The following is a 203,606-nucleotide window of genomic DNA, read 5'->3' as shown; positions in this document are numbered from 1 at the left end:
CTTGGCTTCGCCGCCGAACTTGGCCGACAGCACCGTTGCGATCGCAGCGGTCAGCGTGGTCTTGCCATGGTCGACGTGACCGATCGTGCCCACGTTCACGTGGGGCTTGGTGCGGGTGAATTTACCTTTTGCCATTTTTCAATCCTTGAAAGAGCATGTCCGTGTGTTGGTTTTATGTCTGCACCCGATTGCTGAATCGCCCCGCACGGAAACAGGACGGCACCGGATCGCAGACAAGTCGGGCCGCGCACAGCGCAGGCCCCACATTCTTGAAATTACTTTGCGCGCGAGGCGACGATGGCTTCTGCGACGTTGCGAGGAGCTTCGCTGTAATGCTTGAACTCCATCGTGTACGTTGCACGACCTTGCGACATCGAACGCAACGTGGTCGAGTAACCGAACATTTCCGACAGCGGCACTTCGGCCTTGATGGCCTTGCCGCCACCCATCATGTCTTCCATGCCCTGGACCATGCCGCGACGTGAAGACAGGTCGCCCATCACGTTACCGGCGTAGTCTTCAGGCGTCTCGACTTCCACGGCCATCATGGGTTCCAGGATGACCGGGCTGGCCTTGCGGCAACCTTCCTTGAAACCGAAGATGGCAGCCATCTTGAACGCCATTTCGTTCGAGTCCACGTCGTGGTACGAACCGAAATGCAGCGTCACCTTGACGTCGACCACCGGATAACCGGCGAGCACGCCCTGGCCCAGTGCTTCGATCACGCCCTTTTCGACCGCAGGGATGTATTCGCGAGGAACCACACCGCCCTTGATCGCGTCGACGAACTCGAAGCCCTTGCCCGACTCCTGCGGCTCGATCTTCAGGATCACGTGACCGTACTGGCCCTTGCCGCCCGACTGGCGAACGAACTTGCCTTCGGCATCTTCGACCGTCTTTCGGATGGTTTCGCGGTAAGCGACCTGCGGCTTGCCAACGTTGGCTTCGACGCCGAACTCGCGCTTCATGCGGTCAACGATGATTTCCAGATGCAGTTCGCCCATGCCGGCGATGATGGTCTGGCCCGACTCTTCGTCGGTCTTGACGCGGAACGACGGGTCTTCCTGTGCCAGGCGCTGGAGGGCGATGCCCATCTTTTCCTGGTCGACCTTGGTCTTCGGCTCGACGGCCTGCGAGATCACGGATTCCGGGAATACCATGCGCTCGAGCGTCAGGATCGAAGCCGGATCACACAGGGTTTCGCCCGTGGTCACTTCCTTCAGGCCGATACAGGCGGCGATGTCGCCAGCGCGAATTTCGCTGACTTCGACGCGGTTGTTGGCGTGCATCTGCACGATCCGGCCGATACGCTCTTTCTTGCCGCGCACCGGGTTGTAGACGCTGTCGCCCTTGCTCAGCACGCCGGAATAGACGCGCACGAAGGTCAACTGGCCGACGAACGGGTCGGTCATGAGCTTGAATGCGAGGGCGGAGAACTTCTCGTCGTCGTCGGCGCGGCGCGTCGTCGGGACTTCGTCTTCATCCATGCCCTTGACCGGCGGAATGTCGGTCGGTGCGGGCATGTACTCGACGACGGCGTCGAGCATGGCTTGCACGCCCTTGTTTTTGAACGCGGAGCCACAGAGCATCGGCTGGATTTCGCCGGCGATCGTACGCTGACGAATGGCAGCCTTGATCTCGAGCTCGGTCAGCGCTTCGCCTTCGAGGTACTTGTTCATCAGCTCTTCGCTGGCTTCGGCAGCCGCTTCGACGAGCTTTTCGTGATACTCGGCACACACGTCGGCCAGATCGGCCGGGATGTCCTTGTAGGTGAAGGTCACACCCTTGTCTTCGTCCCAGTAGATCGCCTTCATCTTCACGAGGTCGACGATGCCCTGGAAACGGTCTTCGGCACCGATCGGGATCTGGATCACGACCGGGTTGGCCTTCAGGCGGTCGACCATCATCTGGCGAACGCGCAGGAAGTCGGCGCCGGTACGGTCCATCTTGTTGACGAACGCGAGACGCGGAACCTTGTACTTGTTGGCCTGACGCCAGACGGTTTCGGACTGGGGCTGGACGCCGCCGACCGCGTCGTACACCATCACGGCGCCGTCGAGCACGCGCATCGAGCGCTCGACTTCAATCGTGAAGTCCACGTGACCGGGGGTGTCGATGATGTTGATGCGGTGTTCGTCGAACGTACCGGCCATGCCCTTCCAGAAACAGGTCGTGGCAGCGGACGTGATCGTGATGCCGCGTTCCTGTTCCTGCTCCATCCAGTCCATGGTCGCGGCGCCGTCGTGCACTTCGCCGATCTTGTGGTTCACACCGGTATAGAACAGGATGCGCTCGGTCGTCGTGGTCTTGCCGGCATCGATGTGCGCGGAAATACCGATGTTGCGATAGCGCTCGATGGGGGTCTTGCGTGCCATGAAAATTTACTCCGTTAACGGCTGAAAGCCCGCCCGCCACACGGCGGGTCGGGCTTCCAGCCTGTCTGATTGAAAGGACGTTTTTAGAAGCGGAAGTGGCTGAATGCCTTGTTGGCTTCTGCCATGCGGTGCACTTCGTCACGCTTCTTCATGGCGCCGCCACGACCTTCGGTGGCTTCCATGAGTTCGTTGGCCAGACGCAGGGCCATCGACTTCTCGCCGCGCTTGCGAGCGGCTTCCTTGATCCAGCGCATCGACAGCGCCAGGCGACGGACCGGGCGCACTTCGACAGGCACCTGGTAGTTCGCGCCACCGACGCGGCGCGACTTCACTTCGACCATCGGCTTCACATTGTTGATGGCCATGGTGAAGGCTTCGACCGGGTCCTTGCCCGGGTTCTTCTTCTCGATCTGGTCGAGCGCACCGTAGATGATGCGTTCGGCGATCGCCTTCTTGCCGCCTTCCATGATCACGTTCATGAATTTGGACAGCTCGACATTGCCGAACTTCGGGTCCGGCAGGATTTCACGTTTGGGGACTTCGCGACGACGTGGCATGTTACTAACCTCTTTGCTTCAGTTGGCGCCGTTTCCGGTGCCGCGAGAGCCAACAAGAACTCTCACTTACTCGACCCAAAATCGGGTCACTTCGTCCGACGCGCCCGCCAAGGCACTTCGAACACCGCTGAATGAAATACAGAAGGAATTAAGCCTTCTTGGGGCGCTTCGCGCCGTACTTGGAACGTGACTGCTTGCGGTCTTTCACGCCTTGCAAGTCGAGCGAACCGCGCACGATGTGGTAGCGAACACCTGGCAGGTCCTTGACACGACCGCCGCGAACCAGCACGACGCTGTGTTCCTGCAGGTTGTGGCCTTCGCCGCCGATGTAGGAGATGACTTCGAAGCCGTTGGTCAGGCGAACCTTGGCAACTTTACGAAGCGCCGAATTCGGCTTCTTTGGGGTCGTGGTGTAGACCCGGGTGCAGACACCGCGACGCTGCGGCGAGTTCTGCATGGCAGGGCTTTTCGAATTGATCGTTTCGACCGTTCGACCCTGACGCACCAGTTGATTGATGGTTGGCATGAATGAATGAATCCCAAAACATCCCGATCGTGACCCTCGCCGTGACACGAGGAACCGGGAAATGACAAAAACGTGAAACCCTTCGGTTTTTTCCGAAAAGCCCGCGAGTATAGCAGCGTCTGCGCCGCCTACTTGATCCAGAGCCGGACGGCGTCCCAGGCGCGGCCCAGGATGCCGGCCTGTTCGACTGCTTCGAGCGCGACCAGCTGCACCTCGGTGACCGGCTCGTCGCCCAGCATCACCTTCAGCGTACCGACCGGCTGGTTCTTGGCGAACGGTGCCACCAGCGGCTCCGGACGTGCGATCTGCGTCTTGATCCTGGTGGCGGAACCAGCGGGCACCGCGACGATGATGGCCTCGGTGCGGCCCAGCTTCAGCGTGTCCGACTTCCCCTTCCAGACCGCAGGCGTCGCTGCCGGCTGGTTGGCCTCGAACAGCCGCACTGCGTCATAAGCCGTGTAGCCCCAGTTGATCAGTTTCTGCGATTCGGTGGCACGTGCGTTTTCGCTGGACGCGCCGAGCACGATCGTCAGCAGGCGACGCCCGCCGCTGATGTTGGGGAAATCGCGTTTGGCGGTGACGACCATGCAGTAGCCGGCGGCCTCGGTGTGGCCTGTCTTCAGGCCGTCGACGGTCGGGTCGCGGAACAGCAGCAGATTGCGGTTGGTGTCGTTGGTCGACGGCGTGCCCGGGTAGCGGTACTTCTTGATCGCGTAGTAATGCATGTACTCCGGGAAATCGCGCATCAGGCGTGTCGCGACGATGCTCAGGTCGCGGGCGGTCGTGGTGTGACCGGGCGCGGTGAGACCTTCGGCATTCTTGTAGCTGGTGCCGTTCATGCCGAGCGCCTTGGCCTGCGTGTTCATGAGTTCGACGAAATGCTCGATCGTGCCGCCGACGCCTTCGGCCAGCACGTTGGTCGCGTCGTTGCCCGACTGGACGATCATTCCCTTGATCAGGTCGTCGACCGGCACCTGCATCTTCGGGTCGACGAACATGCGCGAACCCGGCATCTTCCAGGCGCGGATGCTGACCGGCAGCGTCTGCGTGAGCGTCAGCTTCTTGGCCTTGAGCGCGTCGAAGACCAGATAGGCCGACATCAGCTTGGTCAGCGAAGCCTGCTCGACCGGGCTGTCGATGTCCTTCTGCGCCAGCATCTGGTTGGCAGTGACGTCGAGCAGCAGATAGCTGCGCGCCGCGATCTCTGGCGGCACCGGCACCTGCGCGGCGGCGAACATGCAGAACGATGTGGCGGCAGCCGCCATCAGCGCACGGAGCGCAACGGAGAAACGATTCATTGGGGGAGGAAAAGCTGGAAAGACCGAAAAACTAGCCTGCGCGAAGATGGCGGGCGACGAGATGCTTGAGCAACGGCAATTGTCCGTGAAAGAAATGGCCTCCCCCGGGAACGACTGTGACAGGGAGTGACTGCGGCCTCGCCCAATCCATGACGGCCGAAAGGGCCACCGTGTCGTCCGCTTCGCCGTGCACGACGAGCGCGCGCTCGCCCGAGCCTTCCGGCAGCGGAGGAGGAAGCACCCGGGCGACGCTCGCGCCGATCAGCGCGATGTTCGACACCTCGCGTTCGGTCCACAGCGTCTGCAGTGCGTTGATCGCCACGAAAGCGCCGAACGAAAACCCTGCAACGGCCAGCGCACCGGCAGGCGCGACCTGCGCGACGACCGCCCGGTAGTCGTCGGTTTCGCCACGGCCTTCGTCGTGCACGCCCTGGCTCGCACCGACGCCGCGAAAGTTGAAGCGCACGGCCGTCCAGCCGCTGGAAATGAAGGCGCGCGCAAGCGTCTGCACGACCTTGTTGTCCATCGTGCCGCCGAACAGCGGATGCGGATGTGCGATGACGGCCACGCCGCGCGGTGTCGTCCCTTCGGCGGGACGGTCTCGCTGCGCTTCGATGGCGCCGGCTGCGCCTTCGAGAATCAGTTTTTCGGTCTGGGAATTCATGGTTTGACGACGCGTGTGCTCAGCGACCGACGTCCGGCGGCAGCACCAGCCGCTCGACGACCTGGCCGTTCTGCAGGTGCGACTCGACGATCTCGTCGATGTCCGACTTGTCGACGAAGGTGTACCAGACGCCTTCCGGGTACACCACCGCCACCGGACCGCCGGCGCAGCGGTCCAGGCAGCCGGCCTTGTTGACGCGGACCTTGCCGACGCCCGAAAGTCCGAGTTCCTTGACACGCGACTTGCAGCGATCGAAACCAGCCTGAGCATCGTGGAGAGCGCAGGAATCTTCGCCGCCCTTCCGCTCGTTGAGGCAGAAGAAGATGTGGCGTTCGTAGTAGCTTGCGTCGCCGACAGCGTCAGCGGGTGTGTTTTGACTGGGCATCGGACGATTCTAGGTTTGGCCGGAGCGCCCCGACACCCGTGTCAGGACGTAGCCCATGGTCGCAAAGGGCCAGAGCCAGCCGAGCCATTGGGCGAGGCCGTGGAAGCGGATGAAGCGGCCCTGTTCCCAGTTCGCCAGCGTCTGCGCGAAATACGCGCTCTCCGGCGCCTGGTTGAGCAGGCTCAGATGCACCATCAGCGCCATCAGCAGCAATGCCGCGCAAAGCCGCCGCCGCGCACCGAGCAACAGCACGCCGACGATCAGCGCGCCCGCAATGCCGAACTGCACCGGCATGCTGAGCCAGGCCCACGCATGCTCCGGGCCGTAGCTCAGCGCCGCCGACAACGCGCTGGCCGCAATGCCGGCAGCCAGCGTCAACGCGAGCAGCACCGCGCGCTGCGTCACCGAGCGCGCGACGGTGAAAGCCAGCAGGCACGGTACGAGCGCGCCAAGCAACACGCAGAGCATTTCGACGCCCGGCACCAGAGGCTCGAGTTCGAATTCGCGCAGCGGCAGCCATTCGAGGAAGGGCGTATCGACGAGCCATTCGGCGATGGCGGTTTCGAGACGCTCGAAAACCTGCCCCAGCCCGAACGTCACGGCCGCCGGAAACAGCAGCGCGATCGGCCAGAGCGCCAGCAGCACCAGACCGCCGCGCGCATCGTCGACGAACCACTTCTCGCGGACGCGCGTCCAGCGCGCGACTGCGCCGAGACGCTCCAGCGCGGCAGCCAGCACAGCGCCGAGGAGAGCACCCGATGCGTTCAGCCCCAGGTCGACATTCGATGGAATCCGCACCGGCAAATAGCTCTGCAGCGTTTCCATCGCAAAAGAAATCGCGCCGCCTATGAGCGTCGCGCGCCATACGGCCTGCCAGACGCCTGCCTCGGGCCGGGTGCGCAGCACCGCCAGCGCGGCCAGAAAACCCAGCGGTACGTAACCGGCGACGTTGACGCCGAAGTCGAAACCGGTCCAGTACTTGGGCCATGCCGCCGTCAGGTAGGCCCACGGCGCAATACCCTGGTCGCGCCAGTCGGCGAACGGATAGAGGCTCGCGTAGAAAATCAGCGCCGCGTAGGCCAGCGTCAGCGGCAGCGCGGCCGATTTATGGCGCGCCGCCACGTTCAGAACGGCTTGACGACAACCAGTATCACGATCGCCAGAAGCAAGACGACCGGCACTTCGTTGAACCACCGGTAGAAGACGTGGCTGCGCCGGTTGGTGCCGGCAACGAAGCGCCGCAGCAGCACGCCGCAGCCGTGGTGATAGCCGATGGCAAGCACGACCAGCGCCAGCTTGGCATGCATCCAGCCGTTGCCGGGACCACGCCCGATGCCGCAACCCATCCACAGCCAGGCGCCCAGCAGCACCGCCGGCACCGCCAGGATCGTGGTGAAGCGCAGAAGCTTGCGCGCCATCAGCAGCAGACGCGCCCGTTCGGCGTTGGAGTTCGCCGGCACCTGCGCCAGGTTGACGAAGATGCGCGGTAGATAGAAGAGGCCGGCGAACCAGCTGGCGATGAAGACGATGTGAAGCGATTTGATCCAGAGCATGGCCGGCAGTGTAGTGACGGCAAGCCCCGATATCTCACAGGCAAAAAAAAGCCCGACGAATGCACGTCGGGCTGGGAAGCCTTCTTGCTGTCACACATCGAGGCACCCGCTCAGGGAGGAAAAGCGGGGAACGGCAAGCCGTCCGAAAGAGAATTTAACAAAGCGCCAAGAACGTATCAAGCGCTTTGTAAGGGTTTATTGACACTTTCGCGACCCCTCGGAAATCGTCCGGAAGGCGCATCGGACACAATTTGCGCCATGACTGTCCATGCCAACTTCCATGCACCCTTCCCCGCCGGCCGTCCTCGTCGCCTGCGCCGCGACGCTTTCACGCGCAACCTGGTTCGAGAAAACGCCCTCACCGCGCACGACCTGATCTATCCGGTCTTCGTGCAGGAAGGCGAGCGCCGTCGCGATGCGGTTTCGTCGATGCCTGGCGTCGACCGCCTGAGCCTGGATATGTTGCTGCCGCTGGCCGAGGAATGCGTGGCGCTGGGCATTCCGGTGATGGCGTTGTTCCCGGTGGTCGATGCGAGCCTCAAGACACCGGACGGCGACGAGGCATTCAACCCGGAGGGCCTGATCCCGCGCGTGGTCGCCGCACTGAAGTCGCGTTTTCCGGAGCTGGGCATCATGACCGACGTCGCACTCGACCCCTACACCAGCCACGGCCAGGACGGCCTCTTGGACGACTCCGGCTACATCCTGAACGACGCCACCGTCGAGGTACTTGTGAAGCAGGCACTCACACAGTCGGAAGCCGGCGTCGACATCGTCGCGCCGAGCGACATGATGGACGGCCGCATCGGCGCGATCCGCGACGCGCTCGAGGCCAACGGCGACATCCACACGCGGATCATGGCGTACAGCGCCAAGTACGCGAGCGCCTTCTACGGCCCGTTCCGCGACGCCGTCGGCTCGGCCGCCAACCTCGGCAAGAGCAACAAGAAGGTCTACCAGATGGACGCCGGCAACAGCGACGAGGCTTTGCGCGAAGTGGCGATCGACATCGCCGAAGGCGCCGACATGGTGATGGTCAAGCCCGGCATGCCCTATCTGGACATCGTCCGCCGCGTGAAGGACGAGTTCCGCGTTCCGACTTTCGCCTACCAGGTGAGTGGCGAGTACGCGATGCTGAAGGCGGCGGCGCAGAACGGCTGGCTCGACCACGATGCGGTGATGCTGGAAAGCCTGCTCGCCTTCAAACGCGCCGGCGCCGATGGCGTGCTGACGTATTTCGCGATCGATGCAGCGCGTGCGCTGCGCGACCAGCGTTGATTTAATCAGAGAGCCGCCCGCCTTCCATGCGCCTTTTCGAGATTACCGGCTCGCACGTCGATGAACACGACGCGCTGGCGCCGCTTGCGCTGCCCGGCGCCTGCCGCGACGGCTATCTGTGGCTGTCGCTCACGCGGGAGGAGTTTCGCGCCGAACTCGCCACCGTCCAGGCCATCCTTCAATCGCTCAGCGGCGCGACGCTGGTCGACCTGCATGTGAGCGATCTGCTGAACGACCAGTTGCCGTCGCACTACGACTACACCTCGTTGTACGACGTTCTGGTGTTTCGACGGCTTTCGGCCAGCGCGGTTGCTGCAACGGCTGCGACCGCCGGCTCCGATCCGCCGCCGACGCTGCGCACCGGCCCGCCGGTGCTGCGGCGAGTCGACACGCGCCCGGTCGGCTTCGCGGTTTTCGATCGGGTGCTGCTTTCCGTGCATCCGGAAGACGGCGCCGCGCGCGATGTCTATGCGCAGAAACTGCTCGCGGCGGCAGCGTCGACGCGCAATGGCGCCGCAGCGCCGGCACTCGACATCCGCGCCGTGAGCGCCCGCGTGCCGACCGGTCCGGCCGACCTGATGCTGCGCGTCGTCAACCAGATCGTCGACGGCTATCTCGACCTGCGACGCGAACTCACGCGCCAGCTCGATCACTGGCAGGCCGAGCTGATCGATCCGCGCAGCCGCTTCACCAACTGGAGCGCGCTCATGGAAGCGCGCCATGCGCTGCACCATCTCGACGAGATCTGCGAAGACCAGCGCGCCGCCGTACAGGACTGGATCGACGCCGTCGAAACGCTGCCGCCGCCCGAAACGCCTGCCGACGCCCGCGAGCGAGAACTCACGCTGGTCCGCAGCCGCGACGTGCTGGAACACATCGAACGCGTCGTGCATCACGTGCGCCGGCTGGAGCAGAACGCCGAAACCGCCGTGCAAATGCATTTCAGCGTCCAGAGTCACCGCACCAACGACATCATGCGGGTGCTGACCGTGCTCACGGCCATCTTCCTGCCGCTCAACCTCATCGCCGGCATCTTCGGCATGAACTTCGAATTCATTCCGCTGGTGCACAAGGCCGACGGTTTCTGGATCGCGATGGGCTCGATGGGCTTCACCGCGCTTGCGCTGATCCTGGTCTTCTGGCGCAAGCGCTATCTCGCGCGCACCACGCGCTAGCCGACGCCTTGGACGACGCGGATGGACACCCTCGACCTGCTCAAGACCTTCCGCGACGTCGCAGAGCAAGGCAGCTTTTCGCGCGCGGCGACGCGGCTCGGCATGTCGAAGGCCACCGTCAGCAAATATGTCGCCGAATTGGAGAAGCGCCTCGGCGTGCGTCTGCTGAACCGGTCGACGCGCTCGGTGAGCATGACCGATGCCGGCGCGCTGCTGCTCAAGCGCAGCGTGCCGGTGATGGAAATGATGGCGCTGACCCGCGCCGAGATCCAGGAGCACGCGAGCCGGCCGACCGGGCGGCTGCGGATTTCGGCACCGCACGGGATGGGCCAGGGCAACCTGCCGACCTTGCTGGCCCGGTTCCTCGGGCATTACCCGGAAGTCGGCATCAGCCTGCAACTGACCAACCGGGTCGTCGACCTGGCCGAAGAGGCGATTGACGTGGCGCTGCGCTACGGCCCGATCGTCGACGACAACCTCATCGTGCGGCGACTGAAGCAGATCCACCTGGTCGTACTGGCTTCGCCCGTGTATTGGCGCAAGCACGGCACGCCGACGCATCCCGCCGACCTGGCGCAGCACGACGCGCTCACGCATTCGCGGCTCGGACCGCATCCGCACTGGCGCTTCGAATCTGAAGGCCAGCCGATCGACGTACCGCTCAGGAGCCGCATGGATTCCACCGAGTCGGCACCACTGATCGAGGTCGCGCTGCAGGGATTCGGCGTGATCTACCTGTCTTCCATGCTGACGCAGTCGTACATCGACTCGGGCGAGCTCGTGCCGGTGCTGCAGAGTTACGCGCGAAGCGACGTGTGGCTTTCGGCCGCCTATCTGCAGCGGCGCCACAACAGCGCTGCCCTGCGCGCACTGCTGGATTTCCTTGAAACCCGCCTCGGCGACAAACCTCGCGCGAAGCGCTGAACCCTGCCTGCCCGGCAAAGAAAGACCGCCATGTACGTTCCTCCCTGGTTCGCGGAAACCCGTCCGGAGGTGCTGCATGCGCTCATCACCGGTCATCCGCTCGGCACGCTGGTGACGCACGGGCCGGGCGGGCTGGATGCCAACCACGTTCCGTTCGAATTCGAGCCCGGTTTCGGCAGCGGTGGCAGGCTGATCGGCCATGTGGCGAGGGCGAACCCGGTCTGGAGCGAGGAGAAAGACAGCGCCGCAGGAAAGCGCGATGTGCTCGTCATCTTCCAGGGCCCTCAGGCCTACCTTTCGCCGAACTGGTACCCGAGCAAGCACGAGACGCACCGGCAGGTGCCGACCTGGAACTACCAGGTCGTGCATGTGCACGGCGAGCTGGTCTTCCACGACGACGAGAAGTACGTGCGCGGCGTGGTCGCGCGCCTGACCCGCACGCACGAGCGCCAGACCGGCGACGCCAAACCGTGGCGCATGACCGATTCGGCGCCCGACTACATCGACGGCATGCTGAAGAACATCGTCGGCATCGAGATCGTCGTCACGAAGATCGTCGGCAAGTTCAAGCTGAGCCAGAACCGCGAAGCGCGCGACAAGACCCATGCGGCGCAGCAACTGATCGACCGTGGCCAGGCGGTCGGCCGGTCGATGCTGGACATCGACAAGGGACTTGAAGAAGACAAGTCGGGCGCCTGACGTGGAAAAGCCGTGCAACGCTTGCGCGTTGCACGGCTCAAGTCAGCTGGAAGCGAACAGACCCGGGATCGGGCCTGACGTCTGGCTTACAGCGACGACGGAGCGCGGCTGTTGACGTACGACGAAGCTTGCACGGTCTGGTTCTTGGCATGGGCGGCAGCAATGGCCTGCTCGCGAACCGAAGCACGATCGACCGTCGATGTGCGCGAAGGCTGCATCGATGCGGTCGCGCCTTCGCGGTACGGGTCGCTGCTGCGGGCAGCGGTGTATGCACCGGAGCTCACTTCGGCACGGGAAACCTGGCTGGTGCCCGGGAAGTTGGGGATGTTGTCATACACATCGGCATGTGCGCCGGCAACTGCAAGCAGGGAGAAGGCAGCGGCGGCGAGGATCTTGGAGGCGGTCATCTTGATTTTCCTTGGGGTTGTCAGGCTTGCGGTGTTTGCCTGCCTGTGAACGAATTTTGAACTCGATCACCCCCTGGAAACGCCTCCGAAAGGAACCACGGCGTTCACGAATCGCGAACAATCCGCGGACCCTCATTCGCTGGTTCGCCCCTGCCGCAAACAGTGTCAGCCGAGATGTTCGGCGAAGAAAGCCAGCGTGCGTTCCTTGGCGGTGGCCGCCGCCTCGGCGTTGTACGAGCCGCGCTGATCGCAGTTGAAGCCGTGGCCCGTGGGATAGACATGCACGGTCACGTCCGGATGCGCTGCCTTGAAGGCCTCGATGCTGTCGAGCGGAATCCAGTGGTCCTGGTTGCCGAACTGGGCCAGAACCGGCACCTTCGGTTGGCGCGCGATTTCGTCGGGCATCGTCATGCCGCCGCCGTAGTAAGGCGCTGCGGCCGCGATGCCTGTCACGTCCGACGCCGCACGCCAAGTCAGCAGGCCGCCCCAGCAATAGCCGACGATGCCGACCTTGCCGCCGCGCGCGGCGTAGTCGACGGCAGCCTGAACGTCCTGCATCACGCCGGGTGCCGGCAGCGCCTCGACATCGGTCTTTAGGGCGAAGCCGGCCTGCATGTCGGCATCGGTGTAGCCGAGTTCGACGCCCGGCTTCACGCGATGGAAGGTTGCCGGTGCGACGGCCAGATAGCCCGCTGCCGCATAGCCGTCCGCCACCGAGCGCATGTGCGAATTGACGCCGAAGATTTCCTGCAGGACGACGACGGCGCCCTTCGGCTGGCCGGCGGGCTCGGCCACGTAGGCCGGGAAGGTGAAACCGTCTTTGGCGGTGAGATCGATGAATTGACCCATGGTCATGCTCCTTGTGGTTGGTGAAATCAGTGTTCTGTCGACGGGTCAGCGCCGCAGTGCGCGCTCGACGAAATCGAGCCGGTCCTGGCCCCAGAAAATCTCGCCGTCGATGACGTAGCTCGGTGCCCCGAAGACGCCGGCGTCGATGGCTTCCTTCGTGTCGGCTTCATAGCGCTCCTGCACCGCCTGGCTGTGCGACTGTTCGAAACGCTTTGCCGGCAGACCGCTTTCTGCGACCAGCGCCTCCAGCACGGCCGGATCGGCGATGTTGCGCTCGTGCACCCACACCGCGGCGAAGACAGCGGCGCAGAGACGCATCGCGGCATCGGCGCCGTCGTGCATGTCGACCGCGATGATGAGCCGGGCGGCATCGTCCGAAGACACCGGGAAGAACTTCGGCTTCGGGTTCAGCTCGACGTCGAGTTGCTCCGAAAAACGCGTCATCTCGACCAGCCGGTAGGCCTGCCGCTGCGGCGCCCGCTTGCCGAGCGGCAGGCCGCCCGACACCGGAAACACCGCGCCGAAATCGATCGGCCGCACGCGCACCGTGGCGCCCGCAGCCTTGAGCAGCGCTGAAAAGCGCGCGTGACCGAGGTAGGTCCACGGGCTTTGTGGCGTGAAGTAGTAATCGACTTGCGTCATGGCGGGTCCTCGATGATGTAATCCGGGGACGTTTTTTAACTGACGCGCAGCTTTTGTGCAGGAGGCGGGCTTTGAACCAGCAAGTGCTTTTGATCACCGGCGGCAGCCGCGGCATCGGCGCCGCGACCGCCCTCCTCGCCGCGCAACGCGGTCATGCGGTGGCGGTGAACTACACCAGCAACTCGCTGGCGGCCGACGAGGTGGTGCGCGCCATCCGCGCGGCCGGCGGCACGGCGATCGCCGTCCAGGCCGATGTCGGCGACGAATCGCAGGTGATGGCGATGTTCGAAAAGATCGACGCAAAGCTCGGCCGGCTCACCGCGCTGGTCAACAACGCGGGCGTGGTCGACGTGAAGGCGCGGGTCGACGAAATGAGTGTCGAGCGGCTCACGCGCATGTTCCGCATCAACATCGTCGGCAGCTTCGTCTGTGCGCGCGAAGCGGTGCGGCGGATGAGCACCAAGCACGGCGGCACCGGCGGTGCCATCATCAACGTCTCCAGCGTCGCGGCGCGGGTCGGCGGGCCGGGCGAATATGTCGACTACGCAGCCAGCAAGGGCGCGATCGACAGCTTCACGCTCGGACTGGCCAAGGAAGTCGCCGACGAGGGCATCCGCGTGAATGCGGTGCGACCGGGCCTGATCGACACCGACATCCACGCTTCCGGCGGCCAGCCCGAACGCGCCCACCGGCTGGCGCCGGTTGTTCCGATGCGGCGGATCGGCAGGCCCGAGGAGATCGCCACGGCCATCGTCTGGCTGATCTCGGCCGAAGCCAGCTACACCACCGGCGCACTGCTCGACGTCTCCGGAGGCCGCTGATGGCGATCACGGTGCCGTCGATGGACCTGATCAAGCCGCTGATCACGCTGCTGGCGATCGTCAATCCGCTGGCGATCGTGCCGTTCTTCATCCACTACACGCAGGGCTACAGCGACCGCCAGCGCCAACGCACGGCCTGGGTCGCTGCGTTCAGCGCGTTCGTCGTGATCGGCGTGAGTGCGCTGCTGGGTCTGCAATTGCTCGGCTTCTTCGGCATCACCATCGCAAGTTTTCAGGTCGGCGGCGGATTGCTGCTGCTGATGAGCTCGCTCAACATGCTGAACGCGCAGCCGGCCGAAGCCAAGACCAGCAAGGAAGAGATCCGCGCGACCGAGATCAAGGCCTCGCTCGGCGCGTCGATCGCGGTCGTGCCGCTGACGATTCCGCTGCTCACCGGGCCGGCCACGATGTCGACGGTGGTGATCTATGCCGAGAAGACGCAGAACTTCTGGCAGTTGCTGGTACTGGTGGGCTACGGCGTCGTGATCGGCATCGCGACCGGCGTGGCGTTCTCGCTCGCCGAGCCGATCGCGCGGGTGCTGGGCAAGACCGGCATCAACGTGATGACGCGGCTGATGGGTCTGATCCTGGCTGCGCTGGCTGTGGAAGTGATGGCCGACGGGCTGGGGAAGCTGTTTCCGGCGCTGGGGCGCGTGGTCGGCTGAACATCTGCTGCACTTCAGCGCGGCGCAGCATCGACCCAGGCCACGATCTCCGCAATCGCCGCATCGCTGGCCGCAGCCAGTGCCTTGACGCCGCCTGCCGCATCCGCGCTCGGCGCCGGGCGCTGGGCCATGAAAATGCGCTGCGCGATCACGCGGTCGCCGCCTGCCGTGCCCTGCACCAGCGTCGCACGCAGGCGCACGAGCCCGGTGCTGGAGGTCGGCGTAGCGAAGTAGTGCGTGAATTCGTCGAGCGAAATACGCAGCGTGTTCGGGCGGTTGCCTTGCGCACGCGCCAGCGTCGCGCTTTCCTCGGTGCCCAGCACCGTCCGATTCGCCGAAAGCGCGCTTCGCAGGCGCTGCTGGACCAGCTGCGTCGGGGCGACGCTCCAGCGCGCCTGGCCATACGGGCGCAGCTCGTTGGCGTCGGCATAACCGAGGCGATACAGAACCTGGGTGCCTTCGAGGCGAGCCGACGATTCGACTTCCGCCAGCGCCAGTGTCGGCAGCGAATTCGCAGCGCCGGGAGCGACTGCGGTAGCCGGTGCGACCAGCCCCGGACCGAAGTCGTACAGCGTCGAACGCGCCGGCTTCTCGGGCAAGGCGCCGCAGCCGGCGAGCAGCGCCAGCACGCAGGTCAACGCGACGGACGAACGAATGCGATGTGTCATTGGAGTCTTCATGGCTGAGTCGATGTGGCCGCTGCGGCAGGTGTCGAAAACCCGGCTTCGCCGGGCCCTGCCGGCGTGCCGCCGTTGCCGAACAGCAGCGATTGCGGGTTGTCGTTGATGCCGTCGGCCGCGCGGCCGAGCCGGCGCACGGCGCGCGACGTGTCTTCCGCCACGCGATTCAGGCGCGGCAACGTCGCGTTGTTGAACGACTCGACCGCCTGGCCGAGCGCCTGCGTGCCGTCGCCCAGACGGTCGATCGGCCCGCCGCTCGCATTCAGCCGGCTGACGGTGGTGTTGAGGTTGTTCGACACGCGCGAAACATCGCTCGCCGCCGTCTTCAGCGCGCCCATCGTGTCGCGCGTGCGGTCGACCAGCGGCGGCAGTGCGGCCAGCGCCGGGTTGAGGCCGCTCCTGACGGTCGTGTCGAGCTGCTTCGTGAGCTGGTTGGCGCTGGCCGCGGCCTGCGCGATGTTCTCCAATGCGTCGGCGATGCGCTTCTGGTTCGCGTCGCCCATCAGCGTGTTGGCGCGCGCGGTCACCTGCTCGACCTGCTTGAGGATCGCGTCGCCGCGGTCCTGCAGCGTCGACAGCATCGACGGCCGCAGCGGAATCTGTGGCGGATTCGCCTCGTCGGGCACCAGAGAGACCTGCGATTCGCCCTTGTCGTCCAGCGCGATGAAGGCCAGCCCGGTCACGCCCTGGTAGCTCAGCGTGGCGAAGCTCGACGTGGTGAGCGGCACCTTGCGGTCGACCATGATCCGCACGCGCACGTTGCCCTTGGTCTTTGGGTCGAAGTCGATCGACGACACCTTGCCGACCGCGATGCCGCGATAGCGCACCATCGCCTGCGGCTGCAGTCCGCTGACGGCATCGCGCGTGGAAAGTTCATAGGTGTTGCGCACCGTGTTGTCGCGCGTGAACCAGACCACCAGCGCGACCAGCACGGCGATCAGTCCGAGCACGAAGGCGCCGGCTGCGAGGGCGTGGGCCTTGTTTTCCATGGCGTTACCTTTTCTCTTCCAGGGCTTCGAGCGCGCGTCGGCCGCGCCCACCGCCGAAGTATTCGTGAATGAACGGATGGTCGAAGGCGATCACTTCGCGCGGCAGGCCCGCGACGATCACCTTCCGGTCGGCCAGCACGGCGATGCGGGTGCTCAGGTCGAACAGCGTGTCGAGGTCGTGCGTGACCATGACCACCGTGAGTTCCAGCTCGCGGTGCAGGCCGCGCAGCAGATTACAGAATTCGTCGGCGCTTTCGGGGTCGAGCCCGGCGGTCGGCTCGTCGAGCAGCAGCAGCGGCGGGTCCATGATGAGCGCGCGCGCCAGCGCCACGCGCTTGATCATCCCGCCCGACAGCGCCGAAGGGCTCTTGTTCGCATGCTCCGGCCCGAGCCCGACCATCTGCAGCTTGACCAGCGCCGCATCACGGATCAGCGCATCGGGCAGCAGCTTGAGTTCGCGGAGCGGAAAGGCGATGTTCTCCAGCACGCTGAAAGCCGAGAACAGCGCGCCGCGCTGGAACAGCATGCCGACCTTGGCTGCACCGGTCGCACCGAGTTGCCCCGGCCGCTGGCCGAGCACGCTGACTTCACCGCGTGAGGGATGTTCGAGCCCCAGGATCTGCCGCAGCAGCACCGTCTTGCCGGTGCCGGAGCCGCCGACCAGCGACAGCACCTCGCCGCGCCGGATGTCGAGATCGAGATCGCGATGCACGACCTGATCGCCGTCGGGCGATGTGAAGATCGTCCAGAGCTTGCGGATCTCGACGATGGGCGCGCCCATTGGGAATGCGTGCGCCATCATGCGAACCCCACCCCGCGGAACAGCAGCGCGAACAGCGCATCGATCAGGATCACGACGGTGATCGAAGTCACCACGGAGGACGTCGTGCCGCGCCCGAGGCTCTCGGTGTTGGGCTTGACCTTCATGCCGAAGTAGCAGGCGACCAGCGCGATCATCACGCCGAACACCGCCGACTTGCCGAGCGCCAGCCACAGGTTGCCGATCGGCACCGCGCGCGGCAGTGCGTGCAGGAAATAAGACGGCGATATGCCCAGCGACAGGTCGGCCGCGATCATCCCGCCGAACAGCGCCGCCATCGAGGTCCACATGCTGATCAGCGGCATTGCGATGGCCAGCGCCAGCACCCGCGGCATCACCAGCCGGTAGCCATGATGAATACCCATCACGCGCATCGCATCGAGCTCTTCGGTCACGCGCATGACGCCGATCTGCGCCGTGATTGCCGAGCCCGAACGCCCGGCGATCAGCACCGCCGCCAGCACCGGCCCGAGTTCGCGCACCAGCGACAACCCGAGGATATTGACGATGAAGGTCTCGGCGCCATAGTTGCGCAGCTGATTCGACGTGAGGTACGCCAGCACGATGCCGATCAGCAATCCGACCAGCGCGGTGATCGGCATCGCGGTCGCGCCGAACTGGTACAGCTGGCCCGAAAAATCGCGCCACGGACCGCGATGCGGCGCCCGGATCAGCGTGCCGATGTCGATGGCGAGCTGGCCGATCAGCCGCGTGAAATCTCGCGCGACCATGAGCGCACGCGGGCCGTTGTGGGCAAAGTTGCGAAGGCGCTCGCGCAGCGTGGGCGGTGGGTCTTTCGGCAGGCTGCAGGTGTACTGCGCGACCTGGTCGAGCACGGCTTTGTGTTGCGCGTCCATGTCGAGCTGCGCAGGCCAGGCCTGTCCCCAATGGTTCCATAGAAGTTGGGCGCCGATATGGTCGAGCTGCTCGATCGGCCGGAGGTCCCAGCGCATCGCGCCGGACGCCGGCAGTTGCGCAAGGCTGTCGGAAAGCGCGCTCCAGGTGGCACGCGACGCAATCGCCAATGCTGTCCAGCGACCGCCGGCCTCCACCCGCTCGCCGTCTCCGTCGGTGCGCATTTCGACGCGGGGAGACGCGGACAACAAGGCGTCGTTGGTCGACGAGTCAGGCGGCATGCGTGTAGGAACACTCTGGTTAGGACGAATTTCGCATGGTACCCGCCATGTTCCGGCTGGTACTTTCAGAAATAACCCAAGCAGGCGCAGGCAATCCAGTCGACAAAATTCAGCCCCCCCCCCGGCCTCTTCAATCCAACCTGCCTTGCCATGTCACTCATCTCTGCAACCAAAACGCCTTCTTCTGTATCGGCGGCACCGCCACCTGATACCAAAGGCCTTCCCAACGTTCAGCAGATGCTCCAAGGATTCAGACGTCTCGGTCCGGCCGAGCCCCAGGGGAAACCTCATCCACCCGGTGCGCATGGCAACAGGCTTCCTCAAGGCAGATTTGGACCCTCCTCGTTTCCTGCTGCGCAAGGTCTTGCCATGGGTAACAAGCCGAGGCCGCCGCTGCATGGCGGTCAATTGGCTGTGTCCGCCCGGCAACACCCCGCGCAGCCATCCCCCCAGGTCCGATTGCAGGCAGCCGGGAACGGGTTCGTGAGAGACGTAAGGGCCGGCGGCTTCAATCTCCTCAGGTTTCCGCTCGTATCCGCCGCCAAGCTAGCCTTCAAATTCGTCACCCGCCTCATTCAACCGTCGAAGGCCTGACCAAGAAATCGCGCTGCGCGTTGGTGGCAACCGCAAAGCCGCCCTGCAGCGCCTCGCGCAGCCAGCCCACGAAGACCGCGATGGCGCGCGGCACGTGCGTGGCATACGGACGGATCGCGTACATCTGCGTGCCGAACGCGCCGACCGGCTGCCACTGCGGCAGCACCTCGACCAGCACGCCGCTTTGCAGCGCCTCCTGCGCGCTGAAGTCGGGCATCAGCGCGATGCCGAGGCCGGTGATCGCGGCATCGCGCAACGCCTCGCTGTTGTTGGCCGCGAACGGACCCGAGACAGGTACCGTGACGCGCGGCGCGACCGGCCCCGCATCGACATTGCCAGCAGCCATACCTGCAGGTCGCAGCGGCTCGAAGTGCCATGCCGGCGTGTCGCGCGCACGCGGGTAGTGGAGGCAGTCGTGCCCGGCGAGGTCGGCCGGCGCGACAGGAACACCGCGTCGGCTCAGATAGTCGGGGGTCGCGACCAGTACCGAGCGCGTCTGGCAGAGCGTCCACGCGACGTGCGTGTCGGGCGGCGCGGCGGTGTGGCGGATCGCGAGATCGAATCCTTCCATCGCCAGCGAACTCAGTCGGTCCGAGAGATCGAGTTCAAGCCGCACTTCCGGATACGCCCGCAGAAAATCGACCAGCCTCGGCACCAGCTGCTGCCGAGCGAATGCGACCGGCGCCGTCACGCGCAGCACGCCGCGCGGCACGTCTGCCAGATCGCGCACGCCAGCGAAGCTGTGCGCGATCTGCTCGAACGGCCCCCGCATGTCATCGACCATCCGTTGCCCGGCATCGGTCAGCCGCACGCTGCGTGTGGTCCGCTGCACCAGTGGCACGCCGGCCGCGCGTTCGAGCTCGGCGATGCGCTGGCTCATCGACGCCTTGCTCACTCCCAGCCGCCGAGCCGCCGCCGTGTAGCTGCCCTGCTGCGCCAGCACGGTGAGCGCATGCAGATGTGTCCAGAGCGACTCGATATTTTGCGATTCCATCTTTTCATTGTTCACCATGGCGAACAATCAGTTCAGGTTTCATGTCTTGGCGCAGTGGGGCGCGGTGCCTAGACTGGCGGGCTCCAATCCACATCGGGACACCATGCCAACAACCGCGCCAGCCACCTCCCCCTCGATCGACCATTTCATCAACGGCGTCAAGGTCGCCAACACCTCTGGCCGCACCCAGAACGTGACCAACCCGTCGAGCGGTCGCATCACCGGCCAGGCCGGCCTGGCCGACGTGGACCAGATCGGCGCCGCCGTCGCCGCTGCGAAGGCCGCCTTCCCGAAATGGGCAGACACGCCACCGATCCGCCGCGCCCGCGTGATGTTCAAGTTTCTGGAGCTGCTCAACCTGCACAAGGACGCGCTGGCGCATCTCATCACCGCAGAACACGGCAAGGTCTTCACCGATGCGCAGGGCGAGGTTTCGCGCGGCATCGACATCGTCGAGTTCGCCTGCGGCATTCCTCAGCTGCTGAAGGGCGACTTCACCGATCAGGTCAGCACCGGCATCGACAACTGGACGCTGCGCCAGCCGCTCGGCGTCGTCGCGGGCATCACGCCGTTCAACTTCCCGGTCATGGTGCCGATGTGGATGTTCCCGGTTGCCATCGCCGCCGGCAACACCTTCATCCTCAAGCCAAGCCCGACCGACCCGAGCGCCTCGCTGATGATGGCCGACCTGCTGAAGCAGGCGGGTTTGCCGGACGGCGTCTTCAACGTCGTGCAGGGCGACAAGGTCGCGGTCGATGCGCTGCTCGACCATCCGGACGTCAAGGCGGTGAGCTTTGTCGGCTCGACGCCGATCGCCAATTACATCTACGAAACCGGCGCCCGCAACGGCAAGCGCGTGCAGGCGCTCGGCGGCGCCAAGAACCATATGGTCGTAATGCCCGACGCAGACATCGATCAGGCGGTCGATGCGCTGATCGGCGCCGGCTACGGCTCGGCCGGCGAGCGCTGCATGGCGATCTCGATCGCGGTGCTGGTCGGCGACGTGGCCGACCGCCTGCTGCCGAAGCTTGTCGAGCGCACCAGGGCGCTGAAGGTGCTTGACGGCGAAAACCTCGACGCCGAGATGGGCCCGATCGTCACGCGCGTCGCGCACGAACGCATCACCGGCTACATCGAGATCGGCGAGAAGGAAGGCGCGACGCTGCTGGTCGATGGCCGCGGTTTCGACGCCTCGAAGGCCGGCGCCGATACCGGCGAAGGTTTCTGGATGGGCGGCACGCTGTTCGACCACGTCACGCCCGACATGCGCATCTACAAGGAAGAGATCTTCGGCCCGGTGCTCGGCTGCGTTCGAGTGGACGACTTGGCCGCCGCAGTCGACCTGATCAACGACCACGAATTCGGCAACGGCGTGAGTTGCTTCACCCGCGACGGCAACGTGGCGCGCGAATTTTCGCGGCGCATCCAGGTCGGCATGGTCGGCATCAACGTGCCGATTCCGGTGCCGATGGCCTGGCACGGTTTCGGCGGCTGGAAGCGCTCGCTTTTCGGCGACATGCATGCCTACGGCGAGGAAGGCGTGCGCTTCTACACCAAGCAGAAATCGATCATGCAGCGCTGGCCGGAGAGCATCGGCAAGGGCGCCGAGTTCGTGATGCCGACGGCGAAGTAAGCGAAAGGCCGGCGAAATATGAGCGCGATCTGGACCTTGTCGGCGACCGAAGTCGCCGCGCAGATTCGTGACCGCCGCATTTCGGCGGTCGAAGCCGCAGAAGCTGCGTTGCAGCGGCTGGACGCGGTCAATCCGCAGCTCAATGCGGTGGTCGATTTCCGGCCCGACGAGGTGCTGGCGCGCGCCCGGGAAACCGATGCGGCACTCGCGCGCGGCGATGCGGTCGGGCCGCTGGCCGGCGTGCCGGTCACCGTCAAGGTGAACATCGACCAGGCCGGTTTCGCGACATCGAACGGCCTCGTGCAACAGCGCGACCTGATCGCCAGGACCAACAGCCCGGTCGTCGACAACCTGCTGAAAGCCGGCGCGACCATCGTCGGGCGGACCAACACGCCCGCCTTCAGCTACCGCTGGTTCACCGACAACCGACTGCATGGCGCGACGCTCAATCCGCGCAACCGTGCGCTGACGCCAGGCGGCTCGTCGGGCGGTGCGGCATCGGCGACGGCGGCAGGCATCGGTCACATCGCGCACGGCACCGACATCGCGGGCTCGATCCGCTACCCCGCCTACGCCTGCGGAATCCACGGCTTGCGGCCGACGGTCGGTCGCGTCGCCGCCTACAACGCGACCGCGCCGGAGCGGAACATCGGCGGACAGATCATGGCCGTCTCGGGGCCGCTCGCGCGCACCGTGGCCGACATCGAACTCGGCCTCGCCGTGATGGCCGGCGGCGATGCGCGCGACCCGTGGTGGATGCCGGCACCGCTGGTCGGGCCCGACGCGGAAAAAGTCGCGGCCGTCTGCACGCATCCCGACGGCATGCGCACCGCGCCGGAGATCGTCGCCGCGCTGCACGAAGCTGCCACGCGTATGCGCGATGCCGGATGGAACGTGGTCGAAGTCGACGCGTTGCCGCCGATACGCTCGGTCTGCGAAGCGCAGATCACGCTCTGGATGGGCGACGGCTACGAGGCGATGGTGAAGGCAGCGGAGGTCGAGGGCGATCCCGGCGCGATCGCCGCGCTGGCGGGCCAGGCGGCAATCGGCCGGTCGGTGACGCTGGCCAGCTTTTCGGATGCGCTCAAGACACGCGCGACCGTCATACGGCAGTGGCAGCTGTTCCTCGAACGCTATCCGGTGGTGCTGCTGCCGGTCAGCGCAGAGTTGCCGTTCGACACCGACCTCGACGTTCGCGATGCCGCGTCGTACACGCGGGTGTGGGAAGCGCAGGCGCCGATGATCGGCCTCGCGCTGACCGGGCTGCCGGGGCTCGTGCTGACGATGGACGTATCGGGCGAACGCCCGGTCGGCGTGCAGATCCTGGCCGGCCGGTTCCGCGAAGACTTGTGCCTCGCGGCAGGTGCGGCCATCGAAAGTCGCGGCCCCGCCATCGGGATGGCGCCGCCGGACTGAAGTTCAGCGTCCGGCGGTGACGTGGACGCCGGGCTTCCGTCCCGCGTTCCACTTGCCGTCGATCGATCGCTCGATCTGCGCGGCCAGTTGCAACAACAGCCCGTCGTTCGCCTGCCGCGCCTGCGCCTGGATGCCCAGCGGCAGGCCGTTCTCCTGCTGCGCCAGCGGCAGCGAGATGCCCGGCATGCCGCACAGGTTCGCCAGCGGCGTGTACGCGAAGTTCTTCCACAGGTTCGCGAACCAGTCGTGCACCGACGGATTGGTGCTCGTCGTGAGGTATTCGGTCGTGCCGACAAGCGGCGTCGGCAGCGCGGTCACCGGCGTCAGGATGATGTCCCAGTCCTCGAAAAAGCTGCCGAACGCGCGCGACGTCGTATTGAAAACCGCCTGCATCTTCGAGCGCTCCGAATAGCTGGTGTGCAGGCCGGCTTCCCAGATCTTGATGTCGATCGGCTCCAGCAGATCGGCTGGCGGCCGCTCGTACCCGAGTCGCGCGATCTGCCCGGCGATGACCTGCGCGAAGTTGCTGATGTAGCAGGTGGTCTGCGCGGCGAAGGCGCCACGGAAGTCGACCTCGGGCAGCGCCCATTCGACGTGATGGCCCAGCCCTTCGAGCAGCTTGCCGACGCGCGTCAGCTCGGCCACGAAATGCGGCGTGGCGCGGAAGTCGCCCCATTCGTGCGACAACGCGATGCGCAGCCGGCCAGGGTCCTTCTTTATAAGCTCGCTGTACGGCTCGGCCGGCGACCAGAACGGCATGAACTCGCCCGGCGCGCCGCCGCGGCACTGGTCGACGAAAGCCGCCGTGTCGCGAACGGTGCGGCTGTGGCAGCCCTGGATCGACACGAGCCCCGACAGGTCCGACAGGTTCGGCGCCAGCGAGAACACGCCGCGCGAAACCTTCAGGCCGATGTTTCCGTTCACCCCGGCCGGAATGCGGATCGACCCGCCACCGTCGGTCGCATGCGACAGCGGCAGCACGCCGGCCGCCACCGCAGCTGCCGTTCCCGCCGACGATCCACAGGTCGTGTAGTCGAGATCCCAGGGATTGCGGGTGGTGTAGAGCGCGTTCTCCGCCGAACTGCAGACGCCGAATTCGGGCGTCGTGGTGCGGCCGATGATGTTCAGGCCGGCCTTGCGGATCTGCGTCGTGAGAAAGCTGTCTTCGGTCGGCCGATGGCCCTGCATCAGCATCGACCCGAACTCCTGCAGCCGACCTTTGAGCGTAGGGCCCAGGTCCTTCATCAGGTAGGGCACGCCGGCGAACAGGCCGTCGGTGTCGGTTCCGTTGCCGACCGGGTCGGCGACAGCATCGTCGAAGACCTCGATCACCGCGCTCAGCGCCGGATTGGTCATGGCGACGGCAGCGGCCGCCTGCGCAGCCAGTTCGGCAGGCGTCACATCGCCGTTGCGCACGCGTCCGGCCAGCGCCACGCCGTCGTGTGCGGTCCATTCGTCCCAGTTCATTGCCAGCGTCATTTCGATGTTTCCTTTCTGTCGATGTTCATGGGTGTGTGAGCCTCCGCCAGGCATTCCTGGAACAGCTTCGCCGCCCGCGACGGTTCGGGTGAACGGCGCAGCAGGCTGACGAAGCGGCAGACGTAGCGGAAGCGCTTCGGCGCGATGGCCTGCAGGCGCCCGTCGCGCTCGAAAGCCTCTGCGTAATGGTCGGGCAGGAAACCGAGGTACTGGCCCGACAGCACCAGCATCGCGATCGCCTCCTGGTCGAAGCCGGTGGCCTTGCGCTCCAGGCCGGCCCGGTGGCTGAGCGCCATATTCGGCGAATGGAAGCCCAGGCCGGCGAAGTCGTGGACCCGCAGCTTCTCCCAGGTCAGCCCGGAATGCATGGCGCCGAACAGCGGATGGCGCGCGCCGCAATACAGCAGCATCGTTTCGCCGAACAGGTCGGCGTAGGTGAGCGTCAGGGAGCTGCGATGGGCCGGGATGATGCCGATCTGGAAAGCACCGTCGAGCACGCCGCGCTCGATGGCGTTGGTCGACGCGACATGCACGTTCAGTCGCACCTCCGGCGCCAGCACGGCGAAGCGCGCGATGGCGTCGCCGATGCGCGCCTGCGGATTGCTCACCGTCTTGTCGAAGACCGCCAGGTCGAGCTGACCGCCCATCCGGTGGTGGATGTCGTCGATGCTGCTGCGGAACGCTTCGACCGATGCCAGCAGCCGCAGCGTCTCGTCGTACACCCGCCGGCCCTCCGGCGTGAGCGAGAAACCTGCGCGCCCGCGCCGGCAGAGCACCAGCGACAGGCGGGTTTCTAGATCCTTGACATGGCGACTGACGGTCGAGGTGCCGATGTTGAGCTCCAGCTCGGCCGCCGCCATGCCGCCGCAGTCGACGACGCTCTTGAAGACGCGCAGCAGGCGCAGGTCCATGTCGCTGAGCTGGCCCAGCAACGCGCGGCTCTTCTTTTCGTTGTTGATTACTTGCATGGATGCTCAAGTGAGTTCCGACATTGGAGCATTTGCAAGAGCAATGCCTGCGACGAATATCCGGACTTCTCTTCACGAAGTCCGTCATGCCCCACCTCACCGCCCCGATCGCTCCGCCGCAACCGACCGCCACCCGCACCGACGCCGCCTGGCTGTCGGCGCACTGGATGCCGTTCACCGGCAACCGCAACTTCCTGGCCGATCCGCGGATGATCGTCGAGGCCAAGGGCGCGTACTTCACCGACGATTCCGGCCGCAAGGTATTCGACGGACTCTCGGGCCTCTGGTGCACCGGCCTGGGTCACGGTCGCCCGGAAATCACCGAGGCGGTGAGCCGCCAGATCGCCAAGCTGGACTACGCGCCGGCTTTCCAGTTCGGGCATCCGCTGTCGTTCGAGCTGGCCAACCGCCTGAAATCGATGACGCCCGCCGGCCTCGACCACGTCTTCTTCACCGGCTCCGGCTCCGAGGCCGCCGACACCTCGCTCAAGATGGCGCGCGCGTACTGGCGCGCCAAGGGACAGGCGAGCAAGACGCGGTTGATCGGCCGCGAGAAGGGTTACCACGGCGTGAACTTCGGCGGCATCTCGGTCGGCGGCATCGGCGGCAACCGCAAGCTGTTCGGCCAGGCCGTGGAAGCCGACCACCTGCCGCACACCGTGCTGCCCGGCAACACCTTCGTGCGCGGCATGCCGACCGAAGGCGCGCATCTGGCCGATCGCCTGCTCGACCTGATTGCGCTGCACGACGCATCGAACATCGCCGCCGTCATCGTCGAGCCGATGTCCGGCTCGGCCGGCGTGATCGTGCCGCCGCAGGGTTACCTGCAGCGCCTGCGCGACATCTGCACCGCGCACGACATCCTGCTGATCTTCGACGAGGTCATCACCGGCTTCGGCCGCATGGGCGCACTGACCGGCGCGGACGCTTTCGGCGTGGTGCCGGACATCATGAACGTCGCCAAGCAGATCACCAACGGCGCGCAGCCACTGGGCGCGGTCATCGCCAGCAAGGAGATCTACGACACCTTCATGGCAGCCGGCGGGCCGCAGTACATGGTCGAGTTTCCGCACGGCTACACCTACTCCGCGCATCCGGTGGCCTGCGCGGCCGGCATCGCGGCACTCGACGTGCTGCAGAGCGAAGACATGATCGGCCGCGTGCGTGCGCTTGCGCCGCATTTCGAGAACGCGGTGCACAGCCTGAAAGGCGTGAAGCACGTCGTCGACATCCGAAACTTCGGTCTGGCTGCGGGCATCACGCTGGCGTCGGCTCCGGGCGAGCCGGCACGCCGGCCTTATGAAGTCGCGATGGCCTGCTGGAAGAAAGGCTTCTACGTGCGCTACGGCGGCGACACCGTCCAGCTCGCGCCGCCGTTCGTCGCGACCACGGCGGAGGTCGACCGGATGGTGAACGCGCTGGCCGACGCGCTGGCCGAAGTCGCCTGATCTCCGGGGCTGCCGGCGGGTAGACCCCGTCAGCATCGCGCCAGCCATTGCCGCCTAAACTGCAAAGCCCGAGGCCCGGATACACCGGCCCGGGCTTTTTCCATTCTGGAGACAACGGCGTGAGCGAAACGACATTCGACTACATCGTCATCGGCGGCGGCACGGCCGGTGCGCTGATGGCCAACCGGCTGAGCAAGGACAAGCGCAACCGCGTTCTGCTCATCGAAGCCGGCCGGCGCGACGATTACCACTGGATCCACATTCCGGTCGGCTATCTCTACTGCATCGGCAATCCGCGCACCGACTGGCTCTACAGCACCGAACCCGACGCCGGCCTCAACGGCCGCACGCTGCGCTACCCGCGCGGCAAGACGCTCGGCGGCTGCTCCAGCATCAACGGAATGATCTACATGCGCGGCCAGGCGCGCGACTACGACCAGTGGGCGCAGATCACCGGCGACGACGCATGGCGCTGGGACCAGGTGCTGCCGGCCTTCAAGAAGCACGAGGACCACTACCTCGGCGCCGACGAGATGCATGGCGCGGGCGGCGAATGGCGGGTCGAGAAACAGCGCCTGCGCTGGGACATCCTCGACGCCTTCGCGCTGGCCGCGCAGGAAGCCGGCATACCGCACTCGTCCGACTTCAACCGCGGCAGCAACGAAGGCGTCGGGTACTTCCAGGTCAACCAGAAAGACGGCTGGCGCTGGAACACGGCAAAGGCCTTCTTGCGCCCGACCTGCTACGGCCGACCCAACTTCGAGATGTGGACCAACGCGCAGGTGTCGAAACTCGTCACCGAGACGATGCCCGACGGCAGCCTGCGCTGCACCGGCGTACAGGTCTGGGACGGCCACGAAATGCTGATCGCCGAGGCCAAGCGCGAAGTACTGCTCTGTGCCGGCAGCATCGGCTCGCCGCAGATCCTGCAGCTCTCGGGCATCGGCCCTGCCGACCTGCTGCGCCAGCACGGCATCGACGTGGTCGTCGATGCGCCCGGCGTCGGTGCCAATTTGCAGGACCATCTGCAGATTCGCGCGGTGTTCAAGATTTCCGATGCGCCGACGCTCAACGTGCTCGCATCCTCGCTTTACGGCAAGGCCAAGATCGGTCTCGAATATCTGTTGAAGCGCAGCGGGCCGATGAGCATGGCGCCGTCGCAGCTCGGCGCCTTCACGCGCAGTTCGCCAGACCAGCCCTGGCCGAACCTCGAATACCACGTGCAGCCGCTGTCGCTGGACGCCTTCGGCGAGCCGCTGCACGCTTTCCCGGCTTTCACCGCCAGCGTCTGCAACCTGAATCCGACCAGCCGCGGCACGGTGCGCATCAAAAGCGGGCGGTTTGGCGATGCACCGGCCATCGCGCCCAACTACCTGAGCACCGAGGAAGACCGCAAGGTGGCAGCCGATTCGCTGCGCGTCACGCGCCGCATCGCCGAACAGCCGGCGCTCGCCAGGTACCAGCCCAGGGAATGGAAACCCGGCGTGCAGTACCAGTCAGATGAAGATCTGGCGCGGCTGGCTGGCGACATCGCGACGACGATCTTCCATCCGGTCGGAACCGCGCGCATGGGCGCCGATGGCGACCCGATGGCGGTGCTGGATTCCAGGCTTCGCGTCCGGGACGGGCGCGGCGGCAAGGGCGTGATCGCCGGACTGCGCGTCGTCGATGCCAGCGCGATGCCGACCATCGTCAGCGGCAACACCAACAGCCCGACGCTGATGCTGGCGGAGAAGGCTGCCACCTGGGTTCTCGACGATCGCGACCGCTCGGTACATCCGGCGGCCCGGCAAACCATATTGGACAAAGCAGAACTAACGGGTTAATCCCGATGCACTTCGACGGTGCGCGCAATAAAGTCCCCCCACTCGCAACCGGGCATGCCCGCAGCGCGGGGGTACGAGGAGACATATTTCGTAGCTCGAACAGAACAAGATTTATCCAGGCTTCCATAGAGAAGTCGAATTTTTATAAGGGCGCCGCTGGTCGGCGCCTTTTTTTTGCCTTTTTTTCGCTGGTCATCGTCAGCACCGTTTTCCGCGCATTGTTTTGGTGCCCCTTTTTATGAATTGACGCTCTAGAATTCGCGACTCGTAACACATTCTTTCAAATTGTTTCGAAAGAAGTCGCTGAATGAACATCGAGCCGAAGTCGAACAATCCCACGAACGCGATCGCGGAGGCGCAGCAGGACACCGAGTCAGCGGGTGTTTCGCGCATGGCTATTGTCCCGGCCTCTCTGATGGCGGCCGTATTGCAGGCATGCGGCGGGGGTGGCGGAGGTGGCGGCAGCGACGGCGCCTCACTCAGTGCTGCGTCCAGAACGACAGCCGGCAGCTCCGCGGTCGGCGATGTCGCGATCCCGGTGGTCGACGCCAAGCCGGCCACGGACACCGAAGCCGCACGATTTCTTCTCCAGGCCCAGCTCTCGGCCAGCGCCGATGACATCGCCTCGGTGCGGAGCCTGGGCTATGCCGCCTGGCTGTCGGCGCAGTTCGGCGCTGCGGCCGGACAAACCGGCTGGGACTGGCTCAACGAACGGGGCTACGACTCGACCTCATCCGCAACTGCTTACTACGACCAGTCGTACCCGTCGGACTTCATGATCTGGAAGCAGCTGATCACGGCCCCCGACGCCTTGCGCAAGCGGGTCGCCCTGGCGCTGTCCGAAATATTCGTGGTGTCGACGGGCGGCATCGCCAACCGCTGGCGCAGTCACCTGATGGCCAGTTGGTGGGACATGCTGTCGAGCAACGCACTGGGCAACTTTCGGAAGCTGCTCGAAGACGTGACCCTGCATCCGGCAATGGGTGTCTACCTGAACGTGCGCGGCAGCCAGAAGGAAAACGCGTCGACAGGCCGACAGCCAGACGAGAACTATGCGCGCGAGGTCATGCAGCTCATGACCATCGGGCTGTCGCAGCTCAATCCCGACGGCACTGTCAGGAGAGGCGGCGACGGCGCGCCGCTCGACAGCTACACACTGAGCGACGTGACCAACCTGGCGCGCGTCTTCACCGGCTACGACTTCGACCAGAGCCGGAACGATACGAGTGCGAGCGTCGGAAACACCGCCTTCGCGCGCCTGCCGATGGCATTCAAGGCCAACCTGCACTCCACGCTGGACGCCACCTTCCTCGGCACCACCGTTGCCGGCGGCGGCAACGGCACGGATTCCATGAAGAAGGCGCTCGACACGCTTTTCAACCATCCGAACGTCGGCCCCTTCATCGCGAGGCAGCTGATCCAGCGACTGGTGACCAGCAACCCGAGCCCCGCCTACGTCGGCCGCGTCGCGGCGCTGTTTGCGAACGACGGTCGCGGCGTGCGCGGCAATCTGGCGGCCACGGTGGCAGCGATCCTGCTCGACGCCGAAGCCCGCGACATGACGACGCTGGCGGCCGCCAGCGCCGGCCGGCTGCGCGAGCCCGTCCTGCGCTTCGTGCAGTGGGCGCGCACCTTCGGACTGCAGTCGGCGCAGGGGTCGTGGAAGATCTACGACCAGTCGAATCCGGCAACACAGTTGGGTCAGAGCCCGCTGAATTCGCCTTCGGTGTTCAACTTCTTCCGGCCGGGCTATGTGCCGCCGAATACCGCGATCGCATCCGCAGGCAACGTGGCGCCGGAGTTCCAGATCGTCAACGAAACCTCCGTCGGCGGCTACCTGAACTTCATGCAGGGTGCGATCCGCAACGGGATCTACGTGAACGGCGCCGATGTTCCGCAGGCGAGCGGCGGCACGATCAACGGCTTCGACCTGACGGCCGCGTATGCCAAGGAGCGTGAACTGGTCGCCGACGCCAGCGCACTGGTCGCGCGCTTGAACCTTCTGCTGGCAGCCGGCCAGCTCTCCGACGGCACCGTGCGCGACATGGTCGCCGCGTTGAACTCGACGCCGGTCACGGCCGCCAGTTCGGACAGCATCAAGCTGAACCGGATCGGCGCGGCCGTGCTCATGGTGATGGCTTCGCCCGAATACCTGGTCCAGAAATGAAGCGCAACCACACGAACAATACGAGCCACACCGCCTGTTCCGACGCCTACCCGTCAGACATGGTGTCCGGCGCTTCGCGGCGGGCCTTCCTGCGACGCTCCAGCCAGCTGGCGCTCAGCGGTGCCGCACTTCCTTTCGCGCTGAACCTCGCCGCCATGGGCGAGGCGGCGGCGTTCGAATCGAGCGATTACAAGGCGCTGGTCTGCGTCTTTCTGTATGGCGGCAACGACTACGCGAACACCGTCGTGACGTACGACGATCCAAGCTACACGCTCTATTCGCAGATTCGCGGATCGATCGCGCTCCCGCGAAGCTCGCTGGCCGCGACCGAACTGCTGCCGACGACGCCGCTGCCGGACGGTCGCAAGTACGCACTGCACCCGTCGATGCCCGGCCTTGCCGATCTGTTCAACGCCGGCAAGGCCGCGGTCCAGCTCAACGTCGGACCGCTCGTGGTGCCGCTCACGCGCGCCCAGTACAACAGCAGCAACCGCGCGCTGTATCCGGTGCCGCCCAAGCTTTTCTCGCACAACGACCAGCAGTCGGTCTGGCAGTCGTCGTCGCCCGAAGGCGCCGTGACCGGCTGGGGCGGCCGCATCGGCGATCTGGCGCTGGGCAGCAACGGCAACTCGCTGTTCACCTGCATCTCGGCGACCGGCAACGCGATCTTCCTGTCGGGCCAGCAAGCGCTGCAGTATCAGATGAGCACCAGCGGCGCGGTGCCGATCAGCAGCGTGAAGAGCAACGTCTACGGATCGAGCGCGGTCCGGAACCAGATCGCGGCGATGGTTCAGCGCAGCAGCGGCAACAACCTCGAGAACGAGTACGGGCGCGTGACCGGCCGCGCGATCGGGTCCGAACAGCAGATCACGGCCGCACTTGCCGGCGCCAGCCTCGCAACGCCGTTCACGGCCGGCAATCCGCTGGCGAGCCAGCTGAAGATCGTCGCCCGTCTGATCGCCGCCCGCACCGCGCTGAGCTCGCGCCGGCAGGTCTTCTTCGTGTCGCTGGGCGGCTTCGATCTGCACGACAACCTGATCGCGCAGCACCCGACGGCGCTGGGCCGGGTGAGCGACGCGATGACCTCGTTCTACAACGCGACGGTCGAAATGGGCATCGCCGACAAGGTCACCGCTTTCACCGCCTCCGATTTCGGTCGCACGCTGGTATCGAACGGCGACGGGTCCGACCACGGCTGGGGCAGCCATCACCTGATGGTGGGCGGCGCGGTCAGGGGAAAGGCCTTCTACGGATCGGCACCGCCGGTGAGCAACGGCAACACCACTGCCGCCGCAGACCAGTGGCACGTGGGCCAGGGTCGCTTGCTGCCGACGACTTCGGTCGATCAGTATGCGGCGACGCTGGCGCGCTGGTTCGGCGTTTCGGAACCCGAACTCAACGCAATCCTGCCGAATCTTCGCCGCTTCGGCACGGCCGGCGGACGCCCCGATTACCCGATCGACATGGGCTTCATGGCCTGAAATCGCAAGAACGTCGCTCCTTCGATCAAAAAATGACAAAGTTCACAAAAGTTTCTTTTCAGTGACATGTTGTTGAACGGATGATCGGAACACCACCCCTGGTCGCCACCGATCACCTCAGGAGTTCGCCATGTACGGCCGCACCGCCAACGCTCGTTCCGCTGCTCGCGCCACCGACACGGCAACAGTCAATCTTCGACGACGAATGGCGCTGGCCGTGGCCCGGCGCTTCGGCGGTGCCGGCCAGCCGGTCACGCAGCCGACGGCCCTTGCATCGTCGTCGGGCCTGATCGCTGCTTCCGTCGATAGCCGGCAAGAACAAGAGCCGGACAACAATCTCCTCGCGCTCGACCAGCGGGTGCGCGAGACCGGCGAGTGGTGAGTCCTGCCTGATTGACTTACGGCGCCGCGACCGGCGCGCCCGGTGCCGGCACCGGCCAGATCACTTCGCTGGCCACGCGCGGCTTGCCGATCGGCGCAGTCGCCTTGCCGACCTTCACCGCAGCCAGATCGGCTTCGTTCGGATACTGGTCGGCGAGCCAGTAATCCATCACCCGGCGCGCGATCGGCGCTGCGGCTCCGGCGCCCCAGCCAGCGTTCTCCACGATCACGGCCAGCGCGATCTTCGGATTGATCGCCGGCGCGAATCCCATGAAAAGTGCGTGGTCCCGCTGATGCTCTTCGAGCGCGCGGGCGTTGTAGCGCGTGTTCTGCGCCTGCGTCACGGCCTGCGCAGTGCCGGTCTTGCCGGCCGCGGCATAGGCAGCGCCAGCAAAAACGCCCCGCGCCGTGCCTGCGCTGACCACGCTCTGCAGTCCCTCGCGCACCACCGCCACGTTGGCCGGCGTGATGCCCAGCGACTCTGCCGGGGGCTGGATCACAGCCTTCACCTGGCCGCTGACCGTGTCGCGGATCGACAGCACCACATGCGGCCGATGCTTGATGCCTACGTCCGCGACGATCGACGCCGCCTGCGCCAGCTGCAGCATCGTGAAGCTGTTGTAGCCCTGCCCGATGCCCAGCGAAATCGTTTCGCCGGCATACCACTTCTGCTGCTCCGGTCGCTTGTAGGCGTTGCGTTTCCAGTCGGTACTCGGCAGCACGCCGCGCACCTCGCCGCCGAGGTCGATGCCGGTGATCTGCCCGAAACCCAGCGGCTTCATGAAGTCGTGGATCAGGTCCACGCCCATCTCGTTGGCCAGCGAGTAGTAATAGATGTTGCTCGACAGCTGGATCGAGCGCCGCATGTCGACGCCGCCGAGGTTTCCTTCGGGACTGCCGAAACGGTGGCCGCCGAAATTGAAGAAGCCGGGGTCGTTCACCACCACGTTCGGCCCGCGCTTGCCGGTCTGCAGCGCGGCCAGCGCCATGAAGGGCTTGTAGGTCGAGCCCGGCGGATAGGTACCGCGCAGCGCACGGTTGAGCAGCGGCTTGTCCAGCGATTCGCTCAGTTCCTTCCAGCTTTCGGTGTCGATGCCTTCGACGAACAGGTTCGGGTCGAAGGTCGGCTTGCTCACGAAGGCCAGCACTTCACCGGTGCGGGGATCGATCGCGACCAGTGCGCCGCGCCGATCGCCGTACATGTCCTCGATCAGCTTCTGCAGCTTGATGTCGAGCGACAGCATCACCGTGTCGCCCGGCGTCGCCGGATGGCTCGCGAGCTTGCGGATCGCCCGGCCGCCCGCCGATGTTTCCATCTGCTCGACGCCGGTCTGGCCGTGCAGGACCTTTTCGTAGCTCTGCTCGACACCGAGCTTGCCGATGTAGTCGGTGCCCTTGTAGTTGGCCAGATCCTCGTCTTCCCACTCCTCCATCGCGATCTTTTCGCGCTGGTTGATGCGTCCGATGTAGCCGAGCACATGGCTCGCCACCTCGCCCTGCGGATAGTTGCGGAACAGTCGCGCCTTGATCTCGACGCCCGGAAAGCGGTAGCGCTGGGCCGCGAAGCGCGCGACCTCCTCGTCGCTCAGGCGCGTGCGGATCGGCACCGAATCGAAGCTGCGCGAGTCTTCGCGCAGGCGCTTGAAGCGGCGACGGTCGCGCGGCGTGATGTCCACCACCATTGCCAGCGCCTCGATCGTCTCGTCGACGCTGCCCACCTTCGACGGCGTGAGTTCGAGCGTGTAGGCCGAATAGTTGGAAGCCAGCACGATGCCGTTGCGATCGAGGATCAGGCCGCGGTTCGGCACCACCGGCACGATCGCCGTGCGGTTGCTTTCGGCCTGTTCGGCAAGATCGTCGTGACGATAGATCTGCAGGTAGACCAGCCGCGCGCACAACAGCCCGAAAGCGACCAGCACGACGAGGCCGATCACGAGCACCCGGCTCCTGAAACGCGCCAGATCGGCGCCGACGTTGCGGAGTTCGGTCATAGCGGGCGATTCGCGTCGGGCTCCGGCGTGCGGCGCTGCGGGGCGAGCAGCAGCACGCTCACCAGCGGCCACAGCGCTGCCTCGACCACCGGGGCGATGAACAGCGTCCAGCCCGGAAACACGCCGCCGCCGATCATGCGTATCACCAGCTCGACCAGATGCGACAGCGCAAACAGCGGCAGCACCTGCAGCGCCTGCGAAAACACCGGATACCAGAGCAGCCGGCGGTGCGCCATGATCGCCAGAAAGCCGAGCATCGTGTACGACAGCGCATGCTGGCCGAGCATTGCAGACTGGTGCACGTCCATGAAGATGCCGAAGACGAAAGCCGCGCCGATGCCGATGCGCGCCGGCTGGTGCACGCTCCAGAACACGATCACCAGCGCCAGCACGTCGGGCGTCCAGGCGGCGCGTCCGAGCGGCAGCATGTCGACCAGCAGCGCGACGATCAGGCTGCCCCACACAAATAGCGGGTTGACCGGCAGCAGAAGCTGCTGGTGGCCGGGACGCATGATCATGGCGAGCGCCTTTCCTGCAGGATTGCGCGGCGCGCGGCATGCGAGCCCGGCTTGGGGTCCGCCGCAGGCTCGCCCTGTTTGGCCGCCCGCTCGGGACGACGGCGCGCAGCGGCCAGTGCGGCTGCGGAGGATGCAGAGGAAGACGTCGCCGATGCCGGCGTTGCGGGCGCCGCGGCTGCACCCTGACCGTTCGCATCGGTAGCGTCGCTGTGCGCTGAAGGCGGCGGTGCAGCCGGCCCCTGTCCGCCGACCGGCACCAGCACCATGACGTAGCGCGCCGCAGTCACCTGCGCAAGCGGAACGCAATAGATGCGCGCAAAACCGGAATCGGCACGGCGCTCGATGCGATCGATCTTCGCTACCGGAAGTCCGGCCGGATAGACGCCGTCGACGCCGCTGGTCGCCAGCAGGTCGCCTTCCTGCAGGTCCGAGTTGGCCGCCATGAAGCGCAGTTCCAGCCCGCCGATGCGCGAATTCGCATCGCCGAAAGCGACGCTGCGGGCGCCGGTACGCATGTTCTGCACCGGGATCGAAAGGTCGCGGTCGATCACCAGCGTCACTTCGCTGGTGAAAGGTTGAACCTGCGTCACCTGGCCGAGCACGCCTTTTTCGTCGATCACCGGCGAACCGGCGATCACGCCGTTCGACAGGCCCTGGTCGATCACGATCTTGCGGGTGTACGGATCGGCCGCGTCGTAGAGCACCTCGGCCGCGCGGCCCGGTGTCGGCACGGTCTGGCGCAAACGCAGCATCGCGCGCAGGCGCGCATTCTCGTCGGCCAGCGCATCGGCCTGGCTGGCGCGCTCTGCCTGCAGCGACAGCGCACGCCGCGCCTCCGATTCGTTGCGCTGGGCGGCCTGCAGGTTTTCCATGTATCGACCGCCGTCGGCGACCGCCTGCACCGGCTTCAACGCCAGCCACTGCACCGGATACAGCACCGTGCCGATTGCCAGGCGAATCGGCCGCACGAGATGAAAGCGAGCGTCCGCCACCATCAGGAAAAGCGCCAGCGCGCTGAAGAAGATCAGCTTGCTGAGCGCCGACGGCCCCTGGTTGAAGAGGGGCGGCGCGGATCGGTCGAGGGTGCCAAGCGGCATGGAGCCAATGTAACGAAGAAAGGCGAAAGCGACACGAAATGCCCTGCAGCCTCGGCGCGAGTCACTCGCTCGTGAAGATGCTTCCGAGTCGGTCCATGCGCTCCAGCGCGATGCCGCAACCGCGAACCACGCAGGTCAGCGGGTCTTCGGCCACCAGTACCGGCAGGCCGGTTTCCTCGGCCAGCAGACGGTCCAGATCGCGCAGGAGCGCGCCGCCGCCGGTCAGCATCATCCCGCGCTCGGCGATGTCCGCGCCGAGCTCGGGCGGCGTCTGTTCGAGCGCATTCTTCACGGCCGAGACGATGTTGTTGAGCGGATCGGTCAGCGCCTCCAGCACTTCGTTGCTGCTGATCGTGAAGCTGCGCGGCACGCCTTCGGACAGGTTGCGGCCCTTGACTTCCATCTCCTTGACTTCGGAGCCCGGGAATGCGGAGCCGATCGTCTTCTTGATGACCTCGGCCGTCGGCTCGCCGATCAGCATGCCGTAGTTGCGGCGGATGTAATTGATGATGGCTTCGTCGAAGCGGTCGCCGCCTACGCGGACGCTGCCCTTGTAGACCATGCCGCCGAGCGAGATCACGCCGACCTCGGTCGTGCCGCCGCCGATGTCGACCACCATCGAGCCGGAAGCTTCCGACACCGGCAGGCCGGCGCCGATGGCAGCTGCCATGGGTTCTTCGATGAGGTAGACCGACGTGGCGCCGGCCGCTTCGGCCGCGTCCTTGATGGCGCGGCGCTCGACCTGGGTCGAGCCGCAGGGAACGCAGATGATGATGCGCGGGCTCGGCGCGAGCAGCGAACGCGGATGCACCATCTTGATGAACTGCTTGATCATCTGCTCGGTGATCACGAAGTCGGCGATGACGCCGTCCTTCATCGGGCGGATCGCCTCGATGTTGCCGGGCACCTTGCCGAGCATCGCCTTGGCTTCGCGGCCCACGGCCTGGATCACCTTCTTGCCGTGCGGACCGCCTTCATGGCGGATCGCGACGACCGAAGGCTCGTCCAGGACGATGCCCTTGTTGCGGGCAAAAATCAGGGTGTTCGCGGTTCCAAGATCGATCGCAAGGTCGGTCGAGAAATACCGACGGAAAGCTCCAAACATGTGGAATTCCTCACGGGCACGACATGCGCATCGGCGTGTCGTCGCCCTCTTTCTGGGTCGTCTGACGGGGTGGATTGATAGGTATTTGCAGCAGAAGCCGGCGCATTGGCGGGGGTCGCGACAAAGGCGGGATAATACCCGAATACCCTCGGTTCTCCCCTGTTGAAGCCACTGGCACAGGCGGTTTACACGCCGTTTCGACGGCATTCGGACCGGCTCCCAACTTCTCTCGACTGCCTTCGACTCCCCTCATGTCGCTCACATCTTCCGATATCGGCCGCATCGCGACGCTCGCGCGGCTGCCGCTGACCCCCGACGAAAGCACCCGGATGCTCGGGCAGATCAACGGTTTCTTCGACCTGGTCGAAACCATGCGCGCGGTCGACACCACCGGCGTCGAGCCGCTGGCCCATCCGGTCGCCGCGATCGAGGACATCGCGCTGCGCCTGCGCGACGATATCGCCAGCGAGCCGAACGCACGCGAGGCCAACCAGCGCAGCGCGCCGGCCGTCGAGCGCGGCCTGTTCCTGGTGCCGAAGGTGATCGAATGAGCAAGGATCTGCATCAGCTCGGCGTGGCCGAACTTGCCGGCGCGCTGGCTTCCGGCAAGGTTTCCGCCGTCGAGGCCGCGCAGCATTTTCTGCAGCGCATCAACTCCCACCAGTCCATCGGCGCTTTCGTGGCCGTCGACGAGGAAGTCACGCTGGCCCAGGCCCGCGCCGCCGATACCAGCATCGCCTCGGGCAACGCCCCCGCACTGACCGGCGTGCCGATCGCCCACAAGGACATCTTCGTCACCGCAGACTTCCCGACCACCGCCGGTTCGCGCATGCTGGCCGGCTATCGCTCGCCGTTCGACGCCACCGTCGTCCGCAAGCTGGCCGAAACCGGCGCCGTCACGCTCGGCAAGCTCAGTTGCGACGAATTCGCGATGGGCTCGGCCAACGAGAACGTCGCCGTGCCGGCCATCGGCGCCGACCAGGCCGCGCCGGTTCGCAATCCGTGGGATGCCGAGCGCGTTCCCGGAGGCTCGTCCGGCGGCAGCGCTGCAGCCGTCGCCGCCCGCCTGACGCCCGCAGCCACCGGCACCGACACCGGCGGCTCGATCCGCCAGCCGGCGTCGTTTTGCGGCATCACCGGCATCAAGCCGACTTACGGCCGCGCGTCGCGCTACGGCATGGTCGCCTTCGCTTCGAGCCTCGACCAGGCCGGCCCGATGGCGCATTCGGCGGAAGACTGCGCGTTGCTGCTGTCGGCGATCTGCGGCCCCGACCTCGACCGCGATTCGACCTCGCTCGACCGCCCGGCGGAGGATTTCTCGCGCAACCTGAACGATTCGCTCGAAGGTCTGCGCATCGGCGTGCCGGCGGAGTTCTTCGGCGACGGTCTGGCGCCCGGCGTGCGCGCCGCCATCGAAGCGTCGCTGGCCGAATACGAAAAGCTCGGCGCGAAGCGCGTGCCCATCGCGCTGCCGCGCACCGAACTGTCGATCCCGGTCTACTACATCCTGGCCGCGGCCGAAGCATCGAGCAACCTGAGCCGCTTCGATGGCGTCAAGTTCGGCCACCGCGCCAGGGACTACCGCGACCTCGCCGACATGTACGGCAAGACGCGCGAAGAAGGTTTCGGCGACGAGGTCAAGCGCCGCATCATGATCGGCACCTATGTGTTGTCGCATGGCTATTACGACGCGTACTACCTGCAGGCGCAGAAGGTGCGCCGCATGATCGCCGACGACTTCCAGCAGGCATTTGCGCAATGCGATGTGATCGCCGGACCTGTGGCGCCGACCGTGGCATGGAAGATCGGCGAGCACGGCGACGATCCGGTCGCCGACTACCTGGCCGACATCTTCACGCTCCCAGCCTCGCTCGCCGGCCTGCCCGGCCTGAGCCTGCCCGCCGGTTTTGGCGAAGACGCGATGCCGGTCGGCCTGCAGCTGATCGGCAACTATTTCAGCGAAGCGAAGCTGCTGAATGCCGCGCACCGCTTCCAGCAGGCGACGGACTGGCATGCGCGTGCGCCCAGGGGAATCTGAGGAATCCGAGGAATTAGAGATGAGCGAACCCGTCAACACATTCGAAGAGCAGCAGCAGGGCCGGCCGACCGGCCCGCTGGTGCAGGGCTACGAGGTCATCATCGGCTTCGAGACGCATGCGCAGCTGTCGACCGCCAGCAAGATCTTCAGCCGCGCCTCGACCGCTTTCGGTGCCGAGCCGAACACGCAGGCCTGCGCCGTCGACATGGCGCTGCCGGGGACGCTGCCGGTCATGAACAAGGGCGCGGTCGAACGCGCCATCAAGCTCGGGCTGGCGCTGGGCTCGACCATCGCGCCGCGCAGCGTTTTCGCGCGCAAGAACTACTTCTATCCGGACCTGCCCAAGGGCTACCAGATCAGCCAGTTCGAGATTCCGGTGGTGCAAGGCGGCGGTGTGTCGTTCTTTCTGGGCGACGAACAGAAGACCGTTCGCCTGGTGCGCGCGCATCTGGAGGAAGACGCCGGCAAGTCGCTGCACGAGGATTTCATCGGCCAGTCGGGCATCGACCTGAACCGCGCCGGCACGCCGCTGCTGGAAATCGTGACCGAACCCGACATGCGCTCCACCGCCGAAGCCGTGGCTTATGCGAAGGAACTGCACAAGATCGTCACCTGGATCGGCATCTGCGACGGCAACATGCAGGAAGGCAGTTTCCGCTGCGACGCCAACGTGTCGGTGCGCAAGCCCGGCGACAGGTTGGGCACGCGGCGCGAGATCAAGAACCTGAACAGCTTCAAGTTCATGCAGCAGGCAATCGATTACGAGATCCGCTGGCAGATCGAGGAAATCGAGGACGGCCGCAAGGTGCAGCAGGCGACCGTGCTGTTCGACCCGGATTCGGGCGAGACGCGCGCGATGCGGACCAAGGAAGACGCGGCGGATTACCGCTACTTCCCGGACCCGGACCTGCCGCCGCTGGTGATCGCCTCGGATTGGGTGGAGCGGGTGCGCAGCGAAATGCCGGAGCTGCCTAGGGCGATGGCCGAGCGCTATGTGGCGACGCATGGACTGTCGGCATACGACGCGGCGCAGCTTACGCAGAGCGTGGCGCTGGCGCAGTATTTCGACAGCGCAGTGGCTGCGGGCGCGGCGCCGAAGCTGGCCAGCAACTGGATCACCGGGGAGCTCGCTCGGCGTCTGAATTCGCAAGACATCGACATCTCGAAAAGTCCCGTTGATGCTCTGCAATTGGCATCTCTTCTCAAACGAATTTCTGATGCTACTGTTTCAAACAGCGCGGCAAAGCAGCTGTTCGATGCTTTATGGTCCGGCACTCCCACGATTGACAGTAATGGCAAAGCTCAATACGTTTTGATTGCCGTGCCAGCGCATTATTCGATTAGCTTAGAAGATGTGCAGCTTCAAATTGATGCGCTTATTGAATCCAAGGGCCTCAAGCAGATGAACGACACCGGCGCCCTCGAAGCGCTGGTCGACGGCGTGCTCGCGACCAACCAGAAGAACATTGACGAATACCGCGCCGGCAAGGAAAAAGCCTTCAACGCGCTGGTTGGTCAGGTCATGAAAGCCAGCCAGGGCAAGGCAAACCCGGCTCAGATCAACGCACTGTTGAAGTCCCGTCTGGGCGGTTGATCGGCGAGCGCTGCGCGCCGGTCGATGCCCACAGCGCATCGAGCCGCACGCGCTCTTCGTCGAAGCGCGCAGCGATGCGCCGTCGCTCCTCTTCCTGGCCAGCGATGAAGCGGTTCTGCACCGCGACGCTCTCGTCGTTGTCCTGGAGCTTCTGGCGCAACAGCGCCGGCACCCTGGACGGATCTTTCCGATAGAACTCCAGCTCGCCAACGAGCGGTTGCCGCTCCTTGGCAAGTTCGTCCAGGCGCTTGCGCGCGGTTTCGACAAGACCGTCGACCTGGCGCATCGCTTCGGTGCGCTCCCGGTCATGCGCTGCCGCGGTCGGGTAGCGCATCAGCAATGCGCGCTCGCGGCGCCGCTCGTCGTTCATCCTGCCGGCTTGCACGGCCGCTTCGCGCGCACGCGCGTCGCGCTCGGCCTGCTCGCGCGGTGTGTATTCGGGGTCCAGGGTGCGGCGCAAGTTGCCGCTCGGGCTGAACTCGCGCTGCTGACGGTCGGCGCAATCGGGGATCGGACGGTCGGCAGTCAGGGTCCTGCCGCGCGCATCGGTACACATGAAGATGCCGGGCGCCTTATCCTCCCCCTGCGCCGTGCCGTAAGGCAAGCACAGGACCAATAGCGAACAGGTCGCTGGCAACAGGCGGTTTCGCAGAAGCATCTGAATCCTATGTTCCGGACGACGCGCTCAGCCTGCGCCGTACGTCGCGCGGTAGGCCAACACTTCGGCACGATGCCCTTCCAGTTCGACCCCGCCGCTGAGCTGAAGATATTGAAGCAGATCTTCGAGGCTGGCGATGGAAAGAACCGTGAGTCCCAGCTGGTTCCTGACGTATTGAACAGCGCTGTAGTCGACGTCCGCACCGTTTTCCGTCGCTTTTTCCTGCCGGTCCAACGCGATGGCGACCGCGTGCGGCGTTGCGCCTGCAGCCTTGATCGTGGCGATGGATTCACGCACCGCAGTGCCGGCGGACATCACGTCGTCGATCACCAGAACATGTCCGCGAAGCGACGCGCCGACCAGCACGCCGCCCTCGCCGTGGTCCTTGGCTTCCTTGCGGTTATATGCAAAAGGCACATTCTTGCCGCGCCGGGCGAGTTCGGCCGCGACCGTGGCGCCGAGCGGGATTCCCTTGTACGCCGGGCCGAAGATCATGTCGAATTCAAGTCCGCTGGCGATCAGTCGCTCTGCATAGAATTCGGCCAGGCGCAGCATCTTGGCGCCGTCGTCGAACAGCCCGGCGTTGAAGAAGTAGGGGCTGATGCGGCCGGCCTTGGTCTTGAACTTGCCGAAACGCAGCACGCCGGAATCGATCGCAAAACGAACGAAATCCTGTGCCAACGCTTTGTCTCTCTCACTCACTCCAGCCATCGGAATTCCTCTTGTTCAAACTGACCAGCCTCAACCTCAACGGCCTGCGATCGGCCACCACCAAAGGCGTTGCCGACTGGGTGGCCGAACTGGGGCCGGATTGTATTTGCATGCAGGAAATCCGCGTCCAGGCGAGCGACGTGGAGGGCCGTTTCGAAAAAATGGCCGGCCTGCAGGGTCACTTCCATTTTGCGGAGAAGAAAGGCTATGCAGGCACCGCGATCTACACGAAGCACGCGCCGACCGATGTGGTCGTCGGCTGGGGCGATGCCGAGTTCGATGCCGAGGGCCGCTACCTGGAACTGCGCTTCGACACACCGACGCGCAAGCTGTCGATCATCAGTTGCTACTTCCCCAGCGGCTCGTCCGGCGAAGAGCGTCAGGCAGCCAAGTTCCGTTTCCTGAAGGGATTCTTCCCGCACCTGAACGCGCTGAAGCGGGAGCGCGAATTCATCCTTTGTGGCGACATCAACATAGCGCATCAGGAAATCGACTTGAAGAACTTCAAGGGCAACATGAAGAACAGCGGCTTCCTGCCCGAAGAACGCGCCTGGATGACGCGTCTGCTCGACGCCGGTGCGGAAGGCGCCGGGCTTGTGGATGTGTACCGGATGCTCAAGCCCGACACGACCGGCGACGCGTATACCTGGTGGAGCAATCGGGGGCAGGCTTATGCGAAGAATGTGGGGTGGCGGCTGGACTACCACTTGGCTACTGCAAGCATGGCGGCACTCGCACGCAGTGAACACATCTATAAGACGGTGAAATTCAGCGACCACGCGCCGATCACTGTGGATTACGAGTTCGACCTTTGATCGGACGGTGCTTGGCTCCGCTTCGGGCTCAAGGAAATCGTTCGTTGTCGAAGATTCAGGGGCCGCTTTGCAGCGTAAGCAGTCTTTCTGTCGTCGGCAGCGAGCGACTGCAAACCGCCCTTCATCCACCAACATGGCATCTTGCTCGGCTGCGGTCACAGCGTCAGGGAAGCCGCCCCTTGAGGTACTTGCCCGCGCCGCCGCTTAACTCGCTTCGGTCGATGAGCTTGCCTTGGAACTGGAAGTGCCGATCAATGCGGATGATCAGCAGCTTCTCGAAGTTGCCTTGTCTCTTGACCATTACGTGGTCGCTGGTCTTTTCGGGTGAGATGGTCTTCACCTCGACCCGCTTGCCGTCAATCGTGCCGTCAGAGCCTGGCGCGTGGGTCGCGTGACGGCGAAGACCAAACTTGATCTCTGCGTAGATTTCCCCCAGTTCGCCCCAAACCTGAAGGTATCGGCCGGTGTTCACGAAATGCCGCTCGGCGCAGGCGACCAAGTCTTGGAAGATTTCCGTCTGCTTCAGGATGCTAAATGGAAAGCCGTCTCTGCTCCGGACGGGTTGAACTGAGCGGGCATCCTCTTCTGGCTCGCCCCCAAGCTGCTCTTCGGCCCACTCTCTGTCGATGTACTCCGCTTCCCAAGGGGCATAGCCGCAAGCGGCAGCGTCAGCGATGTCCTCGGCGCTGTAGCCACGGTCGTTCATTTCGTACAGAAAATCCCAATCGCTCACGGTTCGTTCTCCTCATCTTTCCCCTGCCCCGATTGTGGCCTGGGCCGTAGTGGGCGCTGACCTCGAAGATGCCATGAAAGTCACGTCCAGCGGGTGCGAACTTCCAGTGGCCTGTAGGATGGTGAGCTCGATGCCTTCAACAGGCATGCGGTGCATGGACGCGAGGAAGCCCCATTGATCCAGTTGGGCCTAGAGCTCGTCGTCGACGAACACACTGCGACTGGCGTCGCGTGGCTTCTTTCGCAGGTGCCGAACTCCGCCTCGCCTCTTTAATGAACAAAACACCGTCTTTACACCTGGTGTAAAGACGGTGTTGACTAGGGTGGCCATTTTGTCTAGACTTGCTCCATGGATTTGGAGTTCGACGATGACGACCTAGACCGCCTCGAGACCGACCCGCAGTTCACTGCCGGCTTCTCGCAGGACATTGTTCGGGCGTACCGAAAACGGATGCAGCAGATTCGGGCGTTTCGAGATGAGCGTGACTTCATGGCTTTGAAGTCTTTGCACTTTGAGAAGCTGAAGGGGAATCGCCAGGGTCAGCACTCTGTGCGGCTGAACTTGCAGTGGCGCCTGATCTTAGAAATCCGCGGAGACCACCCTTGCAAAGTCATCGGCATCGTCGAAATCGTTGACTACCACTAGAAGTTTTGGAGAGCCTATGAACGCACGAGTACCCGCCGAGGTGTTCCCGCCAGGCGAGTTCCTGCGAGAGGAGCTCGAGGCGCGGGACTGGAGCCAGCAGGAACTGGCAGACATCCTAGATCGCCCGCCACGGCTTGTGAGCGAGCTCATCGCAGGCAAGCGAGCCATCACGCCGGAAACGGCCAAAGGTCTCGGGGAGGCCTTTGGCACGTCGCCAGACTATTGGATGAGCCTAGAGAGCCAATTCCAGCTCTCCAAGGTGACCGTGCCCAACGACAACGTGGCGCGTAAAGCCCGCCTGTACACCCAGTTTCCTGTGCGCGAGATGCTGCGCCGTGGGTGGGTGCGGGCCAGCGAGAGCATCGAAGTCATGGAGCAGCGCTTTTGCGAGTTTTTTGGCATCGCGGATGTCACGGCGACTCCTCAGTTGAGCCACGCCGCGAAGAAGACGCACGCCATGGCAGACACCACGCCGCTGCAGCTCGCATGGCTGTTCCGGGTGCGTGCCATCGCAAGTCAACAAGTTGTTCCGACGTTTTCAAAGGCAAAGTTGCTGTCGGCCATTGAGAAGCTACGGGCGCTGATCCTCGCTCCCGAAGAGATTCGCAATGTCCCGCGCATCGTCGCAGAAGCCGGCGTTCGGCTGGTCTTTGTCGAGTCGTTGGCCGGATCGAAGATGGACGGTGCTTGTTTCTGGCTGGACAGCGACAAGCCAGTTGTTGGCATGACGCTGCGGTTCGACCGCATCGACAACTTCTGGTTTGTGCTTCGCCACGAGCTTGAGCACGTTCTGCGCGAGGACGGCAAGGCAGAAAACCGCGCGATCATCGACACCGACGTTGGTGACTCGAGAGCTGATCTGCCCGAGTGTGAGCGTTTGGCCAATGCCGCTGGTGCCAACTTCTGTGTCGCTAAGGCCGAGCTTGATGACTTCGTCGCGCGAGTGCAGCCGTATTTCTCTGAGGAAAGGGTGCTTCGGTTCGCTCAACGCATCCAGGTCCATCCGGGACTGGTGGTCGGGCAGCTACAGCGCCGCCTTGACCGCCACGACTTCCTGCGCAAGCACCAGGTGAAGGTGCGCGCATTCGTATTGCCCTCCGCCGATGTCGACGGCTGGGGATCGTTTACCGAGTAACCACCGCCATTGGGGATTCACATGTCCGCCTACGGAAACCAGGTAAAGGCATACATTGAGCGCTACCAGTTCGAGGTCGGGGGCGACGGCTTGCTCGATCCTCATGCGGTTGCAGAGTGGGCGTACAGAAACGGACTTCACAAGCCAAGCGTGCGCACCGTGGTCGATGCGATTGCTTCAGACGTCTCGCAATACTTCCGTGAGGAATACCGCACCGATGAGAATGGGCAGCGCTACAGGGCCAAGCATGCGATCCGGTTCAAAAAGGGCGACCGGACGATGTCGCTGTGGGCGGACATGGACGACGAGAAGGCGCCTCGTGCTCATTTCGTCAAGTCGTTCGGCCAACGACGGCAGCAAATTGTCGGCGACTGCTTCCAGCTCAAGACCGATGTGGATGTCTACAACGGCAAAAACCAGGACAAAGACCCGATTCAGGTTCCCCTGAACTTCACGTTGGACGTTGAGGAGCTGCAGCTCCCGTTGAAAGGTAAGAAAGCAGCCTGAAGACAGTCCCGCGACCTAATCTGAACCTGCACACGCGGACGTCAACCTTCTTCGGACGCGGCTTACGCGCCTATACCGTTGCTGCCTCGGATGCCGCCAGTTGCCTCCGGCGTCGTGCTGCATGCCAAGTTCAAGCTCGGCAACTGTTCGAACTAGCGGTGCCGGCCGCACCGGCGGAGCCGGTGCGCTTTCCCGCTAAAGACCCCTAAATCTCGGCTTGCTCAGAAATCTCGAGGTCGTCGACCTCGATGCCGAGGTAGCGGACGGTCGACTCGAGCTTGGAATGTCCAAGCAGCAGCTGCACAGCCCGGAGATTCTTGGTTCGGCGGTAGATGAGCGTTGCTTTCGTGCGCCGCATGGAGTGCGTCCCGTAGTCCGCTGGATCCAAGCCGAGCTGAACAACCTAACGATCTAGGATGCGTGCGTACTGGCGGGTGCCAAGATGCAGAGGTCGGTCTTAAGCGATCTCCGCTTGCCGGTGTGACCGGCGCGTCAGCCGATCGCGGTCGTTTGGCACGCGAGCGACGTCGAGATCTGTGTGTAGGTTTTTTGTCGCATGGACTATCACCTGGCGACGCCAGCCACCGCAGCCCTGGCGCGCAGCGAACACATCTACAAGACGATGAAGTTCTCGGATCACGCACCGATCACGGTCGATTACGCGTTCGGCCTTTGACGGAACGGCAGCGCAAATCACCGGCAAACTGAGCATCGCCCGCTCGGCAGATCAATCGCGAATCATTTCCTGGATTCTCTTTGCCAGTGCCATCAGATCGAAGGGCTTCGTGATCACCTGCATGCCCTGCTCCAGGTGGTCGTGCCTGAGGACGGCCGTATCGGCATAGCCTGTGATGAAAAGCACCTTGAGCCCGGTACGCAGCGTTCGGGCCGCATCTGCCAACTGTCGTCCGTTCATGCCCTTGGGCAGCCCCACATCGGTGATCAGCAGGTCGATCCGGACACCGGACCGCACGATCTCGAGTCCTTCGATCCCGTCGCCGGCCTCTAGCGCCCGATAACCCAGGTCTTCGAGAATCTCGACGACGAGCATGCGCACCATCGGTTCGTCGTCGACGACCAGGACCGTCTCGCCTAGATTGGCCTGGTGATCTGCCACGTCGACCTTCACCTGTTGAGCGATCTGCTCGGGCGTCGTGTGTCGAGGCAGGAAGATCATGACGGTCGTGCCTTTGCCGACCTCCGAATGCACCCGGACCTGTCCACCCGATTGTTTGGCGAATCCGTAGATCATCGACAGGCCCAGACCGGTACCCAGGCCGATCGGTTTCGTCGTGAAGAATGGCTCGAACACACGCTCTACGACCTCCGGCGGCATTCCCACACCGTCGTCCGATACCGCCAGAGACACGTAGTCGCCCACTGGCATGTCGCGCTGGACGGCCAAACCTCCACCGATCGATCGGTTGCGAGTTTCGATCACGATGCGGCCGCCGTCGGGCATTGCATCGCGCGAGTTGATGCAGAGGTTGAGCAACGCATTCTCGAGCTGGTTCGGATCGACCAGCGTCGACCAGAGGTCGGCCATGCCGTGGATCTCGACCGCGATCTCTGGTCCTGCCGTGCGTCGGACCATGTCTTCCATACCGGCGACGAGGCGGTCGATATCGGTAGGTTTGGGCTCCAGCGTCTGGCGACGCGAAAAGGCGAGCAGGCGATGTGTCAGCGCGGCAGCACGTTTGGTCGCTCCCTGAGCGCCATTCATGTAGCGGTCGAGGGAATCGGTGCGTCCCTGCTGAATACGCATCTTCATCAATTCCAGCGACCCGGAGATCGCGGCAAGAAGATTGTTGAAGTCGTGCGCCAATCCGCCGGTCAACTGGCCGACGGCCTCCATCTTCTGGCTTTGCCGCAGCGCTTCCTCGGCAGCGGCAAGTGCTTCGGCCTGTTCCTTTTCCTGGGTCACGTCGCGCGTGCTCGAGTACAACTTGTTCCCGTCGGGCAACGCCACCCAAGCCAAGTGCCGCCAGCCTCCGTCCTTGGTCCGGTAGCGATTCTCGAACCCCAGCACCGGTTCACCGCGGCGAACCTTCTCGAAGGCGGAAATGCTGGCGGAGACATCGTCCGGATGCACGAAATCTTCATACGATCTGGCTTCTATCTCGTCGATCGACCAACCGAGCGAAGCAGTCCAGGCCGGATTGACCCGGTCGAACGCCATCGTCGGCAAGTCGAGGACGGACAGCAAATCAGGACTGTAGCGCCAGGTCCTTTCCCGGCTTGCCGCCTGGTCGGCCAGGGCCGCGGCTTGTGCGCGATCGACGGTAACGTCCCTCGTCACGCAGTAGAGCAGACCGTCTTCCGGAACCGCGGTCCAGGAAAGCGTCCTGTAGTCACCGTCCTTGGTACGAAAGCGATTCTCGAATTCGGCAGTCCTCAGTCCAGAGGCGAGTCGCTGGACTTCGGCCCTTGTCTTGGGGACGTCGTCCGGATGCTCGATCCACTCCGACGTTCGACCGACGATCTCGGCCGGCTCCCATCCGAGTATTCGCGTCCAGGCAGGGTTGATGGACAGCCAGACACCCCGATCGTCTGCAACGCCGAGCATGTCGCCGCTAAGTTGCCAGATGCGATCGCGTTCCGCTGTCTTCGTGGCGACCTGCTGCTCCAAAGTCTTGTTCAGTTCACGCAACTCGTGCTCGGCGGCTCGTCGGGCAATCTCGACCTCGGCACGGTCCATGACCCGGCGGGCGAACGCAAGTTCGCCCGCGGTCCACGCATGCGGACGACTGTGCGTCAGGCACAGAACCACCTTGAGTCGGCCCCGCTCCATCAGAGGGAGATTGACCAACGCGCCGACATCGAAAGGCCGAAAGTTCGCACCACGATCCGGAACCCTTGCATCGCAACCCACATCGTCGATGGCAACGTCTTCGCCACGACGCAGCGCCAAGATGTACGACCCGTAGACCTCGAAATCGTGATCGCCCGCAATACTCAGCTGTCCTTCCGCGATCCAGTCGCGCTTGATGGTCATGCGTCGACCCGTAGCGTCGATGGCGCCATAGGCGGCGCGAGAAACGTCCAGCGCAATGCCCAAGGTTTCGGAGGCTGCGAATGCAATGTCGTCCGACGTATCCAGCGTACGCACGTGTTCGCTCAGTTCAGCCAGCGCGAACTCCCGGCGCCGTGCTGCGACATCGAGGAGGACGCCAGGAAACCGCTGCGGTGTCCCATCCGCGTCAAGCTCCACACGCCCGTTCGCCTCCAGCCAGCGGTAGCGTCCGTCGCGGCGTCGAACCCGATACTGGTGCGCGTAAGGCCCGCCCGTTTTCAGAACTGCGCCAATCGCCTCGTGAAGTCCTGCCTGATCGTCCGGATGCACCGTCTCGATGATCTGAGCCAGCGGAAGCCCGACGCGGCCAAGCGCAGGGTCAAGACCGAAGGCCGTGGCAAACGCCTCGTCGACGGTAAAACGGTCGGTCGGGAGATCCCAGACCCACGTCCCGATGATGGCTCCGGCTGCCAAGGCAAGTTGCACCCGTTCGGCATCGACCCGCTCCGCCATTTCCCGCTGCCGTGCCTGATCGCGCTCGGCACGGATGGTCATTTCTGCCTGCACGCGGTTAGTGACTTCGTAACCGCCGACAAGGATGCCGGTCACCTTTCCTGCGTCGTCGCGAACCGGCTGGTACATGTAGTCGATGTAGCGATCCTCGCTCTCGCCGCTCAACCGCATCGGCACAGCTTTGGCCGAGATCGACTCGCCTGTCAGGTACACCTGATCGAGCGACTCGAAGAAACCCCGACCGTGAAGCTCCGGGAATGTTGTACGCACATCCCGACCGACGAAATCGCGGGCGCCGAAGATCGCTACATAGGCATCGTTGACATACTCGAATACATGGTCGGGACCGTCCAGCAGTGCGACGAAGCCCGGCATCTGCTGAAGGAGGAGTCGCTGCCGCGCCTCGCTCCTCAGCAGTTGTCGCTCGGCCGTCACTCCTTCGGTGGTTTCCGACGTCACGCAGAACACGCCTCGAACGACACCCGACCCGTCGCACAGCGGCGTATAGGAAAAGGACCACCAGGTCTGCTCGGGGTAGCCGTTGCGCGACATCAGAAGCGGCATGTCGCTGAAGACCGAGCCCTCGCCGGCAAGCGCCCTCTGGACGATAGGCTCGATGTCCGACCAGACGTCGGACCAGAGTGCCGCGAACGGTCGCCCGATCGCCCCTTCGACCTTGGCGCCCAGGATGGGGCGGTAGGCATCGTTGAAGAACGAGATGAGTTCGGGGCCCCATGCCAGAAACATCGGCTGCGGCGATAAAAGCATGGTCGCAACCGCAGCCTTCAGGGCTTCGGGCCAATCGGCGTGGGCACCGAGCGGCGTTTTCGACCAATCGGTCGCGATGACTTCGGTTCCTGTCTTGCTGCCGAATGCAGGAACGGCGCCATCAGGCCCGGTCCAGACAGCCTTCTGCAACGACAGGGACTTGGCGACTCCGCTCATTTCAACCCAATAATTCAGTCCCACCCATCCAGCACAACCTTTCCTCGCGCCTTGCCGGATTCGATCAGCGCATGCGCGCTCTTCAGATTCTTTGCATTGATCGTACCGAATCGCTCCGAAAGCGTGGTTCGCAGCAGCCCGGCATCGACCAGACCTGCAACTTCGTCGAGCAACCGGTGCTGCCCGATCATGTCTTGCGTGCCGAACAGCGAACGCGTGAACATCAACTCCCAGTGGATGGACACGGCCTTGCGTTTGAACCGGGTCGCATCCAGCACTGCGGGATCGTCGATGAGACCGAACTTGCCTTGCGGCGCGATGGCTTCCACGATCTGCGCGATATGGGTTTCGGTCTGGGTCAGGCTGACGATGTAGTCGACGGCAGGGAAACCGATGCGCTTCAGTTCTTCGGCGATCGGCTTGCTGTGGTCGATCACGTGATGCGCACCCAGCTCCCTGACCCAGGCCTGCGTTTCGGGTCGCGATGCAGTGCCGATGACCGTCAGACTGGTCAGCCGGCTGGCCAGCTGGGTCATGATCGAACCGACACCCCCGGAGGCGCCGATGATCAACAAGGTCTTCTCGCTGGGTTGCTTGCCGGGGACGAGTCCCAGCCGGTCGAACAGCATTTCCCAGGCCGTGATCGCGGTCAGCGGCAACGCGGCGGCTTCGGCGAAATCCAGCGATTCGGGCGCATGGCCGACGATGCGTTCGTCCACCAGATGCAGTTCGCTGTTGGTCCCTGGCCGCGCGATGGAGCCGGCATACCAGACGCGGTCACCCGGCTGGAACAGCGTGACTTCGGGACCGACGGCCTTGACGATGCCGCTTGCATCCCAACCAAGCACCTTGTAGGTCTGACCTTCGGCCGGTGCGGCGCTGCTTCGAATCTTGGTGTCGACCGGATTGACCGAAACGGCTCGAACCTCGACCAGCAGGTCACGACCTGTTGCCACCGGATCGGGAAGCGTGATGTCGATCAGCGAATCTTCCCGGGCTAGGTTTCCGGGCTGGGTATATCCGACGGCTTTCATGAGCAACCTTTCAACGAAACATGAAGTTCACAGTATCCCGGCAACCAATTTGCGTTTCAGCGCTTCGTCGTCGCTCAGATACCAGTCGGAGTGGCTGATCTTCGCCATCAGCTCGTCCACGGTCACATCCGTTCCTGCCACGAGATATTCGAACGCCGTGCGCTCCATCTCGAGCGCGCTTTCGATTTCCGCCAGCGTGTCCCGAACGAGCGCTTCCATGCCGCGCATCGCACCCTTGAGTTCCAGCGTCTTGTTCAGACGACGCTCGTGAATCAGCAGCATGCAATCTTTGGTCAGAAAGCGCTTCTCAGGCTTGAAGCCGGACATGATGGATATTCCCGCCGAGTAGACGACGGACTTCCCCAGGAACACGATGTCGAGTCCGAGGCGGTCGCGAGCCAGGATGAGGTCCGTCGCGATGCGGCGACCAAGCTCCGCATCGCCACCCGTGGTCGTCAGTTCGAGAAGGATGGTGCCAGTACCGTCGACGGCCGTGGCCATCTGCTCCAGGAAGCTGGTAAGCATTGCATCGTCGACTTTTCCGTGAAGTCGAATGGTCGGATGCTTGAGAAGTTCGTTGGAAATCATGGCGATCTGTCTGAATGAGATGGGCGCGAAAGATTCGACCCGTCGCTCGCGCAGCGCTGCAGTCCAATGCCGTGTTCTGCCGCCAGTGTCCGGCGTCTTCAGGGCTTTTTTCGCCCGCTCAACATCGAAGCGACCAGGTTTTCGCGATGGCGCAGGCTGGTGAAAAGCACGCCGACCAGGTGCAGGACGATCAGTCCTACCATCGTCCAGGCCGATGTCCGGTGAAGCAGATCGACCCAGGCCAGCCCCCAGAACCGATCGGTCGTGTAGAGCCAGCCGCTGAAACCCGTCACGGCGACCGATGCCAGCAGCGCCAGCACCATCCAGCCGCCGAGCGGGTTGTGGCCGAGATGGCGTACTTCGCGGGAGCGTGCAACGTCGACCGAGTAACGCCAGACCGTGGACGGTCGCCGCACGAAATCGCCGAATCGTGCATGCACCGAGCCGACGAAACCCCAGACGAGGCGGACGGCGACGATGCCCAGCGCGACGTAGCCGGCGATTTCATGCGCGCGAAGCCACGCTTCGCTGGCAATCCAGGTGATTGCGATCGACGCCACCAGACCCCAGTGCAGCAATCGCACCAGCGGGTCCCATACCTTCACGGCGCGACCGGAACTCACGAAAGCGCTGCGCTCAGGTGCCCTGCTTGACGACGCCGATCTTCTCGAACGTCTTCGGGTTGAAGAACGCCTCGGTCCGCTCGCCCTTCTCGTCGAAACCGTAGACCTCGTAGCAGCCGTTGAAGGTCTTGACCTGGCGCACCTTCCAGCCTTCGCCGATCAGCTTGCGCTGCAGGTCCATCTGCGGCTTCATTTCTTCCTTGGCGATGCCTTCGCATTTCACCGTGTCGTGGTTGACGAACTGGGCCGATGCGCTGGCTGCGTAGAGCGTGGCGGCGAGGGCCAGGAGTCCGATAGTCGTGTGTTTCATTGAAATATCTCGCTTGGAATACAAAAGGTTCCGCGGCGTTGCAGCTAGACGTCCAGCCACATCCGCAGAAGGTTGTGATAGGTGCTGGTGAGCCCGATCACACCGGCATCGGACTCGCCGTAAGCGCTGCGCAGGTGCCGCAGGTGGTTGTCCATGTCGAACAGCAGGCGTCGCTGCTCGTCGCTGCGCACCATGCTCTGGATCCAGAAATAGCTCGCCACCCGACGTCCGCGCGTGACCGGAAGCACCCGATGCACGCTGGTGCCGGGGTAAAGCACCATGTCGCCGGCAGCCAGCTTGACGCGCTGTTCGCCGAAGGTGTCCTCGATGACGAGTTCGCCGCCGTCGTAATCTGCCGGGTCGGACAGGAACACGGTGCAGGAAATGTCGGTGCGCACGCGCCCCGAACCGTCGCGCAGGAAGCGCACGGCGCTGTCGACGTGATTGCCGAAGCTGTTCGCGCTGCCGCCATAGCGGTTGATGAGCGGCGGCGAGATCTGCTTGGGCAGTGCAGCCGAAAAGAAGACCTGGTGCCGCTCGAGCCCGCGCAGCAGCAGTTGCTGCAGGGCGCGCGTGGCATCGCAGTCTTCCCGCAGCTGCTCGTTGTTCTTGGCTTTGGCGGACTGCTCGCCCGCCGTCAGCCGGCCGTCCTCCCATGGCGCACTTTTCAGGATATCCCTCGCCTGCACCAGTTCGGCAGGGGAGAGTACTTCGCGAATCTGCAGCAGCATGGAAAGACGGCCTTCTGGAAACTCAGAGACTCAGAACCGCGCCCCGATCGTGAACAGCACGGTACGGGCCGTGCCGGCGATCGCAAAGCCCGGGTACAGCTGGTCGCCGTAGAGCTTGTTGGTGATGTTGGTCACGTTGACCTGCGCGTACAGGTCGGGCGTGAACTTGTACTCGGCCATGATGTCGCTGACCACATAGCCGGGCGTGCTGTTCGCAAGGCTGGCAGCACCTGTGTTGCCGGCCAGCGGGCGATTCTCCGACGCGCCGCGCAAGCCGCCGCCGAAACGCAGCTTGGGCGTCGCCTGATAGCTGATCCACATCGCGCCGGTCTGCTTCGGCGTCAGGCCGACGCGCGAACCGACGAGGCCGGGAGCAGGCGTGCTGCCGGCTGCGTCGATGCTCGCCTTTGGGATGTACGAATACGACGCATAGACCTCCCACTGCGGCGTCAGCCGGCCGACGACGTCGAGCTCCACACCTTGCGAATGGCGCTTGCCGGACAGCAGGAAAGAGTTGTTCGCGAAGTCGGAGTCGGTGGTGCGCTCGTTGGTCTTCTCGGTGCGGAAGATCGCCGCGCGGGTCGACAGCTTGCCGTCGAGCCAGTCGAGCTTGGCGCCGATCTCGATGTTGCGGCTCTTCTCCGGCGCGGTGTTCGCGGTTTGCGGCGAGACGTACTGGTACGTGTCGGCAGACGAGTTGAAGGAGGTGCTGTACGACAGGTGGTACGACTGGACGGCCGAAGGCTGGAACAGCACGCCCGCGCGGTAGCTCCAGGCGCCTTGCGACAGGCTGGTGCTCGCGATGGCCGGCGTGGCGCTGCCCGGACGGTAGACCTGGTTGCCGCCGACGCAGTTGTTGACCGGCGTGGCGACGTTGCTGCCCGCAGCGACGTTGCCGGCTGCAACGCGCGTGACGCAAGACGGGTTGGTGTAGGCGTACTGGTCGAAGTCGCCGCTCAGGCGGTCGTAGCGGACACCGCCGAGCACCTTCCAGTACGGCGAGACCTGCACCAGATCCTGGAAGTAGGCACCGAAGGACTTGGCCGAGTAACCGCTCGACTGGCGGAAGATCGGTTCCCGACCCGTTCCGACCAGTCCGGCGCCGTCGTTCGAGTTGCCGACCAGCGTGTTCGGCCGCGTGCCCAGGCCGCGACCGAGGATCGCGTTGTTGGTGAACGCGTCGTTCTGGTAGCGCTCTGCTTCTTCCTTGGAGCCGTCGATGCCGGCCAGGAACGAATGCTTGGTCGAGCCCCAGTCGAGCTGCTTGCTGTAGTCGCTCTGGACGTACGTGCCCTTGTATTCGTCCTTGCGCGGCTGCAGGCCGGCACGCGTGAGGATCGTGGCGTCGCTGAAGTTGGCGACCGTCGTCGGCTGGCCGAGCGTGGTGCCAGCGCCGGCTGCCGTGGACCACTGGTTGCGCTTGAAAGTGCCGCTGCGGAACTGGGTTCGCAGTTCGCTGCCGTCGTCGAAGATATGGTTCCACGACGCATTTCCGTACGTCGCCTTGCCTTCCAGCACGTCTGCCTGGGTGCCGTAGAAAGTACCCGGCCGCGTCGGCGCCAGCGTTCCGAGGCTGCCCACGACCGGGGCGCCCGTCGTCGCGTTGTAGCCGGTGATGCCGGTCCGCCCGGTGGCTACCCAGCGCATGGCCGAAACCGGCACGTTGTCAGTATTCAGGTGGTAGAGCCCGACGTTGAACTCGTCGCGGGTGCCCAGGCCCCAGCTGTAGCTCGGCGCGATGCCGTATTTGTCGATCTTGGCGCCGTTGTTGTCGGCCTTGTTCCACATCGCGTTCAGGCGGAAAGCGGAGTCTTCGCCCAGGCGCTTGTTGACGTCGGCGGTGCCGCGGTAGTAGCCGCGCGAACCGACGGTGCCGACCAGGTCGGTCTGGTCGGCCAGCAGCGGTTTCTTGGTTACCTGGTTGATCACGCCGCCCGTTGATCCACGGCCGAAGATCATCGAGGCCGAACCGCGCAGCACCTCGATCCGGTCGAGATTGAAGGTGTCGCGTTCGTATTGCGACGGATCGCGCATGCCGTCGATCAGCAGGTCGCCGGTGGTCGCGACCGGGAAGCCGCGCAGGCGGATGTCCTGGTCGGTGCCGTTCTCGGTCGCGGCGAAGGTGATGCCGGCCGAGTAATGGAGCGCGTCCTTGAGCGTGTCGAGCTTGACGTCGTCGATCAGCTTCTCGGTGATCACGTTGATCGACTGCGGTATGTCGCGGATGTCCTGCGTGCCCTTGCCGATGCTGGTGCGCTTGGTCTGGACCTGGTCCTTGCCCTGGATTTCGGCCTGCTCGATCACGGTCACGGTGCCGAGCGTATTGCCGACGGGTGCAGTCTGGGCCCAGCCGCTCACGGAGGCGGCGAGCATCAGCGCGCCGAAAGGCAGGGTCGACTGATCTCGCAGGAGGCTCGAGCGCGATGCGACCGTTGCCGGTCGGGAAGCAGAAGCAGAAGCAGAAGCAGAAGCAGAAGCAGAAGCAGTAGAAGTGCGTCGCGAGGCGCGCGCGGAATGACGGGCAGACTTGGCCAAGATTTCCTCCAGTCCCACACGATGAGTGGGTTGTTGACGACTGGCTGAGTGCACCGATGCGTGCTCTTTGGCTTGCCTTGTTTTAGAACCTTGGCATTTTTATGTAAACGTCTGCATCCAGCACGTAAAGGTCCGAATTTTTTTGTTTCTGCGCTCAAGCTGTTGTCTCGATGCAACTAGTTCGCGTTCGCAACGCCTGCCCGTCGCGGCAATATTCGGCAGTCGCGCACACTGGCGTCCAAATGTCCGCCCCTCAAGCCTCCACCGCCCCCTCCATGTCCTGGCGAGACGCCCTCAAGGTCTACACCGAGCCGGCCACGCTGCGCATGCTGGCGCTCGGCTTCTCGGCCGGCCTGCCGCTGCTGCTGGTTCTCGGCACGCTGAGCTTCCGCCTGCGCGAAGCCGGCGTCGCGCGCACGGACATCGGCTATCTGAGCTGGGTCGGGCTGGTCTATGCGTTCAAGTGGGTCTGGGCACCGCTGGTCGACCGCCTGCCGATTCCGCTGCTCACGCGCGCGATGGGTCGCCGCCGCAGCTGGCTGCTGCTTGCGCAGGCGCTGGTGATCGGCGGGCTGGTCGGCATGGCGGTGAGCGATCCGCGCGCCGGGTTGCTGCCGCTGGTCTGGTGCGCGCTGCTGGTGGCTTTCGGTTCGGCGACGCAGGACATCGCGCTCGACGCCTTCCGCATCGAATCGGCCGAAACACGCAAGCAGGCCGCGCTGGCTGCCGCCTACCAGACCGGCTACCGGCTGGCGATGATCTGGGCCGGCGCCGGCGTCCTGTGGATCGCCGCCTGGACCGAGCTTGCCGGCACCTCCGGCTACCAGAATCTCGGCTGGCGGGCAGCGTACTTCACGATGGCGGCATCGATGGCGGTCGGCGTGCTGACGGTGCTGGTTTCCGCCGAACCTGTGATGCGCGAGTTGTCCAGGCCCCGCAACGCCGCCGAATGGCTGCATGACGTGCTGATCGCGCCGTTCGCGGATTTCATCACCCGCTACAAGTGGCAGGCGGCGTTGATCCTGTCGCTGATTGCGGTCTACCGGATCAGCGACGTCGTGATGGGCATCATGGCCAATCCTTTCTACGTCGACATGGGCTTCACCAAGGACGAGGTGGCCACGGTCAGCAAGGTCTACGGCGTCGTCATGACGCTGGCCGGCGCGTTTCTGGGCGGCGTGCTGTCGATGCGCTTCGGCGTCATGCGGGTGCTGATGCTGGGCGCCGTGCTCAGCGCCGCCAGCAATCTGCTGTTCGCGCTGCTGGCTTCGCGCGGCCACGACCTGACGATGCTGGTCTTCGTGGTGTCGGCCGACAACCTGGCCGGCGGCATCGCATCGGCGGCTTTCATCGCGTACCTGTCGAGCCTGACGAACATCAGCTATTCGGCCACGCAATACGCGCTCTTCAGCTCGCTGATGCTGCTGCTGCCCAAATTCCTTGCCGGCTATTCGGGCGTTTTCGTCGACACCTGGGGTTATGCGCCTTTCTTCGTCGGCACCGCCGCGCTCGGCGTACCGGCATTGCTGCTGGTCGCTCTGGCAGCACGATTCCAGCGGGCGCCCAAGGAAGACTGACGGCGGTTGAGGGGGCTTGTCGGCTATCGAGGGAACGGCGCTTTCAGCTGTTAGGCTGCGCTTTTGTATGCGCTTCTTCCTACGTCTTTTGGCGTTCCTTCATCTTTTCCTCCTACAACTGTGCCGTCACGCATTCCTCCCCTTCAGATCAGCGCCTACACCGCGACTTCGGCCGTCGGTGTGGGCAAGGCGTCGCTGTTCGACGCGCTCGAAAACTCCCGGAGCGGCCTGCGCGCCAACGACTTCGGTGACGGCACCGATCGCACGCCGCTGCCGACGTGGATCGGCCGCGTCGACGGCCTCGAAGAATTGCGGCTGCCGGAATCCCTGGCGTCGTGGGATTGCCGCAACAACCGCCTGGCCTGGCTCGGCTTGCAGGCGGACGGCTTCATGGACGCGGTTGCCAGGGCGCGCGACAAATATGGCGCTTCACGCGTCGCGCTGATCGTCGGCACCTCCACTTCGAGCATCGGAGAAACCGAGGCCGCGTACACGAATCTCGACGCCGACGGCACCTTCTCCGCCGACCAGCACCGGCCGCTGGTGCACACGCCGCATTCGCTGGCGATGTTCCTGCAGCAGGCACTCGGCCTCGAAGGCCCCAGCGAGACGATTTCCACTGCCTGCTCGTCGAGCGGAAAGGTGTTCGCCTCGGCCGAACGGCTGATCCGCCTCGGCCTGATCGACGCTGCGGTGGTCGGCGGCGTCGACACCCTCTGCGGCAGCGTGCTGTACGGCTTCAACTCGCTGGAACTGGTGTCGCCCGCCCCGTGCAAGCCTTTCGACGCGACGCGCGACGGCATCAGCCTGGGCGAAGCGGCGGGATTCGCGCTTGTCGAGCGCGCCGTAGACGCCCAAGATGGCGAAGACGCCTGTACGGCCGATTCGCTCTACCTGCTCGGCTACGGCGAAGCCAGCGATGCACACCACATGTCGACGCCGCATCCCGAAGGCCTGGGCGCCGAACGCGCGCTCGACGAAGCACTTGCGCGCGCCGGCATCTCGACCGACGCGATCGACTACATCAACATGCACGGCACGGCCAGCACCAAGAACGACGAAGTCGAAGGCGCGCTCGTGACGCGCCGCTTCCCGGAAAGCATCCACGCCAGCTCGACCAAGGGCTTCACCGGCCACACGCTCGGCGCTGCCGGCATCGTCGAGGCAGCGATCAGCCTTCTCGCGCTGGAAACCGGCCTGATGCCCGGCACCGTGAATACCACCGTGCTGGACAGCGATTGCGGTCCGCAGATCAAGCTGAAGCCGGCGCACGGCGATGTCCGCCGCGTGCTGTCGAATTCTTTCGGCTTCGGCGGCAACAACTGCTCCCTCATCTTCGGCAAGGGAGCGCAGGCATGAACTCCCCGGTGAAGGCACCTACCCTCTATATAGAAGGCCCCGCTTTCTGGGCGCCCAGCCTTCCCGGCTGGGACATTGCCCGCGCCGCCTTCAACGGCACCGGCGCGCCGACCGATCCGCCGGCCAAGCGCCCGTCGCCGCAGGTGCTCGCCCCGGCAGAGCGCCGCCGCGCGCCGGACACTGTCGCGCTCGCGCTCGAAGTCGCGGCCGGCGCTATCGCCGCCTCCGGCCGCAATGCCAGGGATCTGCCCTGCGTCTTCGCTTCGGCGCACGGCGATCTCGGCATCAACGATTACATGTGCAGCACGCTGGCAAGCGATCCGACCATGCTGTCGCCGATCAAGTTCCACAACTCTGTGCACAACGCGGCCGTCGGCTACTGGACCATCGGCACCGGCTGCATGGCAGCGAGCAATTCGCTCTCCGCCTACGAAGCGACGTTTGCCTCGGGCTTCCTGGAAGCTGCGGCTCAATGTGCGGCCGACGAAGAAGCCGTACTGCTGGTCGGCTACGACATGCCGTCCGTCGGCGCGCTGTCGTCGGTGACGACCAGCCGCGGTCTGCTGGCGGTGGCGCTGGTGGTTTCGCCGACGCGCACCGAGCGCACCGTCGCGGCTTTCGACTGGTCGCTGGAATCGGGCGCTGCGGAGCCCATCACGCCGCAATCCGAAGCCGCGCAGGCGTTGAGCGCCAATTCGATGGCCGATGCACTGCCGCTTTACGAGGCCCTGGCCGGCGGCAGGAACATCGCCGCGCTGTCGCTGCCGCTTTCTGCCCGACTCTCGCTGCGCCTGCAGCTGCATTTCACCGACTGAACCCGAACGCCGCCATGACCGTCACGCCCGAGCTTTCCGCCGCAACCGCAGTTTCCGACGCCGGACCGACGCATCGCCACGACGTCGTCATCATGGGTGGCGGTCTCGCAGGCCTGACGCTGGCGCTGCAGCTCAAGCGTCAGTTCGAAGGCATCGACGTGCTGGTGCTCGAACGCCGTTCGCATCCGGTGCCGCACGCGACGCACAAGGTCGGCGAATCGTCGGTCGAGATCGGCGCGCATTACTTCGACACGGTGCTGGGCCTGAAGCCACACCTGCAAGGCGAGCAGCTGCGCAAGTTCGGCTTCCGCTTCTTCTTCAGCGAAGGCCGGCGCGACATCGACCAGGTGACCGAAATCGGCGCCAGCCGCTACCTGTCGGTGCCGAGCTACCAGATCGACCGCGGCATCTTCGAGAACTACCTGGCCGAAGAAGCGGAACGCCGTGGCGTGCGCTTCATCGATCATGCGATGGTGCGCGACATCGAGCTCTCCGAAGACGCGCATACGCCACACCGCCTCGGCTGGACGCAGGACGGCACGCGCCACACCATCGAGACGCGCTGGCTGGTCGACGCCTGCGGCCGCGCCGGCATCATCAAGCGCAAGCTGGGACTCGCAGAGCCGAATGCGCATGATGTCAACGCCGTCTGGTTTCGCATCGGCAACCGCATCACGCTCGACGACTGGAGCGACGATGCCGAATGGCAGGCGCGCTGCGACCCGCGGGCGCGCTGGCAGTCGACCAACCATCTGGTCGGCGCGGGCTACTGGGTCTGGCTGATCCCGCTGGCTTCGGGTTCGCATTCGGTCGGCATCGTCGCCGACCCCAAATTTCATGCCCTGGAAACCATCGACACCTTCGACAAGGCGATGGACTGGTTCGAGAAGTACCAGCCGCGTCTGTTCGACGAGCTCGACGGCCAGCGCGACAAGTTGCAGGACTTCGCTTTCTTCCGCAAGTTTTCTTATGGCTGCAAGCAGGTGTTCTCGGGTCAGCGCTGGGCGCTGACCGGCGAGGCCGGTCTTTTCCTCGACCCGTTCTATTCGCCGGGCAGCGACTTCATCGCCATCGGCAACACCTACATCTGCGACCTGATCGCGCACGATCGCGCCGGCCACTCGGTCGAGGCACGCGCGCAGCTCTACGACCAGATCTACCAATCGTTCTACGAGAGCACGCTCGCCCTCTACCAGGACCAATACGCGCTTTTCGGCGATCCGGAAGTGCTGCCCGTGAAAGTGATCTGGGACTACACCTACTACTGGGGCGTGCTCTCGCAGATCTTCTTCCACGATCGCCTGACCGATCTGGCGCTGCTCGGCGGCCTCAAGGAAGAACTGCTGCACTGCCAGCAGCTGAACGTGGCGGTGCAGGATTTCCTTCGAGCGTGGTCTGGCATGAGCGAGAAGCGGAATCGCGCGGTCATGCTCGACCAGGCCGCGCTGCCGTGGTTCGCGGAACTCAACAGCAGCCTGAACGACAAGCTCGACGATGCGGCCTTCACGGCGCGTCTGCGCGCCTCGGTCGCCCAGCTTCGTCAGTTGGCGAGCGAGATACTGGAGCGCGCCCGTTCGGAGCATCCGGGGCTCGAAGGCGGTGCACTGCAGGCGTTGCTCGATACGCCGATGCCCGCAGTGCCGGCGGGTCAGGTCGATCCGGCCATCGAAGCCGCACGCATGCCGATGCTTTTCGAAGTCGCCGAAGCTGCTTGAAGGCGATTGAGGCCGCTTGAAGCCGCTTGAGCCCTTCCAGGCTCGGCGTGCCCGTTTACCCCAGCTTTACGGAGCGTTCAAGCCGCGTTGCCGGCCACGACACAAGATGGCACGCATGAGCACTCCCCAACTCCTGATGATCGAAGACGACGCGCGCCTTGCGCAGATGGTGAGCGAATACCTCACGCAGTCGGGCTTCGGCGTCGCGCATGCAGCGGACGGCATTTCGGGCATCGAGATGCTGCAGCAGCACGCGCCCGACCTGGTCGTCCTCGATCTGATGCTTCCCGACATCGACGGGCTCGAAGTCTGCCGCCGCATCCGCGCGCTGCCGGGTGCGCTGGCCAAGGTGTCGATCCTGATGCTCACGGCCAAGGGCGACCCGATGGACCGCATCATCGGCCTTGAAATCGGCGCCGACGACTACCTCCCGAAGCCTTTCGAGCCGCGCGAACTGCTGGCACGCATCCGTGCCGTGCTGCGCCGCCGCAGCGACGGTCCGAGCGAAACGGCCGAAGCGACGCTGATGCGTTTCGGCACGCTCGAGATCGACCGCAACGCACGCACCGTCACCGTGGGTGGCGCGCCGACCGAACTCACGTCCTACCAGTTCGACCTGCTGGTCGCCATGGCCGAGCGCGCCGGCCGCGTGCTCACCCGCGACCAGATCATGGAAGCCGTGCGCGGCCGCGAACTGGAAGCCTTCGACCGCTCGATCGACGTCCACATGGGCCGCATCCGCGCCGCCATCGAGGTCGATGCCAAGACACCGAAACGCATCCTGACGGTGCGCGGCGTCGGCTACGTCTTCGCCAAACAGCAGGACTGACGGGCGGAGCGACCGGATGATCGGCCTGTTCACCCGCCACCTCTACGTCCGCATCTGGCTCGCGGTGCTGGCCGGCGTCGCCGTCGTCACGCTGGCCGCCGGCTGGGCCTGGCAGATGACCGAAGCACAGCGCAGCGCGCCGCTGCCTCGCGAAGTGGTCGTCAGGGATACGCAGGATCGCGTGATCGGCACCGGCCAATCGCAGCGGACGCGAAGTCCGACCGGCGAGCCGGAGTTCAACATCACGCTCAAGGACGGGCAAGCGTTCCAGCTTCAGTTCGGCCCGCGCCTGGAACGCGGCGGCGGCCCGCCGCCTTGGGTCAGGCCGCAAAGCGGCTTCTTCTGGTTGCTCGGGCTGGTCGGCCTGGCGGTGGCGATCGGCCTTTTCCCCATCGTCCGCCGTCTCACCCAGCGGCTCGAAGTCCTGCAGCGCGGCGTTCAGCGCTGGGGCGAAGGCGACCTGACGGTACGTGTGCCGGAGGACGGCCAGGACGAGATCGCCGATCTGGCACGGCGCTTCAACGCCGCTGCCGGCCGCATCGAGACGCTGGTTCGCTCGCACAAGTCGCTGCTGGCCAATGCCTCCCACGAACTGCGCTCGCCGCTCACGCGCATCCGCATGGGTCTCGAACTGATGGGCGACCGGCCAAGCCCCGGTGCGCGGGACGAGATCGCCCGCAACATCGGCGAACTCGACCAGTTGATCGACGAGATCCTGCTGGCCAGCCGGCTCGATGCGAGCGAGGCCGACATGGGCACCATCGAATCGGTCGACCTCACCGGGCTCTGCGCCGAGGAATGCGCCCGCGTCGACGCCGAACTGGACCTGCGCGAAGGCACCGACAGCGCCGCGCTGACCGTGCGCGGCGTATCGCGGCTGCTGCGTCGCGCGATCCGCAATCTGCTGGAAAACGCGCGCCGCTACGGCGAGGGCGAGATCTCCGTGCTGCTGGATGCGACAGACCATGTCGCGCGCATCCACGTCAACGACCGCGGACCCGGCGTGCCGGCCGCGTTGCGCGACCGCATCTTCGAGCCGTTCTATCGTCTGCCGGGTGCCAGCGAGCGCAACGGCGGCGTCGGGCTCGGGTTGGCGCTGGTGAAGTCCATCACCGAGCGGCATGGCGGTTCGGTGCATTGCGAGGACCGTCCGGGCGGCGGTGCCAGCTTCGTGATCACCCTGAAACGCGCCGAATAAAATCGGGCGCATCTATGCAGAGATCGCAATTCGTCGGCCCAGCGGCCATGTTCTGGGGGCTGGCGGTGTTTGCGCCGGTCGGCGTCAACTACCTCGCCGCCCTTCTTCTTCTGATTTCGATGGCCGCTGCCGGCAACCTGCGCGAGCGGGCGTCGCGTGTGCGCGCCTCGCCGCTGTGGTGGCCGATCGTCGCGTACATCGTCTGGACGCTGGTGGTGCTGGCGATCCAGCCGCACTATCCGCAAACGCCGTCGAACCTCTGGCACGGCATGCGCATCGCGCTGACGATGCTGATGGCGATCGCGCTGACGCGCGACGAAGCTGTCGCCTCCGTACGCGGTTTCTTCGTCATCGCGTTCATCAGCATCGCGATCGTGCTGCTCTACCGAACTGTCGGCTTTCCGCTGGCCGGGCTGTGGCGGGCGACGCTGATCGTCGAGGGCAACAAGTCGATCAACAACGCGCTGCTGTTCACCTTGCTGGGCGCGACCGGTGCCGTGATCGGGCTGGCGCAATTCGACGCGCCGGGCAGACACCGGCTGCGATGGGCGATGGCGGCGTTCTCCGTGACGGCGATGGCGGGGCTGATCGTGACGCTATGGCTGGTTTCGCGTACGTCGCTGCTGGCGCTGCTGGTTGCGGTGCCGGCGGCATGCGTGCATCAGTGGCGACGGCAGCTGCGCGTGCTCGCCATTGCGCTGCTTCTCGGCGGAGCAGTGGCTGCCGTCGGACTGTGGCAATCGCCGCAGGTGCAGCAGAAGGTCGAACTCGGGATGCAGGAGATCGAGGCCGCGCAGGCGGGTACGGTATCGGAGGGCAGCTGGGTGGTGCGCTACTACATGTACCGCGACACGGCGCGCATGGTGATCGACAAGCCGCTGGCCGGCTGGGGCATCGGCGGCTGGACGAAGCAGTGGCACCTGCGCGGCCCGGCGTTGTTGTCAAACTACAACATGCCGCACAACGATTTCCTGTGGATGGGCGCGCAAAGCGGCATCCCGGGTGCGCTGACGCTGCTGGTCATCCTGCTGACCGGGCTCTGGCATTGCTGGAAGCGCAGCGACTTTGCCGGGCGGATGGGCTTCGTCGCGATTCTGGTGATGACGATCGCGACCAGCGTGAATTCGGCGATGCGCGATGCGCAGATCGGGCTGAGCCTTCTGTGGGTCAGCTTCGTCTACCTGCGGCTGGCGCAGGAGCCGGGTTCGCCGTGGCACGAGATGCTGCCACGGCGCTTTTGACTCAGTGGCGGTGCGCCGTCGTCTCGCCGGCCTTGAGCCGGTAGACGGTGCCGCAATACGGGCACTTGGCTTCGCCCGAGTGCGCGACGTCGAGGTACACCTTTGGATGGGTGTTCCAGAGCTTCATGTCGGCCTTGGGGCTCGGGCAGTAGACGCCGCCCTGGTGGTTCAGGTCGAGCGCGCGGAGTTCGACGACGGCGGCGGCCTTGAGGTTGGAGGCAGTCATGCGGTTCACACTTTCGAGAGCCAGTGGGCGTACTTGGGATTCTTGCCGTTCACGATGTCGAAGAACGCGCTCTGGATCTTCTCGGTGATCGGGCCGCGGGAGCCGCCGTCGCCTCGGTCGCCGATCTCGATGCGGTCGAGTTCGCGGATCGGCGTGACTTCGGCGGCGGTGCCGGTGAAGAACGCTTCGTCGGCGATGTAGACCTCGTCGCGCGTGATGCGCTTCTGCACGAGTTCGACCCCGAGGTCCTTGCAGATGTGCAGGATGGTGTTGCGGGTGATGCCGTTGAGCGCGCCGGCCGAAAGGTCGGGCGTGTAGACCACGCCGCCCTTGATCACGAACACGTTCTCGCCAGCGCCTTCGGACACGAAGCCGCTCGCGTCGAGCAGCAGCGCCTCGTCATAGCCGTCGTCCAGCGCTTCCATGTTGGCCAGGATCGAATTGGTGTAGTTGCTGACCGCCTTGGCCTGCGTCATGGTGATGTTCACGTGATGGCGCGTGTAGCTCGACGTCTTCACGCGGATGCCGTGACGCATGCCTTCTTCACCCAGGTACGCACCCCAGGCCCAGGCCGCGACCATCGCGTGGATGGTGTTGCCGCGCGGGCTGACACCGAGCTTCTCGGAACCGATCCAGACCAGCGGGCGCAGGTAGCAGCTTTCGAGCTTGTTCTCGCGCACGACCAGCTTTTGCGCCTCGTTCAGCTCTTCCTTGGTGAACGGAAGCTTCATGCGCAGGATCTTGGCGCTGTTGAACAGCCGATCCGTGTGCTCTTCGAGCCGGAAGATCGCCGTGCCGCCGTCGACCGTCTTGTAGGCCCGCACGCCTTCGAAAGCGCCGCAGCCGTAGTGCAGCGTATGGGAGAGCACGTGGACCTTGGCATCGCGCCATTCCACGAGTTGGCCATCCATCCAGATCTTGCCGTCACGGTCGTCCAGCGAAGGGGGTAACACGCTCATTCTTGGTCCTTTGTGGGGCAGATGCACTGCCGTCGGGTCGTGCCGATGGACGTCGGGTGACGTCGCAAAAGCTTTCGATTTTAGAGCGACAAGGCTTTCGGGCGCACCGACAATGGTCGGTTTTGCCAACCAGTCATCGAAGGGTTTCAGTGTCAGCATTCAAGAACGTCATCGTCTATCGCATCGAAGCTTCGTGGTCGCAGTCGCTCACGGATGCCGAGGAAAGCCTGGGATCGCAGCGTTTCGTGCCCTGCACGCCCTCGCAGGAAAAGTCCGCCGGATGGGTCGGTCCGCGCGGCGAGGAGAACGGTCTGCTGGTCGAATCCGTCGGCGGCCAGTGGATCCTCGAATACATGATCGAGGTCAAGTCGCTGCCCGGCTCGGTCGTGCGCCGCAAGGTCGACGAGCGCTGCGTGCAGATCGAGGCAAGCACGGGTCGAAAGCCCGGCAAGAAGGAAAAGAAGGAGCTCAAGGAAGACATCACGCACGAGCTGCTGCCGATGGCTTTCACCCGCCATGCGCGCATCGCGGTATGGATCGACCCGGCCGAGCGCCGGCTGGTCGTCAACGCCTCCAACGCGGCGCGCGCCGACGAAGTGGTGACGGCGCTGGTGAAGTCGCTCGACGGCTTCGCGGTGGCGCAGGTCAACACGCGCATCGAGCCGGCGGTCGCGATGTCGGAATGGCTCACCTCGCAGGAGCCGCCGGCCGGCTTCACCATCGACCGCGACTGCGAGCTCAAGGCGACCGACGAGTCGAAATCGGTGGTCCGCTATGCCAAGCACGCCCTCGACATCGACGAAGTCCGCCAGCACATCGCCGACGGCAAGCGCCCCACGCGGCTGGCCATGACCTGGGACGACCGCGTGTCCTTTGAACTCAGCGAAGCCATGCAGATCCGCAAAATCGTGTTCCTCGAAGGCACCGACAACGCAGCGGGATCGTCAAAGAAGGAAGACAACTTCGATGCGGATGCAGCCATCGCAACCGGGGAATTGGGACAGCTGGTGCCGGAGTTGCTGGAAGCGCTCGGCGGCGAAGCAGCGCTGACCGCGGCGATCGCGGAGTCGATGGAGAAGACGGTAGCTGCTGCAAAAGCGCCAGCAGCGTCGGGTGACAAGGCTGCAGCGACGGTGGACACGGACGACGCCCCGTTCTGAAGTTGCTGGTTGGTCTGGGGGTGGGGAGGGTCGCCGGCGGGTGGCTGAGGCTGGGGACGGCAGTCGCCACCGGTCCTTCGGACTTCGCTGCTGCGCCTCGGCTCGGGCGGGGTCCGCAGAAACTCGCTGCGCTCAGACATCTGCGGCCCTGATCCGCCCGAGCCCAGACGCATCCGCCGGAGGCTCAACAGCCGACCCCAGCCTCAGCCACCCACCGACGCCCCGGGGCACGACCGTTGTGCATCTCTCTCAGCAGCGAGCGCAACAGTTGCGCCACCCAAAGCCCGGTAGGTGAAGCGCTTGGGGCGACCCCTCTGCGCCGCTGAGGAGCGCAGCTTCAGGCGGATCAGGGCCAAAGCTGTCTGAGCGTGAACGAAGTGGAAGCGAGTTCTTTGGACCCCGCCTGAAGCGAGCACCGCAAGGCAGCCCGAAGGGCCGGCGCAGTGGGGTCGCCCCAAGCGCTTCACCTGCCGGGCGGCCCCAACCAGCGACCCACCCTGCCTACTCAGAAACGGAATCGGAAGCCACCGGCCGCACCAGTTCCCAGCTCTGCAACTTCCCCCCGTCGAACACCGCATCGACGAAAGAACCACCGCCGTCCGTCCACCGGTAATGCTCCGGCTGCTGATCCTTCGGCGAGCGCAACTCGCCGAGCGCCCGGGTCAGCGCCACCACATGCAGCAACGTCACGCCCTTCTTCAGCCTGGCATTCAGCATCACCGCGCTGTCGACATATCCGATCGGCCGGTTCGACGCCCGCTTGAGCGCCTGCATCGTGCGGTTGAAGTGCAGCAGCAGGAACATCACTATCGCGCCGGCAACCAGCGCAACGCCCGCCCATCCGTAGCTTCGATAAGCAAAACCGAGCAACACGAGACCGCCGAGCGGCACCAACACTTTCTGAAATTTCATGTCGGCGATTGTCGCTGCGGCCTATGCGGCCTTATGCGACCCGTTTCACTGCAACCGCCGCACCACATCCATCGCCTCTTCCACCCGCTCGACCGCATGGATTTCCAGCCCCTCGATCGGCTTTTTCGGCGCGTTCGACTTCGGCACCACCGCCACACTGAAGCCCAGCTTCGCCGCCTCGCGCAACCGCTCCTGCCCACGCGGCGCAGGCCGCACCTCGCCCGCCAGACCGACTTCGCCAAAAGCGATGAACCCCTTCGGCATCGGCTTGCCCCGCAGGCTCGACGAAATCGCCAGCATCACCGCAAGGTCCGCCGCCGGCTCGCTGATCCGCACCCCGCCGACCGCGTTGACGAACACATCCTGGTCCATGCAGGCCACGCCCGCATGGCGATGCAACACCGCCAGCAACATCGCCAGTCGGTCACGGTCCAGGCCGACCGAAAGACGGCGCGGACTCGGTCCGCCGTTGTCCACCAGCGCCTGGATCTCGACCAGCATCGGCCGCGTGCCTTCCAAAGTCACGAGTACGACGCTGCCGGGCACCGGCTCGCTGTGCTGACTCAGGAAGATCGCGCTGGGATTCGCCACGCCCTTCAGGCCACGCTCGGTCATCGCGAAGACGCCGATCTCGTTGACCGCACCAAATCGGTTCTTGATTGCGCGTACCAGCCGGAAGCTGGAATTGGTGTCGCCCTCGAAGTACAGCACCGTGTCGACCATGTGCTCCAGCACGCGCGGACCGGCCAGCGCGCCCTCCTTCGTCACGTGGCCGACCAGCACGATGGCGGTTCCGCTGGCCTTGGCGAAGCGCGTCAGGTGCGCTGCGCATTCGCGCACCTGCGCCACGGAGCCGGGCGCGGAAGTCAGCTGGTCGGAATACACCGTCTGAATCGAGTCGATCACGGCGATGGCGGGCCGGTGCGCATCGAGCGTGGCAATGATCTTCTCCAGCTGGATCTCGGGCAGCACCTGCACCTGCGAACGGTCCAGCCCCAGCCGGCGCGAGCGCATCGCGACCTGGGCGCCGCTCTCTTCGCCGGTGACGTAGAGTGCGTTCTGCCCGGCGCGCTGCAGCGCATCGACGGCCTGCAGCAGCAGCGTCGACTTGCCGATGCCGGGATCGCCGCCGATCAGCGTGACGCCGCCCGGAACGATGCCGCCGCCGAGCACGCGGTCGAGTTCATCGATGCCGGTGGACGTGCGGTCGATGTCGGTGGCTTCGATTTCCGACAGCACGGCCAGTTCGGCGGTGCCGGCCAATGCCGCAAAAGGCGCGCTGTAGCGGTTGTTGCCGCCGCCGCCTCCATTCGCAGATCCGGCGACCTGTTCGATCAGCGTGTTCCAGGCACCGCAAGCCGGGCACTTGCCCAGCCACTTCGCGCTGGTGCCGCCGCATTCTGAGCAGACGTAGTTTGTTTTTTCCTTGGCCATCGGTCGAGTGTAGGGATGGCGCCAGCCGCAGATCCTATTCAGGCGCCACTGGTGCCATTGCGCTTGAACCGCTGCTCGCGTTGCTTCGGCTGATCTGGTCATCCAAGCAATCTGCGCGCGCCTTTTGCAACGCGATTTTAAAGCCCCGAGAAATGATCACCGTCGACCGCAGGTCGGGCAAACGTTCCGGCTTCTTTGGATGGCGGTTTCAAGTCCCGAGCGCAACACTTTGGTTATTGAATGGAAGTCGGCTCTCGCGCAGCCATCTGCTCAAGGCTTTACTTTTTTTGGGCCGGCTACCGCAGATTGCCCACCAAACTCCGACGCAGAGGTTTTTTCCACGGAATGTGCCCGCGCCTGCTGAGGCGTAATTCCTGCCTGCATCTGCAGGAGCCGTTCCTGCCTTTTGACCAGCCTTTGAGCTCTTGCCTCGCTTATTTCCCAATAAGCAGACGAATGGGCGGAAAAAGACCGTCCGTATTCAATGAGCTTTCTCGCCGCAGACAACAGCGATGCATCCAATGGCGGACGACTGTAGGGCGCCGGGATATTTTTCATTCGGTCGGCGTTCTGTCCTGCTGGCTTGCCAGTGGTCCATTGTGCCGACAAAGCACAATTCATATTTTTTGACATATTTTGCTTTGAATGAGCTGCCTGTTCATACGTTCATCAAAGATTCACATATTCGTTGCCGCTGGCTGATTGATGGATTTTTCCCAGCATTCGCGAACCGCCCGGAACGCGTTTTGAGCGAGCAACTCGACTGCTGCTTGCCGCTGTTGCTTGGCAGACAACAGTTGTGGCTTTCCCAGCCGGGCGTTCTGTCTTCTCATGCGCCGCATAGTCAGCCCGCTGTACCTCAAGCATGCAAACCTTCATACGCGAGGGCAGCCAACTGCGCCGATGTGCAACGGCCCTGGCCCGATCGGAGACAGCCGGTGGAACCCGCCATCGGTCATCTCAAGCACGACAACGGAATTGATCGGTGTTGTCTGCAAGATGTCACCAGCGACGGAAACTACCGCGATAGCACAATTCAATTCGGTTGCATTATCAAAAGAACTGGACGTGCAAAAACCGTCAGAAGTACGTTACTCTCGCGTTGGAATTTTCTTGCATTTGCGGCAATATATTTTGTGCGGAGTTCTGCGGATTTGCGCCACCAATCTGCCGACTGCGCACATGCGCAGAACTTGGAGTTCCCGTCTGCCTGCCCGCGTTGGGGTTGATAGTGGGAACGAACTCTTGCAAAATCGGATCCATAAACCCGGACGGCGACATTATGTTGTACCCAGTGGCCCAATTGTTTGCTTCCTGGCTCTTCGCCCAATCGTTCTGTTCACCTCGACCCGGCAGCCGATTTGCTCTTGGATCGAGCCTTGAGAAAAACTCGACAGTGGCTTTGTAAGCACGGCGCCCTACTTGATCTGCATTGACTTCGCTTCCTGTTGCAGTCCGGACAAATGGCCCCGGCTTGGTGGGAAGAGCCTGAACGTTTGCTCTGTTCTGACCGTCGGCGAATCGGGCGATCGAGTCGCTGCGTTTGATGGTGGCGTCTGACATTTTTTATTTCTCGGAGTAATTTGTTTGGGGTTGCCGCTTTGGCACATTGCTTCAACGACAGTTGTATGGTCAGGCCTTCAAGCAGCCGGTATGCTCGGAAAGCTCCCAATTCCATCGGCGTCCAATCAGAAGTAGGTCATAACTACCTCGGACTGATTGCCCACTTGATGCGAAGAGCCCGGGTTTTTCAACCGCCACTGGTGCCATGCTTCTTCCATTGCGGATTGCGTTGCCGGGTGATCGATCTGCTGATACACCGCTTGACCTTGCATCTGCGGGGCCTGTGCCCGGACATTGCCACCCTGTAACGCAGCCAGCTGGGACTCCCTCCAGTCGAGGAACGCCGCTTGCTGCAGTCGCTCCGCAAAAGAAGGCTGCTCCTGGCGTCCGAACAATCTTCTCGTGCCGTTCGCAACTCTGTGCTGAATATTTGAAAAGCGACCGCCATCCACGTCGGTCGAGCGGACGAACGGCGCCGGTTTTTTTAGCGGGGTCTCCATGATCGCGCTCTTGGGCGCTTCGCTGAAACGCCTGATGGATGCCGGTGTGCCGTGCCTGACGCTGAGATCTTGCATTTCTGTCCTCTAATGTCGATTGGGTCGGCAGGGGTGCCGGGGACACATGGTCCCGCACAGCGACCGCCACCGAGTTCGGAACACTCCGATTTCGACGGCACGATCCAGCATCGGATGTGGCGTTTACGTGGGGACACGACCGTACGATGTACTGGAAAAATGGGCGGCTGCTCAAAACCGAGAATGAAATGACGACCATCACACGCCGCAGCCTGCTGCAAACCACTGGCGCCTCCGCGATCCTCGCCTGCGTCGGCCATCAGGCTTTCGCCCAGACGCACGCATCCATCGAAACCGCCACCATCGTCACCGGCTTCGCGGCCGGCGGCACGTCCGACAACACCTGCCGTCGCGTCGCACTGAAGCTGAGCCCCGACTACGCGAAAACCGCCGTTGTCGAGAACCGCACCGGTGCCGGCGGCCAGATCGCGATCAGCTACATCAAGGGCCGGCCGGCCGATGGCGCGTCGATCCTGCAGACGCCGACTTCGATGCTCACGATCTACCCGCACATCTACAAGAAGCTGCCGTACGACTTCGCGACCGACCTGACGCCGGTGTCGCTCGGGTGCAGCTTCGATTTCGGCTTCGCGGTCGGGCCGTCGGTTCCGGCCAGCGTCAAGACGGTTCCGGAGTTCCTGGCGTGGGCCAAGGCAAACCCGAACGGCGCCAACTTCGGCTCACCGGCGGCAGGTTCGACGCCGCATTTCATCGGCGCGCTGCTCGGCAAGGGAGCGGATGTCGACCTCAAACACGCCGCCTACCGCGGCACTCAGCCGGCGATGCTGGATCTGCTGGGCGGCAACATCTCGGCGGTGTCGGGCCCGATCGGCGACATCAACCAGCACATCGCCAGCGGCAAGGTGCGCATCCTCGGCGTCTCGGGCGCGAAGCGCAGCCGGTTCGCTCCCGATGTGCCGACCTTCGGCGAACAGGGCATTCCCGACATGGCGCACAGCGAATGGTTTGCGTTCTTCCTGCCGGCCAAGGCAGCGCCGGAACTGTTGGCGCGGCTGAATGCGTCGCTGCGTACCGCACTGGCGTCCAAGGACGTGATCGACGGCCTGGCCACCTTCGGCCTTGAATCGATGTCGTCCACGCCGGACGAACTGATGGCGCTGCTCAAGCGCGATACCGCGAAGTGGGGCCCGATCGTGAAGAAGGTCGGGTTCACGGCGGAGGCCTGACGGCCCCAGCGCTCTTTCAGTCGCCGAGGACCACCGGCACGCGCGGCGCGATGGCGCACATGAGCTCGTATCCAACCGTGCCGGCTGCACGCGCCACCTCGTCGACCGGCAAACTCGTGCCCGCCGGACCGCTGGTCGCGTTGCCCCAAAGCGTGACTTCGCTGCCGATACCGGCACCCGGCACGGACGTCAGGTCGACCGTGATCATGTCCATGCTGACGCGGCCGACCATCCGCGTGCGCACACCGTTCACCAGCACCGGCGTGCCGGTCGGCGCATGGCGCGGGTAGCCGTCCGCGTAACCGACGGCGGCCACGCCGATGGTCATCGGCACGTCGGCCACGAAGCTGGAGCCGTAGCCGACGGTGGCACCGGGCTTCAGCGTCTGCACGCCGATGAGCCTGGTCGACAGCGTCATGCCCGACTGCACCTGCCAGTGCGCACTGTCGTGTTCCGGAAAGTCGGCCACGCCGCCGTAGAGCACGATGCCGGGGCGCACCCAGTCGGCGCGGGTCTGGCTGGAATGGCGCAGCACGGCGGCGCTGTTGGCGATTGAACGCTCGCCGGGCAGATCTTCCGTGGTGCGCTCGAAAAGTTCGAATGCCTCGCCGATGCCGCGCGGACCATCGGCATCGCTGAAGTGCGTCATGAGAGAGATTTCGTCGACCTGCGGCAGCGCGTTGAGGCGCGTCCAGGCAGCGCGGAAGCGCTCGGGCGGAAAGCCGAGTCGGTTCATGCCGCTGTTCATCTTGAGAAAGACGCGCTGCGGCACCTGCGTCTTGTGCGCGGCCAGCATGTCGATCTGGGCATCGCAATGCACGGCGTGCCAGAGGTCGAGGCGGGAACAGAGTTCGAGGTCGCGCGCCTCGAACACGCCTTCCAGCAGCAGGATCGGGCCGCGCCAGCCCAAAGCCCGCACGCGCTCGGCTTCGGCCAGATCGAGCAGCGCGAAACCGTCGGCACCGCGGAAGCTGTCGAACACGCGTTCGATGCCGTGGCCGTAGGCATTGGCCTTGACGACCGCCCACACGCGAGCGTCGAGCGAAGAGCGCCGGACACGCGCCAGGTTGTGGCGCAACGCGCCCGCGTGGATGGTGGCAAGGATGGGACGTGGCACGGAACAGGAACCTTTCGCGGCGGTCCGCAAAATTAACCGATCAAACTGACGGGTTTAGCCGCTCATTTTGGCATTTCACCCCATGCTATAACTGCTCATTAAGTGCCCCCCGACCGCGCATTGATCGCGTTTTCTGCTCCGAAGACGAAGTTTTTTCTCTTGCCGCACCCTTTATATTCGCCAGCCAACTGGCAGCCATCCCATCGATGAAGCGCGGTTTCTACACCATCATGTCGGCCCAGTTCTTCTCGTCGTTGGCCGACAACGCGCTGTTCGTCGCCGCCGTCGAGTTGATGCGGGCTTCGGGTGCGCCCGAATGGCAGCGGGCGGCGCTGGTGCCGATCTTCACGCTCTTCTATGTGGCGCTCGCACCGCTGGTGGGTGCATTCGCCGATGCCTTCCCCAAGGGACAGGTGATGTTCATCAGCAATTTCATCAAGGTGATCGGCTGCCTGATGATGCTGTTCGGCTCGCATCCGCTGCTGGCCTACGCCATCGTCGGGCTCGGCGCTGCGGCGTACTCGCCGGCCAAGTACGGCATCCTGACCGAATTGCTGCCGTCGTCGCAGCTGGTGAAGGCCAACGGCTGGATCGAGGGACTGACGATCGCATCGATCATCCTGGGCATCGTGCTGGGCGGGCAGCTGGTAGGCCACGCAATCTCCAGTCAGCTGCTGGCGCTCGACTTCCCGGTCGTCGACACCGGCATCGACACACCGCCCGAAGCCGCGATCGCGATGCTGATCTTCGTCTACGCGCTTGCGGCCTGGTTCAACACGCGCATCCCGCACACCGGCGTCGAGATGCGGCCGCTGCGCTCGAATCCGGAGCACGGCTTCGTGCGCAACGTCGCCGCTCTTCTGCCCGATTTCTGGCATTGCAATTCGCGGCTCTGGCGCGACAAGCTCGGCCAGATATCGCTGGCGACGACCACGCTCTTCTGGGGTGCCGGCGGCAATCTGAAGTACATCGTGCTGGCATGGGCTTCTCTGGCGCTCGGCTACAACACGGCGCAGGCCTCGTCTCTCACCGGCGTGGTCGCGATCGGCACTGCGGTGGGTGCCATCGTGGCATCGATGCGCATGCGGCTGGACATGGCGACACGCGTGATTCCGCTGGGCATCGGCATGGGCCTGCTGGTGATCGGCATGAACTTCATCGGCAACATCTGGCTGGCCGTGCCGTTCCTGATCATCCTGGGCGCGTTCGGCGGCTTTCTGGTGGTGCCGATGAATGCGCTGCTGCAGCACCGCGGGCACAACCTCATGGGCGCCGGCCGCTCGATCGCCGTGCAGAACTTCAACGAGCAGGCCTGCATCCTGGTGCTGGGCGCGTTCTACAGCGCCTGCACCGGCCTGGGTCTGTCGGCATACACGGCAATCACCGCATTCGGCATCGTGGTGGCGGGATTCATGTACGTCATCAAGCGCTGGCACGAACGCAACCTGCGCGTGTACCCGGAAGAAGTCGAGCATCTGCTGGCCATCGCGCGGAGCGACAAGCACCACTGAGGCATCCGGCCTTCGGGTGCCATGATCGCGCTTTGCCATCAGGAAAGCGCCATGACCAGCATCTACGACTTCGAAGCCACACGCATCGGCGGCCAGCCAATTCCGCTAGGCGCCTATCGCGGCAAGGTGCTGCTGATCGTCAATACAGCCAGCCAGTGCGGTTTCACGCCGCAGTTCGGCGGCCTCGAAGATCTGCACAAAAGCTATGCCGATCGGGGACTCGTCGTGCTCGGTTTTCCGTCGAACCAGTTCGGCGCGCAAGACCCGGGCAGCAACGACGAGATCGGTGCTTTCTGCACCAGGAACTACGGCGTGAGTTTTCCGATGATGGAAAAGATCGACGTCAACGGCGCCGATGCCGCCCCGCTCTTCCGCTGGCTCGTCAAGGAGAAACCCGGCCTGCTGGGGATCGAGGCGATCAAGTGGAACTTCACCAAGTTTCTGGTGGGTCGCGACGGCCAGGTGATTCAGCGATATGCGCCGCTGGACAAGCCGGCTTCGATCGCCGGAGACATCGAAGCCGCGCTCGCGCCACCGGCGCTTGGCCGCGTCGAATAGCGCTTCATCGGGGCTCGGTGCGCGTTTGAACCGGTTGGATTCGGCGGTTTGCAAACAGGTAACTTTTGCGAGTTCCCGACCGGCAGCGAACTTTGTAAGTAGCTGCTAGATTCCGCGCCACAACAACCCCACAGATGAAATTCGATGAATGAGCGACATCCCCCAGCCGCCGGATCGACCACGGGCCGGCTCGTATTGATTGCAGTCGTCGTGGCCGGATCGGCAGCGGCGTTTGCCTATACCGCAGGCTGGTTCACACCCGAGCGCGTCACACCTGCGAAGGTCGTCAACATCCTGGCGCCACCGAGCGGACCGGTTCTCGGCTACCGCCGCAACCATGCGAAGGGGATCTGCTTCAGCGGCACCTTCGAGGCCAATGGCGCGGGCGCCGCGTTGTCGAAATCGCAGCTCTTCGCGACAGGCGCCTATCCGGTGACGGGTCGGTTCAACCTGGCTGTGCCCGACCCCAAAGCCGAAGACAGTGCGCGCGTCCGCGGACTCAGCATCCGTGTTCAGACGCCGGACGGACAGGAATGGCGCTCGGCGATGATCAACGCGCCGTTCTTCCCGGTCGCGACGCCGGAAGCCTTCTACGAGTTGCAAGTCGCGGCTCACAACTCGGACCCCAATGCGATGAAGACCTTCGCAGCCGCGCATCCGTCGCTGGGCGCATTCGGTGCATGGGCCGGCAGCGCGCCGTTCACCGGTTCGTATGCGGACACCGCCTACAACGGTCTGAACAGCTTCATCTTCACGAACGCCCAAGGCAATGATGCTGCGGTGCGCTGGTCGTTCGCGCCTGCTGCGACGCCGGTCACGGTGCCGGTGGACGAACTGAAGAAACGCGGTGCCGATTTTCTCGACAAGGAAATCACCGACCGCGTCAGCCAGTCGCCGCAACGCTGGACCATGTCCGTCATCGTCGCCAACCCAGGCGACCCGACCTCCGACCCGAGCAAGGCATGGCCGGACGACCGCCGCAAGGTCGACGTCGGCACGCTGGTCGTCAAGAAGATCGAGCCCGAAGCCGACGGCCCTTGCCGCGACCTGAATTTCGACCCGACCGTGCTGCCCGCGGGCATTCGCACATCCGACGACGCTTTCCCGGCTGCGCGTTCCGCCGCCTATTCGGTTTCCTACAACCGCCGCACAGCCGAAGAAAAGAACTATCCGCGCACCACGACGCCGGGAGCCAAACAATGAACCGAACCCGACAGCATCTGCAATTCACGGCGCTTCAGCGCGCGCTGCATTGGGTCATGGCGATCTGCATCCTGGCGATGCTCTTCATCGGCGTCGGCATGGTGTCGACCTTCGGCGCCAAGTACCTGACGCTGGTGTCGATCCACAAGCCGCTCGGCATCGCGATCCTGGTGCTTGCATTGCTGCGGCTGGTCGTGCGGCTGCGCAACGGCGCGCCGGCGCTGCCTTCGAACATGCCCGAGCCGATGAAGCTGGCGGCCCGGCTGTCGCACACCCTGTTCTACGTGCTGATGATCGCGATGCCGCTGATCGGCTGGGCGATGCTGTCGGCTGCCGACTTCCCGGTCGTCATCGCAGGGATGCATCTGCCCGCGATCGTTTCGCCCAACGCAGCGTTGCACAGCACGTTGTGGAATGCGCACAAGCTGCTGGCATTCAGCTTCTTCGCGTTGATCCTCGTGCATCTGGCTGCCGGCCTGTTCCACGCGCTGGTGCGTCGCGACGGCGTGTTCGAAGCCATGGCACCGTACCCGGCCGAGGTACCAGTCGACGGTGCAGCGGTCGCGAAGAACCGCCGCTGAGCTTTCCTTCTCAGCCGGCTGTCAGAGCCGCATCCAGTACCTCGACCCAGTGCCGCACCGGCGTCGCGCTGCCGCTCTGCAGGTGCGTGATGCAGCCGATGTTGGCCGACACGATGGTTGTCGGCTGCAGCTGGTTCAGGTGACCGAGCTTGCGGTCGCGCAACTGGTAGGCGATTTCCGGCTGCAGCACCGAGTAGGTGCCGGCCGAGCCGCAGCACAGGTGCGCCTCGCTCTTCGACACCTGTACGTCGAAGCCCAGCGCACGCAGGTTCACTTCGACGCCGCCACGCAGTTTCTGTCCGTGCTGCAGCGTGCAGGGCGGGTGGTAAGCCACCATGCCTGCCGGTACGCGCACGCGCGACTTGAGCGCAGGAACCAGATCGGGCAGCAGTTCGCTCAGGTCGCGCGTCAGTTCGCTGATGCGCCGCGCCTTGAGGGCGTACGTGGGGTCGTCGGACAGCGCGTGACCATAGTCGCGCACCATTACGCCGCAACCGGACGCGTTCATGACGATCGCCTCGACGCCATCGCTTTCGACCAGCGGCCACCAGGCGTCGATGTTCGCGCGCATGTGCGCCTTGCCGCCTTCGTGGTCGTTCAGGTGGAACTTCACCGCGCCGCAACAGCCGGCCTCCGGTGCGATCACGGTCTGGATTCCGGCTGCGTCGAGCACGCGTGCGGTCGCGCTGTTGATGTTCGGCATCATCGACGGCTGCACGCAGCCGGCCAGCATCAGCACCTTGCGCGCATGCGTACGCGTCGGCCAATGCCCGGCGTCTTGCCTGGCCGGCACCTTGGCCTTTAGCGCTTCGGGCAGCAGGCCGCGCACCGACTGGCCGAGCTTCATCGCCGGGCCGAAGAGCGGTGACGTCAGCCCTTCCTTGAGCAGCCACCGCGTGGCTTTTTCGAGCGGTGGGCGCGGCACTTTCTCGTCGACGATCTTGCGGCCGATGTCGACCAGATGTCCGTACTGCACGCCGCTCGGGCAGGTGCTTTCGCAATTGCGGCAGGTCAGGCAACGGTCAAGGTGCAACTGCGTGGCACGCGTCGGTTTCTTGCCTTCGAGCACCTGCTTCATCAGGTAGATGCGACCGCGCGGACCGTCGAGCTCGTCGCCGAGCAATTGGTAGGTCGGGCAGGTCGCGGTGCAGAAGCCGCAGTGCACGCACTTGCGCAGGATCGCCTCTGCGGCCTGACCGTCGGCAGTGCCCTTGAATTCGGGGGCGAGTTCGGTTTGCATCGTGTGGAGTCTCTTGTTTTGTCTATCTGGGATCGATCGGTTCCGGACGCGCCTCGGCCGGCTTTCTGCGCCCGAAGCGCGCACCCAGCGCGCCGAGCCACTGGCGCAGAAAGACCGATCGGCGCAGATCGCGCCGAAACGGCGGCAGCGACAGCGCCAGGAGCAGCGCCGCTAGCGGCACGACCCAGACGAAGCCGATGTATTTGAAGCCCGCCGCCCCGAACATGCCGCCGACGACGAACATCGCCAGCAGGCCGCTGTGGAATTTGAGCGCGTCTCGATTGGCCAGCACGCGTTCGGCTGCCGGCGTCTTGCGCTGGTTGCGGTAAAGCAGCCGGCCGAGCTCCAGCCCCAGATCGGTGACGTGGCCGGTCATGTGGGTGGTGCGCAGCCGGCCGTGCGACATGCTCGAACTCAACCCGTTCTGCAACCCCATGATGAAGGACAGCAGCAGCACGGTCAGCGGTACCGCGAACAGCGTCGGCCAGGTCAGCGTGACTGCGCCGAGCAACCCGAACACCAGCAGCAGCGCGGACTCCAGCATCAGCGGAATGGCGAAGGCGCTGCGCAGGTGATGCTTCAGCCCCCAGTGCACCATGACCGACGCTGTTGCGGCGCCGATCGTGAAGGCCAGCAGTGCGCCGACAGCGCCCAGAAGCAACTCCGGATTGCCAAGCACCGTACCGTCGGCCACCTGCGAGGCGAAGCCGGTCATGTGCGAGGTGTACATGTGCACCACCAGCACGCCGCCCGCATTCACCGCGCCGGCATTGAATGCCAGCACCAGGCCGAACATCCGGTCGACGGACGGTGTCCGGTGCCGTCCGGAGAGATGGAGCAGCCGGCGCATCGTGGTTTCTAGAGCAGACGGCCGCGGTTGAAGATGCCGGCCGGATCGAACTCGCGCTGCAACGCACGATGGATGCGTTCCAGGGTTAGTGGCAGCGGCGTGAAACGGGGCACCGAAAGCGATGCAGCATCGGCATCGGCATCGGCATCGGCGACCCTGAACAGCGTCGCATGCCCGCCGACCTCTTTCGCCGCCGCCCTGATCCGGGCGCCCTCTCCCGGCCGAGCGAAATACCAGCGCTGGCCGCCGTGCCATTCGATCAGGGGCGCGACATCGAGCGGGAGCACCGGCGCGGTCTGCGGCACCGAAAGGCGCCAAAGGTCGAGCCCACGCGATGCCGAGCCTTCGAGGAACCACGGAAGCTGCTGTTCACGGCACAGCGTCCATTCCGCGGCCGCATCGGGCTGCACCTCCCCGCCGAGTTGCCCGCACGCCGCTTCGACTGCTGCAACCGCACCGCGCAGACGCAGATACAACGCACCGACGTCGCGGCCGGTTTCTTCCAGGACCCAGCAGCTCGCGTTCAACGGCAGCGGCCGACCGCCCCAGCCGTTGAGCAGATCCAGCGCCTCGGCCTGCGTGCATTCGAATCGCAACGTGGTTTCCGCTGGTGCGACCGGCAGCACCTTGAGGCTCACTTCGGCAATCAGGCCGAGCGTGCCCAGCGATCCGGCCAGCACGCGCGACACGTCGTAGCCGGCCACGTTCTTGATCACCTGCCCGCCGAAGCCCAGCACCTCGCCACGGCCGTCGACCAGCGTCGCGCCCAGCACGTAATCGCGTACCGCACCGACACTGGCTCGGGCAGGACCGGACAGGCCTGCGGCCACCATTCCGCCAACGGTTGCCCGATCGTTTTCGGCGGCACGGAAGTGCGGCGGCTCGAAGGGCAGGCACTGCCCCTGTTCGGCCAGCAGCGCCTCCAGCTCGGCCAGCGGAGTTCCGGCGCGGACCGTGACGACCAGCTCGCTGGGCTCGTAGGAAACGATGCCGGACAGCGGGCGCGTGTCGGCCAGCGCATCACCGGGCGCGGGATGTGCGGCGTTGCCGTAGAAATCCTTGGTGCCTCCGCCTCGAATGCGAAGCGGGGTGCCGTCGGCGGTGGCGGCGCGAATGCGCTCGACGATCGATTGGAGCTCGGAATGCATCCGGTCGATGGTAATGCCGGCCGGCGCCGGCTGCATTGAGGTCTGCCCTTAGAGCCCTTAGAGCAGTCCCTGGCAGACGTACTTCGTATGCATGTAGTCGTCCAAACCATGCACCGAGCCTTCGCGCCCGTAGCCTGACTCCTTCACGCCGCCGAAAGGCGCGGCCTCCGCAGCCAGCGCACCTTCGTTGACGCCGACGATGCCGGCTTCCAGCGCATCGGTCACGCGGGCGATGCGGCGCACATCGTTCGAATAGAAGTACGCCGCCAGTCCGAACGGCGTGTCGTTGGCTGCGGCGATCACCTCGGCTTCGGTCTCGAAGCGCGTCACCGGCACGACCGGGCCGAAGGTTTCCTCGCAGCTGCATTCCATCGTCGGATCGGCGTTCACCAGCACGGTAGGCGCGTAGTAGTTGGGACCGTCGCAGTGGGCCGAGCGCAGCCGCTCGCCGCCGACCGCGACACGCGCGCCGCGTGCGACGGCATCGCGCACATGGCGCTCGATCTTGTCGACCGCGCGCGCATTGATCATTGGGCCGATCTGCGAATCCGGCGACGTGGCCGGGCCGACCTTGAGCGCACCGACGCGGCCGGCCAGCTTGTCGACGAAGGCGTCGTGAACCGACGACTGCACGAACACGCGGTTCGGACAGACGCAGGTCTGGCCGCCGTTGCGGAACTTGGCGGCCATCAGGCCGTCGACGGCCGCATCGATGTCGGCATCCTCGAACACGATGAACGGCGCATTGCCGCCGAGTTCGAGCGACAGCTTCTTCAGCGTGTCGGCCGAGCGGCGGGCCAGGTGCTTGCCGACCGGCGTCGAGCCGGTGAATGTGATCTTGCGCACGCGCGGGTCGTCGAGCCACGCATCGACCACTTCGGGCGTGCGTTCGCGCGATGCGGTGACGATGTTCAGCACGCCCGGCGGCACGCCGGCTTCCTCGGCCAGGCGGACCAGCGCCAGCGACGTGAGCGGTGTGTCTTCGGCGGGCTTGCAGACGACGGTGCAGCCGGCGGCGAGCGCGGGCGCGATCTTGCGGGCGATCATCGCGGCCGGGAAATTCCATGGCGTGATGGCGGCCACGACGCCGACCGGCTCCTTCAGCGCCAGCATGCGCCGTCCGGTGACGGGCGCGGGAATGATGTCGCCGTTGGCGCGCGTGGCTTCTTCGGCGAACCATTCGACATAGCTCGCGGCGTACAGCACTTCGCCCTTGCCTTCGGCCAGCGGCTTGCCCTGCTCGCGGGAGATCAGCCGACCGAGGTCTTCCTGATTCGCGACCATCAGGTCGTTCCAGCGCTTGAGGATCTGCGCGCGCTGCTTGGCCGGCACGGCGCGCCAGGCGGGAAAGGCGGCATGCGCGGCATCGGCTGCGGCACGGGCGTCGGCTGCATTGCCGTCCGGCACGCTGGCGAACACGGCGTCGGTCGACGGATCGGTGACGTCGAGGCGCCGTCCGTCGCCGGCATTGCGCCATTCGCCGCCGATGAGCTGGGTGCCGGGCAGCAGGTCCTGGCGCTGGAGGTCGAGGGGATGGGTCATGTCGTGTCTCTTTCGTGTTCGAGTTCGAGTTCGTCTCAGGCCTGAGCGTGGTCCATCTCTTCGAGCCAGCCCTGGCGGAGTTCGGGGACCGAGCGCGCCAGCAATTCGTAGTACGGATGGTGCGGGCCGCGGTCGTAGTCTGCACGCGCAACCTGGGCGAGCTTGCGCCCGTGCTGCATGACCACGATCTCGTCGCAGACGGCGCGCACGGTGTGCAGGTCGTGGCTGATGAAGAGATACGACACGCCGAGTTCGCGGCGCAGTTCGGCCATCAGGTCGAGCACCGCCGCGGCAACGACCGTATCGAGTGCCGACGTGACTTCGTCGCAGAGGATCAGGTCGGGGTCCGCCGCCAGCGCACGCGCCAGGTTGACGCGCTGCTTCTGCCCACCCGACAGCCCGCCCGGGAGACGGCCCGCGACATTGCGCGGCAGCTTCACCAGATCGAGAAGTTCGTGGATGCGGTTCTTCAGCGGTTCGCCGCGCAGTCCCTTGTAGAACTGCAGCGGCCGCGCCAGGATGCGCTCGATGGTCTGCGACGGATTGAGCGCCGTGTCGGCCATCTGGAACACGATCTGGATGCGCCGCAGCTCTTCCTTGTCGCGCTGCGCGAGGCCGGGCTTGAGCTCGCGATTGGCGAACATCATCGAGCCGTGGCAAGGCGCGATCAATCCCGCGATGGCGCGTGCCAGCGTGGTCTTGCCCGAACCGGATTCGCCGATCACGCCGATCGCCTGGCCGCGATAGAGCTTCAGGTCGATGTTCTCCAGGATCAGCTTGGCCGGCTGGCCTTTCGCGTCGATCGGGCCGTAGCCGGCCGACAGCTCGCGCACATCGAGCAGCAGTTCCGAGTCGCCGGACATCTGCCCCGCCGCGCGTGGCGAAGGCCGGGCCGCGGCCAGCAGGCTCTGCGTGTAGGCATCGGTGGGCGCTTCGATGATGTGCGCGGTCGAATTCATCTCGCGCATCTGGCCGTTGCGGAGCACGAGGATGTGGTCGGCCATCTGCGCCACCACAGCCAGGTCGTGGCTCACGTAGACGGCCGTCGCGCGGCGCTGGCGCACCACGCGGCGGAAGGCACGCAGCACTTCGATCTGCGTCGTCACGTCGAGCGCGGTGGTCGGCTCGTCGAGGATCACCAGTTCCGGGTCGGTGATGAGCGCCATCGCGGCCATCAGCCGCTGCAGCTGGCCGCCGGACACCTGGTGCGGATAACGGTCGCCGATGGTCTCTGGATCGGGCAGCGCGAGCTCGCGGAACAGCGCGACAGCCTTGGCTTCGGCTTCCTGCGGCGTGCATGTCTTGTGGATGCGCGTCGGCTCGATCACCTGGTCCATGATCGTGCGCGACGGGTTGAACGAAGCCGCAGCGCTCTGTGCGATGTAGGCCACGGTGTGGCCGCGCATCGCACGCTGTTCGGCGGGTTTCAGGTGCAGCATGTCGACGTCGCCGATGCGCACGCTGCCGCCGGAAATCGCGCAGCCGGAGCGGGCATAGCCCATCAGCGCCAGCGCGGTGGTGGTCTTGCCGGAGCCGGATTCGCCGATCAGCGCCAGCACTTCGCCGGGGCGGATGGTGAAGCTCAGTGCATCGACCAGCGTGGCGGAGCCGGCGGTGATGGTCAGTCCTTCGACGATGACGGTAGCGCCCATCAGCGTGCTCCCTTTTCGCGGGCCGCGCGGCCCGGAAGGTTGTCGATGACGAGATTGACCGCGATGGTCAGGCTCGCGATGGCGATGGCCGGAGCGATCACCGAGGAACCGGCGTCGGCCAGCGCGCCGATGTTCTCGCGCACCAGCGAACCCCAGTCGGCCGCCGGCGGTTGCAGGCCCAGGCCGAGGAAACTCAGGCCGGCCAGCAGCAGCACGATGTAGACGAAGCGCAGGCCCAGATCGGCCAGCATCGGGCTGACGATGTTCGGCAAGATCTCGCGCAGCATCACGTAGAGCTTGCCTTCGCCGCGCGCACGCGCCACCGTCACGTAGTCGAGCGCATTGATGTTCACCGCCAGCGAGCGCGCAATGCGGTAGGCGCCGGGCACGTAGATGATGGCGGCGATGCAGACCAGCATGCCGACCGAGGAACCGAAGCCGGCGACCATGATGAGCGCGAACATCTTGCTCGGGATCGCTGTCAGCGTGTCGAGGCTGCGGCTGATCGCGCTGTCGACCCAGCCGCCGCTCGCTGCCGCGAATAGCGCAAGCGTGGTGCCGAGACCGCTGGCCAGCAGCGTCGCGCCGAAGGCCACGCCGACCGTGAATAGCGCGCCGTCGATGACGCGCACCAGCATGTCGCGGCCGAGGTAGTCGGTGCCGAGCCAGTGCGCCGCGCTCATCGGCGCGAACACCTGTGCGCTGCCCGCGCCGACGAAGCCGCGTGCCAGCACGGAGGGACCGAAGAGCGCAGCCAGCACCCAGAAGACGAGCACGACGATGCCGAGCAGGCCCGACACGCCGAAACCGCCGAACCAGCGCATCGAGCGGCCGGTTCGCGATTCGGCGGGGGCCGGATCGGCCATCGTTGCAGGAGCATGGGATTGCATGGAACGGACTCCTGTTTTCAACGGTGACGCAGCCGCGGATTCGCGACGATGCCGAAGATATCGGCCAGCGTGACGAGCATCAGATAGGCGGCGCAGAAGATCATCGCGCAGGTCTGCACCAGCGGCATGTCGCGCTGCGAGACGCCGTCGATCATCAGCTTGGCGATGCCGGGGTAATTGAAGATGGTCTCGACGATGATCACGCCGCCGAGAAGGTACGAGAGGCTCAGTGCCACCGCGTTGGCTATCGGTCCGACCGCGTTGGGCAGCGCATGCGCCAGCACCATCCGCATCGGCGAAGCGCCCTTGAGTCGCACCATTTCGATGTAGGGCGCTTCGAGCTGGTCGATGACCGCGGCACGCGTCATGCGCATCATCTGCGCAATGATCACGCAGCACAGGCTCAGCACAGGCATCGCGAAGGCCTTGAGCATCTGCCCGACCGAATCGATGTCGCTTGCATACGAGAGTGCCGGAAGCCATCGCAGCTTGACCGCGAAGATCAGCACGGCGAGCGTCGCCACCAGAAATTCAGGCACCGACACCACGCCGACCGCCGTCGTCGAGACCGCGCGGTCGAACCAGGAGCCCCGCCACACGGCAGAAGAGATGCCCAGCGCGAGCGCGATGGGCACGGAAAAAAGGGCCGTCACCGCCGCCAGAAGCAGCGAATTCGGCAGCCGGCTGGCCACCAGATCGCGCACCGGCATCTGGGTGGTGATCGACAGGCCGGGGTCGCCCTTGAGCAGACCGCCGAGCCAGCGCAGATAGCGCACCGGCGCCGGCACGTCCAGGCCCATCTGCGCACGCAGCGCGGACAGCGCGGCCGGCGTCGCGTCCTGGCCGAGCTGCTCCTGCGCCGCGTCGCCCGGCAGCACCGACGTGATCGCGAAGACGATCGCCGACACGACGAGCAGCGAGACCAGGGCCATCGCCACGCGCTGCGCGAGGAGCTTCAGGATCACGAGGTTCATGGTGTCAGGCTTCCAGCCAAACGTTTTCGGCGAACGAGTAGCCCATCAGGCCGCCGAGCGGGATCGGCGACAGGCCCTTGAGCTTGTTCGAATGACCGTCGATGCTGGCGAGGAACAGCGGAATGCCGATGCCAGCTTCGTTGTGGATCATGGTCTGCATGTCGGCATACATCTGCTTGCGCTTGGCCAGATCGGTTTCCGCACGCGAAGCGAGCAGCAGCTGGTCGAAGCGTTCGCTCTTGTAGCGCGACTCGTTCCAGGCGGCGTCGGACTTGAAGAACTGCGTGAGCAGCACGTCGGCGCTCGGACGCGGGTTGACGTTGCCGAAACCGACCGGACTGTTGAGCCAGTGCGTCGACCAGTAGCCTTCGGCCGGCATGCGCTTGACGTCGATGTCCAGGCCGATGCGCTGACCCGACTGCTGCATGAGCAGCGCGGTTTCCACCGAGTACATCGCCGCCGGCGAAACCACCATCGGCACCTTGCCAGCGAAGCCGGACTTCTGCAGATGGAACTTGGCCTTGTCCAGGTCGAACGGACGCTGCGGCAGATCCTTGAAGTAGAAGCGGTTGGTCGGGTCGATCGGCTGATCGTTGGCGATCACGGCGTAGTCGAGCGCGATCGTCTTCTTCATCTGCTCGCGGTCGAGCATGTACTTCATGGCCAGCGCGAAGTCGTTGTTGGTGCCCGGACCGGTGTCCTTGCGCATGATCAGGTCCGAGTACTGGCCCGACTGCGTCGTGAAGATCGAGTAGCCCGGCGTTCCCTTGACGCGCTCGACGGCGCGCGGGTTGACCGAAGCAACCAGGTCCATGCCGCCCGACAGCAGCGCGTTGACGCGCGCGCTCTCGTCGCCGATGCCGACGAACTCGATCTCGTCGAGGTACGGCTTGCCCGGCTTCCAGTAGGCCTCGTTGCGCACCACGACGGTCCGCACGCCCGGCTTGAATTCCTTGAGCTTGTACGGGCCGGTGCCGATGCCGGCGGTGAAGTCGGTGGTGCCTTCCTTGACGATGTGGAAGTGGAAGGTGCCGACGATGACCGGCAGGTCGGCGTTCGGTGCGCTGAGCACGATGGTGACTTCGTTCGGGCCGCTGGCCGTCACGCTGTCGATCTGGTCGGCCAGCACCTTCGCCTTGGAAGCGGTGGCGGCGTCCTTGTGACGCATCAGCGAGAAGACCACGTCGGCCGGCGCCAGCGACTTGCCGTCATGGAACACCACGCCGCTGCGCAGCTTGAAGACCCAGGTCTTCGCATCGCGGGTGGTGAACGATTCGGCCAGCGAAGGCTGCGGCGTCAGGCTGGCGTCGAGCACGGTCAGGCTGTTGTAGACCATGTTGCAGCGGACGTAGTCGGCCTGGTTCGACTGCTTGGCCGGATCCAGCGTATCGGTCACGGCCGCGGTGGCGGCAGCGACGCGGATCTTGCCGCCGCGGCGCGGCGTCTGCGCATGCGCCGTCATCGCCACGCCGGCCAGGCCGCCGGCGAGGGTGGCCTGCATGCCGCCCGCCATCAGCATCGCAAGGATGTCGCGACGCGAGGCGCCGCGCTTGAGCGACTCCATCACACGCATGCTTTCGCCGGGACCGACGAGCTTTTCGAAGCTCTTGTTGCTGCTGTCGCTCATGATGGGACTCCTGATAGATCGAGTTGAAAAAACGTGGGACGGAAAGAAATTCGGTAAGAAGAAAAGCCGGTAATGCGGGTCAGGCCAGCTTGTCTTTCAGCGTGTAGTAGGCGCCGACGAAAGGCAGGAACCACGGCGGGCCGATGTGGCCGGGTATCGCGGGCCAGCCGCGGTCGCGCCACGGGTTGGCCTGCAGGTCGCCGTTCATCACATCGGCCATGCGCTGGCCCATGTGGACCGACATCTGCGTGCCGTGGCCGCTGTAGCCCATCGCGTAGTAGAGGCCGTCGCGCTCGCCGGCATGCGGCAGGCGGTCCTGCGTCATGTCGACCAGACCACCCCAGCAATAGTCGATCTGCACCGGACCGAGCTGAGGGAAGGTTTCGGCCATGCCCTGGCGCAGGATCTCGCCGCTGGCGGCATCCGACTGCGGGCTGGAGATCGCGAAGCGCGCCCGGCCGCCGAACACCAGCCGGTGATCGGCCGTCAGGCGGAAATAGTGATGAATGTTCGCCACCGTCGTATAGGTACGGCGCGCCGCGAGCAGCTCCTGCGCGCGCACCGCGCCCAGCGGTTCGGTGACGACGATGAAGCTGCCGACCGGCACGATGCGCCGGCGCAGCCAGCCGAAGCTGCCGTAGCCGCCATGCCGGCTCGCACCGGTTGCCAGCAGCACCTGCTGCGCGGTCACGGTGCCGCGCGAGGTGTGCAGGCGATGCACGCGGCTGCCGCTGTTGCCGACGCGCTCCAGGCGCTGCACTTCGGTGCCGGTGTGGATCTCCGCGCCCTGCCGCTCTGCCGCTGCAGCCAGACCCTGCGCGAAGCGGCCCATGTGCATCTGCGCGCTGCGCCGGTACAACATGCCGCCGTGGAAGCGTTCGCTCTGCACCTCGTTGCGCACGCGGGCCGCATCGAGGATCTCGATGTCGCCGTCGACACCGTCCTCGGCAAGGCGATCGGCCGCGCGGCGCAGCGTGTCGAGCTGGTGCGGACGGGTGGCCAGCTTGAGCTTGCCGTTGCGAAGGAAGTCGCAGTCGATCGACTCCTCCCGCACCAGCCGCGCCACCGTGTCGACCGCATCGTCGAACGCGTGATACCAGCCGCGCGCCCGTTCCACGCCGACCTTGGCCGCGACATCCGCATAGTCCATCGCCAGGCCGTTGTTCACATGCCCGCCGTTGCGGCCCGATGCCTCCGCAGCCACCCGCGAGCCGGCTTCGAGCACCACGACTTTCGCGCCGCGCCGTGCCAGCGCCAGCGCCGCCGAAAGACCGGTGAAACCGCCGCCGACGATCGCGACATCGACCTGCGCCGGCAGCTCGGCTGCGGCGGGGACGAAGGCGACAGACGAATCGGTCCAGTAGGAATCGAGCTTCATGGAAGGAGGCGCGTGGGAGGTTCGGTCGATGGAGAGGATCAGAGGCCGCAGACGCCGGCGAGGCCGCCGATGTCCGCGATCTCGACATAGTTGTAGGCCGGGTTGCCAGGGCCGTGGCCGCGGTTCACGAACACCTTGTTCTTGATGCCGATGTCGTCCGCCGACATCAGGTCGTAGCGCAGGCTCGACGACACATGCAGCACGTCTTCCGGATTGCAGCCGAGCGAGTCGAGCATGTATTCGAAGGCCTTCAGGCGTGGCTTGTAGGCCTGTGCCTGCTGCGCCGTGTAGACGCGATGGAACGGAGCGCCGAGCATGGCGACGTTCTTCTGGATCTGGTCGTCCGATGCGTTCGACAGGATCACCAGCGGGATTTCCTTGGCGACCTTGGCCAGGCCGGCGGGCACGTCCGCATGCGGGTCCCAGGTCGGGACGGCGTCGTAATACTGCTGGCCGTCCGTATCGAAGTACTGGATCTTCCATGCCTTGCAAAGGCGGCGCACCGCATTCTTCAGCACGACTTCGTACGGCTGCCATGCACCCAGCACCTCGTCGAAACGGTAGGCGGTGAAGTCGGCGATGAACTGCCTCATGCGCTCGGCGGGCACGCGGTCGGCGAACAGCTCACGCGTCATCTCGCCCATGCGAAAGCGGGTCAGAGTGCCGTAGCAATCGAACGTGACGTACTTGGGACGGAAGGCCATGGTCTCGGTTCCTTAAAGACTTGTTGCAACAAACTTATGACGAAGTGATTGCAGCATGCAGCGCCATCGGCTTCGTTGTGAAAACGGACGCTTGCCGCGATGAAGCTGCGGTTTGCAGGGGCGGCGGCGGCATGCCGTGCGGTCCGCCCCGCTGCCGTGCATGCATGCACCGCCGTGCGTCGTCGTGTCGTTGAAAAGCACTCTTTTGTGGCATGGTCAATGCGGTGTCGCAACACCGTGAAGTTGCGCCGATGCTAGGCAAGAAGGCGCAGCATATGTATGCGTAAGAAGGGGTCCGCACCGCATCGAATTGCGCGACGGCGGCCCTGTGCGGGTAAACCTTGCAAGTTGAATGCAGCGCCCTATTGACACTGGCACGGGCTGGCGATGTCGTCCAAGATGACCGTCAGTTTTCACTCGACACGAGATGCCACCGATGCCCGCACGAACCCAGGACGCGCCCGCCACGGCCAACGCCGACAACGACGGCGTGACCCTGCGCCCCATGACAACCGCCGACCTCGCGCACACGCATGCGCTGTCCGCAGAACTTCGCTGGCCTCACAGGCCGCAGGACTGGGAACAAGTCTTCGCACATGCGGAAGGCTTCGTCGCCGAGCGCGACGGCGAGATCATCGCCTCGGCCCTGCGCTGGTTCTGGGGCGAAAGCCACGCCACGCTCGGCCTCATCATCGTGACGCCGGCCTGCCAGGGCCGCCGCGTCGGTCACCGCCTGATGATGGCGCTGCTCGACGGACTCGACGACCGCACGGTGCTGCTGCATGCCACCGTCGCGGGTCAGGGCCTGTACGAACGCCTCGGCTTCGAACGCATCGGCGAAGTCCGTCAGCATCAGGGCATTGCACAGCAATCGCCGCCGGTCGAGCTGGAGAAAGGCTGGCGTCTGCGTCCGGCCGGCGCCAACGACGCGGCCACGCTCGCGAGGCTCGATGCAGCCGCACGCGGCATGCCGCGCGATGCCTTCATGGCCGACCTGCTCGACAGCGCCGAATCCACCGTCATCCTGGTCGACGAAGAGAACGAGCCACGCGGCTTCGGCATGCTCCGGCGCTTCGGCCGCGGCCACGTCATCGGACCGGTGGTGGCGCCCGATGCGCAGACCGCGAAGACGCTGATCGCCTACCTGGCCGCCGTCAACGCAGGCAACTTCACCCGCATCGACATCGACTTCGACAGCAAGCTCGCCGAGTGGATCGAGAGCATCGGCCTGATGCGCGTCGATGCGCCGACCACGATGGTCCGCGGTGCGCCGCTGGTGGTGTCGCCTCCGGGTGGACCGACGCTGTTCGCCATTGCATCGCAGGCCGTCGGCTGACGCGGGATGCACGCCGGATGACCACCTTCCTGTACAAGTCCGACCCGACGCGCGGTGCGCTGTGGGCCGACGTTTTCCGCCGACGCGCGCCGGATATCGATTTCCACATCTGGCCTGACATCGGCGATCCGGCGCAGGTGCGCTTTCTCGCCGCATGGGTCCCGCCGGAAGACATCGCGACGCGCTTTCCGAACCTGGAAGTGCTGTTCTCCTCGGGTGCGGGTGTCGACCAGTTCGATTTCTCGATGCTGCCTGCAACGCTGCCGGTGGTGCGCATGGTCGAGCCCGGCATCGTGAACGGCATGGTCGAGTACGTGACGCATGCGGTGCTCGGCCTGCACCGTGACATGGCGCAGTACCGGCGACAGCAGGCCCAGGGCGTGTGGAAGCCGCTGCCGGTGCGCACGGCCGGCGAGCGCCGCGTCGGCGTGCTCGGCCTCGGCTCGCTCGGCAAGGCCGTGCTGGCGCAACTCGTGAGTCTGGGCTTCGACTGCGCGGGCTGGAGCCGTTCGCGTCATGAAGTCGAGGGCGTGCAATGCCATGCGGGCACCGAAGAATTGCCGGCTTTCCTCGCGCGAACCGACATCCTGATCTGCCTGTTGCCGCTGACCGATTCGACGCGCGGTTTTCTCGATGCGAAGCTGTTTGCGCAGTTGCCCGAAGGTGCAGCGCTGGTGCATGTGGGCCGCGGCCCGCAACTGGTCGAGGCCGACCTGCTCGCCGCGCTGGAAAGCGGTCGCATCGCCGAAGCCGTGATGGACGTGACCGACCCCGAACCGCTCACGCCCGGCCATCCGTTCTGGACCCATCCGCGCATCCAGCTGACGCCGCACATCGCCAGCATGACGCAGCCTCTGAGCGCCGCCGAAGCGATGCTGGACAACATCGCGCGCTTCGAGGCCGGCGAGCCGATGTTGGGCCTGATCGACCGGAAACTCGGCTACTGAAGCGCCACGGAATCGCCACGGAGCCGGTGCCGTCGGCTGCGACCGCAGCATCTGCTGTCGCGGCCCGCGGCAACCGCATGCCGCTTCGCCCGAAGGCCCGAATGCAGCACCACATGGCCCGCCCCCCGTCCTAAGCTGGAGGTCTGCCGAAGCCCTTCTTCCGCCCCCACTTCAGGTCAAAGGTTCCCCCATGACGCACTCCGCCGCATTGCCAACCCACGCCGCACTCGACGCCGTCGACCGCGCCCACCTCATCCACCCGGTCTCGCCATGGCGCACGCACGAAGCGCGCGGTCCGATGGTGCTGGAGTCCGCCGAAGGCGTCTGGCTCAAGGACAGCAACGGCCACCAGCTGCTCGACGCCTTTGCCGGTCTCTGGTGCGTGAACGTCGGCTACGGACAGGAAAGCGTGATCCAGGCCGCGGCCGACCAGATGCGCAAGCTGCCGTATGCCACCGGCTATTTCCACTTCAGCAGCGAGCCGGCGATCCGCCTGGCCGAGAAGCTGGTGCAGATCACGCCGGCCTCGCTGACGCGCGTCTACATGACGCTCGGCGGCTCGGAATCGGTCGATGCGGCCGTGCGCTTCATCGTGCAGTACTACAACTCGACCGGCAAGCCGTCGAAGAAGCATTTCATCTCGCTCGAACGCGGCTACCACGGCTCGTCTTCGACCGGCGCCGGCCTGACCGCGCTGCCGGTGTTCCATCGCGGCTTCGACCTCCCGCTGCCGACGCAGCACTACATCCCGTCGCCGAATCCGTACCGTCAAACCGGCGCTGCCGATCCACAGGCGCTGATCGCCGAGTCGGTCGCCGCGCTGCGCGCCAAGGTGGCCGAGCTCGGCGCCGAGAACGTCGCCGCGTTCTTCTGCGAACCGATCCAGGGCTCCGGCGGCGTGATCGTGCCGCCTGAAGGCTGGCTCAAGGCGATGCGCGACGTAACCCGCGAACTCGACATCCTGCTGGTCGTCGACGAGGTCATCACCGGCTTCGGCCGCACCGGCCCGATGTTCGCCTGCGATGCCGAAGGCGTCGAGCCCGACCTCATGACGATGGCCAAGGGGCTGACCTCCGGCTACGTGCCGATGGGCGCCACGATGATGAGCGAGAAGGTCTATGCCGGCATCGCCGACGGCGCACCGAAGGGCGCACCCATCGGCCACGGCGCAACGTACTCCGCGCATCCGGTGAGCGCGGCGGTCGCGCTGGAAGTGATCCGCCTGTACGAAGAAGGCGGCGTGCTGGCGAACGGACGCAAGGTCGGCGCGCATTTCGCGGCCGGCCTCGATGCGCTGACGGCGCATCCTCTGGTCGGCGAATCGCGCCATCGCGGAATGCTCGGCGCACTCGAACTGGTGAGCGACAAGGCCACCAAGCGCGGCTTCGACGCCTCGCTCGGCCTGTCGGAACGCATCTCGAGGGCGGCCTATCGCAACGGTATCGTGTTCCGGGCATTCGGCGACAACATCCTCGGCTTCGCGCCGGCACTCACTTTCACCGAAGACGAGTTCGCCCAGATGTTCACGCGCCTGAAGCGGACGCTCGACGAAGTGCTGGAAGCGCCGGACGTGCGCGCCGCCCTCGCCGCCTGATCGCGCCGTCGCGTTATTGCGCTACTGCGTCATTGCGCAAGGCAGACATCGAAGCAGAATCTCAACCTTCCTTATCTCCCTTGTCAGCGAGCACCGCCATGTCCGAAGCATTCAAGATCGACCGACTCGACCTGCGCATCCTGGCCCAGCTGCAGAAGAACGGCCGCATGACCAACGTGGACCTGGCCGATGCGGTCGGCCTGTCGCCCAGCCCCTGCCTGATCCGCGTCAAGCGCCTGGAACAGGCCGGCTACATCGGCGGCTACGGCGCGCACCTGAGGCTGGAGAAGCTGGGCGACACGCTCACCGTCTTCACCGAAGTCACGCTCACCGACCATCACCGTGAGGACTTCGCGCGCTTCGAGGCCGCGATCCGCGAGGTCGACGAAGTGCTCGAATGCCATCTCGTGAGCGGCGGCTACGACTACATGCTGCGCTTCCTGACGCGCGGCGTGAACCACTACCAGGAAGTCATCGAGACGCTGCTCGAACGCAACATCGGCATTGCCAAGTACTTCAGCTACATCGTCATCAAGTCGCCGTTCATCAAGACGCATTCGCCGATCGAACGGTTGTTCCCGCACCCGCGCTGAAAGGCGCGCCGACTCCCCTTTTTTCCGTCATGCCCGACCTTCCCTCCCGCCCCCGCGCGCGCTTCATGCGCCTTGCAGAAACCGACCGGCCTTCGATCGCACTGCGGATCGACGGCGAAAGCGCCACGGCGCTGACCGGCGACACGCTGCTGGTCGCGCTGCTGACCCACGGCCGCCGCGTGCGCGACAGCGAGTTCGGCGACGGACCGCGCGCGGGCTTCTGCCTGATGGGTGCCTGCCAGGACTGCTGGGTATGGACGGAAGACGGCTCGCGGCTGCGCGCCTGCTCGACGGTCGCCGAAGCCGGCATGTCGGTGCTGACCCGGCCGCCCGCCGCGCACTGGCCGGCCACGCCCGACCTCACGCAGTCGCTGGCCAGGAAAGCCGCGCGCGAAGAAGCCGGCAACACGATGGAACCGGGAGTAAGCGCATGAACGACACCAGCGTCATCAACGCACCCCGCATCGTCGTCGTGGGCACCGGCCCGGCCGGCGTGCGCGCCGCGCAGGCGCTGGTCGAGGCCGGCATCCGCCCGATCGTGGTTGACGAAGGCCGTCGCGACGGCGGCCAGATCTACCGCCGCCAGCCCGAAGGTTTCAAGCGCCCCTATGCCAAGCTCTACGGCAGCGAAGCCGGCAAGGCGAAGTCGCTTCACGGCGATTTCGACGCCCTGCGCAGCCAGGTCGATTACCTCGGCGAGACGCTCGCATGGAACGTCACCGCCGGCGAGCTGCACGTCATGCGCGACGGCGAACCGCGCATCCTGCCGTTCGACGCATTGCTGGTCTGCTCCGGCGCGACCGACCGCCTGATGCCTGTCGACGGCTGGCATCGCGCCGGCTGCTACAGCCTGGGCGCATCGCAGGTCGCGCTGAAGTCGCAGGCCTGCGCGATCGGCTCGCAGGTCGTGTTCATGGGCAGCGGACCGCTGCTGTACCTCGTCGCCTCGCAGTATGTGCAGGCCGGCGCGAAGGTGGCTGCGGTGCTCGACACCGCGCCGGTGGTCAAGCCCTGGGCGGCGATCACCGGGCTGATGGCGCGACCGGGACTCGCGATGCGCGGCTACGCGCTGATCCACGGCCTGCGCAAGGCCGGTGTGCCGGTGCTGCAGGGCGTGACGCCGGTGCGCATCGAGGGCGACGACGCCATCGGCGCGCAGGCCGTGGTCGCGAACGACGAGAAGGGCCGGACGCATCGCTTCGAATGCGATGCGGTCGGTCTCGGCTGGCATCTGCGCTCCGAAACCCAGCTCGCCGATCTGGCGCGCTGCACCTTCGACTTCGAGCCGATCAGCCGCCAGTGGCTGCCGCGCATCGACGTCGACGGCCGCAGCACGACGCCGGGCGTGTACCTGGCCGGCGACGGCGTACGCATCCTCGGCGCCGACGGTGCCGAAGCTGCGGGACGCCTGGCCGCACTCGCCGCGCTGGCCGACCTCGGACATGCCAAGGGTCGCGCGACCTACGAAGCCGAATCGTCGAAGCTGCACCGCACGCTGGTGCAGATGGACCGCTTCCGCGCCGGACTGGCTCACGCCTTTCCGTGGCCGCATGCGCAAGCCGCTGCGCTGCCCGACGAAGCCGTGGTTTGTCGCTGCGAGGCCGTCACCGTCGGCGAAGTGCGTCGCTGCGTGAACGAACTCGACAGCAAGGAAGTGAACCGCGCCAAGGCTTTCAGCCGCGTCGGCATGGGCCGCTGCCAGGGTCGCTTCTGCGGCCATGCGGCTGCGGAGATCGTCGCCGATGCGTGTCGGATACCGATCCAGGAAGTCGGCCGGCTGCGCTCGCAGGCACCGGTCAAGCCGATCGTCATGAGCGCACGCGAGGTGCAGTCATGAACACGAGCGCAAACACCGTCGATACCGATGTGCTCGTGCTGGGCGGCGGATTGATGGGCAGCACGGCCGCCTTCTTCCTGCGCCGGGATCACGGCCTGTCGGTCACGCTGCTGGAGCGCGAACTGGTCGGCCGGCAGGCCAGCGGCACCAATTTCGGCAACGTGCGCCGCCAGGGTCGCGAACTGATCCAGATGCCGCTCGCCAACCGTGCGCGCGCCGTCTGGGGCCGCATCAACGAACTGCTCGGCGAAGACGCGGAATTCGTGCCTTACGGCCATCTGCGTGTCTGCTACACGCAGGAGCAGGCCGCGCGCATCGAGAAGCATGCGAACGAAGCGAAGCCTTACGGGCTCGACCTGGAGATCTTCACCGCCGCGCAACTGCAGAAACGCTGGGGCATCTTCGCGCCCGGCGTGGTCGCGGGCTCGCTCTGCGCCGACGACGGTCATGCCAATCCACGCCTCGCCGGACCGGCCTTCGCACGCGCGGCCAGGCGTGCGGGCGCGAACATCGTCGAGCATGCAGAAGTCATGACGGTCGAGCGCGACGGCACCGGCTTCGTCGCGCACACCGCGGACGGCAAGCGCTATCGCGCCCAGCAATTGCTGGTGGCTTGCGGCGCATGGTCGAACCGCATCGCGTCGCAGTTCGGCGAGACCGTGCCGATGGAAGCGCGCGGCCCGCAGATGGGCGTGACCGAACCGCTGCCCTACGCCATCGGACCGTCGATCGGCCTGTCTTCGCCGATCGAGACCGAGGGCCTGTACTTCCGTCAGATCGCACGCGGCAACATCGTCTTCGGCGGCGGGCTCAAGGGCACCGCAGAGGCCGACAACATTCGCTCGTTCGTGAAGCCCGACAACGTCCTGCGACAGATGCGCGAACTGCGCCGCTTCGTGCCGGCCTTCGGTCAGGTGCAGCTGGTGCGGGTGTGGAGCGGCATCGAGGGCTACACCGCCGACTGGCAACCCGTGATGGGCGCCAGCGCCCGCGTGCCGGGCCTGCACTATTCGTTCGGCTTCAACGGCGAGGGATTCGCGATCAGCCCGGGTGTCGGGGAGACGATGGCGGAGCTGATTGCGACGGGGAAGACCGGGATACCGATCGAGCCGTTTTCGATCGGGCGGTTTGCGGGGGAGCAAGTGGCGCAGACAGTGCAAAAGGTCGCTTGAGGAACCTGAAAACCGCGGTCGATGTCTTGACGTTTTGTATCCGATTGGCTACATTCGGCGATATTCACGATTCGACAGACCGAAGCTTTCGTCGCATGGCTCGACGGGCTGGGCGACAAGCGAGCGCAGATTCGAATAGCCGCTCGGCTTCGACAGGCCGAAGCCGGAAGCCTCGGAGATTGGCAAGCTATCGAAGGTGAAGTCTCGGAGATGCGAGTGCACTATGGACCAGGCTACCGTCTCTACTTCGTCCGTCGCGGTCGAGTCATCGTGATCATGCTGAACGCGGGTGATAAGTCATCGCAGAAACGAGACGTTCGACGCGCACTGAAACTGGCATCCGAACTTGGAGAAGACTTATGACCAAAGTCAAGACACCGCACAAGCTCATCGCGTTCGATGCAGCAAGGTATCTGGACGACGACGAGGCGATCGCCGAATACATGACGGCTGTTCTGGAAGCCAATGATCCGGACCTTCTGCTTCTCGCTTTGAGCGACGTAGCGCGTGCAAAAGGTATGGCTCAGGTCGCGAAAGACGCCGGTCTGGGCCGCGAGAGTCTTTACAAGGCTCTCGCGCCTGGCGCAAAGCCGCGGTTTGAAACAGTCATGAAGGTGGCGCACGCTTTGGGTGTCAGATTCACTGCCCACCCCGTCTGAAACGTCACTCCATCTTCAACGCCCGTTCGGCCACTTCGCAGAACCACCTCACGCCCAGCGGCAGCGCGTCGTCGTTGAAGTCGTAGCAGGGGTGATGCAGGGCGGGCTCGCCGTCGTCACCCGCCGACGAGCGCGCCTGGCCCAGCCACAGATAAGCGCCCGGCAGTCGCTGCAGCATGAACGCGAAATCTTCAGACGTGAACGCACCGCGCGGCGCGATGGCGGTCTGCAGGCCGATGGCGCGTGCAGCATCGAGTGCGAGCCCAGCTTCGGCTGCCGTGTTGACCGTCGCCGGGTAGTAGCGCACGTACGTCACCTCGGCCTGCGTGCCGCTGGCCAGCGCAACACCATCGACCGTGGCCCGCAGCGCGGCCTCGATGCGGTCCTGCGATGCGGCATCGAAACTGCGTACCGTGCCGGTAATCGACACCTCCGCCGGCAGCACGTTGTGGCTATGCCCGCCCTCGATCCGCGTCACCGACAGCACCGCCGATTCGCCCGGATCGATGCGCCGCGAGACGATGGTGTGGAGCTGCGCGATCAGCTGGCTTGCCGCGAGGATGGTGTCGGCCGTGTGGTGCGGCTGCGCGGCATGACCGCCGCGTGCGCGCAGCACGATGTCGAAGCGGTCGGCGGCGGCCATGATCGGGCCGGTGCGGGTCTGCGCATGGCCGAGCGGGAGATCGGGCCAGTTGTGCAGCGCATAGACGCTGTCGCACGGGAAGCGGTCGAACAGGCCGTCTTCTATCATCGCGCGCGCGCCGCCCTTGCCTTCCTCGGCCGGCTGGAAGATGAAGCGCACGGTGCCTTCGAAATTGCGGGTCCGCGCGAGCTGGCGCGCTGCGCCGATGAGCATGCTGGTGTGGCCGTCGTGGCCGCAGCCGTGGTGCGCGCCCTGGTTGCGGCTCGCATACGACTGGCGCCCCAGTTCGACCATCGGCAACGCATCCATGTCGGCGCGCAGGCCGACGGTCTTCGCTCCGTTGCCGACACGCAGCGTGCCGACGACGCCGGTGCCACCGATGCCTTCCTCGACTTCGAGCCCCAGCAGCCGCAGCGCATTCGCGGCGATACCGGCGGTGCGCTTTTCCTGGAAGGCCAGTTCGGGATTGGCATGGAGGTCGCGGCGCAGCGCGACCAGGTCGGGCAGCAGGTCGGCGACTGGCGCGGCGATGTTCTTCGTCATGTTTGCATTCAGCGTCCGGCCTCCACCGCATCGGCGAGTTCGGCGAGCGTGTGGAAGTGGAAATCGGGTTCGGTGTGTTTCGATTCGATGGTGCCGCCCGAGTCTTTCAGGCCGTGACGGCGTTCGATCCAGCAGGTCGCGATGCCGAGCGACTTCGACACGCCGATGTCGTGGTACTGGCTCTGCGCAACGTGCAGGTTGTCGGCCTGCTTGAAGCCCCATTCGCCTTCGAAGCGCCCGCGCGCGTAGGCGAAGTAGCGCTGGTCGGGCTTCTCGCACATGGCGTCGTCGCAGCTCAGGAGCATGTCGAAGGGTTCGTCGAGCGTGGCGGCGAAATGCTTGAGCGCCCAGGTCTGCGCGTTGGTCATGGTGACCAGCTTGAAGTGCTTGCGCAGACGCTTGAGCGCCTCGATGGAATCGGGGAAAGCGGGCCACTGCGCGACCGAATCGCGCAGGCCGCAAGCCAGTGCTTCGGTGTCGGGCAGACCGAGCCTGGGAGCGATGGCATGCCAGCAGCGTTCGAGATCGTCGGGATACCAGCCGGAATTACCGTCCGCGCGCGCATAGCGATAGGCGGCGAGAAATTCGTCGTCGGTGATCTGCGTGCCGGGCACGGCGCTGCGCAGGTAGGCGAGCATGCCGCCCTCGAAATCGATCAGCGTGCCGACGACGTCGAACGTGAGAACCTTGAAGTCAAGCAAAGACATGGAAGTGCTCCGATGGAAAGTGCAACGAGCTTAGGTTGCACGCCGCTCGACGCGACACCGAAAAGCCGGACCCGGCGGCACAGGATTTCGTTGTCGCCGCCAGGCCGGCATCTTCTATGGCGACGCGGATTCAGTCCTCGAAGAATGCCACTGGAAGTCCCGGCGTCTCGACGCGCATCGCCACCACGTGGCCCGATGCCGGCAGGCGCGCTATCTCCTCTTCGGGTCGGCCCTTGGCAGCGGTGGTGACGAAAAGCGTGCGCAGATCCTCGCCGCCAAAGCACGGCATCGTCGGGCACTGCGCGGGCAACGGCAGCGCCGCGACCTGTTCGCCCGTCGGCGAGAAGCACAGCAGCTGCGCGCCTTCGTACATTGCGACCCAGTAGTTTCCTGCGGCGTCGATCGTCGCGCCGTCCGGACGTCCGCCATACGGCAGCGGCGAACCGGGCGTCCAATCGGCAGGCTTGGCATCAAAGGTCTTGAAGGTGCGCGGGCGTGTGAGCGTGTTGTCGTCGGCCGACCAGTCCCAGGCACGCACCGCGTGCGCGGCCGTGTCGGCCCAGTACATCGTGCGCAGATCGGGCGAAAACGCGAGGCCGTTGGCGGTGGTGGCTTCATCGGCCATGTGCATCAGGACCGGTGTGCGACCGTCCCGTGCATCCAGGCAGTAGAGCGTCGCGTTCGGGCGGTCCTTGGCTTCGTTCAGCGTGCCGGCCCAGAAGCGGCCACGTGCGTCGCACTTGCCGTCGTTGAAGCGCATGGTGCGGGTGTCGTGGTCGGCGGCGGCCAGCTTGACGAGCGGGCCGCGCCATGTCCGCGCGCGGTAGATGCCGTCGCGCAACGCGAGCACCAGGCCGCCGCTGCGGGCCGGAGCGATGCAGCCGGGGTCGGCCGGCAGCGGCCAGCGCTCGACTGCTGCGGCGCCATCGATTCCGGTGCCTCGCACCTGCTTTCGCAGCACGGCACGCCCTGGAATGTCGATCCAGTACAGAGCGGATTCGTGGGGATGCCAGAACGGCGATTCGCCGAGCTCGCACAGGCTGTGTTCGAAGGTGGTCCAGGTCATGTCGGCATTGTGCAGACCAAAAAAAACCCGCAAGCGCGAGGCGCTTGCGGGTCGGGCATCCGAGATGGATCTCAGCGGTTGTACGCAGTCTCGCCGTGCGAGGAGATGTCGAGGCCTTCGCGCTCTTCTTCTTCCGTCACACGCAGGCCGATCGTCAGGTCGGCGATCTTGAAGGCGATGAACGCCACCACGCCGGACCACACCATCGTGAACAGCACGCTCTTGACCTGGATCCAGACCTGGCCGCCCATCGTGAAGGTGTCCGGGGTCAGTCCGCCGGTGCCGCCGAGGCTGGTCGAAGCGAACACGCCGGTCAGGATGGCACCCAGGATGCCGCCGACGCCGTGGACGCCGAAGACGTCGAACGCGTCGTCCGCGCCGAGCATCTTCTTGAGACCACCGACGCCCCAGAGGCAGACGATGCCGGCCAGCAGGCCCATCACGATCGAACCCATCGGGCCGACGAAGCCGGCTGCAGGCGTCACAGCCACGAGGCCGGCGACGGCACCGGACGCAGCGCCCAGCATCGAGGCCTTGCCGCGGTGCATGCTTTCACCCAGGCACCACGACAGCGTGGCCGCGGCGGTGGCGAGCACCGTATTGATGAAGGCCAGGCCGGCCGCGCCGTTGGCTGCACCCGCCGAGCCGGCGTTGAAGCCGAACCAGCCCACCCACAGCAGCGATGCGCCGACCATCGTCAGCGTCAGCGAATGCGGCGTGAAGGCTTCCTTGCCGAAGCCGATGCGCTTGCCCACCAGGTAGGCGCCGACCAGGCCGGCCACACCGGCGTTGATGTGCACCACGGTGCCGCCAGCGAAGTCCAGCGCGCCGTCCTTGGCCAGCAGACCTCCGCCCCAGACGATGTGGGCCATCGGCACGTAGCTGAAGGTGAACCACAGCACCGAGAACAGCAGCACGGCCGAGAACTTGGCCCGCTCCGCGAAGGCGCCGACGATCAGCGCAACGGTGATGGCGGCGAAAGTGCCCTGGAACGAGATGAACACATGCTCCGGAATGGTCGTCAGCGCACCGAAGGTTTCGGTGGTCACGCCCTTCAGGAAGATCTTGTCGAGCCCGCCGAAGAAATTGCCGTCGCCTGTGAACGCCATGCTGTAGCCGTAGATGGCCCACAGGATGCTGATCAGCGAGAAGATCACGAAGACCTGCATCAGCACCGAAAGCATGTTCTTGGAGCGGCCCAGGCCGCCGTAGAACAGCGCGAGGCCAGGCACGGTCATCAAAATCACCAGCAGCGTCGAGGTCAGCATCCAGGCGGTGTCGCCGGAATCGACCTTCGGCACGGGTGCAGCGGCTGCAGCCGGAGCGGCGGGCGCTTCGGCAGCAGCGAGGGTTGCGGGTGCAGCGGCAGGCGCGGCGGCCGGAGCAGCGGCGGACGCGGCGACTTCAGGCGCAGCGGGCGGCGTCTGCGCAAAACCGGTGACGCCGGCGGTAAGCACGCTCAGGCCGAGCGCAAGTGAGACAAGCAGTTTTTTCATGTCGATTGTTCTTCTTCAGTAGGGCTTCAGAGTGCCTCGCGGCCGGTTTCGCCGGTTCGGATGCGTACGACCTGCTCGAGGTTGTAGACAAAGATCTTGCCGTCGCCGATCTTGCCGGTGCGTGCCGCGCCCTCGACCGCCTCGATCACGCGCTCCACCAGGTCATCGGACACTGCTGCCTCGATCTTGACCTTGGGGAGGAAGTCGACCACGTACTCTGCACCGCGATACAGCTCCGTATGGCCCTTCTGGCGACCGAATCCCTTGACTTCCGTCACGGTGATGCCCTGCACGCCGATCGTCGAGAGTGCTTCGCGCACTTCGTCGAGCTTGAATGGTTTGATGATGGCTGTGACCAGCTTCATGGAAGTTCTCCTGAGGATGAAACGGAAGGGCGCGGCAATGCAGGCCGCGCCTTTGTGTCTTTAAAGCGTCTTGTTGATCGAGACGATCGCGCGGGCCTTGTTGATGTCGCCGAAGACACCCTTCTTATTGGCGCCTTGCAGGCCGCCGTAGAGCGACAGGCCACCGCCGAAGTCGTACACGACGCCGAGTGCGTAGTCGACATAGTTGGGCTTGTTGATGCCGGCGAGATCGAAGTTGTCCTTGGCGCCGCTCGAGAAGCGCGTGTAGCCCAGCGCCGCCTTCAGGGTCAGCGAAGGCGCGATCTCCTGCGCGAAGGCCAGGTTGAAGTAACCGGTATTGCGGCCCTTGAAGCCCGAGCCCGCGTTTTCGCCGGCGTAGCCGAAGTAATCCTTGGAGACGGTGTGCGAGTACTTGAGCGTCAGCGGGCCATAGGTGCCGGCGCCGTAGAGCTCGGTCGTGTTGCCGGTCTTGTTGCCCGGGTAGATATAGGTCAGTGCACCCAGATCCCAGCCAATGCCGCCTGCCGTGAACTTGTAGCCGCCGTACAGGTCGCTCTCGATGCTGTTGCCCGGCAGCCAGTTGACGCTGGAATTCCAGTTGCCGATGTACCAGCCGGTTTCGCCGAAGGCGTAGTCGAAGCCGCCCTGGATCGCCGGTCCGAAAGTCTTGGTCCTGATGTTGCCGTTGCCGCCCAGCGAATCCTGATCCTGGCCGCGGAACTTGTAGTTGCTGGTCAACCCGATGTTGGCCGTGAGCTGGGCGCTGGCGATCATCGGCAGAAGAGCCAGGGCGGTCGTTGCCAAAGCCAGTGCGGTTTTACGGTGCATCATCGGGTCAGCTCCTAGAGGTTTTTGAAAAGAGGGGATTCCTCTTACAAAGCAGGGAGCGTGCCAGAGCTACCCAGTCCTGCTGTCACGGGATTCGGGAGCGATGAGTCATCCGGTTCGAATTGGTTTCAAGAATTTCCAGGTTTGTGCACGTCTTTCGACGGACGACCTTCCGATCGATGGCGGACGCACCATCATGGGGAGAAATATAAAAAATGAGTCTGTCTTTGGTGCAAAGCCGCGCTCTGCTCGGACTTGAAGCCGCGTCGGTCACCGTCGAGGTGCATCTGGCCAACGGATTGCCGAGCTTCACGCTGGTCGGGCTGGCCGACGTGGAGGTCAAGGAAGCGCGCGAACGCGTGCGATCGGCAATCCAGAACGCAGGGCTGGATTTTCCGAACAACAAGCGCATTACCGTCAACCTGGCACCGGCCGATCTGCCGAAGGACTCGGGTCGGCTCGATCTGCCGATCGCCCTTGGCATCCTCGCGGCGAGCGGCCAGATCGATGCGGCCCGGCTCGACGGCTACGAGTTCGCCGGTGAACTCTCGCTCTCCGGCGGGCTTCGGCCGGTGCGCGGCGCTCTGGCGATGGCACTCGCCCTGCTGACACAAGGCACCGCCACCCGTCTGGTGCTGCCAACCGACAGTGCACGCGAGGCGGCGCTGGTGCCGGGCACCGAGGTCTACGGCGCGCGCCATCTGCTCGACGTCGTCGCGCAGTTCCTGCCGCCCGGCGATGCCGGTACGGTGCAGGCGCCGGTCGAGGCTCCGGACGGCGACGGCTGGGTGCGGATGCAGCCGCCGGTCAATGTCGGCGAACCTGTTGCTGCGTACCTCGACCTGTCCGACGTCAAGGGCCACGCGGGCGCCAAAAGGGTGCTCGAGATCGCCGCTGCCGGGCAGCACAGCCTGTTGATGGTCGGTCCGCCAGGATCGGGCAAGTCGATGCTGGCGCAGCGCTTTGCCGGACTGTTGCCGGCGATGACTGTCGACGAGGCACTGCAGAGCGCCGCCGTCGCCAGTCTCTCGGGCCGCTTCACGCCGGCTCGCTGGCGCTGTCGACCGACCTGCAGCCCGCATCACACGGCAAGCGCGGTGGCGCTGGTGGGCGGCGGTTCGCCGCCGCGACCGGGCGAGATTTCGCTGGCGCATCACGGCGTCCTGTTTCTGGACGAATTCCCCGAGTTTTCACGCGCCGCCCTGGAGGCGCTGCGCGAGCCGCTGGAGACCGGCACGATCACCATCGCGCGCGCCGCACGCCGGGCCGAGTTTCCTGCCCGCTTCCAGCTGGTCGCCGCGATGAACCCCTGCCCCTGCGGTTATCTAGGCTCGACCTCCCGCGCCTGCCGCTGCACGCCCGAACAAGTTGCGCGCTATCAGGGCAAGCTCAGCGGCCCGTTGCTGGACCGCATCGATCTGCACATCGAGGTGCCGGCAATTCCGGCCGAGCAGCTTCTCGGTACCGGCGCGTCAGGTACACCGCCGGGCGAATCGACCGCCGCGATCCGCGAACGCGTAGTCGTCGCACGCGCACGCGCCGTTGCCCGACAGGGTCAACCGAACCAGGCGCTGCAGGGCGCCGACATCGACCGACACGCGGCGCTCGAACCGGCAGCGCTGCAGTTAATGCACACGGCGGCGACCAAGCTCGGCTGGTCGGCGCGCAGCACCCACCGCACGCTGAAGGTCGCGCGCACCATCGCCGATCTCGCCGGCGCCGACACGGTGCAGGTGCCGCACGTCGCCGAGGCGGTGCAGTACCGACGCGCGCTCGGCGGCGGGGGCTGAGCGCACACCGACCGAGGCGCTGCGGGGCATCGGTCAGCCGCGTTGCGCACAATGCGTGCGCTGTCACTTTTTCTAAAGCGCCAAGGCGCCCTTCTTCTCCATGCTCGGATTCCTTCCCCCTGTCGTTCGCGGCGTCATCGCCTTCGTGTTGCTGGTCCTGAACACGCTGTTCTGGTGCGCGCTGCTGTTTGCGTTTTCGCTGGTCAAGCTGCTGCTGCCTTTCCCGGCTGTGCGTGCGCGCATCGACCCGGTGCTCAACGCCATCGCGACCGGCTGGGTCGCAGGCAACGGCGCCTGGATGCGCCTGACGCAGCGCACCGTATGGGATGTGAAGGGCGTCGATGCACTGGCTTATCGCGGCTGGTATCTGGTCAATTGCAACCACCAGTCGTGGGTCGACATCTTCGTGCTGCAGCGCACGCTGAATGGACGGATTCCGATCCTGAAGTTCTTTCTCAAGCAGGAGCTGATCTATGTGCCGGTGATCGGCCTGGCCTGGTGGGCGCTCGACTTCCCGTTCATGAAACGTCACGGCAAAGCGGACCTGCGCAAGAACCCGGCATTGCGACAACAGGACCGCGAAACCACCCGCCGCGCCTGCGAGAAATTCGCGCTGGTACCGACCAGCGTCATGAACTTCGCCGAGGGAACCCGCTTTACCGAGCAGAAGCGGAAGTCGCAGTCGTCGCCTTATCGGCATCTGCTGAAGCCGAAAGCCGGTGCTCTGGCGCTGGCATTGCACGCGATGGGCGAGAAATTCCAGTCGCTGATCGACGTGACGATCGTTTATCCGGACGGGATTCCGACGTTCTGGGATTTTCTTTGCGGGCGTACGCCGCGCATTGTTCTAAGAGCGCGGCAATTGCCGATTCCGCGGGAATTGTCGTTGGGGGATTACGAAGGGGATTCGGTGTTCAGGGGGAGCTTTCACCGGTGGCTGGCGGAGATATGGGAGGTGAAGGATGCGGAGATCGAGGGGTTATTGGGGGATGGAAAAGTAGAACCCATTTGACGCGATATGTCTTAACAGCGTTTGCCCCAACTAGTTGCCGCGTTATGGCAATGCATTACGGAGGCGCTCGATGAGCGTTGGTGGGAGCGTGATGAAGCCGCCATCCTGATCTTCGACGTATCCGAGCCCATCACCTTCCCAATAAAATCTCGGTATGTCGGGGTAGGAATATGTTCGTTTCGCGACCACTTCTCCGGAGTTATTGAGCACCTGCAAAAAGATGATGTCTTTTTTCAACCAGCAATATCGGGCCGAATGAAGCGACCCTTCGGGTTTTGGCTCCATGACTGGACTCCACTCACAAACAGGCACAACTTTTAGACGCAATTGCATCTCAGCGATATAGCTCCAAAACAGACAAACGATGGCAAACGCGCCAAAATAGCAGATGCACCGCCCAACCCTTCGACAAAGTTGGTCAACTCTGAAATTCGCCTTCACAATACGACCCGGATTGGCGATTTGAGTCGGATGTTTACTCGGTCCGAATAGATCATGAAATCACCACCTCGCGCATGCTTTGTTCGCCAGTCCCGGTAGTGCCGATTGGTCACTGGGTACAAAACGCTGTCCTTCTTCGTGATGTCGCCGTCATTTACAGGATAGTCGAGCCATCCCTCCCCACCCTGCAGCTGATGGACAGGAACGACGGCAACATGGCTCGCGCTCCAATGCCCAAGATACTGGTCATCTGAAAATTCATAGGGATCACGTACGTAAATCGACACATCAGTCACAGACGCGACTCTTGCAGCATGATCGAACGATGCGTAACGAACTGCCACATAAAAATTGAATGACCCCAGTGCACCAGTTAGATCGTCAGGTACACCTCCAGCCGTAGCCTCGCGATTGAGGAATTGGGCAATACGCTGCCCCCATGTCCCATCCACCTTGATTAATTGGAACTGAAATTTCTGATGAAAGCTCAGAAAATCGGAGTTCGCGATATTCCACCCAAGGATTTCTCGACGATTTTGATATGGAATAAGTGCGGCCTTCAGGACACTCAGGGCTTGTGGAGTTTGCAATCGATTTTCGATCAGAAATTCAAACGCCTTCTTCGCACGAGGAAAGGAAAGAACCCAACTCATCTTGATCGTTGTCGAATCGACCATTGCAGGTGAATAAGGCAGACCGTTCTGGTCGATTTCGTTTTGAAGAAGGCCGGGGCTTTGCGAATAATTCGCCTGCCCGGCAAACCACCTTTCCTGCAACTTCGCCGCCATCGGCATATGCAGTTTGCGCATTGCCTTCGGGACATCCTGAATATCGAACGGCGGCACCTTTTTCGACGGAGGCGGCGTAAGCAACGCTTTGGTCTTCTGCACCGCAACAGTCGCCATCTTCTCAGGCGGCCGTTTCAGCCAGTCCGAGAAATCCGCTACTGCATCTGCTGTTTTCAAAATGGCATTGAAAACATTCAGGTACGGATCGTCAGGCACCTTCTTCTTCGGCAACGGCTCATCTTTCACCGCCCGCTCCGGTGCCACTTCCACCGGCCGCGCATACAGCAACGGTGGCGCGGGCCGCGCCATCGACAACCCGACGCCTTCCACCTCGCAAACCTCGCATTCCCGCTCGGACCACAAGCGCAGGAAGTTGTTCGACTTCAAATACGCAATCTTCTTTTCTTCGATGGCTTTGACCATTCACTGGCTCCCTGGATGTCGACGCGCAGGATTCTGCGGCAATTCATTCCAGAGGCTTGCAGCGACAAGTAGCCATTAGATTGCGTAACGATGCCACTGACTTTCAGCTAATTCTTTTCCATCAACGAGACAAATCAATCTGCGCTGTCGATGATCAGCTTTGGCACCGCGTAATCGGTCAGCGCCCATTTGGCCGCGACCTTGGCGTAAGTGCCGTCGGCAATGATCTTGGTCATCGCACCGGACAATTCCTTGAACAACGCCTCGTCCTTTCTCGCGGTCGCCAGGCCGACATACTGGAACGTGAATGGCTTGCCGACCAGCATGTAGGTGTTCGGCTCCTGGCCGAAGATGTAGTTCAGCGTTTCGCCGCCCTGCACTGCCGCATCGATCCGGCCTTGGCGTAGTTGAGTGCGCGCATCGGCCGAGCCGTCGGTGCCGACGACGGCGATCGCGGGCTTGCCGGGCTTCACGCAGTTCTCGTCGCTCCACTTCGTGATCTCGACGGGAAACGACGTGCGACGACTGGCTCCGACCTTCTTCCCGCAGAGCGCCTCCATGCCCGCGAACTCGGCGGCGCGCGTTTTCATCACGTAGAACTGCGGACCGGTCTTCAGGTAATCGATGAAGCGCACCGTTTCACGGCGCGTCGGCAGGTCGGTCATGCCGGAGATGATCATGTCGACGCGACCGGTCGCGAGCGAACTCATCATCTGGTCGAAGCTGGTTTCCTCCCACTTGACGGTGGTGCCCATGGCAGCGGCCAGCGCCTGTCCGAGATCGATGTCGAAACCCATGAGCACGCCGGTCGCCGGGTCCTTGTATTCGAGCGGCGGATAGTTCGAGACGACGGCCGCGCGCAGCGGAGCGCCCTTGGTGCGCGCCTCCTGGGCTTGTGCGGCCGGCGCCAGCATCGTGGCGGCCAAAGCAGCCAAAGCGGTTATCAGGGTCAGCGAACGAAGCGATGTGGAAGTCATGGTGGGATTCCTTGGATTGGCAAACAAAAATTCGGTCAGCCGCGCACGGCCGAGATGAAGTCGCGCGTGCGCGGATGCGCCGGCGCCGATAGCACCTGTTCGGCGGGCCCGGTCTCCACGATCCGGCCCTTGTCCATGAACATGACGCGCGTCGCGACGTCGCGCGCAAAGCCCAGCTCATGAGTGACCACGACCATCGTCATGCCCGAGGTTGCGAGGTCGCGCATCACCGACAGCACCTCGCCGACGAGTTCCGGGTCGAGCGCCGATGTCGGCTCGTCGAACAGCATCAGCTGCGGCCGCATGGCGAGCGCGCGCGCGATGGCCACGCGCTGCTGCTGCCCGCCCGACAGCTCGACAGGGAACGCGCCGCTCTTGTTCTCCAGCCCGACGCGTGCCAGCAGCGCCTTCGCTTCGGCAACCGCCTCGGCCCTGGGCCGGCGCTGTACGCGCAGCGGTCCTTCGATCACGTTCTCCAGCACCGTCATGTGCGGGAACAGGTTGAAGCGCTGGAACACCATGCCGGTCTTCAGGCGCTGACGGGCGATTTCCGTCTCGGACAGCGGATGCAGCTTGTCGCCGACGCGCCGGTAGCCGACCAGTTCGCCGCCGACCCAGAGCGCGCCGCCGGTCACGGTTTCGAGCTGGTTGATGCAGCGCAGGAAGGTGCTCTTGCCGGAGCCCGACGGGCCGATGACGCACAGCACTTCGCCGACCGGAATGTCGACCGTGATGTCCTTCAGCGCCTGGAAATCGCCGAAGCTCTTGCACAGGTCAACCGCGCGGACGATCGGATCGCGGTTGCTCAAATTGATGCTCGACATCCCGTGCCTCACTGCCTGGAAGTGGTGCGACCTGCACCGCGTGCGTAGAACGCTTCGACGCGACCCTGCAGCAGCGACAGCACGGTGACGACGGCGATGTACCAGATGCCGGCGACGATCAGCAGCTCGATCACGCGAGTGTTGGCGTAGTAGATGTTCTGCGCGCTGTGCAGGATCTCGGCGAACTGGATCACGCTGGCCAGCGATGTCAGCTTGATCATCCCGACGAACTCGTTGCCGATCGGCGGAATGATCACGCGCATCGCCTGCGGCAGGATCACGCGGCGCAGCGCCAGCATGCGCGGCATGCCGATCGACTTGGCGGCTTCGTACTGGCCGACGTCGACCGACAGCAGGCCCGCGCGCACCACCTCCGACGTGTAGGCGCCCTGGTTGATGCCCAGGCCCAGCAGCGCGGCGAGGAACGGCGTCATCAGGTCGACGGTGCGCGCCTCCAGGACGCCTGGAATGCCGATGGTCGGGAACACCAGCGCAAGGTTGAACCACAGCAGCAATTGCAGGATGACCGGCGTGCCGCGGAACAGCCATACATAGCCGCGTGCGACCCAGCTCAGCACCGGGTTGCTCGACACGCGCATCACCGCGGTGACGACGCCGAGCGCGATGCCCAGCGCCATCGCGAGGACGCTCATGACGATGGTGTTCACCAGCCCGGTGAGGATCGTTTTCGCGGTGAGGAAGCGGCCGACGTAAGCCCATTCGATGTTGCCGCGCGCAAAAGCGTTGGCGACGAACAGCAGCATCGCGACGATGGCCGCCGTCCAGACGTAGCGACCCCAATAGCGGCGCGGCACGTGCTGGAGTTGCGAGATATCAGACATGTCGGTGTTCAGCATCGCGGCCCCTCGTATGCGGCGATCCATTCGCCGCGCGGCAGCATCGCCGCCTTCGCACGCGCGATCTGCTCGACCACCCGCACCGGCGCCGTGCCGCCCTGCCCGGTGCGCGCTGCTATCGCGGCTTCGAGCGTCAGGTGTTTCAGCACGTCGGGCGTCAGGCGCGGATCGACTTCGGCGAGCATCAATTCGGACACCGCACCCAGCTCGATGCCTTCGGCTTCGCAGGCCTTGACGAGTGCGCCGGTGATCTCGTGCGCCTCGCTGAAGGGCACGCCCGACAGCGCCAGCCAGTCCGCGACTTCGGTCGCCAGCGTGAAGCCGAGCGGCGCATGCCGGCGCAGCTGCGCGACATCGACGCGCATCGTGCGGATCATTCCGGCCATCGCGGGCAGCACCAGCAAGAGCGTGTCGATGCTGTCGAAAGCGGCGCTCTTGTCTTCGGCCAGGTCGCGGTTGTAGGCCAGCGGCAGCGACTTCAGCGCCGACAGCATGCCGACCAGATTGCCGATCAGCCGGCCGGCCTTGCCGCGCGTGAGTTCTGCGATGTCCGGGTTTTTCTTCTGCGGCATGATCGAACTGCCGGTGCAGTAGGCGTCGTCCAGCTCGACCCACTGGAACTGCCGCGACGACCACAGCACCACCTCTTCCGAAAGCCGCGACAGCTCGACTGTCAGCATGCTGGCGATGAACAGGAACTCGCACACATGGTCGCGCGCAGCCACGGCATCGATCGAGTTCTCGCACGGCGCGTCGTAGCCGAGCTCGACGGCGGAGAGTTCCGGCGAGCGGCAGATGGCCGATCCCGCGAGCGCGGCGGCGCCCAGCGGCGAACGCGCGCTGCGGCGGTCCCAGTCGATCAGCCGGTCGACATTGCGGCCGATCGCCTGCGCATGTGCCATCAGGTGATGCGCGAAGACGATCGGCTGCGCGGGCTGCAGGTGCGTGAAGCCGGTCGACAGCGTGTCGGTGTGCTGCGCCGCCTGCGCGATCAGCGCGTCCTGCAGCTCGTGCACTGCCGCCGCGATGACGCGTGCCTTGTCGCGCAGGTAGAGCTTGAGGTCGTTGGCGGCCTGATCGTTGCGCGAACGGCCGGCGCGCAGCTTGCCGCCGACGGGGCCGAGGCGCTCGGTCAGCACGCGCTCCAGGAAGGTGTGGACGTCTTCGTCTGCGGGCGTCGGCTGGACGGTGCCGCTCAGGAAGTCGCGCTCGACGGCATCGATGCAGGCCTGCAGCGCGTCGAGTTCGTCCTGCGCGAGGATGCCCGCGCGATGCAGTTCCCGCGCATGCGCCCGCGAGCCGGCGAGGTCGTAGGGCACGAGCCGAAAGAAGCTGGGTTCCGAGCGCGACAGCGCCTTCAGCGCTTCGGACGGCTGCGACTTGAATCGCGCGCCCCAAAGGCGCTTTTCTGCGCCGGCTTCTGTTGTGGTCATGGACGGGTCTCTCGCTGTAATGAACGCATCGTAGGTAGGAAGCGCGTCGATGAAAACCGAGATTAAGGCGGCGCTGGAAGTTAAAAATTCTCAGCATGAAAAGCGGGTCGCAGAGCCCTGGATTCCTTCGAAAATCGGCTTATGGCCCGGTCTTTGCGTACGGAAGATCCCCCTCGACGAACTGAAGAAAAATCGCATGCAAGACCCCGCGAAAAGGCTCACGACGAGGACCCGGCTACCGCCCCTGAACGCCCTGCGCGCCTTCGACGCGACCGCGCGCCATCTCACCGTCGTCAAGGCCGCCGACGAGCTCAGCGTCACGCCGAGTGCGGTCAGCCATCAGCTGCGTACGCTCGAAGACGCACTCGGCGTGCAGCTTTTCAGCCGCAGCAAGACGAAGCTGAAGCTCACCTCGCACGGCGAGGCGTTGCTGCCGTCGGTTCGCGCGGCGTTCCAGATGATCGCGAACGCGGCAGCCAAGCTGGGTGATCCGGTGATGGCAGGCAACCTGGTGGTGTCGGCGCCGCTCGGCTTCAGTTCGCGCGTGCTGACACGGCACATCGGCGAATTTCTTTCGACCTATCCTGACGTGCAATTCAAGCTGATCGCGTCGAACGACGACAAGGAGGTCTACTCCCCGGCGGTCGATCTGTGCATCCGCTACGGCACCGGCATCTGGCCCGACCGGCAGGTGCGCCTGCTGACGCATGTCGAACTGTTCCCGGTCTGCAATCCGGCGATGTTCAACGGACTGCTGGGCGTCCGCACGCTTGATGAGCTAAGGAGCCATCCGCTGCTGTGCGAGGACGGCGGTGCGGAGTGGACGCGCTGGCTGCTTGGCGCCGGTGTGCCGGTCACAGGCTTTCGCATGACCGAGATGGGCAACGCGCACATCGCGATGGAAGCCGCGGTCCATGCGCAGGGCAGCGCGCTTGGCGACAGTTTGCTGGTCGGGCACGACCTGGCCGAGGGACGGCTGGTCCGTCTGTTCGAGACCAGCATCCCGGCCAAGCACGCCTACTACCTGGTGGGCCGGCACGAGGTCTGCGACAGCCCGCTCGTCACCGCATTCATCGACTGGGTGACAGCCTGCGTTCAGTCGCGGTAGATCACGCCCGGCAGCACGCACAGCATCTCGAAAGCCAGGTTGGCGCCGACCAGCGCGGTCGTGCCATGCGGGTCATAGGGCGGCGAAATCTCCACCAGATCGGCGCCGACGATGTTCAGCCCGCGCAGGCCGCGAATGATCTCCATGCCCTGCTGCACGCTAAGGCCGCCGATCTCCGGCGTACCGGTGCCCGGCGCGAAAGATGGATCGAGCCCGTCGATGTCGAAGCTGAGATACACCGGCCCGCCGCCGACCCGCTCCGCCACTTCCTTCATCAGCGGCGTCAGGCTGCGGTGCCAGCATTCCTCGGCCTGCACGACGCGGAAGCCCTGCGCGCGACACCAGTCGAAATCATCGGCGTGATAGCCGGTGCCGCGAAGGCCGATCTGCACCACGCGGTTGCAGTCGAGCAACCCCTCTTCGACCGCGCGGCGAAACGGCGTGCCGTGCGCAATTTTTTCGCCGCCCATGGTGTCGTTGACGTCGGCATGCGCATCGACGTGCACCACGCCGATCTTGCCGTAGCGCTTGTGCATCGCGCGCAGGATCGGCCACGCGATGGTGTGGTCGCCGCCGATGGTGATCGGACGGCAGCCGTCGGCAATGATGGTGTCGTACGCTTTTTCGATCCGGTCGATGGAGTCGACGATGTTGTAGGCGTTGGTGGCGACATCGCCGATGTCCGCGACCTGCAGCGAATCGAAAGGCGCGGCGCGCGTCGCCATGTTGTAGGGCCGCAGCAGCACCGATTCGCTGCGCACCTGGCGCGGCCCGAAGCGCGCACCGGAACGGTTGGACGTGCCCAGGTCGAACGGCACGCCGACGAAGCAGGCGTCGAGGCCTTCAGTAGTGGGTTGATGCGGAAGCCGCATCATGGTCGCGATGCCGGCGAATCGGGGGACGTCGTCGCCGCCCATAGGCTGGTTGAAGCGTGGACGGCCTGGGGCTGCGGGTGAGTTCGTCATTGCGGGCGTTGCGGGGGATGCAGCCATCGTAGGGAAAGCAGCCGTGGACGAACATCGAAAAACTCAGCATGGGGGATTAGATTTCGTCCGCGTGCTGAGCTGGCTGCGCGGTCAGGGCATGCTGGCTCTGATGCGGTCGATCAGCGTGGGTGGTAGCTGAATCGCTGAGCCATCACCTCTGCTGTCATAGCCGAGGCGATAGTTATCACCGAGAAAAAATCGGCCTGTCCAGATCAAAGAACATTCGTTCCGCAACCATCGTTCCAGTGATGCTGTCGTAGAGCTGCAATAGCGCCGTGTCTTTCGTCAGCTTGCACCACCGGCCGTCATAAGGAACGTTTTCTGGATTTGGGACCTCCTCCCATTCACATAAAGATCCACGCGTGATTCGTTTGTGAGCGTCCAGGAGATAGTCGCCAAAACAGAAGACCGCAAAGACGACCGTCAATCCTGCTGCGAGTTTCAGAATTCGGTTACTCATAAGCAGCGAATGGTCCGGGTCATCACATTGCGATTTGGATGGGTTAAGCCAGCCTGACGCTGATCCTATCGGTGTAAATCATGAAGTCGCCGCCTCGCCCATGTTTCTGACGCCATTTGCGGTCGTCGCCGTTCGTTCCCGGATAGAGCACGGAAAGCATTGCTTTTTAGTCTGGTTTTAGGGGAGTCGCGCCTTCAGCTTATCAATGAACGTCGGAGGTAGCATGACTGTGTCGCCGTTAGGATAGGCGTCGTATACAAGTCCGCTATCTTTCCAAAAAAAATTAGGCGCATCAGAATGCTGAAAAGATCGTTCGGCAACCGGCTTGCTGCCTACGGCACCGAAAATTCGCAAAAGAACTGTTTCCTTGTCCAGGCGGCAGTATCGCGCTGAATACGAAGACTCGCCGTTATTTTCGACAGGCCTCCATACACAACGCGGCACACGCTCTGTTCGCATTCGCGCATCGATTGCGTAATTACCCAATTGCATTGCGAGCAAAATACAAGCGAGCCATCCAAGGCTTCGAGTAAATTCTATTTTCACAAATTAACCCGCCACATTCATAGAACTATTTGAATCGGACGGTCGAGCTTAACGCTGAGACGATCCGTGTAAATCATGAAGTCGCCACCTTGGCCAAATTTCGCGCGCCAATCGCGATAGTGCTTATTTGTCACGGGGTAGAACGTACTGTCTTGCGCGTAAATACTGCCCTCCACGACCGGATAGTCCAGCCAACCTTTACCTGACGCCAATTGGTGCGCAGGCACGACCGCAACATGGCTTGAGCTCCAATGCCCCAGATATTGCTCGTCGGAGAATTCATAGGAATCTCGGACATAGACCGAGACGTGTGTGATAACTGCCGTCCGATTCGCATGATCGAAATACGCATACTGGATAGCTGCGTAAAGATTGAAAGATCCGAGGGCGGCAGTGAGATCGTCAGGCACTCCACCCGAGGTAGCAAATCGAATCATGAACTCCTCGATGCGTTGACCCCAAGTGGCGTTCACCTTTATCAGTTGAAACTGAAACATCTGGTGGAATCGGAAAAAGTCGGATCCCGCAGCATTCCAGGCTACAAGGTCTAAACGATTTCGATAAGGCGCCAATTTCTTTCTCAGAATATCGCGAGCAACAGGCAGGATCAGACGCTGCTCTATCAGGTCCTCGAATGCCTTCTTGGCGCGGCTGAACGAGAGGACCCAGTCCATTTTTATGGTCGTCGATTCGATCATGCCCGGCACGTACCGAACGCCATGTTGATCAAGTTCGTTCTGTAGGTCGTCGCTCGTCAGCGAATAATTCTCCTGTCCCGCAAACCACCTTTCCTGCAACTTCGCCGCCATCGGCATATGCAGCTTGCGCATCGCCTTCGGTACATCCTGAATATCGAAGGGCGGCACCTTTCTTGAAGGGGACGTCGCAAGCAACGCCTTGTTCTTCTGCACCGCGACACTCGCCATCTTCTCAGGTGGTCGCTTCAACCAGTCCGAGAAATCCGATACCGCGTTCGCCGTTCTCAACATGGCGTTGAAAACATTCAGGTACGGATCCTCCGGCACCTTCTTCTTCAGCGCCGTCACTTCGTTCACCGCACGCTCCGGCACAGCCTCCACGGGCCGCGCATGCAGCAACGGCGGCGCGGCGCGTGCCATCGAGAGCCCCACGCCTTCGACCTCGCAAATCTCGCATTCCCGCTCGGACCACAGGCGCAAGAAGTTGCTCGACTTCAAATACGCGATCTTCTTTTCTTCGATGGCTTTGGCCATTCATATCTCCCTTTGAAACGCAACGCCGGGCATTCTGCGGCGTTCGCTTCAAAGGACTGACGCGGCATTTAGGCAATAGGTTTGCGTCGAGACGCGCTATGCGTTCGAGGAGAAGTTTTGTCTTATGCGCTCAACGATGCCCGCTTTCGCCGCGCACCCGCGCCACATCCTTTGCCAATTCCGGCCAGGGCGCGGCCTGCGGCGCAAATCGCGCACGCATATACCCGGCGAGTTCGGCAATCTGCGCATCGTCGAGCGCGTCGCGAAAGGCGGGCATGAAGCCGATGCCCTTCGTCGCTGGCGCGCGGACGCCGTCGAGGATCGTGCGCAGCAGGTTGTCCGGCCGGTCGCTCGTGAGATTGCTGTTCAGGGCCAACGGTTTGTTGATGCCGAGCAGTGTCGGGCCGTCGCCGTCGTGGTGGCAGGCGGCGCAAGCGCTGTCGAACATGCGCTGTGCGGGGCCGAGCAGTTGGCCACGTCCGGCGGCGGCGGTCTGCACGGCACGTGTGGCACGTGCGGCAAGTGCTGCAGTTTCGGCCGACGTGGCGTTCGATGCGGGCGCGGCAGTCGATGCATCCGGCGATGCCAGATACGTCGCCATCGCCCGCACATCCGCGTCGGGCACCTGCTGCAGTTCGCGCACCACTTCCGCCATCGGCCCGCCGGCGATGCCGTGCCATTCCGTGTGGCCGTGGCGCAGATAGCGATAGAGCTCGTCCGCGTTCCATGGCACGGCGGCTCTGGACATGCCGTTGAGCGCAGGCGCCTCCCAGCCGTCGGCGATGGCGCCGGACAGAAACGCCGCGCCGCCCTGCTCCGCGCCCAGCGCATTGCGCGGCGTGTGGCAGGCGCCGCAATGACCGAGTCCGTTGACGAGGTAGGCGCCTCGGTTCCATTCGGCGCTCCGTGCAGCGACGGGTGCGTACGGCATCGGGTCGTGGAAAAGCGCGTTCCATCCGGCCATCAACGGACGAACGTTGAACGGGAATTTCATGTCCGGCTTCGGCGTCTCGGCATGCACGGCGGGCTGAGACATGAAGTACGCATACAGCGCCTGGAGATCGTCGTCGCTCGTCTTCGCGAAGGCCGTGTACGGAAACGCCGGATAAAGGTAATGTCCGTCGCGCGAGACGCCTTCGCGCATCGCGCGCTGGAAGGCGGTGAACGACCAGCTGCCGAGTCCGGTGTCGGCGTCCGGCGTGAGGTTGGTGGTGTAGACGGTGCCGAAGGGCGTGTCCATCGCGCGGCCGCCGGCGTTGGGCGCGCCGCCTGTCGCGGTGTGGCAGACCGCGCAGTCGCCGATGGCGGCGAGCACGCGGCCGCGTTCGATGGTCGATGCGCTGTAGGCGGGCGTGGTGAAGGCGACGGGTGCGATGACGGAACGCCAGCCGAACAGGCCGGCTACGAGGCCGATTGCGCCGATGGCGAGCGCGCTCGCGGTAGCCCGAAGTGTCTTGCTCCGCCCCGCTCCGGTATTGCCCCTCCCCCTCCCGGGGGGAGGCTGGGAGGGGGGCTGCCCCAACTTCTCACCCAATCGGACATCGCGCGCTTGCTGGCCCCCACCCCAGCCCTCCCCCGAAAGGGAAGGGAGCGGATTCAACGCCGCGCGCACGACTTCGGCCGTGAACGGCGGCTCGCGAAACCGAACCCCCGTCGCATCGAAGATCGCATTCGCGATCGCCGCCGTCCCCGGCACCGACGACGACTCCCCCGCCCCCAGCGGCACCTCGCCCTGGCGCGGCATGTGCATCACCTCGATCACCGGAACCTGCCGGAAATTCAGGATCGGATACCCGCCCCATTCCCGGCTCGCCACCGTGCCCGAAGCCGGACGCCCCGCAGCGATTTCGCCGCCCGCCGCCCCACCGGCCTGCTGCGGTGCGAATCGCACCTCTTCCATCAGCGCGCGACTCGTCGTCTGGATCACGTTGCCGTGCACCTGACGCTCGACCCCGGCCGGGTTCACCATCATTCCCGCGTCATGCCCCACGACCACACGACGCACATGCACTTCGCCGGTAACGCGGTTGACCTCGACATCGGCCACCCACGCCGCCCATGCCGCGCCGTAGCCCGGCCATTTGCTGTGGACGTAGCGCGCATACGCAAAGCCCTGGCCGAACAGGATGTCGCCGCCCGCGCCCAGCCCGCCGTCCGCGTTTTCCTGCGGCCCGGTGCGCATGCGCCAGCCGGCCTTCTGCGCCGTCGCCTGCACCAGCTCGATAGCACGCGGATCGGTCAGATGGCGCAGCCGGAATTGCACCGGATCGACACCCGCCGCCGTCGCGAGCTCGTCGATGTACGACTCGTGCGCGAACGAACTCGGCAGCGCCGACACACCGCGCAGCCACGACGCGCGGACGATCGGCGCCATGTCGTTGACTTTCACCCGCAGGTTCTCGTACGCATACGGCGGACGCGCGGTGCGGTCGCCCATCTCGTAGGCATGCGCGACCGGCTCGATGGTGCGTGTGAGCAGCAGCGCGAGCGTCGGCGCACCGTTCGACGGGTAGGAGGTCTCGAAGTCGTAGGCGGCGACACGGCCGTCTGCCATCAACCCGCCGTCGATCTCCATCAGCTGCGCCGCGCCCTTCGGCTCCCACGCATGTTCCTGCTCGCGCGACAGCTGCACGCGCACCGGTGCGCCGACCGCGCGAGCCAGCAAAGCGGCATCCGCAGCCACGTCATCGGCGCCGTTGCGGCCGTAGCAGCCGGCAGCTTCCATCCGCACGACGTCGACAGCGATTTCGTCCAGCGCCATCAGCTGTGCAAGATCGGCGCGCAGCACGTGCGGGCTCTGCGAGCCGGCCCAGACGCGCAACCTGATGCCGTCCGATGCAGCGGGCGACCAGTCGGCCAGCGCACACGACGGCCCGATCGACGCATGCATCTGGTACGGCCACACGTAGGTGCGGCGCATCGGCTGCGTCGCCTGCCGCATCGCGCCGTCGACATCGCCTTCGTCGACCAGCACTCTTTGCGTCGACGGGTTGTCGCGCAGCGCCTGCGCCACGTCCGACAGGTCGGGCATGCCGGGCCACGGCTTCCATGTCACGCGCAGTTCGCGCATCGCCTGCTCGGCATGTTCCTCGCGTTCGGCGACGACGCCGACGAAATCGCGCAGCACGACCACCGCGCGCAGGCCGGGTATGTGCGCGACGGAGGATTCGTCGACCGACTCCAGCGTGTTGCCGATGAAGTCGCCGTGGTCCGCGCCCGCATACGGCGGCCGCACGACGCGCCCGTGCAGCATGCCGGGCACGCGCATGTCGTGCACGAAGACGAGCTCTCCCGCGAGCTTGGCCGGTATGTCGACGCGCGGCTGCGGCGTGCCGACCAGCCGGTAGTCGGCGGCCGGCTTGGTAGGGGTGAAAGGGTCGAGTTGCAGCACCGTGCGCTGCCCTGCGACCAGCGCGCCAATGGCGATGCGTCGCGCCGCGTCATCGCTCACCGACACGACACCGACGTCAATGCGCAGCGCATCCGCCGTCACGCCGAATTCGTCCGCAGCGCGCGCCAGCAACCAGTGTCGCGCCTGCGCAGCCGCCGCACGCAACGGCGCCGCATGCACCTGGATCGACGCGCTGGCAATCGTGCCGCCCTGGTTGGGCGCGCGCGCCGTGTCGCCGAGCACCATGTTCACCGCGTCGAACGGCACGTCGAGTTCTTCGGCGGCGATCTGCGCGAGCGCGGTGCGGATGCCGGTGCCCAGGTCGACATGGCCGTTCAGCGCGGTCACGCTGCCGTCATCCCATACGGCGATCAGGATTTCATCGCCCTCGGCCGGATTGCCGGACACGGCGACCGGCTGCCCGAGCACCGGTGCGGGCGGCGGCGGCGTGGGACGCACGACGATCAGTGCGCCGTCTGCCGAGAGGAAATCGCGGCGCGTGCGCGGCAGGTCGGCGCGGCGTGTCGTCATCCGCCGATCACCCGGCTGCGGCACCGTGACCGGCCAGACGGGATGCCGCCAGCTGCACCGCCCGCACGATCTCCACATGCGTACCACAACGGCACAAATTGCCCGAAAGCTCCGAACGGATGCGCGTCTCGTCCGCCTGCGGATCGCGTGCCAGCAACGCCGCCGCCTGCATCACCATGCCGTTGAGGCAGTAGCCGCATTGCGCGGCCTGCGCGTCTTCGAAGGCCTGCTGCACGGGATGCCAGTCGCCGCGCGAGCCAATCCCTTCGAGCGTCGTGATCGCACGCCCCGCCACGCCATGCGCCGGGATCACGCAGCTGCGTGCCGCGACGCCGTCGACCCATACCGTGCACGCGCCGCATTGGCCCAATCCGCAGCCGTACTTGGGGCCGTTGAGGCCGAGGTCGTTGCGCAGCAGGTGCAGCAGCGATGCCTCCCGCGACACCGCGCATTCGACTGCGCGACCGTTGACGGTGAGCGCGAGAGCGGGCACCGCGGGCATCGTTCAGGCGCCCCCAATGTCCGTCGATTGGATGCGCTTGACGCCCTTCGACGCCATCTGCTTCCACGCGGCTGCGAGCGATCCGTTCAGGTCGATGGCGCGCGTCGCGTCCTCGATCACGTAGGCCTCGAAGCCGGCCTTGCGCGCATCCATCGCGGTCCATGCGACGCAGAAATCGGTCGCCAAGCCGGTGATGAAGACCGTCTTGATGCCGCGCGCCTTGAGGTAGCCGGCAAGGCCCGTCACCGTCTTGTGATCGGCTTCCTCAAACGCCGAATAGCTGTCCATTTCCTTGTGGAAGCCCTTGCGGATGATGAGCTGCGCGGTCGGCAGCTTCAGGTCCTTGCCGAGCGATGCATCGTCGGTGCCCTGCACGCAATGGTCGGGCCACAAGACTTGCGTGCCGTAGCCGAGCTTGGTTGTCTCGAAAGGCTTCTTGCCGCTGTAGGTGCTGGCGAACGATGCATGGCCGGCGGTGTGCCAGTCCTGCGTGACGACGATGTTGCCGAAGGATTCCGCGAGCTTGTTGATGACCGGGATCACCTCGCCGCCGCCCTTGACCGCGAGCGTGCCGCCTTCGAGAAAGCAGTTCTGCACGTCGACCACGATCAGTGCCGAATTGCCGGCCGGCTTGATCTTGGTCGCCGCGAAAAGCTGGGGCGACAGTGCGGCCAGACCGAGTGCGGCGCCGGCGTGAAGGATGGTTCTGCGATGCATGGTTGCGTTCCTGTGCAATGTTGAAATCAAACGGAAAGATAAGCCCGACGAACCTCGTCGTTCGCGGCCAGTTCGGCCATCGAAGCCTGATAGCGGATCTGGCCCTTTTCGAGCACATACGCCCGGTCCGACACCAGCTCCGCGAAGTGCATGTTCTGCTCCGAGAGCAGGATGCTCACGCCCTGCGCCTTTAGCTCCAGGATCATGTTCGCCATCTGCTCGACGATGACAGGCGCCACGCCTTCGGACGGCTCGTCGAGCAGCACCAGATACGGATTGCCCATGAGCGTGCGCGCCACGGTCAGCATCTGCTGTTCGCCGCCGCTCATGCGGCCGCCGGGTCGCTGAGGCATCTCGCCAAGGTTGGGGAAAAGCCTGAAGAGACGCTCGGTCGTCCAGACCGGTGCGCCGGTGCCGTCGCTCCAGCGGCGCGCGGGCTGCCTGCCGACTTCGAGGTTCTCCAGCACCGTGAGATCGGTGAACACGCGCCGGTCCTCGGGCACGAAACCCAGACCCAATCGACCCGCAACATGCGGCTCGCTCTTCGAGATGTCCTGCCCCATGAAGTGCACCGTGCCGCGACGCTTCGCGAGCATGCCGATCAGCGCCTTCAGAGTGGTCGACTTGCCGGCGCCGTTGCGCCCCATCAGCGCGACGACTTCACCGCGCCGCACGTTCAGATCGACGTCGTAGAGGATCTGCGCCGCGCCGTACCAGGCGCAAAGCGACCTGGCGTCGAGCAGTGTTTCTTGCTGCGCGCTCATGCGGACACTTCCTGGTGCACGGCGGCGTTCACCTGCGCAGCCTTTTGCGCAATCTTCTCGAAGGTTTTTCCGCTGCCGAAGTACACCTCCTGCACCTTCGGGTCGTCGCGGATTTCCAGCGGCTTGCCCTGCGCGATGAGGCGTCCGCGCGCCAGCACGATCATGCGGTCGGCGTAGGCGAAGACCACGTCCATGCTGTGCTCGGTGAACAGCACCGCCATGCCGCGGTCGATGACCAGTTGCTTGGTCAGCGCCATCAGCGAATTGCGCTCCTTCGGCGCCATGCCGGCAGTGGGCTCATCCATCAGCAGCAGCTTCGGGCTGTTGGCCATCGCGATGGCGAGTTCGACGCGCTTCACGTCGCCGTATGCGAGCACGCTGCATGGCCGGTCGGCCTGCGCCTTCATGCCGACCTGTTCGAGCAACGCGAGCGCGTCGTCGCGGCGATGGTCGGAGGCGCGACGCCAGGTCGAGAACAGCTTGCCGTCGTGCGACAGCAGCGCCATCTGCACGTTTTCGATCACGGTCAGCGATGCGAAGGTCTCGGCGATCTGGAAGGTGCGTCCGACGCCCTGCCGCCAGATCTCGCGCGGCTTGCGCCCGACGAGTTCCTGGCCGTCGAGCAGGATCGATCCCTGGTCGGCCTTGAGCTGCCCGTTGACCATGTTGAAGGTCGTCGATTTGCCCGCGCCGTTCGGCCCGATCAGCGCCAGCAGCTCGCCGGCAGCCAGATCGAACGTGATCCCGTCCACCGCCTTCACGCCGCCGAACGATTTGCCGAGGTTGTTGACTTTAAGCAGGCTCATGATTTCGCTTCCCCTCTTACTCCCTCTCCCCCCGGGAGAGGGTTGGGGTGAGGGCTCCCCCCGGCCACACCACGGGTGCGCACCCGCTCGAACAAAAGCTTTGCCGAGCCCGCAATCCCCTGCGGAAAAAGCAGCACCAGCACCAGAATGATCCCGCCCAGCATCGCCCGCCAGTAGTCCGTATTGCGCGCCACCGTGTCGTGCAGCCAGGTGAAAGTCACCGCACCCACCACCGGCCCCGCCAGCGTCTGGATGCCGCCCAGCAGCACCATCACCAGCCCGTCGACCGACTTGCCGACGCTCATGCTCTCCGGCGAGATGCTGCCCTTCGAAAACGCATACAGCGCACCGGCCAGCCCGGCGGCAGTACCCGCGATCACGAAGGCCGCCCACTGCATCCGCTTCACGTCGATGCCGATCGCGTCGGCGCGCAGCACCGAATCCCGACCCGCACGCAGCGCATAGCCGAACGGCGAGAACAGCACGCGGCGCAGCCACAGCACGCCCGCGCCGACCAGCGCCAGCGTGAGCCAGTAATAGATGCGCTTGTCCGACAGCCACTCGGCCGGCCAGACGCCGGTAAGCCCGTTGCTGCCGCCGGTGAACGCATCCCACTGGTAGGTGATCGCCCAGGTGATCTGCGCGAAGGCCAGCGTGAGCATCGCGAGGTACACGCCCGACAACCGCACCGCGAACCAGCCGTAGACGAAGGCGCCGATAGCCGCGACCAGCGGCGCGAGGACCAGTGCCGCTTCCATCGGCAGACCGCTTGACCGCACCAGCAGCGCTGCACCGTACGCGCCGAGCCCGAAGTACGCCGCGTGGCCGAACGAATGCATGCCCGCCGGTCCCATGATGAAGTGGAGGCTGGCTGCGAACAGCGCGGCGATGAGCAGATCGATCATCAGCACCGTGGTGTAGGGCGAGCCGGTTGTCAGCAGCGGCATCGCGACTAGCACGAACCCGAACACGGCAGCCGCCACGAGGTACGGCCTGGAAGCGCGACGCAACGGTTCTTCCTGCATGCCGACATAGCGGCTTGGCGCCTGCGCCTTGCCAAACAGGCCCCACGGACGCCAGACCAGCACGATCGCCATCACCAGGAAATCCACCACCAGCGTGAGCTTCGAGAACGACACGCTGTAGCCGAAGATATCCACCACACCGAGCCAGATGCAGATCGCCTTGATCTCGGCGATGAGCAATGCCGCCGCGTAGGCGCCGGGGATCGAGCCCATGCCGCCGACGACCACCACGACGAATGCGGAGCCGATGGTGTTGAGGTCCATCTCCAGCGTGGCGGGTTCGCGCGGCAGCTGCAGTGCGCCGCCGAGTCCGGCCAGCAGCGCGCCGAGCCCGAACACCGCCGTGAACAGCCAGGCCTGGTTGATGCCGAGCGCGCTGACCATCTCGCGGTCCTGCGTCGCGGCGCGGATCAGCGTGCCGAAGCGTGTGCGCGTGAGCAGCAGCCAGACCAGCGCCAGCACCACAGGGCCGACGACGATCAGGAACAGGTCGTAGCTCGGAAACTGACGTCCGAGGATCATCACCGAGCCCGACAGGCCCGGCGCGCGAGGGCCGAGCAGCTCGTCCGGTCCCCAGAGCCACAGCACCGCGTCCTTGATGACCAGCACCAGCGCGAAAGTCGCGAGCAGCTGGAACAGTTCGGGCGCCTTGTAGATGCGCCGCAGCAGCACCACTTCGATCAGGGCGCCCAGCACGCCGACACCCACCGCCGCGAGCACCAGCGCCGGCCAGAAACCGAGCCCGGTGCCGAGCTTCTCGACCAGCGTGTAGGCGAGGTAGATGCCCACCATGAAGAACGAGCCATGCGCAAAATTGACGATGCGCGTGACGCCGAAGATCAGCGAAAGCCCCGCCGCGACGAGGAACAGCGAGGAAGCCCCGGCCAGGCCGTTGAGCAGTTGAACGATGAAACCGGAGAAACTCATGGCGGCGAGGTCTGCTCTCAGTCCTTCGCGCGGGACTTGGCTACGTCCGCAGCCGGCGGCTGGAACTTCGCGCCGTCGAAGTACGTGTAGTCGACCATCACGCCGCGGCCGTTGTCGTTCTTCGTCTTGCCGACGAAGGCGCCCATCGTCGACTGATGGTCTTCGGCACGGTAGGTGATGCGGCCGAACGGGGTGTCGACCTGCAGGCCCTTGAACGCAGCGGCCAGCTTCGCGCTGTCGGTGCTCTTCGCCTTGGCAATACCCGCCGCTGCCGACTTAATCATCGAATAGCCGACGACCGAGCCAAGGCGCGGATAGTCCTTGTACTTGCCTTGGTACGCGAGGAAGAACGCCTTGTGCTCTGGCGTCTGCACGCCATACCACGGGTAGCCGGTGACGATCCAGCCGTTAGGCGTTTCGTCCTTGAGCGGGTCGAGATATTCGGGCTCGCCGGTCAGTACGCTCACGACCGCGCGGTCCTTGAACAGGCCGCGCGTGTTCCCTTCGCGCACGAACTTCGACAGGTCGGCGCCGAACAGCACGTTGAAGATCGCGTCCGGCTTGGCATCGGCCAGTGCCTGCGCGACGCTGCCTGCATCGACCTTGCCCAACGGCGGTGCCTGCTCGGCTACGAATTCGACATCCGGCTGCGCAGCCTTCAGCAGCGTCTTGAATGCAGCGACGGCCGACTGTCCGTATTCGTAGTTGGGATACACCACCGCCCAGCGCTTAGCCTTCAGCTTGACGGCTTCGGGTACCAGCATCGCTGCCTGCATGTAAGTGCCCGGACGCAGCCGGAAGGTGTAGGCGTTGCCGCCCTGCCAGGTGAGCTTGTCGGTCAGCGGTTCGCCGGCCAGGAAGAAGAATTTCTTCTGCTTGGCGAAGTCGGCCACGGCCAGGCCGGTGTTCGACAGGAAAGTGCCGGTCAGCACGTCGATCTTCTCGCGCGACACCAGCTCCTCGGCCACGCGCACCGCATCGCCGGGATTGGCGTTGTCGTCGCGCGTGATGAGCTCGATCTTCCTGCCGTCAATGCCGCCCTTGGCATTGATCTCCTCGACCGCCAGCTCCATGCCTTTCTTGTACGGTTCGAGGAAGGCGGGCTGGGCCTTGTAGCTGTTGATCTCGCCGATCTTGATCGTGCTGCCCTGTGCATGCGCAGGGGCGATCGCAACTGCGAGCGAAGCGACTGCTGCGGCGGTGAAGACGTGACGCATTGGATTCATCGACAAACTCCTTGAAACTGCAAAAATTGAATGGGGGAGATCAGGAGACGCGCGTGCTCAGCGCAGCCCGTCTTCGCCCTTGATTTCTTCGTGGCGAAGACCGCCGATGCGCGGCAGCGGACGTCCGCTGTCGGTCACCGCAACCGCGACCACGATCTCGTTGGCACGCGGCGCATCGGAAACCCGCGCTTCCATCGCATCGAAATGGCTGCGGACGAAAGCAGCGTCCTTGTGACCGAGCGGCACGTCGATGGCGGTGCCGAGCGTGCCGCGCTTCTTGGCCGAAGGCACCAGCGCGGCGCCCTTCTCGACCGCAGCACGCAACGGCGCACCCAGCTTCGGATGCAGGATCGCTGCCGCATGCTCCAGCTCGCCGTTCTCGCCGACGATGGCGGCCTTGCCGTAGCTCTGCGCATCGGCGGGCGCGATGCCGAGCGCGGCGACGGCCTTCTGGCCGAGCAGCGCGCCGAGCTCTTCGCCGATGGCGATCAGCTCGTCGAGGTTCTCGCTGTAGCGGCCTGCGTACGGGTTCTCGATCACGGCGATGGCGACGGCGCGACGCGTCGGCGGATCGATGGTCCGGCCCATCTCCTTGCGGACCTCGTCGACCTGCACGATCAGTTTGCGAATGTTGGCGGTCACTGGCTTACCCCCAGTCTTCGCGCACTTCGTGTCGCTTCGCCAACCCCCTTGCAGGGGGCAACACCAGCGGCCCGGCAAAGCCAGTTCCACGGTGTTTTTGGATTAATCCTGCGCATGTCGTTTGATGTATCGGTATTCATCGGAGTCCATCCCACTTTGAAATGTTTTCAGCGAGCAAACCGCCGACGCGCGCATGCACGCGGTAGCCGGTGCTCATCGCGAGGATGAAGACGATCTCGTCGGCGGCGGGTGCGCCGGGCACGCGCACCTCGATGGCGTCGAACTGGCCGCGCACATAGCTGGCGTTGATGTTGGTCAGCGGCACGTCGAGCGCGGCGCCGGGCGGGCCGACCTTCTTGGTCGACGGCACGATCGAAAGGCCGTTGCCCGGCTGGCCGGTCTTCTCCTCACCTTTGCCCTGCGTGTAGTTGCTGCGGTCGCCCTTCCAGCCGAGCAGTTCGCGCATCGCGTAGCCGCCGGGCACATGCCACAGCGCGCCGTGTTCGAGCTCGCCGGCCGCACCGACGATGGCCCCCTTGCCGTAGCTGGAGATGCGTTCGAGCGGCACGTCCATCGCCACGTGCAGGCGGCGCGCCATGTCGAGGCCGACCGGGTCGAGCAGCGCCATCATCGGCAGGATGTCCGGTTCGTAACGGCCGGCGAACGGATTGGTCAGCACCGCGCCGATGGCGCCGCGCACCAGCGGCGTCGCGGCGCGCGGACCGAATTCGTGATGGATGTGCTCCACATGCGTGAAGACGCGGCGTATGTCGATCATGTGACGTGTACCTCGGGCAGAACCCACTGCGCAGCAGTCGAGCATAAAGGGAACACAGGGGTCGGCAAAGGCTCGATCCGCCGCCATTGGCCCTGGCAGACCAGAGCCACGGCCCACACGTGGCCAGCCTTTTGCAACGCCAGTGCGCAGGCCGCGCCCGCATCGAGTGCGCTGCGCACCGTCGCGGGCGCCAACGACGGAACATCGACCGTCACCGCCAGGTCGCCGAGATCGCTGTCGTCCTTGCATTCGCTTGCCGGGCGGCGGCGGATCGCAGTGTCGTCGGCGTTCACCGCGTTGGCGATGACGGTGGCCGCGGCATCGGCCTGCGCTGCGGTCGCGGCCAGCACCGTGACGCTGTCGGCGATGCCGAGCGAAAAGCTTCTGCCCCGCCAGCCGCTGGTCGCGATACCGCGCACCGGATGCGCGGCATCGACGGTGAACTGCGCATCGGTTTCGACCGGCGCCGCACTGCCGACATCGAAGCGCGCCAGATCGGCGAAGAGACCGACGCGCGCCGACTGCCCGGGTGCGAGGTGCAGCGCGATGTCGCCGCCGTTGTTGACCCAGGCGCGGTCGATGCCGGGGCGCTCATAACTTGCGATGAGTTCCTGCGCGACTGCACCGGCGACGGCCGCCATCGGCGTGATGAACTGCGTGGCCGCGAACGGCGCGCATGCGCTCCACATGCGGCGCGCGACCGGACCACGCAACGCTGCGAACGGAGGGCCGTCGGCCACGACAGGCCGGCGCAGTATTTGCAGTTCGCCGACGAGTTCGTCGAGCAATCCTTCGAAGCGCAGCCAGGCATCGTGATGCGCTCCCGCCACCGCGTCGGCATCGCCTTCGGCCGAAATCAGCACGTCGATCGGCCCATGGCTGAAATGCCAGCGGTCGCCATCGAGCAAGGTCCGTTGCGCACGCATGATCATCGTCCGATCAACCAAGCATCGGCGGTTGACCGAGCGGCCACGGATTGGCTGCGTCGATCTGCTGCCATTGCAGCGCCAGCGGTGCGCCGTCGTCCTGCCACGCACCGCGCGCCAGTGCCTGCGCCAGCGGGAACACATGCGCGACATGACCGCCGAGCGCGGCATAGTCGTCGAGCCGCATGCTGAACTCGATCGGCGCGACGATGGCCGGTGTCGGCACGGTGCCGAAGCTGTTGTCGGGCATGCGCATGACGTCGGCCATCACCGTGATGCCGCCGCCCGGCCACACATAGGCGGGCGCGCCGCCACAGGTCACGTTGACCAGCGCGCGCTTGATGGCACGCGTGAGCAGCACCGGGTTTTCGGTGACGCCGGCGCGCAGGCTGCCGCCGGCACCGCCGAGGAACAGCACGCTGCAAAGCGACGGTTCGCAGTTCTCCCCGATGCGATCGACGATGTTGCGGACCGCGTCGGGCATCGGCTGTTCGACCGGCTGCAGCGCGTCGTCGAGCACATACCACTGCGCATGCTCGCCGGTTGTCGATGTCATCAGCAGCCGCAGGCCGGGCCGGGCGATGCCGGCTTCCCAGCTTTCGATGATCGACAGCGGATCTGCGATGTCGGTGCCGCCCCAGCCGTCGCCCGGATTCGCGACCTGGAAGTAGCGTCCCGGCGTCGACTTGCGGCCGTGCATGCGGATGCCCGACGGCGGCATGTCGAGGCAGCGCCCGGCCTGGTGCTCGGTCAGCACGCCGGTGATGTGATCGTCAACGACGACCACTTCGTCCGCCACGCCCGCGAACTGCCGCGCGAAGATGCCGACTGCTGCCGAGCCGCAACCCACGCGCATGCGCTTTTCTTCCACGCCGTTGACGATCGGCGCGCGCCCGGCCTGCACCACGAGGCTCGCGCCGCCGTCGATGGTGCATTCGACCGGCTGCTTGTTGCCGAGCTTCTGCATCAGCTCGACCGTCATGCGGCCCTCCTTCTTGCTGCCGCCGGTGAGGTGGTGCACGCCGCCGAGCGACAGCATCTGCGAGCCGTATTCGGCCGTCGTCACATGGCCGACGACTTCGCCGCGATAGCGCACGTTGGCCTGCTCGGCGCCGAGAAAGCGATCGGTGTCGATCTTCACCTTGAAGCTGCAGTAGCTGAAGATGCCTTCGGTCACCACCGTGACCATGTCGACGCCTCTTGCCTGCGAGGCGACGATGAACGGCGCGGGCTTGTAGTCGGGGTAGGTGGTCGAGGAGCCGACGCCGGTGACGAAGACTTCGTCGGCATGCAGCAGGTCGCCGCTCCAGGCCGGTGCGTCGCCGGGCTTCGCATCCAGGCCGTCACGCAGGAAAGGCACCAGCGAAGGGGCATCGGCGGCGAGTTCGCGGCGCAGCAGCACGACCGGATCGACGCGCACCAGAACGCCCGCGCGGTTGGCATAGCGGTCGCAGGCGCCGGTACGGCCGTCGGAGATCTGGCACAGGACCGGACAGGCGTTGCACTCCACTTTCGCGGCACCCATGCGATCGTTGCGCGGCGGCGGCATGTCCATGACGGGCAATCCGTCGGTTTTGGTGTGTTCGGTCATCGTGGCTCTTGTTGCTGTCGCGCCTTGCGGCACACGAGGCACGTGCAACGAACATGCCAGCGCGACGCTTGTGCGCAAATTGTCATTTGTGTAGCATCCGCTCCATGTTCATGTGGTGCCCGCTACATTCGACCGATCCACTCTAGCGATCCGGCCCGATGCTTGCATGGGTGTTTTCCCAGCGTCATGCCACGCACCGCAGGGTGCGGGACAATCTCGCATCCGTCATTTTTTCGCGAGTCATCCATGAGTGCATTCAACGAAGAGCGTGTCCTTTCCGTCCACCACTGGACCGACCGCCTGTTCACCTTCACCACCACGCGCGATCCGTCGCTTCGCTTCTCCAACGGCCACTTCACGATGATCGGCCTGAAGGTCAACGACAAGCCGCTGCTGCGCGCGTATTCGATCGCCAGCGCCAACTACGAGGAATACCTCGAATTCCTGAGCATCAAGGTCGACGACGGCCCGCTGACGTCCAAGCTTCAGCACATCCAGGTCGGCGACAGCATCATCGTGGGTCGCAAGCCCACCGGCACGCTGCTCATCGACTACACGCTGCCCGGCAAGCGCCTGTATCTGTTCGGCACCGGCACCGGCCTCGCACCGTTCATGAGCATCATCCGCGACCCGGAGACGTACGAGAAGTTCGAAAAGGTCATCCTGGTGCACGGCGTGCGCCAGATCGATGAACTGGCCTATCACGACCTGGTCACCGACCACCTGCCCAAGCACGAGATCCTGGGCGAGATGATCGCCAATCAGTTGCTCTACTACCCGACCGTGACGCGCGAAGATTTCCGCAACATGGGCCGCATCACCGAACTGGTCGAGAGCAACAAGCTCACCGACGACCTCGGCCTGCCGCCGATCAACGCCGCCGAAGACCGCGTGATGCTCTGCGGCAGCCCCGGCATGCTGGTCGACCTGAAGCACATGCTCGAAGGCAAGGGATTCAAGGAAGGCAATACCTCGACGCCCGGCGACTTCGTGGTCGAACGCGCCTTCGCCGAAAAATAACCCGCATCTGATCGTGGCAAGCCGCACCGCCGCCAAGCCCCAGCGCAAAACCGGCGTGCGCGAGGCGGCTGCGCAGGCGACGCGCGACGCGATCCTGAAGGCGGCGACCAAGGTGTTCGCGAAGTACGGGTACGACGGCGGCAGCGTCGAGAAGATCTCGCAGGCCGCGAAGTCGGTCGACCGGATGATCTATTACTACTTCGGCAGCAAGGAAGGCCTGTTCATCGCGGTGCTCGAAGGCATCTACCAGCGCATGGACGACGCCGAAGCCGCGCTCGCCATCGACACCGCGAAGCCGGTCGAAGCGCTGACGGCGGTGATCCGGTTCGTGCTCGGGTACTACCGGAAGAACCCGGAATTCGTGACGCTGCTCAACACCGAGAACCTGCACAAGGGCCGGCATATTTCCAAGTCGCTGCGGGCGCGCGAATACTCGTCGCGGGCTGTGACGATCATCGCGGATATCCTGCAAGGCGGCGCGCGACAGGGCCTGTTCCGCGAAACGCTGATCGCGCGCGATGTCTATCTGCTGATCGCGGCAACCGGTTACTTCTACACCGCCAACCGCCACACGCTGACCGCCTTTCTCGGCGAGCCGCTGGAGTCGCCGGAGGCCGTCGCGCACTGGCAGGATTTCGTGATCGAGACGGTCCTGCGCACCGTTCGCGCCGACGAAGCTGCACAAGAATCCACACCCCACGAGGACATCAAATGGCAGAAATCGCAGCCGGCGAAAAGTCGGGCAAGGTCGTCATCCGGAACATAGGCCTGCTGCTCTCGGGCGACATCGACAAGCCGATCCTGGACGCCGACACCATCGTCGTGCACGACGGCCTCATCACGGCCGTCGGGCGCTACAAGGACTGCGACACCGAGGGTGCGAAGACAGTCATCGATTGCCGGCAGACCTGCGTCGCTCCCGGCCTGATCGACAGCCACGTCCACCCGGTCTTCGGCGACTGGACGCCGCGCCAGAGCCAGCTCGGCTGGATCGACTCGACGATGAACGGCGGCGTCACGACCATGATCTCGGCCGGTGAAGTGCACCTGCCCGGCCGGCCCAAGGACATCGTCGGCCTGAAGGCGCTGGCCATCACCGCGCAACGCGCCTACGACAACTTCCGCCCCAGCGGCGTCAAGGTGCTGGCCGGCGCGCCGGTGATCGAAAAGGGCATGGTCGAGAGCGATTTCAGGGAACTGGCCGAAGCCGGCGTGAGCCTGCTGGGCGAGGTCGGCCTGGGCTCGGTCAAGGCCGGCTACGAAGCCAAGGAAATGGTGGCCTGGGCGCGAAAGTACGGCATCCAGAGCACCATCCATACCGGCGGTCCGTCGATCCCCGGATCTGGCCTGATCGACAAGGACGTGGTGCTCGAAGCCGACGCCGACATCATCGGCCACATCAACGGCGGCCACACCTCACTGCCCGAAGCGCATGTCTGCGAGCTGTGCGAGAGATCGACCCGCGCGATCGAGATCGTCCACAACGGCAACGAGAAGACCGCCATCGCCGCGGCCCGCGCCGCGATCGAACTCAAGTGTCCGCACCGCGTGATCCTCGGCACCGATGGTCCTGCCGGCTCCGGCGTGCAGCCGCTCGGCATCCTGCGGATGGTGGCCTTCATATCGGCCTTCGCGAACATCCCGCCGGAACAGGTTTTCTGCTTCGCGACCGGCAATACGGCACGCATCCGCGAACTGAACTGCGGGCTGATCGAAGTCGGTCGCGATGCCGACTTCGTCTTCATGGACCGCGCGCAGCATTCGCCTGCCGCAGGACTGCTGGAGAGCGTGGCGCTGGGAGATATTCCGGGCGTCGGGATGGTGATGATCGACGGGCTGGTGCGCTGCGGGCGCAGCAGAAATACACCGCCGGCGACGGAAGTGCCGGTGGCAACGACGGCTCGCAGCTAAGCCGCTTCCTCACCGGCCGACGTCTTCGCATACCAGCTCGCGTAGGGCGTGGAGCGTGCCATGTGGCGGTTAAGGTCGGGAGCGCCGTCCGTCCACCAGACCGCTCCGCGCTCGCCCAACGCGTGCTTCGCCGCATCGACCCGATCGCGTGCATGCCGCACTGCAACTGCATCTCCTCTTCGGCCGGCTGCGCCGACCTCCCGGCGCGCGTCCATCAGGGAATCGACCAACCGTTGTGCCTCGTCGGGCGGCAACGACGGGTTTGCCGTCCGCCACAAGCGGCCCCTGACGACGATGTAGCGCCCGTCGGGCGTGCGCAGCGGTGGTGGTGCATCAGATCGGCTCATCTCTGCTCAACGATTCGCGCCGCCCTGCCTGGAGAAGTCGTATCGCGGCCCCGGACCTTCCACGACCGGCGGCCCGAGGTCGGGCGCCGGTGTCGCGACCGATGGCGTCGGTCGGACGACTTCCATGGGCACGGTCGGCTCCGGGCCGCGCACGACGGGCGGGCCGGAATCCCGGTAGCCAGGCGACGACGTCATCGCGGGTGCGCGCGATGGCGCAACCCAGCCGCCGGTGGCTGTCGCCGCCGACGACCCGGCAGCCGGCTCCTCCGCAGCGCGGGCGGCAGAGGCGCGGTTCGCGGCGCGCGAACGCTGTCCGGCCAGCTGCTTCTCGAGCGCTTCGATGCGCCGTTGCAGGTCGTCGTCGTCTCTGGACCGTTGTTCAGGATTCGTCGGGACCGCAGTCGTCTGGGCAGAGGCCGGCACCGCCGCAGGCTGCGCGGGAATTGCTGGGAGCGCAGTTGTACCGGTCGTGCCGGTCGTACCCGTTGCGCCGGTTGCGCCTGTTGCCTGGGTTGACGGCGTGAGCGGACGCAGAGACGTTTCGGCCGGAGCAGAGACAGAAGCAGAAGCTGCTGCGGCCGCAGCCGGATCGCCGCCCTGCCCGGTCGGCAGCTGCGTCACCACCTTCACGTCCGTCAGCACATAGACGCTCCAACCGATGAAACCGATCAGCAAGATGAGGCCGCCAATGCCCAGCTTGACCCAGAAGGCAGCCGTGTTGGCATGAGCGGCAGGCAGCGGTGCGGGTCGCGAGGGAATCGCACCCGAAGCGGCGAGCCGCGATGGCGCGCTCAGGCGTGGTGCGACGATGGACGGCTCGGCACCCAGCCGGGCTGCGCAATTAGTGCAGAACCTGGCACTTTCGGGGTTGGCTGTACCGCACTCCGGACAGATGGCGGTGGTGGCGTTGACTCTGGACATATCGCCGCACTTTGCATCAAAGTGAATGCTTTCGTCGTCAGCAGGTGCGATGTTCCGGTTTCCACATGTGTCAGGGAAACTACCTACTACCGCCGGATACCCTACAGATTGGGCGCCAGCAGGCGTTCCAGCTCGCTTTCGGGCGTGCAACGCCGAGCCGACTGGTCGACCAGCTGGTCGTGCCCGATCTTGCCGACGCTGAAGTAGGTCGAATCCGGGTGCGCCAAATAGAAACCGCTCACGCTGGCGGCTGGCGTCATCGCCAGGCTCTCGGTCAGCGTCATGCCGATGTCGGCACACTGCATGACCTCGAACATCTCGCGCTTCACGCTGTGATCGGGACAGGCCGGATAACCGGGCGCCGGGCGGATGCCGCGGTATTTCTCGCCGATCATCTGGTCCATGTCGAGCGCCTCGTCGGCGGCGTAGCCCCAGAGGTCGGTTCGCGCGCGGTGATGAAGCGATTCGGCAAAAGCCTCGGCCAGCCGGTCGGCCAGCGCCTTGAACATGATGGCCGAGTAGTCGTCCAGGTCGTCGATGAAGAACTTCTCGCGCTTCTCCACGCCGAGCCCGGCCGTGACGGCGAACATGCCGATGTAGTCCTTGATGCCGCTCGCCTTCGGCGCGATGAAATCCGACAGGCAGCGGCTCGGTCGCATGACGCCGTCGATCGCCTGCTTCTCGGTCTGCTGGCGCATGCCGTACCAGGTCATCGCGACTTCGGTTCGCGTCTCGTCGGTGTAGATCTCGATGTCGTCGTCGTTGACCGTGTTCGCCGGCCAGAAACCGACGATGCCGCTCGCACTCAGCCAACGGCCTTCGATCAGGCGCTGCAGCATGCGTTTGGCGTCCGCATAGACACGCACCGCTTCGGTGCCGACGACCTCGTCTTTCAAGATCGCGGGAAACGGCCCGGCAAGGTCCCAGGTCTGGAAGAAAGGACCCCAGTCGATGTACTTCGCCAGCTCGGTCAAATCGAAGTTCCTGAACACGCGCCGGCCGATGAACTTCGGCACCGTCGGCGTGTAGGTCGACCAATCCACCGGCGTCCTGTTGGCGCGCGCCTTGGCCAGCGGCCACAGCGTCACCTGTTTCTTGTTCGCGTGCTGGTGACGCACCTTGTCGTAGTCGGCGTTGAGCTCGTCGATGTACTTGGCCGCCTGGTCCGACAGCAGCGACTGCGCCACGCTCACGCTGCGCGATGCATCGGGCACGTACACGACCGGGCCTTCGTAGTGCGGCGCGATCTTGACCGCCGTGTGCACGCGGCTGGTGGTGGCGCCGCCGATCATCAGCGGGATCTTTCGGATGCGGAAATGGTCGTCGCGCTGCATCTCGCCGGCCACGTACTGCATCTCTTCCAGGCTCGGCGTGATGAGACCACTGAGGCCGACGATGTCCGCGCCCTCGACCTTGGCGCGCGCCAAAATCTCGTGGCACGGAACCATCACGCCCATGTTCACGACCTCGAAGTTGTTGCACTGGAGCACGACGGTGACGATGTTCTTGCCGATGTCGTGCACGTCGCCCTTCACGGTGGCGATGATGATCTTGCCCTTGGTGCGCACGTCTCGCCCGGCGGCCTCGTCGCGCAGCTTCTCTTCCTCGATGTAGGGCAGCAGATGCGCCACGGCCTGCTTCATCACGCGGGCCGACTTCACCACCTGCGGCAAAAACATCTTGCCGGCGCCGAACAGGTCGCCGACCACGTTCATGCCGTCCATCAGCGGACCTTCGATGACGTGCAGCGGGCGGCCGCCCCTGGCCAGGATGCCCTGGTAGGCCTCTTCGGTGTCGTCGACGATGAACTCGGTGATGCCATGCACCAGCGCATGGCTCAGGCGGGCGCCGACCGTCACTGGCGCCTCGGGCGTGCCGCGCCAGTCGTTGCGCTTGCTCTCGTCCTTGGCGCCGCTCTTGGCTGTTTCGGCGACCTCGACCAGGCGCTCGCCCGCGTCGGGCCGGCGGTTGAGCACCACGTCCTCGACGCGCTCGCGCAGCACCGGCTCCAGGTCGTCGTACACGCCGACCATGCCGGCGTTGACGATGCCCATGTCCATGCCAGCCTTGATCGCGTGATACAGGAACACGGTGTGGATCGCTTCACGCACCGGGTCGTTGCCGCGAAAGCTGAAACTCACGTTCGACACGCCGCCCGACACCTTGGCACCGGGCAGGTTCTGCTTTATCCAGCGCGTCGCCTCGATGAAGTCGACCGCGTAGTTGTTGTGTTCCTCGATGCCGGTGGCGACCGCGAAGATGTTCGGGTCGAAGATGATGTCCTCGGCCGGAAAACCGATCTCGTCGACCAGGATGCGGTAGGCGCGCTGGCAGATCTCGACCTTGCGCTCGTACGTATCGGCCTGGCCCTTTTCGTCGAAAGCCATCACCACGGCGGCGGCGCCATAGCGGCGCAGCAGCTTGGCCTGATGGCGGAACTGGTCTTCGCCTTCCTTCATGCTGATCGAGTTGACGATGCCCTTGCCCTGGATGCAGCGCAGGCCGGCTTCGATGACCTCCCACTTCGAGCTGTCGACCATGATCGGCACCCGCGCGATGTCGGGCTCCGATGCGATCAGGTTCAGGAAGCGGACCATCGCGGCCTTGCTGTCGAGCATGGCCTCGTCCATGTTGATGTCGATCACCTGCGCGCCGTTCTCGACCTGCTGGCGGGCGACGGCCAGTGCTTCCTCGAACTGGCCATTCAGGATCATCCGCGCGAAGGCCTTGGAGCCGGTGACGTTGGTGCGCTCGCCGATGTTGACGAACAGCGTGCCCTCGCCGATCTGGACCGGTTCGAGACCGGACAACTTCATCGACGGGACATGCGCAGCCAAAGGTACGGCAGCTACGGAATTGGCTTCAAAGGATTCGGCGGAGGACGACATGGGCTCACCTGGATTCGCGGAGGGTCAGGTGAGCGTCGTTGCGGGGGAACCGGCAGGAACCGGCTCGAAACCCGAGCCTTACGGCGGGCGCTGGGCCGGCCGCTGCAACGCTCCTCGGGAGGCGCGATTTTAGGCGAATCACAACGCTCCTCCAATGGCGAGTCTCGATAGTCGATTCAGAGACCTCCTATCGGCGCGACCGAGCCGGCGGTCGAACATCGCGGTTTTGCAACTTGCAACCTTCATATGGCCAAAGTCATGAGTGACAAACGCATCGCCAGATCGAATCTCGTCTCTCCCGGCCCTCGACCAGTCAGGCACGGAAACACAGAGCGTTTGGTCGACAAAACGCCTTCTTTCAGCAGGACCGAATCGGCGCCCGCCGCTGCACCATCCCCGACACAGCGAGCGCGAGACGCAAGTTACGCGTCAGGCAAAGCCAGCTCCAGCTCCAGGAGCTTTGGGGGTTCAGGCAATTCAGGCAGTTCCGGAAGCTATGGAATGTTCCATGGCCAGCGCGGCTTTGGCAGCTCCGGGAGCTCTGCCAGCTACGACAGCTTTTTCGATCATGCCGATCACAGCGATTACAGCGACGACGAAGTCTTCCATCCGAACAACTCGATCGGCTCGAACTTGTCCGCCGCGAACTTGGCCACGTCTGGGGTGCAGTACGGACAGGGCGTGTCGGGGTTTCATTCGATGGTCATCGGCCTCGATCCCCGCGTTCGCGAACGGATGGCGCTCGGCTTGCCACTGACAGCGCGCTACATCGCTCCCTACGAAGTCAACGTACCGAACGGCCTGGTCTTCGTGAGTCCGCTGCGAGCGATCGAACCGGCCCCACTGCACGGAACCGTCGTGACGACACCAATGAATTCGGTCGACGCGTATTTCTAGTTGCGCAACCTGCCCCGCGCCGGTGGCGCCTCAGGCCAGCTCGAACACCACGTCCTGCGCGCCCTCCCACAGCACCTTCGTACCTAGCTTGCGGATGTTCTCCTTGCCTTCGACGATGGTCAGAAAGTGGTTGCCGGCCAGCTGGCCCAGCTTGCTGGCGAAGCTGCAGGCGCCGTAGGCCATGATGAGCTCGGTCTCGCTGTAGCCGCCCGGGTAGAACAGGATGTCGCCGACCGACGGGTGGCTGGTGTGGTTCTCGAAGCCGACCGGGACGCCGTCGTTCTCCAGCCTGAACTCGCCCAGCGGCACCCAGCAGCCTTCGCCGCTCCAGCGCACGTGGATGAGCTTCTGCCGGTAGGGCAACAGCGAGAGGAAGGCAGCCACGGTGAGTGGCGCATCGGGATGCGTTTCGGCGATGAAGTCGAAACCGCCGGCGGTGATCTTGAGTCGGGTCATGTCGATGTGATTCAGTGTCTGGAACAAAAGATGGTCAGTCGCAGCAGCCCCCGAAGCGGCCGTCGCGATAGAACGGCGCAAGATCGTCGGCCATCGCCTTGACGTCTTGGCGCCAGGCCGCGTGTCCCGGGTCCGCGGCCAGAGCGCTGCGCGTTCTCGCCAGCAGCTCGGCCCGCAACGCCGGCTCGTCGATGCCGAGCACGCGACCTCCGTCGACCACCGTGCGGCCGCCGGCGATCACGCGAGCAATGTACGTGCCATTGGCGCGGGCGAGCAGAAGCTGCAGCGGATCGGTATCGGCGAACAGGGCGTCGTCATCGAGCGCATCCCAGTCGAGCAGCACCAGATCGGCCGGCTCGCCCGGCGCGATACGACCGTGCGCACGCGCCTCGGCGCCCGCGACGCTGCGCGGTCCGTGACCGGCGCCAAAAGCCCAGAGCTGCCGCTTCGTCATGGTCGTGTCGAAGCCCCAGCCGCGGTGCAGCGCAAAGGCCAGGCGCATCTCGCGCAGCGCATCGTCGTCTTCGTCGAAAGCCATGCCGTCGAGCCCCATCGCGACGCGGCAACCTCGCCTGAGCATTTCCGGCAGCGGCGCGACGCCCGACTTGAGTCCCAGGTTGGAACTGGTGTTGACCGCCAGCGTCACGCCGCGTTCGGCAAGCAGCGCCAGCTCGTCCGGACGCGCCCAGGTGCAGTGCGCGAGCGTCAGGCGCGGGCTCAGCAGGCCGATGCCGTCGAGGAACCGCACGATGCCTTCGGGATGCGTCGCATCGGCCCATTCGCGCTGGTACTTCGTCTCCAGCAGGTGCATGTGGACCGGTCGGCGGGTGTCCGCCGATGCACGCGCGATGGCGCCAAGCAGCGGCGTGCTGCACCACTGCACGGCCGTCGGTCCGTACTGCACCGTGACGCGGTCTGCGTGACCTTCGTCCGCGACCATTGCGGCGACTTCGTCGACCAGCGCCAATTGCTGCGCCGGTGAAACGGATCTGGCCGACAACCGCTTCGCCACCGCATCGCGCAGGCCGGGCCGCAGCGCGGCGAGCATCGTCGCGTCGTCCGCGTAGCCGATGCCGTTGCGGTCGCGCATCGAAACCGCGAAGCCGATGCGCACACCGACGTCGCGCGCCGCATTCGCCACGGCGCGCACTTCGTCGACATAGGGCATGCCTCCCTGCACGCGCGTGTAGTGGACCATCAGGTGCGTGACGCCGTGCCGTACCGAACGGGCGAACGACGTGGCGGCGCAGAGATACGGGTCCATGCCGGGCACGACGCCGAGGAATGGCAGCCAGCTTTCCAGCGGCTGGCCGAAAGCGCCGAGCGTAGCGCTGCGGAAGGTACGCGCATGGTCGTGCGCATTGGCCAGTGCCGGCATCGCGAGCATGCGGCGACCGGGCACGGAATGGCCGAGCGCATCGACTGTGGCAATGCGCCCGTCGGATCCGATGCGGATGCGAACATCGGCACGCGCCGCGTCGTTGCCAGGGTCGGCAAGCAACCATGCGCAGTCGACGGTGGTGTCGTCCGGTACGGCGGTCGTCATTTCAGCGCGATACGCCGGTCGGCCAGCGGCGGCAGGAAGCGGCGGTCGAACACGTCGGCGGCGGTCGGTACGCGCGGCATGTCGAAGGCTTCCCTGAGCTGCAGGAACGAGCGTGCGAAGCGGGTGTCGTTGACGTCTCCAAAGCCGTTCGCCGCGACTTCGGGCGTCAGCATCACGGTCCTGAGCGTGTACATGAGGCGGCGTTTCTCCAGATCCTTGTTCAGCAGCGGTTCGCGCTTCATCAGCGCGGCGATGGCGGCGTCGGGGTCTGCCACTGTGTCGCGCACCGCCTTGTGGATCGCGCGCACCAGGCCGGCGACCGCCTGCGGGTTGTCCTTGGCGAGTTGCTGCGACACCATCACGCCGTTGCCGTAGAGTTCGACGCCGTTGTCCGCATAGTGGAACCAGCGGATGTCCCTGTCGGGGTCGAGGCCCTGCGCGACGAGGTTCATGTAGCTGGTGACCGAGAACACCGCCGCGCCGTCGACATGGTCCTTGAGCATCAGCTGCTCCTGCAGATTGGGCGCGACGTTGGTCCACCTGACTTTCGAGGCGTCGATGCCCGCACGCGCAGCCATGACCGGGAACATGCGCGCCGCAGCGCCTCCGGCCGGCGTGCCGAGCGTTCGGCCTTCGAGATCTTTCAATGTCTTTATCGGACTGCCCGCCTTGACGATCAGCGCGAACGGCGCGCGGTTGTAGAGCATGTACACCATCACCGGCGCGGCGCCCGGCTTGGCCGCGGCGTTCTGGACGATGGCGTTGACGTCGCCAAATCCGGCCTGATAGGCACCGGCCATGATCTTGGTCACCGTGGCCGACGAGCCGTCGCCCTGGTCGATGGTGACGGCGAGCTTTTCCTGCGCGAAATAGCCCTTGTCTTCCGCCAGGTAGTACCAGGCGTGGACGCCCTGGAGCTTCCAGTCGAGGACGAACCTGATCGGCGTGACGGCCTGCGCGGAGACAGGCAATGCGACGAACGACGATGCGAGCGCCGCGACGGCGAGCGCTGCGGCCCGGCGAGATATGCGGAGGTGTTTCATGGGAGCTTTCATCTGTGGGTCAACCCATTGCCATGTCGGTCTTGCGCTGCGACCAGCCGGTCACGCGCTGCTCCACCAGCGACGACAGCGCATACAGCGCGACGCCCATCGCAGCCAGCAGGAACAGGCCTGCGAACACCATCGGTACGTCGAAGTTGCCGCTGGCGATCATCATCACGGTGCCGATGCCCTTGTTGGAAGCGACCGTCTCGGCCAGCACCGTGCCGACGAACGACAGCGTGATCGCGATCTTCAGCGAAGCGAAAAGATAGGGCATGGCGCGCGGGAGGCTGACGTTCCAGAGGATGTCGCGCTTGCGGGCGCCGAGCACCCGCAGCACGTCTTCGAGCTCGGGCTCGGTGCTCGCCAGCCCGGTCGCGACGTTGACAACCACCGGGAAGATGCTGATCACCATCGAGGTCAGGATCGCCGGCACCGTGCCCGCGCCGAACCACACCACGAACAACGGCACCACCGCCACCTTGGGAATACTCGAGAAGCCGACCAGCAGCGGATAGGTCACGTCGTAGGCGAGCTTCGACGAGCCGATGCCGACGCCGATGACGATCCCCGCCAGCACGCCGAAAGCGAAGCCGAGGAAGGTCGTGTAGAGCGTCTGCAGCGCATGCGGCCACAGCAGCGGCATCTTCTCGATCAGCACGGCGGCGATCTGGCTCGGCCGCGGCAGGATGAGGTCGGAAATGCCGAAAGCGAGGCACACCACCTCCCACACAAGGAAGAAACCGACGAACGCGGCGACCGACAGCAGGCGCTGGCGCAATAGCGGGGAAAGCGAATTCATGCGGCCACCTCTTCGATTCGAGGCACGACAGCGGGCGGTGTTGCGTCGCCGTCGCGCCGCGCATCGGCGATGCGCATGCGCAGTTGCTGCACCAGCGTCGCGAATTCGGGTGCATAGCTGCTCTCCAGCGTGCGCGGCCGTGCGAAGCCGACGTCGCGCGTCTCGAGGATGCGGCCGGGCCGTGAACTCATCACGCAGATGCGGTTGGCGAGATACGCCGATTCGCGCAGATCGTGCGTCACCAGCAGCACTGTCGGGCGGCGGTCCATCCAGAGCTTCTGCATGATGTCCCACAGCTCCTCGCGCGTGAACTGGTCGAGCGCGCCGAAGGGTTCATCGAGCAGCAGCAGTTCGGGGTCGTGAATGAGCGCACGGCACAGCGATGCGCGCTGCAGCATGCCGCCCGACAGCTGCCACGGCCGCTTGTCGCCGAAGCCCTTGAGCCCGACCTGCGCGAGCAGCGCTTCCACGCGGTCGGTGTATTCGCCATGCTTCTTCCGGCGGAAATCCTGCCGGAACGGATCGACGATCTTGAGCGGGATCATCACGTTGTCGCGGATCGTGAGCCACGGCAGCATCGTCGGGTTCTGGAACGCCAGGCCGATGCGCAGGCGCGGCGACGCGGACGCATGCGCGCCTGCAGCCTGTTTCGTGCCCACCGCGCCGACCTCGCGTCCACCCGCGATGACCACGCCGGCGCTGGGTCGCAGCAGACCTGCGACCAGCTTCAGGATGGTCGACTTGCCGCAGCCGCTCGGCCCCACGAGCGCGACAAAATCGCCCTCGTCGATGCCCAGCGTGGTGTGGTCGAGCGCGATGGTGCCCGCGCCATAGCGCAGCATCACGTCGGACAATTGGATGAAGGCATTGCTCATGGGTGCTTTCGGGTGGCTTCAGGAAGCGACCGCAAGGATCGCGGCGACCGGGCCGCCGCCAGGCGGACCCTGATGTTCGGCTCCGCCCGACACATACAGCGACGTGCGGCCGACAACCGATGCGAGCACGCCGCCGACCGCTGCACGCGCATGCCGGGTGGCATTGATGTCGGAGTCGTTCAGCATGGTGTGGCGCGCGCCGCGCACGAGACCGTCCGGGCAGGCCTCGGCCTTGGCCAGCAGGTTCACCAGCCGCGCAGCGATCTCGTCGGCATCGCGCTCGGGGTCGAGCCCGAACGCGTCGCGCAGCATGCGTCGCACGCTCGCGGCGTCCACCGCGTCCTGCATCACCGTGTGCGCAATGCGGTGGTTCGAGACGCTACCGACGGCCTCGCCGAGCACGATGACGACGTTGCCTTCGAGTTCGATGCCGGCCGACACCGACGCGCGGGCCGAATACAGCGCGTGATCGCTCAGAATGGCCGCGTCGTCGATGCGCTCGAACTCGCCGAGCGCAAGCCCGACACCGAGTGCCGACGCACCGCGAGACCAGCCCATCGACGCATAGGTCTCGGTGGTGACGGTGGCGACACCGCGCCGCTGCGCATCAAGCACCTTGGACGACGTGAGCAACGGGCACTTGACCTGCACGAAATGCACATCGGCCGCGTCGTCGATGCCGGCATCGCGCATCGCGGCCTTCACCGCTTCCGCGGTGGCCTCCACCTGCGCCATGCGGCCCATCTCTTCCGGCAGGAAATCGCGCGTCTGCGACGTGCCTATGACCAAACGCTTCTCGCCGGCCGCATCGGCGGCATCGGCGGCATTGATCATTTGCCGGGTGAACACGGTGAAGTGCGGCGACAACACGCCCTCCGTGCCGCCCGACATCACCAACGCGACCCGCGCATGCACCTGCGCTGCGGTGCAGCCGAGGTGCAGCGCGAGAAGGTGGCACCAGGCGGTGGCCGCGAAGTCGCGCGTGTGGTCGTTGACGCAACCGTTGCCCTCGGTCTTGCCCATCACCGCGACGACGGTTTTCGGATCTAGCTGCCCCGCGTCGATCAGCGCCTGCACCGCCGAGAGATCGCCCGGCCCGCTGCACGGCACGCGGAAGACATCGACCTTCTGCACCTTCGAAGATGTCGCGCTCACAGCGCGTCCACCAGTGGCACGGCGTTGCGCGGAATGCCTTCGGGTACCGTCACGATGGCGCTTGCGTAATGTTCCATATTGCGCGGCTTCGGCATCGGCATCTTCTGGATGCCCTTGACCGAACGGCCCCAGCCGACAGCATCGCTCACCAGCTTGCCGTCGCGCATCACGAAGCGCCCGCGCAGCAGCGTGTGCAGCGGATAGCCCTGCACCGCGCGGCCGTTCCAGGGCGAGATCTTGCTGATGCTCTGCAGCTTGTTCTGCGACAGCGTACCGGTGCGCGACATGTCGACGAACGCGATGTCCGCATGCGCACCGGCCTCGATCACGCCCTTGGTGCCGTACAGGCCCCAAGCCTTCGCCGGTGCCACGGAACTCCATTTCACATAGTCCATGAGCGAGGCACGACCGCGGTTCACTTCGGTCAGCATCAGCGGCATCTGCGTCTCGACGCCGGGAAAGCCGCAGTCGCATTCCCAGATGCTTTCGCGCGTCTTCTCTTCGGGCGTGTGCGGTGCGTGATCGGTTGCGATCATGTCAATGGTGCCGTCCATCAGCGCGTCCCACAGCGGCTGGTTGTGGCGCGCTTCGCGAATCGGCGGGTTCACCCGCATCACGCCACCGAGTTTCAGCATGTGGTCGGTGTTGAGCAGCAGGTATTGCGGGCAGGTTTCGGCCGTGACATCGACGCCGCGGCGCTTGAATTCGCGCAGCAGGTAGAGCGAATCGGCGGCGCTGTGATGTGCGATGTGGACGCGCGCGCCGGTCCATTCGGCCAGCGTGAGCACGCGGTTGATGGCCTCTATCTCGGCCACCGCCGGACGTGCGGCAAGGTGCGCCATCGCATCGATGCGGCCGGCGTTCTGCAGGTGCTTCTGGCGACGGAACAGGATCGACGAGTTCTCCGCATGCACCACCGTGCGGATGCCGAGCGGCGCCAGGATCTCGAAGCCTTCGAGCAGCGCACCGTCCGTCGGTGCCGGCAGATTGCCGAAGGTGTTGCCGACGAAGGCCTTGAAGCTGGTGACGCCGGCTTCGAGCAGCTCTTCGAGCTTGTCGATGCTTTCGTCGCCGAGCAAACCGTGGATGCCGAAGTCGCAATAAGACGACTCGGCCGCCTTCAGCTTGATCTTCAGTGCCTCGACGGTACCGGTCGGCGGGTTGGTGTTCGGCATCTCGAACACGGTGGTGACGCCGCCGAGCGCGGCGGCGGCGGACCCGGTCTTCCACGTTTCCTTGTTCGGATAGCCGGGATCGCGGAAATGCACGTGGCTGTCGATCGCGCCGGGCAACAGGTACAAGCCGTCGGCATTCATCTCCTCGCGCGCGGGTGGCATCGTGTCGTCGTGGCCGACGACGACGATGTGCTCCCCGAAAATTGCCACCGAGGCCTGGACGATGCGGTCGGGCGACACCACGTGGGCGCCGCGGATGACGAGGTCGACTTCTTTGGTCATGAGGTTTCCTTGTTGAGTTTTCTTGCGCTCAGAGCGCTGCCCAGCCGCCGTCGACCGGGAGATCGACGCCGGTGATCTGTCTGGAGACTTCGCTCGCCATGAACAGGCAGGCGTTGGCGATGTCGGTGTCGGTTGAGACACGCTTGAGCGCATAGTCGGCGGCATGGCGCGTCATCGCTTCTTCCAGCGTGATGCCGAGCTTTTCGGCCATGTCGGCGCAGACCTTCTCGCGGAAGCGCGGACCGTCGACCATGCCCGGTGCGACGTTGTTGACGTTGATGTTGTAGGGGCCGGCCTCGAGCGCGAAGCTCTTGGTGATGCCGCGCAGGCCCCATTTCGAAGCCGAGTACGCCAGGCGCCCGGCACGGCCACGCAGGCCGAAGGTGCCGCCCACATTCACGACCTTGCCGCTGCGCCGCTCGATCATCGAAGGCAGCACGGCGTGGATGGTGTTGAAGCAGCCGGTCATGTTGAGCTGCACGATTTCATTGAACTCCTCAGCCGTGGTTTCCCAGCCGGTCTTGCCGATCGGGCCGGAGCCGCCGGCCACATTCACCAGCACGTCGATGCGGCCGAAGGCTTCGAGCGCCTTAGCCGCGAGTGCCTCGGTCTGCGCAGCAACGGTCAGGTCGCACGGCACCACGATCACGGCAGCACCGAAAGCGCGTGCTTCTGCAGCTACCGGCTCGATCGCGTCGATGTCTCGGCCGGCCAGCACCAGCTTCGCGCCTTCGCGGGCGAAGGCCAGCGTGATCGCCGCGCCCATTCCCTTCGCCGGGCCGGTAATGAGCGTCACCTTGTCGTTGAGTTGCAGGTCCATGTCGGTCTCTCTTTCCCGGTTCTCAGTTGGTGGTTTTCGACGGGCGATCGGCACGGGCCGGCAAGAAGCTGCGGTCGAAGATTTCGGCCGCCGTCGGCGTGCGCGGCAAGGCGTTGGCCTCAACGACGATGGCAATGTCCTTGGTCAGACGTGCGTCGTCGACGTCGCCCAGGCCGATGCGCGCGATCTCCGGATGACTCATGTCGTTCCTGAGCGTGGCGAGCAGCTTTTCCTTCTCGACGTCGCGCTTGAGCAGCGGCTCGCGCTTGACCGCGAAATCGACGCCCGCATCGGGGTCGGCGATCACTTCCCTGACCGCACGGTTGAGCGCCTTGACGAAGCCGGCGACCGCTTTCGGGTTCTCCTTCGCGAAGTTCTTCGAGAAGAACACGGTGTTCGAATACAGGTCCATGCCGTAGTCGCCGTAACGGATGAAACGGAGGTCTTTCGCCGGGTCGAGGCCCATGCCCTTGGCGCTGAACGTGATCGTCGTCACGTAGCCGAAGCCGGCGTCGATCTGCCCTCGCACCAGCATCTGCTCGCGCAGGTTGGGCGCCATGTTGGTGATGGTCACCTTGCCCGCATCGATCTTGGCGAGCTTCGCGAAGGCCGGAAACAGCTTCAGCGCACCATCGTTGGCCGGACCGCCGATGGTCTTGCCTTCGAGGTCCTTCGGGGTCTTGATGGCGCTGTCGCTCTTCACCACCAGCGCGAACGGTGGCGTGTTGTAGAGCATGTAGACAGCCACCGGCGCATCGGCCGGCCGCTTGGCCGCAAGGTCGACCAGCGCGTTGATGTCGCCGAAGCCGGCCTGATAGGCGCCTGCCGCGACCTTCGGAATCGACGCAGCGGAACCCTCGCCCTGATCGATGGTGACGTCGAGCCCTTCTTCCTTGAAGTAACCCTTGTCCTGCGCAAGGAAGAACCACGACTGCGGGCCTTCGTATTTCCAGTTGAGTACCAGCTTGATCGGGGTTTGCGCGGCTGCAGGTGCGGCGATGAGCGCCAGTGCGAGTCCGCAGGCGGACAGCAGGCTGGAAGGGAAAGGTTTCATGGGTCAGGACTCCTGGGGTTGAGGCGATCGAGGGGAGCAAGGGGAGCAAAGGGAAGACGGGAAAGCTGGGGAAGCCTCCAGGCTGCTCATCAGCGAAGCAGCGCTGCCGACGAAACCGTGCAGCAGCTGCACGATGTAGAGCACGCCCTTGGTCACATAGGCGGGCGACGGCGTGCTGCAGGCGTCCTGCAGCAGCACGCAGTCGTAGCCGAGGAAGTTCGCGTCCTGCAGCGTCGAGAACACGCACCGGTCGGTATTGATGCCGCAGAACAGCAGCGTCGTGATGCCCTGCTGGCGCAGCAGCGTGTCGAGTTCGTTGTCCCAGAAGCCGCTCAGACGGTGCTTGTGGACCGTGATGTCCGTCGGTGCCACGGCAAGCGCATCGATCACCTGCGCTCCCCAGCTGCCCTGCACCAGCGAGGGCCCGTGGTCGATCGGCGAATGCTCCGCATAACCCACGCCGTCGGCGCTGCGCTTGCCCTTGAACTGCACGGTCGGCGAGAGATTGGCGCGATCGGCGCGGATGCCCCAGTTGAGCCAGACCACTGCGCCGCCGCGCTTGCGCCAATTCGGCAGCAGGGCCTGCAGCACCGGTATCGGTTTGCGCGCCGCCTTGGTGCCGAGTCCCTTCTGCGCGAACCAGCCTTCGGGATGGCAGAAATCGTTCTGCATGTCGACCACGACCAAAGCGCTGCGAGCGAGATCGATTTCGACCGCCTGCGGCATGGCGTCGGCGATCAGCAGAGGCCTCGGTTCGCAGGCCATGCGCACGAAACTGACGTGCTCGTCTTGCGCTCCCTCGGCGCCGTGCAGCTGCCATGCGTTGTGCACGGCCGGACCGAACGATGCCGCGTTATCGGGCGGTTTCGGAACCAACTTGGTGTCGGCGGGGCGGCGTGGCGATGTCATGCCGGAATCCATGCACCCGCCATGCCAAACACCGCTCCGCTTCGACGCTTTATCGCGCTACTCGTGTTGCCGAAACGGCAACGGTTGCACAGGCACGCCATCGGCACGATCGTTGCAAGATCGATTTCCATGAACCACTTGCGTCTGCTCCGTTATGTCGACGAAGTCGCCCGCGTCGGATCGATCCGCCAGGCGGCCGAGCGGCTGCATGTCGCGCCATCGGCAGTGAACCGCCGCATCCAGGACATCGAGGACGAACTCGGCACGCCGGTCTTCGAACGCCTGCCGCGCGGAATGCGGCTGACGGCGGCAGGAGAGCTGTTCGTGCGCTACATCCGCGGCCGCAGCGCCGACCTGGACCGCGTGCGCTCGGAGATCGAGGAGCTGCAGGGCATGCGCCGCGGCAAGGTGCGCGTAGTCGCCAGCCAGGCGCTGGCTCCGCGCTTCCTGCCGGATGCAATCAGGGACTTTCGCGCCACGCATCCGCTGGTTGCGTTCGACGTGCGCATCGGCGACCACGTGCAGGCCGCAGCCGCGCTGCGCAGCTTCGAGACCGACCTGGCACTGGTCTTCAACCTCGCACCCGAAGCCGACATCGAGCGCGCCGCGGTGGTCGAACAGAGGTTGATGGCGATCATGCACGCCGGCCATCCGCTGGTGAAAGACGGTAACGCCGCCCTGCGCCTGCGAGACTGCGCGGAATATCCGGTGGTGCTGTCGAATCGCGACACCGGCGGACGGCAGTTGCTGGAGCGATTCCTGGCACGCAGTTCGACGAAGCTGGATGCGATGGTCGAGAGCAACAGCTTCGAATTCCTGCGCGGCTGCCTGGACGATCGCCGGTCGATCTCCTTCCAGATGGCCGTCGGCGCCGCTGCACCCGACCGCGACATCGTGGCGCGCGACATCGAAGATCGCGGTTTTCCGCGCGGAGAGATGGTGCTGGCGAATCTGCGGGGCAAGCAGATGCCGGTGATTGCTTATGCGTTCGCCGAGTTCCTGCGAGGGCGACTGCCCGTGCCGGATTGAAGCTAGCTCGCCTCGGCCGGTACCGCTGTTTCGCCTGCAGCCACCCGCGTCAGTGCAAACGGCGGCAATCCGTTCAGCAAGCGCTGCCCATACGCCGTCCGCACCAGCCGCCGGTCATAGCAATACACGCTCGCCCTGTCGTCCTCGCTGCGGATCGCCCGACCGACCCATTGCGCCAGCCGGATCGCCGTCGCCGGCACCACCAGTTCGACGAACGGATCGCGGCCGACGCTGCGCAGCCATTCGGCGCGCGCCTCGCCGACCGGATCGTCCGGCGGCGCGAACGGCAGTTTGGTGATGAAGACCGATTCGCAGAGCTTCCCCGGCAGGTCGAGCCCTTCGCCGAACGATTGCATGCCGAAGATGATCGATGGCGCGCCATCGGCGATGCGCGCGCGGTGCGTGGCGAGCAGGTGCTGGCGCGGCAAGGCGGTCTGCGCCAGCACGTGCGGTCGCAGCGCGTCGGGCAGCGCGAGCAGCGCCTGCCGCATCTGGTCGCGCGAAGTGAACAGCACCAGCGCGCCGTGGCGCACGTCGCCAAGGTCCCGGATCAGCGCCTGCACCATCTCCGCGACGTAGGCGGCTGCTTCGCGCGGATCGGCGCGGGTCTCGGTGGCGAAGAGCCGGCCCTGCACTGCGTAGTCGAACGGGCTCGGCACTTCGAGCGTGCTGGCGGCCGCGTCGTTGTGCAGGCCAGCCTCGCGCAGGAAGAAGTCGAAATGCCCGCAGCTGGTGAGCGTGGCCGATGTCAGTACGGCACCGCGCACCTTGCTCCACAAATGATGGCGCAGCGTGGCGCCGGGCAGCAGCGGACTGGCATGCGCCTGCAGCGACGACATGTCGCCGTCGACTTCCAGCGTGAACCACTTGGCGGCGGGCACGGCATCGGGTGCCGATTCGCGCAGCAGCAGTTGCGCGGTGTCGAGCATCTGTTCAAGGCGCGGCGCGAGCGCGCCGAGCTGCGCATACATCGACGACAGACGCCGCGCCTGGCCGGGGTTGTCGCGCAATTCGGCGCGCAGCGCCTTGGCTATGGTGCGCAGGCAGTCGAGGAAACCGCTCGCATGATGGGCGACACGGCCGAGCGGCTCCTGCAGCGATTCGGGCAGTTCGCCGCGCGGCAGGCGCGCGCGGGAGGTGGCGCGTCCACTTGCAACCGCGGTCGCGGACGGCGCTCCGTTCGAGCCGAGATTGGCCTGCAGCGTCTCGCCGTAAAGCTCCATCACCAGCCGCTCGACCTGCTGCATCGCCTGCCGCATCTGCGACGCGTGGCCGGGAATGTCGGCCACGTCGGTCACTTCGAGCAGCACGCCAACCCGTATCGCACGCTGCGCGAGCCGCTCGGCCCAACCGTGGCGACCCAGGTCCATGCGGCAGGCGAACTGTGCCAGCGCGGTGGCCGGCAGATGGTGAGCCTCGTCGAGCACCAGCAGGCAGTTGTCGAGTTCGGGCAGCAACCGGTTACCGAGCGACGACAGCAGCAGGTCGTGATTGACCACGATCACCTGCGCGCCGACCAGCGTCTTGCGGCGCTCGTAGTAGGTGCATCCTTCGAACGACGGGCAGTGCTTGCCGGTGCATGACGCAGCATCGGCAGCCATCGACGACCAGACCTCCGGCGCAGGCGGCGTGTCGAGCGAATCGCGGTCGCCGTCCCAGGCACCGCTGGCCAGCGCCTGCGCGATGCCGGTGAAGAACTGGAGCCGCGCTGCCACCTCGTGCTGCGGGCGCTCGGGGCGTGCAGCGGGCTCGTCTTCTGCAAACAGGTCGTCGGTGCCGTCTTCGTCGTCATCCTGCGCTTCTTCGGCGAAGCCGGTGAGGCGCGCGAGCTTGAGCTGGCAGACGTAGCGACCGCGTCCCTTGGCGAGTGCGAAGCGGAAAGGCTGTGGCAACAGTTTGGCAAGCGCCGGCAGATCCTTGGTAACCAGCTGCTCCTGCAGCGCGACCGTGGCGGTGGAGATGACGACGCGCGTGTTGCGCGAGATCGCCAGCGCGATGGCCGGCGCGCAGTACGCGAGCGACTTGCCGACGCCGGTGCCGGCCTGGATCACGGCGATGGCACGAACCGGGGCGTCCGGGCTCGATTCGATGTCGCCCTGCCCGTCGGCGGCACTGTCGCCGGACTTGCCTGCCTTGTCGTCACTCTTGCCCAACGTGGCCGCGGCCAGGGTCCGAGCGACTTTCTCGGCCATGTGCCGCTGACCCGCGCGGCTGCGAAAACCGGTGCTGGCCTGCACCACACCGTCGAACGCCTGCAGGGCGGACGCGGCCCATTCCGAAGATTCCAAAGAAGACATCTCCGAGTGTTGCACGGGCGCGCGACGATCCGCCGCTGCCGGGATGTTTCAGCGCATCAGGCCGGCTGCGCGGCGCCGCTGGCCGAGGCCGGGAGACCGAACACCGCGTCGAAAGCCCAGTTGAAGACGAAGGTGTAGACCAGGAAGAAGATCACCAGCCCGAGGTCCATCACCAGCGCCTGCATCAGGCTGATGTCGAGCCACCAGGCGAAGGTCGGCACCAGAAACATGACCAGTCCGCCCTCGAAGCCGATCGCGTGCGCGACGCGGCGCATCAGGCTGCGACCGCGCACGGCCTGGCGAGCTTCCCAGCGCTCGAAAAGCGCATTGAAGGCCAGATTCCAGACCACGGCGATAACCGAAGCGATCACCGCCAGCGCGCCCGAATGCCCGAGCCCCTGACCCGACATGGCGGCCAGTCCGATGCTCGCCGCGACGATGGCGATCGCCTCGTACAGCGTGATGTACACGACCCGGCGCTTGATCCCTTGCATGACTTTTCCCTGAAACCTCTTGAACAAGGCTGGACTTTATTTGCGCCCGGCTGATATAAGAAGTCAGCTTCTTTCAGATTTATTGACAGGCAGGGCCATGAGTTTTTCGAGCGACAACGTCCAGGTGTTCCTCGCCGTGCTGGACCACGGCTCGTTTTCAGCCGCGGCGCGCTCGCTGGGCCGCGTGCCTTCGGCAGTCAGCATGACCATCGCCGGCCTCGAAGCCGAACTCGATCTGCCATTGTTCGACCGCATTGGCCGCGAGCCCCGGGCCACCGCCGCCGCGCGCTCGCTGGAGCCGCAGGCACGACTGCTCGCGGCACAGCTCAAGCAGTTGCAGGTGCAGGCGCTGTCGCTTACGCAGGGGCTGGAGAACCGCCTGACGCTGGCCATCGCACCCGAACTTCTCGCAGCCCCCTGGAGCGGTGCGCTCGCAGCGCTGGCGCAGGAACACCCGCTGCTCGAAGTCGAGGTGCTCGCCGCGCCGCAGGCCGACGCGCTGGCGCTGCTGCATTCGGGCCGCGCGCAGCTGGCGCTGGTCTTCGAGCGGCCGAGCCTCGACGGACGGGAGGGTTTTCAGGAAGTGGCGAGCGACACGATGGTCGCGGTGATGGCGCCCGACCATCCGGTGCTCGCCGCGGCAGGCGGGCGGTTTCGGGAGGAACATCTGACGACCACGCGGCAGATCGTCGTTGCCGGACGCGATCTGACCACCAGCGACCCGCGTTTCGTCTTCGCACGCCACGTCTGGCGCACCGACAACGCGCTGGCTGCGCTGAGCCTGATCACCGCCGGCCTGGGCTGGGGCTGGCTGCCGCGCAACTTCGCGAAGCCGCATGTGGCGGCGGGCACGCTTCTGGAGATACCGTTCGAGAACCTGAGCAACGGGCTCGATCTGTGGGTCGACGTGGTGTGGTCGCGGGAGCGGCCGCTCGGGCTGGGCGCGCAGCGCTTCGTCGCGCTCATTGCGCGCGACAAAAGCGCGTCGGCTTCGGACCCGGCTTCGAAAGTTCAGTCGGCGAGAGCGGCGTCCGGCTCTCTGTAGAACACGCCGCGGCCGATCTTCCGGCCCGGCAGCGCCGCGACTTCCTGCCCGATGGCCGCGATGTGGTCGGGCGTCGTGCCGCAGCAGCCGCCGACGATGTTCACCAGCCCGTCGGCCGCGAACTCGTGCAGCAGCCGCGAAGTGACATCCGGCGTCTCGTCGAAACCGGTGTCGCTCATCGGATTGGGCAGACCGGCGTTCGGATAGCAGCTGATGAAGGTGTCGCCGGCCACGCGCGACAGCTCCTGGATGTACGGCCGCATCAGCGCCGCGCCGAGCGCGCAATTGAGCCCCACGGCCAGCGGCTGCGAATGGCGCACGCTGTGCCAGAACGCGGTCACGGTCTGGCCGCTCAGGATGCGGCCCGAGGCGTCGGTCACGGTGCCGCTGATGATCAGCGGCAGGCGCTCGCCGCTGTTCTCGAAGTACTCGTCGACCGCGAACAGCGCGGCCTTGGCATTGAGCGTGTCGAAGATCGTCTCGACCAGGATGACGTCGCTGCCGCCTTCGACAAGTGCCTCGACCTGCTCGTAGTAAGCGGCGCGCAGTGTCTCGAAATCGACGTTGCGGGCACCGGGATCGTTCACGTCGGGGCTAATGCTGGCGGTCTTGGGCGTCGGGCCGAGTGCGCCGGCGACGAAGCGCGGCTTGTCGGGCGTGCTGAACTTGTCGCAGGCAGCGCGGGCCAGCCTGGCCGATGCGAGGTTCATTTCGCGCGCCAGATGCGCCATCTTGTAGTCCTCCTGCGCCACGGTGGTCGCGCCGAAGGTGTTGGTCTCGATAAGGTCGGCGCCGGAAGCTAGATAGGCCTCGTGGATGTCGCGGATCACGTCCGGCCGGGTCAGCGAGAGCAGCTCGTTGTTTCCCTTCACGTCGCGCTCGAAATCCCTGAACCGGTCGCCGGTGCCGTCCGGACCGCTGTAGCCCTCGCCGCGGTACTGGGCTTCGTTGAGCTTGAAGCGCTGGATCATGGTGCCCATCGCGCCGTCCAGGATGGCGATGCGTTGGGCCAGGATGGCGGGGAGTTGCTGGGCGCGGGTGTAGACGACGGGCTTCATAGCCCGGATTGTAGAAACCGGGCCTTGGCCGTGCAGCCGGAGGCCTGAATCCGGAACCGTCAGACCTTGCGCGGCTGCGCTTCGACGAACTCCAGCACCGTCTCCAGCATCCGCCGCACATGCGGACGCACACTGGCCGCAACGGTCTGCAGGTAATCGAAGGGCAGCGTTTCCTCCATGTAGCTGCTCTGCGTCATTTCCAGCTGCACCGCGTGAATGCCCTGCGAAGGCTGGCCGTAGTTCCGCGTGATGTAGCCGCCGGTGAAGCGGCCGTTGAGCACCGACGTGAAGCCGGACGCGGCCTGCGCGACTTCCAGGAGGCGGGCGCCAAGGATCGGATCGCAGCTCTTGCCCTGCGCCGTGCCGAGGTTGAAGTCGGGCAGCTTCCCGTCGAAGAAACGCGGCAGTACCGAGCGTATCGAGTGCGCATCCCATAACGCCGCAACCCCATGCCGCGCCTTGATGCGCGCCAGCTCTTCGCCGAGCTTCGCGTGATAGGGCTGCCAGACGGCTTCCCGGCGCGCGTCGATCTCCAGCGCGCCGGGCGAACCACCGTCGGCATAGATTGGCGTGTCGTCGAAAGTGTCGGCCGGGCAGAGTCCGGTGACGCTCTGGCCGGGATACAGGCTGGCACCGTCCGGCGGGCGATTCAGGTCGATCACATAACGCGAATGGGTTGCGGCGAGTACCGATGCGCCGAGCGCTGCGGCGAAGTCGTAGAGACGTTCGAGGTGCCAGTCGGTGTCCGGAACCTGCTGCGCTTCGGGCGTGAAGCGCGCGGCCAGTGTGGGCGGAACGTGGGTACCGACGTGCGGCATCGAGATCAGCAGCGGTCGGGTGCCCTGGCGAAAGCGAAACGCGGGTTCGGAGGTCTGGAATGTCATTGCGTGTCCTGAAGCAATTGGCGACGTGCGGCGACGAAGCCGGCCGATGCGCTGTCGTGAAGTGGATGGCGGCCGGCCTGCACGCGCGGCTGGCCGGCGACCCAGACCGCGTCGATGGCGCCGGTACGGTGGCTGGCGAAGATGTGCGACGACAGCATGTCGGGCGCGTCGAGTCCGGCGAGTGCGGAATGCCGGGCATCGAGCACCGTGAAATCGGCCTGCTGCCCAACAACCAGGCCCCCGACCGCACGGCCCGATGCCTGGGCACCGCCTCGAACCGCAGCCAGCGTCATCGCGCTGGCGACGTTCGGTTGCGTGGCATCGGCGATCACGTTGCGCTGCCGCGTGGAGAGGCGCTGGCTGTATTCGAGCATCAGCAATTCTTCGGCGGCGTTGACGCAGATGTGGCTGTCGGAGCCGATCCCCCATGCGCCGCCGGCCGTGCACCAGGCCGGCATGTCGAAGATACCGTCGCCGAGATTGGCCTCGGTGGTCGGGCACAGACCGGCGACTGCGCCGCTTGCCGCGGCGCGACGGTATTCGTCGGCGTCCATGTGCGTGGCATGCACCAGGCACCAGCGCGCATCGACCGGTGCATGGTCCAGCAGCCACGCGACCGGGCGCTGCCCACTCCAGGCGATGCAGTCGTCGACCTCCTTGGTCTGCTCGGCGATGTGGATGTGCACCGGCGCGGTCGGGTCGATGGCGTCCAGCCCGGCCAGCACATCGCGCAAGGCGTCGGGCGGCACGGCGCGCAGCGAATGCGGGGCCAGCCCGAGGCGCGCGCCCTGCGCCTCGCATGTCGGCTTCAGGCCTTCGAGCAGGCGCAGCATCGAATCGGTCGAACGGATGAAACGCCGCTGGCCGTCGCCCGGCGGAGTGGCACCGAAGCCGCTGGTCTGATAGAGCACCGGCAGCAGCGTCATGCCGATGCCCGCTCGGTGGGCTGCACGCAGCAGGGCATGCGCGAGTTCGGCGTCGTCGGCATACGGGCGACCGTCGCCCTGGTGGTGCACGTAATGGAACTCGCAGACCGTGGTGTAGCCGGCTTCCAGCATCTCGACATACAGCCCGAGCGCGATGGCTTCGAGCTGCGCCGGATCGAGCCGCAGTGCGAAACGGTACATCAGCGTGCGCCAGCTCCAGAAGCTGTCGCTCGCCTGGCCGCGAAATTCGGTGAGGCCGGCGATGGCGCGCTGGAAGGCGTGGGAATGCAGGTTGGGTATGGCTGGAACGACCGGGCCGGTTGCTGTCGGTAGGGCTGCGGTGGCGTTCGGTTCGACGCGGGTCAGCTGGCCGTCGTCGTTCCATTCGAGGAGAACGTTGGAGGCCCAGCCGGTGGGTAGCAGGGCCTGGCTGGCGAAGAACGTGTCAGTCATGCAACGCCACCCTCCCCTGCCGAACGACACCCCTCACCGGCCGCTGCCCGAACCAGTAAGCCAGCTCCGCCGCCTCCCGCACATCCCACAGCACGAAGTTCGCCGGCATACCCACTGCGATCGTGCCGTGCGTCGCCTGCAGGCCCAGCGCCTGCGCCGAATGCACGGTCACGCCATCGATCGCCTCGGGCACCGTCAGGCGGAACAAGGTGCAAGCCATGTTCACCATCAGCAGCAGGCTCAGAGCCGGCGACGTGCCCGGGTTGTGATCGGTCGACACAGCCATCGGCACGCCGGCCTCGCGCAGCGCGGCGATCGGCGGCACCTGCGTGTCGCGCAAGGTATAGAACGCACCCGGCAGCAGCACGGCGACCGTGCCCGCCGCCCGCATCGCCTCGATGCCGGCGGCAGAAAGATGCTCGATGTGATCACAGGACAGTGCACCGTAGCGCGCGGCCAGCGCGGCGCCGCCCATGTCCGACAGCTGCTCCGCATGCAGCTTCACCGGAAGCTTCAGACGCTGCGCAGCCATGAATACCTGCTCGGTCTCTTCCAGCGAGAACGCGATGCGCTCGCAGAACACATCGACCGCATCGACCAGCCCTTCAGCGGCCAGCGCCGGCAGCATCTCGTCGCACACGAGGTCGATGTAGTCGCCGCTGCGGCCAGCGTACTCCGGCGCCAACGCATGCGCGCCGAGGAAGGTGGTGCGCACCGTCACGCCGAAAGCATCGCCCAGGCGACGCGCCACACGCAACTGCTTGCGCTCATGTTCCAGCGTCAGCCCGTAGCCCGACTTGATCTCGATCGCGCACACGCCTTCGGCCAGCAGACTTTCGAGCCGCTTCGCAGCGCTGGCGAACAGTTCGTCTTCGCTCGCCTCCCGCGTGGCACGCACGCTGGAGAGGATGCCGCCACCCGCCTTCGCCACCTCTTCGTAGCTCGCACCGGCCAGCCGCATCGCGAACTCGTTGGCGCGCTGGCCGCCGTAGACCAGATGGGTGTGGCAGTCGACCAGGCCCGGCGTGACCAGCGCATCGCGCCCGTCGTGCGCGGGCAGCGCGCCAAACCCGACCGGCAGATCGGCGAGCGGTCCGACCCAGCCGATCCTTCCGTCTGCGACCACGATGGCCGCCTGCTCGCTCGCTTTCGTCGCGAGACGAAGGCGGGTCCACACGCCGTCGGCAGAAGAAAGGGACGCGAAGGGCGTCATGACCTAGAACTCTTCCCGCACGGACCGCCACTGCACGACAGCCAGCCGGGCACCGCGACTCGCCGGCTTCACCTGCCAGGTTTCCTCCTGTTCGGTCCACCAGACACCCTGGCCGTGCCGCAACACGCCCCCGCCGACGCGCCACTGCCCCTCGATGCACATCAGCACGCCGTGCTCGCTGGCGTCCAGCGTCATCGTGTCTTCGAGGACACGCACCTGGGCGCGGCCCTGTCCACGTCGGACCATGAGGTTGAGATCGGTCGACTCGCCGCCCAGCAGGGTGCAATCCACCGATGCCTCGCCGTCGAATTCGAAAGGCTGGTGCGGCACGTCGAGCATCTCGTCGAACCCGTCCGACCGAAGTCGCACCCCGTCGCCATCGAGCAGCACGATCGTTCTGTCAACCCCCGGAAACGTCGAAAACGAACCGCTCGCGGCAATGGTCGCGATGCTGACCCGCCAGTCGAACGCATCGGGCTCCGCGTAAGGTGGCCAGCTGACGACCTCCCGAGTGATTCCACCGCCGTTCTTCCACATCGTGACGGGCAACTCTCCGCATGTAAAACGCCGCAAGCTCATCGCACCAGCCCTCCTTGACTCAGTTTTCGTTCCCAATGCCGCAGCACCAGGGTGACGGTGCCGGTCAGCACGAAGTACACGAGCGCGATGGCCAGATAGACCTCGAGCGAGCGGTACGACACGCTGATGATCTTCTGACCTTCATGCATCACGTCATGAATGGTCAGCAGCGACACCAGGGCAGAATTCTTGATCAGCGCGATGAACTCGTTGCCGAGTGGGGGAATCATGCGCACCACCGCCTGCGGCAGCACGATCTGCCGCATCGCGACGGAAGGCGTCATGCCCAGCGACTGCGCGGCGAGCGTCTGCCCTCGATCGATCGACTGGATCGCGCCGCGCACGATCTCCGAAACGTACGCACCCGAGTAGACGCCGAGCCCCAGCACGCCGCACAGGAATGCCGGCAGCAGGATGCCGAAATGCGGCAAGCCGAAGAACAGGATGAACAGTTGCACCAGCAGCGGCGTGCCGCGGATGACCGCAACGTAGGCCGTGCACATGCCGTAGAGCCAGCGGCGTTTCGGGTCCAGCCTGCCGATGCCGACCAGCAGGCCGAGCACGCAGCCGAGCGCCAGGGCGCACGCGGTGATTTCCACCGTGACGAGCGCGCCTCGCAGCAGGTCGGGCCAGCCGGCCCGGACGGGTGAAAAATCCAGATCCACGGATCAGCCGCGAAGACTTGCGAGGCCTGTCATTTGAACCACTTCTTGACGATTGCAGCGTAAGTGCCGTCGGCCTTCAGCCTGTCGATCGCTGCATTCACCGACTTCGTCAGTTCGGGCGTGTCCTTGCGGATCGCCATGCCGTATTCCTCGGTCGTGAGCTGCTCGTCGAGCACCTTCAGGCCGGGGCGCGTGCGGGTGTACTGGTAGGCGGCGGGCTTGCCGGTCACGGCTGCGTCGCTGCGGCCGATGTCGACCAGGTTGAACATCTCCTGGTTCTTCTCGACTTCCATCAGCTGCACCTGCGGGTACTTTTCCTTCACATAGCTCACCGACTTGGTGCCGACCTGCACGCTGACCTTCTTGCCGTTCAGGTCGGCAGGCGTCCTGATCGTGGTGTTGCCTTCCTTGACCATCGCGACCAGGCCGCCGGCGTAGTACGGCGCAGTGAAGTCGACGACCTTCCTGCGCTCGTCGGTGATGTAGATCGCCGAGACCGCCATGTCGAATCGCCTGGAGATCAAGCCGGGGATCAGACCCTTGAAGTCGATGTCGACCCATTCGATCTTCCGGTCCATCGCCTTGCCGATGGCCTCGACCAGCTCGACGTCGAAGCCGGTGCGCTGGCCGTTCTCGACGAACTCCATCGGCGGGAAAGTCGCGTCGGTGCCGACGGTGAGCACCGCCTGTGCTTGCGCATGGACGACACCGGTCAGCCCTCCGAAAACGACGAATGCGACGAATGCGGTGGCGGCGGCGACAAGCTGGCGGCGGAAGAACATGGTGATTCCTTTAAAGAGAAAGACAGAAAGAGAGACGAAAGCGGCAGGAGATTCGATACGGCCGACAGTCAGTCCGGCTTGATGTTCTTTTTCTGGACGACGTCGGCCCAGCGCGCGGTTTCGGTCTGGATGGTCGAGGCCAGCGCCTGCGGCGTGCCGCCGCCGGGCTCCAGTCCGAGTCCGGCGAAGCGCTCCCGGATGGCCGGCTTGGCCAGCATCGCCAGGCTCTCGGCATTCAGCTTGTCGACGACCGGCTTCGGCGTCGCGGCAGGCACCATCAGTGCGTACCAGGAGACGGCTTCGAACTTAGGCATGCCCTGCTCCGCGACCGTCGGCACTTCCGGCAACGTGGCGGACCGCTTGAGGCTGGCGATGCCGATCGCGCGCAGCTTGCCACCGCGGATCAGCGGCAGCACCGACGACATCTGGCCGAACATCATCGTGACCTGACCGCCGATGACGTCGTTGAGCGCGGGTCCGGTGCCCTTGTACGGCACGTGGATCATGCGGACGTTGCCCTCGAGCGACATCAGCTCGCCCGCGAGATGCGCCTGGCTGCCGGCACCCGGCGAAGCGAAACTCATCGTGTCGGGTTTTGCGGCGGCCATCGCGAGCAGGTCCTTGAGGCTCTTCACCGGAGAGTCGGCACTGACCACCAGAACGTTCTCGACGGTCGCGAGCATCGTCACCGGCTGCAGCTCCGAAGCCTTGTACGGCAGGTTGGCGAACAGCGACGGGTTCACCGCGATGTTGCCGGCTGGCACGATGCCGACGGTGTAGCCATCGGGTGCGGCCTTGGCCAGAAAGTCGACGCCGATGTTGCCGGCGGCGCCTGCCCGGTTCTCGACCACGAAGGCCTGGCTCCAGGCCTCGCCGAAATCCTGGCTCAGCACGCGGGCCAGTACGTCGACCGGCCCGCCCGGTGCGAAGGGCACGACCACGTGCACGGGCCTGGCCGGATAGGGATAGGTTTGCGCCTGGACCGAAAGCGGCACCGCAGCAAGCAGGATCGACGCGGCCATCGAAGTGACCCACAGCAAGCGCTTCATCGTCAGAGTTCCTCGAAGGATGGGACAGGGCGCCGCGCGGTCGCGGCCAGAACGTCGTAGGCCGCCGGATCGACGGACACGAAACCTGCAAGCAACACGCGTTCCCTGACCGGCTGCAACTCGACCGCTGCAGCGACATCGGCGAGCGCCTTGCGCAGGCGCTGCAGTTCGTCCGGCGCGAGTGCAGCGGTCGCGACAAGGGGCGGAATCGGCATCGGGCCGGTACTGGCGACGACGCGCACCTGCGCTGCGAGCGCCGGCGCGTTGTGGCGCAGGAGGTCGTGGTAGTAGCTGTCGAGCGGACCGATGTCGATGCGGCCGTCGACCAGCGCCTCGATTACGCCGCGCGCGTGGATCAGGTTTCCGACCGCCTTCGTGTAGAGCCGGGTGCCTTCCCTCGCGCGGTGGGGTGCGAGGTGGCGTGCGAAAGCCAAGCCGCCCGACATCGAATCGGACAGCGTGTAGCCGACCGTGCCGCCAAAGGTCTCCTTCAGCGTCTGGAACGGCGCGTCGGCACGCACGACCATGTCGGTGAAGTACACCGGTGCGCCGCCGTAGCGCAACGGGGACGGCACGGGTGCGGCAATCAGGATCGGCTTCGTTTCGCGCTGCGCGAACGGCAGTCCGCACATCATCAACAGACCCAGATCGTCCCGCGCCCACAGCACCGACAGCGGCGCAGGCGCGTCGTAGTCGATCACGTCCCAGGAGAGGTCGGCACGTGCCAGCACCCAGCGCAGCAGCACCTTCCAGGCTTCGCGCACTTCGGGCGTCGCCGAGTACATGCGGGCGTTGGCGACAGGCACGGCGGCGTTCACTGTTCAGCGGAAACGCAGCGTCTGTCCGATCCCCATGGCTTTCGCCTTGTCGAGCATCGCGCAGCCGAGCGCGATGTCCGACAGCGACAGACCGCGGTGCCAGAACAGGTTGGTTTCGTCGTCGCTCTCGCGGCCCGGCTTCATGCCCGCAACGATCTGGCCGAGTTCCGCGTGCAGCGTCTCGGCTGACAGCCTGCCGCTGTCGACGTGCGCCCGCAGCGCTCCGAACGGACCGGCCTTGGCCTGGCCCCAGTCGTCCATCACCATCTTGTCCATGATGTCGGTCAGCGAAAGCTCGACTGCGCTGTTGGTGCCATAGGGAATCACGCAGGCGCCCTTCTTGATCCATTCGGTCTTGAGCTTCGGCTCCGGCTTCTCGAGGCGCGAAGCCTCGACCACGATATCGGCGCCGCGCACGCACGACTCCCAGTCTTCGGTCACAGTGATCTTCACGCCCAGGTCCTGCTCCAGCTTCGCAGCGAAGGCGTCGCGGCTTTCCTTGCGGCGCGAGTGCACGCGGATCTCGTCGAAGCCGAAGATCGAATGCAGCAGGCGCACGTTCCAGTAGGCCGTGCCGCGCGCACCGATATGGCCGAGGATCTTCGAATCCTTGCGCGCCAGATGTTTCGCGCCGATGGCGGTGATCGCGCCGGTGCGCATGTCGGTGATGTCGGACGCGTCGATGATCGCGACCGGCACGCCGTTCTTCGGGTTGAAGAGGTTGAGGATCGCGAGTTCGGACGGCAGGCCGATCTCGTAGTTGCGATAGAAGTCGCCGACCACCTTCACGCCCGCTACACCTTGGTCACCCATCGTGCGGATGTAGCCGCGCAACACGTTGAAGTGGCCGGGATAGTCCTTCTCCGGCACAAGATGCATGCGCGGCTCGATGGTTGCCTCGCCGCGTGCCTGCGCGACCAGGCCGCGCTCGACGGCCGCGATGATCTCGGCATCGGTCATCGCCAGCTTCCGGACGTCCGGATGGTTGAGGTAGTGGAGGTTGATCTCTGCGGTGGAATCGGACATCTTCTGGCTCCTGTTCAGGCCTTGTGGATCATGGGAAGGTCGAGCTTGTGCTTGCGGGCCGTGGCGACCGCGATGTCGTAGCCCGCATCCGCATGGCGCATCACGCCGCTGGCCGGGTCGTTCCAGAGCACGTTGCCGAGTCGCTTTGCCGCTTCGTCGGTGCCGTCGGCCACGATCACCATGCCGGCATGCTGCGAATAGCCCATGCCGACACCGCCGCCATGGTGCAGGCTGACCCAGGTCGCGCCGCCTGCCGTGTTGAGCAGCGCATTGAGCAGCGGCCAGTCGCTGACCGCGTCGGTGCCGTCCTTCATGGATTCCGTCTCGCGGTTCGGGCTGGCGACGGAGCCGGTGTCGAGGTGGTCGCGACCGATCACGATCGGCGCCTTGAGCTCGCCGTTCTTCACCATCTCGTTGAAGGCCAGCCCCGCGATGTGGCGCTCTCCAAGTCCGAGCCAGCAGATGCGCGCCGGCAGGCCCTGGAAGGCGATGCGCTCGCGTGCCATGTCGAGCCAGCGGTGCGTGTGCTTGTTGTCCGGAAACAGCGCCTTGATCTTCGCATCGGTCTTGTAGATGTCCTCCGGGTCGCCCGAAAGCGCAACCCAGCGGAACGGTCCCTTTCCTTCGCAGAACAGCGGCCGGATGTACGCAGGCACGAAGCCGGGAAAGTCGAACGCGTCGGTCAAGCCTTCGTCGAACGCGACCTGGCGGATATTGTTGCCGTAGTCGACCGTCGGCACGCCCATGGCCTGGAAGTCGAGCATGGCCTGCACGTGCGCCACGCACGACCTGGCGGCGGCCTTGGTGAGCGTCGCGTGCTGCGACGCATCCTTCATCGCGGCCTGCCATTGCGGCACGGTCCAGCCGGCCGGCAGGTAGCCGTGGATGAGATCGTGCGCCGAGGTCTGGTCGGTCACCAGGTCGGGCCGGATGGCGGTGCCGGCCTTCACGCGACGCGCGAGTTCCGGGACGATTTCCGCCGCATTGCCGAGCAGTGCGATCGACACTGCTTCCTTCTTCGCCGTGTGGTGCGCGATGAGAGCGAGCGCGTCGTCCAGGTCCTCCGCCTGCTTGTCGACATAGCGCGTGCGCAGCCGGAAGTCGATGCTCGACTGCTGGCATTCGATGGCCAGCACGCAGGCACCGGCCAGTACACCGGCCAGCGGCTGCGCGCCGCCCATGCCGCCGAGGCCGGCGGTGACGATCCAGCGGCCCGACAGGTCGTTGCCGTAGTGCTGGCGACCGGCTTCGACGAAGGTTTCGAAGGTTCCCTGCACGATGCCCTGCGCGCCGATGTAGATCCAGCTGCCGGCCGTCATCTGGCCGTACATGAACAGGCCGGCCCGGTCGAGCTCGTGGAACTTCTCCCACGTGGCCCACTTTGGTACGAGGTTGGAGTTGGCGATGAGCACGCGCGGCGCGTTGAGGTGCGTCTTGAACACGCCGACAGGCTTGCCGGACTGGATCAGCAGCGATTCGTCGTCTTCCAGCTCTTTCAGCGACGTGAGGATCTGGTCGAAGCAGGCCCAGTCGCGCGCCGCACGACCGATGCCGCCGTAGACGACCAGCGCCTGCGGGTTCTCGGCGACTTCGGCGTCCAGGTTGTTCTGGAGCATGCGGTAGGCGGCCTCGGTCAGCCAGCTCTTGCAGTTCAGCGTGGTGCCGCGCGGGGCGCGGATCACGCGGGTCGGGTCGACACGCGGATCTGCGGCAACGGCAATGACGGCAAGATCTTCAGGTGCGTTCATGGGAATCTCCGGATTTGTAGGTCGATGTCGCTCAACTGGTATAGACCACTATAAGTTTTATCGGACAGACGATCAACAGCGCGTCAGCGATGCACCAATTTCACGCCTCGGCACCGGCCGGCATACGGAATCGAGCAATAACTGCGCCATGATTGCTTTTGCCGATCTGCCCTGCGACTGCCGAGTGGAATAGACCACTTCGGTGCACAGGCATGCGGCTTGCTTGCAGATCCCCTGCCGGCCCGACCACGCATCCACCGATTCACGGAGACTTCGATGACGACACCGCACGCTGCCGCCACTTTCCCTTCACGCCCGCTCTTTCCCTTGCGGACAGCCATGGTCGCTGCGCTGGCAATGGGCTGCGTCGCACTTGTCTCCGCGCAGACAGTGCGGGTCGGGTCGAAGAATTTCACCGAGCAGTTCGTACTGGCCGAACTCTACGCACAGGCTTTCGAGGCCAACGGCATCAAGGTCGAGCGCAAGACCAACCTCGGCGGCACGCTGATCGCGCACAAGGCGCTCGAGGAAAAGCAGATCGACTTCTATCCCGAGTACACAGGCACGATGCTGCTGGTCGTGCTCAAGGCGGCACCCATGACCGACAAGCAGGCCGTCTACGACAAGGTGAAGACCGCCTATGCAGCCAACGGCCTGGTGGTTCTGACGCAGGCGCCGATGAACAACACCTACGTGATGGTGATGAAGCCCGAAGTCGCCGCCAAATACAAGCTGGCCACGCTGTCGGACCTGACCAAGGTCGGCAAGGAGCTCAAGCTGGGCGCCGGCCCAGAATTCCGCGATCGCAAGGACGGCCTGCCGGGCCTGAAGGCGACCTACGGCATGGAGTTCAAGGAAGACCTGCAGCTTGCCATCGGGCTGCGCTACCAGGCGCTGAAGAACGACCAGATCGACGTCGTCAACGGCTACTCGACCGATGGAATGATCGCGGCCATGAAGCTCACGCGGCTCAAGGACGACAAGAATCTGTGGCCGCCGTATTTCCTGGCGCCCGTCGTCCGCAAGGAAGCGCTGGACGCGAATCCAAAGCTTGCCGAAGTGACGAACAAGGTCAGTGCGTTGCTGGATGACGCGACGATGGCGCGCCTGAACTACCTGGTCGACGGCGAGAAGGAAGAACCCAAGGACGTGGCGAAGGCGTTCCTGAAGGAAAAGGGCATCGTCCGCTGAGCGGCGCCGGCGCCAGCCCATGATCACATTCGATGGATCGGTCGTCACGCTCGACCAGTTGCTGGCGGTTGCGCGCGGTGGCGAATCTGTCGCCGTCGGTGCAACGGTTCACGAGCGCTTGCGGGCTGCGCGCGAGGTGGTCGACCGGCTGGTGGCTTCCGATACCCCGATCTACGGTCTCAACAGCGGCCTTGGCGCCAATGCCGGCCAGCTTCTCGACCCGACGCAGCGCACGCTCTACCAGGCACGGGCGATCCAGGCACGCAGCGTCGGCATTGGTGCCCAGGCGCCGGCCGACAGGGTACGGGCGACGCTTTTCGTACGACTTGCCGGACTTGCCGCGGGCGGCTCCGGCATTTCCGTGCCTGTCTTCGATGCGCTGCTGGCCATGCTGAATAACGGTGTGTGCCCCGTGATTCCCACGACCGGCTCGATTGGCGTGGCTGACCTGCCGCAAATGTCGCATGCGATGCTGGTGCTGATCGGCGAAGGACATGCGGAATTCCAGGGCAAGCGGCTGACCGGCGCCGAGGCGTTGCGCCGCGCCGGGCTCGCTCCCGCCGTGCTCGGACCGAAGGACGGACTCGCGCTGATCAGCGCCAATGCATACACGGTCGGCAGCGCGGCGCTGGCCCTGGCCGATGTCGACAGAGCGATGCACATGCTCGACCGCGCGGCCGTGCTGTCGATGGAAGGCTTCCGCGCCAACCTGTCGCCGTTGCGGCCCGAGGCACTCGTCGCACGTCCGGCACCGGGCGTCGAAGAAAGCGCGGAACGTGTTCAGGCGTTGCTGGCCGGCAGCGACCTGTGGCGCGAAGGCGTCGCGCGCCGTCTGCAGGACCCGATCTCCTTCCGCTGCGTGCCGCAGATCCATGGCGCGGTGCTATGGGCTTTCGATCAGGCGACCGCTCACGTCGAGGCCGAACTCAACGGCGCGGGCGACAGTCCGCTGGTGCTGCTCGAAAGCGGCACGCTGATCTCCACCGGCAACTTCCACGTTCCCGGACTTGCGATCGGCATGGAAGCGCTGGGCCTCGCGATGGCGCAAGCTGCCTCCGCCTGCGTGCAGCGCTGCCTGCGCCTGTACTCTCCGTCGTCCAGCGGACTGCCGCTGCAGCTCACGCGGCATGGCCCGGCGCACTCCGGCTTCGCGACGATGCAGAAAACGCTGACCGCGCTCTGGAATGCGATCCGGCATCTGGCGAATCCGGCCTGTCTCGACTTCTTTCCGCTCTCCGAAGGCGCTGAAGACCACGCGCCGATGGCTCCGCAGGTCGTCGACAAGACCGCGCAGATCGCCGATGCGCTGGTGTCGCTGGCAGCCATCGAGTTGTTGAGCGCGGCGCAGGCGGTCGACCTGAGCAATGTCGACATCGACATCATCGGCATCGGAGCGCGCCGGACCTACGACGATGTGCGCGCCCATGTGCCGATGCTCGACGAAGACCGGCCCCTCGGTCCCGATGTCGATCGGGTCCGCGGACTGCTGCTGGCCGGCGAGTTCCGATGAAGTGGTTCCTCAACAACTGGGACCAGGTGCTGCAGGCGCTGGCCGAGCACATCCTGGTTTCCGGCTCGGCCCTGCTGATCGCCTTCGCGATCTCGCTGCCGATCGGCATCTGGGCGGCGCGCAGCACGCGCGTGATGGCGGTGTCGCTGGGCATCACCGGCGTGCTGTACACGATCCCGACGCTTGCCCTGCTGGCATTGCTGATCCCCATCGTCGGCCTCGGCAAGACCAACGGCATCCTCGCGATGGTGATGTTCTCGCTCATGATCCTGATCCGCAACATCGCGACCGGCATTCGCGGCGTGCCGCCCGAAGTGGTCGACGCCGCACGCGGCATGGGCATGAGCGGTGCGCAGGTGCTGCGCCGCGTGGAGCTGCCGCTGGCACTGCCGGTGATCCTGGCCGGCCTGCGCGTTGCGGCCGTCACCGTCATCAGCATCACCGTGGTCGCGGCTTATGTGAACGCGGGCGGGCTGGGCACCATCATCTTCGCCGGCATGTCGAACGACCACACGCCCAAGATCTGGGTCGGCGCGCTCACCGCCTGCCTGCTGTCGGTGCTGGTCGACGTGCTTCTGTCGATGATCGAGACACGTGCGAGGCGGGCCACGCAATGAGCCTCCTCGCGCAGACCTGGGACCTGCTGATGGCCAACCCGGCGCGCTTCGGGGCCGCCCTTTGGACGCATGTGCTGCTGTCTGCGCTCGCGCTGCTTGCCGGCGCGATCGTCGCGGTGCCGCTCGGCGTGCGGCTGGCGCTGTCGGATCGCCATGCGCTGCTGGCGATCAACCTGGCCAATGTCGGTCGCACGCTGCCGTCGCTGGCGGTGCTGGCGCTTGCAATGCCGTTACTGGGCACCGGCTTCGTTCCGTCGCTGTTCGCGCTGACCCTGCTCTCGTTGCCGCCGATCCTGCTGAACACCTACACCGGCGTACGTGGCGTCGATCCGGACGTGATCGATGCGGCGCGCGGCATGGGCATGCGCGAGGGCGAGATCACGCGCCGCGTGCGGCTCCAACTGGCCCTGCCCCTGATTTTTTCCGGCCTGCGCACCGCTGCGGCGCAGGTCATCTCGGGTGCCACGCTTGCGGCCTACATCGGCGGCGGTGGGCTCGGCGAATTCATCACGTCGGGCGTCGCGATGATGGCGATCCCGCAACTGCTGCTCGGCGCCATTCCGGCCACGCTGCTGGCCATCGGCGTCGACACGCTGTTCGGCCGCCTGCAGAAGACGATGACTCCCAGAGGACTGCTGACTTCATGATCAAGATCGAGGGGCTGACCAAGCAATTCCCCGGCACCGCGCGCCCTGCGGTGGACCATCTGTCGCTCGACATTCCCGAGGGTGAACTGTGCGTGCTGATCGGTTCGTCGGGCTGCGGCAAGACCACGACGATGCGGATGATCAACCGCATGATCGAGCCCGACAGCGGCCTGATCGAAGTCAACGGCCAGGACGTGCGCGCGCAGGACCCGGTGGCGCTGCGGCGCGGCATCGGCTACGTGATCCAGCAGACCGGACTGTTCCCGCACCTGCGCATCGGCGACAACGTCGCGACCGTGCCGCGCCTGCTCGGCTGGGACGAGCGTCGCATCCGTGCGCGGGTGGAGGAGCTGCTGGTGCTGGTCGGCCTTGCACCGGAGCTGTACCGCGACCGCTATCCGCGCGAGCTGTCGGGCGGGCAGCGCCAGCGCGTCGGCGTGGCCCGCGCGCTGGCTGCCGACCCACCGGTCATGCTGATGGACGAGCCCTTCGGCGCCATCGACCCGATCAACCGCACCATGCTGCAGGACGAGTTCCTGCGCATCCTGCGAAAACTGCGGAAGACGATCGTCTTCGTCACGCACGACATCGACGAGGCGCTCAAGATGGGCGACTGCATCGCCATCCTGCGTGACGGAAAGGTGGTGCAGTACGCGACGCCGGATGCGCTGCTTTCGTCGCCTGCGGACGATTTCGTGGCTTCGTTCCTCGGCAACGGTCGGTCGCTGAAGCGGCTGGCGCTGGTCACCGTCGGCCAGGCGATCGAGCCGGTCGCTGCGCAGTCCGGTGCGCCGGCCATCTCCGCTGGCAGTTCTCTGCGCGAGGCGCTGGCGCTGCTGCTGGAGACCGGCGCTTCGGAGCTGGCCGTGCTCGATGACCAGGGCCGGCGCAGCGGGCGCATCGGCTTCGAGACGGTGCGCGAGATGTCGAGGGCCGCGCATGCGGCCGAAGCGTGATGGCGACCGAATCCGCACGCCAGAAAACCAGCTACACCGAGGTCAAGGCGGCCATTCGCGAGGCGATCGAGCACGGCGGCTGGAAGCCCGGATTCAAGTTGCCGTCGGAGCGCGAGCTGGTCGAGCAATTCAGGTACGCACGCATGACCGTGCGACGCGCGCTGCAGGAGCTGCAAGCAGAAGGACTGATCGAACGGCGCCACGGCTCGGGCTCCTACGTCGCCGACCTCCAGCCGATCTCCAACATCCTGAGCGTCAAGGACATCCGCGAAGAGATCGCGGGCCGCGGCCACAGGCACACCAGCGTGGTGCTTCTGCAGACGCGGCTCAAGGCCGGAAAGCAGATCGCCGAGGCCATGCGCTGTGCGCCGGACATCGGCGTTTTCTGCTGCCAGGTGCTGCACTTCGAGAACGGCACGCCGATCCAGTTCGAGGAGCGCTTCGTGAACCCGGAGGTCGTGCCCGACTTCCTTTTGCTCGATCTCGACGCGCAAACGGCATCGCATCATCTCTTCGAACGGGCGCCGCTGACTGCCGCCGAACAGGTCGTCGAAGCGGTGAATGCCGATGCGCTGCTGGCCGGGCATCTGCGTGTCGAAACCGGCGCAGCGCTGTTGCGGGTGTCGCGGCGGACGGTGTCGCAGGGTCGGGTGGCCTCGATCGCGCGGCTGTATCACCCGGGTGCGACCTACCGGCTGATCGGCGTGTTCTCGGCGGCGCCGCCTGCGGCATAGCTGGGCAGGACCTGCAACAACGCTTCCGGCCACGAGCAGGTCAGCGCCCAACGCCGCATCGCTTCCACATCCGTCGCCATGAAACGGTCGCGATCCAGGAAGGCGACCTGCTCGCGGATGCGCGCGAATTCGGCCTCGACCAGCGGCGAACTCTCGAGTCCACGCTTGAGCTCGATGCCCTGCGCCGCAGCCATTGCCTCGATGCCGACGACCACAGCCGTGTTCTGCACCATGTCGCCCAGCCGGCGCGCCGCGAAGGTGGCCATCGACACGTGGTCCTCCTGATTGGCGGATGTCGGCAGGCTGTCGACGCTGGCCGGATGCGCCAGCGACTTGTTCTCCGACGCCAGCGCCGCCGCCGTGACCTGCGCGATCATGAAACCGGAATGCAGCCCGCCATCCCTGATGAGGAAAGGCGGCAGACCCGACAGGCCGGTGTCGAGCAGCAGCGCAATCCTCCGCTCGGCGATGGCGCCGATCTCGGAGATTGCCAGCGCCAGGATGTCGGCCGCGAAGGCGACCGGCTCGGCATGGAAGTTACCGCCGGAGATGACTTCCGCAGCGTCGCCGTCATCGCCGACGAACACCAGCGGATTGTCGGAAGCCGCGTTCGCCTCTGTCACCAGCACGCGCGCCGCATGCGTCATGTTGTCGAGGCAGGCGCCCATCACCTGCGGAATGCAGCGGACCGAATACGGATCCTGCACGCGGCCGCAGTCGGCATGCGACGGGACGATCTCGCTGCCTTCGAGCAACGTGCGGATCGCGCCCGCGACCGCCATCTGCCCCGGTTGGCCGCGCGCAGCGTGGATGCGTGCATCGAACGGCTTGATCGAACCCTGGATCGCTTCGAGCGACAGCGCGCCGGACATCAGGCCGGCGGCGAAAACGTTCTCTGCGCCGAACAGGCCGGCAAGCGCCAGCGCGGTCGACACCTGCGTGCCGTTGAGCAGCGCGAGGCCTTCCTTGGGACCGAGCACGAACGGTTCGAGGCCGATCTGCCGCATCGCCTCCGCGCCGGTGATCTCGATGCCTTCAACGGTCTTCGCAGCGCCCTCGCCGATCAGCACGCAGGCCAGATGCGCGAGCGGCGCGAGGTCGCCCGACGCGCCAACCGATCCCTTGGCAGGAATGCGCGGCACGATGCCGGCGTTGAACAGCGCCAGCAATGCGTCCACCAGCTCGGGACGCACGCCCGAATGTCCGCGCGCAAGGCTCACCGCCTTGGTCGCGAGCACCAGCCGCACCACGGCGGCATCGAGCGGCGCACCGGTGCCGACGCTGTGGGAGAGCACCAGATTGCGCTGAAGCTCGGCCAGATGGTCGTTGCCGATGCGCGTGCTGGCGAGCTTGCCGAAGCCAGTGTTGATACCGTAGACCACCTCGTCGTTTTCCACGATGTGGCGCACTGCAGCCTGCGCGGCACGCATGCCGTCGAAGGTCGACGGATCGAGCGACAGCGTGACGCCGCCGGCGTGGATACGGCGCAGGAGGGCCAGATCGACCTGGCCGGGGGTGAGGATGGTGTTTTCGGTTGTCATGTTGCTCCCTTTTTTCTGGTGAAATCGTTCGCGTGGCCGGCTACGCCACCGGATTGCCATCGGATCGAAACCGGCTGCCGAGCCGGTAACGCGACGCCGGGTGCAGGCACCGCACCCAGGTCACGGGCGTGTTGCGCGTCCAGGTGCGGCGCGTGAGCAGCAGGCAAGGCTCGGTCGCGACCATCGCGAGTCGCGCGGCCTGTTCGACGCTCGGCAGCACTGCATCGACCAGGTGCTCGATCTGGTCGAACGGCACGTTGTGCAGCAGGTACTCGCTCGGCGTCAGCTTCGAGAAATCCTGAGTTAGGAAATCGGGCGCGATGAGCGGGTTGACGTAGCGGTCCTCGAGCTGGACCGGCATCTCGTTCTCGCGGTGCAGGCAGACACTGTGAAAGATGGACTCGCCGGCGCGCAGGTCGAGCCATGCCGCCACGTCGGGCGAGGCCGCGACACGCTCGACAGCCAGCATCTCGCAGCGGTAGTCGTGGCCGCGCTGACGGATCTCGCTCGCGATATTGGCGATCTGCAGCAGCGTCGACTGCGGTTTGTTCTCGGCCACGAAACTGCCCACGCCGGCGACCCGCACGATGCGGCCCTGGTCGACAAGTTCGCGCAATGCGCGGTTCACGGTCATGCGCGAGATGCCGAATTGCACGACCAGTTCGTGCTCCGACGGCAGCCGATGTCCCGCCGGCCATGTGCCGTCCTGGATGCGGCGGGAAATGTGCTCCTTGACCTGCGCATAGAGCGCGAGGGAAGGCAGGTCGCGCTTCATGCTCGAAAGCTCAGTGTTCGGCGGATGCCATGGATTCGGCGCGGATCTCTTCGGTCAGGCGCGCCTTGAGTTCCATGAACTCCGGCGATGTCTTGATCGTGTAGTGGCGCGGATGCGGGAAGTCGACCGCGATCTCGGTCTTGATGCGGCCGGGCCGCGCGCTGAACACGGCGACGCGGTTGGCCATGAAGATAGCCTCGTCGATGTCGTGGGTGACGAAGAGCACTGTCTTGCGCGCCGATTCCCAGATACCGAGCAGCAGCTCCTGCATCAGCACGCGCGTCTGGTTGTCGAGTGCACCGAAAGGCTCGTCCAGCAGCAGCATCTTCGGGTCGTTGGCCAGCGCGCGTGCGATGGCGGTGCGCTGCTGCATGCCGCCGGAAAGCTGCTTTGGAAAGTGATTCTCGAACCCGCGCAGTCCGACCTTGGCGATGAAGAAATCGCTGCGCTCCTTCTGCTCGGCCTCGCTCATGCCGCGCTCGCGCAATCCGAAGCGGATGTTCTGCGCGATGGTGAGCCACGGGAACAGCGTGTAGCTCTGGAACACCACGCCGCGATCCGCACCCGGGCCTTCGATGATCTTGCCGTCGAGCCGCACTTCGCCAGTCGTCGGAAAGTCGAGCCCGGCGACGATGCGCAGCAGCGTCGATTTGCCGCAGCCAGATGGGCCGAGGATGGTGACGAAGTCGTTTTCCTTCACCTCGAAATCGACCGGCAGCAGCGCCTGCGTGCGCTGGCCTTTCCGGCCTTCGAACACACGCGAAACGCCCTGGATGGAAAGCTGGTTCTTCACAGGGTGCTCCAGGCGAACAGACGGCGGTTCAGCGCCTTGAAAGCGAAATCGGACACGAGGCCGATGATGCCGATCACGATGATTCCGAAGATGATCTGGCCGGTGTTGAGCAGCGCCTGACTGTCGGTGATCATGTGACCGATGCCCGACGACGAGCCGATCAACTCGGCCACGATCACGTAGGTCCAGGCCCAGCCGAGCACCAGCCGCAGCGTCTCGGCGATGCCGGGCGCCGCACCCGGAATCAGCACCCGCTTCACGATGCCGCGGCTGTTCGCGCCCAGCGTGTAAGCCGCCTCGACCAGGTCGCGCCGCGCACCGCCGACGATGACCGCGACCATCAGGATGATCTGAAACACCGAGCCGATGAAGATCACCAGCAGCTTCTGCGTCTCGCCGATGCCCGCCCACAGGATCAGCAGCGGAATGAACGCCGACGCCGGCAGGTAGCGGCAGAAGGAAACGAAAGGCTCCAGGAACGCTTCGACCGGCTTGTACGCGCCCATCGCGATGCCCAACGGCACCGCGACGATGGCCGCCAGCACAAAGCCGCCGAGCACCCGCCACACGGTCATGCCGATGTCGTGGATGAAGTTGTATTCGGTGAAGAGCAGCCAGCCTTCCTTCACCATCGTGACCGGGCTGGCCAGGAAGGTCGGCGACACGAAACCGCCCAGCGTGAAGCCGGCCCAGACTGCGACGAACAGCACGAAGAAGCCGACGCCCAGCAACCAGCGCGCGCCGCTTCCGACCGGTTCGAGCGGTGCGAAAACCCTCATTTGATGAAGGATGCGTCGAAGGTCACGGCCAGGTTTTCAGGCGCCTTGCGGATCACGCCGGCTTCCAGCAGGATCTTTTCGGCTTCCTTCATGAAGGCCGTGAGTTCGCCGGCGAAGAACTTCTGGTTGGCTGCCTTGTCCTGCCAGCGCAGATAGGCCGACGACTTAGCGAACTGCTCGCCGGTCTGCTTGACTGCAGCGCCCATGATCTCGTTGGCCTTGACCGGATCGGACTTGATCATCTCCAGCGCCTCGAAGTACGAGTTCGTCAGCGCCTGCGCTGCCTTGCCATTGGCCTGCAGCCACTTCGGCGCGCAGCCGACCGTGTCCATCACCATCGGGTAGTCGAGCGTGGTTGCGAGGATCTTGCCGGCGTCGGGGTTGGCGCGCACGGTCGACAGGTAAGGCTCGTAGGTCATGGCGGCATCGTTCTGGCCGGCGACGAAGGCCTGCGCCGCGGCTTGGGGCGACAGCGTGGTCGTCTTCACGTCCTTCAGCGTCATGCCGTTCTTGTTGAGCATCCAGGCCAGGCCGAAGTACGGTGCCGTTCCGGGCGCATCGACACCGATGGTCTTGCCCTTGAGGTCGGAGAACTTGGCGATATCGCCGCGCACCGCGATGCCGTCGGCGCCGTAGGACTTGTCCATCTGGAAAATCTGAACGATCGGCACGCCGTTGGCGTTCCAGGCGACATGCGTCTCGACCGTGGTCGCGGCGCACTGGATGGCTTCGGCAGCCAACGCCAGATGGCGGTCCTTCTGCGGAATCATCTTGATTTCCACGTCCAGCCCGTTCTTCTTGAAGATGCCGGCCTTGTCGGCCAGCGTGAGCGGTGCGAAGCCGGTCCAGCCGGACATGCCGAGAACGATCTTCGTCTCCTGTGCGGACGCGATGCCGGTGGTTCCTGCAGCGACTACAGCCGCGGCGACCAACGCAGAGACTTTGACAACCATCTTGACCATGAGGTACTCCTGGATTTCCGTTTGATGAGCATTGTGTTCAGTCGATGGACTTGTATAGACAGGGTTTGCCCGAACGCTCGAAATAGGTGCATATTCCAATGAGGAATGCACCATCGTGCTGTCTATACAACCGTATGTCGACCGGTGGATGGGGCAGTGCAATCGGCGTGCCAGCCGGCACAGCAGCGATCGGGGAGAATCGTCCGGGTGCCATCCACCACCCTCCCCCGCTCCGCCGAACTCCAAGGCGACGCCTCTCCGTCAGCCATCCTCCACAAAGTCTTCGGCTACGAACATTTCCGCGGCGCCCAGGCCGATATCGTCGATCACGTGGTCGGCGGCGGCGATGCGCTGGTCCTGATGCCGACCGGCGGCGGCAAGTCGCTGTGCTACCAGATTCCGGCCATCGCACGCCAGCGCGCGGGGCGCGGCGTCAGCATCGTCGTGTCGCCGCTGATCGCGCTGATGCACGACCAGGTCGGCGCGCTTCACGAGGCCGGTGTCGATGCGGCTTTTCTGAATTCGACGCTCGACTGGGCCCAAACGCAGGATGTCGAGAAACGCATGCTGAGCGGCGAGATCACGCTGCTCTACGCAGCGCCCGAACGCCTCAACACGCCGCGATTCCTGCAACAGCTCGATTCGCTTCACCAGCGCGGCAAGCTCAGCCTGTTCGCCATCGACGAAGCGCATTGCGTGAGCCAGTGGGGCCACGATTTCCGTCCCGAGTACCGCTCGCTTACGGTATTGCACGAGCGCTATGCCGGCGTACCGCGCATCGCACTCACCGCCACCGCCGACGACCTGACGCGCGCCGACATCGTCGAGCGCCTGCAGCTCGAAGAAGCGCGCCAGTTCGTCAGCAGTTTCGACCGGCCGAACATCCGCTACGCCATCGTCGAGAAGAAAGATGCGACCGCGCAGCTGTTGCGCTTCATCGAGCGCGAGCACGAGGGCGATGCCGGCGTGGTCTATTGCCAGTCGCGCAAGCGGGTCGAAGACGTCGCCGTCGCGCTGCAGGATGCGGGCGTGAACGCGCTGCCGTATCACGCCGGTCTGGATGCAGCGCTGCGCCAGAAACACCAGGACCGCTTCCTGCGCGAGGAAGGCATCGTGATGGTCGCGACCATCGCTTTCGGGATGGGCATCGACAAGCCCGACGTGCGCTTCGTCGCGCATCTCGACATGCCGAAGAACATCGAGGGCTATTACCAGGAAACCGGCCGCGCCGGCCGCGACGGCGCACCCGCCGACGCCTGGATGGTCTACGGCCTGCAGGACGTGGTGAACCAGGCCCGCATGATCGACGAGAGCCCCGCCGGCGAACAGTTCAAGCAGGTGATGCGCGGCAAGCTCGATGCGTTGCTGTCGCTTGCCGAGGCAAGTGACTGCCGGCGCGTGCGGCTGCTCGGATATTTCGGCGAAGAAAGCACGCCTTGCGGGAACTGCGACAACTGCTTGAACCCCCCGCAGGTCTGGGACGGCACCGACGCCGCGCGCAAGCTGCTCAGCACCATCTACCGTGTCAACCAGATGAGCGGCATCAGCTTCGGCGCCGGCCACATCATGGACATCCTGCGCGGCAAGGCGACCGAGAAGGTCAAGCAGTTCGGCCACGAGCAGATCAGCACCTTCGGCATCGGCGCCGACTTCAGCGAAGTGCAGCTGCGCGGCGTGTTGCGCCAGCTGATCGCGACCGGCGCGCTGGCGGTGAATTCGCAAGCCTTCAACACGCTGCAGCTGACCGACGGCTCGCGTGCGGTGCTCAAGGGCGAACAGGCCGTGAGCCTGCGCGAATCGATCTCGTCGACGACGACGCGCAGCGGCAAGCCGCGTCGCGAGAAGGCTGCGCGTGGCGCGCCTTCGCCTGCTGCGGCATCACTCGATGCGGAAGGGCAGAAGCGCTTCGAGGCGCTCAAGGCTTGGCGCGGCGAGGTTGCGCGGGAACACAACCTGCCGGCGTATGTGATCTTTCACGACGCGACGCTGGCGGCGATTGCCGAGCGCGCGCCGGAGACGCTGGAGGATCTGCAGGGGATCAGCGGGATCGGGACTTCGAAGCTGGAAAAGTATGGGGTGGAGGTGTTGCGGGTGAGTAGGAGTCTTTAGGCATGGCTTCCGAGACGCTTTTGAATACTTTGCTTGAAATGCTTTGCATGCCTCGGGAGTCGGATACTGCGGAGTTCAAGTCCAATCTTGACGAACCAGAGGTCATCGGTCAGTACATTTCGGCATTGGCCAATGCGGCGGCCCTGCATGGACACGATCGAGCATGGATGGTGTGGGGTGTACAAGACAACAATCGTGAAGTCATCGGCACGACTTTTGATCCTTTTCGTCACAAGATAGGCAACCAATCGCTCGTCATGTGGTTACAGACAATGACCCAGCCGCGCGCGGATTTCATGTTTCACGAGGTGCAGCATCCACGGGGACGTGTGGTCATGCTCGAAATCCATCCCGCACGCAGTGCCCCAATTGCTTTTCGGCATACGCGCTATGTCCGCATCGATAGTCACAAGGTCAAGCTGTCTGACCATGCCGATAAAGAGGCTCGTCTCTGGGCACGGTTGGGATTAAAGGAGGATTGGTCGGGCGAGTTGGTAGTCGGTGCCACGTTGGACGATCTGGATGCCGAGGCTGTCGCTGCCGCGCGTTTGCGTTTCACCGATTTTTTGGTACGCAGCGAACCGGACTCCAACCGTCACGACGACATCAGGGCTGAAGTCGCAGAATGGAATGTTTCGATGCTTTTGAACAAAGCGCACATCACGAAACAAGGGCGTGTGACGCGTTCGACTTTGCTATTGCTCGGCAAGGACGAGGCAGCCCATTTTCTTGCGCCTGTGGACGCAAAGATCGGCTGGATTCTTCGGGATGCAGCCAACGACACGCGAACATCTCAACCCTTTGGCATCCCATTCCTCCTGAACACGGAGAAAGTTTTTGCACGCATCCGCAACATCACGGTGGATCACATGCCCGATGGCACGTTGTTTCCGACGCCGGTGCAGCAGTACGACACTTGGGTACTGCGTGAGGCACTACACAACGCGGTAGCGCACCAAGATTATTTACTAGGCGGCAAGATCAATCTGGTGGAGCACCCGAACCGCTTGGTGCTTGCAAATCTGGGACAGTTCATTCCTCCCAGCGTGGAATGGATGCTGGAACATCAGTCGCCTCCGGAGCACTACCGGAACCAATGGCTGATCGACGGCATGATCCGGCTGCGCATGATCGAGCAGGCCGGAAGTGGTATTCGACGCATGTTCACGACCCAACGGCAGCGCCTGTTTCCGTTGCCCGACTACAGCTTTGATATTTCGCCGCAAGGGCATCCGCGGGTGGAACTGGTTCTTCAGGGCCAGATTCTGGATGCGCGATTCGCCAGGGCCCTGATGGCGCGTAGCGACTTAACGCTCGGCCAAGTTTTGCTGCTTGATCGGGTACAGAAAGGTCAACAGTTGACGGCCACTGATGCCAAGGAACTGCGTGATCTGCACCTCATTGAAGGCCGTGCGCCTAGATACTTCATTTCGGCCAAGGTAGCGGATGTTGCGGGACAAAAGGCCCGCTACATCCACAACCGAGGTCTGGACAATGGGTACTACCAGCAGCTCGTCTTGGACTACCTCAGAAAATACGGGTGTGCAACCCGAGCTGACCTCGATGCACTGCTGCTGTCGAAGATGTCTGATGTGCTTACAGAGACACAAAAAACGAACAAGCTCAAGAATCTGATGCAGGGCATGCGCCAAGCAGGATTGATTTATCCAGAAGGACCCCGGTCAAGTGCGATCTGGCATCTTGGCAATCTTTCGCCACTCCCTGCCTCCTTGGATAAATTATGAGAAAGCCTGACAATCAAACTTTAAGTTCGCGTCTAAGTGATTGATTTTGTTGTTGTTTTACTTTTTTTAGCAATCAAACTAAACAAGCCGAGACGCAATTGGCAGGACGTTGCCCTTACTGCACGAACCCCATCCCCCGCGACTCCCGCACCTCCGGCTTGATTCGATGCTCCGCATCCAGCTGGTCCAGGAATTCCGCGGCCGAGAACTCGGCCGCCAGAATGTCGGTTTGCCGCTTCACCGCCGCAAAGTCGCCGGGACACAGTTGCGGCATCCGCAGCAACCGCTGACGAATCTCCTCGGTCATCAGCGACGCATCGTCGGCCAGCGCCTCCGTCACGAACATCCGCTCGCGCTGCACCGCCGTCAGCGGCATGAACTTGATCTTGAAGGTGAAGCGACGCAGCGCCGCCTGATCCAGCCGGTCGAGCAGATTGGTCGTACAGACAAAAATACCGTCGAAGCGCTCCATGCCCTGCAGCATCTCGTTGACTTCGGTCACCTCATACGTGCGCTGCGCACCGCGGCGGTCCTGCAGGAAGCTGTCTGCCTCGTCGAGCAACAGCACGGCCTTTTCCGCTTCGGCTTCCTTGAACATCGCCGCCATGTTCTGCTCGGTCTCGCCGACGTACTTGCTCATCAGGTCGCTGGCCTGCTTGACGATCAGCGGCCGGTCGATGGTCTTGGCGATGTGTTCGGCCAGTGCAGTCTTGCCGGTACCCGGCGCACCGTAGAAACACAGCGTGCCGTGGCCGCGAACGCGCAGCGCCTCGACGATGCGCGGGATCTCGAATCGCGTCTCGACGTTGAGCATGTCGAGGTCGTAGGTCGTCACGCTGCGGCGCTCGCCGGGCTGGCGATCGACCATGCCGAGCGCCTGGTCGGCATTCTTCAGCTGGCGCTCGATCAATCCCTCGACCGATGTGCTGTCGCCGTCATCGCCTTTCGCAAGCGTCGCGAAGCGCACGGCCGTGCGGATCTGTGCCGGCGTCAGTCCTTTGCGGCTTGCCAGCTTCGCGGTGAACGCTTCCGACACGCTGATGCCTTCGAGCGTTTTCTTCACCAGCTGTTCGCGCGCGCCTGGTGGCGGCGATTTCAATTCCAGGTGGTAGGCAAAGCGGCGCCGGAAGGCCGGATCGATCTGCTCGATGCGGTTGGTGACCCACAGCGTCGGTACCGCATTCGATTCGAGGATCTGGTTCACCCATGCCTTGCCGCTGACGCTGCCGCTCGTCGGCGACGGCATCTGATCGGCGCGCGACATGAACTGCGCGGCTTCGGTGCTGATCGGCGGAAACACGTCTTCGACCTCGTCGAACAGCAGCGCCGCCTGCGCACTGCCTTTCAGGAACACTTGCGCGATCTGGAGCGAGCGGTATCGGTCTCGGCCGCTCAGCGAGTTTCCGTCGCGGTCCGCATATTCGACCTCGAACAGTTCCAGCCCCGCCGCCTGCGCAACGACCTTCGCCAGCTCGGTCTTGCCGGTTCCGGGCGGCCCGTAGAGCAGCACGTTGACGCCGGGCTCCTTGCGCGCGACGGCGGCGCGCAACAGCGTGACGAGCATCTGCGTGTCCTCGGCCGCGAAGGAGAAGTCGTCGACCGACAGCGTGCTCTTGGCCGACGGCCGGGTGAATACGGCCATCAGTTCGTTCTGGTCGCGGTATTCACGCATCAGCACCGGCGGCAGCTTTTCGCTGACCTTCATCAGGTCGGCCAGGTCGGTGATGTTGTGTTCGGAGATCAGGTTCTCGATCAGGCCGATGCGCTCCAGCCGCGAGCCGGCCCGAAGCGCCTCGCCGACGTCGCTGGCGCTCACGCCGGCCACTTCGGCAATGGCCGCATAGGCCTCGGGCGCATTGTTGACCTTGAACTCGACCAGCAAACTGCGCAGGTCGCGTTGGTAGCGCGCCAGCGTGCCGTACAGCAGCAGCGCACGCTCGGCCTTGTTCAGCAGCAGCAGGCCGGCGAGCGAGTCGATGTTCTTCTCGACCAGTGTCGACTGCTTGCGCAAAGCGTGCGTGAGCCAGTCGCGCGTGACCGACAGTACGGCCAGCAGATCCTTCGGCTGGTCCTTGACGTATTCGTCGAGATAGAAGAACAGCGTGCCTTCTTCATAGGGGCCGCGCCACACGCCGTGGCGCTCCAGCAGCGTGCGGCCGTCGAAATTCTCGACACCCTTCCAGACTTCGTTGCCGGCGCAGCGCCGTCCGAGGAATTCACGCAGCCGCTGCAACACCGGCAGCGGCCACACCAGGTGGCGTCCGGTGAGCGAGAGCAGGCCGTTGAGGTCGCGCCGCACGTTGAACCGCGGACCCTGCTTGGCGGCCAGCGTCAGCACGAAATGCGAACACATGAGTTCCAGTACCGGCGCCTCCTTCAACCCGGGCGACGGCAGTGCCTGCCCGCGTACGGGAGCAGCCACCATATCGACCTCGGAACGCTTGACCATCGAACAACCTCCAGCTAGGGAATCGGACCACGACCTACCAGCCGCACCATAACGCAGACTTTTGGCGGGGGGAAGACTTCGCGAAGGGAAAGACGTGCAACATTCCCGCAGTACCGGACTCGCCGTGCTGAACAACCGAATCAGGCCGGGATGCTCCGGCCACAATCCGCGCCATGATTGAAATCCAGGACATCGAACGTGCCGCCGTGCGGCTGAAGGGTCAGTTGCTCGACACGCCGTTCGTCGAGTCGCGCACGCTGTCGGACATCGTCGGCGCGCAGGTCTTCCTCAAGTTCGAGAATCTGCAGTTCACTTCGTCCTTCAAGGAGCGCGGCGCCTGCAACAAGCTGTTCGAACTCACCGAACTCGACCCGACTCGCGGCGTGATCGCGATGTCGGCCGGAAACCATGCTCAGGGCGTGGCGTATCACGCCCAGCGACTCGGCCTGCGCGCGCTGATCGTGATGCCGCGCTTCACGCCCGGCGTGAAGATCGAGCGCACGCGCGGTTTCGGTGCCGAAGTCGTGCTTCACGGCGACACGCTCGATGCAGCGCGCGCGCACGCGATGGAACTGGCGGAGCGCGAAAACCTGGCCTTCGTCCATCCGTACGACGACGACGCGATCATCGCGGGCCAGGGCACGGTCGCGCTGGAGATGCTCGATGTCGTGCCGGACCTGGACATGCTGGTCGTCTCGGTCGGCGGTGGCGGGCTCATCGCAGGGATGGCGATCGCGGCCCGATCGCGGCGTCCCGATATCCAGATCATCGGTGTCCAGACGACGCGTTTTCCGGCAATGATGAATGCGGCGCACGGGACGGCGCATGTGCAGGGCACCAACACGATCGCCGAAGGAATTGCGGTCGGTACGCCTGGCGTTCGCACCCTCGAGATCGTCAAGCAGCACGTCGACGATCTCGTCCTGGTCGATGAAGGCGATATCGAACAAGCCGTGCTGATGCTCCTCGAGATCGAGAAAACACTGGTCGAAGGCGCGGGTGCGGCAGGTCTGGCTGCGTTGATCAGGCACCCGGAGCGCTTTCGCGGCAAACGCGTCGGGCTGGTGCTGTCGGGCGGCAACATCGATCCGTTGCTGCTGGCGGCGATCATCGAGCGCGGCATGGTTCGGGCCGGCCGGCTGGCTCGATTGCGTGTCAGTGCACGCGATATTCCCGGCATGCTTGCAAGAATCACAGCCACTGTCGCGGAAGCGGGCGCCAACATCGACGAGGTCCATCACCAGCGTGCATTCACGATGCTGGCTGCGCAGAACGTCGAGATCGAACTGGTCCTGCAAACCCGTGGGCGGGCCCATCTGGCAACGGTACTGGCTGCGTTGCGCGCCTCTGGCTTCGAAGCCGAAGAGCAGCACTGACATCGATGACGGCTTGATCGAAGGCGATCCGTGCGGAGTTCGTCACGGGAAATTCGAATCAGATTTTTCCGAGATTGTGTGTGCTTTTTGCACATTCAGAATGAACTGTGAATAGCTAGTTATTCATGTCGCTCGAAGGAAAACCATCATGTCTGCTGTTAACAATTCTCTATCGGCCCGTCCAGTGAATTCGTCTCTAGCAAAGACGAAAGACGAGAAAAGTGTGGACGATTCGCCCGGCAAACGGCCGTATACACGCTCTTCTTCCCACGTCTCGATTGCAAGCCCGCATGTGGCGGGTGCACCGGGAAAACTTGGTGAGACGCGCGTCGAACTTTTCGGGGAAAACCAGATGCCCGCTCATCTAGTGGGTCGGAACTCCAGGAACGAGCTTTTCGTTGCCTACCGGGTGAACCAGCACAACGCCGGCGACCCGAAAGCCGGTGTCGAGCCGAGCACCGTTCCGGGCGACGATCTCGTGACGCAGAACGAACCCGCGCCTGCGCTGACTACTTCAAAGCTCGCGCCAGAGGCCTGACAAGCCAGCGCCTTGCTGTCCCCAAGCGGACTGCAAGGCCGCACCCGAACTCCTGGAATCCGGCGATTTCGGCGTCCGCACGTAAAATGCGACGATTCCCGCGAATCAAAGGAAGTTTTCGATGTCCACGCCTACTCCCGTCGAACCCGGCCATGATGCCGTCGTCGAAAAAGACGCGCTCGACTCGGTCGTGCACCTGATGCCGATCGTGCTACCGCTCGTGGGTGGCGTGCTGATGCTCATGCTCGCATCCATTGCAGTTTTCCTGGCCTGATCCTCGCGCCTCGCAGGAACGCCCCGCACCGGCCGCCCGCCCAAGGAGCGCCGTCTCTCCGATTGGAAAACTTTTTCTCCAGCCGCTTCCCCTGATACGGGCGGAGCGTCGCTAGAAAAGAAGATTTTTCAACTCTGGAGACATCCCCGATGAACGCACCCACGATGAACGGCTTGCCCGTTCAGGCACCCAGCTACGTCAAGAGTGCCAGGCTGATTGCCTGGATCGCCGACATGGCCGCCCTCTGCAAACCAGCCGCTATTCATTGGTGTGACGGCAGCGAAGAGGAATACGACCATCTTTGCCAGCAACTCGTCGACGCCGGCACTTTCAAGAAGCTCAATCCGGCCAAGCGGCCGAATTCGTTCCTTGCCAACTCCGACCCGGTCGACGTCGCGCGGGTGGAGGACCGCACGTACATCTGCTCGGCCAACAAAGACGACGCCGGCCCGACCAACAACTGGATGGCGCCCGCCGAAATGCGCACTACGCTGAACCCATTGTTCGACGGCTGCATGGCCGGACGCACCATGTACGTCGTGCCGTTCTCGATGGGCCCGCTCGGTTCGCCGATCGCCCACATCGGCATCGAACTGTCGGACAGCGCGTATGTCGCGGTCAACATGAAGATCATGACGCGCATGGGCAAGGCCGTTTACGACGTGCTCGGCACCGATGGCGAATTCGTGCCCTGCGTGCACACGGTCGGCGCTCCGCTGGCTGCCGGCGAGAAAGATGTCGCCTGGCCTTGCAACAAGACGAAGTACATCGTTCACTATCCCGAAACTCGCGAAATCTGGAGCTACGGATCGGGTTACGGCGGCAACGCGTTGCTCGGCAAGAAGTGCTTCGCGTTGCGCATCGCCTCGACCATGGGCCGTGCGGCCTCGCAGGGGTCCTCCGGTAGCCCGGGATGGCTTGCCGAGCACATGCTGATCCTCGGCGTGACCAATCCCGCAGGCAAGAAATACCACGTCGCAGCGGCTTTCCCGAGCGCCTGCGGCAAGACCAACTTCTCGATGCTCGTGCCGCCCGCCGGATTCGAAGGCTGGAAGGTCACCACCATCGGCGACGACATCGCTTGGATCAAGCCGCAGGCCGACGGTTCGCTGCGCGCCATCAACCCGGAAGCCGGCTATTTCGGCGTCGCGCCCGGCACCAACTACACGACCAATCCGAACTGCATGCGCAGCCTGAACGACGGCGTGATCTTCACCAATGTCGCGCTGACCGACGACGGCGACGTATGGTGGGAAGGCATGGAACAGGACGTCGAAGGCAAGGCATTGCCGGCGCACCTGATCGACTGGCAGGGCAAGGACTGGACGCCTGCGATCGCCAAGGAAACCGGCGTGGACGGCAAGCTGAAGCCGGCCGCACATCCGAACGCGCGCTTCACCGTCGCCGCAACCAACAATCCGGCACTCGACGAAGCCTGGGACGACCCGAAGGGCGTGAAGATCGACGCCTTCATCTTCGGTGGCCGCCGCTCGACGACCGTGCCGCTGGTCACCGAAGCGCGCAACTGGACCGAAGGCGTCTACATGGCCGCGACGATGGGCTCGGAAACGACCGCCGCCGCCACCGGCCAGGCCGGCGTGGTGCGCCGCGATCCGTTCGCGATGCTGCCGTTCATGGGCTACAACATGAGCGACTACTTCCAGCACTGGATCGACCTCGGCAAGAAGCTCGAATCCTCCGGCGCCACGCTGCCGAAGATCTACACGACCAACTGGTTCCGCAAGGGTGCCGACGGCAAGTTCGTCTGGCCAGGCTACGGCGAGAACATGCGCGTTCTGAAGTGGATGATCGATCGCATCGAAGGCAGCGGCAAAGGTACCGAGCACGTGACCGGCATCAGCCCGGGCTACGACGACCTGACCTGGACCGGCCTCGACTTCAGTCCCGCGCAGTTCGAAACCGTGACCAGCACCGACAAGGCGTCGTGGCTGGCTGAGCTGAAGCTGCATGCCGAACTGTTCGAACAGCTGGCGCATCACCTGCCGAAGGAGTTGCCGGCGACCAAGGCGGCGATCGAGGAACGTCTCGAGGCCTGATCCTCCGAACTCTTCGCCAACAAAAAAAGCCCCGCATCGCGGGGCTTTTTTATGACTGACCGGTCAGACCGGTGCAGCGGCAGATCAGTAGTACTTGCCCATGTTCACGCGGCGCATGGCTTCGTACAGCGTCGGCATCTGAACGGCAGCGGTGCGCTTGGCAGCAAGTGCCTCGGCCTGCAGGCGAGCCGTCACAGGAGCGACGAAGTCGGTCGCTTCGTGGCGGGTGGCAGCAGCGGTCAGCTCGTTCATGATGCGTGCGTCGTACTTGGCGTAGGCCAGGAACTGTTCGTCGGCGCGGGCCAGGGCACGGCGCTCGCCGTAGCCGCGGAACATCTCGACGGTGTTGTTGGCCACGGTGCGGGCGGTTTCAGCGAAGAACGCCAGCGCGACGAAGGCCACGGCCCACATCACCAGCCAGGCGGCGAGCAGGCCACCTTCGTTGAGGTTGGACACCAGCTTGTCGGCGACGATCAACAGTGCCGCGACAACCGCAGCCAGCATCAATGCTGCAAGTCCCTTGGCACCGTCGAAGCGGTTGCCGGCGGCGCGGAAATGATCGACGACCGCTTCTGCGCGGGCGACGCCGGGATGGTCGGTGGGTTGTTCGACGTGTACAAAGCTGGTCATGATGTTCCCCTCCAAGGGATAAATGCGGTGTGGCGTGAACCGATGCAGTGATATTAGGGGTTACCCTAGTGTTTATCCAATTTATCTTTCTGATGTTTATCATTCACCACAATGATCAACGTCAACTTTCGCACGCTGGATCTCAACCTGCTGCGCGTCTTCGACGAGGTAATGGCCGAGCGCAATCTCACGCGCGCCGCGCGCAACCTGGCGTTGACGCAGCCCGCCGTCAGCAATGCGTTACGGCGGTTGCGCGAGGTGCTGGGGGACGATCTGGTCCGGCGCTCGGGCGCGGGCGTCGAGCCCACCCCGCGCGCGCTCGCGCTCTGGCCGGCGGTGCGCGATGCGCTGCAGCAGCTTCAGCACACGCTGGCGCCCAATGAGTTCGATGCCGCAATCGCCGACACCACATTCGTGCTGGCCATGGCGGACGCCACCGCTGCCGAACTGATTCCTGGCATGGTTCAGATCGCGCAGGCCGAAGCACCCGCCATTTCAGTGCGTGTCGTGCCGCTGACTACGCGTGATCCGCGGCAGTTGCTGGAAAACGAGGAAGCCGACATGGCGATCGGCTATTTCCCGGCTGTGCTGGCCAGCCTGACGGCGCGCGGACAGTCCGGCGTGGCGGTACCGTTCGAGACGCAGCGCCTCTACGTCGGTCAGTATGTATGCGTGATGCGGCGCGACCATCCGCTGGCGGACAAGCCGCTCACCCTCGACGACTACTGCGCCGCCCGGCATCTGCTGGTTAGCTTTTCGGGCCGGCCTTATGGGTTCATCGACCAGACCCTCGGCGGTATGGGCCGCGAGCGACGCATCGTGGTGACGGTGAACCAGTTCTTCACGGCCGGACGCGTCGTTGCCAATTCGGACCTGTTGACGGTGCTGCCGCGCCATTTCGTGCGCGTGACCGGCATCGACGATCAGCTCGTGCTGCGTGACCTGCCCTTCGATCAGCCGCTGGTGCACGTCGATGCCGTGTGGCACCGGCGCGCGCAGCATGGGCATGCGCACGAGTGGCTGCGGAGCGCGCTGATACGCGCGGCAGCGGCGGCTTTTGCGCAATCGGTGCTTGGCGATCCGGCGCCGGGCCCGACGTTAGGCTGATAGGCCGCCGGCAAGGGGCGGCCCAGCTTCAGAGCAGTTCGACAAGGTTGATCGCCAGGCGAATGTCTTCCACCGGCGAATGTTTGGTCAGCAACTTGCCGTTCAGCTCAAATTCAACGTCCGCTGAGTTTGCATGGGAACGCTGGACGACCATGCTCGGGGCGACGCCAAAAGCGCCAAGATACGATGGCCGGATGCTGACGCTACCGTCTGGCATCCGAATTGCAATCATCGTGTCCGGGAATGGTCCGCCGGGCAACTCGGACACATTGGGCGCATTCATCAAACTGACGCCCGGAACTCTAGTAGCCCATGCGTCCAGCTTGGCGCGACCGGTGGTGTTCAGGTGATCAAAGGAAAGGGCCCGTAGCTCGTGCTCACGTATCGGAATCCCCTTGTCCTTGATGCCGGCAACGTCTCCCGAAGCAACGGGTAACGTGCGGCTGAAAGCGGGCCGGACAGCCGGCGGCCGGTCAGACGACGCCCGATCCAGATTTTTGGTGAAGCGTGAGGGCGACGCGGCGTCGGTGAATGAAACTGAATGCGACATAAGAACCTGTCCTGAAAAGGAAACGTTAAGTATTTGCAGCGCAGCCGCTTTCTACGCCTAGGAAACATCCGAAGACTTTTCCTGAATCAGCGAACGACGCTCAGCCAGGCGCTCGCCGCTACGCGCAACTCCTGCGCATAGCGAGCATCGAGGCCGGCGCTGAAGTCGGCGTTTTCCATCAGCGTGGCAGCCGGACTGGCTGGCACGTCGTCGGCAGGAAGAGTGGAGAAACTGAAGAACCGGGCCACTTGGGCCATCAAACGGGAAGACATGGAAGTGCGAGCCCTGGGCTGCGCTGCTGTGATGAAGAGCTATAGATTAAGGGTTATCCCTAGTAATTTCCACCCCCTTCCCATGCATGTAACGCATAACCGCATCCGTATGCGGTCCCGGACACTGTCCTGGCGCCCCCTAGACTTGCGGCAATGAAGGTTCAGCTGCTCTCCGATCTCCACCTGGAGTCACATCCGCGCCTGCAGATCGCACCCGCTCCCGGCGCCGACCTGCTGGTGCTGGCCGGCGATGTCGGCTCCTACCAGCACGGCTCCCGGCTCGAAACGCCCGATTTCGGCCTGGCGCGCTTTTCGCCACGCGAAGGCTGGCCGACACCGGTTCTCTACGTTCCGGGCAATCACGAATACGACAGCGACGATTTCGACCGCAGCCACGACCGCCTGCGCCAACTCTGCGCCGAGCTCGACATCACCTGGCTCGAACGCGAGACGGCAGTCGTCGACGGCGTGCGTTTCGTCGGCACCACGCTCTGGGCCGATTTCGACGCGCTGGTCGCGCCCGAGGACGATCTGGCCGAGCGGCTGAAGAAACGCGGCAAGGCGATGCGTGCCGCCGATTTCTATCTTGCGAAGGCCGCAGCCACCCGCAACGGCCATCCCTTCATGGCCGCGCAGATCCGAGAACAGGCTCAGCTTTGCGAATGCTGGCTGCGCAACGCACTGGCGACAGCGTTCGACGGCACGACCGTCGTCGTCACGCATTTCGCGCCGACGCTCGCCAGCGCCGATCCGCGCTACGGACTGCGGCCCGGCACCGCCGGCTTCTGCAATTCGCTCGACGATCTGCTGCCGATGGCCGACTTCTGGCTACACGGCCATCTGCACTGCGCCTTCGATTACGTCAAGGACGGCTGTCGCGTGATCGCCAATCCGCTCGGCTATGCGGCCAAGGGCGAGCAGGACGAGTTCCGGCCCGACTGGCTGATCGACATCCGCTGACGGAAACATCCCATGCTCAACGGTCTCTGGCTCGGTTTTTTCATGGTCGCTGCGCTGGCGGCACTCGGGCGCTGGCTGATCGGCGGCGATCCGACGGTGTTCGCCGCGATGGTCGAAAGCCTGTTCGCGATGGCGCGGCTCGCGGTCGAGGTAATGGTGCTGCTGTTCGGCACGCTCACGCTGTGGCTCGGGCTGCTGCGCATCGCGGAGGCGGCCGGACTGGTGGCCTGGCTGGCGCGGCTGCTCGGTCCGCTGTTCCGGCGGCTGATGCCCGAAGTGCCGGCCGGACATCCGGCGCTCGGCCTCATCACCATGAATTTCGCTGCCAATGCGCTCGGGCTCGACAACGCAGCCACGCCGATCGGCCTGAAGGCGATGCGCGAGCTGCAGACGCTCAACCCGCATCCGACCGCTGCCAGCAATGCACAGATCCTGTTCCTGGTGCTGAACGCCTCGTCGCTCACATTGCTGCCGGTGACGATCTTCATGTACCGCGCGCAGCAGGGCGCGCCCGATCCGACGATGGTGTTCCTGCCGATCCTGCTGGCGACCAGCGTGTCGACGCTGGTCGGGCTGTTCTCGGTGGCGCTCGTGCAGCGGCTGAAGCTCTGGGATCCGGTCGTGCTCGCCTATCTCGTGCCCGGCGCGCTGGTGCTGGGCGGATTCATGGCTCTGCTCGGTACGCTGTCGGCTGCGGCGCTGGCGGCGCTGTCTTCGCTGATGGGCAATCTGTCGCTGTTCGGCATCGTGATCGCCTTCCTGCTGCTCGGCGCGCTGCGCGGCGTGAAGGTCTACGAGCAATTCATCGAAGGCGCGAAAGAGGGTTTCGACGTCGCGAAGAACCTGCTGCCTTATCTGGTCGCCATGCTGTGCGCGGTCGGTGTGCTGCGGGCTTCCGGCGCGCTGGACATCGTCTTGCGCGGCGTGCGCTGGATGGTGGGGCTGACGGGTTGGGACACGCGTTTCGTCGATGCATTGCCGACAGCGCTGGTCAAGCCGTTCTCGGGCAGCGCGGCGCGCGCGATGCTGATCGAGACGATGAAGAGCCAGGGCGTCGACAGCTTTCCGGCATTGGCTGCCGCCGTGATCCAGGGCAGCACCGAGACCACTTTCTATGTGCTGGCCGTGTACTTCGGCGCTGTCGGCATCCAGCGTGCACGGCATGCGGTCGGTTGCGCGCTGGCTGCCGAATTCGCGGGTGTGGTGGCGGCCATCGTGGTGAGCTACTGGTTTTTCGGATGAAGCGCTCCGCCGACGCGGCATCGAAGCGCAATCGGCCAGAATGCATTTCGATTCTTGCTATTCCGCACATCTCTCTTCAACCCTTACCTCAGTGACCGCTCCCGCACAGGCGCAACCGCCCTCCTTCTCGGCCGACGAATTCCGTCAGGCCCTCGGCATGTTCGCCACCGGCGTGACGATCGTCACCGCACGCGCCGCCGACGGTTCGCTAGTCGGATTGACGGCCAACTCCTTCAACTCGGTGTCGCTCGCGCCGCCGCTGGTGCTGTGGAGTCTCGCGCGGCGTTCGGGCTCGATGCCGGCGCTGGATGCCGGATCGCACTACGCCATCAACATCCTTTCGGCGAGCCAGAAGCATCTCGCCGAACAATTCGCCGGTGCGCGCGACGAGCGCTGGACCGGCGTCGAATTCACCGAAGGCATCGGCGGCGCTCCGGTGCTGGCTGGCGCGGCGGCGACTTTCGAATGCTTCAACCGCAGCCGCTACGACGAGGGCGACCATGTGATCTTCGTCGGCGAAGTGGAGCGTTGCGCCCATGTGGCGGGCGCATCGCCGCTACTGTTTCACGGCGGACGGTTCTACACGGAACACCCGCTCTAGTCGGCGCGCGGAAACGCGCGAAGGAGTTTTCATGGCGTCGACGACTTTTTCGGTTTCGTCGCGGCTTCGCGCCTGCCCGATCATCCAGGCGCCGATGGCAGGCGTGTCCACGCCTCGGCTTGCCGCCGCCGTGACGAATGCGGGAGCGCTCGGTTCGATCGCCATCGGGGCCGGTTCCGTCGATCAGGCCCGGCAGGCGATTCGCGAAACGCGCTTGCTTACAGACGGACCGTTCAACGTCAACGTCTTCTGTCACGCGCCGGCGCACCGCGATGTGGCACGCGAAACGGCCTGGCTGCAGCATCTGGCACCGCTCTTTGCGCAGTTCGATGCCGAGCCGCCGGCGGTTCTGCACGAGATCTACACCAGCTACATCGCCGACCGACCGGCGTTCGAAATGCTGCTGGAAGAGCGACCGGCGGTCGTGAGCTTTCACTTCGGGTTGCCGGATGCGTCGCAGATCGGCGCGATGCGAAGCGCTGGCATCCACACCATTGCCACCGCCACCAACCTCGACGAGGCCTGCCAGATCGAAGCGGCTGGCGTGGACGCCGTCGTCGCGCAAGGCATCGAAGCCGGCGGCCACCCCGGCATGTTCGAGCCGGACGCGACGGACGAGCGCCTAAGTACGTCGGTGCTCGTGCGGTTTCTGGTCGGCAAGCTGCGGGTCCCCGTCATCGCAGCGGGCGGCATCATGGACGGCCAGGGCATCCGGGCCGCGCTGGCGCTGGGGGCGACGGCCGCACAGCTGGGCACCGCCTTCGTGCTGTGCCCCGAGTCGGCAGCCAACGACGCCTACCGCGAAAACCTGAGCAGCGCCCGGGCGGGCAATACGCGTCTCACGTCAGCCGTGTCGGGACGCCCGGCGCGCGGCATCGTCAATCGCCTGATCGCACACGGCGACGCCCTGCCCGCCGTGCGGCCTGCCGACTACCCGCTCGCCTACGACGCGGCCAAGCAGCTCCATGCAGCAGCAGCCAAGAAGGGCGTGCACGAGTTCGCTGCGCATTGGGCCGGCCAGGGCGCTCCGCTTGCCCGCGCAATGCCGGCGGAGCGACTGGTGCTCGAGTTGATGAAGGAACTCGGGCGCTGACGCTTCTGCGACTTACTGAACAGAGTGGATGCATCCGTCCAGGGGCAGCCCGACGTAGTTCTCGGCCAGCGACGTCGACGCGGCCCGCGACGCCACCAGATAGCCCAGCTCGGCTTCCTGGATCTTCTGCCCGAAAGCGCCCGTCTCCGGGAACCGGTGCATCAGCGAGGTGAACCACCAGGAAAACCGCTCGGCCCGCCAGACTCGCTTCAGGCAGCGCTGCGAATAATGGTCGATGCCGGCGCTGCTGGATTCCCGGTAGTGATCGGTGAAGGCATCGAACAGAAAGCCGACATCCGACGCCGCGAGATTGAGCCCCTTGGCGCCCGTCGGCGGAACGATGTGCGCCGCATCGCCGGCCAGGAAAAGCCTGCCGAAGCGCATCGGCTCGGCCACGAAACTGCGCAGCGGCGCGATGCTTTTCTCGATCGACGGACCCGTCACCAGACGCTCGCGCGCCTCCGGATCCAGGCGCAGCCGCAACTCGCTCCAGAACGCGTCGTCGCTCCAGTCGCCGATCCTGGCCTCGCTCGGCACCTGCAGGTAGTAACGGCTGCGCGTCTTGCTGCGCATGCTGCATAACGCAAAACCGCGCGGGGTGTTGGCGTAGATGAGTTCGTCGCACACGGGCGGCGTGTCCGTCAGCACGCCGAGCCATCCGAACGGGTAGACGCGCTCGAAGGTCTGCAGGGCGGATCCCGGGACCGACTGGCGGCTGATGCCGTGATAACCGTCGCAGCCGGCGATGAAGTCGCACTGCAGCACTTCGCGCTTCCCGTTCCGGCTGAAATGCACTTCGGGCGCGGCTCCGTCGATGTCGTGCAGGCTGACTTCGCCGGCGTCGTAAAGCGTCGTCAGCCCCGCAGCCTCGCGAGCCTCCATCAGGTCGCGTGTGACCTCGGTCTGCCCGTAGACCATGACGCGCTTGCCGCCCGACAGTTCATGCAGATCGATGCGGTGCCGGCGGCCTTCGAACAGCAGCTCGATGCCGTCGTGCGGCAGACCTTCGGCATGCGCGCGCTGGCCGACACCCGCCGCATCGAGCAGGTCGAGCGTGGTCTGCTCCAGCACGCCCGCACGGATGCGGCCGAGCACGTAGTCGCCGTTCTGGCGCTCGACGATCACGTTGTCGATGCCGGCGGTATGCAGCAGCTGGCCGAGCAGCAATCCGGCCGGGCCCGCTCCGATGATGGCGACTTGCGTTCGCATTCCTGCCGACTCAGTCCAGCGACACGTTGGCCGCCTTGATCACCTCGGCGAAGCGCTTCGACTCGCTCTGCACGAAGGTGTCGAACTGGGCGCGCGTGGTCGGGAAGGATTCGTAGCCGAAGCTCTTGAACTTCTCGATCACGTCCGGTTCGGCCAGTGCGGTCTCGATGTCGCGCCGGATCCTGTCCGCGACCGGTGCGGGCAGTCCCTTGGGCACGGCCAGCGCATTCCATCCGATGACCTCGAAACCCTTCGGCCCGCCCGATTCCGCGACCGTCGGCACATCCGGGAACGCGGCGGTGCGGGTCGGCGACGCCGATGCGAGAAAGCGCAGCTTGCCCGCGCGCTGAAGCGGGCCGGCAGTGGCGGCGCTGCCGAGCGCGAAAGCCAGTTCGCCGGTCGCCACAGACGTGTAGAGCTGCGTGGTTTCCTTGTAGATCACATGCTCCATCTGCGTGCCGGTGACCGATTCGAACAGCTCGGAGCCCAGATGCACCGGATTGCCGACCGACCAGGAGCCGTAGTTCAGCTTGCCGGGATGGGCCTTGGCATCGGCGATGAGGTCGCCGACCGTCTTGTACTTGCTGTCGCTCGCGACGGTGAAATAGAAGTAAGTCTTGAAGAACGGCAGCAGCGTGTCGAAATCCTTGGCCGGGTCGTAGGGCAGCTTCTTGAACAGCGACGGGTAGGCGGACAGATGCACGTTGTCGAGCACGATCAGGTCGGTGCCGTCCTTCGCGCCGCGCTTGAAAGCCTCGATGGCGATGAAGCCGTTGCCGCCGGGCCGGTTGTCGACGACCACCGGCTGGCCCCAGGCGCGGGAAAGCTTGTCGGCGACCAGACGAGCGACGCCGTCCGGCCCGCCGCCCACCGGGAACGGCGTGATGATGCGCACCGGCTTGGTCGGGTATGTCGAGGATGCCTGCGCCGACGCCGTGCCCGGCGCGACCGCAATGGCGGAAGCGACTGCGAATGCCAAGCCGAAAGAGGCCAGCGCGGTATGAACGGATCTGAATGCCATCGAGTTCCCCAAAAGAGAGAGGCACGGTATCCGATCGCTGCGATTTCCGCCTTCTGGCCTTCCCTAAGCGCAGTGCAAGGCACGGCCGCGCCGCTACCATCTGACCCCGCTCGCCTGCCCCCGGAAATCCGTTTTGACCGACCGAAAAAACCATCTCGACCCCCGCGCCACCGGCATTCTTGTCGCCTGCTGCGCTTTCTGGGGGCTGCAGCAGATCCTCATCAAATCCACGGTTCTCGAAGTCCCGCCGATGTGGCAGGCGACGCTGCGGATGACCGGTGCCGTCGCGCTGCTGCTGCTGTGGTGCCAGGTCAGGGGCGTGAGGCTGTTCGAACGCGACGGCACGCTCGCTTCCGGTCTGCTGGTCGGCGCGCTGTTCGCCGGCGAGTTCGTCTGCATCTATGTCGGCCTGCAATACACCGCCGCCTCACGCCTCACCGTCTTCCTGTACACCGCGCCGTTCGTCGTCGCGCTGCTGCTGCCGCGCATCGTGCCGTCGGAGCGGCTCGGCGGATTGCAATGGCTGGGCCTCGGGCTGGCTTTCTTCGGCGTGGTGGTGGCGTTCGGCGAAAGCTTCAGTCACGCGGTCGATGCACGGCAATTGCATGGCGATGCGCTGGGGCTGGCCGGCGGCGTGCTGTGGGGCCTGACGACGCTGGCGATCCGCAGCGGCAGGCTGGCGACGGCCAGCGCCGAGAAAACCTTGTTCTATCAACTCGCCGTCACCGCGGTCGTGGTGCCGATGATGTCGGTGCTGCTCGGCGAGACACGCGGATTCAGTTATTCCGCTCTCGCCTGGGGATCGATCGCGCTTCAGACCGCCATCGGCGCTTTCGCCAGCTACCTGGCCTGGATGTGGCTGCTGCGGCATTACCCGGCCACCCGTATTTCTTCATTCACCTTCCTGACGCCACTCTTCGCGATGGCGTTCGGCGTGGTGTTGCTCGACGAACCGCTGACCTTGCAACTGGTGCTCGCCATGGTCGGCGTCGGCGTCGGACTGCTGCTGGTCAACCGAAAGAAGATCGCCTGATGTCGCCTGCTTCCTATGCCCACATCGCCACCTGGGCCGTGGCGGCGCTCGCGACGGCGGGCGTCATCGTCCGACCGGGCAAATGGCCGGAGGCGGTCTGGGCGGTGGCCGGCGCGCTGGTGCTGGTCGCCGCGCAGTTGCTGCCGTGGCGCAGCGCGGTCGACGCGGTCGGCAAGGGGCTGGAGGTCTATCTCTTCCTGGCCGGGATGATGCTGGTGTCGGAACTCGCGCGACGCGAAGGACTGTTCGAATTCCTGGCCGCGCGCGCCGTGCATTACGCACGCGGTTCGCCGACGCGTCTGTTCATGGGCATCTACGGCATCGGCGTGGTTGTAACGGTGTTCATGTCGAACGACGCCACCGCCGTGGTGCTGACGCCGGCCGTCTACGCCGCCGCCAGGAAGGCCGGCGCGAAGCCGCTTCCGTACCTGCTGGCCTGCGCCTTCATCGCGAATGCGGCGAGCTTCGTGCTGCCGATCTCCAACCCGGCCAATCTGGTGATCTTCGGTGAGCACCTGCCGCCGCTCGGCCGCTGGATCGCGCAGTTCGCGCTGGCGTCGGTCGCGTCGATCGTCGTCACGTATACAGCGCTGCGCTGGCTGCAGCGCGACGCGCTCTCTGCACCGATAGAACGCGACATTCCGCAACCTACGCTGTCCGCCTCCGGCAAGCTGGCCGGCGCCGGCATCGCGCTGGTGGCGCTGGTACTGGTCGCGACCTCTGCCATGCACGGCCCGCTCGGCGCGGCGACGCTGGCCGCCAGCACGCTGGCATCGGTCGTCGTGATGCTGAAGAAGCGCGAATCGCCGGTGCATGTGTTGCGCGGGATTTCATGGAGCGTGTTCGCGCTGGTCGCCGGCCTCTTCGTGCTGGTCGAAGGGCTGGCGCATTCCGGATTGATCCAGCTGATCGCCGAGGCGCTGCGCGACGCGGCTGCGACATCGCCCACCGGCACCGCGCTCGGCAGCGGCGCGCTGGTCGCGGTGCTGTGCAACCTGATGAACAACCTGCCGGCCGGATTGATGGCCGGCTCGGTGATGACGAGCGCCGACGCATCGCCGCTGATACGCAGCGCGGTGGCCATCGGCATCGACCTGGGACCGAACCTGTCGCTGACCGGCTCGCTCGCCACGCTGCTCTGGCTTGTCGCGATCCGGCGCGAGGGCGAGAACGTGACGGCATGGCAGTTCCTGCGCGTCGGCGCGGTCGTGATGCCCGCTGCGCTGGTGGCGGCGCTAGGTGCTCTTTATATGCAGAACGCAATCTGGCACTGACATGAAGCAACTGAACCTCCAGTCCGTCCTCGACGAGATCACAGCGGAGATCCGGCCGTTTCTCGGTGACGACTGCGCCGGCAAGGTCGCCAGCTACATACCGGCGCTCGCGCGCGTTCCGGCCGGCCGGTTCGGCATCGCGCTGCGCACCTGCGACGGGCAGGAGTTCTGCGCCGGCGACGCGGCGACGCCGTTCTCGATCCAGAGCGTGTCGAAGCTCTTCACGCTGACCATGGCGATGCAGCACATGGGCGAAGACCTGTGGGAGCGCATTGGCCGCGAGCCGTCGGGAAATCCGTTCAATTCGCTGGTGCAGCTGGAGAACGAGCAGGGAAAGCCGCGCAATCCGTTCATCAATGCCGGCGCCATCGCGGTCGCCGACCGGCTGGTGAGCCGGGCCGGTTCGGACGGCGCCTGCAGCGACATCCTGAGGCTGATGTCGGATCTGGCCGGCGAGCCGATCGGGTTCGACGAAGAAATCGCGGCATCCGAGGCCGCGACCGGTTTCCGCAACGTCGCGCTGGTCAATTTCATGAAGAGCTTCGGCAAGATCGACAACGAGGTCGCCGCCGTGCTGGACCTGTACTTCCACCAGTGCGCGATCCGCATGAGCTGCATCCAGCTCGCCCGCGCCGCGAACTTCCTCTGCCGCGACGGCGCCCATCCGTTCGACGGCCGACAGCGCATCGTCACCGACCGCCAGACCCGCCGCATCAACGCGCTGATGCTGACCTGCGGCACCTACGACGCGGCCGGCGACGTGGCTTTCCTGATCGGCCTGCCGTGCAAGAGCGGCGTCGGCGGCGGCATCGTCGCGGTGGTGCCGGACCGGCTCACGCTGTGCGTCTGGTCGCCGGCGCTCGACGCAACGGGCAACTCGCTGCTCGGGATGAAGGCGCTCGAAAGTTTCGTCGCGCACACCGGACTGTCGATTTTCTGAACGCCTGAACGAGCCGGCTCCAACCAGCCTGGCGTTTCAGACAACTCCTAATCAGAGCGGGCTTGCGGGCCCAGACATTAGGCGTCGCCACTCTCCGGCGCCTAGGAACAATCCGACCTTCCTCGGCAGCGACCGATCGTCGCCGCAACGCCTGTCATCCCTGACCGTTACGCCTGTCGCGGCCTGAGAGTTGCGAAATTCTTCCTCAACCCTCACCAAGGACAATCCGCATGACCGTCACTTCCACCGCTTCCCTTCGAACAGGCACCGCCACTGCATCGCCTGCAACATATACAAGTCTGCCCGGCAAAATCGCCACCGGCGGGTTCACTCGTTCGTTCGAAAGCGAGAAGTCGGCGCCAGTCGATCAGCAGCACAAGGACGAGCGACGCATCCAGCCGCGCATGCATGGCGGTGCCCTCAACCGATTGTTCAACGCCGCCCCCAACCAGGGCGAGCGCGCGAAGGCGACCCGGGAACTGAAGTTCCTGGAGAGTTTTTACAGACAGCGAGTTCAGCCAGGCCATCCGCTCAATTTTTCGACTTTCGGAAAGCCCGCTTCGCTCAGCACCGGCGAAGGTCAAAGCCTGGTCCTGCGAGGCAAGGCTTCTGCAAATCCACAAGAACCTTCCGGCGTCCTACGCTTCAAGAACGGAAAGATCGATTACGCCTTCCTGGATTCCGGTGCACCCATGACCGCGAGGCAGCAAATGAACATGGTGTCCGCCTCGTACGACAAGATCGCCTTGGCACTGCTCAACAAACGCTGACCCGTTCTGGATGCCAGCGCGCGCAATCCGCACGCTGTGCATCCGTTTTCCATTTCCCGTTCCCAGGCGCCCGACGCGGCGGGGCCGTCGATTTTTCGACGCTGGAAGCAGGCGCCAACCGGCGCCAGGAACATTCAGATGGCTCCTAGGCAATCGACGGGCACGCGGCACGACATTCGATGCTCTTTCCAACCCCAATGCCGAGGAACACCACATGTCCATCATCAACGCGAAGGCGCTCGCTTCCATCCCATCGAGGGATGTGAGGCTGAACGACGCAAGTCCACAAAAACAAGCGGAACCGTTCTCCCGGAAGGCAACCGTCGCCGACGTCATCAAGGCCGAAACTGCGATGAATACCAACCGTGCAGAAGTCACGACGGCTGCCAAAAAGCCACCTTTCAGCGCGTTGGCCACCGAGCTGTGCGGTGCCGGCGACAAGCTCCGGCTCCAGCTCGACAAGAACGGCGTCAAGAATCCAAGCTACCTGGGTAGCTATTGGGGCAGCACCGTTCACAGCAATCCGGCGAACAGCGAAGTGGTTGTGCGCCATCTGCGAGTCAAGACAGGGCTTCTCGATCGTTCGACAGGCGGCAAAGACGCGCTGGTGCAGAAGGACAAGTCACTCAACCTCCAGAACTTCGACAACATGTGCCAGGTCAAGAAGGACGGGCGGATCATCTTCAACGGTGAAACCCTGACCACGGCTCACCCAGACCATGTGCGCGTCCTAGAAGCGCTCGACGCCGTACTGAACAAGGTCTCCAACGACAAACTGAATCGTTTCGGTTTTGTCCACAGCGCGAGAGACCTGCCATGGCTCCCGGGCTCGCAAGGCCACTCCAAGTACGTCGACTGAAACCTGCCATGTCGATTCCATCGATCCGACCGGCTGCCAAGAGCAGCCAACCCGTCGTCCGCGAAATCACGGACGGCAAAGCGAATGCGCAGGTTGCTCCATTCGCCCGGGAAAAGCCGATCAGCGGCACCGAGGGCCCTGCGCGCACCGGTCGCGCGCGATCCGTCGAGCCAACGCCGTTCAAGCCGCTGGCGAGAGCCCTCTGCGCCGCCGGCGCCGACCACCATGCCAGGCTCGTGGAGCGTGGCGTCGGCAACCCGACCTACCTCGGTAGCGACAAGGGCGGCTGGACCTACTTCAACAAGGCGAACGGAGAGCTCGGCATCTGCAACCTGCATCTCGGCCACGGTATTCTGGGTCTGGGCGACTATGGCACCACCTGCATCGTGAAGAAGGACGGCCGGATCATCTTCAACGGTGAAACCCTCACCATGAACCACCCGGAAGCGCAAAACATCCTCGCAGCGCTCGATGCCCTGCTACAGAAAATCGCCTCGGACGACCTGCCGCGCGGCAGCATCATCGGCGGCAACACACTGCCGCCGCCGTGGCATCCGGCTTCGATCCATTTCCCCGAGTACGTCGACTGAGCGACGCAGCGCAGCGGGCGTTCATGGTGCGGTCGCTGCTCGACATGATGTCGACGATGATTCTCAAACGCGCCTGATCCCAAAGGGCTCGGCGGGCGTAGTACCGTCGGAGGCTATGACCGACGACTACGAACCCATTCAGGAACCCACCCGCTGGCGCGACGAACTCTGGACCGCCCAGGTCCAGAAGAACGAAGACGACGACGGCTGGGCCGTTTCCATGACTCGCCTCGGCGATCCGGAGCCGGCACTGATCGGCCCCTGGACCATGGGCCGCGACAAGAAAAATCCCAAGCCGCTCGATGCGCCGGCCTTTCATACGCTGGTGAAGACCGCGTCCGAGGTGCTGCGCCGACATGAGCAGCAACTGCACGCGCAGCTCAACAAGCAGGTCTTCGTCGGATACGGCTCCGAGACCGTCCGCGTCGCGCTGCGCATCGTGCCCGACGAAGAGAACCCCTACGCCATCCTCAGTGCGAAGGACGCCCAGGGCGATCCGCTCGGCGAGGTACGCGTGGCGCCAAACTTCAAGCTCGATGCCGCCAGCGCGGAAGCGTGGATCGCCAGCGGCTACGAGACGCCGCGCAACGCACGCATGCGCTGAGACGGTCCGACGGCCGCGGCGCGAGGAACATTCGGATGGTTCCTAGGTGGTCGACAGGCAGATGGCATGACATTCGGTCTCGCCAACACCAAAGCCGAGAAGCACCCCATGTCGATCATCAGCACGAAAGCCGGTCCATCCAACCCGCCCACCACACGGAGCATCCATGACGCCAAGGCGCCGACGCGGCAGGCGACGTCGTTTCTCAAGCCGCTGACTGCCGCCGAAGTCCTCTCGAGCGGCCAAGTGACGAGGGCCGAGCATGTCGCAGCCACAACCGCCGGCGAGTCGACGCCTTTCAAGGACCTCGCCACCAAACTCTGCGGCGCTGGCGACAAACATAGAGCCTTGCTCGCCGAACGCGGAATCAAGAATCCGGCTTATCTGGGAATCAACTGGGGCAGCTTTGTCTACAGCAACCCGAAAAACAGCGAGCTGGTGGTGCGTAACCTGCGTATCAAGCCAGGACTCTCCGACCTTCGAAGCGCCGCCAAGGACGCCCAGCAGCCGAACAGGGACGGAATACTCAACATGCAGAACTTCGGCAACCTCTGCCAAGTGAAGAAGGACGGGCGGATCATCTTGGACGGCGAAACAGTGACCAAGGATCACCCCAAACATGCGCAGGTGCTGAAGGCGCTGGACACCTTGCTGTACAAGATATCCACCGACACCCTCGACCGGAGCAGCTTGTTGGCAGCCAACCCGAAGAGAATGCCCTGGGTTGCGGGGGCGCAGGGCAACGACAAATACGTCGACTGAGATCTGCCGTAGATGGCCCGCCGCGCATCCATCATGCGCAGCCCGTCGCACCCACGCCGTTCAAGGCGCTCGCCAAGGCACTCTGCGGTGCCTGCGCCGTTCACCGGCGGCGGCTCATCGACCAGCGCGGCGTCCACAACCCCATCCACCTCGGCAGCGAGAGGGGCGCATGGACGGACTACGACATCACCGTCCTTGTCGAGAACGACGGCAGGATCACCCTCGACGGTGAAACCCTGACCAAAGACCATCCGGACGCGCCGCGCGTTGTGTCCGAACTGAAGGGTCTGCTGCCGCCGTGGGAGCAGGAACAGGCGATCTAAGAGACGCCGCGAAACACGCGCATGCGCTGAGACAGTGCGGCGGCCATCCAGCGGCAGCGCGTCGCGAGCGTCACGCCGGCTTCGCGATAACGCACCAGTTCGACGGGCACCTCGCCTGCGGCGACGATCTCTGTCCAGCCGTCCAGCGACGGCCTGAACGCCTGGCCCTCAAGCACCCGGGTCTGCCCGGCCAGCATTCGCTCGCCCAGCCACAGCGGCGGCGCACTCAGCGTGATCGCACCCTTTTCGACGACCAGCGTGGTCCGGCAATCGAGGTGCAGACGAAGTGCCTGTCCGCACTTCAGGCTGGTGCGCAGGGCGGGAGTGGAATGGGTCATGGCGCGTCCTTTCAATGCATCGATCATCGGCAGCGCAGGCATGCCGCAACAGGCACAGCGGACGGCTTTGAACGGCACAACAGAGCGCAATTCGAATCGTCTGTTATGGTGCTTTCGAGCCGAATCTGCATCTGTTCCGCCCGCTATCGGCGCAGGATCATCGGTGCATGACCATGTCTGTCGACACGCCCTCCCCGCTCTACCGCCGTCTCGCAGGCCACTATCGCGGCGCGATCGAGGCCGGCACATTGCAGCCCGGCGATCGGATGCCGTCCCTGCGCAACCTGATGCGGCTGCACGACGTCAGCCTGTCGACCGCGCTGCAGGTCTGTCGCACGCTGGAATCCGATGGCTGGGCCGAAGCACGCGCACGCTCGGGCTACTTCGTGCGTCGGCCGCAACGCCTGCGCATGAAGCCGACGGAAGAGCCCCAGACCGGCCTCGCGCCCGATCCGGCGCAGTACGTCGGCGTGCATGCGCGCGTGTCCGACTTCGTGGCGCGCCGGCGCGCAGCCGACGTCAAGCTCAACCTGTCGATCGCGCGCGCGGCGCCGCAGTTCTATCCAGCCGACGCATTGCGTGCCGCCATGACGCGCGCATTGCGCCTGCATCCCGAACTGCTGACCGGCGTACCGCCGCTGCAGGGCGATCCGCATTTCCGTGCCACGCTGGCCAGGCGCGCGGTCGCTGCCGGCATGACGCTGGCGCCGGAAGATGTGCTGGTCACCAACGGCTGCATCGAGGCGCTCAATCTCGCGCTGCGGGCTGTCGCCCAGCCCGGAGACGCCGTCGCCGTCGAATCGCCGACTTTCTACGGGCTGCTCCAGGTGCTCGAAAGCCTCGGCTTGCGCGATCAAGTCATGGGACCGTACCGGCAACGTGATGCACTGCGCATCGATGCACAAGATCCTGGCGCCGGGCATGCGCCTCGGCTGGATCGCGGCCGGGCGCTGGCAGGCGCGCATCGAGATGCTCAAGTACACGCAGACCCGCAACAACGAGGTGCTTTCGCAGATCGGCGCCGGCGAGTTCATGGCGACCGGCGCCTACGACCGCCACCTGAAGCGGTTGCGCGCGGCGCTGAGCGGCCAGCGCGAGCGCACGGCGGAGGCGATCGCACGTTACTTCCCGGCGGGCACGCGGCTCAATCTGCCCGGCGGCGGGCTTCAACTCTGGGTCGAAATGCCGCGGCAATGCGGTTCCGGTGCTGTTTTCGAAGCTGCGTTGCGCGAAGGCATCCTGGTCGCACCCGGGCTGCTCTTCTCGAATTCGTCACGCTGCGACCACTTCCTGCGACTCAATTGCGGCTGGCCTTACGACGCAGA

192 protein-coding genes, 3 pseudogenes and 1 riboswitch (1 of these 196 running past the window's edge) are annotated in these 203,606 nt (G+C 65.0%); of the genes and pseudogenes, 78 read left to right on the top strand and 117 right to left on the bottom strand.

The window, feature by feature from the left end:
- The 9 genes from ACSFA3_RS18315 to ACSFA3_RS18275 all read right to left on the bottom strand — a co-directional run.
- Positions 1-135: GTP-binding protein (locus ACSFA3_RS18315; RefSeq protein ID WP_435506900.1), on the bottom strand; the 135-nt coding region annotated here is incomplete at its 3' end.
- Between the two features lie 140 nt (positions 136-275).
- Complete coding sequence (gene fusA, locus ACSFA3_RS18310; protein WP_435506899.1) at positions 276-2,375, bottom strand: elongation factor G; 2,100 nt, start codon at positions 2,373-2,375, stop codon at positions 276-278.
- 83 nt (positions 2,376-2,458) lie between these two features.
- Complete coding sequence (gene rpsG, locus ACSFA3_RS18305) at positions 2,459-2,932, bottom strand: 30S ribosomal protein S7 (RefSeq protein WP_435448181.1); 474 nt, start codon at positions 2,930-2,932, stop codon at positions 2,459-2,461.
- 148 nt (positions 2,933-3,080) lie between these two features.
- Positions 3,081-3,458, bottom strand: a complete 378-nt coding sequence (gene rpsL / locus ACSFA3_RS18300) for a 30S ribosomal protein S12 (RefSeq protein ID WP_435506898.1) — start codon at positions 3,456-3,458, stop codon at positions 3,081-3,083.
- 128 nt (positions 3,459-3,586) lie between these two features.
- Positions 3,587-4,756: a D-alanyl-D-alanine carboxypeptidase family protein gene (locus tag ACSFA3_RS18295; protein ID WP_435506897.1), complete on the bottom strand. Its 1,170-nt coding sequence runs from the start codon at positions 4,754-4,756 to the stop codon at positions 3,587-3,589.
- A 31-nt stretch (positions 4,757-4,787) separates the two neighbouring features.
- Positions 4,788-5,420 (bottom strand): alpha/beta hydrolase, encoded by a 633-nt coding sequence (locus ACSFA3_RS18290; RefSeq protein WP_435506896.1) that lies wholly within the window; start codon positions 5,418-5,420, stop codon positions 4,788-4,790.
- Between the two features lie 19 nt (positions 5,421-5,439).
- Positions 5,440-5,805 carry a (2Fe-2S) ferredoxin domain-containing protein gene (locus ACSFA3_RS18285; protein ID WP_435506895.1) on the bottom strand — a complete coding sequence of 122 codons (366 nt, stop codon included), beginning with the start codon at positions 5,803-5,805 and terminating at the stop codon, positions 5,440-5,442.
- 9 nt (positions 5,806-5,814) lie between these two features.
- Positions 5,815-6,927, bottom strand: a complete 1,113-nt coding sequence (locus ACSFA3_RS18280) for a VanZ family protein (protein WP_435506894.1) — start codon at positions 6,925-6,927, stop codon at positions 5,815-5,817.
- A gap of 2 nt (positions 6,928-6,929) precedes the next feature.
- A complete protein-coding gene (locus ACSFA3_RS18275) occupies positions 6,930-7,358 on the bottom strand; it encodes a CopD family protein (protein WP_435506893.1) in 429 nt (142 codons plus the stop codon).
- 258 nt (positions 7,359-7,616) lie between these two features.
- On the opposite strand from ACSFA3_RS18275, the gene hemB reads away from it, so the two are divergent.
- Genes hemB through ACSFA3_RS18255 form a run of 4 tightly spaced genes read left to right on the top strand, consistent with a single transcriptional unit; the run spans position 7,617 to position 11,434 of the window.
- Entirely contained in the window at positions 7,617-8,636 is a 1,020-nt protein-coding gene (gene hemB / locus ACSFA3_RS18270; protein ID WP_435506892.1) for a porphobilinogen synthase, read from the top strand.
- A gap of 26 nt (positions 8,637-8,662) precedes the next feature.
- Complete coding sequence (locus tag ACSFA3_RS18265; RefSeq protein WP_435506891.1) at positions 8,663-9,811, top strand: magnesium transporter CorA family protein; 1,149 nt, start codon at positions 8,663-8,665, stop codon at positions 9,809-9,811.
- 21 nt (positions 9,812-9,832) lie between these two features.
- Positions 9,833-10,735: a LysR family transcriptional regulator gene (locus ACSFA3_RS18260; protein ID WP_435506890.1), complete on the top strand. Its 903-nt coding sequence runs from the start codon at positions 9,833-9,835 to the stop codon at positions 10,733-10,735.
- Positions 10,736-10,765: 30 nt separating this feature from the next.
- On the top strand, positions 10,766-11,434 hold the full coding sequence (locus tag ACSFA3_RS18255) for an FMN-binding negative transcriptional regulator (protein ID WP_435506889.1): 669 nt from the start codon (positions 10,766-10,768) through the stop codon (positions 11,432-11,434).
- Positions 11,435-11,520: 86 nt separating this feature from the next.
- Here the strand turns inward: ACSFA3_RS18255 and ACSFA3_RS18250 are convergent, their stop codons facing one another.
- The 3 genes from ACSFA3_RS18250 to ACSFA3_RS18240 all read right to left on the bottom strand — a co-directional run bounded on the left by ACSFA3_RS18250 (position 11,521) and on the right by ACSFA3_RS18240 (position 13,332).
- Entirely contained in the window at positions 11,521-11,841 is a 321-nt protein-coding gene (locus ACSFA3_RS18250) for an alpha/beta hydrolase (RefSeq protein ID WP_435506888.1), read from the bottom strand.
- 165 nt (positions 11,842-12,006) lie between these two features.
- Positions 12,007-12,690 carry a dienelactone hydrolase family protein gene (locus tag ACSFA3_RS18245; protein WP_435506887.1) on the bottom strand — a complete coding sequence of 228 codons (684 nt, stop codon included), beginning with the start codon at positions 12,688-12,690 and terminating at the stop codon, positions 12,007-12,009.
- A 45-nt stretch (positions 12,691-12,735) separates the two neighbouring features.
- Positions 12,736-13,332 (bottom strand): 2-hydroxychromene-2-carboxylate isomerase, encoded by a 597-nt coding sequence (locus ACSFA3_RS18240; protein WP_435506886.1) that lies wholly within the window; start codon positions 13,330-13,332, stop codon positions 12,736-12,738.
- Positions 13,333-13,415: 83 nt separating this feature from the next.
- On the opposite strand from ACSFA3_RS18240, the gene ACSFA3_RS18235 reads away from it, so the two are divergent.
- Positions 13,416-14,153, top strand: coding sequence for an SDR family oxidoreductase (locus ACSFA3_RS18235; protein ID WP_435506885.1), 738 nt, complete (start codon positions 13,416-13,418; stop codon positions 14,151-14,153).
- 20 nt (positions 14,154-14,173) lie between these two features.
- Positions 14,174-14,818: a MarC family protein gene (locus ACSFA3_RS18230; RefSeq protein ID WP_435506936.1), complete on the top strand. Its 645-nt coding sequence runs from the start codon at positions 14,174-14,176 to the stop codon at positions 14,816-14,818.
- Between the two features lie 14 nt (positions 14,819-14,832).
- Here the strand turns inward: ACSFA3_RS18230 and ACSFA3_RS18225 are convergent, their stop codons facing one another.
- The 5 genes from ACSFA3_RS18225 to ACSFA3_RS18205 all read right to left on the bottom strand — a co-directional run bounded on the left by ACSFA3_RS18225 (position 14,833) and on the right by ACSFA3_RS18205 (position 20,031).
- The gene (locus ACSFA3_RS18225) at positions 14,833-15,486 is read right to left on the bottom strand and encodes an ABC-type transport auxiliary lipoprotein family protein (protein WP_435506884.1); all 654 of its coding nucleotides are present in this window, start codon (positions 15,484-15,486) and stop codon (positions 14,833-14,835) included.
- Positions 15,487-15,494: 8 nt separating this feature from the next.
- The gene (locus ACSFA3_RS18220; RefSeq protein ID WP_435506883.1) at positions 15,495-16,487 is read right to left on the bottom strand and encodes an MlaD family protein; all 993 of its coding nucleotides are present in this window, start codon (positions 16,485-16,487) and stop codon (positions 15,495-15,497) included.
- 4 nt (positions 16,488-16,491) lie between these two features.
- Positions 16,492-17,268, bottom strand: a complete 777-nt coding sequence (locus tag ACSFA3_RS18215) for an ABC transporter ATP-binding protein (protein ID WP_435506882.1) — start codon at positions 17,266-17,268, stop codon at positions 16,492-16,494.
- A 17-nt stretch (positions 17,269-17,285) separates the two neighbouring features.
- Positions 17,286-18,443, bottom strand: coding sequence for an MlaE family ABC transporter permease (locus tag ACSFA3_RS18210; protein ID WP_435506881.1), 1,158 nt, complete (start codon positions 18,441-18,443; stop codon positions 17,286-17,288).
- 571 nt (positions 18,444-19,014) lie between these two features.
- Entirely contained in the window at positions 19,015-20,031 is a 1,017-nt protein-coding gene (locus ACSFA3_RS18205) for a LysR family transcriptional regulator (protein WP_435506880.1), read from the bottom strand.
- A gap of 103 nt (positions 20,032-20,134) precedes the next feature.
- On the opposite strand from ACSFA3_RS18205, the gene ACSFA3_RS18200 reads away from it, so the two are divergent.
- Together ACSFA3_RS18200 and ACSFA3_RS18195 are read left to right on the top strand one after the other, a co-directional pair.
- Positions 20,135-21,664 (top strand): CoA-acylating methylmalonate-semialdehyde dehydrogenase, encoded by a 1,530-nt coding sequence (locus ACSFA3_RS18200; protein WP_435506879.1) that lies wholly within the window; start codon positions 20,135-20,137, stop codon positions 21,662-21,664.
- Between the two features lie 18 nt (positions 21,665-21,682).
- Positions 21,683-23,080, top strand: coding sequence for an amidase family protein (locus ACSFA3_RS18195; protein ID WP_435506878.1), 1,398 nt, complete (start codon positions 21,683-21,685; stop codon positions 23,078-23,080).
- Positions 23,081-23,083: 3 nt separating this feature from the next.
- Here ACSFA3_RS18195 and ACSFA3_RS18190 read toward each other — a convergent pair whose 3' ends face one another.
- A complete protein-coding gene (locus ACSFA3_RS18190) occupies positions 23,084-24,559 on the bottom strand; it encodes an amidase (protein WP_435506877.1) in 1,476 nt (491 codons plus the stop codon).
- Positions 24,556-25,527 (bottom strand): LysR family transcriptional regulator, encoded by a 972-nt coding sequence (locus ACSFA3_RS18185; RefSeq protein WP_435506876.1) that lies wholly within the window; start codon positions 25,525-25,527, stop codon positions 24,556-24,558. Before ACSFA3_RS18185 ends, ACSFA3_RS18190 begins: the two co-directional genes overlap by 4 nt.
- Before the next feature lie 86 nt (positions 25,528-25,613).
- Here ACSFA3_RS18185 and aptA point away from each other — a divergent pair, with 86 nt between their 5' ends.
- From aptA to ACSFA3_RS18160, 5 genes are all read left to right on the top strand, one after another.
- On the top strand, positions 25,614-26,975 hold the full coding sequence (gene aptA / locus ACSFA3_RS18180; protein WP_435506875.1) for an omega-aminotransferase AptA: 1,362 nt from the start codon (positions 25,614-25,616) through the stop codon (positions 26,973-26,975).
- A gap of 119 nt (positions 26,976-27,094) precedes the next feature.
- Positions 27,095-28,801 carry a GMC family oxidoreductase gene (locus tag ACSFA3_RS18175; RefSeq protein ID WP_435506874.1) on the top strand — a complete coding sequence of 569 codons (1,707 nt, stop codon included), beginning with the start codon at positions 27,095-27,097 and terminating at the stop codon, positions 28,799-28,801.
- A 307-nt stretch (positions 28,802-29,108) separates the two neighbouring features.
- The gene (locus ACSFA3_RS18170) at positions 29,109-30,968 is read left to right on the top strand and encodes a DUF1800 domain-containing protein (RefSeq protein WP_435506873.1); all 1,860 of its coding nucleotides are present in this window, start codon (positions 29,109-29,111) and stop codon (positions 30,966-30,968) included.
- 59 nt (positions 30,969-31,027) lie between these two features.
- Entirely contained in the window at positions 31,028-32,449 is a 1,422-nt protein-coding gene (locus ACSFA3_RS18165; protein WP_435506935.1) for a DUF1501 domain-containing protein, read from the top strand.
- Between the two features lie 130 nt (positions 32,450-32,579).
- Positions 32,580-32,831, top strand: coding sequence for a hypothetical protein (locus ACSFA3_RS18160; protein ID WP_435506872.1), 252 nt, complete (start codon positions 32,580-32,582; stop codon positions 32,829-32,831).
- 16 nt (positions 32,832-32,847) lie between these two features.
- Here ACSFA3_RS18160 and mrdA read toward each other — a convergent pair whose 3' ends face one another.
- The 4 genes from mrdA to ACSFA3_RS18140 all read right to left on the bottom strand — a co-directional run bounded on the left by mrdA (position 32,848) and on the right by ACSFA3_RS18140 (position 37,541).
- A complete protein-coding gene (gene mrdA / locus ACSFA3_RS18155; RefSeq protein WP_435506871.1) occupies positions 32,848-34,821 on the bottom strand; it encodes a penicillin-binding protein 2 in 1,974 nt (657 codons plus the stop codon).
- A complete protein-coding gene (gene mreD, locus ACSFA3_RS18150; protein WP_435506870.1) occupies positions 34,818-35,339 on the bottom strand; it encodes a rod shape-determining protein MreD in 522 nt (173 codons plus the stop codon). Before mreD ends, mrdA begins: the two co-directional genes overlap by 4 nt.
- Complete coding sequence (gene mreC, locus ACSFA3_RS18145) at positions 35,336-36,436, bottom strand: rod shape-determining protein MreC (protein WP_435506869.1); 1,101 nt, start codon at positions 36,434-36,436, stop codon at positions 35,336-35,338. Before mreC ends, mreD begins: the two co-directional genes overlap by 4 nt.
- Before the next feature lie 61 nt (positions 36,437-36,497).
- Positions 36,498-37,541, bottom strand: a complete 1,044-nt coding sequence (locus ACSFA3_RS18140; RefSeq protein ID WP_262075790.1) for a rod shape-determining protein — start codon at positions 37,539-37,541, stop codon at positions 36,498-36,500.
- A 251-nt stretch (positions 37,542-37,792) separates the two neighbouring features.
- On the opposite strand from ACSFA3_RS18140, the gene gatC reads away from it, so the two are divergent.
- From gatC to gatB, 3 genes are read left to right on the top strand one after another with little or no spacing between them, the layout of a single operon-like run.
- Positions 37,793-38,092, top strand: a complete 300-nt coding sequence (gatC, locus tag ACSFA3_RS18135) for an Asp-tRNA(Asn)/Glu-tRNA(Gln) amidotransferase subunit GatC (protein ID WP_435506868.1) — start codon at positions 37,793-37,795, stop codon at positions 38,090-38,092.
- A complete protein-coding gene (gene gatA, locus ACSFA3_RS18130) occupies positions 38,089-39,579 on the top strand; it encodes an Asp-tRNA(Asn)/Glu-tRNA(Gln) amidotransferase subunit GatA (protein WP_435506867.1) in 1,491 nt (496 codons plus the stop codon). Before gatC ends, gatA begins: the two co-directional genes overlap by 4 nt.
- A 19-nt stretch (positions 39,580-39,598) precedes the next feature.
- Complete coding sequence (gene gatB / locus ACSFA3_RS18125) at positions 39,599-41,173, top strand: Asp-tRNA(Asn)/Glu-tRNA(Gln) amidotransferase subunit GatB (protein ID WP_435506866.1); 1,575 nt, start codon at positions 39,599-39,601, stop codon at positions 41,171-41,173.
- Here gatB and ACSFA3_RS18120 read toward each other — a convergent pair.
- Both ACSFA3_RS18120 and pyrE read right to left on the bottom strand, forming a co-directional pair.
- Complete coding sequence (locus tag ACSFA3_RS18120) at positions 41,139-41,831, bottom strand: DUF4124 domain-containing protein (protein ID WP_435506865.1); 693 nt, start codon at positions 41,829-41,831, stop codon at positions 41,139-41,141. The two genes, gatB and ACSFA3_RS18120, sit on opposite strands and share 35 nt — an antisense overlap.
- A gap of 27 nt (positions 41,832-41,858) precedes the next feature.
- Entirely contained in the window at positions 41,859-42,542 is a 684-nt protein-coding gene (pyrE, locus tag ACSFA3_RS18115; protein WP_435506864.1) for an orotate phosphoribosyltransferase, read from the bottom strand.
- An 11-nt stretch (positions 42,543-42,553) separates the two neighbouring features.
- Here pyrE and ACSFA3_RS18110 point away from each other — a divergent pair, with 11 nt between their 5' ends.
- Positions 42,554-43,357 (top strand): exodeoxyribonuclease III, encoded by an 804-nt coding sequence (locus ACSFA3_RS18110; RefSeq protein ID WP_435506863.1) that lies wholly within the window; start codon positions 42,554-42,556, stop codon positions 43,355-43,357.
- 163 nt (positions 43,358-43,520) lie between these two features.
- On the opposite strand, the gene ACSFA3_RS18105 is transcribed toward ACSFA3_RS18110, so the two are convergent.
- Positions 43,521-44,090, bottom strand: coding sequence for a DUF6998 domain-containing protein (locus ACSFA3_RS18105; RefSeq protein ID WP_435506862.1), 570 nt, complete (start codon positions 44,088-44,090; stop codon positions 43,521-43,523).
- 348 nt (positions 44,091-44,438) lie between these two features.
- Here ACSFA3_RS18105 and ACSFA3_RS18100 point away from each other — a divergent pair, with 348 nt between their 5' ends.
- From ACSFA3_RS18100 to ACSFA3_RS18090, 3 genes are read left to right on the top strand one after another with little or no spacing between them, the layout of a single operon-like run.
- On the top strand, positions 44,439-44,735 hold the full coding sequence (locus tag ACSFA3_RS18100) for a type II toxin-antitoxin system RelE/ParE family toxin (protein ID WP_435506861.1): 297 nt from the start codon (positions 44,439-44,441) through the stop codon (positions 44,733-44,735).
- Positions 44,736-44,751: 16 nt separating this feature from the next.
- Positions 44,752-45,870 carry a HigA family addiction module antitoxin gene (locus ACSFA3_RS18095; RefSeq protein WP_435506860.1) on the top strand — a complete coding sequence of 373 codons (1,119 nt, stop codon included), beginning with the start codon at positions 44,752-44,754 and terminating at the stop codon, positions 45,868-45,870.
- A gap of 21 nt (positions 45,871-45,891) precedes the next feature.
- Entirely contained in the window at positions 45,892-46,377 is a 486-nt protein-coding gene (locus ACSFA3_RS18090; RefSeq protein ID WP_435506859.1) for a hypothetical protein, read from the top strand.
- Positions 46,378-46,582: 205 nt separating this feature from the next.
- Here the strand turns inward: ACSFA3_RS18090 and ACSFA3_RS18085 are convergent.
- A pseudogene (locus ACSFA3_RS18085) lies at positions 46,583-46,822 on the bottom strand (tyrosine-type recombinase/integrase); the annotation flags it as partial.
- Positions 46,823-46,930: 108 nt separating this feature from the next.
- Between ACSFA3_RS18085 and ACSFA3_RS18080 the strand changes: the two are divergent.
- Positions 46,931-47,053: pseudogene (locus ACSFA3_RS18080) on the top strand (exodeoxyribonuclease III); the annotation flags it as partial.
- A gap of 51 nt (positions 47,054-47,104) precedes the next feature.
- Here the strand turns inward: ACSFA3_RS18080 and ACSFA3_RS18075 are convergent.
- From ACSFA3_RS18075 to ACSFA3_RS18045, 7 genes are all read right to left on the bottom strand, one after another.
- On the bottom strand, positions 47,105-50,848 hold the full coding sequence (locus ACSFA3_RS18075) for a PAS domain-containing protein (protein ID WP_435506858.1): 3,744 nt from the start codon (positions 50,846-50,848) through the stop codon (positions 47,105-47,107).
- Between the two features lie 14 nt (positions 50,849-50,862).
- On the bottom strand, positions 50,863-51,882 hold the full coding sequence (locus ACSFA3_RS18070) for a zinc-binding alcohol dehydrogenase family protein (RefSeq protein WP_435506857.1): 1,020 nt from the start codon (positions 51,880-51,882) through the stop codon (positions 50,863-50,865).
- A 27-nt stretch (positions 51,883-51,909) separates the two neighbouring features.
- Positions 51,910-52,470 carry an ATP-dependent Clp protease proteolytic subunit gene (locus tag ACSFA3_RS18065; RefSeq protein WP_435506856.1) on the bottom strand — a complete coding sequence of 187 codons (561 nt, stop codon included), beginning with the start codon at positions 52,468-52,470 and terminating at the stop codon, positions 51,910-51,912.
- Between the two features lie 98 nt (positions 52,471-52,568).
- Positions 52,569-53,093 (bottom strand): cytochrome b/b6 domain-containing protein, encoded by a 525-nt coding sequence (locus ACSFA3_RS18060; RefSeq protein WP_435506855.1) that lies wholly within the window; start codon positions 53,091-53,093, stop codon positions 52,569-52,571.
- A gap of 13 nt (positions 53,094-53,106) precedes the next feature.
- The gene (locus ACSFA3_RS18055; protein ID WP_435506854.1) at positions 53,107-53,403 is read right to left on the bottom strand and encodes a PepSY domain-containing protein; all 297 of its coding nucleotides are present in this window, start codon (positions 53,401-53,403) and stop codon (positions 53,107-53,109) included.
- Between the two features lie 44 nt (positions 53,404-53,447).
- Complete coding sequence (locus ACSFA3_RS18050) at positions 53,448-54,134, bottom strand: Fe2+-dependent dioxygenase (RefSeq protein WP_435506853.1); 687 nt, start codon at positions 54,132-54,134, stop codon at positions 53,448-53,450.
- Positions 54,135-54,164: 30 nt separating this feature from the next.
- Complete coding sequence (locus tag ACSFA3_RS18045) at positions 54,165-56,507, bottom strand: TonB-dependent receptor (protein ID WP_435506852.1); 2,343 nt, start codon at positions 56,505-56,507, stop codon at positions 54,165-54,167.
- A 404-nt stretch (positions 56,508-56,911) separates the two neighbouring features.
- Between ACSFA3_RS18045 and ACSFA3_RS18040 the strand changes: the two genes are divergently transcribed.
- The 7 genes from ACSFA3_RS18040 (at position 56,912) to ACSFA3_RS18010 (ending at position 65,403) form a co-directional block, all read left to right on the top strand.
- The gene (locus tag ACSFA3_RS18040; protein ID WP_435506851.1) at positions 56,912-58,246 is read left to right on the top strand and encodes an AmpG family muropeptide MFS transporter; all 1,335 of its coding nucleotides are present in this window, start codon (positions 56,912-56,914) and stop codon (positions 58,244-58,246) included.
- 120 nt (positions 58,247-58,366) lie between these two features.
- The gene (locus ACSFA3_RS18035) at positions 58,367-59,605 is read left to right on the top strand and encodes a beta-ketoacyl-[acyl-carrier-protein] synthase family protein (RefSeq protein WP_435506850.1); all 1,239 of its coding nucleotides are present in this window, start codon (positions 58,367-58,369) and stop codon (positions 59,603-59,605) included.
- Positions 59,602-60,420, top strand: coding sequence for a beta-ketoacyl synthase chain length factor (locus ACSFA3_RS18030; RefSeq protein ID WP_435506849.1), 819 nt, complete (start codon positions 59,602-59,604; stop codon positions 60,418-60,420). The genes ACSFA3_RS18035 and ACSFA3_RS18030 overlap by 4 nt, the downstream gene beginning before the upstream one ends.
- A 14-nt stretch (positions 60,421-60,434) precedes the next feature.
- Positions 60,435-62,135 (top strand): NAD(P)/FAD-dependent oxidoreductase, encoded by a 1,701-nt coding sequence (locus tag ACSFA3_RS18025; RefSeq protein WP_435506848.1) that lies wholly within the window; start codon positions 60,435-60,437, stop codon positions 62,133-62,135.
- A 106-nt stretch (positions 62,136-62,241) separates the two neighbouring features.
- On the top strand, positions 62,242-62,964 hold the full coding sequence (locus ACSFA3_RS18020; protein WP_435506847.1) for a response regulator: 723 nt from the start codon (positions 62,242-62,244) through the stop codon (positions 62,962-62,964).
- Positions 62,965-62,980: 16 nt separating this feature from the next.
- Complete coding sequence (locus tag ACSFA3_RS18015) at positions 62,981-64,162, top strand: sensor histidine kinase (protein WP_435506846.1); 1,182 nt, start codon at positions 62,981-62,983, stop codon at positions 64,160-64,162.
- Between the two features lie 14 nt (positions 64,163-64,176).
- Positions 64,177-65,403 carry an O-antigen ligase family protein gene (locus ACSFA3_RS18010; RefSeq protein WP_435506845.1) on the top strand — a complete coding sequence of 409 codons (1,227 nt, stop codon included), beginning with the start codon at positions 64,177-64,179 and terminating at the stop codon, positions 65,401-65,403.
- Position 65,404: 1 nt separating this feature from the next.
- On the opposite strand, the gene ACSFA3_RS18005 is transcribed toward ACSFA3_RS18010, so the two are convergent.
- Both ACSFA3_RS18005 and ACSFA3_RS18000 read right to left on the bottom strand, forming a co-directional pair.
- The gene (locus ACSFA3_RS18005) at positions 65,405-65,629 is read right to left on the bottom strand and encodes a zinc-finger domain-containing protein (RefSeq protein WP_435506844.1); all 225 of its coding nucleotides are present in this window, start codon (positions 65,627-65,629) and stop codon (positions 65,405-65,407) included.
- Positions 65,630-65,634: 5 nt separating this feature from the next.
- Positions 65,635-66,588 (bottom strand): branched-chain amino acid transaminase, encoded by a 954-nt coding sequence (locus ACSFA3_RS18000; RefSeq protein WP_435506843.1) that lies wholly within the window; start codon positions 66,586-66,588, stop codon positions 65,635-65,637.
- 149 nt (positions 66,589-66,737) lie between these two features.
- Between ACSFA3_RS18000 and ACSFA3_RS17995 the strand changes: the two genes are divergently transcribed.
- Positions 66,738-67,748, top strand: a complete 1,011-nt coding sequence (locus ACSFA3_RS17995; protein WP_435506842.1) for a recombination-associated protein RdgC — start codon at positions 66,738-66,740, stop codon at positions 67,746-67,748.
- Between the two features lie 501 nt (positions 67,749-68,249).
- On the opposite strand, the gene ACSFA3_RS17990 is transcribed toward ACSFA3_RS17995, so the two are convergent.
- The 5 genes from ACSFA3_RS17990 to ACSFA3_RS17970 all read right to left on the bottom strand — a co-directional run bounded on the left by ACSFA3_RS17990 (position 68,250) and on the right by ACSFA3_RS17970 (position 72,232).
- A complete protein-coding gene (locus ACSFA3_RS17990) occupies positions 68,250-68,660 on the bottom strand; it encodes a glycerate kinase (protein WP_435506841.1) in 411 nt (136 codons plus the stop codon).
- A gap of 45 nt (positions 68,661-68,705) precedes the next feature.
- Positions 68,706-70,094, bottom strand: coding sequence for a DNA repair protein RadA (gene radA, locus ACSFA3_RS17985; protein ID WP_435506840.1), 1,389 nt, complete (start codon positions 70,092-70,094; stop codon positions 68,706-68,708).
- Positions 70,095-70,364: 270 nt separating this feature from the next.
- Positions 70,365-70,727: a hypothetical protein gene (locus ACSFA3_RS17980; RefSeq protein WP_435506939.1), complete on the bottom strand. Its 363-nt coding sequence runs from the start codon at positions 70,725-70,727 to the stop codon at positions 70,365-70,367.
- A gap of 447 nt (positions 70,728-71,174) precedes the next feature.
- Positions 71,175-71,657, bottom strand: coding sequence for a hypothetical protein (locus ACSFA3_RS17975; protein WP_435506938.1), 483 nt, complete (start codon positions 71,655-71,657; stop codon positions 71,175-71,177).
- Positions 71,658-71,782: 125 nt separating this feature from the next.
- Positions 71,783-72,232: a hypothetical protein gene (locus tag ACSFA3_RS17970; protein WP_435506839.1), complete on the bottom strand. Its 450-nt coding sequence runs from the start codon at positions 72,230-72,232 to the stop codon at positions 71,783-71,785.
- A 188-nt stretch (positions 72,233-72,420) separates the two neighbouring features.
- On the opposite strand from ACSFA3_RS17970, the gene ACSFA3_RS17965 reads away from it, so the two are divergent.
- Positions 72,421-73,419, top strand: a complete 999-nt coding sequence (locus ACSFA3_RS17965) for a Bug family tripartite tricarboxylate transporter substrate binding protein (protein WP_435506838.1) — start codon at positions 72,421-72,423, stop codon at positions 73,417-73,419.
- Between the two features lie 16 nt (positions 73,420-73,435).
- Here the strand turns inward: ACSFA3_RS17965 and alr are convergent, their stop codons facing one another.
- Positions 73,436-74,536: an alanine racemase gene (alr, locus tag ACSFA3_RS17960; RefSeq protein ID WP_435506837.1), complete on the bottom strand. Its 1,101-nt coding sequence runs from the start codon at positions 74,534-74,536 to the stop codon at positions 73,436-73,438.
- Between the two features lie 206 nt (positions 74,537-74,742).
- On the opposite strand from alr, the gene lplT reads away from it, so the two are divergent.
- From lplT to ACSFA3_RS17940, 4 genes are all read left to right on the top strand, one after another.
- Positions 74,743-76,047: a lysophospholipid transporter LplT gene (gene lplT / locus ACSFA3_RS17955; protein ID WP_435506836.1), complete on the top strand. Its 1,305-nt coding sequence runs from the start codon at positions 74,743-74,745 to the stop codon at positions 76,045-76,047.
- 51 nt (positions 76,048-76,098) lie between these two features.
- Positions 76,099-76,605, top strand: coding sequence for a glutathione peroxidase (locus ACSFA3_RS17950; protein ID WP_435506835.1), 507 nt, complete (start codon positions 76,099-76,101; stop codon positions 76,603-76,605).
- Positions 76,606-76,749: 144 nt separating this feature from the next.
- Positions 76,750-77,808, top strand: coding sequence for a catalase family peroxidase (locus ACSFA3_RS17945; RefSeq protein ID WP_435506834.1), 1,059 nt, complete (start codon positions 76,750-76,752; stop codon positions 77,806-77,808).
- Complete coding sequence (locus ACSFA3_RS17940; protein ID WP_435506833.1) at positions 77,805-78,389, top strand: cytochrome b; 585 nt, start codon at positions 77,805-77,807, stop codon at positions 78,387-78,389. The genes ACSFA3_RS17945 and ACSFA3_RS17940 overlap by 4 nt, the downstream gene beginning before the upstream one ends.
- A gap of 10 nt (positions 78,390-78,399) precedes the next feature.
- Here the strand turns inward: ACSFA3_RS17940 and glcF are convergent, their stop codons facing one another.
- From glcF to ACSFA3_RS17890, 10 genes are all read right to left on the bottom strand, one after another.
- On the bottom strand, positions 78,400-79,629 hold the full coding sequence (gene glcF / locus ACSFA3_RS17935; protein ID WP_435506832.1) for a glycolate oxidase subunit GlcF: 1,230 nt from the start codon (positions 79,627-79,629) through the stop codon (positions 78,400-78,402).
- Between the two features lie 22 nt (positions 79,630-79,651).
- Entirely contained in the window at positions 79,652-80,479 is an 828-nt protein-coding gene (locus ACSFA3_RS17930; RefSeq protein WP_435506831.1) for a YoaK family protein, read from the bottom strand.
- Between the two features lie 8 nt (positions 80,480-80,487).
- Positions 80,488-81,627, bottom strand: coding sequence for a glycolate oxidase subunit GlcE (gene glcE, locus ACSFA3_RS17925; protein ID WP_435506830.1), 1,140 nt, complete (start codon positions 81,625-81,627; stop codon positions 80,488-80,490).
- A 57-nt stretch (positions 81,628-81,684) separates the two neighbouring features.
- Positions 81,685-83,169, bottom strand: coding sequence for an NAD-dependent succinate-semialdehyde dehydrogenase (locus ACSFA3_RS17920; protein ID WP_435506829.1), 1,485 nt, complete (start codon positions 83,167-83,169; stop codon positions 81,685-81,687).
- Between the two features lie 35 nt (positions 83,170-83,204).
- Positions 83,205-84,821 carry an ABC transporter ATP-binding protein gene (locus tag ACSFA3_RS17915; RefSeq protein WP_435506828.1) on the bottom strand — a complete coding sequence of 539 codons (1,617 nt, stop codon included), beginning with the start codon at positions 84,819-84,821 and terminating at the stop codon, positions 83,205-83,207.
- On the bottom strand, positions 84,821-85,687 hold the full coding sequence (locus tag ACSFA3_RS17910) for an ABC transporter permease (RefSeq protein ID WP_435506934.1): 867 nt from the start codon (positions 85,685-85,687) through the stop codon (positions 84,821-84,823). The genes ACSFA3_RS17915 and ACSFA3_RS17910 overlap by 1 nt, the downstream gene beginning before the upstream one ends.
- 41 nt (positions 85,688-85,728) lie before the next feature.
- Positions 85,729-86,685: an ABC transporter permease gene (locus tag ACSFA3_RS17905; RefSeq protein WP_435506827.1), complete on the bottom strand. Its 957-nt coding sequence runs from the start codon at positions 86,683-86,685 to the stop codon at positions 85,729-85,731.
- A gap of 4 nt (positions 86,686-86,689) precedes the next feature.
- A complete protein-coding gene (locus ACSFA3_RS17900) occupies positions 86,690-88,312 on the bottom strand; it encodes an ABC transporter substrate-binding protein (protein ID WP_435506826.1) in 1,623 nt (540 codons plus the stop codon).
- 79 nt (positions 88,313-88,391) lie between these two features.
- Entirely contained in the window at positions 88,392-89,690 is a 1,299-nt protein-coding gene (locus ACSFA3_RS17895) for an NAD(P)/FAD-dependent oxidoreductase (RefSeq protein ID WP_435506825.1), read from the bottom strand.
- 38 nt (positions 89,691-89,728) lie between these two features.
- Positions 89,729-90,394, bottom strand: coding sequence for a haloacid dehalogenase type II (locus tag ACSFA3_RS17890; RefSeq protein WP_435506824.1), 666 nt, complete (start codon positions 90,392-90,394; stop codon positions 89,729-89,731).
- Between the two features lie 436 nt (positions 90,395-90,830).
- Here ACSFA3_RS17890 and ACSFA3_RS17885 point away from each other — a divergent pair, with 436 nt between their 5' ends.
- The 9 genes from ACSFA3_RS17885 (at position 90,831) to ACSFA3_RS17845 (ending at position 98,532) form a co-directional block, all read left to right on the top strand.
- A complete protein-coding gene (locus tag ACSFA3_RS17885; protein ID WP_435506823.1) occupies positions 90,831-91,730 on the top strand; it encodes a GNAT family N-acetyltransferase in 900 nt (299 codons plus the stop codon).
- A gap of 17 nt (positions 91,731-91,747) precedes the next feature.
- Complete coding sequence (locus ACSFA3_RS17880) at positions 91,748-92,677, top strand: 2-hydroxyacid dehydrogenase (protein WP_435506822.1); 930 nt, start codon at positions 91,748-91,750, stop codon at positions 92,675-92,677.
- Positions 92,678-92,867: 190 nt separating this feature from the next.
- Positions 92,868-94,271, top strand: coding sequence for an aspartate aminotransferase family protein (locus tag ACSFA3_RS17875; protein ID WP_435506821.1), 1,404 nt, complete (start codon positions 92,868-92,870; stop codon positions 94,269-94,271).
- Positions 94,272-94,369: 98 nt separating this feature from the next.
- The gene (locus ACSFA3_RS17870; protein WP_435506820.1) at positions 94,370-94,864 is read left to right on the top strand and encodes an Lrp/AsnC family transcriptional regulator; all 495 of its coding nucleotides are present in this window, start codon (positions 94,370-94,372) and stop codon (positions 94,862-94,864) included.
- A 29-nt stretch (positions 94,865-94,893) separates the two neighbouring features.
- Positions 94,894-95,298 (top strand): (2Fe-2S)-binding protein, encoded by a 405-nt coding sequence (locus ACSFA3_RS17865; protein WP_435506819.1) that lies wholly within the window; start codon positions 94,894-94,896, stop codon positions 95,296-95,298.
- Complete coding sequence (locus ACSFA3_RS17860; protein WP_435506818.1) at positions 95,295-96,701, top strand: FAD/NAD(P)-dependent oxidoreductase; 1,407 nt, start codon at positions 95,295-95,297, stop codon at positions 96,699-96,701. The genes ACSFA3_RS17865 and ACSFA3_RS17860 overlap by 4 nt, the downstream gene beginning before the upstream one ends.
- Positions 96,698-97,873: an NAD(P)/FAD-dependent oxidoreductase gene (locus tag ACSFA3_RS17855; protein ID WP_435506817.1), complete on the top strand. Its 1,176-nt coding sequence runs from the start codon at positions 96,698-96,700 to the stop codon at positions 97,871-97,873. The genes ACSFA3_RS17860 and ACSFA3_RS17855 overlap by 4 nt, the downstream gene beginning before the upstream one ends.
- A 60-nt stretch (positions 97,874-97,933) precedes the next feature.
- A complete protein-coding gene (locus tag ACSFA3_RS17850) occupies positions 97,934-98,236 on the top strand; it encodes a type II toxin-antitoxin system RelE/ParE family toxin (RefSeq protein ID WP_435506933.1) in 303 nt (100 codons plus the stop codon).
- Positions 98,233-98,532, top strand: a complete 300-nt coding sequence (locus ACSFA3_RS17845) for an addiction module antidote protein (RefSeq protein WP_435506816.1) — start codon at positions 98,233-98,235, stop codon at positions 98,530-98,532. The genes ACSFA3_RS17850 and ACSFA3_RS17845 overlap by 4 nt, the downstream gene beginning before the upstream one ends.
- 4 nt (positions 98,533-98,536) lie before the next feature.
- Here ACSFA3_RS17845 and ACSFA3_RS17840 read toward each other — a convergent pair whose 3' ends face one another.
- The 6 genes from ACSFA3_RS17840 to ACSFA3_RS17815 form a co-directional block, all read right to left on the bottom strand.
- Positions 98,537-99,718, bottom strand: a complete 1,182-nt coding sequence (locus ACSFA3_RS17840) for a M20 aminoacylase family protein (protein WP_435506815.1) — start codon at positions 99,716-99,718, stop codon at positions 98,537-98,539.
- Between the two features lie 8 nt (positions 99,719-99,726).
- Positions 99,727-100,425, bottom strand: a complete 699-nt coding sequence (locus ACSFA3_RS17835; protein WP_435506814.1) for an HAD-IA family hydrolase — start codon at positions 100,423-100,425, stop codon at positions 99,727-99,729.
- Positions 100,426-100,555: 130 nt separating this feature from the next.
- Positions 100,556-101,491 carry an SMP-30/gluconolactonase/LRE family protein gene (locus tag ACSFA3_RS17830; RefSeq protein ID WP_435506813.1) on the bottom strand — a complete coding sequence of 312 codons (936 nt, stop codon included), beginning with the start codon at positions 101,489-101,491 and terminating at the stop codon, positions 100,556-100,558.
- 71 nt (positions 101,492-101,562) lie between these two features.
- Entirely contained in the window at positions 101,563-102,987 is a 1,425-nt protein-coding gene (locus ACSFA3_RS17825; RefSeq protein ID WP_435506812.1) for an ammonium transporter, read from the bottom strand.
- Between the two features lie 26 nt (positions 102,988-103,013).
- On the bottom strand, positions 103,014-103,352 hold the full coding sequence (gene glnK / locus ACSFA3_RS17820) for a P-II family nitrogen regulator (RefSeq protein WP_307689345.1): 339 nt from the start codon (positions 103,350-103,352) through the stop codon (positions 103,014-103,016).
- Positions 103,353-103,412: 60 nt separating this feature from the next.
- Entirely contained in the window at positions 103,413-104,180 is a 768-nt protein-coding gene (locus tag ACSFA3_RS17815; RefSeq protein ID WP_435506932.1) for a TorF family putative porin, read from the bottom strand.
- A gap of 215 nt (positions 104,181-104,395) precedes the next feature.
- Here ACSFA3_RS17815 and ACSFA3_RS17810 point away from each other — a divergent pair, with 215 nt between their 5' ends.
- Both ACSFA3_RS17810 and ACSFA3_RS17805 read left to right on the top strand, forming a co-directional pair.
- On the top strand, positions 104,396-105,970 hold the full coding sequence (locus ACSFA3_RS17810) for a YifB family Mg chelatase-like AAA ATPase (RefSeq protein ID WP_435506811.1): 1,575 nt from the start codon (positions 104,396-104,398) through the stop codon (positions 105,968-105,970).
- Between the two features lie 100 nt (positions 105,971-106,070).
- A complete protein-coding gene (locus tag ACSFA3_RS17805; protein WP_435506810.1) occupies positions 106,071-106,982 on the top strand; it encodes an acyltransferase in 912 nt (303 codons plus the stop codon).
- A gap of 42 nt (positions 106,983-107,024) precedes the next feature.
- On the opposite strand, the gene ACSFA3_RS17800 is transcribed toward ACSFA3_RS17805, so the two are convergent.
- The 6 genes from ACSFA3_RS17800 to argH all read right to left on the bottom strand — a co-directional run bounded on the left by ACSFA3_RS17800 (position 107,025) and on the right by argH (position 112,725).
- The gene (locus ACSFA3_RS17800; RefSeq protein ID WP_435506809.1) at positions 107,025-107,267 is read right to left on the bottom strand and encodes a hypothetical protein; all 243 of its coding nucleotides are present in this window, start codon (positions 107,265-107,267) and stop codon (positions 107,025-107,027) included.
- 152 nt (positions 107,268-107,419) lie between these two features.
- A complete protein-coding gene (locus ACSFA3_RS17795; protein ID WP_435506808.1) occupies positions 107,420-108,634 on the bottom strand; it encodes a DUF6402 family protein in 1,215 nt (404 codons plus the stop codon).
- Positions 108,635-108,768: 134 nt separating this feature from the next.
- Positions 108,769-109,611: an ABC transporter substrate-binding protein gene (locus ACSFA3_RS17790; RefSeq protein WP_435506807.1), complete on the bottom strand. Its 843-nt coding sequence runs from the start codon at positions 109,609-109,611 to the stop codon at positions 108,769-108,771.
- Positions 109,612-109,646: 35 nt separating this feature from the next.
- Positions 109,647-110,435, bottom strand: coding sequence for an amino acid ABC transporter ATP-binding protein (locus tag ACSFA3_RS17785; RefSeq protein ID WP_435506806.1), 789 nt, complete (start codon positions 110,433-110,435; stop codon positions 109,647-109,649).
- 8 nt (positions 110,436-110,443) lie between these two features.
- Positions 110,444-111,292, bottom strand: coding sequence for an amino acid ABC transporter permease (locus ACSFA3_RS17780; RefSeq protein WP_435506805.1), 849 nt, complete (start codon positions 111,290-111,292; stop codon positions 110,444-110,446).
- A complete protein-coding gene (gene argH / locus ACSFA3_RS17775; protein ID WP_435506804.1) occupies positions 111,286-112,725 on the bottom strand; it encodes an argininosuccinate lyase in 1,440 nt (479 codons plus the stop codon). Before argH ends, ACSFA3_RS17780 begins: the two co-directional genes overlap by 7 nt.
- A 196-nt stretch (positions 112,726-112,921) precedes the next feature.
- Between argH and ACSFA3_RS17770 the strand changes: the two genes are divergently transcribed.
- Positions 112,922-113,833, top strand: a complete 912-nt coding sequence (locus ACSFA3_RS17770; RefSeq protein WP_435506803.1) for a LysR substrate-binding domain-containing protein — start codon at positions 112,922-112,924, stop codon at positions 113,831-113,833.
- On the opposite strand, the gene speB is transcribed toward ACSFA3_RS17770, so the two are convergent.
- The 14 genes from speB to ACSFA3_RS17700 all read right to left on the bottom strand — a co-directional run bounded on the left by speB (position 113,821) and on the right by ACSFA3_RS17700 (position 130,883).
- Entirely contained in the window at positions 113,821-114,798 is a 978-nt protein-coding gene (gene speB, locus ACSFA3_RS17765; RefSeq protein WP_435506802.1) for an agmatinase, read from the bottom strand. The genes ACSFA3_RS17770 and speB overlap by 13 nt on opposite strands.
- 524 nt (positions 114,799-115,322) lie before the next feature.
- On the bottom strand, positions 115,323-115,439 hold the full coding sequence (locus tag ACSFA3_RS17760) for a DUF6402 family protein (RefSeq protein ID WP_435506801.1): 117 nt from the start codon (positions 115,437-115,439) through the stop codon (positions 115,323-115,325).
- Positions 115,440-115,842: 403 nt separating this feature from the next.
- Positions 115,843-117,057 (bottom strand): DUF6402 family protein, encoded by a 1,215-nt coding sequence (locus tag ACSFA3_RS17755; RefSeq protein WP_435506800.1) that lies wholly within the window; start codon positions 117,055-117,057, stop codon positions 115,843-115,845.
- Between the two features lie 130 nt (positions 117,058-117,187).
- Positions 117,188-120,979, bottom strand: a complete 3,792-nt coding sequence (locus ACSFA3_RS17750) for a molybdopterin cofactor-binding domain-containing protein (RefSeq protein WP_435506799.1) — start codon at positions 120,977-120,979, stop codon at positions 117,188-117,190.
- A gap of 7 nt (positions 120,980-120,986) precedes the next feature.
- Positions 120,987-121,481, bottom strand: a complete 495-nt coding sequence (locus ACSFA3_RS17745; protein ID WP_435506798.1) for a (2Fe-2S)-binding protein — start codon at positions 121,479-121,481, stop codon at positions 120,987-120,989.
- 3 nt (positions 121,482-121,484) lie between these two features.
- Positions 121,485-122,198: a bifunctional nicotinamidase/pyrazinamidase gene (gene pncA / locus ACSFA3_RS17740; RefSeq protein WP_435506797.1), complete on the bottom strand. Its 714-nt coding sequence runs from the start codon at positions 122,196-122,198 to the stop codon at positions 121,485-121,487.
- 26 nt (positions 122,199-122,224) lie between these two features.
- The gene (locus tag ACSFA3_RS17735) at positions 122,225-122,962 is read right to left on the bottom strand and encodes an ABC transporter ATP-binding protein (protein WP_435506796.1); all 738 of its coding nucleotides are present in this window, start codon (positions 122,960-122,962) and stop codon (positions 122,225-122,227) included.
- Entirely contained in the window at positions 122,959-123,768 is an 810-nt protein-coding gene (locus tag ACSFA3_RS17730) for an ABC transporter ATP-binding protein (RefSeq protein ID WP_435506795.1), read from the bottom strand. Before ACSFA3_RS17730 ends, ACSFA3_RS17735 begins: the two co-directional genes overlap by 4 nt.
- Entirely contained in the window at positions 123,765-125,720 is a 1,956-nt protein-coding gene (locus ACSFA3_RS17725; protein ID WP_435506794.1) for an ABC transporter permease, read from the bottom strand. The genes ACSFA3_RS17730 and ACSFA3_RS17725 overlap by 4 nt, the downstream gene beginning before the upstream one ends.
- 17 nt (positions 125,721-125,737) lie before the next feature.
- Positions 125,738-126,946 carry an ABC transporter substrate-binding protein gene (locus tag ACSFA3_RS17720; RefSeq protein ID WP_435506793.1) on the bottom strand — a complete coding sequence of 403 codons (1,209 nt, stop codon included), beginning with the start codon at positions 126,944-126,946 and terminating at the stop codon, positions 125,738-125,740.
- A gap of 57 nt (positions 126,947-127,003) precedes the next feature.
- Positions 127,004-127,588 (bottom strand): amino acid synthesis family protein, encoded by a 585-nt coding sequence (locus ACSFA3_RS17715; protein WP_435506792.1) that lies wholly within the window; start codon positions 127,586-127,588, stop codon positions 127,004-127,006.
- 136 nt (positions 127,589-127,724) lie between these two features.
- Positions 127,725-128,366, bottom strand: a complete 642-nt coding sequence (locus ACSFA3_RS17710; protein ID WP_435506791.1) for an amino acid synthesis family protein — start codon at positions 128,364-128,366, stop codon at positions 127,725-127,727.
- Positions 128,363-129,292: a UPF0280 family protein gene (locus tag ACSFA3_RS17705; RefSeq protein WP_435506790.1), complete on the bottom strand. Its 930-nt coding sequence runs from the start codon at positions 129,290-129,292 to the stop codon at positions 128,363-128,365. The genes ACSFA3_RS17710 and ACSFA3_RS17705 overlap by 4 nt, the downstream gene beginning before the upstream one ends.
- A 13-nt stretch (positions 129,293-129,305) precedes the next feature.
- Positions 129,306-130,883, bottom strand: a complete 1,578-nt coding sequence (locus ACSFA3_RS17700) for a 6-hydroxynicotinate reductase (RefSeq protein ID WP_435506789.1) — start codon at positions 130,881-130,883, stop codon at positions 129,306-129,308.
- Positions 130,884-131,129: 246 nt separating this feature from the next.
- Between ACSFA3_RS17700 and ACSFA3_RS17695 the strand changes: the two genes are divergently transcribed.
- The 3 genes from ACSFA3_RS17695 to ACSFA3_RS17685 are packed head-to-tail and all read left to right on the top strand — an operon-like array spanning position 131,130 to position 133,814.
- Entirely contained in the window at positions 131,130-131,903 is a 774-nt protein-coding gene (locus tag ACSFA3_RS17695; RefSeq protein WP_435506788.1) for a ferredoxin--NADP reductase, read from the top strand.
- 10 nt (positions 131,904-131,913) lie between these two features.
- Positions 131,914-132,669 (top strand): TetR/AcrR family transcriptional regulator, encoded by a 756-nt coding sequence (locus ACSFA3_RS17690; protein WP_435506931.1) that lies wholly within the window; start codon positions 131,914-131,916, stop codon positions 132,667-132,669.
- On the top strand, positions 132,615-133,814 hold the full coding sequence (locus ACSFA3_RS17685) for an amidohydrolase family protein (RefSeq protein WP_435506787.1): 1,200 nt from the start codon (positions 132,615-132,617) through the stop codon (positions 133,812-133,814). The genes ACSFA3_RS17690 and ACSFA3_RS17685 overlap by 55 nt, the downstream gene beginning before the upstream one ends.
- On the opposite strand, the gene ACSFA3_RS17680 is transcribed toward ACSFA3_RS17685, so the two are convergent.
- From ACSFA3_RS17680 to ACSFA3_RS17665, 4 genes are all read right to left on the bottom strand, one after another.
- Positions 133,811-134,161: a hypothetical protein gene (locus tag ACSFA3_RS17680; protein ID WP_435506786.1), complete on the bottom strand. Its 351-nt coding sequence runs from the start codon at positions 134,159-134,161 to the stop codon at positions 133,811-133,813. The genes ACSFA3_RS17685 and ACSFA3_RS17680 overlap by 4 nt on opposite strands.
- A 6-nt stretch (positions 134,162-134,167) precedes the next feature.
- Positions 134,168-135,082, bottom strand: a complete 915-nt coding sequence (locus ACSFA3_RS17675; protein WP_435506785.1) for a zinc ribbon domain-containing protein — start codon at positions 135,080-135,082, stop codon at positions 134,168-134,170.
- Positions 135,083-135,183: 101 nt separating this feature from the next.
- Positions 135,184-137,970 carry a methionine synthase gene (gene metH / locus ACSFA3_RS17670; RefSeq protein ID WP_435506784.1) on the bottom strand — a complete coding sequence of 929 codons (2,787 nt, stop codon included), beginning with the start codon at positions 137,968-137,970 and terminating at the stop codon, positions 135,184-135,186.
- 23 nt (positions 137,971-137,993) lie between these two features.
- Positions 137,994-138,092: riboswitch (S-adenosyl-L-homocysteine riboswitch) on the bottom strand.
- Between the two features lie 355 nt (positions 138,093-138,447).
- Positions 138,448-138,579, bottom strand: coding sequence for a hypothetical protein (locus ACSFA3_RS17665; protein WP_435506783.1), 132 nt, complete (start codon positions 138,577-138,579; stop codon positions 138,448-138,450).
- A 39-nt stretch (positions 138,580-138,618) separates the two neighbouring features.
- On the opposite strand from ACSFA3_RS17665, the gene ACSFA3_RS17660 reads away from it, so the two are divergent.
- Positions 138,619-138,867 (top strand): hypothetical protein, encoded by a 249-nt coding sequence (locus ACSFA3_RS17660; RefSeq protein WP_435506782.1) that lies wholly within the window; start codon positions 138,619-138,621, stop codon positions 138,865-138,867.
- A gap of 30 nt (positions 138,868-138,897) precedes the next feature.
- Here the strand turns inward: ACSFA3_RS17660 and ACSFA3_RS17655 are convergent, their stop codons facing one another.
- Genes ACSFA3_RS17655 through ACSFA3_RS17610 form a run of 10 tightly spaced genes read right to left on the bottom strand, consistent with a single transcriptional unit; the run spans position 138,898 to position 148,984 of the window.
- Complete coding sequence (locus tag ACSFA3_RS17655; protein WP_435506781.1) at positions 138,898-139,323, bottom strand: DUF3830 family protein; 426 nt, start codon at positions 139,321-139,323, stop codon at positions 138,898-138,900.
- 34 nt (positions 139,324-139,357) lie between these two features.
- On the bottom strand, positions 139,358-140,869 hold the full coding sequence (locus ACSFA3_RS17650; protein WP_435506780.1) for an amidohydrolase family protein: 1,512 nt from the start codon (positions 140,867-140,869) through the stop codon (positions 139,358-139,360).
- Positions 140,866-141,912, bottom strand: a complete 1,047-nt coding sequence (locus ACSFA3_RS17645; protein ID WP_435506779.1) for an ABC transporter substrate-binding protein — start codon at positions 141,910-141,912, stop codon at positions 140,866-140,868. The genes ACSFA3_RS17650 and ACSFA3_RS17645 overlap by 4 nt, the downstream gene beginning before the upstream one ends.
- A 19-nt stretch (positions 141,913-141,931) precedes the next feature.
- The gene (locus ACSFA3_RS17640) at positions 141,932-142,714 is read right to left on the bottom strand and encodes an ABC transporter permease (protein ID WP_435506778.1); all 783 of its coding nucleotides are present in this window, start codon (positions 142,712-142,714) and stop codon (positions 141,932-141,934) included.
- The gene (locus ACSFA3_RS17635) at positions 142,711-143,589 is read right to left on the bottom strand and encodes an ABC transporter ATP-binding protein (RefSeq protein WP_435506777.1); all 879 of its coding nucleotides are present in this window, start codon (positions 143,587-143,589) and stop codon (positions 142,711-142,713) included. Before ACSFA3_RS17635 ends, ACSFA3_RS17640 begins: the two co-directional genes overlap by 4 nt.
- An 18-nt stretch (positions 143,590-143,607) precedes the next feature.
- A complete protein-coding gene (atzD, locus tag ACSFA3_RS17630; protein WP_435506776.1) occupies positions 143,608-144,744 on the bottom strand; it encodes a cyanuric acid amidohydrolase in 1,137 nt (378 codons plus the stop codon).
- The gene (locus ACSFA3_RS17625; protein ID WP_435506775.1) at positions 144,741-146,201 is read right to left on the bottom strand and encodes a dihydroorotase; all 1,461 of its coding nucleotides are present in this window, start codon (positions 146,199-146,201) and stop codon (positions 144,741-144,743) included. Before ACSFA3_RS17625 ends, atzD begins: the two co-directional genes overlap by 4 nt.
- Before the next feature lie 28 nt (positions 146,202-146,229).
- On the bottom strand, positions 146,230-147,021 hold the full coding sequence (locus ACSFA3_RS17620) for an SDR family NAD(P)-dependent oxidoreductase (RefSeq protein WP_435506774.1): 792 nt from the start codon (positions 147,019-147,021) through the stop codon (positions 146,230-146,232).
- 22 nt (positions 147,022-147,043) lie between these two features.
- On the bottom strand, positions 147,044-148,075 hold the full coding sequence (locus ACSFA3_RS17615; RefSeq protein ID WP_435506773.1) for an ABC transporter substrate-binding protein: 1,032 nt from the start codon (positions 148,073-148,075) through the stop codon (positions 147,044-147,046).
- 3 nt (positions 148,076-148,078) lie between these two features.
- On the bottom strand, positions 148,079-148,984 hold the full coding sequence (locus tag ACSFA3_RS17610; protein ID WP_435506772.1) for a cysteine hydrolase family protein: 906 nt from the start codon (positions 148,982-148,984) through the stop codon (positions 148,079-148,081).
- 129 nt (positions 148,985-149,113) lie between these two features.
- On the opposite strand from ACSFA3_RS17610, the gene ACSFA3_RS17605 reads away from it, so the two are divergent.
- Complete coding sequence (locus tag ACSFA3_RS17605) at positions 149,114-150,013, top strand: LysR family transcriptional regulator (RefSeq protein WP_435506771.1); 900 nt, start codon at positions 149,114-149,116, stop codon at positions 150,011-150,013.
- Between the two features lie 2 nt (positions 150,014-150,015).
- Here the strand turns inward: ACSFA3_RS17605 and dinG are convergent, their stop codons facing one another.
- Both dinG and ACSFA3_RS17595 read right to left on the bottom strand, forming a co-directional pair.
- Positions 150,016-152,301: an ATP-dependent DNA helicase DinG gene (gene dinG / locus ACSFA3_RS17600; protein WP_435506930.1), complete on the bottom strand. Its 2,286-nt coding sequence runs from the start codon at positions 152,299-152,301 to the stop codon at positions 150,016-150,018.
- Positions 152,302-152,366: 65 nt separating this feature from the next.
- A complete protein-coding gene (locus ACSFA3_RS17595) occupies positions 152,367-152,804 on the bottom strand; it encodes a PACE efflux transporter (RefSeq protein WP_435506770.1) in 438 nt (145 codons plus the stop codon).
- A 97-nt stretch (positions 152,805-152,901) separates the two neighbouring features.
- On the opposite strand from ACSFA3_RS17595, the gene ACSFA3_RS17590 reads away from it, so the two are divergent.
- Complete coding sequence (locus tag ACSFA3_RS17590) at positions 152,902-153,849, top strand: LysR family transcriptional regulator (RefSeq protein WP_435506769.1); 948 nt, start codon at positions 152,902-152,904, stop codon at positions 153,847-153,849.
- Here ACSFA3_RS17590 and ACSFA3_RS17585 read toward each other — a convergent pair.
- The 11 genes from ACSFA3_RS17585 to hutU all read right to left on the bottom strand — a co-directional run bounded on the left by ACSFA3_RS17585 (position 153,816) and on the right by hutU (position 165,050).
- Positions 153,816-154,907 (bottom strand): homocysteine S-methyltransferase family protein, encoded by a 1,092-nt coding sequence (locus ACSFA3_RS17585; protein ID WP_435506768.1) that lies wholly within the window; start codon positions 154,905-154,907, stop codon positions 153,816-153,818. The two genes, ACSFA3_RS17590 and ACSFA3_RS17585, sit on opposite strands and share 34 nt — an antisense overlap.
- Positions 154,908-154,966: 59 nt before the next feature.
- Positions 154,967-155,791 carry an N-formylglutamate deformylase gene (hutG, locus tag ACSFA3_RS17580; RefSeq protein ID WP_435506767.1) on the bottom strand — a complete coding sequence of 275 codons (825 nt, stop codon included), beginning with the start codon at positions 155,789-155,791 and terminating at the stop codon, positions 154,967-154,969.
- The gene (locus ACSFA3_RS17575) at positions 155,788-157,170 is read right to left on the bottom strand and encodes a formimidoylglutamate deiminase (protein ID WP_435506766.1); all 1,383 of its coding nucleotides are present in this window, start codon (positions 157,168-157,170) and stop codon (positions 155,788-155,790) included. Before ACSFA3_RS17575 ends, hutG begins: the two co-directional genes overlap by 4 nt.
- Positions 157,163-158,383 (bottom strand): imidazolonepropionase, encoded by a 1,221-nt coding sequence (hutI, locus tag ACSFA3_RS17570; RefSeq protein WP_435506765.1) that lies wholly within the window; start codon positions 158,381-158,383, stop codon positions 157,163-157,165. The genes ACSFA3_RS17575 and hutI overlap by 8 nt, the downstream gene beginning before the upstream one ends.
- Before the next feature lie 3 nt (positions 158,384-158,386).
- Positions 158,387-158,962 (bottom strand): HutD/Ves family protein, encoded by a 576-nt coding sequence (locus ACSFA3_RS17565; protein WP_435506764.1) that lies wholly within the window; start codon positions 158,960-158,962, stop codon positions 158,387-158,389.
- On the bottom strand, positions 158,959-159,627 hold the full coding sequence (locus ACSFA3_RS17560) for an amino acid ABC transporter permease (RefSeq protein WP_435506763.1): 669 nt from the start codon (positions 159,625-159,627) through the stop codon (positions 158,959-158,961). Before ACSFA3_RS17560 ends, ACSFA3_RS17565 begins: the two co-directional genes overlap by 4 nt.
- Before the next feature lie 29 nt (positions 159,628-159,656).
- Positions 159,657-160,409, bottom strand: a complete 753-nt coding sequence (locus ACSFA3_RS17555) for a transporter substrate-binding domain-containing protein (protein ID WP_435506762.1) — start codon at positions 160,407-160,409, stop codon at positions 159,657-159,659.
- Between the two features lie 68 nt (positions 160,410-160,477).
- Positions 160,478-161,458 (bottom strand): Bug family tripartite tricarboxylate transporter substrate binding protein, encoded by a 981-nt coding sequence (locus ACSFA3_RS17550; protein ID WP_435506761.1) that lies wholly within the window; start codon positions 161,456-161,458, stop codon positions 160,478-160,480.
- 2 nt (positions 161,459-161,460) lie between these two features.
- Positions 161,461-162,264: a phosphate/phosphite/phosphonate ABC transporter substrate-binding protein gene (locus ACSFA3_RS17545; RefSeq protein ID WP_435506760.1), complete on the bottom strand. Its 804-nt coding sequence runs from the start codon at positions 162,262-162,264 to the stop codon at positions 161,461-161,463.
- Positions 162,265-162,279: 15 nt separating this feature from the next.
- Positions 162,280-163,302: an ornithine cyclodeaminase family protein gene (locus ACSFA3_RS17540; RefSeq protein ID WP_435506759.1), complete on the bottom strand. Its 1,023-nt coding sequence runs from the start codon at positions 163,300-163,302 to the stop codon at positions 162,280-162,282.
- Positions 163,303-163,316: 14 nt separating this feature from the next.
- On the bottom strand, positions 163,317-165,050 hold the full coding sequence (gene hutU, locus ACSFA3_RS17535) for a urocanate hydratase (RefSeq protein ID WP_435506758.1): 1,734 nt from the start codon (positions 165,048-165,050) through the stop codon (positions 163,317-163,319).
- 276 nt (positions 165,051-165,326) lie between these two features.
- On the opposite strand from hutU, the gene ACSFA3_RS17530 reads away from it, so the two are divergent.
- Genes ACSFA3_RS17530 through ACSFA3_RS17505 form a run of 6 tightly spaced genes read left to right on the top strand, consistent with a single transcriptional unit; the run spans position 165,327 to position 170,705 of the window.
- Positions 165,327-166,241 carry a glycine betaine ABC transporter substrate-binding protein gene (locus tag ACSFA3_RS17530; protein WP_435506757.1) on the top strand — a complete coding sequence of 305 codons (915 nt, stop codon included), beginning with the start codon at positions 165,327-165,329 and terminating at the stop codon, positions 166,239-166,241.
- A gap of 19 nt (positions 166,242-166,260) precedes the next feature.
- Complete coding sequence (locus tag ACSFA3_RS17525; protein ID WP_435506756.1) at positions 166,261-167,751, top strand: HAL/PAL/TAL family ammonia-lyase; 1,491 nt, start codon at positions 166,261-166,263, stop codon at positions 167,749-167,751.
- Positions 167,748-168,368 (top strand): ABC transporter permease, encoded by a 621-nt coding sequence (locus ACSFA3_RS17520; protein ID WP_435506755.1) that lies wholly within the window; start codon positions 167,748-167,750, stop codon positions 168,366-168,368. The genes ACSFA3_RS17525 and ACSFA3_RS17520 overlap by 4 nt, the downstream gene beginning before the upstream one ends.
- Positions 168,365-169,015, top strand: a complete 651-nt coding sequence (locus ACSFA3_RS17515; protein ID WP_435506754.1) for an ABC transporter permease — start codon at positions 168,365-168,367, stop codon at positions 169,013-169,015. The genes ACSFA3_RS17520 and ACSFA3_RS17515 overlap by 4 nt, the downstream gene beginning before the upstream one ends.
- The gene (locus ACSFA3_RS17510) at positions 169,012-169,971 is read left to right on the top strand and encodes an ABC transporter ATP-binding protein (protein WP_435506753.1); all 960 of its coding nucleotides are present in this window, start codon (positions 169,012-169,014) and stop codon (positions 169,969-169,971) included. The genes ACSFA3_RS17515 and ACSFA3_RS17510 overlap by 4 nt, the downstream gene beginning before the upstream one ends.
- Positions 169,971-170,705: a UTRA domain-containing protein gene (locus tag ACSFA3_RS17505; RefSeq protein ID WP_435506752.1), complete on the top strand. Its 735-nt coding sequence runs from the start codon at positions 169,971-169,973 to the stop codon at positions 170,703-170,705. The genes ACSFA3_RS17510 and ACSFA3_RS17505 overlap by 1 nt, the downstream gene beginning before the upstream one ends.
- Here the strand turns inward: ACSFA3_RS17505 and hutH are convergent.
- Genes hutH through ACSFA3_RS17480 form a run of 5 tightly spaced genes read right to left on the bottom strand, consistent with a single transcriptional unit; the run spans position 170,660 to position 175,555 of the window.
- Complete coding sequence (gene hutH / locus ACSFA3_RS17500; RefSeq protein WP_435506751.1) at positions 170,660-172,246, bottom strand: histidine ammonia-lyase; 1,587 nt, start codon at positions 172,244-172,246, stop codon at positions 170,660-170,662. The genes ACSFA3_RS17505 and hutH overlap by 46 nt on opposite strands.
- Before the next feature lie 40 nt (positions 172,247-172,286).
- A complete protein-coding gene (hutC, locus tag ACSFA3_RS17495) occupies positions 172,287-173,021 on the bottom strand; it encodes a histidine utilization repressor (RefSeq protein ID WP_435506750.1) in 735 nt (244 codons plus the stop codon).
- 10 nt (positions 173,022-173,031) lie between these two features.
- A complete protein-coding gene (locus ACSFA3_RS17490) occupies positions 173,032-173,826 on the bottom strand; it encodes an ABC transporter ATP-binding protein (RefSeq protein WP_435506929.1) in 795 nt (264 codons plus the stop codon).
- Positions 173,811-174,593, bottom strand: a complete 783-nt coding sequence (locus tag ACSFA3_RS17485) for an ABC transporter permease (RefSeq protein WP_435506749.1) — start codon at positions 174,591-174,593, stop codon at positions 173,811-173,813. The genes ACSFA3_RS17490 and ACSFA3_RS17485 overlap by 16 nt, the downstream gene beginning before the upstream one ends.
- Positions 174,590-175,555: an ABC transporter substrate-binding protein gene (locus tag ACSFA3_RS17480; RefSeq protein ID WP_435506748.1), complete on the bottom strand. Its 966-nt coding sequence runs from the start codon at positions 175,553-175,555 to the stop codon at positions 174,590-174,592. Before ACSFA3_RS17480 ends, ACSFA3_RS17485 begins: the two co-directional genes overlap by 4 nt.
- 207 nt (positions 175,556-175,762) lie before the next feature.
- Here ACSFA3_RS17480 and recQ point away from each other — a divergent pair, with 207 nt between their 5' ends.
- Both recQ and ACSFA3_RS17470 read left to right on the top strand, forming a co-directional pair.
- Positions 175,763-177,664 (top strand): DNA helicase RecQ, encoded by a 1,902-nt coding sequence (gene recQ, locus ACSFA3_RS17475; RefSeq protein WP_435506747.1) that lies wholly within the window; start codon positions 175,763-175,765, stop codon positions 177,662-177,664.
- A gap of 2 nt (positions 177,665-177,666) precedes the next feature.
- Positions 177,667-179,409 carry an RNA-binding domain-containing protein gene (locus ACSFA3_RS17470; RefSeq protein WP_435506746.1) on the top strand — a complete coding sequence of 581 codons (1,743 nt, stop codon included), beginning with the start codon at positions 177,667-177,669 and terminating at the stop codon, positions 179,407-179,409.
- A gap of 115 nt (positions 179,410-179,524) precedes the next feature.
- Here the strand turns inward: ACSFA3_RS17470 and ACSFA3_RS17465 are convergent, their stop codons facing one another.
- Complete coding sequence (locus ACSFA3_RS17465; RefSeq protein WP_435506745.1) at positions 179,525-181,858, bottom strand: ATP-binding protein; 2,334 nt, start codon at positions 181,856-181,858, stop codon at positions 179,525-179,527.
- A gap of 173 nt (positions 181,859-182,031) precedes the next feature.
- Here ACSFA3_RS17465 and ACSFA3_RS17460 point away from each other — a divergent pair, with 173 nt between their 5' ends.
- From ACSFA3_RS17460 to ACSFA3_RS17445, 4 genes are all read left to right on the top strand, one after another.
- Complete coding sequence (locus ACSFA3_RS17460) at positions 182,032-183,234, top strand: threonine ammonia-lyase (protein WP_435506744.1); 1,203 nt, start codon at positions 182,032-182,034, stop codon at positions 183,232-183,234.
- 352 nt (positions 183,235-183,586) lie between these two features.
- On the top strand, positions 183,587-183,772 hold the full coding sequence (locus ACSFA3_RS17455; RefSeq protein ID WP_435506743.1) for a hypothetical protein: 186 nt from the start codon (positions 183,587-183,589) through the stop codon (positions 183,770-183,772).
- A 121-nt stretch (positions 183,773-183,893) separates the two neighbouring features.
- Positions 183,894-184,046, top strand: a complete 153-nt coding sequence (locus ACSFA3_RS17450; RefSeq protein ID WP_435506742.1) for a hypothetical protein — start codon at positions 183,894-183,896, stop codon at positions 184,044-184,046.
- A gap of 149 nt (positions 184,047-184,195) precedes the next feature.
- Positions 184,196-186,103, top strand: a complete 1,908-nt coding sequence (locus tag ACSFA3_RS17445; protein ID WP_435506741.1) for a phosphoenolpyruvate carboxykinase (GTP) — start codon at positions 184,196-184,198, stop codon at positions 186,101-186,103.
- An 84-nt stretch (positions 186,104-186,187) separates the two neighbouring features.
- Here the strand turns inward: ACSFA3_RS17445 and ACSFA3_RS17440 are convergent, their stop codons facing one another.
- Positions 186,188-186,733, bottom strand: coding sequence for a hypothetical protein (locus ACSFA3_RS17440; protein WP_435506740.1), 546 nt, complete (start codon positions 186,731-186,733; stop codon positions 186,188-186,190).
- A gap of 111 nt (positions 186,734-186,844) precedes the next feature.
- Here ACSFA3_RS17440 and ACSFA3_RS17435 point away from each other — a divergent pair, with 111 nt between their 5' ends.
- Positions 186,845-187,840, top strand: a complete 996-nt coding sequence (locus ACSFA3_RS17435; protein WP_435506739.1) for a LysR family transcriptional regulator — start codon at positions 186,845-186,847, stop codon at positions 187,838-187,840.
- A gap of 28 nt (positions 187,841-187,868) precedes the next feature.
- Here the strand turns inward: ACSFA3_RS17435 and ACSFA3_RS17430 are convergent, their stop codons facing one another.
- Both ACSFA3_RS17430 and ACSFA3_RS17425 read right to left on the bottom strand, forming a co-directional pair.
- Entirely contained in the window at positions 187,869-188,390 is a 522-nt protein-coding gene (locus tag ACSFA3_RS17430; protein ID WP_435506738.1) for a hypothetical protein, read from the bottom strand.
- An 86-nt stretch (positions 188,391-188,476) separates the two neighbouring features.
- Positions 188,477-188,662: a hypothetical protein gene (locus tag ACSFA3_RS17425; RefSeq protein ID WP_435506737.1), complete on the bottom strand. Its 186-nt coding sequence runs from the start codon at positions 188,660-188,662 to the stop codon at positions 188,477-188,479.
- A 153-nt stretch (positions 188,663-188,815) separates the two neighbouring features.
- Between ACSFA3_RS17425 and ACSFA3_RS17420 the strand changes: the two genes are divergently transcribed.
- The 4 genes from ACSFA3_RS17420 to ACSFA3_RS17405 all read left to right on the top strand — a co-directional run bounded on the left by ACSFA3_RS17420 (position 188,816) and on the right by ACSFA3_RS17405 (position 192,558).
- Positions 188,816-189,622 carry a metallophosphoesterase gene (locus ACSFA3_RS17420; RefSeq protein WP_435506736.1) on the top strand — a complete coding sequence of 269 codons (807 nt, stop codon included), beginning with the start codon at positions 188,816-188,818 and terminating at the stop codon, positions 189,620-189,622.
- A 12-nt stretch (positions 189,623-189,634) separates the two neighbouring features.
- Complete coding sequence (locus ACSFA3_RS17415; RefSeq protein WP_435506735.1) at positions 189,635-190,864, top strand: nucleoside recognition domain-containing protein; 1,230 nt, start codon at positions 189,635-189,637, stop codon at positions 190,862-190,864.
- Positions 190,865-191,021: 157 nt separating this feature from the next.
- Complete coding sequence (locus ACSFA3_RS17410) at positions 191,022-191,465, top strand: flavin reductase family protein (protein WP_435506928.1); 444 nt, start codon at positions 191,022-191,024, stop codon at positions 191,463-191,465.
- A gap of 31 nt (positions 191,466-191,496) precedes the next feature.
- Positions 191,497-192,558 (top strand): NAD(P)H-dependent flavin oxidoreductase, encoded by a 1,062-nt coding sequence (locus ACSFA3_RS17405; protein ID WP_435506734.1) that lies wholly within the window; start codon positions 191,497-191,499, stop codon positions 192,556-192,558.
- Between the two features lie 12 nt (positions 192,559-192,570).
- Here the strand turns inward: ACSFA3_RS17405 and pobA are convergent, their stop codons facing one another.
- Both pobA and ACSFA3_RS17395 read right to left on the bottom strand, forming a co-directional pair.
- The gene (pobA, locus tag ACSFA3_RS17400) at positions 192,571-193,767 is read right to left on the bottom strand and encodes a 4-hydroxybenzoate 3-monooxygenase (RefSeq protein WP_435506733.1); all 1,197 of its coding nucleotides are present in this window, start codon (positions 193,765-193,767) and stop codon (positions 192,571-192,573) included.
- Positions 193,768-193,777: 10 nt separating this feature from the next.
- Positions 193,778-194,788 carry a Bug family tripartite tricarboxylate transporter substrate binding protein gene (locus ACSFA3_RS17395; protein ID WP_435506732.1) on the bottom strand — a complete coding sequence of 337 codons (1,011 nt, stop codon included), beginning with the start codon at positions 194,786-194,788 and terminating at the stop codon, positions 193,778-193,780.
- A gap of 133 nt (positions 194,789-194,921) precedes the next feature.
- Here ACSFA3_RS17395 and ACSFA3_RS17390 point away from each other — a divergent pair, with 133 nt between their 5' ends.
- The 8 genes from ACSFA3_RS17390 (at position 194,922) to ACSFA3_RS17355 (ending at position 201,620) form a co-directional block, all read left to right on the top strand.
- Positions 194,922-195,821 carry a DMT family transporter gene (locus tag ACSFA3_RS17390; RefSeq protein ID WP_435506731.1) on the top strand — a complete coding sequence of 300 codons (900 nt, stop codon included), beginning with the start codon at positions 194,922-194,924 and terminating at the stop codon, positions 195,819-195,821.
- On the top strand, positions 195,821-197,095 hold the full coding sequence (locus ACSFA3_RS17385; protein ID WP_435506730.1) for an arsenic transporter: 1,275 nt from the start codon (positions 195,821-195,823) through the stop codon (positions 197,093-197,095). The genes ACSFA3_RS17390 and ACSFA3_RS17385 overlap by 1 nt, the downstream gene beginning before the upstream one ends.
- A gap of 1 nt (position 197,096) precedes the next feature.
- Positions 197,097-198,035: a glutaminase gene (locus tag ACSFA3_RS17380; RefSeq protein WP_435506729.1), complete on the top strand. Its 939-nt coding sequence runs from the start codon at positions 197,097-197,099 to the stop codon at positions 198,033-198,035.
- A gap of 230 nt (positions 198,036-198,265) precedes the next feature.
- Positions 198,266-198,805 carry a hypothetical protein gene (locus ACSFA3_RS17375; protein ID WP_435506728.1) on the top strand — a complete coding sequence of 180 codons (540 nt, stop codon included), beginning with the start codon at positions 198,266-198,268 and terminating at the stop codon, positions 198,803-198,805.
- Positions 198,806-199,019: 214 nt separating this feature from the next.
- Positions 199,020-199,664, top strand: coding sequence for a hypothetical protein (locus ACSFA3_RS17370; protein ID WP_435506727.1), 645 nt, complete (start codon positions 199,020-199,022; stop codon positions 199,662-199,664).
- An 8-nt stretch (positions 199,665-199,672) separates the two neighbouring features.
- On the top strand, positions 199,673-200,254 hold the full coding sequence (locus tag ACSFA3_RS17365) for a hypothetical protein (RefSeq protein ID WP_435506726.1): 582 nt from the start codon (positions 199,673-199,675) through the stop codon (positions 200,252-200,254).
- A gap of 115 nt (positions 200,255-200,369) precedes the next feature.
- Complete coding sequence (locus tag ACSFA3_RS17360; RefSeq protein WP_435506725.1) at positions 200,370-200,858, top strand: hypothetical protein; 489 nt, start codon at positions 200,370-200,372, stop codon at positions 200,856-200,858.
- 66 nt (positions 200,859-200,924) lie between these two features.
- Positions 200,925-201,620, top strand: a complete 696-nt coding sequence (locus tag ACSFA3_RS17355; protein ID WP_435506724.1) for a hypothetical protein — start codon at positions 200,925-200,927, stop codon at positions 201,618-201,620.
- Positions 201,621-201,939: 319 nt separating this feature from the next.
- On the opposite strand, the gene ACSFA3_RS17350 is transcribed toward ACSFA3_RS17355, so the two are convergent.
- Positions 201,940-202,281: a hypothetical protein gene (locus tag ACSFA3_RS17350; RefSeq protein WP_435506723.1), complete on the bottom strand. Its 342-nt coding sequence runs from the start codon at positions 202,279-202,281 to the stop codon at positions 201,940-201,942.
- Between the two features lie 167 nt (positions 202,282-202,448).
- Here ACSFA3_RS17350 and ACSFA3_RS17345 point away from each other — a divergent pair.
- Positions 202,449-203,606: pseudogene (locus tag ACSFA3_RS17345) on the top strand (aminotransferase-like domain-containing protein); it runs 55 nt beyond the window's last position.

The organism is Variovorax glucosi (assembly GCF_051216695.1).
Lineage (GTDB): Bacteria > Pseudomonadota > Gammaproteobacteria > Burkholderiales > Burkholderiaceae_C > Variovorax.
The sequence above is the reverse complement of the archived record's forward strand: the minus strand, read 5'-3'. Positions and strand labels throughout refer to the sequence as shown.

Bases quoted from the DNA above. Each gene is read 5' to 3' on its own strand.
- ACSFA3_RS17605 (WP_435506771.1), top strand. From the start codon at position 149,114: ATGAACCACTTGCGTCTGCTCCGTTATGTCGACGAAGTCGCCCGCGTC.
- ACSFA3_RS17470 (WP_435506746.1), top strand. From the start codon at position 177,667: ATGGCTTCCGAGACGCTTTTGAATACTTTGCTTGAAATGCTTTGCATG.
- ACSFA3_RS17685 (WP_435506787.1), top strand. From the start codon at position 132,615: ATGGCAGAAATCGCAGCCGGCGAAAAGTCGGGCAAGGTCGTCATCCGG.
- ACSFA3_RS18215 (WP_435506882.1), bottom strand. From the start codon at position 17,268: ATGGGCGCGCCCATCGTCGAGATCCGCAAGCTCTGGACGATCTTCACA.
- ACSFA3_RS17555 (WP_435506762.1), bottom strand. From the start codon at position 160,409: ATGTTCTTCCGCCGCCAGCTTGTCGCCGCCGCCACCGCATTCGTCGCA.
- ACSFA3_RS18100 (WP_435506861.1), top strand. From the start codon at position 44,439: ATGGATTTGGAGTTCGACGATGACGACCTAGACCGCCTCGAGACCGAC.
- ACSFA3_RS17830 (WP_435506813.1), bottom strand. From the start codon at position 101,491: ATGACCTGGACCACCTTCGAACACAGCCTGTGCGAGCTCGGCGAATCG.
- ACSFA3_RS17860 (WP_435506818.1), top strand. From the start codon at position 95,295: ATGAACGACACCAGCGTCATCAACGCACCCCGCATCGTCGTCGTGGGC.
- metH (WP_435506784.1), bottom strand. From the start codon at position 137,970: ATGTCGTCCTCCGCCGAATCCTTTGAAGCCAATTCCGTAGCTGCCGTA.
- ACSFA3_RS17360 (WP_435506725.1), top strand. From the start codon at position 200,370: ATGACCGACGACTACGAACCCATTCAGGAACCCACCCGCTGGCGCGAC.
- ACSFA3_RS17460 (WP_435506744.1), top strand. From the start codon at position 182,032: ATGATTGAAATCCAGGACATCGAACGTGCCGCCGTGCGGCTGAAGGGT.
- ACSFA3_RS17910 (WP_435506934.1), bottom strand. From the start codon at position 85,687: ATGGCCGATCCGGCCCCCGCCGAATCGCGAACCGGCCGCTCGATGCGC.
- ACSFA3_RS18165 (WP_435506935.1), top strand. From the start codon at position 31,028: ATGGTGTCCGGCGCTTCGCGGCGGGCCTTCCTGCGACGCTCCAGCCAG.
- ACSFA3_RS17420 (WP_435506736.1), top strand. From the start codon at position 188,816: ATGAAGGTTCAGCTGCTCTCCGATCTCCACCTGGAGTCACATCCGCGC.
- ACSFA3_RS17970 (WP_435506839.1), bottom strand. From the start codon at position 72,232: ATGCAAGATCTCAGCGTCAGGCACGGCACACCGGCATCCATCAGGCGT.
- ACSFA3_RS18020 (WP_435506847.1), top strand. From the start codon at position 62,242: ATGGCACGCATGAGCACTCCCCAACTCCTGATGATCGAAGACGACGCG.
- ACSFA3_RS18030 (WP_435506849.1), top strand. From the start codon at position 59,602: ATGAACTCCCCGGTGAAGGCACCTACCCTCTATATAGAAGGCCCCGCT.
- ACSFA3_RS17455 (WP_435506743.1), top strand. From the start codon at position 183,587: ATGCCCGCTCATCTAGTGGGTCGGAACTCCAGGAACGAGCTTTTCGTT.
- ACSFA3_RS18295 (WP_435506897.1), bottom strand. From the start codon at position 4,756: ATGAATCGTTTCTCCGTTGCGCTCCGTGCGCTGATGGCGGCTGCCGCC.
- ACSFA3_RS17980 (WP_435506939.1), bottom strand. From the start codon at position 70,727: ATGTCAAAAAATATGAATTGTGCTTTGTCGGCACAATGGACCACTGGC.
- ACSFA3_RS17790 (WP_435506807.1), bottom strand. From the start codon at position 109,611: ATGACTTCCACATCGCTTCGTTCGCTGACCCTGATAACCGCTTTGGCT.
- ACSFA3_RS17810 (WP_435506811.1), top strand. From the start codon at position 104,396: ATGAGTCTGTCTTTGGTGCAAAGCCGCGCTCTGCTCGGACTTGAAGCC.
- glcE (WP_435506830.1), bottom strand. From the start codon at position 81,627: ATGCATTCCGAGCTCCAATCGATCGTCGAGCGCATTCGCGCCGCCACC.
- ACSFA3_RS17540 (WP_435506759.1), bottom strand. From the start codon at position 163,302: ATGTCCGATTCCACCGCAGAGATCAACCTCCACTACCTCAACCATCCG.
- ACSFA3_RS18005 (WP_435506844.1), bottom strand. From the start codon at position 65,629: ATGACTGCCTCCAACCTCAAGGCCGCCGCCGTCGTCGAACTCCGCGCG.
- gatA (WP_435506867.1), top strand. From the start codon at position 38,089: ATGAGCAAGGATCTGCATCAGCTCGGCGTGGCCGAACTTGCCGGCGCG.
- ACSFA3_RS17510 (WP_435506753.1), top strand. From the start codon at position 169,012: ATGATCAAGATCGAGGGGCTGACCAAGCAATTCCCCGGCACCGCGCGC.
- ACSFA3_RS17385 (WP_435506730.1), top strand. From the start codon at position 195,821: ATGTCGCCTGCTTCCTATGCCCACATCGCCACCTGGGCCGTGGCGGCG.
- ACSFA3_RS17675 (WP_435506785.1), bottom strand. From the start codon at position 135,082: ATGTCCAGAGTCAACGCCACCACCGCCATCTGTCCGGAGTGCGGTACA.
- ACSFA3_RS17365 (WP_435506726.1), top strand. From the start codon at position 199,673: ATGTCGATTCCATCGATCCGACCGGCTGCCAAGAGCAGCCAACCCGTC.
- gatC (WP_435506868.1), top strand. From the start codon at position 37,793: ATGTCGCTCACATCTTCCGATATCGGCCGCATCGCGACGCTCGCGCGG.
- ACSFA3_RS17585 (WP_435506768.1), bottom strand. From the start codon at position 154,907: ATGAAGCCCGTCGTCTACACCCGCGCCCAGCAACTCCCCGCCATCCTG.
- ACSFA3_RS17755 (WP_435506800.1), bottom strand. From the start codon at position 117,057: ATGGCCAAAGCCATCGAAGAAAAGAAGATCGCGTATTTGAAGTCGAGC.
- ACSFA3_RS18170 (WP_435506873.1), top strand. From the start codon at position 29,109: ATGAACATCGAGCCGAAGTCGAACAATCCCACGAACGCGATCGCGGAG.
- ACSFA3_RS17890 (WP_435506824.1), bottom strand. From the start codon at position 90,394: ATGGCCTTCCGTCCCAAGTACGTCACGTTCGATTGCTACGGCACTCTG.
- ACSFA3_RS18255 (WP_435506889.1), top strand. From the start codon at position 10,766: ATGTACGTTCCTCCCTGGTTCGCGGAAACCCGTCCGGAGGTGCTGCAT.
- ACSFA3_RS17635 (WP_435506777.1), bottom strand. From the start codon at position 143,589: ATGAGCAATGCCTTCATCCAATTGTCCGACGTGATGCTGCGCTATGGC.
- ACSFA3_RS17950 (WP_435506835.1), top strand. From the start codon at position 76,099: ATGACCAGCATCTACGACTTCGAAGCCACACGCATCGGCGGCCAGCCA.
- ACSFA3_RS17845 (WP_435506816.1), top strand. From the start codon at position 98,233: ATGACCAAAGTCAAGACACCGCACAAGCTCATCGCGTTCGATGCAGCA.
- ACSFA3_RS17835 (WP_435506814.1), bottom strand. From the start codon at position 100,425: ATGTCTTTGCTTGACTTCAAGGTTCTCACGTTCGACGTCGTCGGCACG.
- gatB (WP_435506866.1), top strand. From the start codon at position 39,599: ATGAGCGAACCCGTCAACACATTCGAAGAGCAGCAGCAGGGCCGGCCG.
- ACSFA3_RS18200 (WP_435506879.1), top strand. From the start codon at position 20,135: ATGCCAACAACCGCGCCAGCCACCTCCCCCTCGATCGACCATTTCATC.
- ACSFA3_RS17870 (WP_435506820.1), top strand. From the start codon at position 94,370: ATGTCCGAAGCATTCAAGATCGACCGACTCGACCTGCGCATCCTGGCC.
- ACSFA3_RS17620 (WP_435506774.1), bottom strand. From the start codon at position 147,021: ATGGACCTGCAACTCAACGACAAGGTGACGCTCATTACCGGCCCGGCG.
- ACSFA3_RS18160 (WP_435506872.1), top strand. From the start codon at position 32,580: ATGTACGGCCGCACCGCCAACGCTCGTTCCGCTGCTCGCGCCACCGAC.
- ACSFA3_RS17575 (WP_435506766.1), bottom strand. From the start codon at position 157,170: ATGACTGACACGTTCTTCGCCAGCCAGGCCCTGCTACCCACCGGCTGG.
- ACSFA3_RS17825 (WP_435506812.1), bottom strand. From the start codon at position 102,987: ATGAAAAAACTGCTTGTCTCACTTGCGCTCGGCCTGAGCGTGCTTACC.
- glnK (WP_307689345.1), bottom strand. From the start codon at position 103,352: ATGAAGCTGGTCACAGCCATCATCAAACCATTCAAGCTCGACGAAGTG.
- ACSFA3_RS18230 (WP_435506936.1), top strand. From the start codon at position 14,174: ATGGACCTGATCAAGCCGCTGATCACGCTGCTGGCGATCGTCAATCCG.
- ACSFA3_RS18205 (WP_435506880.1), bottom strand. From the start codon at position 20,031: ATGGAATCGCAAAATATCGAGTCGCTCTGGACACATCTGCATGCGCTC.
- ACSFA3_RS17805 (WP_435506810.1), top strand. From the start codon at position 106,071: ATGCTCGGATTCCTTCCCCCTGTCGTTCGCGGCGTCATCGCCTTCGTG.
- ACSFA3_RS17610 (WP_435506772.1), bottom strand. From the start codon at position 148,984: ATGACATCGCCACGCCGCCCCGCCGACACCAAGTTGGTTCCGAAACCG.
- hutG (WP_435506767.1), bottom strand. From the start codon at position 155,791: ATGACATTCCAGACCTCCGAACCCGCGTTTCGCTTTCGCCAGGGCACC.
- ACSFA3_RS18195 (WP_435506878.1), top strand. From the start codon at position 21,683: ATGAGCGCGATCTGGACCTTGTCGGCGACCGAAGTCGCCGCGCAGATT.
- ACSFA3_RS18000 (WP_435506843.1), bottom strand. From the start codon at position 66,588: ATGAGCGTGTTACCCCCTTCGCTGGACGACCGTGACGGCAAGATCTGG.
- ACSFA3_RS18065 (WP_435506856.1), bottom strand. From the start codon at position 52,470: ATGATTTCCAACGAACTTCTCAAGCATCCGACCATTCGACTTCACGGA.
- ACSFA3_RS17640 (WP_435506778.1), bottom strand. From the start codon at position 142,714: ATGAATTCGCTTTCCCCGCTATTGCGCCAGCGCCTGCTGTCGGTCGCC.
- pncA (WP_435506797.1), bottom strand. From the start codon at position 122,198: ATGCATCGCAGAACCATCCTTCACGCCGGCGCCGCACTCGGTCTGGCC.
- ACSFA3_RS17900 (WP_435506826.1), bottom strand. From the start codon at position 88,312: ATGAGCGACAGCAGCAACAAGAGCTTCGAAAAGCTCGTCGGTCCCGGC.
- hutU (WP_435506758.1), bottom strand. From the start codon at position 165,050: ATGAACGCACCTGAAGATCTTGCCGTCATTGCCGTTGCCGCAGATCCG.
- ACSFA3_RS17655 (WP_435506781.1), bottom strand. From the start codon at position 139,323: ATGACCCGACTCAAGATCACCGCCGGCGGTTTCGACTTCATCGCCGAA.
- ACSFA3_RS17905 (WP_435506827.1), bottom strand. From the start codon at position 86,685: ATGAACCTCGTGATCCTGAAGCTCCTCGCGCAGCGCGTGGCGATGGCC.
- ACSFA3_RS17415 (WP_435506735.1), top strand. From the start codon at position 189,635: ATGCTCAACGGTCTCTGGCTCGGTTTTTTCATGGTCGCTGCGCTGGCG.
- hutC (WP_435506750.1), bottom strand. From the start codon at position 173,021: ATGAAGCGCGACCTGCCTTCCCTCGCGCTCTATGCGCAGGTCAAGGAG.
- ACSFA3_RS18260 (WP_435506890.1), top strand. From the start codon at position 9,833: ATGGACACCCTCGACCTGCTCAAGACCTTCCGCGACGTCGCAGAGCAA.
- ACSFA3_RS18015 (WP_435506846.1), top strand. From the start codon at position 62,981: ATGATCGGCCTGTTCACCCGCCACCTCTACGTCCGCATCTGGCTCGCG.
- ACSFA3_RS17720 (WP_435506793.1), bottom strand. From the start codon at position 126,946: ATGAATCCAATGCGTCACGTCTTCACCGCCGCAGCAGTCGCTTCGCTC.
- ACSFA3_RS17840 (WP_435506815.1), bottom strand. From the start codon at position 99,718: ATGACGAAGAACATCGCCGCGCCAGTCGCCGACCTGCTGCCCGACCTG.
- ACSFA3_RS17410 (WP_435506928.1), top strand. From the start codon at position 191,022: ATGTTCGCCACCGGCGTGACGATCGTCACCGCACGCGCCGCCGACGGT.
- ACSFA3_RS17625 (WP_435506775.1), bottom strand. From the start codon at position 146,201: ATGACCAAAGAAGTCGACCTCGTCATCCGCGGCGCCCACGTGGTGTCG.
- ACSFA3_RS17800 (WP_435506809.1), bottom strand. From the start codon at position 107,267: ATGGAGCCAAAACCCGAAGGGTCGCTTCATTCGGCCCGATATTGCTGG.
- ACSFA3_RS17730 (WP_435506795.1), bottom strand. From the start codon at position 123,768: ATGAGCCTGCTTAAAGTCAACAACCTCGGCAAATCGTTCGGCGGCGTG.
- ACSFA3_RS18140 (WP_262075790.1), bottom strand. From the start codon at position 37,541: ATGTTTGGAGCTTTCCGTCGGTATTTCTCGACCGACCTTGCGATCGAT.
- ACSFA3_RS17405 (WP_435506734.1), top strand. From the start codon at position 191,497: ATGGCGTCGACGACTTTTTCGGTTTCGTCGCGGCTTCGCGCCTGCCCG.
- ACSFA3_RS17550 (WP_435506761.1), bottom strand. From the start codon at position 161,458: ATGAAGCGCTTGCTGTGGGTCACTTCGATGGCCGCGTCGATCCTGCTT.
- ACSFA3_RS17665 (WP_435506783.1), bottom strand. From the start codon at position 138,579: ATGGAAGACTTCGTCGTCGCTGTAATCGCTGTGATCGGCATGATCGAA.
- ACSFA3_RS18265 (WP_435506891.1), top strand. From the start codon at position 8,663: ATGCGCCTTTTCGAGATTACCGGCTCGCACGTCGATGAACACGACGCG.
- rpsG (WP_435448181.1), bottom strand. From the start codon at position 2,932: ATGCCACGTCGTCGCGAAGTCCCCAAACGTGAAATCCTGCCGGACCCG.
- ACSFA3_RS18055 (WP_435506854.1), bottom strand. From the start codon at position 53,403: ATGAAACACACGACTATCGGACTCCTGGCCCTCGCCGCCACGCTCTAC.
- ACSFA3_RS17915 (WP_435506828.1), bottom strand. From the start codon at position 84,821: ATGGGCGCTACCGTCATCGTCGAAGGACTGACCATCACCGCCGGCTCC.
- ACSFA3_RS17990 (WP_435506841.1), bottom strand. From the start codon at position 68,660: ATGAAATTTCAGAAAGTGTTGGTGCCGCTCGGCGGTCTCGTGTTGCTC.
- hutI (WP_435506765.1), bottom strand. From the start codon at position 158,383: ATGACGCCCTTCGCGTCCCTTTCTTCTGCCGACGGCGTGTGGACCCGC.
- ACSFA3_RS18250 (WP_435506888.1), bottom strand. From the start codon at position 11,841: ATGACCGCCTCCAAGATCCTCGCCGCCGCTGCCTTCTCCCTGCTTGCA.
- mreD (WP_435506870.1), bottom strand. From the start codon at position 35,339: ATGATCATGCGTCCCGGCCACCAGCAGCTTCTGCTGCCGGTCAACCCG.
- ACSFA3_RS17445 (WP_435506741.1), top strand. From the start codon at position 184,196: ATGAACGCACCCACGATGAACGGCTTGCCCGTTCAGGCACCCAGCTAC.
- ACSFA3_RS17645 (WP_435506779.1), bottom strand. From the start codon at position 141,912: ATGAAACACCTCCGCATATCTCGCCGGGCCGCAGCGCTCGCCGTCGCG.
- ACSFA3_RS18045 (WP_435506852.1), bottom strand. From the start codon at position 56,507: ATGCTCGCCGCCTCCGTGAGCGGCTGGGCCCAGACTGCACCCGTCGGC.
- hemB (WP_435506892.1), top strand. From the start codon at position 7,617: ATGACTGTCCATGCCAACTTCCATGCACCCTTCCCCGCCGGCCGTCCT.
- ACSFA3_RS17355 (WP_435506724.1), top strand. From the start codon at position 200,925: ATGACATTCGGTCTCGCCAACACCAAAGCCGAGAAGCACCCCATGTCG.
- hutH (WP_435506751.1), bottom strand. From the start codon at position 172,246: ATGACAACCGAAAACACCATCCTCACCCCCGGCCAGGTCGATCTGGCC.
- ACSFA3_RS17895 (WP_435506825.1), bottom strand. From the start codon at position 89,690: ATGAAGCTCGATTCCTACTGGACCGATTCGTCTGTCGCCTTCGTCCCC.
- ACSFA3_RS18185 (WP_435506876.1), bottom strand. From the start codon at position 25,527: ATGCAAGTAATCAACAACGAAAAGAAGAGCCGCGCGTTGCTGGGCCAG.
- ACSFA3_RS17395 (WP_435506732.1), bottom strand. From the start codon at position 194,788: ATGGCATTCAGATCCGTTCATACCGCGCTGGCCTCTTTCGGCTTGGCA.
- ACSFA3_RS17505 (WP_435506752.1), top strand. From the start codon at position 169,971: ATGGCGACCGAATCCGCACGCCAGAAAACCAGCTACACCGAGGTCAAG.
- ACSFA3_RS18120 (WP_435506865.1), bottom strand. From the start codon at position 41,831: ATGCTTCTGCGAAACCGCCTGTTGCCAGCGACCTGTTCGCTATTGGTC.
- ACSFA3_RS17880 (WP_435506822.1), top strand. From the start codon at position 91,748: ATGACCACCTTCCTGTACAAGTCCGACCCGACGCGCGGTGCGCTGTGG.
- ACSFA3_RS18245 (WP_435506887.1), bottom strand. From the start codon at position 12,690: ATGGGTCAATTCATCGATCTCACCGCCAAAGACGGTTTCACCTTCCCG.
- ACSFA3_RS17760 (WP_435506801.1), bottom strand. From the start codon at position 115,439: ATGCTTTCCGTGCTCTATCCGGGAACGAACGGCGACGACCGCAAATGG.
- ACSFA3_RS17885 (WP_435506823.1), top strand. From the start codon at position 90,831: ATGCCCGCACGAACCCAGGACGCGCCCGCCACGGCCAACGCCGACAAC.
- ACSFA3_RS17795 (WP_435506808.1), bottom strand. From the start codon at position 108,634: ATGGTCAAAGCCATCGAAGAAAAGAAGATTGCGTATTTGAAGTCGAAC.
- ACSFA3_RS18075 (WP_435506858.1), bottom strand. From the start codon at position 50,848: ATGAGCGGAGTCGCCAAGTCCCTGTCGTTGCAGAAGGCTGTCTGGACC.
- ACSFA3_RS17370 (WP_435506727.1), top strand. From the start codon at position 199,020: ATGTCCATCATCAACGCGAAGGCGCTCGCTTCCATCCCATCGAGGGAT.
- ACSFA3_RS18025 (WP_435506848.1), top strand. From the start codon at position 60,435: ATGACCGTCACGCCCGAGCTTTCCGCCGCAACCGCAGTTTCCGACGCC.
- ACSFA3_RS17785 (WP_435506806.1), bottom strand. From the start codon at position 110,435: ATGTCGAGCATCAATTTGAGCAACCGCGATCCGATCGTCCGCGCGGTT.
- ACSFA3_RS17940 (WP_435506833.1), top strand. From the start codon at position 77,805: ATGAACCGAACCCGACAGCATCTGCAATTCACGGCGCTTCAGCGCGCG.
- ACSFA3_RS18225 (WP_435506884.1), bottom strand. From the start codon at position 15,486: ATGACACATCGCATTCGTTCGTCCGTCGCGTTGACCTGCGTGCTGGCG.
- ACSFA3_RS17865 (WP_435506819.1), top strand. From the start codon at position 94,894: ATGCCCGACCTTCCCTCCCGCCCCCGCGCGCGCTTCATGCGCCTTGCA.
- ACSFA3_RS18090 (WP_435506859.1), top strand. From the start codon at position 45,892: ATGTCCGCCTACGGAAACCAGGTAAAGGCATACATTGAGCGCTACCAG.
- ACSFA3_RS17520 (WP_435506755.1), top strand. From the start codon at position 167,748: ATGAAGTGGTTCCTCAACAACTGGGACCAGGTGCTGCAGGCGCTGGCC.
- ACSFA3_RS17695 (WP_435506788.1), top strand. From the start codon at position 131,130: ATGAGTGCATTCAACGAAGAGCGTGTCCTTTCCGTCCACCACTGGACC.
- aptA (WP_435506875.1), top strand. From the start codon at position 25,614: ATGCCCCACCTCACCGCCCCGATCGCTCCGCCGCAACCGACCGCCACC.
- ACSFA3_RS18095 (WP_435506860.1), top strand. From the start codon at position 44,752: ATGAACGCACGAGTACCCGCCGAGGTGTTCCCGCCAGGCGAGTTCCTG.
- pyrE (WP_435506864.1), bottom strand. From the start codon at position 42,542: ATGGCTGGAGTGAGTGAGAGAGACAAAGCGTTGGCACAGGATTTCGTT.
- ACSFA3_RS17735 (WP_435506796.1), bottom strand. From the start codon at position 122,962: ATGAGCGCGCAGCAAGAAACACTGCTCGACGCCAGGTCGCTTTGCGCC.
- ACSFA3_RS18010 (WP_435506845.1), top strand. From the start codon at position 64,177: ATGCAGAGATCGCAATTCGTCGGCCCAGCGGCCATGTTCTGGGGGCTG.
- ACSFA3_RS17530 (WP_435506757.1), top strand. From the start codon at position 165,327: ATGACGACACCGCACGCTGCCGCCACTTTCCCTTCACGCCCGCTCTTT.
- speB (WP_435506802.1), bottom strand. From the start codon at position 114,798: ATGACGAACTCACCCGCAGCCCCAGGCCGTCCACGCTTCAACCAGCCT.
- ACSFA3_RS18050 (WP_435506853.1), bottom strand. From the start codon at position 54,134: ATGCTGCTGCAGATTCGCGAAGTACTCTCCCCTGCCGAACTGGTGCAG.
- ACSFA3_RS18210 (WP_435506881.1), bottom strand. From the start codon at position 18,443: ATGCCGCCTGACTCGTCGACCAACGACGCCTTGTTGTCCGCGTCTCCC.
- ACSFA3_RS17680 (WP_435506786.1), bottom strand. From the start codon at position 134,161: ATGAGCCGATCTGATGCACCACCACCGCTGCGCACGCCCGACGGGCGC.
- ACSFA3_RS17750 (WP_435506799.1), bottom strand. From the start codon at position 120,979: ATGACGACACGCCGCGCCGACCTGCCGCGCACGCGCCGCGATTTCCTC.
- ACSFA3_RS17425 (WP_435506737.1), bottom strand. From the start codon at position 188,662: ATGTCTTCCCGTTTGATGGCCCAAGTGGCCCGGTTCTTCAGTTTCTCC.
- ACSFA3_RS17710 (WP_435506791.1), bottom strand. From the start codon at position 128,366: ATGATCGACATACGCCGCGTCTTCACGCATGTGGAGCACATCCATCAC.
- ACSFA3_RS17595 (WP_435506770.1), bottom strand. From the start codon at position 152,804: ATGCAAGGGATCAAGCGCCGGGTCGTGTACATCACGCTGTACGAGGCG.
- ACSFA3_RS17350 (WP_435506723.1), bottom strand. From the start codon at position 202,281: ATGACCCATTCCACTCCCGCCCTGCGCACCAGCCTGAAGTGCGGACAG.
- ACSFA3_RS17965 (WP_435506838.1), top strand. From the start codon at position 72,421: ATGACGACCATCACACGCCGCAGCCTGCTGCAAACCACTGGCGCCTCC.
- mrdA (WP_435506871.1), bottom strand. From the start codon at position 34,821: ATGACCGAACTCCGCAACGTCGGCGCCGATCTGGCGCGTTTCAGGAGC.
- ACSFA3_RS17430 (WP_435506738.1), bottom strand. From the start codon at position 188,390: ATGTCGCATTCAGTTTCATTCACCGACGCCGCGTCGCCCTCACGCTTC.
- ACSFA3_RS17930 (WP_435506831.1), bottom strand. From the start codon at position 80,479: ATGCGCCGGCTGCTCCATCTCTCCGGACGGCACCGGACACCGTCCGTC.
- ACSFA3_RS17855 (WP_435506817.1), top strand. From the start codon at position 96,698: ATGAACACGAGCGCAAACACCGTCGATACCGATGTGCTCGTGCTGGGC.
- argH (WP_435506804.1), bottom strand. From the start codon at position 112,725: ATGACCACAACAGAAGCCGGCGCAGAAAAGCGCCTTTGGGGCGCGCGA.
- ACSFA3_RS17515 (WP_435506754.1), top strand. From the start codon at position 168,365: ATGAGCCTCCTCGCGCAGACCTGGGACCTGCTGATGGCCAACCCGGCG.
- ACSFA3_RS17745 (WP_435506798.1), bottom strand. From the start codon at position 121,481: ATGCCCGCGGTGCCCGCTCTCGCGCTCACCGTCAACGGTCGCGCAGTC.
- ACSFA3_RS17875 (WP_435506821.1), top strand. From the start codon at position 92,868: ATGACGCACTCCGCCGCATTGCCAACCCACGCCGCACTCGACGCCGTC.
- ACSFA3_RS17380 (WP_435506729.1), top strand. From the start codon at position 197,097: ATGAAGCAACTGAACCTCCAGTCCGTCCTCGACGAGATCACAGCGGAG.
- ACSFA3_RS18290 (WP_435506896.1), bottom strand. From the start codon at position 5,420: ATGAATTCCCAGACCGAAAAACTGATTCTCGAAGGCGCAGCCGGCGCC.
- ACSFA3_RS18275 (WP_435506893.1), bottom strand. From the start codon at position 7,358: ATGCTCTGGATCAAATCGCTTCACATCGTCTTCATCGCCAGCTGGTTC.
- ACSFA3_RS17525 (WP_435506756.1), top strand. From the start codon at position 166,261: ATGATCACATTCGATGGATCGGTCGTCACGCTCGACCAGTTGCTGGCG.
- ACSFA3_RS17440 (WP_435506740.1), bottom strand. From the start codon at position 186,733: ATGACCAGCTTTGTACACGTCGAACAACCCACCGACCATCCCGGCGTC.
- ACSFA3_RS17485 (WP_435506749.1), bottom strand. From the start codon at position 174,593: ATGAGGGTTTTCGCACCGCTCGAACCGGTCGGAAGCGGCGCGCGCTGG.
- ACSFA3_RS17590 (WP_435506769.1), top strand. From the start codon at position 152,902: ATGAGTTTTTCGAGCGACAACGTCCAGGTGTTCCTCGCCGTGCTGGAC.
- ACSFA3_RS17375 (WP_435506728.1), top strand. From the start codon at position 198,266: ATGACCGTCACTTCCACCGCTTCCCTTCGAACAGGCACCGCCACTGCA.
- ACSFA3_RS17725 (WP_435506794.1), bottom strand. From the start codon at position 125,720: ATGAGTTTCTCCGGTTTCATCGTTCAACTGCTCAACGGCCTGGCCGGG.
- ACSFA3_RS17945 (WP_435506834.1), top strand. From the start codon at position 76,750: ATGAATGAGCGACATCCCCCAGCCGCCGGATCGACCACGGGCCGGCTC.
- ACSFA3_RS17920 (WP_435506829.1), bottom strand. From the start codon at position 83,169: ATGACCCATCCCCTCGACCTCCAGCGCCAGGACCTGCTGCCCGGCACC.
- ACSFA3_RS17565 (WP_435506764.1), bottom strand. From the start codon at position 158,962: ATGAGCTTGCGGCGTTTTACATGCGGAGAGTTGCCCGTCACGATGTGG.
- glcF (WP_435506832.1), bottom strand. From the start codon at position 79,629: ATGCAAACCGAACTCGCCCCCGAATTCAAGGGCACTGCCGACGGTCAG.
- fusA (WP_435506899.1), bottom strand. From the start codon at position 2,375: ATGGCACGCAAGACCCCCATCGAGCGCTATCGCAACATCGGTATTTCC.
- ACSFA3_RS17780 (WP_435506805.1), bottom strand. From the start codon at position 111,292: ATGCTGAACACCGACATGTCTGATATCTCGCAACTCCAGCACGTGCCG.
- ACSFA3_RS18070 (WP_435506857.1), bottom strand. From the start codon at position 51,882: ATGAAAGCCGTCGGATATACCCAGCCCGGAAACCTAGCCCGGGAAGAT.
- rpsL (WP_435506898.1), bottom strand. From the start codon at position 3,458: ATGCCAACCATCAATCAACTGGTGCGTCAGGGTCGAACGGTCGAAACG.
- pobA (WP_435506733.1), bottom strand. From the start codon at position 193,767: ATGCGAACGCAAGTCGCCATCATCGGAGCGGGCCCGGCCGGATTGCTG.
- ACSFA3_RS17650 (WP_435506780.1), bottom strand. From the start codon at position 140,869: ATGACGACCGCCGTACCGGACGACACCACCGTCGACTGCGCATGGTTG.
- mreC (WP_435506869.1), bottom strand. From the start codon at position 36,436: ATGCCGCTTGGCACCCTCGACCGATCCGCGCCGCCCCTCTTCAACCAG.
- ACSFA3_RS17975 (WP_435506938.1), bottom strand. From the start codon at position 71,657: ATGTCAGACGCCACCATCAAACGCAGCGACTCGATCGCCCGATTCGCC.
- ACSFA3_RS17435 (WP_435506739.1), top strand. From the start codon at position 186,845: ATGATCAACGTCAACTTTCGCACGCTGGATCTCAACCTGCTGCGCGTC.
- ACSFA3_RS17770 (WP_435506803.1), top strand. From the start codon at position 112,922: ATGCAAGACCCCGCGAAAAGGCTCACGACGAGGACCCGGCTACCGCCC.
- ACSFA3_RS17465 (WP_435506745.1), bottom strand. From the start codon at position 181,858: ATGGTCAAGCGTTCCGAGGTCGATATGGTGGCTGCTCCCGTACGCGGG.
- ACSFA3_RS18285 (WP_435506895.1), bottom strand. From the start codon at position 5,805: ATGCCCAGTCAAAACACACCCGCTGACGCTGTCGGCGACGCAAGCTAC.
- ACSFA3_RS17815 (WP_435506932.1), bottom strand. From the start codon at position 104,180: ATGCACCGTAAAACCGCACTGGCTTTGGCAACGACCGCCCTGGCTCTT.
- lplT (WP_435506836.1), top strand. From the start codon at position 74,743: ATGAAGCGCGGTTTCTACACCATCATGTCGGCCCAGTTCTTCTCGTCG.
- ACSFA3_RS17705 (WP_435506790.1), bottom strand. From the start codon at position 129,292: ATGCGTGCGCAACGGACCTTGCTCGATGGCGACCGCTGGCATTTCAGC.
- ACSFA3_RS17480 (WP_435506748.1), bottom strand. From the start codon at position 175,555: ATGGTCAAGATGGTTGTCAAAGTCTCTGCGTTGGTCGCCGCGGCTGTA.
- ACSFA3_RS17615 (WP_435506773.1), bottom strand. From the start codon at position 148,075: ATGAAACCTTTCCCTTCCAGCCTGCTGTCCGCCTGCGGACTCGCACTG.
- ACSFA3_RS18190 (WP_435506877.1), bottom strand. From the start codon at position 24,559: ATGACGCTGGCAATGAACTGGGACGAATGGACCGCACACGACGGCGTG.
- radA (WP_435506840.1), bottom strand. From the start codon at position 70,094: ATGGCCAAGGAAAAAACAAACTACGTCTGCTCAGAATGCGGCGGCACC.
- ACSFA3_RS18240 (WP_435506886.1), bottom strand. From the start codon at position 13,332: ATGACGCAAGTCGATTACTACTTCACGCCACAAAGCCCGTGGACCTAC.
- ACSFA3_RS17700 (WP_435506789.1), bottom strand. From the start codon at position 130,883: ATGACCGAACACACCAAAACCGACGGATTGCCCGTCATGGACATGCCG.
- ACSFA3_RS17450 (WP_435506742.1), top strand. From the start codon at position 183,894: ATGTCCACGCCTACTCCCGTCGAACCCGGCCATGATGCCGTCGTCGAA.
- ACSFA3_RS18040 (WP_435506851.1), top strand. From the start codon at position 56,912: ATGTCCGCCCCTCAAGCCTCCACCGCCCCCTCCATGTCCTGGCGAGAC.
- ACSFA3_RS18220 (WP_435506883.1), bottom strand. From the start codon at position 16,487: ATGGAAAACAAGGCCCACGCCCTCGCAGCCGGCGCCTTCGTGCTCGGA.